This is a genomic window from Pseudomonas sp. LA5, assembly GCF_028640825.1.
Classification (GTDB): domain Bacteria; phylum Pseudomonadota; class Gammaproteobacteria; order Pseudomonadales; family Pseudomonadaceae; genus Chryseomonas; species Chryseomonas aestiva.
Map to the genome: position 1 here is coordinate 56,913 of NZ_JAQYZY010000039.1, position 201,993 is coordinate 258,905.

The window sequence follows — 201,993 nt, forward strand, 5'->3', positions numbered from 1 at the left end:
ACCCGGAATCCCTGGTCCCGGAATTTCGCGAGGTGATGAACAACTCGCCGGTCAACCAGCTCTCGCAGCCGTTCCGCACCGCCTTCGGCTGGCACATTCTGGAAGTCCTGGGCCGTCGGGCCACCGACAACACCCAGCAGGCGCGCGAGCAGCAGGCGCTGAATCTCCTGCGTAGCCGCAAGTACGACCAGGAACTGCAGACCTGGTTGCGCCAGATCCGCGACGAAGCCTACGTCGAGATCAAGCAGTAACCCCAAGGCCGCAGGCCCCCCCTGCGGCCTTCTTGTTTCCGGAGCCCGCCATGGCCCTGCGCTTCGCCCTGACCCCCGGTGAGCCCGCCGGTATCGGTCCCGACCTCTGCCTGCTGCTGGCCCGCGTGGCCCAGCCCCACGCCCTGATCGCCATCGCCAGCCGCGACCTCCTGGCCGCTCGCGCGATCGAGCTGGGACTCGCCATCGAGCTCATCGAGGTCGCTCCCACGGCCTGGCCCGACCGCCCGGCACCCGCCGGTGCGCTCTATGTCTGGGATACCCCGCTGGGTGCCCCGGTGGTGACCGGCCAGCTCGATACCGCCAATGCCGCCTATGTCCTGGACACCCTGACCCGCGCCGGCCAGGGCTGTCTCGACGGCACCTTTGCCGGGATGATCACCGCGCCGGTGCACAAGGGCGTGATCAACGACGGCGGCGTGGCCTTTTCCGGCCACACCGAATTTCTCGCCGAGCTGACCCAAACCTCCCAGGTGGTGATGCTGCTGGCAACGGCCGGCCTGAGAGTGGCCCTGGTCACCACCCATCTGCCACTGCGCGAGGTGGCCGATGCCATCGATCGCCAGACACTGCTGGACGTGACCCGCATCCTGCATGGCGATCTGCAGCGCTATTTCGGTGTGGCGCGGCCGCGCATCCTGGTCTGCGGTCTCAATCCCCATGCCGGCGAAGGCGGTCACCTGGGCCGTGAGGAGATCGAGATCATCGAGCCGGCGCTGGACAGCCTGCGCGCCGAAGGCCTCGACCTCATTGGGCCGCTGCCCGCCGACACCCTCTTCACGCCCAAGCACCTCGAGCACTGCGATGCGGTCCTGGCCATGTATCACGACCAGGGCCTGCCGGTACTCAAGCACAAGGGTTTCGGCGCCGCGGTCAACGTGACCCTGGGCCTGCCGATCATCCGCACCTCGGTCGACCATGGCACCGCCCTCGACCTGGCCGGCAGCGGACGCATCGATACCGGCAGTCTGAAGGTCGCCCTGGAGACCGCCTACAGCATGGCGGCCCATCGCCGTTCGGTGACTTAAGAGGCTGTTCATAACCTCGCGAGTTAGAGACAAACAAGGCCTGGGCGGCCCCGCAAAAAGCCCTGAGGAAGCGGATCGGACTCGCGGGCGAGTTTACGAAGGGTAAAAGAGCATCTCCGACGGAGCTGGCCTTCCAGGGTCTTTTCAACGCAGTTTGGCCGACGCGCAGCAGGTTATGAACAGGCTCTGAGCGCTCCGGTGACGGTCAAGGGTCTGCTAAACTGGTGGGTCTTTGCCGTCTTGAAATTGCAGGCCCGCTGCCTGCGCCGGAGCACCTGATGACCGAGCTCTACCAACACCGCGCCCGCAAGAGGTTCGGCCAGAACTTCCTGCACGACGCCGGAGTGATCCATCGCATCCTGCGCGCCATCCACGGTCGACCCGGCGAACGCCTGCTGGAAATCGGGCCGGGCCAGGGCGCCCTCACCGAAGGCCTGCTCGGCAGTGGCGCCCGGCTCGACGTCATCGAGTTGGACCAGGACCTGATTCCCCTGCTCCGACTCAAGTTCGGCCTCAATCCGCTGTTCACCCTGCACCAGGGTGACGCCATGAAGTACGACCTCTCCAGCATCGCCGCCGGCGATCGGCTGCGGGTGGTGGGCAACCTGCCCTACAACATCTCCACACCGCTGATCTTCCACCTGCTCAGCTTCGCCGACATCATCGCCGACATGCACTTCATGCTGCAGAAGGAAGTGGTGGAACGGCTGGCCGCGGTGCCCGGCAACGGCGACTGGGGTCGGCTGTCGATCATGGTGCAGTACCACTGCCGCGTGGAACACCTGTTCAATGTCGGTCCGGGCGCCTTCAATCCGCCGCCCAAGGTGGATTCGGCCATCGTGCGCCTGGTGCCCCACACCGAGCGCCCCCACGTGGCGCGCGATCCGGTCCTGCTAGAGCGCGTCGTCCGCGAGGCCTTCGGCCAGCGGCGCAAGACCCTCAGGAACACCCTCAAGGGCACCCTGGACAGCGCCGCCATCGAAGCCGCCGATGTCGACCCGGGGCTGCGCCCCGAACAGCTGGACCTGGCCGCTTATGTACGCCTGGCCAACCAGCTGGCGTCCAGCTGAAGCCCCTCCATCCGTATCTGCCGAGAATCCTCTTGTGACCGAGCCCGATCCGCGCTACCTCATCACCGTGCAGGTCACCACCCGCTACCTGCCCGAACAATCCAGCGCCAGCCAGGAGCGCTACGCCTTCGCCTACGACGTGAGCATCCGCAATGATGGCCAGCTGCCGGCGCGGCTGCTCAGCCGCCACTGGATCATCACCGACGGCAATGGCGAGGCGCAGGAAGTGCGCGGCCCGGGCGTGGTGGGCGAGCAGCCGCTGATCGCGCCGGGCGAAACCCACAGCTATTCCAGCGGCACCCTGATGCCGACCCAGGTGGGCAGCATGAGGGGCAGCTACCAGATGGTCGCCAGCGATGGCCATACCTTCGAGGCCACCATCCCCACCTTCCGCCTGGCCGTACCCGGCTCGCTGCACTAGGAGTCCCGATGACGCTGTACGCCGTTGGCGACCTGCAAGGTTGCCTCGACCCGCTCAAATGCCTCCTCGACGAGGTCCGCTTCGATCCCGCGCAGGACCGCCTCTGGCTGGTGGGTGATCTGGTCAATCGCGGAACTCAGTCCCTGGAAACCTTGAGATACCTGTACGGGATGCGCGATTCGCTGGTCAGCGTTCTGGGCAATCACGACCTGCACCTGCTGGCAGTGGCCTTGGGCGGCGCCAGGCTGAAGAAGCAGGACACCCTGAGCGACATCCTCGCCGCGCCCGACCGCGACGAGTTGCTGCATTGGCTGCGCCACCTGCCGCTGATGCGGCACGATGCCGGGCGCAACTGCGTGCTGGTCCACGCCGGTCTGCCGCCGCAATGGACGCTGGCCCAGGCCCTGAGCCTGGCCGGCGAAGTGGAAGCCGTATTGCGCGATGACCAGGCCCATGTGCCCTTTCTCGAGCAGATGTATGGCAACGAGCCGGCGCTCTGGCAAGATGAGCTGCAGGGCCAGGAGCGCCTGCGCCTGATCACCAACTACCTGACGCGGATGAGATTCTGCAGTCCGGAAGGTCGCCTGGAATTCAAGAGCAAGGAAGGCCTGGACAGCGCGCCGGCCGGTTTCGCCCCCTGGTTCAGCCACGATCACCGGCTGACCCGGGACGTGCGCATCCTGTTCGGCCACTGGGCCGCGCTCAAGGGTCGCTGCGCGGCGCCCAATGTCGAGGCGCTCGACAGCGGCTGTGTCTGGGGCGGCGACATGACCCTGCTCGACGTCGACGGCAACCGCCGTCATCTCTGCAGTTGCAAGGAGAAGAAATGAGCGAATTCACCTGTATCTCCCCGGAACGGGCGCTGGAACTGCGCAGCGAGGGCGCGCGGATCGTCGACATCCGTGACCCGCACAGCTATGCCACCCTGCACGTCGCCGGCGCCCAGCGTCTCGACAACCAGAACATCCACGACTTCATCGCGGCCGCCGATCTCGACGCGCCGCTGCTGGTGTTCTGCTACCACGGTCACTCCAGTCAGAGCGCGGCGGCCTTTCTGGCCGGCCAGGGCTTCAGCCAGGTCTACAGTGTCGACGGCGGCTTCGAAAACTGGCGTACCCGCTATCCCGAACAGACCGAAAGTGGCGAGGCCCTTTAACACAATGGCTTGACGCTGTGGTTACAAGAATAAACCGAATTGGCTCTTCCACATCTCGCAGATAGGACTATTCTGGAATCAGGCCCTCCGGAAACGGCGGGTTCGATAACCGGCTTTGGACCATCGGTGTAACCACTGGAGATTCGGGGGAATTCCAGGGGGACCGTCTCCATCGGTCTCCTTCGTGCGTCTCTCGAAACCCAACCCTACTTCTGCAGGCGGATCGATTAGGCAAGACGACAACGAAGGTATTAGGGACGTTATCTTTCGTCGCCCGGCATGACCGCTCCCCACCGGCAGCAAGGCAAGGCTCCAGGCATCGATTCCAAGCTGGTCCAGGGTATCCAGCGAGGAGACGTCATGAGCATTTTCAGTCACTTCCAGGGGCGTTTTGAAGCGACTCGCCAGGAAGAGTATTCCCTTCAGGAATACCTTGAGATCTGCAAGAAGGATCGTACCGCCTTTGCCAGTGCCGCCGAGCGCATGCTCATGGCCATCGGCGAACCCGAACTGGTGGACACCACCAGCGACTCACGCCTGTCCCGCATCTTTTCCAACAAGGTCATCCGCCGCTACCCTGCCTTTGCCGACTTCCATGGCATGGAAGACTGCATCGAGCAGATCGTGTCCTATTTCCGCCACGCGGCGCAGGGCCTGGAAGAGAAGAAGCAGATCCTCTATCTGCTCGGCCCGGTAGGTGGCGGTAAATCGTCCCTCGCGGAAAAACTCAAGCACCTGATCGAGAAGGTCCCCTTCTACGCCATCAAGGGCTCGCCGGTGTTCGAATCGCCCCTGGGGCTGTTCAATCCCGACGAGGACGGCCAGATCCTCGAAGAGGACTACGGCATTCCCCGCCACTACCTGCGCAGCATCATGTCGCCCTGGGCCGCCAAGCGGCTGCAGGAATTTGGCGGCGACATCAGCAAGTTCCGGGTGGTCAAGCTCTACCCCTCCATCCTCAACCAGATCGCCATCGCCAAGACCGAGCCGGGCGACGAGAACAACCAGGACATCTCCGCCCTGGTGGGCAAGGTGGACATTCGCAAGCTGGAGGAATACCCGCAGAACGATGCGGATGCCTACAGCTACTCCGGCGCCCTGTGCCGCGCCAACCAGGGCCTGATGGAATTCGTGGAGATGTTCAAGGCCCCGATCAAGGTCCTTCACCCCCTGCTGACCGCGACCCAGGAAGGCAACTACAACAGCACCGAGGGCCTCGGCGCGCTGCCCTACAGCGGCATCATCCTGGCCCACTCCAACGAATCCGAGTGGCACACCTTCCGCAACAACAAGAACAACGAAGCCTTCATCGACCGGATCTACATCGTCAAGGTGCCCTACTGCCTGCGCGTCTCCGACGAGATCCACATCTACGACAAGCTGCTGGTCAACAGCTCCCTGGCCAACGCCCATTGCGCGCCGGACACCCTGAAGATGCTGGCCCAGTTCTCGGTGCTCTCGCGCCTCAAGGAACCGGAAAATTCCAACATCTATTCGAAGATGCGCGTCTACGACGGCGAAAACCTCAAGGACACCGATCCCAAGGCCAAGTCGATCCAGGAATACCGCGACAGCGCCGGCGTCGACGAGGGCATGAACGGGCTCTCCACGCGCTTCGCCTTCAAGATCCTCTCGCGGGTGTTCAACTTCGACGCCAACGAGATCGCGGCCAACCCGGTGCACCTGCTCTATGTGCTGGAGCAGCAGATCGAAGCCGAGCAGTTCCCGGCCGAGACCCGCGAGCGCTACATGAGATTCATCAAGGAATACCTGGCGCCGCGCTACGTGGAATTCATCGGCAAGGAGATCCAGACCGCCTACCTCGAGTCCTACAGCGAATACGGCCAGAACATCTTCGACCGCTACGTGCTCTACGCGGACTTCTGGATCCAGGATCAGGAATACCGCGATCCGGAAACCGGCGAGATCCTCAACCGCGCCTCGCTCAACGAGGAATTGGAGAAGATCGAGAAACCGGCCGGCATCAGCAATCCGAAGGATTTCCGCAACGAAATCGTCAACTTCGTGTTGCGCGCCCGTGCCAACAATAACGGCAAGAATCCGAGCTGGTTGTCCTACGAGAAGCTGCGCGCGGTGATCGAGAAGAAGATGTTCTCCAACACCGAGGAGCTCCTGCCGGTCATCAGCTTCAATGCCAAGGCCAGCAAGGAAGACCAGCAGAAGCACAGCGACTTCGTGACCCGCATGGTAGAGCGCGGGTACACCGAGAAGCAGGTACGACTGTTGTCCGAGTGGTATTCACGGGTACGCAAGTCGCAGTAAGGCAGCCTGAGGCTGAGCCCGCGACGACGCGCCAGCCGCGTCGTCGTGGTGTCCTGCAATAGCCCGGAGGGCCTGTATGAGCTATGTCATCGACCGGCGTCTAAACGGCAAGAACAAAAGCACGGTGAACCGCACGCGTTTCCTGCGGCGTTATCGTGAGCACATCAAGAAGGCGGTCGAGGAAGCCGTGAGCCGGCGCTCCATCACCGACATGGAACACGGCGAGCAGATCAGCATTCCTGCCCGCGATATCGACGAACCCGCCCTCTATCAGGGCAAGGGCGGCCGCCAGACCATCGTCCACCCGGGCAACAAGGAATTCGTCAGCGGCGAACGCATCCCGCGCCCCCAGGGCGGCGGCGGCGGTCAGGGCCAGGGCAAGGCCAGCAACAGTGGCGAAGGCATGGACGAATTCGCCTTCCAGATCACCCAGGATGAATTCCTCGACTTCATGTTCGAGGACCTTGAACTGCCCAATCTGGTCAAGAAGCAGCTGACCGGCACCGACACCTTCAAGACGGTCCGCGCGGGCATCAGCAACGAGGGCAATCCTGCACGCATCAACATCATCCGCACCCTGCGCGCCTCCCATGCGCGGCGCATCGCCCTCTCCGGCGGCAGTCGCAACAAGCTGCGCGAAGCCAGGGCGGAGCTGGCGCGGCTGCGGGTGGAGGAACCCGACAACCTGGGCGACATCCAGGCGCTGGAGGCCGAGATCGAGCGGCTGCGCGCGCGCATCGACAAGGTGCCTTTCCTCGACACCTTCGACCTCAAGTACAACCTGCTGTCCAAGCAGCCCAGCCCCAGCTCCAAAGCGGTGATGTTCTGCCTGATGGACGTCTCCGGCTCCATGACCCAGGCCACCAAGGACATCGCCAAGCGCTTCTACATCCTGCTCTACCTGTTTCTCAAGCGGAACTACGAACGCATTGAGGTGGTGTTCATCCGGCACCACACCAGCGCCAAGGAAGTGGATGAGGAGGAATTCTTCTACTCCCGGGAAACCGGCGGCACCATCGTCTCCAGCGCCCTCAAGCTGATGCAGGAGGTCATGGCCGAGCGCTATCCGGTCAACGAGTGGAATCTCTATGCCGCCCAAGCCTCCGACGGCGACAACTGGAACGACGACTCGCCCATCTGCCGGGAGATCCTGACCAAGCAGATCCTGCCGTTCATGCAGTACTACACCTATGTGGAGATCACCCCGCGCGAGCACCAGGCGCTGTGGTACGAATACGAGAACGTTCGCGGCGCCTTCCCGGATTCCTTCTCGCAGCAGCAGATCGTCTCGGCGGGGGATATCTATCCCGTGTTCCGCGAACTGTTCCAGCGGAGACTCGTGTCATGAAACGTGAGCCCATCTCCACCGGCTCGGAATGGACCTTCGAGCTGATCCAGACCTACGACCGGGAGATCGCCCGGATCGCCAAGCGCTATGCGCTGGACACCTACCCCAACCAGATCGAGGTGATCACCGCCGAGCAGATGATGGATGCCTATGCCTCCGTCGGCATGCCCATCGGCTACAACCACTGGTCCTACGGCAAGCACTTCCTGCACACCGAGAAGCACTACAGCCGCGGCCAGATGGGCCTGGCCTACGAGATCGTGATCAATTCCGATCCCTGCATCGCCTACCTCATGGAAGAGAACACCATGACCATGCAGGCGCTGGTGATCGCCCATGCCTGTTATGGTCACAACAGCTTCTTCAAGGGCAACTACCTGTTCCGCACCTGGACCGACGCCAGCTCCATCATCGACTACCTGGTGTTCGCCAAGCAGTACATCACCCAGTGCGAGGAACGCCATGGCATCGATGCCGTGGAAGAACTGCTGGATTCCTGCCATGCGCTGATGAACTACGGGGTGGATCGCTACAAGCGGCCCTACCCCATCTCCGCCGCCGAAGAACGCCAGCGGCAGAAGGAGCGCGAAGAGCAGTTGCAGCGGCAGGTCAACGACCTCTGGCGGACCATTCCCAAGATGGCCGGCAAGGAGTCGCATGACGAAGGGGCGCGCTTCCCCAGCGAACCCCAGGAAAACATCCTCTATTTCGTGGAAAAGCACGCGCCGCTGCTGGAGCCCTGGCAGCGCGAGGTGATCCGCATCGTGCGCAAGATCGCCCAGTACTTCTATCCCCAGCGCCAGACCCAGGTGATGAACGAAGGCTGGGCCACCTTCTGGCACTACACCCTGCTCAACGATCTCTACGACGAGGGCCTGGTCACCGAAGGCTTCATGTTCGAATTCCTGCAATCCCACGCCGGGGTGATCTACCAGCCGGGCTTCGACAGTCCCTACTACAGTGGCATCAACCCCTACACCCTGGGGTTCGCCATGTTCCGCGACATCCGGCGCATCTGCGAGGACCCCACGGAGGAAGACCGCCGCTGGTTCCCCGACATCGCCGGCAGCGACTGGCTGGCCACCGTCACCTTCGCCATGAAGAGCTTCAAGGACGAAAGCTTCATCCTGCAGTACCTCTCGCCCAAGGTGATCCGCGACCTCAAGCTGTTCAGCATCCTCGATGACGACCAGCGCGACGAACTGGAGGTGGCGGCCATCCACGACGACGGCGGCTATCGTCTGATCCGCGAGCAACTCGCCGCCCAGTACAACCTGGGCAATCGCGAGCCCAATGTGCAGATCTGGAACGTGGACCGGCGTGGCGATCGTTCGCTCACCCTTCGCCACTTCCAGCATGACCGCAAGCCGCTGGGCAACTCCACGGACGAGGTGCTCAAGCACCTGCACCGGCTCTGGGGGTTCGACATCCGCCTGGAAAGCATGAGGGGCGAAGATGTCACCCATAGCTTCCAGGTTCCGCCCCGCCACGAGAGCCGCGACCATGACCGGCGTCTGGATCTGGCTTCGCCGATCTGAGCCGAGTCAGGCTTTCGGGCTATCCTAGACCTCCGCAAGGAGGTCTTTTTCTATGCAAATCTACAAGGTGGGCGGCGCCGTGCGCGATCGCCTGCTCGGCCGACCGGTGACCGAAGTCGACTGGGTCGTGGTGGGCGCCACTGCCGAAGCCCTCGCCGCCCAGGGTTATCGTCCCGTGGGCGCCGATTTCCCGGTGTTCCTGCATCCCCGGACCGGCGAGGAATACGCCCTCGCCCGCACCGAACGCAAGAGCGGGCGCGGCTATGGTGGCTTCACCTTCCACGCCGCACCTGACGTCACCCTGGAACAGGATCTGATCCGCCGCGACCTGACCGTCAATGCCATGGCCGAAGACGACGATGGCCAGGTCATCGACCCCTATGGCGGGCGCGCGGATCTTCAGGCGCGCCTGTTGCGTCACGTCTCGCCTGCCTTCGCCGAAGATCCATTGCGCGTGCTGCGCGTCGCCCGTTTCGCCGCCCGCTATTGCAGCCTGGGTTTCCAGGTGGCGCCCGAAACGCTGCTGCTGATGCAGGAGATGGTCGCCAGCGGCGAGCTGGATGCCCTGACCGCCGAGCGGTTGTGGAAGGAAATTTCGCGCGCCCTGCTCGAAGAGCGGCCCGATGTCTTCATCCGGGTGCTGCACGACTGCGGCGCCCTGACTGCGCTGCTGCCGGAGGTGGCTGCCGGGTTCGCCGGCGAGCAGCCGGAACCGGGCGCCCGGGTCTCTGCTACCCTGCGCCAGAGCGCCGAGGTCCAGGCCTCGCTGAACGTACGCTGGGCCTGCCTGTTGCTGGACGTACCGGAAGAGAAGCACGCGGCCATCAACGCTCGCTTCAAGGTCCCGCGTGATCCCGCCGAGCTGGCACTGTTGCTGGCACGTCATTGGCCCACGGCCCTGCGGGCCCGGCAGCTGACGCCGGAGGCCTGGTTCGAGCTGCTGCAGGGTTTCGATGTGCTGCGCCGCCCGGCGCGCTTCGAGGAATTCCTCCAGGCCTGCGCCTGTGCGGCAGCGGTGAGGACCGAAGAAGGCGAGCCACCGCTGGCCTTGCTGCGTCAAGCGGCCGAGGTGTTGCGTGGAGTCGAGGTCCAACCCCTGGTCGCCCAGGGCTTTAAGGGCGCGGCCCTGGGCGAGGCGCTCAAACAGGCCCGCATCGACGCCCTGGCCCAGCTTTCGTAGGTTGGGTTGAGCACAGCGGAGCCCAACACCCCAACCACGGAGCACCGTTGGGCTTCGACGATGGAGCCGTCTCAACCCAACCTACGGCAGTTCCCGTAGGTTGGGTTGAGCGCAGCGAAGCCCAACGACCGCTGCGCTATACCTGATCGGCGCTCAGCAACGCGTTGGGCGTCAACTCCAGCCCCTTCCAGCTGAAAGCCACCGGCCGCAGCACCTGGGTAGTCTGGCCGCGCATCTCTTGCCACAGCTCATCGAGCCGGCGGCCGTTGTCCGGATGCCGCCGCTCGCCGGCCAGCAGGGCCAGCGGCCAGAGCACGAAGGCGTTGCGCAGGATCTCGGCGCGCGGCAGGGTCAGGCCGGCGAACTCGCCGGCCAGGTCGCCATGCAACAGGATGTCGATGTCCAGCGGCAGGCCCTGGCGATCCGGCGCATAGCGACCGCTGCGGGTTTCGATGGCCTTGAGTCTCTGACTCAGGGCCGCCGGGTCGAGCGCCGTGTCACCCGCCACCACCAGATTGAAGAAGGGCGCGCTGCGGATACCCACCGCTTCGCTCTCGAACACCGGCGAGCACTGCATGGCGGTCAGCAGCGTCGCGAGCTCGTCCAGGGCCATGCCCAGGTGCTGCTCGCGCTGGATATTGCTGCCCAGCCCCAGATAGACCCGGGTCACGCCTGCCCCCGCTCGATCTCCACGCCCACGCCGCGGGCGGTCGGCACCGCGCCGGGCTTGGTGATGCGCAGGCGCAGCCAGGGCAGCTTGAATTCCGCCTGCAACAGGGCGGCCAGGCGCTCGGCAAAGGTCTCCACCAGCTCGAAGGCGGTCTCGTGAGCAAAGACGGTGATGCGCTCGGCCACCGCCGCATAGTTCAGGGTGTGTTCGAGTTCGTCGTTCGCCGCCGCCGCGCGGATATCCCAGCCCATGGTGAGATCGATGCGCAGGCACTGGCGGATGTCACGCTCCCAGTCATACACCCCTATCACGGTGTCGACCTCGAGTCCCTCGATGAAAACCTTGTCCACTGCCTTTGCCTCGCACCTTTGCCGTGCTCTGTGTGATCGTCGCCGCCGGCCTATCGTCGGGCGGCGGGCTGTCGGTAGAATCGAGCCTTCTCCTGGCGCGGAACCCTACCATGTTCTGGCTGCTGCTCCTGCTGGCCTATCTGCTGGGCTCGCTGTCCTTCGCCGTGCTGCTCAGTCGCCTGTTCGGCACCCGCGACCCGCGTCACGACGGCTCCGGCAATCCCGGTGCCAGCAACATGCTGCGCCTGGCCGGGCGCAAGCTGGCGCTGCTGACCCTGGCCGGAGACCTGAGCAAGAGTCTGATTCCCGTGCTCATCGCCCAGCAGCTGGGACTGTCACCCCGGCAGCAGGCCTGGATCGGGCTGGCCGCCGTGGTCGGCCATCTCTATCCGCTGTACTTCCATTTCCGCGGTGGCAAGGGCGTCGCCACGGCGGCCGGGCTGCTGCTCGGCCTCTATCCGCCGGCGGCCCTGCTGGGGCTGGTGCTCTGGGCTGCGGTGTTCGCCAGCCTGAGGATCGCCTCCCTGGCATCGCTGGTCGCCGTGCTCGGCATCCTGCCGCTGTTCGCCTGGCAACGTGCGGATCTGCTGGCGCCCATGCTGCTGCTCGCCCTGCTCATCCTGATTCGCCACCGACACAATCTGCGCGCCCTGCGCCAGGGCACCGAGCGTCATTTTTGACCCTGGCGCCGCCCGGGGATTACCCGGCGACGCCCTCCGCCCGTCTCAGAGCGCCGCCAGCTGCTCCATGGGCCAGCGTGCCTTGACGGCGATGGCCGGACCCTCCTGCTGGCCGGCCAGCAGGCGCTGGCAACCGGCGTAGGCGATCATGGCGCCGTTGTCGGTGCAGAAGCGCGGCCGCGCATAGAAGACCTGGCCGCCCAGCTCGCCGAGCATCTGCTCCAGGTTCTGCCGCAGCGCCCGGTTGGCACTGACGCCACCGGCGATCACCAGCGACTTGAGCCCGGTCTGCTTCAGCGCGCGCTTGCACTTGATCGCCAGGGTCTCGACCACCGCCGTCTGGAAGGCCAGGGCGATGTCGCACCGGGTCTGCTCGCTGTCGTCACCGGCCGCCCGGCAGCGCTGCCAGGTGGTGAGGGTAAAGGTCTTGAGGCCGCTGAAGCTGAAGTCCAGACCAGGCCGATCGGTCATGGGCCGCGGAAAGACGAACCGCCCCACGACGCCACGCTCAGCCAGACGGGCGATCTCCGGTCCACCGGGATAGCTCAGGCCCAGCAGCTTGGCGGTCTTGTCGAAGGCCTCGCCAGCGGCATCGTCCAGGGACTCGCCCAGCACGCTGTAGCGGCCGATGCCATCGACCCGCACCAGCTGGGTATGGCCACCGGACACCAGCAGGGCGACGAAGGGAAATTGCGGCGGCTGCTCTTCGAGCATGGGCGCCAGCAGATGACCTTCCATATGGTGGACGCCCAGGGCAGGCACGTCCCAGGCCAGCGCCAGCGCCTGGGCGCAGGCCGCACCCACCAGCAGGGCGCCGACCAGGCCGGGGCCGGCGGTATAGGCGATGGCGTCCACGTCCGCGGGACGGCTGCCCGCCTCTTCCAGCACTTCGCGGATCAGCGGCAGCATGCGCTTGACGTGATCGCGCGAGGCCAGCTCCGGTACCACGCCACCGTAGACGCGATGCAGATCGATCTGGCTGAACAGCGCATCGGCCAGCAGGCCGCGCTCGCTGTCGTAGAGGGCGACGCCGGTTTCATCGCAGGACGTTTCCAGTCCCAGAACACGCATGGAGATAAGCCTTCGAGGGTATAGAATGTCAGGCTGCGCATGATAAGCGCCGCTTCCGGTACCGGCCAGCGCTTTTCGTCCGCCGGGGGTTGGCAGCGGGGCAGTTGAAGCGTTACTATCCGCAACCCTTAAAAACCGACGCTTCCCGTGCCCTTTTGCCGCTAGCGTTGGATTAAACCTCGGTAAATTTGAAGGTACGACCTGGATGCCCAACGTCAAAGTCAAAGAAAACGAACCCTTCGACGTAGCGCTGCGTCGTTTCAAGCGTTCCTGCGAGAAGGCCGGTGTACTGGCCGAAGTTCGTAGCCGCGAGTTCTACGAAAAGCCCACCGCCGAGCGCAAGCGTAAAGCTGCCGCCGCGGTCAAGCGCCACGCCAAGAAAGTACAGCGCGAGCAGCGCCGTCGCGAGCGCCTGTACTGAGTTACAGCGCTTTTCTGGCGTCATCAAACAACCCGACCTCTGGTCGGGTTGTCTGTTTCTGGCCTTCCCGCTTCGTCCTGGCGCCCGCTGGCGCTAGACTCTCCTCCTGGCCATCTGGCCTGCCTCACCCTCCGCTCTTCGCTCCTCTATCCAGACGCTGACCATGGCCGGACTCATCCCGCAAGGCTTCATCGACGACCTGCTCAACCGCACCGACATCGTCGAAGTGGTGGGCGCACGGGTGAAGCTCAAGAAGGCCGGCAAGAACTGGATGGCCTGTTGCCCCTTCCATAACGAGAAGACGCCCTCCTTCAGCGTCAGCCCCGACAAGCAGTTCTACTACTGCTTCGGCTGCGGCGCCGGCGGCAACGCCCTGGGTTTCATCATGGACCACGACAACCTCGAATTTCCCGAGGCGGTCGAGGAGCTGGCCAAGAAGGCCGGCGTGGACGTGCCGCGCGAAGAGAGCGGCGGGCGGCGCAAACCGCGGCAACCCACCGACTCGCCGCTCTATCCACTGCTGGCCGCGGCCGCCGAATTCTATCGCCTGGCGCTGCGCAACCATCCCAAGCGCCAGGCGGCGGTGGACTACCTGAAGAAGCGCGGCCTCACCGGCGAGATCGCCCGGGACTTCGGCCTGGGCTTCGCCCCGCCAGGCTGGGACAACCTGGGCAAGCACCTGGGTGGCGACGACCTGCAGCAGAAGGCCATGCTCGATGCCGGCCTGCTGGTGGAGAACGCCGAGAGCGGCAAGCGCTACGATCGCTTTCGCGACCGGGTCATCTTCCCGATCCGCGACAGCCGGGGCCGGGTGATCGCCTTTGGTGGTCGGGTGCTGGGCGACGACAAGCCGAAGTACCTCAACTCGCCGGAAACCCCGGTGTTCCACAAGGGCCAGGAACTCTACGGCCTGTTCGAGGCACGCAAGCACAACCGCGACCTGGACGAGATCCTCGTCGTGGAAGGCTACATGGATGTCATCGCCCTGGCCCAGCAGGGCATCCGCAATGCCGTGGCCACCCTGGGCACCGCCACCAGCGAAGAGCACATCAAGCGGCTGTTTCGCATCGTGCCGAGCATCCTGTTCTGCTTCGACGGCGACCAGGCCGGCCGCAGCGCCGCCTGGCGCGCCCTGGAGTCGGCCCTGCCGGTGCTCAAGGACGGCTTCCGGGTGCGCTTCCTGTTCCTGCCCGAAGGCGAGGACCCCGACACCCTGGTGCGCGCCGAGGGGGCGGATGCCTTCCAGGCGCGCTTCGTCCAGCAGGCCCAGCCGCTGGCCGAGTATTTCTTCCAGCAACTGATGATCGAAGCGGACCCGGCCACCCTGGAGGGCAAGGCGCACCTGGCCACCCTGGCGGCGCCGCTGATCGAGAAGATTCCCGGCAACAACCTGCGCCTGCTGATGCGCCAGCGCCTGAGCGAACTTACCGGTCTCGGCAACGACGCCCTGAGCCAGCTGGCACCGTCCGCACCGGCGCAGGATGCGCCACCCGTGGACTATGGCGACTACGCCTACGCCCATGCCGAGGAAGCGCCGGCGCAGCAGCAGTGGACGCCACGCCGCGAGGGCAAGGGCGGGCGCGACGGCAAGGGCTGGAAAAAGGATTTCAACGGCAAGGGCGGCGGCGAGCGCATCCCGCGCCAGCCACCGGTCAAGGTGGAGACCCCGGTGCTGGCCGCGCTACGCAGCCTGCTGCATCATCCGACGCTGGCCCAGGCGGTGCAGGACGCCCGCGACCTGGCCGAGGAAAGCGATCAGTACGCCCAGCTGCTGGTCGCCCTGGTCGAGGCGCTGCAGAAGAAGCCGGGACAGAGCACCCTGGCGCTCATCGCCCGCTGGCACGGCACCGAACAGGGCCGACTGCTGCGCGCCCTGGCGGAAAAAGAGTGGCTGATTGCCGGCGACAACCTTGAACAACAGTTTTTCGACACCATAACGAGGTTAGCCGCCAGCCAGCGTGATCGCTCGCTGGAGCAACTCCTACGCAAGGCGCGACAGAGCGAGCTGAGCTCCGAAGACAAGGACCGCCTACGCGAACTCCTCAGCCGTCCGGCGGGGTCCGTGACCTAACTGGCACGACCACCGTCTAACCGGCTATAATGTTCAGCTATTTTTGCCCGCCTAAGCCTTCAGTGGAAGGGTACCTATGTCCGGAAAAGCGCAACAGCAATCCCGTCTGAAAGAATTGATCGCCCGCGGTCGTGAGCAGGGTTACCTGACTTACGCGGAGGTCAATGACCACCTACCGGAGGATATTTCAGATCCGGAACAGGTGGAAGACATCATCCGCATGATCAATGACATGGGGATCAACGTATTCGAGACCGCGCCGGACGCTGATGCCCTGCTGCTGGCGGAAACCGATACCGACGAAGCCGCCGCCGAAGAAGCCGCCGCCGCCCTGGCCGCGGTGGAAAGCGATGTCGGCCGCACCACCGACCCGGTGCGCATGTACATGCGTGAAATGGGTACCGTGGAACTGCTGACTCGCGAAGGCGAGATCGAGATCGCCAAGCGCATCGAGGAAGGCATCCGCGAAGTCATGGGCGCCATCGCCCAGTTCCCGGGCACCGTCGACTACATCCTCAGCGAATACACCCGCGTCACCACCGAAGGCGGTCGCCTGTCCGACGTCCTCGCCGGCTACATCGATCCCGACGACGGCAGCCTGCCGAACGAGAGCGAGGTCCTGCCCGTCCCGAACAAGGCCACCGATGCCAAGGCCGTGGACGACGAGAAGGACGACGAGGAAGAGAGCGACGACGCCGACGAGGAAGAAGGCGACGGCGGTCCGGATCCGGAAGAGGCTCGCCTGCGCTTCGGCGCAGTCGCCGAGCAGCTGGAAAAGACCAAGAAGGTGCTGAAGAAGCACGGCCGCGACAACGACCACGCTGTGGAAGAATTCGTCGCCCTGGCTCTGCTGTTCTCGCCGATCAAGCTGGTGCCCAAGCAGTACGAAGCCCTGGTGATCCGCGTGCGCGAATCCCTGGAGCGGGTGCGTGGCCTCGAGCGCGCCATCATGCAGCTCGCCGTGCGCGATGCGCGCATGCCGCGCGCCGATTTCCTGCGCCACTTCCCCGGCAACGAGACCAACACCGAATGGACCGCCGGCCTGCTCAAGGGCAAGCCCAAGTACGCCGAAGGTCTCGAGCGTTTCCAGGCCGACATCAAGGCCAAGCAGGCCCAGCTGGCCGAGCTGGAGCGTGACTACGAGCTGAAAGTCTCGCAGATCAAGGACATCAACCGCGCCATGTCCATCGGCGAGGCTAAGGCCCGCCGCGCCAAGAAGGAAATGGTCGAGGCGAACCTGCGCCTGGTGATCTCCATCGCCAAGAAGTACACCAACCGTGGTCTGCAATTCCTCGATCTGATCCAGGAAGGCAACATCGGCCTGATGAAGGCGGTGGACAAGTTCGAATACCGCCGTGGCTACAAGTTCTCCACCTATGCCACCTGGTGGATTCGCCAGGCCATCACCCGCTCCATCGCCGACCAGGCGCGCACCATCCGGATTCCGGTGCACATGATCGAGACGATCAACAAGCTGAACCGGATCTCCCGCCAGATGCTGCAGGAGATGGGGCGCGAGCCGACCCCGGAAGAGCTGGGCGAGCGCATGGAGATGCCCGAGGACAAGATCCGCAAGGTGCTCAAGATCGCCAAGGAGCCGATCTCCATGGAGACGCCTATCGGCGACGACGAGGATTCGCACCTGGGCGATTTCATCGAGGACAGCTCCATGCAGTCCCCGATCGAAGTGGCTACCAGCGAAAGCCTCAAGGAAGCCACCCGCGACGTGCTCTCCGGCCTCACCGCCCGTGAAGCCAAGGTCCTGCGCATGCGTTTCGGCATCGACATGAACACCGACCACACCCTCGAGGAAGTGGGCAAGCAGTTCGACGTCACCCGCGAGCGTATCCGCCAGATCGAAGCCAAGGCCCTGCGCAAGCTGCGCCACCCGTCCCGCAGCGAGCACCTGCGCTCCTTCCTCGACGAGTAAGACGTAGCCGCTGCACCAGAAAACCGGAGCCCAGGCTCCGGTTTTTTTATGCCCGACAAGGGTTTGGCGATCCCCGCCACCCCCGGTATACTCCACCGCGCTATAGGGCCTATAGCTCAGTTGGTTAGAGCAGAGGACTCATAATCCTTTGGTCCACGGTTCAAGTCCGTGTGGGCCCACCATCTTTCAGGAGCCGCGCGTTGCGCGGCTTTTTTGTGTCTGCAAATCGCTCTTCACGCTTTTGGCACTCAGACGTGCAAAAGCGCCAGTATCCCAACCACCACTCCTCCCCCTGCCACCCCATAGACCGCGGCCTGCAGCCAGCGCCTCCGCGTCAGCAGGGTGATGGCGGCCAGGGAGATGGCGACCTGCATCAGCATGGTGGCCTGGGCCCAGCGGTGGTGGCGGTGGAGTTGGGTTTCGCTCAGGGCTTCGTTGGCCATGACCTTTTCCTCCAAGGCTTCGGCCTTGGTGCGGATCTCGGCTTTTTGCTGGGCATAGCGCTGGCTGTCCTGGGTGAAGCGCTGGGCGGTGTCGGGGTTGGTCGCGAGGGCAGCGCCCAGGTCGGCAAGATTCTGCTTTTCGCCCTTGGCCTGGTAGTAGCCCCACTGGTTGGCGGCTTCGGTCTTGGCGATGGCTTCTTCGTTCTTGTAGTAGAGCGCCAGGCTCTCGGCGTTGCCGCCCTGGTAGGCGCAGAGGGCGCCTAGCGTCGCCAGGATGGCGGTGGTGACGGCGATGCGGCCGGTGAGGCTGTCACGGCGATGGGCGCCGTGGGCGGCGTGTTCCACCTCGTGGTCGTGGGGGCCATGGACTTCGTATTCGCTGGACAAGACTCAGCTCCGCTGCGGATTCCTGCGGCGAGGCTAGCCCAGTCGACTTAAGGCCTTCTTAAGACTGGGGCAATCGTGCCTGCAGCCAGCGGCGCAGCGGACCGGCCACCCAGCGCTGCATGGCCAGGCCGAGCAGGACGATGAGCACCAGGTGCAGCGGCAGCATCCAGCCGGGAATAGGGATAGGCAGCGCCAGCACCTCGCCAACGTCTTCGGCCAGGTCTTCGAGGCTGTCGCCGGCCAGGTGCATCCAGCCCAGCAGGGTGCGGGTCCAGGGTTCGAGCACGCCGATCAGTGGGGTGTGGACGGCGAAGATGCACAGCGAGGCCTCGCCGAGGCGCTGGGCCAGGCGGCGCACGCCGGCGCGACCGGGTTCGCCGAAGGTGGCGCAGGCCAGCAGCACCGCGGCCTGGAAGGGCGTTAGCAGGCCATTGTGCACCAGGTAGAACCAGCGGCGGCCATCGCCTTCCAGCAGCAGGGCGCCCAGCCACAGGCCGGTCAGGCCGAACAGCAGCAGCGGCACGCGCAGGCGCTGGGTCGTCTCGGCCACCCAGGGCTCCTGCACGGCGCGATAGAGCAGGATGCCGAGCAGGAATTCCGGCAGGCGGATCAGCGGATTGCGGTGGATGACGCCCACGGTGACGGTATCGAAGGCCTGAGCCCAGGTGGCCACCAGCGGGCCGAGCAGATAGAGCCCCCAGAGCACGACGGCAGCCAGGGCCCAGCGCCGCAGGCGCATCAGTCGCGGGCCGAGCAGCGGAAACAGCAGGTAGAAGAACAGCAGCGCCGAGATCGACCAGGCGGCGCCGTTGAGCCAGAGAAAGCGCGGTTCCCAGGATTGCAGCAGGAGCAGTTGCAGGAGCACGTGGGTAGTGGCGGCCAGCCAGGACAGCGGCAGCATCTCGTCCAGCGTGCTGCCCTCCTCCAGCTGCAGATAGGGGTGCTGGTTGTAGTAGACCGGCACCCCGTGTTCCAGCCAGGAATCCTGGGACAGCCAGTAGGACAGCCCTAGCGCGACCAGCAGGGTCAGCAGGTGGATGGGATAGAGGTTGCACAGCCGCCGCAGGACGAAGCCACGGGAACTGCCCTTGAGCGCGCCCTGGCGATCCAGGCTGACGTGGGCCAGCAGGAAACCGGAGAGCAGGAAGAAGGTGCTGGTGGCGAAGAAGCCCATGCCGGCCAGGCGGCGGAAGGCATCCGGCAGATCGCTGTAGAGCCCGCCCAGGTGGTAGACGACCATGTACAGCGCCATGAGGAATCTCAGCCATTCCAGGCCGTAGTAACGGGCAGTGGGGCGGCTTGCGGTTGAAGAGGTCATGGCGGCGGTTTACGGCGGATAAGATCTGATTATAAGCCGCCTGGGCGTGAGCCCTGCCGATGTTCATGACAAAAGCATGACAACCGATTTCCCAAGGTTGCCATGCACCGCTCAGGACGCCGCAGTCCGAACGTCCTGCCGTGTCTTAAACCGGGACCGCTTCAGCCGGCGAAGGCAGGCTCCGGCAACCCCTGCACGCCGGGGTCCAGGGCGAACAGACCACCCGCCAGCGGCTGATCGCTCAGATCGCCACCCGGACGGATGGAGGTCACGAACAGGGTGTCCAGGTTGCGTCCGCCAAAGGCGCACATGGCCGGCTTCCTGACGGGCACGGCCAGGGAGCGATCGAGGCGGCCGTCGGGCGTGAAGCGATGTATCAGGCCGGCATCGTTGCCGCAGATCCAGTAGCAGCCGTCGACATCCACCGCGGCGCCGTCGGGCCGGCCGGGATGGGCGTTCATGTCGACGAACAGCCGCTGGTTGCTGGGTGTGCCCGAGTCGGGATCGTAGTCGAACGCCCAGATCAGCTGGCGGCTGGGATGGGAGTCGGACAGATAGAGGGTGCGACCATCGGGGCTCAGGGCCAGGCCGTTGGGCACGATGAGGTCGCCCAGCAGCAGCCGGGCGCCGTCGCCGGCCGTATGGCTGTAGAGGCGCCCAGCCGGGGCGCCCTGCGCCATGTCCTGCACCATGGTGCCCACCAGAAAGCGGCCCTGGCGATCGCAGCGACCGTCGTTGCATCGCATCGCCGGCTGGGCATGGTCGAGGGTGACCAGGCGCTCGCCGCTGAGTTGGCCGGAAACTTCGGCCTGTAGGGCGAAGAGGCCGCTTTCCAGGCCGGCGAGCCAGCCGCCGCCCTCGCGCGCAGCGATACAGGCGAGCATTTCCGGCGCGCTCCAGCTGTCCAGCGCACCCGTCGGGGTCCAGCGGTGCAGCCGTCTGGCCGGGATATCGACCCAGTAAAGCGCCTGTTCAGCGACGTGCCAGACCGGGCATTCGCCAGTGGTGTTACGGGCATCGACGAGCAATTCGGCAGTCATGGCGGCCCTCCTCAGTCGTCGAAGGGACCGGTGGCGACGAAGGCACCACCCTGGTAGACCATCGACGGATCGTCGGCCGCCGGCATGGGCTGGGCCTCGACCTTGGCGCGGAATTGCTCGGAGTTGTCCTTGGGCTGGAAGCCCAGGTGCGCGGCCAGGCGGTTGTCCCACCAGCTGTCGCGGTTGTCGGAGGCGCCATAGACTATGGTGTGGCCGACGTCGGGGGTGGTCAGGCTGCGCAGGATGAGATCGGTCAGGTCTTCGTAGCTCAGCCAGGTGGCGAGCATGCGGCGATTCTGCGCCTCGGGGAAGGAGGAGCCGATGCGGATGCTCACCGTCTCGATGCCATAGCGATCGAAATAGAAGGTCGCCAGGTCTTCGCCGAAGGCCTTGGACAGGCCGTAGTAGCTGTCCGGACGCTGGGGCACGTTGGCGTCGATGCGCTGGTCCTGGCGATAGAAGCCGATGACATGGTTGGAGCTGGCGAAGACGATGCGCCTCACCCCATGGCGCCGCGCGGCCTCATAGAGATTGAAGGTGCCGCGGATATTGGCTTCGAGGATGGGCTCGAAGGCGTGCTCGGTGGAGATGCCGCCGAAATGCAGGATGGCATCGACGCCTTCCACCAGGTCATGGACGCCAGCCTTGTCCGCCAGGTCGCAGGTCACCACCTCTTCCGCTGGTCCCTGGGCCGCATCCATCGGCGCGATGTCGGACAGCCGCAGGATCTCGGCATGGGGCTTGAGCCGCTGGCGCAGCTCCTTGCCCAGGCCGCCGGCAGCGCCGGTCAGCAGCAGACGATGAAAAGGTGACGAGGAGACTTCGGACATGAGCGGGCGCCTTCTTATGGAGTTATCTGGCAAGAGGTACGACATCCCACCTCTTTTCGCGATTCTCGCGGGCGCCTGGGGTCCTGTCAATGCTGCCTAGGTCGGCAGGCAGGGCAGCCGCAGGCGGAAGGTCGCGCCCTGCCCGGCGATGCTTTCCACGTGCAGGCTGCCATGGTGCGCCTTGACGATCTGGTCGGCGATATAGAGGCCCAGGCCCAAGCCGGCGATATTCTCGGTGCCGCTTGCGCGCTCGAACTGGCGGAAGATCAGCGCCTGGTGCTCCACCGGGATGCCGATGCCATGGTCCTTGACGCTCAACTCCACGTCGGCGCCATCGCTGCGCAGGGAAATCTCCACCGGACGCCCGGCGCCGTATCTCATGGCGTTGGTCAGCAGGTTGGTGATCACCTGCTCGATGCGGAATTCATCCCAGTAGCCGGGCGCCGGGCCTTCCGCGTGCAGCTCCACCGGGCAACCGGCGGCGGCGAATTGCGAGGCGAAGCTGTCGACCACCGTGTTGACCAGGGCGGCGAGGTCGCACTGCGAGGGGCGGATGGACAGCTTGCCGGTGCGGATCCGCGAGATGTCGAGCATGTCGTCGATCAGGTGCACCAGGCGCTGGATCTGCCGCTCGTCACGCTCGGCCATGCCGGCCAGCTTGTCGGGGGTGAAGGCCTCCAGCTTGCCCTTGTCCAGGTACATGCGGCGCAGCTGGGCTTCGAGCATCAGGGTGTTGAGCGGCGTCTTGAGTTCATGGGAGACCATGGACATGAAGTCGTCGCGGGTGCGGACCGCCTGCTGCAGCTCGACCTGGGTCTGGCGCAATTCGCCGAGCAGGATCTCCTGCTCCTGGCGACTCTGCTCCAGGGCCACCAGTTGCTCGGCCAGGCGCTTGCGGTGCCAGTAGAGATCGACGAAGACCCGGGTCTTGCTCTTGACCGCATGGACATCGAGGGGCTTGTGCAGGAAGTCCACCGCACCGCTCTCGTAGCCCTTGAAGGCGTAGTTGAGGTCGCGGCCGGCGGCGCTGACGAAGACGATGGGGATGTGCCGGGTCTTTTCCAGGCCGCGCATCATCTCCGCCAGTTCGAAGCCGTTCATGCCCGGCATCTGCACATCGAGGATCGCCAGGGCGAATTCGTGCATCAGCAGGAGCTCCAGCGCGGCCTCGGCGGAGCTGGCCTGGAAGATCTCCAGCGCCTCGCTGCGCAGCAGGGCTTCCAGTGCCAGGAGATTTTCCGGCAGGTCGTCTACGAGCAGGAGCTTCGCCTGTTCGACGGGTACTTCAGCCATGGTCGCGTTCCAGCTCGATGAGCAATAGATGGATGCCCGGCACATCCAGCACGAAATCCGGGTGGAATCTCTTCAGCGCCGCCTCGGGCATGGTCGGAACCTCGGCCGACTGCGGCGACTGGACGACGGTGACCGCTCCATTCTGAGCCAGGGCGTGCAGGCCGCTGGCGCCGTCTTGGTTGGCGCCGGTGAGCAGGATGCCGCAGACCTGCTCGCCCAGGGCATCGGCCGCGCTTTCGAACAAGACATCGATGGACGGCCGGGAAAACTGCACCGGCTCGTCGCGTGACAGCGACAGGGTGAAGTCGTCCTCCACCAGCAGGTGATAACCCGGCGGCGCGAAATACAGGCTGCCCGGCAGTATAGCGTCCTTGTCCTCGGCTTCGCGTACCCGCAAGGCCAGTCGCTGCTGAAACAGCTCGGCCAGGCGCGAATTGCGATCGTCCGGCAGATGGAGCACCACCGCCAGCGGCAGGCGAAAACTGGCCGGCAGGGTCGAAAGCAGGCGCAGCAGCACCTGCAGCCCGCCGGCAGAGGCTCCGATGACGATGAGGCGCAACGGCTTCAGGGGCGGGAACATGCTAGAGCCTGCGGAACAGCCGTTCCTGCTTCACCACCGGCTCGAAGTGTCTGGCGTAGGCGGAGAAGTCCAGCGACTCCTTGCTGCCCAGGCCGAGAAAGCCGCGGTGGCTCAGGGACTCGTGAAACAGGCCGAGCGCCCGATTCTGCAGATTCTTGTTGAAGTAGATGAGCACGTTGCGGCAGGAGACCAGCTGCGTCTCGGAAAAGACGCTGTCGGTGGCCAGGCTGTGGTCGGCGAAGGTCACGTTGGCGATCAGCGACTTGTCGAACAGGGCGCCGTCGTAGGCCGCGGTGTAATAGTCGGAAAACGCTCGGGTGCCGCCGGCCTTCTGGTAGCTGGCGGTGTAGGCGCGCATCCGCTCCAGCGGAAAGATGCCCTGGCGGGCCTTTTCCATGGAGCGCGGATTGATGTCGGTGGCATAGAAGAGCGTACGGTCGAGCAGCCCTTCCTCTTGGAACAGGATGGCCATGGAGAAGACTTCCTCGCCGGTGCTGCAGCCGGCGATCCATACCTTGAGCGAGGGATAGGTACGCAAGACCGGCACCACCTGCTGGCGCAGGGCGAGGAAGTAGCCTGGATCGCGAAACATCTCGCTCACCGGGATGGTGATGAATTGCAGCAGCTCGGCGAACAGCGCCGGATCACGCAGGACCCGCTCCTGCAGCATAGAGATGCTCGGGCAGTCGAAGCGCGTCAGCGCCTGCAGCACCCGCCGCTTGAGCGAGGCCTTGGAGTAATTGCGGAAGTCGTGGCTGTATCTCAGGAAGATGCCTTCCAGCAGCAACCTCAGCTCGATGTCCTGCAGCCGTTCGCTCATGACCTACAGCCGCTCCAGCGACGGCATCCAGACACGGATCAGCGAGAACAGCCGGTCCAGATCGATGGGCTTGGCCAGGTAGTCGCTGGCACCGGCGGCGAGGCAGCGCTCCTGGTCATCCTTCATGGCCTTGGCGGTGATGGCGATGATCGGCAGCTTCTTCATGTGCGGCCGCTTGCGGATCTCGCGCATGGCTTCGTAGCCGTCCATCATCGGCATCATGATGTCCATCAGCACCAGGTCGATGGTGTCGCTGTTGTCGAGCTTCTCCAGCGCTTCCAGGCCGTTGCGGGCGATCTCCACCTTGGCGCCCTTCTGCTCCAGGGCACTGGTGAGGGCGAAGATGTTGCGAACGTCGTCATCCACCAGCAGCAGGGTGCGGCCATCGAAGGCCTTTTCGCGGCTGCGGGCGCTTTCCAGCATGCGCTGGCGATCGAGCGGCATGTCGGCCTCGATCTTGTGCAGGAACAGGGTCACCTCGTCGAGCAGTCGCTCCGGCGAGCGCGCACCCTTGATGATGATGGAACGCGAATACTTGAGCAGCGCCGCTTCTTCGTCGCGGGTCAGGCTGCGACCGGTGTAGACGATCACCGGTGGGAAGGAGCAGATGTCTTCGCTGGCCATGCGCTGCAGCAGCTCACCCCCTTCCATGTCGGGCAGCTTGAGGTCGATGACCATGCAGTCGTAGACCTCGTCGCGCAGCAGTTCCAGGGCCTGGCTGCCCATCTCCACGGCGGTGATCTCCACATCCACGTCGCCGATCAGCTTGGCGATGCTGTCGCGCTGCAGGGCATCGTCTTCCACCAGCAGCACCCGCTTGATGCCGGCGGCGAACTTGGCTTCCAGCCGGGTGAAGGCCTCACGCAATTCGTCGCGAGTGGTGGGCTTGATGGCGTAGCCGACCGCGCCCATGTGCATGGCCGTCTCGATGCGATCCGAGGCTGAGACCACGTGCACCGGGATGTGCCGGGTCAGGGGATTTTCCTTGAGGCGCTCCAGCACCGTGAGGCCGGAATGATCCGGCAGTCCCATGTCCAGCAGGATGGCGTCGGGGCGGTACTCCAGCGCCGCGGCGAAGCCTTCCTCGGCGCGATGGGCGATCAGGCAGCTGTACTTCAGCTCGTGGGCCAGATCGAAGAGGATCTGCGCGAAGGGCACCTCGTCCTCGATCACCAGCACTCGACGATCCGGATAGGGCCAGCTGTCCCGGTCGTCAGCGAAGGCAGCTGCCACAGGCGCCGCTGCCTCGGTGACCGGCGGCGCTGCGGGCGGACGCGGGGTAGCGGCCAGGGTGGCGAGAGGCGCAGGTGCTGCAACCGGCATGGTGGCCTGCGCCGGGGCCATGACCGGCGTCACCGGCAGACCGGGCGCGGCGGCTTCCTGATACTCCAGCGGCAGGCGCAGGGTGAAGGTACTGCCCTCGCCCGGCTGGCTGGTGACGCCCAGGGCGCCACCCAGCAGCAGCGCCAGGTCGCGGGAGATCGACAGCCCCAGGCCGGTGCCGCCGTAGCGACGGGTAATGGCGCCGTCCGCCTGGCGGAAGGCCTCGAAGATCAGCTCCTGCTGCTCGGCGGCGATGCCGATGCCGGTATCGCTCACGGCGAAGCTGGGCTGGCCGTCTTCCAGCGACAGGCGCAGGGTCACCTGGCCGTGCTCGGTGAACTTGAAGGCGTTGGACAGCAGGTTCTTGAGGATCTGCTCGACCCGCTGGCGATCGCTGAAGAAGGTCGACGGCATCCGCTCGTCCAGCTCCACCACGAAGGCGACGCCCTTGTTCTGGGCCACCGGCTCGAAGGCGGTCTTCAGGGCTTCCACCAGGCGGCGCACGGACATCTGCTCCGGGCGGATCTCCAGCATGCCGGCCTCGACCTTGGAGATGTCGAGGATGTCGTTGATCAGGGTGAGCAGGTCGTTGCCCGCCGAATAGATGGATTCGGCGTAGCGCACCTGCTCGGCACTCAGGTTGCCCACCGGGTTGTCCGCCAGCAGCTTGGACAGGATCAGCGAGCTGTTCAGCGGCGTACGCAATTCGTGGGACATGTTCGCCAGGAATTCGGACTTGTACTGGCTGGCGCGTTCCAGCTCGCGCGCCCGGTCTTCCAGCAGTTGCTGGGCTTCGTTGAGGCGATTGTTGCGGTCGTCCAGCACGTCGCGCTGCTGCAGCAGTTCCTGGGCCTGCTCGGAGAGTTGCTCGTTGGTCTGCTCAAGTTCGGCCTGCTGCTGCTCCAGATGAACCTGGGATTCCTTGAGCGCCTGGGACTGTTCTTCCAGCTCTTCGTTGGCGGTGCGCAGCTCTTCCTGCTGTACCTGGAGCTCTTCGTTGAGTTGCTGGGTTTCCGCCAGCACCTGCTGCAGCCGCTGGCGATAGCGCGCGGCTTCCACCGAGGAACCGATGGAGTCGGCGATCAGGGTCAGCAATTCTTCGTCCTGCGGACGCAGGGCGCGCAGGAAGCCCAGTTCGACCACACCATTCACCCGGCCATCGTTCTCGATGGGCACGATGAGCGCCGCGCTGGCCTGGCGCTCGCCCAGCGCCGAATTGACCTTGAGGTAGTCGAGGGGCAACTGGTCGAGCGCCATTAGGCGACCGTCCAGCACGGCTTGCCCGGCCAGACCCTCGCCCGGAGAAAGGCGCTGGCGCCGGCGACGACTCTCGTCGTCGAGGGCGTAGTCGGCGACGCGCTCCAGGCTGCCGTCGTCGAGCCGTACATAGAGGGCACCGGCCGCGGCACCGAGATAGCGCGCCAGGAATTGCAGGATGCTTTGCCCCAGCGGCGCCAGCGTCGCCTGACCGATGACCGCTTCCGACAGCTGATTCTGGCCGGAGCGGAACCAGCTCTGTCGCTCAAGATTATCGGTGTGCTCGGCCTGTTGATCGAGCAGCCGGGTGTAGGTCGCGGAAAGCCGCATGAGTTCGCGGCGACCAAAGAAGGCCATGATGCCCGACAGCAGCAGGCTGACGACGAGGAAGGCCGCCACGAACACCACCGTCATGCGGCTGGCCGTCGCGGTACGCTCGGCGCGCATCTGCTCTTCGTAGGCGATGAAGTCGGTGTAGTCGCGGCGGATGCTGTCGATGCGATTCTTGCCCTGGCCATCGCTCAGGGGGGTCTGGAAATCCCCCCCGGTGCGGCGCGCCTCGATCACCTGGCTGGCGTATTGGCGCCACTCTCGGTGTACCGCTTCGATCCGCTCCAGTCGGCGGATCTGCACGGCGCTGTCGCTGACCAGATTCTTCAACTCATCCAGTTGCGGCTCGACATTGGGCAGGGCGCGCTCATAGGGCTGCAGGAACGCGGTATTGCCGCTCAGCAGATAGCCGCGCATCCCGGTTTCCAGATCGACCACCAGGCGGAAGTTGGCGTTGGCCTCGCTGATGACACGGTCGGTGTGCTCGACCCACTGGGTGACCTTCAGCAGGTAATAGATGATGGCGATGAAGAAGATCGCGCTGAAGACACCGATGCTCAGCGGCAGGGAAAGATTGCGCTTGAGGATCTGGCTGAAGTGCTTCTGATCGAGGGGCGACTCGCGATTCATGGGGTCTGAAAGCCTTGTACGGGACAAAACGGTCGGCGACGGCAAAGCCTCGGCCTGCGGGGGGGTGTCGTCACTGACCGTGGCGCAACCGACGGTCGATCAAGGATATCGACACGGGCTGGCCGAAAGGCCTCGAACAGGACCATGGAAGGCGCATCCGCCTAGCACGGACGTCTTGCCCTCCGGCCCCTTTCGCTCCGGTCGGCGCTGACCCCTCGGGTCAACCAGGCGATCGCGGCATTCGGGTCTCGATCAGGCCGCTGGTTCAGCGACGGGCAATCACCCAGACGGCATGGATGATACCCGGAATGTAACCCAGCAGCGTCAGCAGGATGTTCAGCCAGAAGGCGCCGCCGAAGCCGACCTGGAGGAAGACGCCCACGGGCGGCAGGATGATGGCGAAGATAAGGCGGATGAGGTCCATTTCAGGCTCCAGTAGTGGGCAGGCAAGAAGATGCCTCTAAGACTGGCAGGGCCTGAATCAGGTTCCGGCAGGCAATAAAAAACCCCGCCGAAGCGGGGTTTCGCAGACTTAACCCGACATCCTTGTCAGGCCGCCAATCCTTGGCCATCTATCCCTGTAAGTCTCTGCCCGACATCCGTGCCGGGGGGCCATCCTGGCCATATTTCCTTGAAGTCATCTGGAGCGCTGGGTACATCCTGTACCGCGATCCGATGGGTGTAGATTACGCAGCTATCAGAGACTAGGCGATGGCTTATCGCGGCGACGTGGTGTAAGCCAAAGCTTACACGACATGGCTTTTTACCTTGCTGGTCAACAGCTTAGAACGCCTCTTCGGCCAGGGCGTAGAGCGGCTGGGCGCCACTGCGCACGGCCGCAGCCAGGCTCAGGGTGCGCGGTAGCAGACGAGCGAAATAGAAATGCGCAGTGGCCAGCTTGGCTTCGGCGAAGGTCGCCTCCTGATCCGCCGCAGCGGCCGCCGCCCGGGCCCACAGGTAGCCATAGGCGACATAGCCGAACAGGTGCAGGTAGTCCACCGAGGCTGCCCCCAGTTCGTGGGGATCGCTGGCGCCGGCCTGCAGCAGCCATTCGGTCGCCCCGTCCAGCTGATCCAGCGCCTGGCGCAGGGGTGCGGCGAATTCATTGTCCGCCGGCAGACCGCTCAGATAGCCATGGACCTCTTCACTGAAGGGCCGGTAGAGAGCACCGCGGCTGCCGGCCAGCTTGCGGCCGACCAGGTCGAGGGCCTGGATGCCGTTGGTGCCTTCGTAGATCTGGGTGATGCGCACGTCGCGCACCAACTGCTCCTGGCCCCATTCACGGATGTAGCCATGACCGCCGAACACCTGCTGACCGGCGACGCAGAGTTCCAGGCCGAGATCGGTGAGGAAGCCCTTGGCCACCGGGGTGAGCAGCGCCACCAGGGCCTCGGCGCGTTCGCGCTCGACGGGCTCAGGGCTGTACTTGGCGGTGTCGAGCTGCAGGGCGACATAGCTGGAGAACAACCGGCCGCCTTCGTTCAAAGCCTTCATGGTCAGCAGCATGCGCCGCACATCGGGATGGACGATGATGGGATCGGCGTTCTTGGCGGCCTGCTGGATGCCGGTCGGCGAACGACTCTGCAGGCGCTCGCGGGCATAGGCCAGGGCATTCTGGTAAGAGCGCTCGCTCGAACCCAGGCCCTGGATGCCGACGCCCAGGCGCTCGTAGTTCATCATGGTGAACATGGCGGCCAGGCCCTTGTTGACCTCGCCCACCAGGTAGCCGACCGCGCCGTCGAAGTTCATCACGCAGGTGGCGGCGCCCTTGATGCCCATCTTGTGTTCCAGCGAGCCACAGGCCACGGCGTTGCGCGCGCCCAGGGCACCCGCCTCGTCCACCAGGATCTTGGGCACCAGGAACAGCGAGATGCCCCGGGAGCCGGCCGGCGCATCGGGCAGCTTGGCCAGCACCAGATGGATGATGTTCTCGGTGAGGTCGTGCTCGCCGGCGGTGATGAAGATCTTGGTGCCGGTGACCCGGTAGCTGCCGTCGATCTGGGGCTCGGCGCGGGTGCGGATCAGCCCCAGGTCGGTACCGGCATGGGGCTCGGTCAGGCACATGGAGCCGGCCCACTGGCCGCTGTAGAGGTTGGGCAGATAGGCCTGCTTCAGTTCTGCGCTGCCATGGGCGTGCAGGGCCAGGCAGGCACCGGCGCTGAGCATCGGATAGAGGCCGAAGGCCAGGCAGCTGGCGTGCATCATTTCCTCGACCTGGGCAGTGAGCACCTTGGGCATGCCCATGCCGCCGTATTCGGGATCGCCACCGACCCCGACCCAGCCGCCTTCGGCAAAGGCCTGGTAAGCCTGGCGGAAGCCCTGGGGCGTGGTCACTTCGCCGTTTTGCCAGTGGCAGCCTTCCTCATCGGAATTGCGATTGAGGGGCGCCAGTTCCTGGGCGCACAGCTTGCCGGCTTCTTCGAGGATGGCATCGGCGGTCTCGCCGTCCACCACTTCGGCCAGGGCAGGCCACTGACTCCAGCGGTCCCTGACCTTGAGGACGGCATCCAGCACGAAACGGATATCGCGAAGCGGCGGGGTGTAGTCAGCCATGTCGAGTCTCCTCGGAAGGTGTTCTTGTCGGTATGACCCGAGTGTAAGACCGAACCGGAAGGGAGACATAGGTTCATGATCTGACCTGGCGGTCAGCCGATCGGAGGTTCGCGCTGCTGGCTTCTTCGCATGCGTGAAAAAGCGAAAACCCCGCCGGAGCGGGGTTTTCAGTAGAGCGGCGACGGCTTAGTAGCCGAGGGCGAAGTCTTCCTCGGCCAGGGCCATCAGGCTGCCGGCGCCGGCCAGCAACGCCTCGGCGTGGGCGCGGGTACGGGGCAGCAGGCGCTCGTAGTAGAAGCGCGCGGTGGCCAGCTTGGCCTGGTAGAAGGCGGCCTCGTCGGTACCGGCGGCCAGTTTCTCGGCCGCGACCCGGGCCATGTCGGCCCAGAAGTAGGCCAGGCAGACATAGCCGGAGTACATCAGGTAGTCGACGGCGGCGGCACCCACCTCCTCGCGATCCTTCATGGCGGCCATGCCGACCTTGAGGGTGATCTCGCCCCACTCCTTGTTCAGCTTGGCCAGCGGCTCGACGAAGGCCTTGAGTTCGGCGTTTTCGGCGTTGGCCTGGCAGAACTTGTGCACCACCTTGGTGAAGGCCTTGAGCGATTCACCCTGGGTCATCAGCACCTTGCGACCCAGCAGGTCGATGGCCTGGATGCCGGTGGTGCCCTCGTAGAGCATGGCGATACGCGCATCGCGCAGGTTCTGCTCCATGCCCCACTCGGCGATGTAGCCGTGGCCGCCATAGATCTGCACGCCGTGGCTGGCCGCCTCGAAACCCACCTCGGTCATGAAGGCCTTGGCGATGGGGGTGAGGAAGGCCATCTGGGTCTCGACCTGCTGCTTCTGCTCCTCGTCCTGGCTGTACTTGAGGATATCCACCAGCTTGGCGGTGTAGTAGATCATCGCCCGGCTGCCCTCGGCGAAGGCCTTCATGGTCAGCAGCATGCGGCGCACGTCGGGGTGCACGATGATGGGATCGGCGGGCTTCTCGGGGGCCTTGGGACCGGTCAGGGATCTCATCTGCAGCCGCTCGCGGGCGTACTTCAGACCACCCTGGAAGGCCACCTCGGCGTGGGCCAGGCCCTGCAGGGCGGTGCCGATGCGAGCGAAGTTCATGAAGGTGAACATGCAGTTCAGACCGCGATTCGGCGGGCCGATCAGGAAGCCGGTAGCGCCATCGAAGTTCATCACGCAGGTGGCGTTGCCGTGGATGCCCATCTTGTGTTCGAGGGAACCGCAGTGCACGGCGTTGCGCTCGCCGGCCGCGCCGCTGGCGTCGGGCAGGCGCTTGGGCACGATGAACAGCGAGATGCCCTTGGTGCCAGCGGGGGCGTCGGGCAGGCGGGCCAGCACGATGTGGACGATGTTCTCGGCCATGTCGTGTTCACCGGCGGAGATGAAGATCTTGGTGCCGGTGATGGCGTAGCTGCCGTCCGCGCGCGGCTCGGCCTTGGTGCGCAGCATGCCCAGGTCGGAACCGCAGTGGGGTTCGGTCAGGCACATGGTGCCGGTCCATTCGCCGGTCACCAGCTTTTCCAGGTAGGTGTGCTTCTGCTCGTCGGTGCCGTGCTGCTCCAGGGTGTTCATGGCGCCGTGGGACAGGCCGGGGTACATGCCCCAGGACCAGTTGGCCTGGCCGACCATTTCCGACAGGGAGATGCCGAGTGACTCGGGCAGGCCCTGGCCACCGTGGGCCGGGTTGTGCGCCAGGCTCGGCCAGCCGCCCTCGACGAACTGGGCATAGGCTTCCTTGAAGCCATCGGGGGTCTTCACCCCCTCTTCGCTCCAGGTGCAGCCCTGCTGGTCGCCGATGCGATTGAGCGGCGCCAGCACCTGTTCGCAGAACTTGGCACCTTCTTCGAGGATGGCGGAGACCATGTCGGGAGTGGCGTCGCCGCAACCGGGCAGGCTCTGGTAGTGCGCGTCATAGCCCAGGAGTTCGTCGCGAACGAAGCGGATGTCCCGCAGGGGGGCTTTGTAATCGGGCATGACTGTTACCTCTTTGCGAATGCTTGTTGTCGAGGGTGGCGGCAGCGTCGCTGCAGACCTTCCGCCAGGGCGTTTAAACAGTTGTTTGAAACTAATGTTCCAGGCCTGCCCTGTCAAGCGTGGCGAGGACGAGTGGAACGACCGGTCAGTCCGCTTCGGCCAGGGCTTCGCGCAGGGCTGCCGCCGTCGTCGGGCGCACCAGCCGCGCCAGTTCCTGGCCGTCCTTGAAGAGGATCAGCGTAGGCCAGAGCTTGACGCGAAAGGAGCGTCCCAGGCGGCGACCGGGGCCGTCCTCGATCTTGAGATGGCGCACGCCGGGGTAGTCCGCGAGCGCCGTGGCCAGCAGCGGCTGGGCGGCACGACAGTGGCCGCACCAGGGTGCGCCGAACTCCAGCAGGGTGACACCCGGCAGGGCGTCGACATCGGTGCGGGCGGGCTCCTTTTCCGCATAGGTGGTCGTCATGGTCATGGCGGGGCTCCTGAAGTCGGTTCCAACGGTGGACAAGTCGCTGGCGGGACTGCTCGGTCACGGGAAAAGGATTAGGGTCGAAGCTGCGGTACGCCCCGATCTCTCGACAATAAAACAAGGCGCTCCATTTCTGCCTCCGTCTCCGCCCTTTCCCGAGGCCCGCCATGAGCCAGACAGCGACTTCCGTTTCACCCGCCACCCTGCGCAAGGTCATCTCCGCCGCGTCCATCGGCAATTTCGTCGAATGGTTCGATTTCGCCCTTTATGGCTTTCTCGCCACCCTGATCGCCGCGCACTTCTTCCCCAGTGGCGATGCCACCGCCGGGCTGCTTAAGACCTTTGCCGTCTTCGCCGTGGCCTTCGCCTTCCGGCCGCTGGGCGGTATCGTCTTCGGCCTGCTGGGTGACCGTATCGGCCGTAAACGGGTCCTGGCGCTGACCATCCTGATCATGGCCGGCGCCACGGCCCTGATCGGCATCCTGCCCAGCTACGCCACCATCGGCATCTGGGCACCCATCCTGCTGACGCTGATCCGTTGCGCTCAGGGCTTTTCCGCCGGCGGCGAATACGCGGGTGCCTGCGCCTACGTGATGGAGCATTCGCCGCGCGATAGACGCGGGCGCTATGGCAGCTTCGTGCCGGTCTCGACCTTTCTCGCCTTCGCCAGCGCGGCCCTGACCGCCTGGGGCCTGGAGCGGCTGCTGGGCGCCGCCACCATGGCCGACTGGGGCTGGCGCATTCCCTTCCTGGCCGCCGCGCCGCTGGGTCTGATCGGCCTCTACCTGCGGCTGAAGCTGGACGAGACCCCGGCCTTCCAGGCCCTGGAAGCCGACCATGAGGTCAGCCATTCGCCGCTGGGCGAGACGCTCAGGCTGCAGGGCCGTTCCATCCTGCGCCTGGGCGCCTTCATTTCGCTGACGGCGCTGTCCTTCTATATGTTCACCACCTACTTCTCCACCTACCTGCAGCTGGCTGGCGGCTTCGACCGGGCCGCGGCGCTGGCCATCAGCCTGATCACCCTGTTCGCCGCCGCAGCCGCCTGCCCGGTGCTGGGACGTGTCACCGACCGCATCGGTCGGCGCATGACCACGGTGTTGGCCAGCCTGGTCCTGGCGGTGGGCGTCTATCCGGCGCTGCTGCTGGCCAGTAGTGGCCAGTTCGGCAGCGCCCTGCTGGGTTCGCTGCTGCTGGGCGCCGGAGCGGTACTGTGCAACGTGGTGACGGCGCCGCTGCTCAGCGAGGTCTTCCCGACCCGCACGCGCTACACCGCCGGCGCCATCACCTACAACCTGGCCTACACCATCTTCGGCGGCACCGCCCCGCTGATGGCGACCTGGCTGATCGGCGCCACCGGCAGCAACCTCTCGCCAGCGCTCTACCTGATCCTGATCGCCCTGCTGGGCCTGGTCGGTGGCCTGAGCCTGCCGGAGACCTCCCGGATCGATTTGGACGACGTCAGCGAAGGCGACGAGGTCAGCTATCGCGCGGTGCGCAGCTAGACCGCTCGTCTCGTGACCGGCACTTCCTCCGGGTCCGTCTGCCGATAGGCAAAAGGCCCGGAGTTTCCCCCATGCCCGCCACTCACGATCTGCAACGCTTCCTCGACGCCCAGGCCGACACCTATGCCACCGCCCTGGCGGAGATCCGCGCCGGGCGCAAGCGCAGCCACTGGATGTGGTTCATCTTTCCGCAGATCCAGGGACTGGGTCGTAGCGAAACGGCACGCCACTACGCCATCGCCTCCCGCGACGAGGCCAGTGCCTACCTCGCACATCCGCTGCTGGGATCGCGCCTGCGGGAGATCACCGCGGCAGCGCTGGAGCATCCGGGGCTGTCCGCCACCGCGCTGTTCGGGCAGCCGGACGATCTCAAGTTCCACTCCAGCCTCACCCTCTTCGCTGCCGTGGCCGAAGATCCCGAACCCTTTCGCCAGGCGCTGAAGACCTTTTTCGCCGGTCAGCCCGACGAGGCCACCCTGACCCGCCTCTGCTAGCGCCAGAGTGCCGGCAGTGCGCCCTTGCGCCCGGTCACCGGATCGCTTGCCGGCAAGGGCACCCCGGCGATCAGTCCGACCGAGCGGGCGTGGGCGGCCGGATCGGCACGCTGGGTGATGAAGTCCTGCTGATCGGGCGGATAGGCGCCCACCACCAGGAAATTTGCACTGGACTGCAGGTTGCGGTGGCCGGTGCCCGCCGGTAGCACCACCACATCACCTGCGGTCACCTCCACATCCTGCCCCTGCTCGCCGCCCAGGCGCAGGGTAGCCCGACCGCGCGCCACGCCCAGCACTTCATGGGCATTGGGATGATAGTGATGGTAGCTATAGACGCCGTAGCGCCACTGCGGCGGCCAGGCGTTGTCGGCGAACAGTCGCTCCAGCGCCGCCGCACGGTCGGCACCCTCCAGCTGCACCTGGCGATAGAGCAGCACGGGCAGGCGGCTATTGGGGATGACGCCGTCATCGGCGAAATGCAGCTGCTCGGGCTGACCGGCCCCCACTGGCGCGGCCAGGGCCACGGTGGTGGGGGCGAGACCCAGCACCAGGGAGAGGATGGACAGTGATGGGCGATGCGCCATGCGGGACTCCAGGGGGCTTTGCCAATGGAGGCCCGCCTGCCGCCGAGGTTCAGCGTCCGCGACGAGGGGTCAGGCCAGCCACTCCCGCAACAGTGCCGTGGTCCGTTCCGGCAGCTCCAGTGGCGGCAGGTGGCCGCAGTCGTCCAGCACCACCAGATGCGAGCCCTGGATGCCGGCCGCCATGAGTTCGGCTTCGGCAGGCGGGGTGAGTTGATCCTGGGCGCCGACCACGATGAGGGTGGGCACCTGGACCTGGGCCAGGGTCGGCCGCGAATCGGGGCGGTCGATGATCGACTGCTGCTGGCGCAGGAAGGCCTCCTTGCCCACCGCCTTGCCCATGGCCAGCACGGTATCGGCCACCGGCGTGCCTAGGCGCGAGGCATGGATCAGGCGTGGCAGCAGTTGCGGACTGATGCCGAGAAAGCGACCGCGCTCAGCCAGGTCGAGCATGGCGCGACGCTGGGTGGCACGCTCGGGGGTATCCGGGCTGGCCATGGTGTCGAACAACGCCAGTCGCACTACCCGCTCCGGCGCCTGGCGCAGGATCTCGAAGGCCACATAGCCGCCCATGGACAGGGCGCCCAGGGCGAAACGCGGTGGCGCCTCGGCCAGGACCCGGCGGGCCAGCGCGGCGATGCCAACGTCGCGTGTGAGGTCGGGGATGGACACCGGGCAGGTGTCGGCCAGGTCGGCAGCCTGGGTGGCCCAGAGGCGCTGGTCACAGAGCAGGCCGGGAAGCAGGATCAGGGGTAGCGCGTCGGTAGCTGTCATCACTAAGAACTTGAGAGACACTGCGGAAAACGCGCAGTGTAGCGCGGATCACCAGCGAACCCGGCGGGCTTCGCGGGTTCCAAGGGACATTGCCAAGGATCTGGAAACATCCATGCGTACTGAAGGCTTCTTCGACTGGCTCGGCGCGGCGCTCGGCCAAGTCATCCGTTTTATCATCGACCTGTTCGGCTCGGTCCTGGGCGGCATCGCCGATGCCGTGCACGACTTTCTCCATGGCATGGCGCGCTCCATCGGCATGGACGACTCCTATATCAGCTTCGTGGTCCTGGCCATCGGCCTGCTGCTGCTCTACGCCGCGGTACGGGCCTTCATGGCCCGCTCGATAGTGGGCGGCGTCATCTGGCTGATCCTGGGCCTGATGGTGATGGGCTGGCTGATTCGCGGCTGACTGGTGGCCAGGCCGGCGGCCTGGCACATTAGGGCTCTCGCTCGGCACGGATGCCGTCATGACCCTACCGCTCTCCTCTGTATTAAAGTGCCACTGGCAACGCCTGCGGCCCGGGACACACTGCGCCCTCTGCGCCACCTGGCTTCCGCCCGGACTGCCGCTGTGCGAAGGCTGCGACAGCGAACTGCCCTGGCTCGGGCCACACTGCCAATGCTGCGCCCTGCCCCTACCGGTAGACGGCCTCCTCTGTGGCAGCTGTCTGGCCAGTCCGCCGGCCTTCGACCAGGTACTGGCGCCCTGGCGCTATGCCTTTCCGGTCGACACCCTGATCAACAGATTCAAGCACCGCGACCAGGGCAGTCTCGGTCGCCTGGCCGGGGCGCTGCTGGCGCGGCATCTGCAGCATCTGTTCGACGAAGGCCAGCCACGCCCGGACCTGCTGCTGCCGGTTCCCCTCTCACCCTTGCGCCTGCGCCAACGCGGCTTCAACCAGGCCGCCCTGCTGGCCAGCTGGCTCGGCAAGACGCTGCAACTGCCGGTGGATGGCAGGTTATTGCAGCGGGTACAGGAGCAACAGAGCCAGCAGGGCCTGAGTGCCAACCAGCGGCGGCGCAATCTCAAGCAGGCCTTCGCCCTGGTGAAGGACGCCCAGCTGCAGGGTCGCCACCTGGCCCTGGTGGACGATGTCCTCACCACCGGCGCCACCGCCGACAGCCTGGCGCGCCTGCTCAAGCGCGCTGGCGCCGCGCGGGTCGACGTCTATTGCCTGGCGCGGACGCCACCACCCGGCGACTAGCCGCTGTCACCAAAACGTCATTTAGTCTGACTAGCCTCGCCTGCACACCGTGAGGGAGCCATGAGCATGCACAACGACCAGACCGATCTCGAACGCCTCGTCCACTTCAGCCGCCGCCGCTTCATCGGCGCGGGTGCCCTGGCCAGCGCGGCCCTGTTCCTGGGCGGCGGCCTGCTCGGTCGCAGCGCCCTGGCCGACGCCGTCAGCGAGGCCACGGGCAATCCCCTGATCGGCTTCGCCAACATCCCGGCCTCCACCGCCGACACCCTGGTGGTGCCGCCCGGCTATCGCGCCAGCGTGCTCATCAGCTGGGGCCAGCCACTGCACACCGATGGCCCGGCCTTCCGCCCCGATGGCAGCCCCAGCGCCGCCGACCAGGCGGTGCAATTCGGCGACAACAACGACGGCATGGCCTTCTATCCCTTCCCGGACGATCCGGATCGGGCACTGATGGCGATCAACAACGAATACACCAACTACCGCTACCTGCTCAGCCACGGCACGCCGCCCAAGTCTCTGGAAGACACCCGCAAGGCTCAGGCCGCCGAGGGCGTCTCGGTGATCGAGGTGAAGCGCGTGGACGGCCAATGGCACTTCGTCCAGGGCTCGCCCTACAACCGCCGGGTACACGGCAACACGCCCATCGCCGTCAGCGGTCCGGCTGCCGGCCACGACCTGCTCAAGACCGCCGCCGACCCGGCCGGACGGGAGGTGCTGGGTACCTTCCAGAATTGCTCCAGCGGTGCCACGCCCTGGCATACCTATCTGACCTGCGAAGAGAACTTCACCGACGTCTTCGGCAGTCGCGATGCCAACCTGAAGTTCGATGCGGCCCAGAAGCGCTACAGCGTCAAGCACGCCAGCGTGGAGAACGACTGGCACCTGCACGACGACCGTTTCGACCTGGCGCAGAATCCCAACGAGCTCAATCGCCACGGCTGGATCACCGAGATCGATCCCTTCGATCCCCAGGCCAAGCCGGTCAAGCGCACCGCCCTGGGTCGTTTCAAGCACGAGAACGCCGCCCTTACCCGCACCCGCGATGGCCGCGTAGTGGTCTACATGGGTGACGACGAGCGCGGCGAATTCATCTACAAGTTCGTCAGCCGCGATCGCCTGCAGGACGATCCCAAGGCCAATCGCGAGCTGCTCGATCATGGCACCCTCTATGTCGCCCGCTTCGACGAAGGCGACCGTGATCCGAACCGCCCCAAGGGCCGCGGCCAGTGGCTGCCGCTGGTGCATGGCGAGAACGGCCTCACCGCCGCCAACGGCTTCGCCAGCCAGGCCGAGGTGCTCATCCACGCCCGCCAGGCCGGCACCCAGGTCGGCGCCACGCGCATGGACCGTCCGGAGTGGATCGCCGTCAGCCCCAAGGACGGCCAGGTCTATTGCACCCTGACCAACAACACCAAGCGCGGTGAAGACGGCATGCCAGTGGGCGGCCCCAATCCCCGCGCCAACAACCTCTACGGCCAGATCGTGCGCTGGCGCGAGAGCGACGACGATGCCGCGGCCCTGAGCTTCGACTGGGATCTGTTCGTCATCGCCGGCAATCCCAAGGTACACCCGGGCAAGCCGGAAGCAGGCTCGCAGCAGATCAATGCCGAGAACATGTTCAACAGTCCCGACGGCCTGGGCTTCGACGCTGCCGGCCGTTTGTGGGTGCTCACCGACGGCAAGTACAGCAACAAAGGCGACTACGAGGGCATGGGCAACAACCAGATGCTCTGCGCCGATCCGCGCAGCGGCGAGATGCGCCGCTTCCTGGTCGGCCCGGTCGGTTGCGAGGTCACCGGCCTGGCCTTCTCGCCGGACTACCGGACGATGTTCGTCGGCATCCAGCACCCCGGCGAGGAAGGCGGCTCCCAATTCCCGGAGCAACGAGCGGATGGTCAGCCCCGTTCCTCGGTGATGGTCATCAGCCGCGAAGACGGCGGTGTGATCGGCGCCTGACCGGCGAGCGGATAGCGCTCGAGCCTTCGCCATGGGGCTCGGGCATGCGCTAGCATCTCCCGGATGCAGGGTGGCAATCGCCATCGTCCCCCGTGACCGAGGAGCGCGCCATGTCTCATCCGTTCGAAAATCTGAGTCCCGACCTGGTCATCGACGCCATCGAAAGCCTGGGCTATCTCAGCGATGCCCGGGTACTGGCGCTCAACAGCTACGAGAATCGCGTCTATCAGATCGGCATCGAAGCCGAGACCCCGCTGATCGCCAAGTTCTATCGGCCGGATCGCTGGACCGATGCGGCCATTCTGGAAGAGCACGCCTTTTCCGCCGAACTGGAAGAGCGCGAGGTGCCCGTGGTCGCACCCTTGCAGCGCGATGGCCAGACTTTGTTTACCCATGCCGGCTTTCGCTTCGCACTCTTTCCTCGCCGTGGCGGTCGCGCGCCGGAGCCAGGCGATCTCAACCAGCTGCATCGCCTCGGCCAGTTGCTCGGTCGCCTGCATGCGGTGGGCGCCAGCCGACCCTTCCAGTACCGCGAGACGCTGGACGTCCAGGGCTACGGCCATGCCTCTCTGGACACCCTGCTCACCGGCAATTTCATTCCCAAGAGCCTGCTGCCCGCCTATGAATCCGTGGCGCGCGACTTGCTCCTGCGTCTCGACGAACTCTTCGAGAGTGTCAGCTACGACGTCATCCGCCTGCACGGCGACTGCCATCCGGGCAACCTGCTCTGTCGCGATGATGCCTACCATATGGTCGACCTCGACGATTGCCGCCACGGCCCGGCCATGCAGGATCTCTGGATGCTGCTGGCCGGCGATCGCCAGGAGCGGCTGACGCAGTTGTCCGAGCTGATGGATGGCTACGAGGAATTCCACGATTTCCAGCCGCGCGAGCTGGCCCTGATCGAGGGACTGCGCACCCTGCGGCTGATGCACTACAGCGCCTGGCTGGCGCGCCGCTGGGACGATCCGGCCTTTCCCAAGAGCTTTCCCTGGTTCGGCAGCGAACGCTACTGGGGCGACCAGATCCTCACCCTGCGCGAACAGCGCGCTGCGCTGGACGAGGCGCCGTTGCGACTGTTCTAGCCTTTGTGCGACTCAGTGGAAAAGGCTGCGCCGTTTTCCACGCTACAGGCGCCAATGCTCCCTCTCCCCTTGGGAGAGGGCCGGGGTGAAGGTAGGCCCTGCGATGAACTCTTCAATGGAAAAGACTGTGCCGTTTTCCACGCTACAACACTGATCGCAGCCACGGGCCGCTCCTACCGGAACCTGACCCCCAGGAGCGGCCGCATTGGCGGACCACCATGGCCGCGATCAGACAATGCCTGCGGCCTACGCAGCGGCGCACTGCCATGGCCGCGAGGGCGGGATGCCAGCCTGCCAGGGCTGACGACAGGAAGCCCCACCCATTCCGACATCCCGCAGCCCCTTGAGCTATCCTGCCCGGACAAGAAAGTTGCCTGCCTAAGGATCCCTCATGTCTGCCTTGCGCCAGGGTTACGCCCTGGGCCTTACCGCCTACGGGCTGTGGGGCTTGTTTCCGCTGTTCTTCAAACTGCTGGCGGCCCTGCCGGCGACCGAGATCCTGTTCCAGCGCATCCTCTGGTCCGCCCTGTTCAGCGCCCTCCTGCTGCTCGTCTGGCGCCATCGCGGCTGGTGGGCGGAGTTGCGCGCCCACCCGCGACGGCTGCTCTGGCTGGCGGTGTCCGGCGCGCTGGTGGCCTGCAACTGGCTGGTCTATATCTGGGCGGTCAACAACGCCCACGTGGTCGAGGCCAGCCTGGGCTACTACATCAACCCGCTGGTCAACATCCTGCTCGCCCTGGTGATTCTCGGTGAGCGCCTGCGCCCGCTGCAGTGGATCGCCGTGGGCCTGGCGGTGCTGGGCGTGGCCCAGCAGCTGTGGACCCTGGGGCAACTGCCCTGGGTCTCCCTGGCGCTGGCGCTGAGCTTCGCCTTCTATGGCCTGGTGCGGCGGCAGACGCCGGTGGCCGCCCTGCCGGGCATGGTGGTGGAGAGCTGGATGCTGGTGCCGATCGCCCTGGTCGCGCTGCCACTGCTGACCCCGGGGGTGAGCCTGGAGGCCGAGACCTGGCAGTCCTCGCTGGGCCTGCTGATCGTGCTGGCCGGTCCGGTCACCCTGATTCCCCTGCTGTGCTTCAACGCCGCGGCGCGCAAGCTGCCCTATTCGACGCTGGGCTTCCTGCAGTACCTGGCACCGACCCTGGTGCTGATCCAGGCGGTCTGGCTCTATGGCGAGCCCTTTCCGCGCGAGCGACTGTTCGCCTTCAGCTGCATCTGGACGGGCCTGGCCGTGTTCAGCTTCGATCTCTGGCGCGCCAGCCGCAAGCTCAGAGCGGGCGCAAAGGCGCGCGAGCCAGAGGCAGACAGGGCCTAGCCACGCCAAAAAAAGACCTGGGACCGGACAGCAGAACGCCCCTCGCAAGGGGCGTCCGGTACCGCAGCGGCGCCGATCAGGCTTCGCCAGCGGTCTGCATGCGGGCCAGTTCCTGGGCGTAGAGGGCGTCGAAATTCACCGGCTGCAGCATCAGCGCGGGGAAGGAGCCACGCACCACCATGTTGTCCAGCGCCTCACGGGCGTAGGGGAACAGGATGTTGGGGCAGAAGGCGCCCAGGGCATGGGCCATGGAGGCGGCGTCCAGGCCCTTGATCAGGAAGATGCCACCCTGCTGCACTTCGGCGATGAAGGCGGTCTCTTCGTTGTTCTTGACGGTGACGGTCAGGGTCAGCACCACTTCGTGGAAGTCGTCGCCCAGGGTCTTCTGGCGGGTGGCCAGGTCCAGGTTGACGTTGGGCTGCCAGTCCTGACGGAAGATCTCGGGGCTCTTGGGCGCCTCGAAGGACAGGTCGCGGATGTAGATGCGCTGCAGGGAGAACTGAGCGCCGTCTTCCTGGGCGCCATTGGCTTGGTCGGTCATGGTAGGGCCTTGAGTTGTGAGTGTTGGTCAGGCGGACAGCAGCGGATCGAGACGTCCGCTTCGGTCTAGGGCATAGAGCTCGTCGCAACCGCCGACGTGGGTGCTGCCGACCCAGATCTGCGGCACGCTGGTGCGACCGGCCTTGCGGGCCATCTCGCTGCGCAGCGCCGGCTGGCCATCGACGGAGACTTCCCGGTAGGCCACGTTCTTGCGATCGAGCAGGTGCTTGGCTCGATGGCAATAGGGACACCAGGCACTGGTATAGATGACGACGTCAGACATGCGCGGTCTCCAGTGGCCGATGGGGCGGCCACGCTAGGGGTTCACTTCACCAGGGGCAGATTCTCTGCACGCCAGGTGGCGATGCCGCCGTTCAGCCGGGCGGCGGTGAAGCCGGCCTTCTGCAGATCGCCGCACACGGCGCCGGCTTGCTGGCCGGCGCTGTCCACCACGATCAGGGTCTTGGCCTTGTGCTTCTCCAGTAGAGACAGGCTGCTGGCGACTTTCTCCTGAGCGATGTTCAGCGCGCCGACGATATGCCCGGCGGCGAAGTCCTTGCTCGGACGGATATCGAGGACCACGCCCTGCTCGCGGTTGAGCAGGTTGGTGAGTTCGCCGGTGGACAGGCTGCGCCCGCCACGACGGGTCTCGTTGAACAGCATCAGGGCGACGATGGCGAGGAAGGCGGCGACGAGAAGCGGATGATGGGTGGCGAATTCAACCGCCCGACCGATAAATTCCATAATGAAAGAGCTATCCAAGGAGGGCTAAAAATGCTGGCCAGTATACACAGCCCCCCGATGGCGCCATACCCTCGCCGGCCCCGGGTTATCCGCAGGTAACCAGCTCATCTCGAACTGCCTCCTTGGCGGCTTCCGCGGCTCTGCCTAGGCTTGGCTTCCCTTCACTTCCGAGGAATCCAGCCATGACCTCCATCGCCCTGCTCGGCGCCACCGGCAACGTCGGCAGCCGCCTGCTCGACGAAGCCCTCTCCCGCGGCCACCGGGTCACCGCCCTGGTACGGAATCCCGCGCGCCTGGCGGCGCGGCCCGACCTGACGGTGGTCGCCGGTGATGTCACCGATCTGCAGGCCGCCCCGGCCCTGGCCGGTCATGAGGTGCTGATCAGCAGCCTGAGATTCGCCGACCTCGCGCCGAGCGCCCTGGTCGACTTCGCCCGCGCCACCGGCATTCCGCGGCTGCTGATCGTTGGCGGCGCCGCCAGCCTGAATCTGCCGGACGGCTCGCGGCTGTTCGATGCGCCAGCCTTTCCCGCTGAATACCGCAGCGAAGCCGGAGCCGGCATCGCTACCCTGGACACCTTGCGCACGGTGAGCGACCTCGACTGGGTCTTCGTCAGCCCGCAGATGGTCTTCGCGCCCGGCACCCGTACCGGGCGGTTCCGCCTGGACGACGATGCCCTGCTGTTCGACGCGGCCGGCGACAGTCATATCTCCTACGAGGACTTCGCCGTGGCCCTGCTGGACGAGGTCGAACGGCCCGCTCATCACCGCACCCGCTTCACCGTCGGCTATTGAAGTAGAAATGCCCTCTCGTTCGCAGCCTGGCCGCCTGGTCGGGCTGTGAACGCTGAACGGCGTACCTTGCCGTTTTTTTTGCCGGATGTGACGGGCATACTAGGCGCTTCGCCCTAGAAACGTACGACCTCGCATGCGCCGTGTTCTCGCCCTTCTCCTGCTTGCCAGCGTTCTCGCTCCCGCCCTGGCCGACGACCGCGCCGATACCCAGCGGCAGATCGAGCAGACCCGCCGGGAAATCCAGGAGATGCAGAAGGTCCTCAAGCAGGTGCAGGCCGAAAAGTCCGGCGTGCAGAAGCAGCTGCAGGGCACCGAGACCCAGATGGGCGAGCTGGAAAAGCAGGTCGACTCGCTGCAGAAGCAGCTGGAGAACGGCGAAAAAAAGCTGCAAGAGCTGGACGGGCGCAAGAAGAAGCTCGACCAGTCTCGCGCTGAGCAACAACAGCTGATCGCCGTGCAGGTGCGCGCCGCCTACCAGAGCGGCCGCCAGGAATACCTCAAGCTGCTGCTCAACCAGGAGCATCCGGAAAAGGTCAGCCGCACCCTCACCTACTACAACTACCTGAATCGCACCCGCCTGGATCAGCTCGCCAGCTTCAACGACACCCTGCGCGAGTTGCGCGAGGTGGAACAGGGCATCCAGCAGGAACAGGGCGACCTGGTCGCCCGCCGCGAAGACCTGGAAAAGCGGCAGGCGGAGCTCGCCGAGGTGCGCAAGGAGCGCCAGGCGGCGCTGGCCAAGATCAACGCGGACTACCGCGACAAGAGTCGCGAGATCGAGAATCGCGAGCAGGATCAGGCAGCGCTGAACAAGGTGCTCAAGACCATCGAGGAAACCCTCGCGCGCCAGGCCCGCGAAGCCGAGGAAGCCCGGCAGCGACAACTGGCCGAAGCCCGCGCCGCCCAGGCGCGGGAAGCGGCACGGCGCCAGGCGCAAAGCGAGCCGAAAGCCCCGCGCCCCTCGAACGCCCCGGAGCTGGCGGTGTCTAGTGCAGCACCTGCCTATGGCGGCGCCTTCGCCAATGCCCGCGGCAAGCTGCCCTGGCCGGTCGATGGCCGTCTGGTGGCCCGCTTCGGCAGTGCCCGCGGTGACGACCCCCGCGCGAAATGGGACGGTGTCCTGATCGCGGCCGGGGCCGGCACCCGGGTCAAGGCGGTGCACGACGGCCGAGTGGTCTTCGCCGACTGGCTAAGAGGCGCCGGCCAGCTGGTTATCATCGATCATGGGAATGGCTATCTCAGCCTGTACGGACATAATCAGAGCCTGCTCAAGTCTGCGGGTGACGTGGTCAAGGCCGGGGATGCCATCGCGACCGTCGGCGCCAGCGGCGGTCAGGAAGCCTCCGCCTTGTACTTCGCCATCCGCCAACAGGGCCGCCCGACGGACCCGGTCATCTGGTGCCGTGCTCAGGGATAGTGCGACACACCTCGGTTTAGGAGCTGCACATGCCGCATCGCTTTCGTCCCACCGTCCTGGTCCTCGCCCTGCTGTTCAGCGGCGTCGGAGTCGTCCAGGCGCAATCGCCGCAGAGCACGCCGGCTGCGGTGACGCCGGTCGCACCGGGCGCCGCGCCCGCGGCCCCGGCCAGCGCTCCGCTGCCGCTGGACGAGCTGCGCACCTTTGCCGAGGTGTTCGACCGCATCAAGGCGGCCTATGTGGAGCCGGTGTCGGACAAGGTCCTGCTGGAAAACGCCATCAAGGGCATGCTCAGCAACCTGGATCCGCATTCCGCCTATCTGGAACCCAAAGACTTCGCCGAACTGCAGGAAACTACCAGCGGTGAATTCGGCGGTCTGGGCCTGGAAGTCGGCCAGGAGAACGGCTTCATCAAGGTGGTCTCGCCCATCGACGACACCCCGGCGGCCAAGGCGCGCCTGCAACCGGGCGATCTGATCGTCAAGATCGACGGCCAGCCGACCAAGGGCCAGGCCATCAACGAAGCGGTCGACAAGATGCGCGGCAAGCCGGGCAGCCCCATCGTGCTGACCATCGTCCGCGGTGGCGGCCAGCCATTCGACGTCAAGCTGGCGCGGGCGGTGATCAAGGTCAACAGCGTCAAGAGCCAGCTGCTCGAATCCGGCTACGGCCTGCTGCGCATCTCGCAGTTCCAGGTGAATACCGGCGAAGAGACGGTCAAGGCTCTCGCCAAGCTGCGTCAGGAAAACAAGGGCAAGCTCAAGGGCTTGATCCTCGACCTGAGAAACAACCCGGGCGGGGTGCTGCAGTCGGCGGTCGAGGTGGCCGATGCCTTCATGACCCACGGCCTGATCGTCTACACCAAGGGCCGCCTGCCCAATTCCGAATTGCGCTTCTCGGCCGATGCCGCCGATCCCAGCGAGAAGGTGCCCCTGGTGGTGCTGATCAACGGCGGCAGCGCCTCGGCCGCCGAGATCGTCGCCGGCGCCCTGCAGGATTCCAAGCGCGGCATCCTCATGGGCACCGACAGCTTCGGCAAGGGTTCGGTGCAGACGGTGCTGCCGCTCAACAACGACCGGGCGCTCAAGCTCACCACGGCGCTCTACTACACGCCAAGCGGCCGCTCCATCCAGGCCCAGGGCATCACTCCGGACATCGCCGTGGCGCCGGCCAAGGTCACCCCGCAGAGCGGTGGCGACGAATACTTCCGCGAAGCCGATCTGGCCGGTCACCTGGGCAATGGCAATGGCGGCGCCGATCGGCCTACCGGCAGCAAGGCGCCGAACCAGAGTCCACGGCCGCAGGATGACGACTTCCAGCTCTCCCAGGCGCTGTCGCTGCTCAAGGGACTCAACGTCACCCATACCCCGTGAGGGCTGGACGCTGGCTACTGGCCGGGGCGCTCGCCCTGGTCGGCACGCTTGCCCAGGCCGCCACCGCGCAGCTGACCATCGTCATCGACGACCTCGGGCAGAATCCGGCCCGGGATCGTCAGGTCCTGGCACTGCCCGCGCCGGTGGTCCTGGCGATCATCCCCGAGACCCGCTACGCCGCCGAACTGGCCGCCGCCGCCCACCGTGCCGGACGCACCGTACTGCTGCACCTGCCCATGGACCCGGCCGGCGGTCCCTATGCCTGGCATCCGGAGATGTCTTCGGCCGAACGCCTGCAACGCCTGGACCGTGCGCTGGAGCGGGTACCCGAGGCGGATGGGGTGAACAATCACGAAGGCAGTCGCATGACCGCGGACCGACCGGCCATGGCCGAGCTGATGCAGGTCCTGCAGGAGCGTCACCTGCTGTTTCTCGACAGCCGCACCAGCGCTGCCACCGTGGCTGCGGCGGAAGCCCAGAAGATCGGCCTGGCCAGCGTCTCGCGCGATGTCTTTCTCGACAACGACGCCACTCCGGCGGCGGTGGCGGCCCAGCTGGCCGAAGGCGTGCGGCTGGCCCAGCGCCAGGGCAGCGCGGTGCTGATCGGCCATCCGCACCCGGCAACCCTGGCGGTGCTGGCCCAGCAGTTGCCCCTGCTCAAGGCCCAGGGCGTGGAAGTCATCGACCTGCCGCAGATGATCGCCCTGCGCGCCAACCAGGCCATGCCCGGGCACGGCCGCAGCGGTCGCTATCGCTAGCGACGGGCGGACGGCTTCCAGGCATCAGAGGTAGTTGTTGGTGATGCTGTCGATCACCCCTTCCCTGCGCATCTGTTCCAGGGCCGCCTTCAGGCGTGTCACCACTTCGTCAGGCGTGTCCTTGTTCAGCGCCAGATACTGATCCACCTCGTTGAAGCGAAGCAGCGTCTGCAAGCCGGTCACCCCCTGCTGCTTGGCGAGATAGCGGCCGACGGGATCGGCGGTAGCCCAGATATCGATCTGGCCTTTCACCAGTTTGTCGACGTTTTCCTGATCACGCAGGGCGTCGATGACCGGAATGCCCTGGGCGGTCAGCGTCTTGCTGATCACATCGTTGCGATAGGCACCGATGCGATAGCGGGCGGCGTCCTTGAGCGTCTTGATGTCCAGCTTGCTGCCCGGCAGCGCCTGCAGGGTCCAGCTCGAACGGCCGAAGGGTCCCACCCATTTGAACTGATCCTTGCGCGCCTCGGTGTAGGCGACGGAGAAGAGTCCGTAGTTGGGCGTCTCCTGGGTCAGCCGATAGATGCGATCCCAGGGGAAGCGCAGCGAAAGGCTGTACTTGATGCCCGCACGCCTGAACATCTCGCGGACGACATCGGTGGCGATACCGTCGATGGCGTCATCGCGGGCGAAGTTCTTGTCATCGACCGACATGTTGAAGGGAGGGTAATTCTCGGTCAGGAGCACGACCTGATAGTAATCCGGCAGCTCGGCACGGGCCTGGGTCAAGCCCAGCGTGCAACCCAGCAGTACCCCTGCAAGACGCAACCACAGCTTTTGCATTACAACTCCCTGGCGACGCAAGGCCGCATTTTCGAGGTTTCGTCGAGTATCCCTTTACAACGTTCAGCGCTCACTGCGGCTGACCTCACCGCGATCCTCAAGGCTTCGCGGCCCCGTCCAGCTGCCGGGGCCATGCGGAATCCCTGGCACCTCGCGTCCAGACAGGACGCTGGCGAATGCTTACCTCCAGCGCAACTCGCCAGGCGCCCGCCACGCGGCGGCGCACTAGAGATAGTTGTTGGTGATGCTGTCGACCAGGCCTTCGCGGCGCATGGCATCCAGGGCCTGCTGCAGGCGGGTCACCACCTCGTCGGGGGTGTCCTTGTTCAGGGCCAGGTAGAGGTCGGATTCCTGGAAGCTGAGCAGGGTCTGCAGGTTGCTGACGCCCTGCTGCTTGGCCAGGTAGCGGGCGACCACGTCGGTGGTGGCCCAGACGTCGATCTCGCCCTTCTGCAACTTGGCGATGTTCTCCTGATCACGCAGGGCGTCGATGGGGACGATGCCCTTTTCCTGAATCATCAGGCTCACGGCGGAATTCTTGTAGGCACCGACGCGCAGCCGGGCTGCCGTGGCCAGGTCTGGCACCTTGAGGGTGCTGCCGGACAGCGCCATGAACACCTTGCGGGTCTTGCCCAGCGGGCCGACCCACTTGAACAGCGGCAGCCTGGACTCGGTGCGCGACACGGAGAACAGCGCGTAGTTGGGGCTTTCCAGGGTCAGGTTGTAGATGCGATCCCAGGGAAAGCGCAGCGAGAGGTTGTAGTCGATCCCGGCGCGCTTGAACATCTCGCGCACCAGATCGGCGCTGATGCCGTCGATGGCGTCGTCACGCGCGAAGTTCTTGTCGTCCACCGCCATGTTGAAGGGCGGGAAGTTCTCGGTCAGCAGCACCACGCGATAGCCCGCTGGCAATTCCGCCCGGGCTGTCCCCAGGCCAAGGGTGCAACTCAACAGCACGGCGGCGATGGCCAACCAGGACTTGCGCATAGCTCTCTCCTCAGGCGACCGTCCGCGCCGATCGCTCGGCCCGCCGGGATCACAGATATCGATTGAAGATGGTCTGAACCGCGCCGCTCTGGCGCATGTCGTCAAGGGCCTTCTGCAGCTTCTGTACCACCTCGTCGGGGGTCTGCTTGTTCAGCGCCAGGAACAGCTCGCCGCTGTTGAAGCGCAACAGCATCTTGAGTCCGGTCACGTCTTCCTGGCGGGCCAGGTAGCGACCGGCGGGATCACCGGTGGCCCAGACATCGATCTGTCCCTTAACCAGGCGCTGCACGTTTTCCTGATCGCGCAGCGCAAGATCCGGCTGGAAGCCCTGCTGGACGAGACTCTCGGCTATGGCGTCGCCCTTGTAGGCGCCGATCTTTAGCTGCTGCTTGCGGACGTCGTCGAGGCTGCGCAGCTGCAGGTGGCTGTCGGCGCGACCGAGCAGGACCCAGTCATCCGGGCCGATGGGACCGACCCATTTGAACAGGCCCTCGCGCTCCGGCAGCCGGGCGGTGACGAAGACGCCGTGGTCGGGCTGATCCAAGGCCATGCCGTAGATCCGCTCCCAGGGAAATCTCAGGGTGAGGTTGTAGGAGATGCCGGCCCGCTTACACATCTCGCGGACCATGTCGACGGCGATGCCCTTGAGCTCGCCCTCGCGGGCGAAGTTCTTGCCATCGACGGAGAAGTTGTAGGGCGGGAAGTTTTCCGTCAGCAGCGTCAGCTGATAACCCGCCGGAAGCTCCGCCCTGACCGTGGTGGATACCAGCAGCAAACCGGCCAAGCAGGCCCAGATTCCCTTGCGCACGCCCCTCTCCCTGCCGGCACCGCCGGTGCTTAAGATTTTGTGGAGCGTATCACAATCCCTTTTTCGGCCAGGTACCGTTTAGCCTCGGGAATGGTGCATTCGCCGAAATGGAAGATGCTTGCGGCCAGTACCGCAGAGGCCTTGCCTTCGAGAATGCCGTCGGCCAGGTGCTGCAGATTGCCGACGCCGCCGGAGGCGATCACCGGGATGCCCACCGCCTCGCTGACGGCGCGGGTCACGCCCAAGTCGAAGCCGTTCTTCATGCCGTCCTGGTCCATGCTGGTGAGCAGGATCTCGCCGGCGCCCAGGCCTTCCATCTTCTGCGCCCAGGCCACGGCGTCGAGGCCGGTGGGCTTGCGCCCGCCATGGGTGAAGATCTCCCAGCGCGGGGTTTCGCCGGGGCCGCTGACGCGCTTGGCGTCGATGGCCACCACGATGCACTGGGAACCGAAGCGTGCCGCGGCTTCACCGACGAACTCCGGGGTGAAGACCGCCGCGGTGTTGATCGAGACCTTGTCGGCACCGGCGTTGAGCAGGTTGCGGATGTCCTGCACGGTACGCACGCCACCGCCCACGGTCAGCGGGATGAACACCTGGCTGGCCATGCGCTCCACCGTGTGCAGGGTGGTATCGCGGCCCTGGTGGCTGGCGGTGATGTCGAGAAAGGTGATCTCGTCGGCGCCCTGCTCGTTGTAGCGGCGGGCGATCTCCACCGGATCACCGGCATCGCGGATATTCTCGAACTTGACGCCCTTGACCACGCGGCCATTGTCCACGTCCAGGCAGGGGATGATGCGTTTCGCCAGCGCCATGACTGAGTCCTCAGACCTTGAAGTTGTCGCACAGCGCCTGGGCTTCGGCGACGTCGAGGGTGCCCTCGTAGATCGCGCGGCCGGTGATGGCGCCGATGATGCCCGGGCTGCGGGCGTCGAGCAGGTTCTGGATGTCACCCAGGTTGTGGATGCCGCCGGAGGCGATCACCGGGATGCTGGTGGCTTCGGCCAGGGCGCGGGTGGCCGGCACGTTGCAGCCCTGCATCATGCCGTCGCGGGCGATGTCGGTGTAGACGATGGCGCTGACGCCGTCGGCTTCGAAGCGACGGGCCAGGTCGGTGACCTGCAGCTCGCTGACCTCGGCCCAGCCGTCGGTGGCGACGAAGCCGTCCTTGGCATCCAGGCCGACGATGACCTTGCCGGGGAAGGCGCGGCAGGCCTCAGCGACGAATTCCGGCTGCTTGACCGCCTTGGTGCCGATGATCACGTAGCTGACGCCGGCACGCACATAGTGCTCGATGGTCTCCAGCGAGCGGATGCCGCCGCCGATCTGGATCGGCAGGCCGGGATAGCGCCTGGCGATGGCGGTGACCACCTCGCCATTGACCGGCTGGCCTTCGAAGGCGCCGTTGAGATCCACCAGGTGCAGCCGGCGGCAGCCGCCGTCGACCCACTGGGCGGCCATGGCCACGGGATCGTCGGAGAACACGGTGGAATCTTCCATGCGCCCCTGGCGCAGGCGGACACAGGCACCGTCCTTGAGGTCGATGGCGGGGATGATCAGCATGGCAATACCTTGGCTCGGGGGTGAGGGCGATCTAGGGCTTTTCCAGCGCCCAGATGTCGCTTTCCAGGCTGTCGACACGCTCCCTGAGCAGGGTCTGCACGTCGGCAACCGCCTTGTTGTAGTACAGCGGCCCGCACTCGCGGGCGAAGAAATCCAGCAATTCCTCGACTTCGAACCGTCCCAGGCGGACCTCGAAGCGATCGTCCAGCAGGGTCTGCAAGGCCGTGACCAGGCGCTGGCTCTGCTCGGGCTCGAGCGTCACCAGCGGCGCGGGCGGCTTGCGCGCCATTACCAGCGGCCGTCCCAGGCGAGGAAGTTGGCATAGAGCTGCAGACCGCAGTCGGCGCTCTTCTCGGGGTGGAACTGGGTGGCGAAGCGCGAGCCGTCGGCCAGCGCCGCGGCGAAGTCCAGGCCGTAATGGCCGCGACCGACCACCTGGCGCGGATTGCCGGCCTCGACATAGAAGCTGTGCACGAAATAGAAGCGGGCGCGATCAGGGATGCTGTGCCAGAGCGGATGGTCGAGCACATGGCTGACCTCGTTCCAGCCCATGTGCGGCACCTTGAGGGTCTCGCCCTCTTCCTGCATGCCGCCCGGGAAGCGGCGCACGGCGCCGGGAAACAGGCCGATGCAGTCCACGCCGCCATTCTCTTCGCTGCGCTGCATCAGCGCCTGCATGCCGACGCAGACGCCGAGGAAGGGCCGGTCCTGGCTGACTTCGCGCACCAGTTCATCGATGCCCTGCCGGCGGATCTCGGCCATGCAGTCGCGGATGGCGCCGACGCCGGGCAGCACGATGCGGTCCGCCTCGCGGATCACCGCGGGATCGCCGGTCACCAGCACCTGGTGGCTACCGGCGTGCTCCAGGGCCTTGGCCACGGAGTGCAGGTTGCCCATGCCATAGTCGATGACGGCTACCGTCTGCATCACAGGCACCCCTTGGTGGAGGGCATGACACCGGCCATGCGCGGATCTTCACTGAGGGCCATGCGCAGGGCGCGGCCAAAGGCCTTGAACACCGTCTCGATCTGGTGGTGGCTGTTGACGCCGCGCAGGTTGTCGACGTGCAGGGTCACCTGGGCGTGATTGGTGAAGCCCTGGAAGAATTCGAGGAACAGGTCGACGTCCATGCGCCCCACGGTGGCGCGGGTGAAGGGCACGTTCCAGTGCAGTCCGGGTCGGCCGGAGAAGTCGATGACCACCCGCGACAGGGCCTCGTCCAGGGGCACATAGGCATGGCCGTAGCGCTGGATGCCCTTCTTGTCGCCGACGGCCTTGGCGAAGGCCTGGCCGAGGGTGATGCCGATGTCTTCCACCGTGTGGTGGTCGTCGATGTGCAGGTCGCCGCGGCAGTGGATATCGAGGTCGATCAGCCCATGGCGGGCGATCTGGTCGAGCATGTGCTCGAGGAAGGGGACCCCGGTGTCGAAGCGCGCTGCGCCCGTGCCGTCCAGATCCAGGGATACCTTGACCTGGGTTTCCAGGGTGTTGCGCTCGACGGTTGCCTTGCGTTCGGCCATAGCCTGCTCCGCGAAAATCGGTGGGCGAAAGGGCCGATATTATAGGGGCGCGGGGGCTGGATCGAAAGCGCGGCGGGACGAGGCGTCCCGCCGCGAGGGGCGCCCGCCTGGGGACGCCCGGTTACCGTCCGGTTCGGCTGCGACTCAGCTGAACAGGGCGGCGGTCTTTTGCAGGGTGATCCAGATGCCCCAGGCCAGCGGGATGCCCACGGCCAGCCAGGCGGCGATGGCCAGCGGCTTGGTCTTGGGATCGGCGCTCCACTCCAGCACCTGAGCGCTGCCGGCGTTGCTGTCATGGCCATTGGCGCGCTCGACGGCGAGTTCGGCCTCGGTCATGAAGTGCTTGTCGGCGACCGGACGCACCAGCAGGTTGCAGATGAAGCCCAGCACCAGCAGACCGGCCAGGATGTACAGGGTGATGTCGTACACCTGGGCGCGGGGGATGCCCATGCTCAGCTGGTACTCGCGCAGGTAGTTGACCAGCACCGGACCGAAGACGCCGGCGGCAGCCCAGGCGGTGAGCAGGCGACCGTGAATGGCACCGACCATCTGGGTACCGAACAGGTCGGCCAGGTAGGCCGGCACGGTGGCGAAACCGCCGCCGTACATGGACAGGATCAGGCAGAAGGCGAAGACGAACAACGCCACGCTGCCCAGGTGACCGGTCCAGGGCACGATGGCATAGAGCACGAAGCCCAGGGTGAAGAAGACGAAATAGGTCATCTTGCGGCCGATGTAATCGGAGAAGGATGCCCAGAAGAAGCGACCGCCGATGTTGAACAGGCTCAGCAGGCCGGTGAAGCCGGCGGCGATGGCGGCGATCTGCTTGAGCTGATCGGCGCTGAGTTCACCGTAGGCCAGGCCATTGCCCAGCAGACGGCCACCGAAGACTTCCTGCAGCAGCGGCGAGGCCATGCCGATGATGCCGATGCCGGCGGTCACGTTCAGGCAGAGCACGGCCCAGACCAGCCAGAATTGCGGGATGCCCCAGATCTTGCTCACGTGGACGTGGCGATTGGTGATCATGTTGCTGCCGGCCTTCTTGGTGGACGGCGTCCAGCCCGCGGGCTTCCAGCCGGTCGGCGGTACGCGGTAGCCCAGGGCACCGCTCAGCATGAACACGAAGTAGATCACCGCCATGACCAGGAAGGTCTGCCAGACACCGATTTCGGTGGCCGAAGCGAAGTGACGCATCAGGGCGTCGGCCAGGGGTGCACCCACCATGGCGCCGCCACCGAAGCCCATGATGGCCATGCCGGTCGCCATGCCGCGCTTGTCCGGGAACCACTTGATCAGGGTCGACACTGGCGAGATGTAGCCCAGGCCCAGACCGATACCGCCGATCACGCCCGAACCCAGCCACAGCATCCAGATCTGGTGGGTATAGATGCCCAGCGCGGAGATCAGCAGACCACCGCACCAGCACAGGGCCGAGACGACCCCGGCCTTGCGCGGACCGGCGTGTTCCAGCCAGCCACCGAACAGGGCGGCCGAGCAGCCGAGGAAGATGAAGAACAGGGTATAGATCCAGCCGAGCTGGGAGATCTTCCAGTCACAGGTGGCACTGAAGATCTGCTCGAAGAAGCCCATTTCCACCGGGCAGGCCACGGCGGCGGTGATGCCGATCGCCTTGGACAGCGGCAGCCAGAAGACCGAGAAGCCGTAGGCCATGCCGATGCACAGGTGGATGGCCAGGGCGGCCGGCGGGACCAGCCAGCGGTTGAAACCGGGCCGGGCGACGATGCGCTCCTTGGAAAGGAAAGCCGGACGTGCCGAAGCGACACCGCCAGCAGTGAGAGTAGTGCTCATGGGTTCAGCCCTTTTCTAGTGTATTGCGTCCAGGCCGGTGGACATTCCCTGCACGCTTCCCCGTAAACGAGTCAAAGAAACGGCGCCAACCGACCAGAGGTGCGCGACATTAAAGCGCACCCTAGCCAACTGCCAGCCCTGCTCATTTGCCAGGGTACGGGCGGCATCAGCCATCCGACGAAACGGGCGAGTACCACGGCTGTCACAGCGCCGACACCTCGATGTCATCGGGCGCGACCGAGCCCCTATACTGGCCAGTCGCGCCATCGCCCGTCGGAACAGGAATTTCCTCGTCATGAAAGCTTTCGCCAAAGTGCTGGGTATCGTCCTCGTCGGCCTGCTGCTCCTGCTGGTCGCCGTAGGCTTCGCCCTCACCCACCTGGTCGATCCCAACGACTACAAGGACGAGATCCGCCAGCTGGCGCGCGACAAGGCCAACGTCGACCTGCAGCTCAAGGGGGATATCGGCTGGAGTCTGTTCCCCTGGCTGGGGGTCGAACTGCACGATGCCACCCTGGCCAGCGCCGCCACCCCCGATCGCCAGCTGGCGCAGGTGCAGCGGCTGATCCTCTCGGTCCGCCTGCTGCCGCTGCTGCTGCGCCGCGACCTGGAGATGAGCGACATCAAGATCGACGGTCTGGACCTCACCGCCAGCCGCGATGACCAGGGTCGCACCAACTGGGCCGAGATCGGCCGCCCGGCGCCCAAGGCGGACCCGGGCGCCGCGCCGGCTGATACCGCCACGGGTACCTCGGGCGAGTCGACCACGGGACGCCAGCCGCTCAAGCTCAATGTCGAGAGCCTGACCGTGCGCAATTCCCGGGTCGAATACAGCGATGCCCGCAACGGCGCCCGCTATGCCTTCGAGGGTATCGACCTGGAGACCGGGGCCATCTACGCCGGCACGCCCATTCCCATCAAGCTGGCCGGCACCGCCAGCACCACCCAGCCGCCGGTCAACGCCACCGTGCTGCTCAATGGCAAATTCCGCTTCGATCCGGCCAGCCAGCAGTACGCCCTGGATGATCTCCAGCTGACCGGCGACGCCAGTGGCGAGCCCTTCAACGGCAAGCTGGTCAACTATTCCGCCAGCGGCCAGCTGGCCGTCGACCGCCGCGCCCAGACCGCCGAGTGGACCAGCCTCAAGCTCACCGCCAACGACCTCAAGGCCCTCGGTGATCTCAAGCTGACCGGTCTGGAGAGCGATCCACAGCTGGCCGGGCGTGTCTCCATCGCCCGCCTGGACCTGCGCGCCTTCCTCGACAGTATCGGCGTCGAATTGCCGGCCATGGCCGATACCAAGACCCTGCAGCGCTTCGAGATGAATGCCCAGGTGCAGGCCAGCCGCAACGCCCTGGCGCTGGACGACTTCAACTTCCAGCTGGACGACAGCACCCTCAAGGGCCGCGTCGCCATCGCCGACATCGCCCGCCGCGCCTTGCGCATCCAGCTCAGCGGCGATCGCCTGGACCTGGATCGCTACCTGCCGGCCAAGGCCGCCGCGGCGCGCCAGGCCAATGGCGCGCGCCAGGAAGAGGTCGCCCAGGTCGACGCCATCGCCGCCCAGGGCAACTCGCCGCTGCCCGAGGCGCCGACCCAGCACGCCTGGAGTCAGGAAACCCTGCTGCCGGTGGAGCGCCTGCGCAGCCTGGACGCCGAGGTCGACCTCGGCCTGCAGCACCTGACCCTCAATCGCCTGCCCTTCGAGGGCGCCAGCCTCAAGGCCAGGGCCGCTGACGGCCAACTGCAGCTCAGCGCCCTGGAAGGCGAGCTGTTCGGTGGTCGCTTCGAAGCCAACGGCGCCCTCGACGTGCGCGGCGCCCAGCCGCAACTGACCGCCCGCGAGCGCATCAAGGGCGTACCGGTGGAGCGCATCCTCCAGGCCCAGGGCCAGAAGCCGCCGGTGGAAGGCCAGCTCGATCTGGACGCCGACCTGCGCAGCTCGGGCGCCAGCCAGCGCACCCTGATCGACAACCTGGGCGGTACCGCGCGCTTCGCCCTGCGCAACGGCCAGCTGATCGACGCCAATGTCGAAAGCCAGCTGTGCCAGGGCATCGCCCTGCTCAACCGCAAGCCGCTGGAGCTGCCCCATGGCGGCCAGAACACCCCCTTCCGCCAGTTGAGCGGCAGCCTCAGCATCGTCAACGGCGTGGCCCGCAACCAGGACCTCAGCGTCAGCGTGCCCGGCCTTGCGGTGAAGGGCGCGGGCGACATCGACCTGCGCACCCTCGGCCTGGACTATCGGCTGGGCATCACCGTGCAGGGCGACACCAACGCCGCTTCCGACCCTGGCTGCCAGGTCGGCGAGCGCTATGCGGATATCGAGTGGCCCCTGCAGTGCCGCGGCCCCCTGGAGCTGGGCGCCAAGGCCTGCCGCCTGGATCGCGAGGCCATGGGCCAGATCGTCGCCCGCGCCGCCGGCAATCGTCTGAACGAAAAAATCGAAGAGAAGCTCGGTGATAAGATCAGCCCCGACATCCAGAATGCCATCCGAGGGCTGCTGCAACGTCGATGACTGATGACGACTTTGGTACCGCCGTGCTGGCCTGGTATGACCTGCACGGTCGCAAGGACCTGCCCTGGCAACAGGGCGTGACGCCCTATCGCGTCTGGGTCTCGGAGATCATGCTCCAGCAGACCCAGGTCGCCACCGTCCTGGGCTATTTCGATCGCTTCATGCAGGCGCTGCCCACCGTCGAGGCCCTGGCCGCGGCTGCGGAAGACGAGGTCCTGCACCTCTGGACCGGGCTCGGCTACTACAGCCGCGCGCGCAACCTGCACAAGGCCGCCAAGACCGTGGTGGAGCGTCATGGCGGCGAATTCCCCCGCAGCGTCGAAGCCCTGGCCGAATTGCCCGGCATCGGCCGCTCCACCGCCGGCGCCATCGCCAGTCTGAGCATGGACATCCGCGCCCCGATCCTCGACGGCAACGTCAAACGCGTCCTGGCCCGCTACACCGCCACCGCCGGCTATCCCGGCGAACCCGCCGTGGCCCGCCGCCTGTGGGAAGTGGCCGATCGCCTGATGCCCCACGAGCGGGTCGGCCCCTACACCCAGGCGATGATGGACCTGGGCGCCACCCTCTGCACCCGCAGCAAGCCCAGCTGCCTGCTGTGTCCGGTCAAGCCGGGCTGCCGCGCCCATCTGCAGGGCCAGGAAACCGCCTTTCCCACGCCCAAGCCGCGCAAGACCCTGCCACAACGACAGACGCTGATGCCGCTGTTCGTCAACGACGCCAATTCCGTACTCCTGCAGCGTCGCCCCTCGACCGGTCTCTGGGGCGGTCTCTGGGGGCCGCCGGAAGTGGCCGATGCGGCCGAGCTCGAAGCCCTCGCCGAACGCCAGGGCCTGGTCATCGACGAACGTCAGGCGCTTCCCGGCCTGGTGCACACCTTCAGCCACTTCCAGCTGGCCATCGAACCCTGGCTGGTACAGGTGGACCACCGCCAGCACCGCGTGGCCGAGGGCGACTGGCTTTGGTATAACCTCGCCTCCCCGCCGCGCCTGGGCCTTGCCGCCCCGGTGCAGAAACTGCTCAAGCGCGCCGAGCAGGCGCTCAAAGGAGAACCCGCATGACCCGCACCGTGATGTGCCGCAAGCACAAGCAGGAGCTGCCCGCCCTCGATCGCCCGCCCTATCCCGGCGCCAAGGGCGAAGACATCTATCAGCACGTCTCCAAGCAGGCCTGGGAAGAGTGGCAGAAGCACCAGACCATGCTCATCAACGAGCGCCGGCTGAACATGATGAACGCCGAGGATCGCAAGTTCCTGCAGGCCGAGATGGACAAGTTCCTGTCCGGTGAAGACTACGCCCAGGCCGAGGGTTACGTACCTCCCAGCGCCTGAGTCGACGGCTAAGCGCCCGAAAAATCTAAATATTTTTTGGGCTCACTGTTGACACAAGGTCGAGAAACGCTTTTAATGCGCCCCGTTGCCCAGGTAGCTCAGTTGGTAGAGCAGGGGATTGAAAATCCCCGTGTCGGCGGTTCGATTCCGTCCCTGGGCACCAAGACAAGCTTCCGGATCCTGCGGGATCTGGAAATCAGAGAAACCGGCCTAGCGCCGGTTTTTTTGTGCCTGCGATTCTTACCCGCTCGCATCCAAAGGCCGAGCGCGCCCTTCACCTGCCGCTCAGGACGCCCTTGCAGTGACCCGAGCCGTTGGTGCCTGGCCGGAAGAGTCCGAGTGTCGCTTCAGGTGGGTGCTGGAGCCCCGTCCACCGCACCGAGATGGATCGCCAGCCACACCGTAGCGACCGCGGGATCGGTGTAGGTCACCCAGTGCTCGGTATCAGCCGGGATAAACAGCGTACTGCCCGGTTCGAGCACCACCTCCCGCCCCTCCAGGGCGATCCGTGCAGCGCCCTTCAGCAGCAGCACCCATTCCTCATGGGCCTGCCGCCAGGGCGCCTCCGCCGGCGTCGTCTGGCCCTGGGAGACGATCCGCTCGATGCGGCAGCCAGGTCGCTCCAGCAGGGAGGTGAACACTTCCGCCGCGGAGGCATCGGGCAGGTCGCGAAACAGATTGAGCATGACGTTTTCTCGCTGGGCCTCGCGCCTAGGCGCGCTAAGGTCGTCCAGACTGCGCCGGTCCGATCAGGCGCTCAAGTCTCGCAGGGATCTGCGTCCCCCAGGAGTCGCCATCATGGCCTCAGGTGCTCTGCCATTTGCGGTAAAGAGTGCGATCCGCCCGACCTTTTCACGAGGTCGTCCCCCGGCGGTAGAGGATTTCGGCGATGATCGAGCGCAGAAGTGGCAGCCTGTTCAGGACGCCGCTCGACCTTGGCTGGCCATAGGGCGCAGCCAGACCTCGCATAAGGCGCACGGAGGCGCTCACTGCATGCCCATCCCCTCGATCCCCCTTGTCGCTCCCACCCTGCCCGGTGTTCTCGCTCAGGAAGCCGTCGCTCAGCCCGGTCCGCTTGCCGTCGAGCCCACCGCACCCTTCTGGCTCAGACTCCTGAACGGCGTCAGCCTCTGGCTGAACCGGTTGTTTCTCGGCCTGGTCATGGCGCTGATCGGTTTTACCTTATGGCACTGGTGGCAGGGATGAAGCGGCGTCTGGATCAGCTGGAGCTGACCATCCTGATGTGCGGCATCGGTCTCTTGGCCATGGCGCTCATCGTCGCCGTGGGCATGCAGGGCCTGGACTGGGCCTGAGCCGGCGGGCGGCCTTACCGGACCTTTACCTGGCCTGACGTCCGCTGACCGCCAAAGGTGTTTCATGGTGACGCGGCCTATCGAGCGCCGCGAGGAGAGCACCATGGCATCGCGAGCGTCGCTGATTCTGCTGTTGACCGCCACCCTGACCGCCAGCAGCCTGGCTGCCGCCTACGAGGGTCCTGACCAGGGGCAACCCTGGGCAAACCACCCCGCGGTGGTCGCCGAGGGCGGCGAATTCCTGCCGGCAGGCGAATTTCGACGGCATCACCGGCATCACCCCTATTACCGCAGGGATCGCTATCCCTACAGCTATTACCAGCCCTACCCACAACCGGGTTATGGCGCCCCCCACTGGCGACCGGTACCGCGGGGCTACTACCCCTACCAGCCGGCCTATGAACCCCGACCCTATTACGGTCCGCCCCGCCATTGGTGAACTGCTTGGCATCACGGCGGCGAGATGATGGCCTTTTGCGATGAGCCACACAGGGAGATGTTTGCCATAGGAGCAGAATGCCATCACCCATTAGGCTTTAGGGCGCTGCCAACATGTATGAGAGAGATGATGTAATCTGCATGGCTTGCCTTGCGACCATGGCTGCGGCCTTCACCGGCTTCATCATGGTGATGGTCCTGCTGTAATCGTCAGATAGACGAAACCCCGCCGAGGCGGGGTTTCGAAGGCGGTATGGCAAGGTCCTAGATAGGACGACTGCCATATTTGCTGTCAGGCTTCTTGGGCGGATCGGCGACTACATTGGCGTCGATCTCCTGAACCCTGCCACCACGGGCCAGGAAGTCCTGCATGGCCTTTTCCAACGCATCCCGCTCGCGCTGCTTGGCTTCCACCGAAGGCAGTTCCTCGGGCTCGACTTCACGCTTCTTCTTGGCCTTGCTCCCGGACGCGGGCGCTTCGCTTTCCCCGCTCTCCTCTTGCTCGGCGTCGTCGGTTGCGGCAGCGAAGTCTTCGTTATCGCCCTCTTCTTCCGCGCCTGTCTCCAGGTCGTCCTGCTCCATATCTTCGTCGCTCATAAACCGCCTCCACAGACTTTGGCAAAATCGGACCGCGCGTTTTGACGCGGCCTCCTAAAAAAAATTCCTGGCTATTCGCCTTGCAGTGTCGCGATCAGGCGCCGTGCGCCACCCTGGTCGCGATGCTCGCCCAGATAGATGCCCTGCCAGGTTCCCAAGGCCAGGCGCCCTGCCTGGATCGGTAGACTCAGGCTGCAGCCGAGCAGACTGCTCTTGAAATGCGCGGGCAGGTCGTCCGGCCCTTCGTAGTCGTGTTCATAACCGGCCTGCCCCTGGGGCACCAGCTGATTGAAGAACCGCTCGAAGTCGCGCCGCACCGCTCCATCGGCATTCTCATTGATGGTCAGCGAGGCCGAGGTGTGCTGCAGCCAGAGGTGCAGCAGGCCGATCCGGCACTCGCCAAGCTCGGGCAGTTGCTCCAGCACCTCAGCGGTGACGAGATGGAAACCACGCGCGCGCGCGCGCAGGGAAAAGCTCCGCTGCAGCCACATGAACAACCCCCGCCGACTGACTGGGCGCGCATTCTAGCGCGACGATCGGAAAAGCAAAGCGGTGATTGCACACCGCTGGCGTGCAGTCTAGACACAGCAGGATGGCGGTTGTTCCAGCCGTATGGCGGACATGAAAAAGGCGCCTCGCGGCGCCTTTTTCCAGAGCGGCGGCTTACAGGTTGTAGCCACGCTCGTTGTGCAGGGTGAGGTCCAGACCCACGGTTTCCTCTTCCTCGTTGACTCTCAGACCCATGACCACGTCCAGCACCTTGAGGATCACGAAGGTGACGATACCGGTGTAGACGATGGTGAAGGCCACGCCCTTGAACTGGATGAACAGCTGGGCGCCGATATCGGTGACGGTGCCGAAGCCACCCAGGGACGGGGCGGCGAAGACACCGGTCAGCAGGGCGCCGACGATGCCGCCGATGCCGTGCACGCCGAAGGCGTCCAGGGAGTCGTCGTAGCCAAGCTTGCGCTTGAGGCTGGTGGCGGTGAAGAAGCAGATCACGCCAGCGGCCAGGCCGATGATCAGGGCGCCCATGGGACCGGCGGTACCGGCGGCCGGGGTGATGGCGACCAGACCGGCGACCACGCCGGAGGCGATGCCCAGGGCGCTCGGCTTACCGTGGGTGATCCACTCAGCGAACATCCAGCCCAGGGCGGCAGCGGCGGTGGCGATCTGGGTGGTCAGCATGGCCATGCCGGCCGTGCCGTTGGCAGCGGCGGCGGAACCGGCATTGAAGCCGAACCAGCCGACCCACAGCATGGCGGCACCGACCAGGGTATAGCCCAGGTTGTGCGGAGCCATGGGAGTGGTGGGATAGCCCTTGCGCTTGCCCAGGACCAGGGCCGCGACCAGACCGGCCACACCGGCGTTGATGTGCACCACGGTGCCGCCAGCGAAGTCCAGTACGCCCCAGTCCCACATCAGGCCGCCGTCACCGCTCCAGACCATGTGGGCGATGGGCGCGTAGACGAAGGTGAACCACAGGCCGGTGAAGACCAGCATGGCGGAGAACTTCATGCGCTCGGCGAAGGCACCGACGATCAGCGCCGGGGTGATGATGGCGAAGGTCATCTGGAAGGTGACGAAGACGCTTTCCGGGAACAGGGCGGTGGCCGAGGTCACGGCATCATGTTGCAGACTGGACAGGAAGGCCTTGCCCAGACCGCCGATGAAGGAATTGAAGTTGGTGACGCCTTTCTCCATGCCGGTGGTGTCGAAGGCCAGGCTGTAGCCGTAGACCATCCACAGGATGCTGATGAGACCGGTGATGGCGAAGCACTGCATCATCACCGAGAGGACGTTCTTGGCACGCACCATGCCGCCATAGAACAGCGCGAGACCCGGGATGGTCATGAACAGCACCAGGGCTGTCGAGACCAGCATCCAGGCCGTATCCCCGCTGTTGATGGCTGGTGCCGCAGCCGCTTCCTGGGCCATGGCCAGGCCCGGCAGCGCTACGAAAGACATGAGGGCTCCTAGCCCTGCGTAGGTGCGCAGAGTCATCGTTGTTTCTCCTGGGGCTCGTGTGGGGTTGGGCGGTCGGTTAGCGCGTCAGATGGCGTCTGTGTCGGTTTCGCCGGTGCGGATGCGGATTGCCTGCTCGAGATTCACCACGAAGATCTTGCCGTCACCGATCTTGCCGGTGTTGGCGGCCTTGGTGATGGCCTCGATGACGCGGTCGAGCTGATCGTCGGCGATGGCGACGTCGATCTTGACCTTGGGCAGGAAGTCGACGACGTATTCGGCGCCGCGATAGAGCTCGGTGTGGCCCTTCTGACGGCCAAAGCCCTTGACCTCGGTAACGGTGATGCCTTGCACACCGATCTCGGACAGCGACTCACGCACGTCGTCGAGCTTGAACGGCTTGATGATGGCGGTGACTAGTTTCATGAACTTCTCCCGATTGAGTTGACTGGCCCCAGGAAAACAAACCCCGGCCCAAGTCTAGCGCAGTGACCGTCTGTTTAACCGTTGACGTGGTAATCGCCGTGGTTACGGCAGAAGCGGCCAGAGGGCGCCTCTACCCCAGGCGCCTCTGACGCCCGTCTCTGCATCGGCAGTAGCAGAAAGCTTGCCAGGTTTGTGAAGGCGTACGGATTTCGGGCGCCAGCCCGCCTGGCGCGCCTCCTGAAGGGGCAACGCTCGGCCCGGCGGGCAGGACTTTGCACCAACAGCGAACAGCTCTGGCACGGGACTGGCACCAAAGCGGTGCAGAGGCGCTGCCCGGGGTGGCACACCCCGCTGTGCTACACTCGCGCCTTGATCCATTGCAGGGGATAAACCATGTCCACGACCCGTTCGCTGTTCGATTCCCTGACTCAGCAGGCCAGCCGGCTGTTCGGTCAGGACTCGCCGCTACCCAAGGCCGAGATCGAGAGCCAGTTCAAGGCCCTGCTGCAAGGTGCTCTGAGCAAGCTCGATGTGGTCAGCCGTGACGAATTCGATGCCCAGATGGCCGTGCTGGCCCGCACCCGTGCGCGCCTGGAGGCCCTCGAGGCACGCCTGACCGAGCTGGAAAAGCCGCAGACCGCCGAGGTCAAGCCGCCGATCACCCCGGCCACGGACGTCGCGCCCGCCGATTGATCCCCAAGGGCGCGCCAGGATGGTGCAGCCCTGAGTCTGGCGAATCACGATCAAGGAGAGATCATGTCGCTTGCCCTCGTTCATACCCGCGCCCAGGTGGGCGTGGAAGCGCCGCCGGTATTGGTCGAGGCGCACCTGGCCAATGGCCTGCCCGCCCTCACCCTGGTCGGCCTGCCGGAAACCGCCGTCCGCGAAGCCAAGGATCGGGTGCGCAGCGCCATCCTCAATGCCGGCTTCGAATTCCCCAGTCGTCGCATCACCCTCAATCTCGCGCCCGCCGACCTGCCCAAGGACGGTGGTCGCTTCGACCTCGCCCTGGCCATCGGCATCCTCGCCGCCAGCGGACAGCTACCGACGCCGGGCCTCGACGGCTATGAATGCCTGGGTGAGCTGGCCCTGTCGGGCGCGGTGCGGGCGGTGCGCGGCGTGCTGCCTGCGGCGCTGGCGGCCCGAGCCGCCGGCCGCATCCTGGTGGTGCCCCGCGCCAACGCCGAGGAAGCCTGCCTGGCCAGTGGCCTCAGGGTGCTGGCGGTCGATCACCTGCTGGAGTTCGCCGGTCACCTGAGTGGCCAGGCCGTGCTGGCCCCCTATCAGCCCAGCGGCCTGCTGCGCACCCCATTGCCCTATCCCGATCTCGCCGAGGTGCAGGGCCAGCAGGCGGCCAAGCGCGCCCTGGTGGTGGCCGCGGCGGGTGCCCACAATCTCCTGCTGGCCGGTCCACCGGGAACCGGCAAGACCCTGCTCGCCAGTCGCCTGCCAGGGCTGCTGCCGCCCCTGGATGAAGAAGAGGCGCTGCAGGTGGCCGCCATCCATTCGGTGGCCGGCCCCGAGCCGCTGGAACACTGGCCGCAGCGACCCTTTCGCCAGCCGCATCATTCGGCGTCCGGTCCGGCGCTGGTGGGCGGCGGCAGCCGACCCGGTCCCGGCGAGATCACCCTGGCCCACCGCGGCGTGCTGTTTCTCGACGAATTGCCGGAATTCGATCGCAAGGTGCTGGAGGTGCTGCGCGAGCCCCTGGAGAGCGGCGAAATCGTCATCGCCCGGGCGCGGGAACGGGTACGCTTTCCGGCCCGCTTCCAGCTGGTGGCGGCGATGAATCCCTGTCCCTGCGGCTACCTGGGTGACCCCAGCGGCCGCTGCCGCTGCAGCCCGGAGCACATTCAGCGCTATCGCGGCAAGCTGTCCGGTCCGCTGCTGGACCGTATCGACCTGCACCTGACGGTAGCCCGCGAGCACCTGCGGCTGGGCGCCTCAGCGGCCAGTGAGCTCACCACGGCGGAGGCCGCGCGCCAGGTGGCCGACGCCCGGACCATTCAGCTGGCGCGCCAGGGGCGACCCAACGCCCTGCTCGGTCTCGATCAACTGCACCAGGTCTGCGCCCTGAGCGAGGCCGATCAGCGTTGGCTGGAGGGCGCGGGCGAACGCCTGAATCTGTCCCTGCGCGCCCTGCACCGGGTGGTCAAGGTGGCCCGCACCCTGGCCGATCTCGCCGGCCAGGCCGAAATCCAGCGGCCACAGCTGGCGGAAGCGCTGCAGTATCGGGCGAGTCACTAGGCGCCGGCAGGCGGGCCGTAGTGTCGCGGCGGCTCCTGCAGGCGATCTCGCAGCGCCTGATTTTCCTGGGCCAGCTCGAAGCACATGGCCCGCCACTGGTGGGCCAGCTCGCGATAATCGTCCCGCTCCGCCCGCAGCGTGGTCAGCATGCGTTCGACGGCCTGCACTGCCTCGTTGGATACGCCCATGACACCCTCCTCTTGTACTGTATTTGTATACAGTAGTCAGAGTATTGCAGCCAGGCAAGGGCCAAGGTACGCAGGAATGAAAAAGGGAAGCCTGAGCCTCCCTTTCGCTGCTGCCGGAACGCGCCGGTCAGTTGAACCGACCGACCTCGGCACTCAGGTCTTCCGCCAGATGACGCAGCTCGCCAGCGGTACCGGCCAGCACCTCGGCGGCATCGCGCTGGGCGGCGTTGTCCACGGCGATCGCCTGGATGTTGCGACTCAGGGCGGTGGCGGTGGTGCTCTGCTCGGCGGTGGCCTGGGCGATGCCGGAGAATTGCTCCACCGCCTCGGCGACCTGCTGGTCGATGCTGCGCAGCGCCTGGGCCACGTCGGCGTTGCGCGCCAGGCCCTGTTCCATCAGGCGATTGCCTTCGTCGATGGCGCCCATGGCACGCTGGGTCTCGCCCTGCACCGCGCCGATCATCTGCGAGATCTCGCGGGTGGCCTCGCTGGTGCGACCGGCCAATTGCCGGACTTCATCGGCGACCACGGCGAAGCCGCGGCCCTGCTCGCCGGCCCGGGCCGCTTCGATGGCGGCGTTGAGCGCCAGCAGGTTGGTCTGCTCGGCGATCCCGCTGATGACGCCGATGATGCCGCCAATCTGCTGGGAGCGGCCGTCCAGGCCCTTGATGAGTTCGGCGGTGCTGGCCAGGGAATCGGCGATCTGCTCCAGGGCACCCGAGGCGCCCTGCATGGCCTGAGTCCCGGTGCGGGTCTGCTGGGCGTTTTCCTGCACCAGGCGTTCGGTGCGCTGCATGCCGTCGGCGATGTTCTGGGCGGTGGCGCTGAATTCCTCCACGGCGCTGGCCATGCTGTCGATCTGGCTGGACTGCTCGGCAGAGCGTCTCAGGGTCTGGTCGGAAAGCTGGCTCAGTTGCTGGGAACGCTCGGTGACCGCGCGCGAAGAGCCACGGACCTGCTCAACGGTGGAGGCCAGGGCATCGGCCATCTGGTTGAAGCTCTGGGCGAGTTCGCCGATCTCGTCCTGGCTGCGCGCCTCGACGCGCACGCTGAGCTGACCGCGACCCAGGGCCTGGGCCCGCTCCACCAGTTGGCCCAGCGGCTTCAGCTTGTGGCGCAGCAGGACGACCGAGGCGACCACCGCCAGCACCAGGGCGATCAGGCTGCCGATGGCCAGGCGCAGGCCGACGGCGTGCACCGGGGCGTCCAGCTCGGCCTTGGGCAGGGTGGCGACCACGGTCCAGCCTTCGCCGGCGACCGGCGCGCTGACGCTGAGGAAGTCTTCATTGCCGTCCTGCCAGGTGTGTTCGCGCTGCTTGGGGTCGCTCTTGAGCGCGGCGAGCAGTTCGTCATTCTTTTTCGCATTGGCCGGCGGCACCAGCCAGTTGCCCTGCTCGTCGAGCAGGGCCAGGGAGCCGGTCTCGCCGATGCGCAGCTGGGTCAGCTGGGCCAGCTGCTGGGCCTGGGCGTCGGTGTAGTCGAAGCCGACGAAGAGCACGGCGATGACCTTGCCGCCGCCGTCGCGGACCGGGGTGTACTGGGTCATGTAGGAGCGTCCGAACAGCTGGGCGCGCCCGACGTAGTTCTGACCCTGCAGCAATCCGGCATAGGCCGGGTGCTTGCGATCGAGCTGGGTACCGATGGCGCGGCTGCCGTCCTGCTTCTTCAGCGAGGTGGTGATACGGGTAAAGTCGTCGCCATCGCGGACGAAGATGGTGGCGACGCCACCGGTCAGCCGGGTGAAGTCGTCGACCTGGCTGAAGTCGCTGTTCAGCGCCTGACCGGCGAACAGCAGGGCGGGGGCCGTGGCGCTGCCCAGGGGCAGTCGCTCGCCGGCCAGGCTCAGGCCGCCATCGAAGCGGCGCTCGAACAGGTTGGCCAGCCGTTGGGTGCTGATCTTCAGGGTGCTGAGAAAGGTCTGCTGCTGATCGGAGAGCAGCCGGGCCTCGCTACCCAGGTGCTTGCGCTGGGTGCCTTCGATGGACACGCTCAAGGCATGCAGGGCGAACAGACAGCTGCCGGCGATCACGACAATCAGTACCAGACTGAGGGCCAAGGCAAGTTGTCGGGCGATACTACGACGCGGGGAAATGACCATAGGGGGCTCCAAAGCGCCTACATCCCTGTAGGGCAGTACGAATTTGAGGGCAAGGGCGGTATCAGGGACCGACCGCTCTAGGGCGGTCTTCTTGGCGGTTGACTTTTATTTTATCGGCAGAGGTACGATGAACTAAAGCGAATGACAGCAGTCTGGCGCCTTATTTATGGCGAACGACCTCTGGAAGGCTTTGGGATGCCACTTCCCGCTGCAGGAAATCAGCCAGCTGGCGAAGGCGCGCCTGCCCCCGGCGATTGCGCGGCCAGACCAGGTAATAGGCATCACCGCTGGCCACCGCCTCGGGCCAGGGCAAGGCAATGAGTCCGGCCGCCACGTCTTCGGCGAGCATCACCAGATCGCCGATGGAAACCCCGTAGCCACGCGCGGCAGCGGCCATGCCCAGCTCCAGGGTGTCGAACACCTGGCCACCACTCAGGGGCACCGCCTGGGTCAGGCCCATGGCCTGCAGCCAGCGGCGCCAGTCGCGGCGGTCGAAGGTGGGATGCAGCAGTTCTTCCCCCTGCAGCCGCGCCAGGTCCCAGGCGCCCTCCCGGGCGGCAGCCGGCGAGCAGACCGGCACCAGCCACTCCTCGAACAGCGGCACCACCTCCCAGTCCGCCGGGAAGCGGCCGTCGCCGAGCAGTACCGCGCAATCGAAGGGCTCATGGACGAAGTCGACCCGGTCGCTGGCCATCCAGACGCTGGTGAGCTGGATATCCAGTTGCGGACTGAGCTGGCGAAAGCGCGCCAGCCGCGCCAGCAGCCAGCGCAGCGACAGGGTGGTGGGCGCCTTGAGTCTCAGGGTGCCCTCGGCCACGGCAAGATTGCCACAGGCCCGCGCCAGCGCCTCGAAGCCCTCGCTCAGCCCCGGCAAGAGCAGCTTGCCGGGCTCGGTCAGCGCCAGCTGACGCCCGGCGCGCTCGAACAGGCGGCAGCCAAAGGTCTCTTCCAGCGTCCGCACATGGCGACTGACCGCACTCTGGGTCAGCGACAGCTCCTGGGCCGCGCGGGTGAAGGAGCCGTGGCGAGCGGCGGCCTCGAAGGCGCGCAGGGCATACAGCGGCGGCAGACGCGAGGGGTGCTCGGGCATGACTCAGACTCATGGATGGCATGGTTATTTTCCGATTGTGGGCGGCGCGCCCGCATCCAACAATGAGTTCTTGTCAAACGTCGGCCACCTGCTCAGCGAGATCCACCCATGTCTCTGCCGCGTCTCGAACTGCTCGCGCTGTTGCGTCTCGCCCTGCCCCTGATCGGTGCGCAGCTGGCCTATGTGGCCATGGTCTTCACCGACACCCTGATGATGGGCCGCCTGGGCCCGGCAGCCCTGGCCGGTGGCGGCCTGGGAGCGGCGGTCTACTCCTTCGTCTCGGTGATCTGCGTGGGCGTGATCACCGCGGTGGCCAATCTGGCGGCACTGCGCCGGGGTGCGGGGGATACCGAAGGGGTGGCGGCGGTCACTGCGGCCGGGATCTGGATCGCCGGGGTGCTGGCGCTGCTGGCCGGTACCCTGCTGTGGCATATCGAACCCCTGCTGGCCCTGGCCGGCCAGCCCGAAGAGAGTCGTCAGGCGGCCGGCGTCTTCCTGCGCTGCCTGGCCTTCGCCCTGCCCGGCCATCTGCTGTTCATGACCCTGCGCGGCTTCACCAGTGCTCTGGACCGCCCCGGACCGGTGCTGACCATCGTGCTCGGCGCGGCGCTGCTCAATGCCCTGTTCAATCTGGCGCTGCTGCACGGCTGGGGCGGCCTGCCGCAACCCGGGCTGCCGGGCATCGGCGCGGTGACTGCGGTGGTGATGAATGGCGCGGCCCTGGGCTTGGCGTTGTATATCGCCCGCCATCCGGCCTATGCCGCCTATCCTCTGGGTCGCTATCTGCGCCGTCCGGATCGCCGTGCCCTCGCCGACACCCTCGGCCAGGGCCTGGCTATCAGTGGCACCTATGCGGTGGAAGCCTGCCTGTTCCTGTCGGCGGCGCTGTGCATGGGCGCCCTGGGCGCCACGGCGCTGGCGGCCCATCAGATCGCCAACCAGCTGGTGTACCTGGTGTTCATGTTGCCCGCCGGACTCTCCTATGCCACCAGCATCCGCATCGGCCAGCACCAGGGCGCCGGGCGGCCGCGCGAGGCCCTGCTGGTGGGGCGACTGGCCATCGGCGGCGGCGCCCTGGTGATGCTGGGCATCGCCCTGCTGTTCTGGAGCTTTCCCGGCTGGCTGGTGAGGCTGTTCCTGGCGGATGCGCAGAGCCCGGTGGCGGAGCTGGCACGCCAGCTGGTGCTGATCGCGGCGGTGTTCGTCATCTTCGACGGTACCCAGAGCATCGCCCAGGGTGCGCTGCGGGGTATCCGCCAGGCACGCCTGGGCTTCTACGGCGGATTGCTCTGCTACTGCCTGATCGGCGCCAGCGGTGCCTGGCTGCTGGGCGTCCAGCTGGGTATCGGCCCCCATGGCGTCTGGTGGGGCCTGGCATTCGGACTGGCCTGTGCGGCGCTGCTGCTGACCGGCGCCTTCGAGTGGCTGATGCGGCGGCAGCTGGGCGCGGGCGCTGCGGAGGCTGCGCCGGAGCCGCTGGCCGCGCCGCGCGGCCTGGCGCAAAACGGCTGAGCGCCGCGGCGGCCCAAGCGTTTTACCAAGTGGTCCACTTCTGACCGCTGCGCTAGACTAAAGGCTTTGGGCCACCCCGGCGTTGCGACCGGTGTTCCGGGCCCCAGGATAGCCAGAGATGCAACGTTTCATCGTCGCCGACGACCATCCGCTGTTTCGTGAAGGCCTGGTGCGCATTCTGCGCCAGCTGCAGCCACAGGCGCAGGTGGATCAGGCCGACAGCCTGCAACAGGTCCTGGACCTGGCGCGCCAGGGTGAGCCGCCCAGCGGGCTGCTGCTGGACCTGCTCTATCCTGGCCAGGACCTGAGCTTTTCGCTGCGCGCCCTGCGCCAGGAATTCAAGCGCAGCACCCTGATCGTGGTCTCGATGCTGGAAGACGCCACGGTGATCGAACATATCCTGGCAGCCGGTGTGGACGGCTTCATCGGCAAGGCGCTACCGCCGGCGGCCATGGCCGAGGCGATCGCCGACTGCCTCGCCGGACAACCTGTGGTGCGCTATGCCATGCCGAGCCTGGCCCCGGTCAACCTGACGCCTGATAACCGGGTGCAGGCGCTGACGCCGCGGCAACTGGAGGTGCTCGGCCTGATCACCCAGGGCCTGAGCAACAAGGAGATCGCCCGGATCCTGGCCATCTCGCCCTTTACCGTGCGCATCCATGTCTCCGCTCTGCTGCGTACCCTGGGCGTCAGCAGCCGCGCAGCGGCGGCCGCCTTCGGCGCCAAGGCCGGCCTTGGCTCCCAGCGCTCACTCAGCTAGCCGCGACGCGAAAGGCCAGCAGCAGGGCGCGCAATTCCGCCGGTCGCACCGGCTTGGCCAGCACCGGGATCTCGGCGTCGCCCAGCGCCTGCTGGACCTGGGGAATGTCATGGCCGGTCACCACGATGGCCGGGATGCGCCGACCCTGCAGCCGATTGAGATAGGCGATGCAATCGGCACCCGAGGCGCTGCGATCCAGATCGAAATCGGTGATCACCAAGTCGCAACTCACGGCGCCGGAGGGAATGCTGGTGGCAGTGGTGACCTCGCAGCCCCAGCTGCGCAACAGGGTCGCGGTGGCCAGCAGCACGTTGGCGTCGTCTTCGATAAGCAGGATCCGCCAGCCGGCGAGCAGGTGCTGGGGGCCGCTCACCGGCCGTGGGCGCGCCTCCAGCGGCAGGGTGGCCAGCGGCAGGCCCTGGAGCGCGACCGCGGTACCGCGGCCGGGGTGCGAACGGATGGTCAGCCGCAACTCGAGCAGGGTGGTGATGCGTTGCACGATGGACAACCCCAAGCCGACGCCCTCGATGTCGCGATCGCGCGTTTCCCGCACCCGATAGAATTCCTCGCACAGGTGCGGCAGGTGCTCGGCGGCGATGCCCGGCCCCTGGTCGTAGACCACCAGGGCGAGCTGGCCCTGGTGGCGGCGCACCGCCAGCAGCAGGGGCTTGCCGGGCGCGTACTTGAGGGCGTTGGACAGCAGATTCTGCAGCGAGGTGAGCAGCAGCGCCGGGTCGCTGTAGACCTGCAGGCCACAGGCACGCCAGCGGATCTCCACCCCGGCCCAGCGCGCCGCCTCCGCGTTCTGCCGCACCAGGTCGCCGAACAGGGTATCCAGATCGACCACCGTGCGTCGCGGACTGACCTGCTTCTGATCGAGGGTGTAGATGTCCAGCAGCGAACGGAACAGCTGCTCGACGCCGAGCAGCGAGCGGTCGATGTTGTCGACCAGCCGCTCCTGATCGGCGCTCAGCTGGCCATCGCGCAGGCAGGCGGTGAACAGGCCGATGGAGTGGATCGGCTGGCGCAGATCGTGGCTGGCCTGGGCCAGGAAGCGCGCCTTGGCCAGGTTGGCCGCCTGGGTCTCGTGCAGCGAATCCTGAATGCGGGTCAGCAGGAAATGCACGTAGCCGGGCACCAGCAGCGCGGTCACCAGCATCATCAGGGCCACCGTGGGATAGCGCTGCAGGAAGGGCATCCCGGCGATGATGGCGGTCAGGGCGGTCAGCGATAGCCCGGTGGCCAGCAGCAGGTAGCCGCGCCCATAGCGCAGGCCGTTGCCCACCGTGACCCAGAGCAGCACGCCGAACAGTGGCAGCAGGGCCTCGCCGCTGGTGATGGAGGAAAAGGTGATGGCGCTGAAGTCCAGGCTCATGGCCAGCAGGCGCCGCCAGGGCTTCACTCCCGGCCGCCGGCGGATCTCGAAGAACAGGCCGACGGCCAGCACGGCGAACAGGGCGTAGCACAGCAGGTTGGCCAGCAGGATGGCGGTATCGAACAGCCCCCAGGCCCAGGCGCCGGTGATGTAGGCCGAGGCCGGCAGGATGAAGGCCAAACGGACCTTGGCCTGGCCGAGTTCGGGATCGCGGGGGCGGACGCCCAGGGTCTGGGTCGCTGCGTTCATGAGGCCAGATAACCCAGTTGCCAGGCTCGCGGGATCAGGCGAAAGATCACCGCCAGGATGGCGGCCAGGGCCGCGCTGGCGTACCAGGCCGCCAGGCCCAGTCCCGCCTCCAGGGCAGCGCCCAGCACCCCGCCGAGCAGCATGCCCAGCCAGGGCACCAGCTGGATGCGCCAGCCGCGGCGGCGTTCGCCCAGCAGCCAGTGACCCAGGCCGCGTCCGAAACGCGACAGGGCGCCGGTGACATAGGTGAGGCCGATGGGCAGGCCATAGACCTGCTCCACCACCGCATTGACCATGCCCATGGCGAACACCCCGGTCAGCAGCGCCAGGTGGCCCAGGGGCAGGCTGGCCGCCAGCGCCAGCAGCAGGGCCAGCAGGCCGAGCAGCAGGCAGGCGCGCTGGCGGGTCAGCCGCTGCAGCAGCACACCGCCGGCATTGCCCAACACGAAGGTGCCGATGGCCAGCGCCAGGTGCCCCGCGGCAGTCCAGCGGCCTGCCGCCACATCGGCAGCAAGACGGGTGGTATTGCCGCTCATGAAGGAAACGAAATCGCCGGTGGCGAGAAAGCCGATGGCATCGGTCATGCCGGCCAGCAGCGACAGGCCGGCGACCAGCGCCAGGCCGACCGCGCCATGCCGTGGTGTCACGGGCGGAAGAGAAGCAGAGGGATTCATGGCAGCCATCCTGGCGCGGCAGCGAAACACGGCTGCCAGTGTGGAACGTCCAGGGTTCCGGCGCCATGGGCGGCCTCCTGGAAGGCGCCCTGGGCTAGACTGATGGACCCGCCTGGCCGGAGGCCTCGTGACCACGCCCCTGTTCGCCCTGGTACTGCTCGCCGCCCTGTTGCACGCCGGCTGGAACGCCCTGCTCAAGATCGGCCTCGATCGCTTTCTCACCGCCAGTCTGATCCAGATCGGCGCCGGTCTTGCCGCCCTGCTGGCGCTGCCCTTCGTCGCCCTGCCGCCTGCCGCGGCCTGGCCCTGGATCGCCCTCTCCGCCCTGCTGCACATCGGCTACAACGCTTTTCTCGCCCGGGCCTATCGCTATGGCGATCTAGGCCAGGTCTATCCCCTCTCCCGCGGCAGCGCGCCGTTGCTGGTCAGTCTGGTGGCCTTTCTCGCCCTCGGCGAACGGCTCTCGCCACCCGCCCTGCTCGGCCTCGGCCTGCTGGTGACCGGGCTCGCCCTGATGGCGCTACTCGGCGCTCGGCGCGGCACGCCACCCAGCCTGGCGCTGCTGGTCTGCGCCTTCACCACCGGCAGCTTCATCGCCGCCTATACCCTGGCCGATGCCCTCGGCGCCCGCGCCAGCGGCAATGCCGTGGCCTATGCCCTCTGGCTGTTCGCGGTCAACGGCGTGGTGGCGGCGCTGGTCCTGCGGCTGAGCCGCGGCGCCGCGGCCTTCGCCGGGCTCGGTCCGCACTGGCGCGCCGGGCTGGCAGGCGGGGTCATGTCGATGCTGGCCTACAGCCTGGTGATCGTCGCCACCACCCAGGCGCCCATCGGCCTGGTCTCGGCACTGCGCGAGACCAGCGTGCTGTTCGCCCTGCTGATCGGGGTCTTCTGGCTGCATGAAAGCCTGCCACTGGGCCGCATCTGCGCCGGCCTGGCCATCGTCGCCGGGGTGGTGGCGATCAAGCTGGCCTGAACGGAGCGCCGCGGGAGCGGCTAAGCTGAGCCTTCTTTCGACCAGGATGGACCCATGGGCAAATCGCTGCGACTCTCGGAAAAATGGTTCAACCGCGGCCTCTGGCTGCTGGCGCTGGTATTCGCCGGCTTTCTCATCGGCCTGGGCGGCACCCTGGTCGGCGATCTGCCCCAGGTGGAGCAGCAGCAGCGTCTGGAAGACTTCATGGACCCCGCCGCCACCGCCGCGGCCCGGGAAGACCAGCGCCAGGCCCAGCTGGCCAGTCGTCAGGCCAGCGACGCCCTGGAACAGGCGCAATTGCGGCAGACCGCGGCCGCGAGCAGCTACCAGGCCAATCGCGAGACCTTCGACAACTGGCTGGCGACCCGCCAGACCACCCAGCGCCCCGAGCAGGATGCCGAACTGATCGCCCGCAGCCGCGTCCTGGACGAACTCAAGGCCGGCGAGCGGGTGGCGGAGCAGGAGGTGGAACGCCAGCAGCAGGCGCTGCTGGATGCCGAGCAGCGCGCCGACAATGCGCAGCGCAGCCTGGCCACCCTCGGTGAGTCGGCGCAGTCGGCCTGGCTGGAGGCGCGCCAGCAGGCCGAGCTGCGGGTCTTCCTCTATCGCCTGGCGCTGACCCTGCCCCTGCTGGCGGTGGCGGCCTGGCTGTTCGTCCGCCAGCGCAAGAGCACCTGGTGGCCCTTCGTCTGGGGCTTCATCTTCTTCGCGCTGTTCGCCTTCTTCGTCGAGCTGGTGCCCTATCTACCCAGCTATGGCGGCTATGTGCGCTATCTGGTGGGCATCCTGCTGACCGTCCTGGGCGGACGCTACGCCATCCGTGCCCTGCAGGACTATCGCGCCCGCCTGGCGCTCAAGGAAGCCCAGCCGGACACCGTCAGGCGCGAAGAGCTGCACTACGACACCGCCCTGGCGCGGCTGGCCAAGGGCGTCTGTCCCGGTTGCGAGCGGCCGGTGGACCTCAAGGACCCGGGGATCGACTTCTGCCCCCATTGCGGCATCGGCCTGCACGACCACTGCGGCGCCTGCCAGACCCGCAAGAGCGCCTTCGCGCATTTCTGCCACGCCTGTGGGACGGCGGCGCGTGGAGGGCCAGGCGCCTAATCCCGGTTCTTTTGCGTCAGCAACCAGGTCTCCCTACTCAGCTCCCACAACTCCGAGGGCAATTTGCCGCAAACATAGTCGGATTCCTCTTTTGCTATGAGGCGCATCCCCTCGCGGTGCGATAAACGCCGCGACCCGTCGTTTAAGGCTGCCTTGGGTACACGCATACACGGGCGCCGCAGGTCCTCGAACCAAAAGGTATTCACCGCAGCGCAGGCCTCGCTCATGAGCCCCTGTTGCCAAAAAGCTGGAGAAAGCCAGAAACCGCGGTTGTTATCTGGCTCGTCATGCAGGCTGATGACGCCGATCAGGACTTCTGGATCGCTACGTAGGCGCAGTGACCAGTGCCATTCAATACCCCGCGCCATGGCCGGCAAAGCGATGTCCTGCAAGAAACGCCGAGCGCCATCTTCCGGGTAAGGCCAGGGAATATGCGCGGTCATGTACCGCACGATCTCCCATTGCGGAAAGATCCGCTGGATCGCTTCTGCATCCTCTAGTTGCAAGGGGCGTAGCAGCAGGCGGGGCGTCTGCAGCATGGGCAACGGCATGGCGGACTCCGGTCAGGTTCCCGACCGGAGCCTAACCTACCTTCAGGGCTTGTTCGAACTGGCGTTGACGCCCTTCTCGGTGTGCTCGCCGGCGTGCTTGTGCAGCTGGCCGGTGGGGTCCTGCAGCTGGATGACCCTGCCCTGCTGCCAGGCATCGGCGCCGGGGACGACCGTGGGCGTGGGCAGATCGGCGCGGGCGGCCTTGGTCTCGGTGGAGGAGACGCCCAGGCGGCGGTCACGCTCGGCGAGCAGCTTGGGATCGAGCTGGCCATCGGCGGTGAAGCCCATCATCAGCTGGGGCACGCCCAGCGGCAGCTGCAGGTCCTGATCGGTATGCCAGGTGTGCCAGGTCTTGCCGTAGGTATGCACCAGCTTGTCCATCAGCCGGTGCTCGGCCACCTGGGGCACGCCGGGCGCGACCAGCTGACCCGACTTCACCTCGTGCACATGGCTGTGCCAGAGCGCCTGCTCGGCCGCGGGCAGGGTCTTGAACAGCCGCTCGCTGATGATGTACTCGACGCCCATCAGCTTGGCATCGGCGACATTGCCGTCGTAGATCACGCACTGGAACATCTCTTCGCCCAGGACGCTGCAATAGTGGTGAGCTTCCATCTGGCTAGCGGGGTGGCCGTTGTAGAAATGGAAGCCGTCCAGATAGGTGTTGAGGGCGGCGATGGGCGGCTTGCGCTGCAGCACGTCGGCGCCGGCTTCGAGCACTCGGGTATCGGTCTGGGCGGGGGTACCCGGCACCGGTACCGGCGACTGGGTATCATTGGCGGCCTGGGTCAGAGGGGCGCAGGCGAGCAGCAGCAAGGCAGGGAGTCGGCGGGTATTCATGGCGGATTCTCGACGGGAGCTTGCCGAGTTCGAAGGCCGGGCAGACGCCAAGGTTCCACCGCTGCGCTAGGCTCGTCATATGAATGTCATGCAACGGCCATAAATTCGTCATCGTCTGCGCCTGGCCTTTCGGTATAAGCGAAACGCCACCGCCACACCTTTGCACCTCTGGCCTCTTCTCTCTGTCGGGACGACTCAATGAACGCACACAGCTCTCCCTCTGGTCATGCCCTGCGCCGCGTGGTCTTCAACAAGAAGGGCGGTGTCGGCAAGTCCAGCATCGCCTGCAACCTGGCGGCCATCAGCGCCCACGAAGGCTATCGCACCCTGCTGGTGGATCTCGATCCCCAGGCCAACTCCAGCCAGTACCTCACCGGCCAGGTGGGCGACGACCTGCCCCACGGCATCGCCGACTTCTTCAAGCAGACCCTGAGCGGCGGCAAGAAGGCCCAGGCCAACATCCATGCCACCGCCTGGCCGAATCTGGATCTGATCGCCGCCTCCGGCGAGCTGAGCGAGCTGCAGTTCAAGCTCGAAGCCAAGTACAAGATCCAGAAGCTCGCCAAGTACCTCGACAAGCTTGGCGAAGACTATGACCGCATCTACCTGGATACCCCGCCGGCGCTGAACTTCTACAGCATCTCGGCGCTGATCGCCGCCGACCGCTGCCTGATCCCCTTCGACTGCGATGTCTTCGCCCAGCAGGCGCTGTACGACCTGATCGAAGAGCTGGAGGAGATCCGCGAGGACTACAACGAGAAGCTCGTGGTCGAGGGCATCATCATCAACCAGTACCACGCCCAGGCCAGCACCCCGCGCCAGCTGATCGAGGAACTCCAGGCGCGTGATCTGCCGGTACTGGCGGCGCCGCTGATGTCGTCGGTGAAGATGCGCGAATCCCACCAGCAGCATCGTCCGCTGATCCACCTGGACCCAGGCCACAAGCTGACCCGGCAGTACCTGGAGCTGTTCGCCCTGCTGGAAGGCTGAGGGCGCCACAGCGCAAGAACGTTCAAGACGGCGGCGACGCGGTGCGGCACCCTGGGCATCCCCTGCCTTCCGGAGCCCTGCCGATGACCGCTTCCCGCCGCCGCGCCTTCCTCCAGGGCGCCTGGCAGATCATGCCGCTGTCGCTGGCCTGCGCGCCCTGGGGCATCCTGGTCGGCGCCCTGGCCATCGAGACCGGCCTCAGCGTGCTGGAAGGCCAGGCCTTTTCCCTGCTGGTGTTCGCCGGGGCGGCGCAACTGGTGGCCCTGGGCATGCTCAAGGCCGGCGCGGGCCTCGCCGCCATCCTGCTGACCACTTTGCTGCTGACCTCCCAGCACCTGCTCTATGGCCTGCACATGAGACGCGTCCTGGCGCCCCAGCCGCTGCCCTGGCGGCTGGGTTTCGGCTTTCTGCTCACCGACGAATTCTTCGCCCTGAACCATGCCGAGCAACCGGCCGGCTTCGACCGCTGGCGCGCCCTGGGCATGGGTCTGAGTTTCTATCTGCTGTGGAATCTCTTCACCCTGGCCGGGCTGCTGCTGGGGCGGGTGCTGCCCAATCTGGGCGCCCTGGGCCTGGACTTTTCCATCGCCGCCACCTTCATCGCCCTGGTGGTGCCCCTGGTACGCGACCTGGCCACCGTGGCCTGCGTGCTCACCGCGCTGCTGGTGTCGGTGTGGCTGCATCACCTGCAATGGCAGGGCGCCCTGGTGCTGGGCGGCCTGGCGGGGATGAGCGCGGGCTTCGGGGTGCGCCGCCTGCGGGAGCGCCTGCAATGATCCTTGCCACCGTGCTCGGCATGGCCGTCCTGGTCTTCTGCAATCGCTATCTCTTTCTCGAACCGCGCCTGCCGCTGCGCCTGGGACGCAATCTGCGCACCTTCCTGGAATTCGCCGTGCCCGGGATGCTCACCGCCATCTGCGGCCCCATCCTGTTCTCCGGCGAAAGGACGCTGGCCGCGACCCTGGTCGACCCTTACCTGCTGGCGGCCCTGACCGCGGTGGGGCTGATGCTCTGGACGCGGCGGGTGCTGACCACGGTGATCCTCAGCATGGGCGTGTTCTACCTGCTACGCTGGCTCCTCTAGCGCCAGGATGGAACCGATCGGTGCCACGAGAGAGCCATGAACGGACAACAGGAAAACGCCCGCCTCTGGTCGGCCCGCGGGCTGGGCGGCGTCGAGCTGCTGCACGCCCGCTATCGCCGCCAGCGCTTCGCCCCCCATGTGCACGAAGGCTATGTGCTCACCGTGATCGAGCGCGGCGCCCAGCGCTTTAGCCACCGCGGTGCCGAGCACCTGGCCGCGGCCGGCAGCATGGTGCTGATCAACCCGGACGAGTTGCACACCGGTGCGACAGCGGTCGAGGAAGGCTGGCAGTACCGCGGCTTCTATCCGACGCTGGCGCAGCTGATGCCGGTCTTCGCCGAACTGGGATGCCCGATGGACGCCACCCCGGCCTTCGCCACCAGCGTGCTGCACGATCCCCAGGTGAGTGCGGCCTTCAGCCAGCTGCATCGGTTGGCCGACCATGGCGCCGAGGCGCTGGAGCAGCAGACCGCCTGGCGTGAGGCGCTGCTGTTGCTGTTCGGCCGCCACGCCTGCCTGGGCACTATCCCGCAGCCGGGTCGAGAACCTCTGGCGGTGCAGCGCGCCCGCGAATTGCTCGGCCAGCGGTTGCAGCAACCGCCCAGCCTCGAAGAGCTGGCCCAGGCCGTGGGGCTGTCGCCCTTTCATTTCCTGCGGGTGTTCCGCCGGGCGACGGGCCTGCCGCCCCACGCCTGGCTCAAGCAGCAGCGCCTGACCCGCGCCCAGGGCCTGCTGCGGGCCGGTTGGGCGCCCCTGGACGTGGCCCTGCAACTGGGCTTCGCCGACCAGAGTCATCTCACTCGCCAGTTCAAGCAGGCCTACGGGGTGGCACCGGGCGCCTATCGCCGCGCCTGGCACGGCTAGCCGGACACCGACGAACGGTCCTGGCCGCTGAAGCGGCGTGCCAGAGCCCTGCAAGCGGTAACGAGGCCTGGCTGACCGGAGCGCCGGAGAAACTTTTCGCGGTCGCCTCGGGCCTAGTCAGGAAGAGCGCCGGAGCTGCCGGCCGTTCTCCCCTGCCCCTTTGGAGTTACCGGTATGACACTGGAAGAACGCATCCGCCAGCGCGCCTATGAAATCTGGGAACGCGAAGGTCGTCCCCATGGCCAGGATTTCGAGCACTGGTTTCAGGCCAACCGCGAACTGGAAGACCAGCCCGACGACAACCTGACTCAGGTCGGCGGCATCCAGAGCAGCGTCGCCCCGCCGGCACCCAAGCCGCGCAGCCGGTCGCGAAAGAAGGCGACCGCGGGCGACGCCTGAAGCCAGGCGCCCTTACTTGCGGATCATGTCGGCCGCCCGCTGGGTGGCCTCCGAGGTTCGCGTGGCCAGCTTGCGTACCTCGTCCGCCACCACGGCGAAGCCACGGCCGGCTTCACCGGCGCGGGCAGCCTCGATGGCGGCATTGAGCGCCAGCAGGTTGGTCTGGGCAGCGATGCCCTGGATGGAGCCGACGATCTCGGTCACCTTCTGCAGGTTCTCTTCCAGGGTGCGGTGCTGGTCTTCCTGGTTGCCGCGCAAGGATTCCTGCTCGTGCAGGGCATGGACATCGGCCAGCGCGCCCACCACCCGCAACGGCGTGCCATCGGCGGTGCGCCGGGTCTGACCACGGGCGCGGAACCAGCGTACCTCGTTGTTCTTCAGCACCAGGCGATAGGTGATGTCGAAGCCGGTGCGGCCGCTGCGGTCATTGATGTGCGCACCGAAGGCCTCCAGTACCCGCTCGCGATCGTCCGGGTAGAGGCGCGAGGCCCAGCTGTCCAGCACATCGGGAAACTCCTGGACGGTCTCGTAACCGAGCAGGTGGCGAAATTGCGGCGACCACCAGAAGGGATTCCTGGGATTGAGCGGATCGCCGGCGATCACCTCCATGTCCCAGAGGCCGTCGTTGAGCATCTCCCGCGCCAACTCGAAACGGGTCAGGGTGACGTCCAGTTCCTGATCGCGCAGGCGCTGGTCATGGATGTCGCGCAGGGAGCCAGCCACCCGCAGCGGTACGCCGCGCTCGTCACGCAGGGTGGCGCCGGTGGCGCGCATCCAGCGGTATTCGCCGGACTTCAGGGCGATGCGATACTGGACATCGAAGGGGGTCTGACCGCTGCGATCCTTCATGTGGGCGGCGAAGGCGTCCAGCACCCAGGCGCTGTCTTCCGGATGCAGGCGCTTGGCCCAGCTGCCGAGTTCGCTGGGAAAATCGCGTTCATCGCGAAAGCCGAGCATGGCGCGGAACTGATCAGACCACCAGAAGGCGTTGCGCGGATTGACCGGATCGCCGGCCACCACCTCCATGTCCCAGAGGCCTTCGCTGGAACCCTGGCTGACCAGCTCGAAGCGGGTCCCCAGGCGCCTGGCCAGCGTCTCGCTTTCGGCCATGCGCGCCGTCAGGGTGGCATTGTCCTGACTCAGCGTCTGCACCTGCTGCTGCAATTCCCGCTGCTGTACCAGCAGCGCCTGCAGCCCCTTGGTCAGGCGTGCCAGGGCAGGATCGCCCTGGAAGCTGCCGCTCTCGGCCAGGGGGTGACGGTCTCCGTCGCCGCGGCCAGGATATCCAGCGCGCGCATGATCGAGTAGTGCTTGAGCAAGGCCATGATCGAATCCTTAGAGGGAGCAGCCGCGGCAAGCGCTGCGCGCGATCCGAGTCCCTGTATCGGCCTCGCCGCTTCGCTCTTTAGCCCGTTCCAGAGCCTTTTTTCCCTGTCGCTGCTCTGCCGGTCGGCTAGCGCCAGTCGTCCAGCAGCCAGACCTCGGGATGATCGTAATGGGCTTCGCCCCGGTGCAGGGTGATGCCCAGGATCTCGCTGCGAAACCCTTCCGCCAGCAGCCAGCGGTAGGCCCCCAGGCGGGCGGTGTTGACGCCGGCCAGCAGGCGCTGCTGGCCATGGTCCCGGGCCAGGCCATCGCAGGCGGCGATCAGCCGGGCGAAGCGCGCCTCGGCCCCCGTACCGGGCAGGACCGCCGCGCACTTCACATAGCAGACCCCGGTGCCCGCCTCGCTGTGGGGCCCGAAATGGCAGACGGCGAAGCCCTCCGCCCGGCCCTGCGCGTCCTGCAGCAGCAGACTCTCGCCGAGTTGCTGTTCACGTACCGCGGCCATCTCGGCGGAGACGTCCAGCCCTGGCGCATTGGCCCGGCCCAGTTCGGCGCAGGACGCCAGCAGCCGGTCGGGCTCGGCCGCCAGGGAAAAGCGCAGCGCCGGCGGCGCCGCCTGTGTTTGCAACGGACGCGCCATCACCGCGGTCAGGGTACGCGGCCAGAAGCCGAAGCCCTGGTAGAGCCCCAGGTGCCGCGGACTGTCGGGAAAGGTGAAGAGTCCGGCATGCACCAGCTGCCAGGCGTCGAGCTGCTCGACCGCGGCGCCCATCAGCGCCTTGGCCACCTTGGCGTCCCAGTAGTCCGGGTGCACCGCCAGCGGGCCGAGGATGCCGTGGCGCCCCCAGCGGGTGACGCAGACGGCGCCGACCAGGCGCTCGCCGTCGAGGGCCTTGAACCAAGCGGTGTGGGGCGCGGCGAAGCGACTGCGCACATAGTCGCGGTCATTCCAGAATTCGCCCGGCTCGGCGGCGCCCATCTAGGTGGCGAACGCCAGGCGCACCACTTCGGTGGTGGCCGGCAGGTCGGCGGCGGTGAGGGGTTCGACACTGAAGGTAGGGCTGGACATGGGGCGGCTCCTGGGCTGTAGGCCTTGGACCCGCCCAGCCGGGGCTTTGCGCCCGGCCGGCAATCGCCGGTTACAGCAGCAGCACCGCCGCCCAGCCGAACAGCAGCATCGGCAGGCTGAAATGCAGGAAGGACGGCACCACGGTGTCCCAGATATGGCTGTGCTGGCCGTCCACATTGAGACCCGAGGTGGGGCCCAGGGTGGAATCCGAGGCTGGCGAACCCGAGTCGCCCAGGGCGCCGGCGGTGCCGATCAGGCAGACGATGGCCAGCGGCGAAAAGCCCAGGTGCAGGCACAGCGGCCCCAGGATGGCGGCGAGGATGGGCACGCTGGAAAAGGACGAGCCGATGCCCAGGGTCACCAGCATGCCCAGCAGCAGGAGCAGCAGCGCGCCCAGGGCGCGGTTGTCACCGATCAGGCCGGCAGCGGTGGCGGCCAGGTCCTTGATCTGGCCGGTGGCGGTCAGCACCTCGGCGAAGCCGCCGGCGGTGAGCATGATGAAGCCGATCACCGCCATCATCTTCGCGCCCTCGCTGAACAGGTCGTCCGCCTCGCGCCAGCGCACCACGCCGGTGGCGGTGAAGACCACGAAGCCGACCAGGGCACCGAGGATCATGGAGTCCAGCCAGAGCTGCACGCCAAAGGCGGCGATCACGGCGACCAGCGCCACCAGCAGGGTGCGGCCGTTGTAGGGGCGGTCGGCCCGCTCGGTGCGCGCCACCAGGTTGAGGTCGTACTGTCGCGGCCGGCGATAGCTGACGAAAACCGCCAGCAGCAGGCCGACCACCATGCCCAGGGCCGGCAGCAGCATGGCGCGACTGGGGTCCACGCCGCTGACGTCGACGCCGGCGCGGGCCACGCTGGCCAGCAGGATGTCGTGCAGATAGAGGCTGCCGAAGCCCACCGGCAGGAACATGTAGGGGGCGATCAGGCCGAAGGTCATGACGCAGGACAGCCGCCGGCGATCCAGCTCCAGGCGCGTCAGCACATAGAGCAGCGGCGGCACCAGCAGCGGGATGAAGGCGATGTGGATGGGCAGGATGTTCTGCGAGGCGATGGATACCGCCAGCAGCAGACCGAGCAGCGCCCAGCGCAGCGAACGTCCGCCCTGGCTGGCCTGCCGCTCCATCAGCGCCAGGGCGCGATCAGCCAGCATGTGCGCCAGCCCGGACTGGCTGATGGCCACGGCGAAGGCGCCCAGCAACGCATAGGAGAGCGCCACCTTGGCGCCATTGCCCAGGCCGGCGTTGAAGGCCAGCAGGGTGCCTTCCAGGCCCAGGCCGCCGACCAGACCACCGGCCACCGCCCCGGCGATCATCGCCACCACCACATGCACCCGGGCCAGACTCAGCATCAGCATGAGTCCTACCGCCACCACCACCGCATTCATCGCCGACTCCGCACCACCAAAAGGGCGCGCACTCTGCCGCAGCCCGGCGCGGGCGTCAAAGGCGCGGGATGGATGGCGCGGCGTCCCGCGTGTCCACAGCAGCCGGGCCGGGCTGCGCATGGAACCCTCCCGGTGGGGACTGCCGGTCGCGGCCGAGGAACAGCCGGCAGGCGTTCCGCCGCCGAGCGATCCCGCGCGCAGGAAAGCTTCCTGCCCACGCCAGCGCTCTGGAATGAACCTTTCAGCGCCTGGGGGCGTCTGACGCGGACGCTTCCCCGGTCACGCCAAGGATGAACGGCCCATGCAAGACGCCATCGACATGTTGATCACCGCCTTCAGTCCGCACTCCTGCCTGGCCGTCCCGCGGCGCGCCGATCGCACCCTGCTGTTCACCGTCACCGACACGGCCCGCGCGGTCACGGTCACCAAGGCGATTCCCCTGTGCAGCCTGGAATGCACGGCCACCCTGGCCACGGTGATCAAGGATCTGCAGCGCGATCTCGACCGGGCGCTCGGCACCCTGAGCCCGGCAAGCCTCGCCGACCTGCGCCAGCGTGGTCCGCGGGTGCAGCGGTTCGAGAGCTGAGAGGAGTTGGCCGGGGGGATTGAGCGTTGGCTGAGTCGCCCTCACCCCAGCCCTCTCCCTGAGGGGGAGGGGGGGCTACGGCGTGAGAGGTAGCTCTACCGTAGGGTGGATGACGGCGCAGCCTCATCCACTCCTGGCCATGCCGCTCAGCGCCGGCTGGTGCGGGTGCTGACGTCGACCCAGACCGCCAGGACCAGGATGCTGCCCTTGACGATCATCTGCCAGTAGCTGTCCACATCGAGCATGGACATACCATTGTCCAGACTGGCGATCACCAGGGCGCCGAGCAGGGCGCCGTAGACGGTGCCCGAGCCGCCGCGCATGGAGGTGCCGCCGATGAAGCAGGCGGCGATGGCGTCCAGTTCGCCCATGGTGCCGGCCGAGGGCGAGCCGGCGGCCAGGCGGGCGGTGTTGACCAGACCGGCCAGGGCGCACATCACGCCCATCAGGCCGAAGATGCCGAGCTTGATCGCCTGGACGTTGATGCCCGACAGCCGCGTGGCTTCCAGGTTGCTGCCCACCGCATAGATGCGCCGGCCAAATACCGTCTGGCTGGTGATGTAGCTGAACACCCCGAGCAGCACCAGCAGGATCAGCACCGGCACCGGGATGCCGTCATAGCGGTTGAGGGTCTGGATGAAGGCCACCAGCACCACGCCGATCACCACCACCCGCAGCACGTCGCGCCACAGCGGCGCGAGGGCGAGGCCGAGGGTCTTGCGCTTGCTGCGCTGGCGCCAGGTCAGCACCACGGCCACCGCGAACAGCAGCACGCCCAGGACGCTGCCCACCACCGGCGGCAGATAGCCCTGGCCGAGGTAGACCAGTTCCGGCGACACCGGGGCGACGGTGACGCCGCCGGTGAGACCGAGCAGCACCCCGCGAAAGGCCAGCATGCCGCCGAGGCCGACGATGAACGACGGTATCCCCCGATAGGCGCTCAGGTAGCCGTTGATCAGGCCGATCAGCAGACCGCCGGCGGCCACCGCCAGCAGGGTGATCGGCAGGGGCACGTGGTAGGTGACGTCGAGTATCGCCGCCACCCCGCCGAGCAGGCCGAGTTGCGAGCCCACCGACAGGTCGATCTCGCCGGCGATGATCACCAGCACCATGCCGCAGGCGAGGATGCCGGTGATGGACATCTGCCGCAGCAGGTTGGAGAGGTTGCGCGGGGTAACGAAGCCGCCTTCGGTCTGCCAGCTGAAGAACAGCCAGATCAGGGCCACGGCGATCAGCAGGGCGAGCATCTTGTAACGGGTGAACAGCTGTTTCACGGCGTGCATCAGAAGTGCTCCCGGGCTTGGGCGACCGCCCGTTCGGTGGTACCCAGGGCCGCGGCCAGTACCCGCTCCTGGGTCAGATTCTCATTGGGGAAATCGCCGCGCAGCCGGCCTTCGCCGAGCACCAGTACCCGGTCGGAGACGCCGAGCACCTCGGCCAACTCCGAGGAGACCATGACGATGGCCACGCCCTCCGCCGCGAGCAGGCCGATCAGCCGGTAGATCTCGAACTTGGCGCCGACGTCGACGCCGCGGGTGGGCTCGTCGAGGATCAGCACCTTGGGCCGCGCCAGCAGCATCTTGGCGAGCACCGCCTTCTGCTGGTTGCCGCCGGAGAGGCCGGTGATGGGCAGGAAGGGGCTGCTGGTCTTTAGCTGTAGCCGGGCGATCTCGGTGTCGATGCAGGACAGTTCCGCCTCGCTGTCGATGCGACTCAGGTGGGCGAATCTGTCCAGCACCGTGAGGGTGATGTTCGAGCCCACGCCCAGGTCGGGAATGATGCCCTGGCGCTTGCGATCCTCCGGTACCAGGCAGAGGCCGGCGCGGATGGATTTCAGCGGGGTGCGGGTATCGATGCGCTGGCCATTGAGCCAGACCTCGCCTTCGTAACGGCCGTCGTAGGCACCGAAGATGGCCGAGACCAGTTCGGTGCGCCCGGCGCCCACCAGCCCGGCGATGCCGAGGATCTCGCCGGCGCGCACGGCGAAGGAGACGTCGTCGACGCGCTTGCGCTGGGGATTGTCGACGTCCAGGCAGGTGAAGTGACGCGCCTCGAAGATCACCTCGCCGATCTGGTGGGGGATCTGTGGATAGAGGTTGGTCATGGCGCGGCCGACCATCTGGGTGATGATGCGGTCGATGTCCATCTCGGCCATGGGCGTGGTGGCGATGTGCTTGCCGTCGCGGATCACCGTGATGGTGTCGCAGATGGCCGCCACCTCGTCGAGCTTGTGCGAGATGTAGACGCAGGCCACGCCCTGGGCCTTGAGGTCGCGGATGATGTCCAGCAGCACGGCGATCTCGGAGGTGGTGAGCGCCGAGGTCGGCTCGTCGAGGATCAACAGCCGGGCGTTCTTGTTCAGCGCCTTGGCGATCTCCACCAGTTGCTGCAGACCGCCGCCGTACTGGGACACCGGCAGGGCCACGTTCATGTCCGGCACCTTGAGCCGGCGCATCAGCTCGGCCGAGCGCTGCAGCATGGTCGGGTAGTCCAGCCGCCCGCCGAAGCGACGCGGCTCGTGGCCCATGAAGATGTTCTCGGCCACGGACAGATCGGGTACCAGGGTCAGTTCCTGGTGGATGATGACGATGCCGGCCGCCTCGGATTCGGCGATGGACTGGGCTTCCAGCGGACGCCCGTCCCAGCGGATCTCGCCTTCCCAGGTGCCGTGGGGATAGACCGCCGACAGGACCTTCATCAGGGTGGACTTGCCGGCGCCGTTCTCGCCGCACAGCCCTACGCATTCGCCCGGACGCACCTTGAGATCGATGCCGTCCAGCGCCCGCACCCCGCCAAAGCTCTTGGCGATGCCGTGCATTTCCAGCAGATAGTCGGCCATGGCCGCTCCTTGCCCAGGGGCCGTCCGACGCCAGGCGTCAGACGGCCAGCCGGTGGCCAGTGGTTATTTGCCGTCGATCTGGGCCTGGGTGTAGAAGCCGTCCTTGACCAGCAGGTCGACGTTGGCCTTGGTCAGCTCGGTGGGGGTGAGCAGCAGGGTGTCGACCTTCTTGGTGCCGTTGTCGTAGCTGGAGTTGAAGGCCGGCTTCTCGTTGCGCACCAGTTGCACCGACAGCTTGGCCGCCTCGGAGGCGATCAGCTTGAGCGGCTTGTAGACGGTCATGGTCTGGGTCCCGGCGATCACCCGCTTGATGGCGGCGAGGTCGGCGTCCTGACCGGACACGGCGACCTTGCCGGCCAGCTTCTGCGCGGCCAGGGCCTGGATGGCACCGCCGGCGGTGGCGTCGTTGGAGGCGACGATGCCGTCGATCTTGTTGTCGTTGGCGGTCAGGGCGTTCTCGACAATGGCCAGGGCCTCGGTCGGGTTCCACTCCTTGACCCACTGCTGGCCGACGATCTTGACGTCGCCCTTGTCGATGGCCGGCTGCAGGACCTTCATCTGGCCCTGGCGGAGGATCTTGGCGTTGTTGTCGGTGGGCGCGCCGCCGAGCAGGAAGAAGTTGCCCTTGGGCTGGGCCTTGAGCACGCCACCGGCCTGCATCTCGCCGACCTTCTCGTTATCGAAGGAGATGTAGGCGTCGATGTCGGCGTTGAGGATCAGACGATCATAGGAGATCACCTTGACCCCGGCCTTCTTGGCCTCGGCCACCACGTTGTTCAGCACCGTGGCGTTGAACGGCACGATGACGATGGCATCCACGCCGCGGGAGATCAGGTTCTCGATCTGCGACAGCTGGCGCTGCTCGTTGGCGTCGGCGGATTGCACATAGACCTTGGCGCCGAGTTGCTCGGCGGCGGCGACAAAGTAGTCGCGGTCACGGGCCCAGCGCTCCAGGCGCAGGTCGTCGATGGAGAAACCGATCTTGGGATGCTGGGCGTCGGCCTGGGCGAAACCGGTGGTGCACAGCGCGAGCAGACCGGCGAGCAGGGTCGTCTTGAAATTCATGGTGGCGTCCTTGGTTATTGTTGTTGTGGAGCGAGAGAACGGATTTGAGTGTAACGATTCAGCGCACTTGCACAAGCGGGTCAGGCAGGCTTTTCTGCCGACCCGCTCGCGATCGCTAGCGGTACAGGTAACGGTTGACCACGCCTTCGAGCAGCTCCTGGCGACCGCTCACCGGCTGGGGCGCGAGGCCCTGGCTGAAGGTGTGCTCGGCCAGTTGTTCCAGGCTCAGCTGGCCACCGAGGATGCGCTGACCGAGGGTCTGATCCCAGCCGGCATAACGCTCGGCCTTGAACTTGCCCAGGGGATCGTCCTGCAGGAGCGCCGCGGCGCGCTCCAGCGACAGCGCCAGGGTGTCCATGGCCGCCACGTGGCCATGGAACAGGTCGACGTCGTCCAGGCTCTGGCGCCGCACCTTGGCGTCGAAGTTGAAGCCGCCGCGGGTGAAGCCGCCGCCCTTGAGGATCTCGTAGATCGCCAGGGTCATTTCCTCGACGCTGTTGGGGAACTGGTCGGTGTCCCAACCGTTCTGCGGATCGCCGCGGTTGGCGTCGATGCTGCCGAACACGCCGAGGGCCACGGCGCTGGCGATCTCGTGCTGGAAGCTGTGCCCGGCGAGGGTCGCGTGGTTGGCCTCGATGTTGACCTTGATCTCCTTCTCCAGCCCGAACTGCTGCAGGAAGCCGAAGACGGTGGCCACGTCATAGTCGTACTGGTGCTTGGTGGGCTCCTGGGGCTTGGGCTCGATCAGCAGATCGCCCTGGAAGCCGATGCGGTGCTTGTGCTCCACCACCATGCGCATGAAGCGGCCGAGTTGCTCGCGCTCGCGCTTAAGGTCGGTGTTGAGCAGGGTCTCGTAGCCTTCGCGGCCGCCCCACAGCACATAGTTCTCGCCGCCCAGGCGGTGGGTGGCGTTCATCGCCGTGCAGACCTGGGTGGCGGCGCAGGCGAAGACTTCCGGATCGGGGTTGCTGGCGGCGCCGGCGGCATAGCGCGGGTGGCTGAAGCAGTTGGCGGTGCCCCACAGCAGCTTGAGGCCGGACTCGCTCTGGTGGCGCTCCAAATCGTCCACCAGGCGGGCGAAGTTCTCGCGGTACTCGGTGAAATTGGCGCCTTCGGGGGCGACGTCGGTGTCGTGGAAGCAGTAGTAGTCCACGCCCAGCTTGCTGAAGAATTCGAAGGCGGCGGTGGCCTTGGCGCGGGCCTGCTCCAGGGGCGAACCTGCTGCCTGCCAGGGCCGCTGGAAGGTGCCCTGACCGAAGACATCGCTACCCGGCCAGACAAAGGTGTGCCAGTAGCAGACCGCCATGCGCAGGTGCTCGCGCATGGGCTTGCCCATGACCAGGCGGTCGGCTTCGTAGTGGCGGAAGGCAAGCGGAGAATCGCTGTCGGGCCCGGCGTAGCGGACTTTCTCGACATTGGGGAAATAAGCCATGGCGTTGTCCTTGTTCTTATCTGTCGCACCCGATACGGCGTACCGGTTTGCGTCGATGGTAGCGCCGCCACCCGGGCTGCCTATTGTGAAAATCACCAGAGCCAGGTGCGATTTTGCCGCTTGAGAGGTGGGCTCGCCGGTCGTAGTCTGGAGCCCCGCCCGCGCCTCCTGCCGGAACCCCGCCATGCCCAGCCAGCCGCCCGTCCACCGCGTCGCCCTGCTGTTCAACGGCAGCAAGATCTACGACAGAGGCATCCTCACCGGCATCGGCAACTACCTGAGCGGCACCCGGGCGCGCTGGGATCTGTTCCTCGAAGAGGACTTCCTCTGCCGGCTCAAGGGCATCGAGCGCTGGCAGGGCGACGGCATCATCGCCGACTTCGACGACCCGGCGGTGAGCGCCGCCCTGGCCCACAGCGCGCTGCCGGTGGTGGCCGTCGGCGGCTCCTACGCGGCCCCGACCGACTACCCGCCCGGCATCCCCTACGTGGCCACCGACAATGCCGCCCTGGTGCGCCTGGCCTATGACCACCTGATCGAATCCGGGCTGACCCGCTTCGCCTGCTTCAGCCTGCCCGCCGCCGACACCAATCGCTGGGCCGGCGAGCGCGAGGCAGCCTTTGCCGCCCTGCTCCGCCGCGACGGCCTGCCGGTGGAGATCTATCGGGGCCTGGAGACCAGCGCCCCGCTGTGGGATACGGCGGTGGAACAGCTGATCGCCTGGCTGGAAGCCCTGCCCAAGCCGGTGGGCATCCTCGCCGTCACCGACGCCCGGGCGCGGCAACTCCTGCAGGCCTGTTTCACGGCCGGCATCCCGGTGCCGGAACAGGTGGCGCTGGTGGGCATCGACAACGATCCGCTGGCGCGCACCCTGACCCGCGTGCCCCTGACCTCGGTGATCCAGGGGACCGAGGCCATCGGCCGGGAGGCGGCGCAACTGCTGCACCAGCGCCTGCACGGCGTCGAACTGGGGGCGCCAAGGGTGCTGATCCCGCCGGAGGGCATCAACGTCCAGGCCTCCAGTCGCCACCAGCCGGTGCGGCATCCCCAGGTGATGCGCGCCCTGCACTTCATCCGCCAGTACGCCTGCCAGGGCATCAAGACCGAGCAGGTGGCCAGCTATGTTGGCATCTCCCGCTCGGCCCTGGAGACGTCCTTTCGCCGCGAACTGGGACGCAGCGTCCACGACGAGATTCTCGGCTTCAAGCTGGCCGCCGCGGCCGTGGCGCTGCAGGAAGAGGCCCCGAGTCTGGCCGAGGTCGCCCGGCGTTGCGGTTTCACCTCGGCGCAGTACCTGCACGCGGTGTTTCGCCGGGAGTTCGGCTGTACCCCGCGGCAGTACCAGTCGAATCCCAAACCCCTGGCGAGCGCCCATGAAAAAGCCCGTCCGGAGACGGGCTTTCAGGTAGCTGCCGCGGCTTATTTGCCGACGGTCTGACCCAGGAACCAGGCGCGTTCTTCGGCCTGGTCGATCCACTCTTCCAGCAGGCTGGTGGTGGAGACGTCATTGGCGTCGTCGGTCAGGGTGTGGGTGGTACGCATGTAGGCGGCCAGCGACTGGTTGTCGTCGTGCAGCTCGGTCAGCATCTGGTCCGCCGACAGATCGGTGGCATCGCTGCTGGCCAGGCGCTTGAGTTGCACCATCTGCTCCAGGGAGCGCACGGTGGGCTGGCCGATCTTGCGAGCGCGCTCGGCGATCAGGTCGGTGATGCCGTACAGCTGGGTAGCCTGCTCGTCCAGCAGCAGGTGGTAGTCGCGGAAGTGCGAGCCCTTCATGTGCCAGTGGTAGTTCTTGGTCTTGATGTACAGCGCGAAGACATCGGACAGCAGCACGGCCAGGGCTTCACCTACGGCCTGCTGGTTCTGCAGGGTGGCGTCTTCGCCCTGATGGGCCTTCTGCTTGACGCTGGAAACGGTCTTGAGTTCTTGCTTGGCATTGGCAACGGCCATGAGAGATCTCCTGTCAGGACGTGAAGAGAAAAAGGGGTTCGCCTGGTTGGCGCGAACATCAACGTCTGCAGAAATCGACCGCAGCAGACGAAAAATCGTTCATCGAATTTGCATATCGCCACCCTGGGCATGACGAATGGTTGCCCCTGTTGCGACTGCGTTTCATTGCCCGCCCCAGAGGCCTTCTCCTGCCGCGGCCGCTGCGCTTGTAGCTACTCCTGTAGGTAAAACCGTTTGTCTACTTTGCCGCCAAACCGACGCCGCGTGAGAACTGCTGCTCATTGCGCCCGGTCACCTAAAAGGCAAGGCACACGAACGGTCGCCGAGAACTCTCTGCCGGCCACGACAAGGTTCTGCACACAGGTACCCGCGCATGACGACGCCCCTCAATCCCGCTCAGGGACAACCCTCGCAGACCAAGGACGGTGCTACGGCAGAGGCCCATCTGCACGACCTCAAAGAGGTCGCCCGAGACACGGTGCAGGATGCCAAACAGGAAGGTGCTGCCCAGTACGAACACTATCGGGACACCGCTGCCGACCAGCTCGGTGCCCTTGCACAAAGCGCCCAGGCGGCCGCTGACGAACTTAAAGACAAGGACACCCTGGGCCTGGCGCACTATGTCAGCGACATGGCGCAGAGCCTGACCGGCCTGGCCGAGGATCTGCGTGGCAAGAGCGCCGAGCAGCTGCTGCACCAGGCCGGAACCCTGGCGCGCGACAATCCGGCACTGTTCCTGACCAGCAGCATCGCCATCGGCTTCGGCCTGTCGCGTTTTCTCAAGGCCTCCAGCCAGCGGGACACCGGCAGCAGTTCGCGCGTCAGCGGGCCGGACGAGGTGCCCTCGCTGACCACGCCCGCGGTCGCCGCAGAAAACGAACTGGTGGAGCCAGCGGCCGGTGTCGATGTCATCCACACCAACAACATTCCCAAGGGTCCCGACCTCCATGCGCCGACCACCACCGGCAGCGGCGACCCCCTTGGCAGTGCGGCGATCAATCCGGCGCGTACCGGTAGCAGCCTGAACAGCGGCACCTCATCCAGCCACCTGGATCGTCCCACCCTGAGCGGAGACAAGCAGCCATGATCAACGAGAATCCCACTCCGCGTTCCACCGAAGGCGATACCTCGGTCGTCGGCCTGGTCAAGCAGCTGGTCCACGAGGTACCGGCGCTGTTCACCAAGGAACTGGCACTGGCCAAGGCCGAGCTGGGCGAGTCGCTGCGCACCACCAAGGCCGGTGTGGCCGGGGTCGCGGCCGGCGCCATCGTGCTGCTGGCCGGCTTCATCGTGCTGCTCATGGGCATCGTCTACTTTCTCTCCCAGTACCTCACGCCCTGGGCCGCTGCCCTGCTGGTGGGCGCCGTGGTCATGGTGATCGGTTTCATCATGCTGCAGTCGGGCAAGAAGCAGTTCGAGCCGTCCCACTTCACCCCTGATCGCACCGTCAACAGCCTGCAGAAGGACAAGGACGCCGTACGGAGGGCCGCACAATGAGCATCACCGACCAGATCGATCAGGAATCAAGAAAGAATCCCGAGGAACTCGAACGCGAAATCGACCAGAAGCGCGGGCACATCGAGGACCTGGTGGGCGCGCTGGAAAGCCGCCTGTCCCCAGGCCAGCTGTTCGACCAGGCGCTGTCCTACACCAAGGGCCATGGCGGTGAATTCGCCCATAACCTGGGCAACACCCTCAAGGCCAATCCGGTGCCGGCCGTACTGACCTCGGTGGGTCTGCTGTGGCTGGCGCTGGGGCAGAATCGCACGCCGGCGCCAGCCACCACGGGCACCCCGCTCAAGGACAGGTTGTCCGGTGCGCTGGACTCGGTCGCCGACAGCGCAGGCCATACCCGTGATTCCCTGAACCGTGGCAGTCACGACGTGCGCGACAAGGTCACCGGGCTGGGCGAGAGCGTATCGGTCAAGGCGTCCGAGACCGGGGAGCGGCTGAGCGATAGCGCGGCTCACGCCAAGGACGCCCTGGCCGACCAGGCGCAACAGCTCAAGGGTACCTTCGAGACCCTGCTACGCGAACAGCCACTGGTGGTCGGTGCGCTGGGCATCGCCCTTGGCGCCCTGCTGGGGGCCTCGCTGCCGCGTACTGAGACCGAGGATCGCGCCCTGGGCAAGCACAGCGACAAGCTCACCACCAAGGCCAAGCAGGCGGCCAGCAGTGGCTACGAGCAGGTCAAGGCGGCGGGACAGGACGTGGCGAAGGAAGCGCGCCAGGCCAGTCCTGACAGGCGCCAGCAAGGCGGTGCAGGGGTTTCGTCCAGCAACCTAGGCAATGATTCCGACGCCGGGGTCGAGTCCATGGCGGGCTCGCCAAGGGCAGGCACCGGCAGCACTCTCGGGGCCACCCAGGCGACCGCGGGCATGAATGTCGGCCGTACCGCGGCCACAGGCAGCACCCCTGGAGCGGTAGGTGATGAGAGCGGCATGGCCACCCCACCACGCAGCTTCTGACCGGCAAGACTGCCGGGGTCATCCGATGACCCCGGCCATAGACAGCAAAGGCGCCCGGGTCTGCACCCGGGCGCCTTTGCTTTTTGTGCCCCTGTCAGTAACCCGGATCCGGGTTTTCCTTGGGCTGCTCGGGGCGCTTGTCGTTCTGCGGGCGCTGTTCTTCACCGCCCTGATTGAGTTCCTTGTGGGTCTCGCCGACCTTGCCGGCGTTTTCCGGCTTGTGGTCGAGATCGTCGCGCTTGGCCATGATGCTCACCTCTTGTGGCTGAGTACATTGGGCAACGAGGCGGGGCCAGGGTGCCCCGCTCCCGGCAGATCAACGTAAGGGGGGCGCCATGAACTCCGGACCCACCGGGTCCTTGACGTGCTCGGCGAGGATGGCGTCGATGGCGGTCAGGTCCTCGGCGGACAGCTGCCAACCGAAGGCTTCGTCAAGGCCCTGCAGTTGCTCAGGCTTACGCGCGCCCCAGAGGGCGATGGTCGGTCCCTGGTCGAGGATCCAGCGCACCGCCAGGGCCAGCATAGACTTGCCATGGCGCTCGCGGGCAAAGGCGGTCAGGGCCTCCACCGCGGCCAGATACTGGGCGAAGCGCGGGGCCTGGAACTTGGGATCGCCCTGGCGCAGGTCGTCGCCATCGAATTGCGTCTGGGCATTCATGCGCCCGGACAGCAGGCCGCGGCACAGCGCGCCATAGGCCAGCACCACCAGGCCATGGCGCTGGGCGTAGGGCAGCACGTCGGCCTCGATGGCGCGTTCGAAGAGGTTGTAGGGCGGCTGCACCGTGGAGGGGTTGGCGAACTGGCGGAAGGCCTCCAGTTGCTCGGGCGAATAATTGCTCACACCGATGGCGAGGATCTTGCCCGCCTGCCGCAGACGCTCCAGTTCGTGCGCGGTTTCCTCGTGGGGAACCTGGGGATCGGGCCAGTGCACCTGATAGAGGTCGATGCGATCGGTACGCAGACGCCGCAGGGAGTCTTCTACCTCCTGGCGAATGCGCGCAGCGCTGGCATTGCGGCGCACCTCTTCGTTGGGCCACTCCAGGGCCACCTTGGTGGCGATCACCGCCTGGTCACGGATGCCCTCCAGGGCCTTGCCGACGATTTCCTCGGAACGGCCAAAGCCGTACACCGGCGCGGTGTCGATCAGGTTGATGCCGCCCTGCACGGCGCCACGGATGGTCTCGATGGAGCGGGCTTCGTCGGTACCGCCCCACATCCAGCCACCGATGGCCCAGGTGCCGAGGGCGATGCGGGAAACGGGGGTATCGATACCCGGGATGCGTAGGGTTTCAGTCATGGAAAGCTCCAGGCGGCAACGCCAGTTGGAAGGATCAACCTTGTGAGGCTAATTCAGAAGGCGTTGAATAGGGCTCAACGAACGCTTGACCCTTATCGCGCGAGGATTGTGCATGCCTACCCTGAATCGCGGCGAACTGGCCGATCTCAATGTCTTCGTCGCCCTGGTCCGGCGGCGCAGCTTTCGCCAGGCCGCCATCGAACTGGGCGTCACCACCTCGGCGCTGAGCCATGCCCTGCGCCAGCTGGAGACCCGGCTGGGGGTCAAGCTGCTCAATCGCACCAGTCGCTCGGTGGTGCCGACCCTGGCCGGCGCGGCGCTGGCGGAAAAGCTCGAACAGGGCTTCGCCCTCATCGGCGAGGCCCTGGGCGAGCTGGACCAGCACCGCGACGCCCCAGTCGGGCGCCTGCGCCTGAGCGTGCCGCGCGATGCGGCGCGGCTGCTGCTGACCCCGACCCTGCCCCGGCTGCTGGCCGCCTATCCGCAGTTGCAACTGGACATCAGCGTCGAGGATCGCCCGGTGGACATCGTTGCCGACGGCCTCGACGCCGGCATCCGCTATGGCGACACCGTGCCCCAGGACATGGTCGCCCTGCCGCTCACCGACGAGTTGCGCTGGATCGTGGTGGGCGCCCCCGCCTACCTCGACCGTCACGGCCGACCGCAGCAGCCGGAGGAGCTTGCCGAGCATCGCTGCGTGCGGCTGCGGCTGGGCAACGGCGCCCTCTATCGCTGGGAGCTGGGCAGCGGCGCCACCACGCGGACGATCGACGTGCCCGGCCCGCTCACGGTCAACGAGACCGAGACCTCGATCCAGGTCGCCCTCGACGGCCTGGCCCTGGCCTATTGCCTGGAGTGGCGAGTGGCCGACGAATTGCGCGACGGTCGCCTGGAGCAGGTGCTGCCCGACTGGACCTCGCCCGGCGCGCCGCTGTGCATCTACTACCCGAGTCGGCGCCAGCCGCCACCCGGCCTGCGCCAGTTGATCGAGGCCCTGCGCCAGACCTGGACCGGGCGCCACCCCTGAGGACGCGAACCAACCGCCAAGCCCGGGGGTCCCCTGACCACGCCATGATCGCCTGACCGAGGAGGCCCTTTTGCCCACTGCCAACGCCGCCGCAATCGACCTGCCGCTGCCCGTGGAGCGCGAACTCAGCCCCCGGGCGCTGCTCACCGGGGCGTTGCTGGGCATCCTGCTGACCCCGGCCAATGTCTATGCCGGCCTCAAGATCGGCTGGTCGTTCAACATGTCGATCATCGCCCTGCTGGTGAGCTACGGCCTCTGGCATCGCCTGGGTCGCCGCCTGCAGCAACCGGGCTGGACGCTGCACGAGAGCAACATCAACCAGACCGTGGCCTCGGCGGCGGCCAGCATCGTCTCCGGCGGTCTGGTCGCGCCCATCCCGGCCTACACCCTGCTGACCGGCCAGCAATTGCCAACCCTGCCGCTGATGGGCTGGGTGTTCGCGGTGAGCTTTCTCGGCATCTGGGTGGCCTGGTATCTGCGGCCCCTGCTGCTGGCCGATGCCAGCCTGAAATTCCCCGAGGGCCTGGCCACCCTGGAAGCGCTGCGCCAGGTCTATGCCAGCGGTGCCGAAGCCCTGAGCCGCCTGCGGGTGCTGCTGGGCGCCCTGGCGCTGTCGGCGGCGGTCAAGCTGGTGGACAGCTTCGCCTGGACGCTGCCACGGGTCGCGCCCTCGCCGGCCCTGGAACGCCTGACCTTCAGCTTCGATCCCTCGCTGCTGCTGCTCGGCTTCGGCGGCATCATCGGCCTGAGGGTCGGACTGTCGCTGCTGCTCGGCACCCTGCTGGCCTGGGGCGCGGTGGCGCCCTGGCTGCTGGCCAGCGGTATCGCCGCCTTGCCGGCCGGCGCCAGCGGTCCGCAATACGCCTTTCTGGTGCAATGGCTGCTCTGGCCCGGGGTAAGCCTGATGGTCAGCGCCACCCTGGCTGCGCTGGCCGTGCGGCTGATCACCCTGCCCCGCGCCGAACGCCGTCGCCAGGGCTGGCGGCGGCCCCGCGTCTGGCCGCTGGCGCTGCTGCTGGTGGCGGCTCTGCTGGTGGTGGTGCTCCAGGTGCGGCTGTTCGGCATCGATCCCTGGCTGGCGCTGCTGGCCCTGCCCCTGGCGCTGTTTCTCGCCGCCATGGCCGCGCGGGTGGTCGGCGCCACCGGCATCCCGCCCATCGGCGCCATCGGTCAGCTGTCGCAGCTGACCTTCGGCCTGGCCGCTCCCGGGCAGGTCAACATCAACCTCATGGGTGCCAACACCGCCGGCGGCGCGGCGGGTCAGAGCACCGACCTGATGAACGACTTCAAGGTCGGCCAGGCCATCGGCGCCACCCCGGCCAAGCAGGTGGTCGCCCAGTGCCTGGGCATCGCCCTAGGCGCGGTGACCGGGGTGCTCACCTACCGCCTGCTGATTCCCGATCCCCAGGCACTGCTGCTCAGCGCCGCCTGGCCGGCACCGGCGGTGGCGCAGTGGAAGGCGGTCGCGGAGACCCTGACCCAGGGCCTGGGTGCCCTCGATGGCGCCATGCGCCTGGGTATCGTCCTGGGCGCCCTGGTCGGCTTGCTGCTGGGCTTGGCCGAGGCCCTGCTGCCCGACCGCCGCGCGCACTGGCTGCCCAGCTCGGCGGCCCTGGGGCTGGCCTTCATCCTGCCGGCCTCGGTGGCGCTGATGATGACCCTGGGCGCCCTGCTCACCGCCCTGGTGCGCTGGCGAGCGCCGGGCCTGGCCGAGCGCTTCGCCCTGGCCGCCGCGGCCGGCCTCATCGCCGGGGAAAGTCTGGCAGGCGTCGGGGCGGCGTTCTGGCAAATGCTTGCCACCTGAACTGCGACAACGTGTCAACTGGACAATAATTTCCAGACGTAATGTCGCGAACCTTTCAATAACCTTTCAAACCCATGAAATTCGGGGGTTCCGGTCCGATTCAGCTTGCCAGCGCGCTTTTGCAACACATAAGGTTACAAATAGCGCGACCCACCCGCGAGAGGTCTGGGCGCCCTGCGCGAGCTGTCTCCTATAACAAACTCAATCCGAGCTAGCAGTCATGGCCACCACCTCGAAAGCCAAATCCGTCTTCCGCGTCGTCAGCGGAAACTTCCTCGAAATGTACGACTTCATGGTCTATGGCTTCTATGCCACGGCCATCGCCAAGACGTTCTTCCCCGGCGACAACGAACTCGCCTCCCTGATGCTGTCGCTGGCCACCTTCGGCGCCGGCTTCCTGATGCGCCCCCTGGGAGCCATCTTCCTCGGCGCCTACATCGATCGCCACGGCCGTCGCCACGGCCTGATCGTCACCCTGGCGCTGATGGCCCTGGGTACCCTGCTGATCGCCGTGGTGCCGGGCTACGCCACCCTGGGCGTCGCCGCGCCGCTGCTGGTGCTGCTCGGCCGCCTGCTGCAGGGCTTCTCCGCCGGCGTCGAACTGGGCGGCGTGTCCGTCTACCTGTCGGAAATCGCCACCCCCGGGCGCAAGGGTTTCTTCGTTTCCTGGCAGTCCGCCAGTCAGCAGGTCGCGGTGGTCTTCGCCGGCGTGCTGGGCGCTCTGCTGAACCATTGGCTGTCGCCCGCCGAAATGGGTGAGTGGGGCTGGCGCATTCCCTTCCTGATCGGCTGCCTGATCGTGCCCTTCCTGTTCATCATCCGTCGTTCCCTGGAAGAAAGCCCCGAGTTCGAGGCGCGCAAGCATCGGCCGACCTTCGGCGAGACCATGACCTCCATCGGCCAGAACTTCGGCGTGGTGCTGGCGGGCGTGGCCATGGTCTCCATGACCACCGCCTCCTTCTACCTGATCACTGCCTACACCCCGACCTTCGGCCGTCACGAGCTGCACCTGACCGATCTGGACAGCCTGATCGTCACGGCCTGCGTGGGCATCTCCAACTTCATCTGGCTGCCGGTGATGGGCGCCCTGAGCGATCGCGTCGGCCGTCGTCCGCTGCTGATCTTCGCCACCGTGCTGGCCATCCTCACCGCCTACCCGGCGATGATCTGGCTGACCCATGCCCCGGGCTTCTCGCGCCTGCTGATGGTCGAGCTGTGGCTGTCCTTCCTCTATGGCACCTACAACGGTGGCATGGTGGTGGCCCTGACCGAGGTGATGCCGGCCCATGTGCGCACCACCGGCTTCTCCCTGGCCTACAGCCTGGCCACCGCGACCTTCGGCGGTTTCACGCCGATGGTCTGCACTTGGCTGATCCAGGAGACCGGCAACAAGGCCGCCCCCGGCATGTGGCTGACCCTGGCCGCCGTGCTCGGCCTGGTCGCGACCCTGACCCTGTTCAAGGGCAACGCCCAGCCGCGCTTCAAGACCGTAACCGCCTGACAGGGCTGTCGCAGAGCGGCAGGCCCTGCCGCTCTCGCGCCCACCCAGGTCGCTCCGCGCATCGAACTGTCATGACCTTTTGCTATGGTCTAGACCAGACGACCGCATACCGCGGTCGCCGTGCCGGAGCCCGCCGATGCCCACCCTCCCCCGCCTTCTCGCCGGCCTGGCCGGCGGTCTGCTCAGCCTCACCGCTGCCGCCACCGAGCTGACCCACTGGCCGGCCGATGCCGCCCGCCAGCTCGACGCCCTGATCGCCGCCAATGCCAATAAGGGCAACTATGCGGTGTTCGACATGGACAACACCAGCTATCGCTACGACCTGGAAGAGGCCCTGCTGCCCTTCCTGGAGATGAAGGGCGTGCTGACCCGCGACACCCTGGATCCCTCGCTCAAGCTGATCCCCTTCAAGGACGTCGGTGGCCACAAGGAGAGCCTCAACAGCTACTACTACCGGCTGTGCGAGGTCGACGACCTGGTCTGCTACCCCTGGGTCGCCCAGGTGTTCTCCGGCTTCACCCTGCAGCAGCTCAAGGGCTACGTCGACGAGCTGATGGCCTACGGCAAGCCGATCCCCGCCACCTACTACGGCAAGGACGACAAGATCGAGACGGTGGAGATCAACCCGCCCAAGCCCTTCACCGGCCAGCAGGAGCTCTATCACAAGCTGATGGAGAACGGCATCGAGGTCTATGTGATCAGCGCCGCCCACGAGGAGCTGGTGCGCATGGTGGCCGCCGACCCGCGCTATGGCTATGGCGTGAAACCGGAAAACGTCATCGGCGTCACCACCCTGCTCAAGGACCCGGCCACCGGCGCCCTGACCACCGCCCGCAAGCAGATCGCCGAAGGCAAGTACGATCCCCAGGCCAACCTGAAGCTGCAGGTCACGCCCTATCTCTGGACTCCGGCCACCTGGTTCGCCGGCAAGTACGCGGCCATCCTCACCTACATAGATCCCTGGAAGAAACCCATCCTGGTCGGCGGCGACACCCCGGTCAGCGACGGCCCCATGCTGTTCCAGGGCGTGGACGCCGCCAAGAACGGCATCCATCTGTGGATCGACCGCAAGTCCAAGTACCGCACCCAGATCGAGGCGATGATGAAGAGCAACGCCGAGGGCCAGGCCAAGGCCGGCGTGGCGGTGAACGCGGACCAGCACTGGGTGATCGTCAAACCCGAAGACATCCAGTAGGCCGGCGGCGATCGGGCGGGCTAGACTGGAGACTCCTTCTGCCCGCCCTGGAGCCCGCCATGGAACACCTGGTCCTGACCGTCATCGCCCCCGATCGCCCCGGTCTGGTGGAAGCCCTGGCCGACTGCGTGGCCGCCCAGGGCGGCAACTGGCTGGAGAGCCGCATGGCCCACCTGGCCGGCCAGTTCGCCGGCATCCTCTCGGTGGAAGTGGAGCCGGAATTGCGCAACGGCCTGGTGGAGACGTTGCAGCAGCTGGCCATTCCCGGCCTGCGCATCCTGGTCGGCGAACCCGGCCAGCCGGCTGCGGTGGGTGCGCCGCTGGTGCAGCTCGACCTGCTGGGCAACGACCGCGTCGGCATCGTCCGCGACATCACCCGAGCGCTGCATCAGGTGGGCGTCAACGTCGAGCGCCTGTCCACCGAGACCCGCCCGGCACCCATGAGCAGCGAGGCGCTGTTCCACGCCACCGCCCTGCTGGCGCTTCCGGCAGACCTCGAACTCGAAGCCCTGCAAGCCCACCTGGAAACCCTCACCGACGACCTGATGGTGGAGCTCAAGCTCTATCGGCACGGGCATGACCAGCACTAAGTAGGCTTCAGAGCGACGATCTATAAAGGTCTATAAAGATCTATAATCGACTTTAATCGCCTTTAAACAGGGAATTGTCGATGCCTGGGCGCTTCTATCACCGCCATGCCATGGCTACTACCTATGCCGCCAAGATCATGGCAGACCCGCTGCATCCCGGTCTGTTTTTGGCAGCGCCACGGCGAACCGGCAAGACCACCTTCATGCGTGAAGACTTGGCGCCTGCCCTCCAACTCGCGGGCGCTGAGGTGATCTACGTCGATCTCTGGTCGAATCGACAGACTGATCCGGCCGAGTTAATCAACCAGGCGGTACAGGTGTCCATCGAGCACAATCTTGGTCTGATCGCCAAGCTGACTAAGCAAAGTGGTGTGGTGAAGCTCAAGGTGGGTGGGGTCGAGATAGATACCGGCAGCATCGGCAAAGCCAAGGGCATAACCCTGGCCGCTGCGCTAGCCGCGCTGTCGGATAGTCTCGGCAAGCCGATAGCGCTCATTATCGACGAAGCTCAGCATGCCGTGACCACCACGGCTGGCAGCAATACGCTCTTCGCCCTCAAGGCGGCTCGCGACGAATTGAACGGCTCACACCATCATGGTTTGAGACTTATCTGCACCGGTTCCAGCCGGGACAAGCTGGCGATGCTCAGAAACAGCCGCGATCAAGCCTTCTTCAATGCGCCGCTGGTAAACTTTCCCCATCTCGACAGAGGCTATGTGGACTGGTTCTGCGGGCAGTCCAGGCTCGATTTCGCCCTCGATCCAGAAGTGGTCTGGAGCAAATTCGTCGAAGCGGGCTATCGCCCCGAGGCGATGCAAGCAGCCCGTGAGGTACTCGAATACTCGATGATCGATGATGCTGCAGTGGGCAATGCCGCTTTCGCTGAAGCCGTCGACGAGCATGTGCGAGAGATGTCCGAGAGCGCGCTCGCCGTGATTCGCAGCCTCACACCGATTCAAGCGGCCGTACTGAAGGTGATGGCGGTCCAGGGCAAGGACTATGCGCCTTTCGAGCTGGCCACCCTCGGCAAGTATGCAGACATGCTGCGGCTCGCCGGCATGAATGAGGCCCAGGCCCAAGAGGCCGCCTATGCGCAGAATGTACAGCAGGCATTGGCTGCCTTGCAGGAGAAGGCATTGATCTGGAAAGCTGAGCGCGGCGTCTATGCCATCGAGGAACAAGGACTGCCGGACCTCATGCGTAGCGCCGGCATGCTCCCGGACGCTTCGGCAAACTAAGGTGCTCAGCTGACCATCGGGGTGGCGAGCCCTATCGCTCCCGCCCCTTCTCCAGCCGCCGCCGGATGCCCTCGGGGACATCGTCCGGCAGTGGCATCCGCCCATCCGCCGGCAGGGCTTCCAGGCCGGCTTCGCCCAGCAGCACCAGCACTTCCTCCTTGAGACGACTCAGGGCAAAGGCCTGCCAGGCCTCGCGTACCGAGGGGAAGAGGTCCAGTTCGTAGTCGAAGGTCCGGATCGGCCGCCGGCTCTCCAGCGCGGCCCGCAAGAGGGGCTGGGCGTGGGGGTGGCGCAACTGGTGCAGAAAGGCTTCGCGCAGTTCCAGGCGATCGTCCTGGGTCAGGCGCGGCAGTGGCAGGTAGCGTTCGGGATCTTCCAGTTCCTCGCGCTCTTCCAGACTGAGGTCGTCCGGATCGAGCAGGCGCAGGGCGCCGCTGGCAAGGTCGAGGAAGTGGGTGCCTCGCTCCCGGCTGTCGAGGGCGGCAGCCAGCAGATCGAGGTCGAGGGTGAGGGGGCGCATGGCAGGACTCCGGCACAGGCGAACAGGAGCGGAGCTCTATCTCCGCTCCTGTTGCGACCCTGGCACCGGAGCTCGCGTTCAGCCCTTCCGCTGATAGGGAAAGAAGCGCCGCTCGCGCAGGTCGTGCTCGATCTGCTCCAGGCTCTTGCCCTTGGTCTCCGGCACCAGTCGCCAGATGAACAGCAGTGCCACCAGGGAAATCCCGGCATAGAGCCAGAAGGTGTGAGCGGCGCCCAGCTTGGTCACCAGACTCAGGGTGGTGAGGGTCACCAGCAGGTCGAAGCCCCAGTGGCTGAAGGCACCGACGCTGGCGCCCTTGCCGCGCACGAACAGCGGATAGACCTCGGCGTTGATCAGCCAGATGCAGACGCCGAAGCCGCCGCAGTTGAGCATCAGGTAGGCGGCCAGGCAGGCTACCACCGTCCAGCGCTCGACATCGGTCTGGGGACCGGCGCCCTGGAACAGGTAGCCCATGATCGCCAGGGCGACGATGGAGCCGGGAATCAGCGTCAGCAGATAGCGGCGGCGACCGATGCGATCCACCAGGAAGCTGCCGACCACGGTCATGATCACCACCAGGATGGTGCTGCAGCCGGTGGCCAGCACCGCGGTCTGATCGGAGAAGCCGGCCTGGGTAAGGATGGTCGGCGCATAGTAGATCAGCGCGTTGTTGCCGGTGATCTGCGAGAACATGGCGATGCCGGCGCCCACCAGCAGGGCCGGTCGGACCCAGGGCGAGAACAGGTCACTCCAGTTGCCTTCCGGCGCGTTACTCACAGTTTTGATCTCGGCCAGTTCGGCCTCGGCCGCGGCCTGGCCGCCGCGGACCCGCTCCAGCACCGCCAGGGCGTCAGCCTCGCGGCCCTTGACCAGCAGCCAGCGCGGGCTTTCCGGCAGCACCGTCATGCCGGCCAGCAGGATCAGCGCCGGCACCAGGCCGAGGCCGAACATCCAGCGCCAGTGCTCGTCCAGGGCGAAGCCGGTGAAGTAGGCCACTGTGATGCCGAACACCACCATGAACTGGAACAGCACCACCAGCTTGCCGCGGTGCTCCGGCGGCGCCACCTCGGCGATATAGACCGGGATGATCTGGGTGGAGCTGCCGGCCGACAGGCCGAGCAGGAAACGCGACAGGATCAGCAGGGTGACGTTGGGCGACAGTGCCGAAAGCACCGAGCCCAGGGCGAACACCAGGGCCACGCCGATGATGGTCTTGCGCCGGCCGAGGCGGTCGGAGATCGGGCCGGTACCGAGGCAGCCGAACAGAGCACCAAAGATGATGGCGCCGGTCACCAGCTGCTTGACGGTGTCGTCCATGGCGAATTCGCGGCCGAGGCCGAGCAGGGCGACGCCGATGATGCCGGTGTCGTAGCCGAACAGCAGGCCACCGAGGGCGGCGATCACGGCGATGAGCACGACCAGCCCCTTGCGCGGGGTGGCCGCCACGGGTGCGGCGAGCGAGGGTGAAGAAGCGAGCATGGGGGAAATCCTTTCTTGTTTTGCCAGGGCAAGGATCGCGGTGGCAACCCGATCCACCCGCGCAGGCGGGCCGTGGGGGAGCATGGCCCAGAGAAAAGCGTGATGCGGCAGGCAGAGAAACGTTAGGTGAATCGTTTCACCTAATGCTGCCAGTTGTAACAGGACTTGTGAAAAGCATCACGAAAGACGCATTGGCAGTGGCCTAGCTGCCAATGGTCAGTTCCTGGAAGCGCTGCTCGGGCAGCGCGGCGGCACCCTGGCCGGGACGCAGCGCCTGGTCGCCCAGGCGCTCGACCAGAAAGTCGATGAACACCTTGAGCTTGGGTGGCAGGTGGCGCGTCGCCGGATAGAGCAGCCAGGCGCCGCCGTGGTAATGCGGCAGAAAGGACCACTCCGGCAGCACCTGGACGATCTCGCCGCGGGCCAGGGCCGCCTGGGCGGTGAACAGTGGCAGGCTGCCGATGCCGATGTGGTTGAGCACCGCGTCCAGCCGCACCCCGGTGTGGTTGGCGGCATAGCGCCCGCGCACGTTGACGTGGACCACCTTGGCGCCCTGGCGGAATTTCCAGCGCGAATCGGCCGGCTCTTCCGCCAGGTAGATGCAGCTGTGCCCGGCCAGATCGCGGGGATGGGCGGGCTGACCGTGCGCGGCCAGGTACTGCGGCGTGGCGCAGAGCAGGTGCTCGATGGTCAGCAACTGGCGGCCCACCAGTCCGGGCGGTGGCCGATCGGTGATGCGGATGGCCAGGTCGACGTTCTCGTCGATCAGATCGACATAGCGGTCCTCCAGCAGCAACTGCACGTCCACCGCCGGGTAGCGCCGCAGGAAATCGGCCATGTGCGGATGGATCACCGTGCTGCCTACCGCCTTGGGCACCGACAGCCGGACGATGCCGGCCGGCGCCTGGTTGAACTGGCCACTGACCTCCAGCACCGCCCGCGCGGCGCCGACCATGTCGCTGCAGCGCCGAAAGACCTCCTCCCCCGCCTCCGACAGCCGCAGCTTGCGCGTACTGCGATTGAGCAAGCGTGTGCCCAGGGCCTTCTCCAGGCGTGCCACGCTGCGACTGGTGGAAGACGGGGTCAGACCGAGCTGACGGGCCGCCGCAGAGAAGCTGCCGCTCTCCACCACCCGCACGAAAATGGCCATCTCGCTGAGCAGCGGCAGGGGAAGATTTATGCTCACAGCGCAAAATTCCTTTGGAGAGAGGGTGGATTATCACCCTTGCGTGCGATCTTTAGAATGAGGATGTTTCTCGTTTTCTAGGTAGTAGACGTATGACCGAGCGCCTGTATTTTCTGAGCGACAGCCTGATCGCCGAGGTCGAGGTCCACGCCTGTAGCGCCGCCGAGGACGGTTATATCGTCGAACTGCTGGCCACGCCCTTCCATCCCCAGGGCGGTGGGCAGCCCAGCGACACCGGCTGGATCGGTACCGCCGAGGTGACCCGGGTGGTCCAGGACGGCGACCGCATCCTGCACCACACCACCCGCCCCCTGGCGCCCGGTCGCGTGCTGGCCCGGGTCGACGAAGATCGGCGCCAGCTGCATTCGCGGCTGCATTCGGCCGGGCATCTGCTCGGCCACATCGGCGAGATCCATGGCTGGATACCGGTCAAGGCCCATCACTGGCCGGGCGAAGGCCGCATCGAATTCGTCCCCGGCGAGGATACCGTAGCCTTGGACGTTGAATCCTGGCAGGGCTTCTTCGACGCCCTGGTGGAAGAAGACCTGCCGCTGCACGTCGAGGTGCAGGCCGGTGGCCAGCGCCAGGTGCGCTTTGGCGAGGACGTGGCGCGCTATGCCTGCGGCGGGACCCACGTGCGCTCCCTGCGCGCGGTCGGCGCCCTGAGCGCCCTGGGCGTCAAGGAAAAGAAGGGACGCCTGCTGGTGAGCTACGACATGGCTGGCGCCTGATCAACCGCTCACCTCACCCGCAGAAAGGAAGCGCCATGCTGCTCGAACTCGACGCTCTCGACACCGAGAGCCTGCTCCGTCTCACCGAAGAACGCCTGCTGGCGGTGCGGGTGCGCCGCTTCGTGCCGCGCCCGCTGGCCGACGACCTCGGCCAGCAGATCCTCGGCAACGGCTTCGCCACCTACACCAATGCCCCCAGCATCGGCCGCATCGGCATGGCCTTCTACGAGGCGGAACACCAGCGCGCGCAGATGGACGACTATTTCGCCAGCGTCGCCAGCAACCTGGAAGAATTGCGCCGGCGCTGCCGCCCCTATCTCAATCCCATCGACCTGGTGCGCTGCACCCTCGACGAGGTCTGGCCCGCCGGCGCCCGCCTGCAGACCCTCTGGGGTCGCAAGATGTACGTCGGCCTGTCGCGGGTGGTGAAGCCCGGGGTGCGCTTTCTCGCCCACCACGACATCTTCGCCAAGGACGCGCCGGGCAGCGAGGAAGCCGAAAGCCTGGTCACCCAGCTGGCCTGCAACGTCTACCTGACCATGCCCAGCCGGGGCGGCGAACTGCAGCTCTGGTCACGCGAGCTGGCGCCGGAGGCCTTCGACGCCCTGCGCGGCGACAGCTACGGCATCGAGCCCGACCGGCTCGGTCCGCCCTGCCTGACCATCCGCCCGGAACCGGGCGACCTGATTCTCTTCAATTCCCGCCGCATGCACGCCGTGACGCCAGGCAACGACCAGCCACGGCTGTCGCTGTCGTGCTTCGTGGGCTATCGCGGGGCGGCCGAACCCCTCACGTACTGGAGCTGACATGTCCCCCTACCTGAGCGAATTCCTCGCCCTGGCGACCATCCACTTCCTCGCCGTGCTCGCGCCCGGCCCGGATTTCGCCGTGACCGTGCGGCAGAGCGTGAGATACGGGCGGCTGATCGGCCTGTGCACCGCCCTGGGCATCGGCGCCGGGATCTCGGTCCACGTGCTCTACACCCTGCTCGGCATCGGCGCCCTGATGCACGCCACGCCCTGGCTGCTGGGGGTCGCCAAGGTCGTCGGCGGCGCCTACATCCTCTGGCTGGGCTTCAACCTGATCCGCAGCAAGCCCACCGCCGCGCCGCTGGACGACAGCCAGTGGCAGCAGGCCGACCTGCAGCGGCAGTCGCCCGGCAAGGCCTTCCTCACCGGCTTCCTGACCAACGCCACCAACCCCAAGGCCACCCTGTTCTTCCTGGCCATCTTCACCACCGTGGTCAGCGGCAGTACGCCGCTGACCGTCCAGGGCCTCTATGGCCTGTGGATGTGCGCGGTCAACGCCGGCTGGTTCGCCCTGGTCAGCCTGCTGTTTTCCAGTCCGCGCGTTCGCCAGACCTTTCTGCGCCTGGGCCACTGGTTCGAGCGAACCATGGGCCTGGTGCTGGTTTTCTTCGCCGGTCGACTGCTGTTGTCGGCGCTTTGACGTCAGTCCATTCGTATTGGAGGTCCTCCATGCCCTACGTCCACCGCGCTCCCGCTGGTATTCCCACGGAAAAGTTCGTCGTCCGCCTGCCCGACGGGATGCGTGAACGCATCGCCGCCGTGGCCCGCTCCCATCGGCACAGCATGAACACCGAGATCGTCGCCTGGCTGGAGCGTAGCCTGGTACAGGACGGGGTGCTGGAGCAGCCGCAGGTCGAAGCGGACGACGAGCTGCTCAATGCCAGCGAGCAACTGCTGCTGCAGCGCTTTCGCCAGCTCAACGAGCGTCAGCAGAATGCGCTGATCTCGGTGCTGGAGCTGGAGTTGCCCGTTCCCGTGCACAGCCGCGAAACCGCCTGAGTCCGGCCGGCACCGCCGCGGACGGAACCGGCCGTCGGCAGCAGGGCCGCCCACCAGGCGGCCCTGACGTGCGGCTTTCAAGTATCGATCGGGACGGCCGATGAAGGGGGTCTTCGTTCTCTCTTCCGGAATTCCCATGTCTGTATCCAAAGCCTCCTGGCTGAGCAATCTCGGCATTTCCAAGAAGCTGGCGCTGGGCTTCGGTGCCCTGCTGGTCATGGTGACGGTGGTGGCGCTGTTCGGTTACCTCACCGCCAACACCCTGCTCGACCGCATCACCAAGACGCGCTACAGCGGTCAGCTCAAGGCCGACGTGCTCAACGTCAGGATCGACGAAAAGGCCTACCTGCTCGATCCCAGCGCGGCCAGTGCCACCCGGCAACAGGCCACTCTGGCCAGGGTGACGGAAGACATCGGGCAGGGCCTCACCCTGCTGACCAACCCGGCCAACGTCGCCATCCTGGGCAGCATCCAGCAGGAGATGAAGACCTACCAGGAGCGCTTCGCTGCCCTGCAGCAGGCCAACCAGACCAGCGCCGAGGCGCAGAAGGAACTGACCCGGGTCTCCGACACCGTTACCGAGACCCTCGACCAGCTGTTCGAACTGGTCTTTGCTCCAGGTGGCAGCTACAGCACCGCCGACCTCAAGGCCCTGGCCGAGATGAAGGCGCAGATGGTCGGTGTGCGCCTGGCCATCCGTCGCTTCCTCGGCACTCCCGATGACAGCAAATCCCAGGCGACCCTCAAGGTCATTGACGAGTTGCTCAAGACCCTGGCCAGCGCCCAGAAGCAGATCGATGGCGATACCGCCGCACGCCTCTACAGCGCCACCCAGGACGTGACCCGCTATCGCGCCTTTTTCGAATCCATCGTCGCCCAGAATCGCCAGGCCCAGGCCGCCGTTGCCAGTCTGCAGGAGCAGGGCAACAAGCTGGTGCAGTTGCTGGATCAGCTGGGCGAAGGCCAGCTGAAGTCCGCCGCGGCCGAGCGCCAGGCCGCCCTGCTCAAGCTGCTGCTGAGCAGCCTGATCGCCCTGCTGATCGGCATCGCCGCCGCCTGGCTGATCACCCGCCAGATCACCCAGCCGCTGGCGACCGCCATGGCCATGCTCAAGCGCGTCGCCGCCGGCGATCTCACCCAGCGCAGCGAGGTGAGCCGCCGCGACGAGCTGGGCGAACTGCAACGCACCACCCAGGCCATGGCCGATGACCTGCGTCAGTTGGTCGGTGGCATCGCCAGTGGCGTGGGGCAACTCAGCAGCGCGGCCGACGAACTCTCGGCCTTTGGCGTCCAGACCAGCCGCGGCGCCACCCAGCAGCGCGACGAGATGCATCAGGTGGCCACCGCCATGAACGAGATGGCGGCCACGGTGCACAATGTCGCGCAAAACACCGCCAACGCCTCCAGCGCCGCGCAGAACGCCGACGGCATGGCCCGCGAAGGCAGTCGCACGGTCAAGCGCGCGGCCCAGGAAATCACCCTGGCCGCCGAGGAGGTGCAGGGTCTGGGCGATGCCATGGAGCGCCTGGACGCCGCCAGCGGTCGCATCGGCAGCGTCATCGACGTGATCAAGGCGATCGCCGAGCAGACCAACCTGCTGGCGCTCAACGCCGCCATCGAAGCCGCCCGCGCCGGCGAACAGGGCCGCGGCTTCGCCGTGGTGGCCGACGAGGTCCGCTCCCTGGCGCAACGGACCCAGGAGTCCACCCAGGAAATCGGCGAACTCATCGCCACCCTGCAACAGGGCACCACCGAAGCCAGTGCGCGGATGCAGGCCAGCCGCGACCGCACCCTGGGCACCGTGACCCTGGCCCAGGACGCCGAACGCGCCCTGGAGGTCATCTACCAGGCGGTGGCGGAGATCCAGAATCTCAATCAGCAGATCGCCACCGCGGTGGAAGAGCAGAGCCTGGTCGCCGAGGAGATCAACGGCAACGTGGTCAAGGTCAGCGGCCTGGCCGAGGAATCGGCCACTGCCAACGCCCACGCCGCGGCCTCGGTCAACGAACTGGCCCGCCTGGGCGGCGATCTGCAGCAGATGGTCGCGCGCTTCCGCGTCTGACCCGGGCCGCGCCGGCGCCAGGCACGGGCGCCGGCGGTCTCAGGCTTTCGGCGTCAGCATCTGCCCCTGGATGCCGTCGCCGATCACCAGGAAGTGACCGCCGGCGACATGGTGCAGGGTGCGCAGGCTGTCCTGGCCACGAAAATCCCAGCGTCCCTCGCGAAACACCCGGGTATCGGCCCGGGCGGCGAGCACCTCACCGAGAAACAGGTCGTAGCCTTGCTGGTTGTGCACCTCGGGCAGCACACGGCATTCCAGCCAGGCCACGCAGCCGGCGATCAGCGGCGCGCTGACCTGTTCGCCCGCCAGCGTCTCGATGCCGTAGGCGGCGAACTTGTCCAGCGCGCGACCGCTGGTATTGCCTACCGTCTGCACCAGATCCACCTGGGCGGCGCAGGGCACGCTGAGCACGAAGCTGCCCTCGGCTTCCAGCAATTCGCGGGTCCAGGTCTGCTTGTCGAGCACCACCGCCACCTTGCCCGGCTCGAAATCCACCGCCATGGCCCAGGCCGCGGCCATGACGTTGCGCCGGCCCGCGTGGGCGGCGCTGACCAGCACCGTGGGACCGTGGTTGAGCAGGCGATAGGCCTTGGCCAGGGGGACGGCGGCAAGGGTCGAATTCATGGCTGGACTCCCGCGGTTAAAGCCCCAGGGTAACGCAGCCCTTGCCGTTCGGCGCCGCGCGGGAAAAAAATTGCCGCTTTGCGCCGCGCTCGCCAAACGCCGGGGGACATCAGGGGTCTATCGCCCACTCCCGGTATGGGACCGACAAGAAACCTGCGTTAAGGATGACCTCTATGCCCACTCGCCTGGCTCTCTCCGCCCTGCTGTTCTGCGCCTGCTGTCTCGGCCTGCCGCTGGCCCAAGCACAGACCGCCAGCCCCTCGCACGAGACTTCCGCCACCCAGCCACTCCTCTCCAGCTCCATCAACGACTTCAGCAACGAAGACTGGGATCGTGGCGTCCTGCGCCGGGTGGCCGGCGTGACCATTCCGGCGACCCCGGCCAACGTCGAGGGCTTCATCAGCGGGCGGCAGGTCCAGCTGGGCGATGGCGAGTGGCGTGCCATCACCGAGGTCCAGCGAGTCGGCGACAACCTGGCCGTGTTCGTCGAGGGCCAGCCGCTGGATGCCGAGGCCGTGGGTTATCCCCGGCGCCTGGCGGTGGACGACGCCCCCGGTACCGGGCGCCATCTGCAGCGCCTGCCGGGGCGCTTCAACACCCCGATCAACGACTTCACCAACCAGGACTGGCTCAAGGGCATCTATCGCAAGGCCGCCGGCATTTCCATCCCGGTCACCGAGCGCAATCGCGAGGAATTCAAGCCGGGCGCCATCGTCCGTCTGGCCGACGGCCAGGACTATGCCGTCACCCACGTCAGCGAATTCGGCCGCAGCATGGGCGTGTTCCTCGACAGCCCGGTACTGCCCGGCGAGAAGTACGGCTATCCGCGCCAGCTGACCTTCGTCGCGCCACCGCCCAAGCCCTAAGGGCCTGTTCAGAGTCTCGCGAGCTAGAGCCAAACAAGGCCTAGGCGGCCCCACGAAAAGGCCTGAGGAAGCGGAGTTTATATAGTGTAAATGACCATTCCGAAGGCCTTTGCAACGCAGGTTGGCCGACGCGCAGCAGACTTTGAATCAGGCTCTGACCGCGGGGACTGGCGCTGGTAGAATTCTTGCCCAGCGTCGTCACCCCGGTCCGCCATGTCCAAGCTCAATCCCCGCCAGGCCGAAGCCGTGGCCTACATCAGCGGTCCCCTGCTGGTGCTGGCCGGTGCCGGCTCCGGCAAGACCAGCGTCATCACCCGCAAGATCGCCTACCTGGTGCAGCAGTGTGGCGTCCGCGCCCAGTACATCTGCGCCGTGACCTTCACCAACAAGGCGGCGCGCGAGATGAAGGCGCGGGTGGCCAGCCTGCTGAAAGCCGGCGAAGGCCGCGGCCTGACCGTCTCGACCTTCCACAACCTCGGGCTGAACATCATCCGCCGCGAGTACGTGCACCTGGGCTACAAGCCGGGCTTCTCGATCTTCGACGAGGGCGACATCAAGGCGCTGCTCACCGACATCATGCAGAAGGAATACCAGGGCGACGACGGCCTGGACGAGATCAAGAACTACATTGGCAACTGGAAGAACGACCTCATCCTGCCGGAAGAGGCCCTGGAAAAGGCGCGCACGCCCAAGGAGCAGACCGCCGCGGTGGTCTACCTGCACTACCAGCGCACCCTCAAGGCCTACAACGCGGTCGACTTCGACGACCTCATCCTGATGCCGGTCAAGTTGTTCCAGGAGCATCCCGAGGTGCTGGAGCGCTGGCGCAACCGCATCCGCTACATGCTGGTGGACGAATACCAGGACACCAACACCAGCCAGTACCTGCTGGTGAAGATGCTGGTGCAGGAGCGCGCCCAGTTCACCGTGGTGGGCGACGACGACCAGTCGATCTACGCCTGGCGCGGCGCGCGACCGGAAAACCTGATGCAGCTCAAGGACGACTTCCCCTCGCTCAAGGTGGTGATGCTGGAGCAGAACTACCGCTCCACCAGTCGCATCCTCAGGTGCGCCAACGTGCTCATCGCCAACAACCCCCACGTGTTCGAGAAGCAGCTGTGGAGCGAGATGGGCCACGGCGATCCGATCCGGGTATTGCGCTGCAAGAACGAGGATGGCGAGGCCGAACGCATCGCCCTGGAAATCCTCACGCTGCACCTCAAGACCCAGCGGCCCTACGCGGACTTCGCCATCCTCTATCGCGGCAACCACCAGGCCAAGCTGATGGAGCTCAAGCTCCAGCACCACCAGATTCCCTACCGGCTCTCCGGCGGCACCAGCTTCTTCGCCCGCCAGGAGGTCAAGGACGTGATGTCCTACCTGCGCCTGCTGGTGAATCCGGACGACGACAACGCCTTCCTGCGGGTCATCAACGTGCCGCGCCGGGAGATCGGCTCCACCACCCTGGAAAAGCTCGGCAACTATGCCGGCAGCCGGGATCGCTCGATGTACGCCGCCGCCGACGAGATCGGCCTGGGCGAGCACCTGGACGCCCGCTTCACCGAGCGCCTGGGGCGCTTCAAGCGCTGGATGGACGGGGTCCGCCAGAATTGCGCGGGCGAGGATCCCATCGGCGCCCTGCGCAGCATGGTGATGGACATCGACTACGAGAACTGGATCCGCCAGAACGCCAGCTCCGACAAGGTCGCCGACTTCCGCATGGGCAACGTCTGGTTCCTCCTGGATGCCTTGAAGAACATCCTGGAAAAGGACGAGGACGGCCAGATGACCATCGAGGACGCCATCGCCAAGCTGGTCCTGCGCGACATGCTCGAACGCCAGCAGGAAGAAGAGGAAGGCGCCGACGGGGTGCAGATGATGACCCTGCACGCCTCCAAGGGCCTGGAATTCCCCTATGTGTTCATCATGGGCATGGAAGAGGAAATCCTGCCGCACCGTTCCAGCATCGAGGCCGACACCATCGAGGAGGAGCGCCGCCTGGCCTACGTGGGCATCACCCGCGCGCGCCAGACCCTGGCCTTCACCTACGCCACCCGGCGCAAGCAGTATGGCGAGCTGATCGACTGCACCCCCAGTCGCTTCCTCGACGAACTGCCACCCGAGGACCTGCAGTGGGAAGGCCTGGAAGAAGCGCCCCAGGAACAGAAGGCCGCCCGCGGCAACGACGCCCTGGCGGCGATGCGGGCGATGCTGAAGAAGGGCTGAGGATCTCTGCCGGCACTTACCCTCACCCCAACCCTCTCCCTGAGGGAGAGGGGGCATCCGAAGTCACCCTGACGGTTCACCACACGCCAATCAGTCCCCCTCGCCGGAGGGAGAAGGGGCGCCGGAAGTTACTCCGAGGTTTCGCCCCACGCCAATCAGTCCCCTCTCCCTCTGGGAGAGGGTTAGGGTGAGGGCCCGCCCCACGCCGGGCGCAAACACCAGCCCCTGACCGCTCTCCCCCCTCTCCCCCTGGGAGAGGGCCGGGGTGAGGGCAGCCCCACGCCGGACTGACACCCCCTCCTTTCCTACCCCCAAAACGACACCGCCCCCGCTACCGGTCAGGCAGCGGGGGCGGTGGTCTGGCCGCGCCGGGTCTTACTTGGCGAAGCTGGTCACCATGTCGAAGATCGGCTTGGGACGCTTGAGGTCATACATCATCCCGAAGTGGCGCTCGTGGACCACCGAGAGGGTCGGCTCGTCGAGCAGTTCGTAGACGTTGATCTCGGCCACCACGTCCCTGTAGCTGGTGTTGAGCACCGTGAGCATCTGCTTGACGCTGTCGTAGCAGGCCCGATCGCCGTCACGGCCGCCGTCGGTGTTGCCCTGGTAGACGTTGCCGCAGTTCATCTCGTTGAAGAACACCTTGGTCTTGTACTTGTTGGCCATGGCGCGTATCTGGCCCAGGTACATGTCCATCCAGTAGCCCTTGTCATCGACGTAGGGGTAGTAGTGGAAGCTGATGTAGTCGAAGTTGAAGCCCGATGCCTTGGCCTGGTCGAGGAACCACATGGCCCCATTGCGATCACCCGGGCAACGCGAGGTGGTGGTGCGATCATCCGAGTTGCACGCCATCACGTTGATGGTGGTCTTGAGGTTGGCGCCCAGCTCGTCCGAGGCCTGCTTGATGCCGCGATAGATGCCGACCAGGGTGTTGATGCGATCCTGCGCACCCGCCTTGGCGTAGTCCTGCTCGTTGCCGATCTCCCAGATCTTGATGTCGTTGGCGTAGCGCTTGGCCAGGGTATAGGCCTGCGCCTGGGTCAGCTTGTGGGTGATCACCGGCCGCAGGGTGATGTTGTACTTGCGGGCCAGGGACACCAGCCGATCCAGCTCGGGCAGGTTGGTCACCAGATACTCGCCGGAGCGATAGGTGCGCAGATTGCGCGCCGCCAGTAGCTGCAGGCGGGCCTCCATTTCGGCAGGCGGATAGGCGGCGCTGTTGTCGTGGCCGACCACCCCCAGGGGGATGTTCTTGTAGCCGGTCAACGGCGCCGAGGAGGCGCTGCCACTGGCGACCGGCAGGACCACATTCTGCACCGGTTGCACGCTGGCCGCGGGGGTCGGCGTGGTCGTGGTGGTGCCCTGGGCCAACGCGGTGTTCACCTTCTTGTCGAAGGCGGCCTTGTCGTCGCCCGCGGCGCCACGCATGACCTCCAGTGGCAGGTTGGCGCGCGAGGTGACGCCGTTGGCCAGGCGACTGGTCCAGTAGGCGCTGCCGCTGCTGTCGGCGCTGCGGCCATAGAGGTTCTGGTAGACCTGGTTGACCAGGGCCGCACCGCTCAGCGAGCCATAGAGGGCGGTCGATTCGCCGTTGCCGGCGAAGTTGGCCGCCAGTTGCTCGACGCTCATGTCGCCGGCCAGGCGCGAGGCCCAGTAGTTGAGGCCGCCGGCATCGGCGGCCCGGCCGTAGTAGGCCAGGTAGAGCTGCTCGACGGTGGTCAGCTTGGACGAGGTCGCGGCATTGGCGGCGGTGCCGGTGACGGCGCCAGCCATGGGCGTGCTGCCTGCGGTGGTGCCCGTGGTGCTGGTACCCGTGGCCGGCGCGGCGCCGGTGGTGGTGCCGGTGGTCGCTCCGGTCGTGCCGGTAGCCCCGGTCCCGCCGGTGGTGCCCGCGGTCGCGCCGCCCGTGGCGGTCTCGGTCTTGGCTGGCGTGGCGGCCGTCGGGGTCACCTGCGGACCGATACCGGCGCAGCTGTCCTTGTCCAGGTACTTGGCCAGCACCGCCCACTGCGGACGCTCCTTGCCATTGATCGGCTCGACCGCCTGGTTGTAGGTGCCCCAGCCCGGGCCGGCGGCCCAGTAGGTGGCCGGAATGCAGTTCTGCTTCAGATAGGCCAGCATGCCGTCGAGAATGGGCAACCAGCGCGCATCCGTGTCAGGTACGCCGAAGCCGCCGATGAAGCCGCGCTTGTTGTTGGCCTTGAGCCAGGTGACGAAGGGCTTGAGGCGCTCGACGCCATAGCTGGGCGAGAGGGTCGCCACGTTCAGGCTGGTGTCGAAGAAGGCCTGGGCCATGAAGATCAGGTTGTTGGCCGGGTCCTTGAGCTTGAGCAGCGTATCGTTCCACTGCGGCCAGCGGGTGGTGTCGGCCCAGCCGTTGCCTTCGATGAAGATCGGGTGGGTCGAATCGACCGCGCGCACGCCATCGATGCCGTACTGGGCAGCGGTCGGCCAGTTGCTCACGGCGTCGTGGGGCTCGTTCATGATGTCGTAGCCATAGAGCGCCGCATGGGTGCCCCAGCGCTGAGCGACGCGGGTCATGAGATTCTGGAAGGCCTCGTAGGGGATTTCGCCCGCGCCGATGACCTTGCCCTGGTAGCGGGCATAGTTGTGCAGATCGAGGATGACCTTGACGCCGTACTTCTGGGCGTAGCCCAGGGTGCGATCGATCAGGCCGGCGTAGGTGGGATCGAGATTGGCCCCCATGGACGATTGCAGGCGCTCCCAGAGAATGGGGAAGCGCACCAGCTTCACGCCCTTGGCGCTCCACTGCTGGAAATGGCTCTCGGCCGGAAAGATGAAGTTGCGGTCGTTGACACCGGGCAGTACCTGGGCGGCGAAGGTGGCGCCGGAGAAGTTGAGACCGACCAGGTCAACGGCCTGGGCGGAGGTGGCAAGCGAAGCGGTGGCGAACAGGGCAGGCAAGAGCAGCGCCTGACGCGGCAGGCGGCGGGAGATGGAGCTAAGGATTGTCATCAAGAAGGAACCAGATAGGCCGAGGTGCGCGATTCGATCCGTGCATCCCACCTCGGTACAGCAGGAAAACTGCCGGGGAAGATCGTTTCCCTAGCACCTGCAAAGCCTAGTGCAAGCGCTAGACCAATAAGAACCCGTGCCATCACGATGCAGGGGTAAACGCGGCGTTTTGCCAGATGTACGGTGCCGATGATGGCACTTTGTGTACCATTCATCGGTGACCATCCGGTCACCGATGAGACCTGCTTTCGCGTTGAAGTCAGGTTTGTCCGCTTTCTGACGGCTCAGGGCTTGCCGGCATAGCGGCGGATCAGTTCCATGACCGGTTTTGGGCGGTCCAGGTCGTACATCAGCCCGAAGTGACGCTCATGGGCAATCGGATGGGTCGGCTCGTCGAGCAATTCGTAGACGTTGATCTCGCGAACGATGTCGCGATAGCGCCCATTGAGTTCGGAAAGGATGGCTTCGAGGCTGTCATGGCAGCCCTGATCGCCCGGCCGGCCGCCATCGGTGGCGCCCTGGTAGATCTCGCCGCAATTGACCTCGTTGAAGAAGATCCGCGTCCGGTACTTTTCCGCCATGGCGCGCATCTGCCCCAGGTAGAGATCCATCCAGCGGCCGCGGTCGCGGTAGTGCGGGTAGTAGTGGAAGCTGATGTGGTCGAACGCGAACCCGGCGGCCCGGGCCTGATCGAGAAACCACATGGACCCCAGGCGATCGCCCGGGCAACGGGCCTTGGGGCCCCGGTCGTCGGGGTTGCAGGACATCACGTTGATGGTGGTCTCGAGGCCGGCGTCCAGTTCGTCGGAGGCCCGGCGGATGCCGCGATAGATGTCCACCAGTCGACTGATGCGGATGCCGGCGCCGACCCGCGAATAGTCCTGCTCGTTGCCGATCTCCCAGATCTTGATGTCCTTGGCGTAGCGCTTGGCCAGGGCATAGGCCTGGGCCTGGGTCAGTTGCTGGGTGATCACCGGTCGCAGGGTGATGCGGTACTGGCGGGCCAGGGCCACCAGGCGATCCAGGCGGGGCAGATCCAGCAGCAGGAACTCACCCGAGCGATAGCTGCGCAGGTTGTAGCGGTCGAGCAGCTGCAGGCGCCTTTCCATCTGCGCATCGGGATAGGCGGCGTTGTTGTCGTGGCCGACCACGCCCAGGGGGATGTAGGGCAGGTCGGGCAGGGCGACGGAGTCGGCGGCCCGGACCGGGACACCCAGGCACAGGGCGGCGACCAGGCCGAACCAGGGCGAAATTCTAGGCATCAGGCGCATCCTTGCAGATAAAAAGAGCAGAGCGGCGGAGCATGGCAAAGTGCCGGCAGCGGCTCAATGCCAAGGGTGTCCAGGCTGCGACCTCCGCCACATCGCCGCAGGTTACAGTAGGTGTCCGTGCACCGTGCCGAGGACCTGCCCATGACCACCACCCTGCTGCTGGCCCAGGCCTGCAACAATCGCTGGTCGAACCACCGCCTGCTGGCGGCCTGCGCCCTGCTGCCGGTCGCCGCCCTGCGGGCGCCCCAACCCGCCGCCTTCTTCGGCTCGCTCTGGGCCTTGCTCGGCCACCTGCTCGATGTCGATCGCTTCTATCTCGATGCGCTGCACGATCAGCCTCAGCCCTACCAGGATACCGACTGGCCTGACCTGGCAGCGCTGCGTGCGGCCCAGAGCGCCAGTGACCAGCGCCTCATCACCCTGTGTCGCAACCTCGGTTCCCAGCAACTGACCGAGCTCATCACCCTGCCCCGCGCCAGCGGCCCGGTACGGGAAGGGCGACTGCGCACCCTGCAGCATCTCTTCGTGCACCAGCTGCACCATCGCGGCCAGGCCCACGCCCTGCTCCTGGCCAGCGGCGTGGCGCCGCCGCAACTGGACGAATTCTTTCTCGCCCAGGACGAACCGCTACGCCGGGCGGAGCTGGCGGCCCTGGGGATCGATGAAGGGGAGTTATGGGGGACTGGCTCGTAGTAGCAACTGTCTTCATCGCGGCCATGCCGGTGCGCCGTAGCGACCGCTCCTACAAAAGCATCACCCCTGTAGGAGCGGCCCATGGCCGCGATTCGCTGCTGAAATTCCTATCGCGGCGGCCGATCGCGATCTGTCTTGGAGCGCTGTGGACAAACGCCCACCCGGCCAGCCCTCTCCCTCCGGGAGAGGGCTGGGGTGAGGGCCGCTCCCGCACCGGCCTCCAGGTGGAAAAGACTGCGCCGTTTTCCACCCTACAGCCGCCGCGCCGCGGGTGCTCAGAAATTCGCCGGCGTGGTCGCGCTGATCAGCCGGGCGGGGGCTTCGAAGGGATTGCGGAAGCGATGCGGGCGGCTGCTTTCGAAGTAATAGCTGTCGCCGGGTTCGAGGATGTGCACCTCGCCGCCCACGGTCAGCTCCAGGCGGCCTTCCACCACCAGGCCGGCCTCTTCGCCTTCATGGGCGTACATCTCTTCGCCGGTGTCGGCGCCGGGCGGATAGGTCTCGTCGAGAAAGGCCAGGGCGCGACTGGGATGGGCCCGACCGACCAGGCGCATGCGCACTGTGTGGGCGCCACTGGAGATGTCGATGAGCTCGTTGGCGCGATAGACCACCTGGGTCGGCGTGTCCTGCTCCAGGTCCAGGGAAAAGAATTCCACCAGGGACATGGGGATGCCGGCCAGCACCTTTTTCAGCGAGCTGATGGAGGGACTGACGCTGTTCTTCTCGATCATCGAGATGGTGCTGTTGGTCACCCCGGCACGCTTGGCGAGTTCGCGCTGGGAGAGGCCCTTGAGGGTACGGATGGTTTGCAGGCGGGCACCGACGTCCAAGGTGGGAAAGACTCCTCGAGCAGGCGGGTGAGACGTGGCCAGGCCACGCGCTGAAGGCGTGCCGCGGCACGGTGTTCGGCATCATGGCAACGCTGTTCGAGATTTACAACACCACGACGGACGTGCGGCCCCCGCAAGGCGTTCGCCTGGCGGCAGCAGCGCCCGGAGGCCCTGCCCAGGGCCTAGTCGCGATAGCTGCGCGCCACCCGCTTGAGATTGCACAGCAGCTGGTAGGGAATGGTGTCGCAGCGTTCCGCCAGGTCCGCCACCGACACCTGGCGGCCCCAGAATTCCACCTCGCTGCCCACCCCGGCCTGGGGATGATCGGTGAGGTCGACGGTGAGCATGTCCATGGATACCCGGCCGATCAGTTGGCCGGGACGGCCTTCGATGGCCACCGGGGTGCCATTGGGCGCGTGGCGCGGATAGCCGTCGGCATAGCCCAGGGCGACCACGCCGATCCGGGTCGGCCCGGCGGTGACGAAGCGCGCGCCATAGCCCACCGGCTCGCCGGCTGGCAGTTCGCGTACGGCGATCACCCGCGAGGTCAGGGTCATCACCGGTTGCAGTCGTTCGGCGGCAGCCTGGGACGTAGCGAAGGGCGAGACGCCATAGAGCATCAGCCCCGGGCGCACCCAGTCATCGGCCGCCTGGGGCCAGCCCAGGGTCGCCGGCGAATTGCGCAGGCTGGTGGGTCCGGGCAGGCCCTCGGTGGCCGCGCGGAAGGTGGCGATCTGCGTCGCGGTGGCCGGGCTGTCCGGTTCGTCGGCGCGGGCGAAGTGGGTCAGCTTGACGATGCCGCTGACCTTGCCGCTGGCCAGCAGTCGCCGGTAGGCGGCGGCGTAGTCCTGGGGAAAGAAGCCGACCCGGTGCATACCGGAATCCAGCTTCAGCCAGACCTGCAGCGGCCGCGCCAGGGTGGCCCGCTCCAAGGCCTCCAGCTGCCAGTCAGCGTGGATCACCGTCCAGAAATCATGCTCGGCAATCAGCGGCAATTCGTCGATGCCGAAGAAGCCTTCCAGCAGCAGGATGGGCGCACGGATCCCGGCGGCGCGCAGCTCCAGGGCCTCCTCGATGCAGGCCACGGCGAAGCCGTCGGCTTCTTGGGCCAGGGCGCTGGCCACCGCCACGGCACCATGGCCATAGGCATCGGCCTTGATCACCGCCAGGGCGCGGTCATCGGAGAGTTCAAGTGCCAGGCGATAGTTCTGGCGCAGGGCGGCAAGGTCGATGACGGCGCGGGCGGGACGCATGGGAGGTCTCGGCAGAGAGAGGGAAAGTTAGGGGGCGTTGAAACACCCTCACCCTGGCCCTCTCCCGGAGGGAGAGGGGATGAGGACACTACGCCTTGACGGCGGCGATGACGTTCATTTCCACCAGGATGTCCGGCTTGGCCAGCTTGGCTTCGACGGTGGTGCGACCCGGGGTGGCGCCTTGGGCGGCCCATTCGTCCCAGGCGCGATTCATGCCCTCGAAGTGCAGGGCGATGTCGCGCAGGAAGATGGTCACCACCAGGATGTGCTGCTTGTCGCTGCCGGCCTCGGCGAGGAATTTGTCGATGTTGGCCAGGGTCTCGCGGGTCTGCTGGTAGATGTCGCCGGAAAAGTCGTCGGCCAGCTGGCCGGCCAGGTAGACGGTGCCGTTGTGGATATTGATTTCGCTGAGGCGGCGATCAGTGTGCAGACGCTGTACGGGCATTGCGCGGGGACTCCTGGATAGCGGAATAACGGGAGATGTCGAGACCCTCGGCGCTGATCTGCGGCTGCTTGCGGGCGATCAGATCGGCCAGCAGGCGACCGGAGCCGCAGGCCATGGTCCAGCCCAGCGTCCCGTGCCCGGTATTGAGGAACAGGTTGCGATAGCGGGTGGCGCCGACGATGGGGGTCCCGTCCGGGGTGGCGGGTCGCAGACCGGTCCAGAAGCTGGCCCGGGCGAGGTCGCCGCCGCGAGGATAGAGGTCGCCGGTGATCATTTCCAGGGTCGCGCGGCGGCGTGGATCCAGGTTCAGGTCGAAGCCGCAGATCTCGGCCATGCCGCCGACGCGGATGCGATCGTCGAAGCGGGTGATGGCGACCTTGTAGGTCTCGTCGAGGATGGTCGAGGTCGGCGCCATGGCGGCATCGACGATGGGCACCGTCAGCGAATAGCCCTTGAGCGGATAGACCGGCGCGCGGATGCCCAGGGGCGCCAGCAGCTGTGGCGAATAGCTGCCCAGGGCCAGGACATAGTGATCGGCGGTGAGCAGTTCGCCATCGACCCTGACGCCGTCGATGCGATCGCCACTGGCGCTGAGTTGCTGGATCTCGGCGCCGAAGCGGAATTCCACGCCCAGGCGGCGGGCCTCCTCGGCCAGGCGATTGGTGAACAGGAAGCAGTCGCCGGTCTGGTCGTTGGGCAGGCGCAGGCCGCCGGCCAGTTTGTGCTTGACCGCCGCCAGCGCCGGTTCGACCCGGGCCACGCCGTCGCGGTCGAGCAGCTCGAAGGGCACGCCGGAGCGCTCCAGCACGGCGATGTCCTTGGCCGCGGCCTCCACCTGCTGCTGGGTGCGGAAGATCTGGGTGGTGCCCAGCTGGCGGCCTTCGTAGGCGATACCGGTGTCCTGGCGCAACTCGTCGAGGGAGTCGCGGCTGTATTCGGACAGCCGCACCATGCGTTCCTTGTTGACCGCATAGCGGGCCGCGGTGCAGTTGCGCAGCATCTGCGCCATCCACAGGTACTGGCTGCTGTCGCCGGTCAGGCGGATGGCCAGGGGCGCGTGCTTCTGGAACAGCCACTTCAGCGCCTTGAGCGGTACGCCGGGCGCGGCCCAGGGCGAGGCATAGCCAGGCGAGACCTGACCGGCGTTGGCATGGCTGGTCTCCAGGGCGGGACCGGCCTGGCGATCGACCACGACCACCTCGAAACCCTGACGGGCCAGATAGTAGGCGCTGGTCGTGCCGATGACGCCGCTACCCAAAACCAGTACACGCATCGCTAGCTCCTGGCCGGCGAGAGGATTTCGCCGGCTTTCGTCGGAATGAAGGCAGATACGGCAAGTATAAAAAGCCGCTCGCAGTGCTAATCACTGAAGAATTGCCTATATTCGGAGTAATTTTCCGGTAAAGACCCCTTTGGCAGAGACCCCCGCGATGCGTACCCATCACCAGGCCAGACGCGAGCTGGACAAGATCGACCGCAACATCCTGCGCATCCTCCAGGACGATGGCCGCATCTCCTTCACCGAGCTGGGCGAACGGGTGGGGCTGTCCACCACGCCCTGCACCGAGCGCGTCCGTCGCCTGGAGCGCGAGGGCATCATCCAGGGCTACAACGCCCGCCTCAATCCGCAGCACCTCAAGGCCGGGCTGCTGGTGTTCGTCGAGCTGAGCCTGGACTACAAGTCCGGCGACACCTTCGAGGAATTCCGCCGCGCCGTGCTCAAGCTGCCCCAGGTGCTGGAATGCCATCTGGTCTCCGGCGAATTCGACTACCTGGTCAAGGCGCGCATCTCCGAGATGGCCTCCTATCGCAAGCTGCTCGGCGACATCCTGCTCAAGCTGCCCCATGTGCGCGAATCCAAGAGCTACATCGTGATGGAAGAGATCAAGGAGACCCTGAGTCTGCCGGTACCGGATTAGCGCGCGCCTGGCGATCCCGGCGCCGGGCGTCTAGGCTGCGCTCTTTCGTCAGATCGCCAAGCAGGCCACGCCATGGATCCCCGCCAACGCCAACTCATCACCGCCGCCAATCGCCAGGCCTGGGAGCTGTCGGCGCCGCTCCATACCCGGGGCGAGGACTGGGAGACTCTGCTGGAGCAGGTCCGGCAACCCGGATTCTCGGTCCTGGATGACTGCCTGACCCGCACCCTCACCGAGCTGGACATCCGCGGCCTGAGTTGCGCCCAGGTCGGCTGCAACAACGCCCGCGAATTGCTCTCCCTGGCCAGCCTTGGCGGCCGTCCCGCGCTGGGTATCGACCAGTCGCCGGCCTTTCTCGCCCAGGGCGAGCAGCTCGCCGCGGCGGCGGGCCTGGCGCCGCGACTGGTGGCGGCCGACATCTATGCCCTGCCCGCCGGACTCGGCCAGCACGACCTGGTGCTGATCACCATCGGCGTATTGAACTGGATGCCCGATCTGCCGGCCTTCTTCGCCGCGGTGCAAGGCCTGCTGGCCCCGGGTGGGCGCCTGGTGATCTACGAGACCCATCCCTTCCTGGAAGTCTTCGAGCCCCAGGCGGATCAGCCGCTGGTGCCGCGCTACAGCTACTTCCGCCGCGAGCCGCTGGTGAGCGACCACCTCATCACCTACGACGGCCTGGATCACGGCCAGGGCGCGCCGAGCTACTGGCACATCCACACCCTGGGCGCCATCGTCACCGCCTGCCTGGATGCCGGCCTGGCGCTGCAACGGCTGGAAGAGCATCCACACTCCAATCGCGAGGTCGACTACGACCTCTATCAAGACCAGGACGCCCAGCTGCCGATGAGTTTCACCTTGGTAGCCGGGCGCCCCGCGGCTTAGGATTGCGCCTTCGCCAGGTCAGCCAGACGTCGCCATGCAGCCCCACGCGCCTTCCTACTACGCCGCCACCGCCAATCTGGAACTGGACTTTCCGCCCCTGGAGGGCGAGGTCCAAACGGATGTCTGCGTGGTCGGCGGTGGCTTTTCCGGGCTCAATACCGCCCTGGAACTGGCCGAGCGCGGCGCCCGGGTGGTGCTGCTGGAAGCCCGCCGCATCGGCTGGGGCGCCAGCGGCCGCAACGGCGGCCAACTGATCCGCGGCGTCGGCCATGACGTCGAGCAATTCGAACCGGTCATCGGCACCGAGGGGGTGCGCGAACTCAAGCGCCTGGGCTTCGAGGCGGTGGACCTGGTGCGTCAGCGCATCGCCCGCCATGGCATCGACTGCGCTCTCACCTGGGGCTTCGCCGACCTGGCCAACAAGCCGCGCCACTGGCAGCACCTGCAGGAAGAGCATGCCGCGCTGCGGGCCCTGGGCTATCCCCATCCGCTGCGCCTGGTGCCCAAGGCCCGGCTGGCCGAGGTGGTCGGCTCCGACCGCTACCAGGGCGCCATGGTGGACGAGGGCTCCGGCCACCTGCATCCGCTCAATCTGGCTCTCGGCGAAGCTGCCGCGGCCCGGGCGCTGGGCGTGCAACTGCACGAAGACAGCCAGGTCACCCGCCTGGAATACGGCCCCCGGGTGCGCGTCCACACCGCCCGCGGCCGGGTCTCGGCCGATACCCTGGTGCTCTGCTGCAACGCCTATATCGACGACCTGCAACCCGATCTCGCCGCCCAGGTCCTGCCGGCCGGCAGCTATGTGATCGCCACCGAGCCGCTGTCCGCCGAACGCGCCGCGCGCCTGCTGCCAGGCAATCGCGCGGTCTGCGACCAGAACGTGGCGGTGGACTACTTCCGCCTTTCCGCCGACCGCCGCCTGCTGTTCGGCGGCGCCTGCCACTATTCCGGACGCGATCCCAGGGACATCGCCGGCTACATGCGGCCGAAGATGCTGGAGGTCTTCCCCGAACTCGCGGACGTGCGGGTGGACTACGCCTGGGGCGGCATGATCGGCATCGGCGCCAATCGCCTGCCGCAGATCGGCCGGCTGCGCGAGCACCCCAATGTCTTCCATGCCCAGGCCTATGCCGGTCATGGGGTCAACGCTACCCACCTGGCCGGTCACCTGCTGGCCGAGGCGATCCTCGCCCAGTCGGCCGGTTTCGACCTGTTCGCCCGGGTGCCCCATGCGCGCTTTCCCGGCGGTCGCCACCTGAGGTCGCCGCTGCTGGCCCTGGGCATGCTCTGGTATCGCCTCAAGGACAGCCTGTGATCCGCCTGGTCGTGCCCCTGCTGCTGGCGCTGCTGGCCGGCTGCGCCACGCCGATTCCGCGCCACGCCTCCCAGGTCCTGCCGGTCGCCGGCACCGCCCTGGACAGCCAGGTGCGCATGGCCGGCGCCACCCATCCGGGCCTGTCGGGTCTGCGTCTGCTGGAAACCAGCACCGACGCCTTCACCGCTCGCGCCGAGCTGATCCGCAAGGCCCAGCGCAGCCTGGACATCCAGTACTACATCGTCCACGACGGCCTGACCACGCGGCTGCTGGTCAACGAACTGCTCAAGGCGGCGGATCGCGGCGTGCGCATCCGCTTTCTCATCGACGACACCAGCAGCGACGGCAACGACTACCAGATCGCCGTGCTGGCGGCCCATCCCAATGTGCAGATCCGCGTCTTCAATCCGCTGCACCTGGGCCGCAGCACCGGTCCGACCCGGGCCCTGGGCCGCCTGGTGGATCTCAACCATCAGCACCGCCGCATGCACAACAAGCTGTGGCTGGCCGACGACAGCGTGGCCATCGTCGGCGGCCGCAACCTGGGCGACGAGTACTTCGATGCCCGCCCGGAGATGAACTTCACCGATCTCGACCTGCTCGCCGCCGGCCCGGTGGCGCGGCAGCTGGGCACCAGCTTCGACCAGTACTGGAACAGTCCGCTGAGCCAGCCGGCCCGGCGGCTGCGCTGGTTCGCCCCCTCGCCCACCGCGCTGGTGCGGCTGCGCGCGCGGCTGCATCATTACCTCGACAGCGAACGCACCCGCGACCTGGCGCTGTACAACCGCCTGCGGCGCTACGCCACCGCGCCCCAGCTCGACGGCTGGCTGCAGGAGCTGACCTGGGCCCATGCCCAGGCATTCTGGGATGCGCCGCGCAAGGTGCTGGCCGAGGACGAACCGGACTGGCAGTTGCTGCTCGCCCATCAGCTGCAACCGACCCTGGACGGCGCCCAGCACGAACTGCTGCTGGTCTCTTCCTACTTCGTGCCGATGAATCAGGGGGTCGCCTACCTGGGTGGCCTGGCCGCCCGCGGCGTCGATGTCCGGGTGCTGACCAACGCCCTGGAAGCCACCGACGTACCCGCCGTGCACGCCGGCTATGCGCCCTATCGCGCGGCCCTGCTGGCCCAGGGGGTCAGGCTCTATGAGTTGCGCGCCCGCCCGGACCAGAAACGCTCCGCCCTGCCCTACAGTTTTGGCGAATCCGAATCCAGTCTGCACAGCAAGGCCATGGCCATCGATGGGCGCTGGTCCTTCATCGGCTCCTTCAATTTCGATCCACGCTCGGTGCTGTGGAACACCGAGGTCGGCATCCTGGTGGACAGCCCGGCCCTCACCGGTCGCCTGCGCCAGCTGATGCTGCAGGGCATGGACCCGAGCGTCTCCTATGCGGTCAGGCGTGTCGAGGATCGCGGGCAGGTGCGGCTGGAGTGGGTCAGCGAACGCGACGGCCAGCCCCGGGCGCTGCACCACGAACCGGGCAGCGCCTGGCGCCGCTTCAACGCCTGGGTGGTCAAGGCGGTGGGGCTGGAGCGGATGCTCTAGGCTTCGCCCTCACCCCAATCTTCGCCCAAAGGGAGAGGGGGTTAGCGCGTAGGTTGGGTTGGGACAGCTCCACCGTCGAAGCCCAATAACCAGCACCGTGCCAGCCCTGTTGGGGCTTTACTAGCGCTCAACCCGACCTACGACTCCATCAATCTCCCTGCAAAAAATCCGGCAATTGCTCATTTTATGAGCAGTAGTCAACCCAGACTTCGGCTAAGGTCGACCGCACTCACCGGCCCCGCTCCGGCACCCGGCCGCCCCCTGCATCGAGGATCTCCCATGAGCGCTACCGCCCTGCGTCACGACTGGACTCTCGCCGAAGTCCGCGCCCTGTTCCAGCAGCCCTTCAACGACCTGCTGTTCCAGGCCCAGGGCGTGCATCGCCAGCACTTCGATCCCAATCGCGTGCAGGTCTCCACCCTGCTGTCGATCAAGACCGGCGCCTGCCCGGAAGACTGCAAGTACTGCCCCCAGTCCGGCCACTACAACACCGGCCTGGCAAAGGAAAAGCTGATGGAGGTGCGGAAGGTGCTGGAGGCGGCCGCCGAGGCCAAGGCCATCGGCTCGACCCGCTTCTGCATGGGCGCCGCCTGGAAACACCCGTCCGCCAAGGACATGCCCTATGTCCTGCAGATGGTACAAGGCGTCAAGGCGCTGGGCCTGGAGACCTGCATGACCCTCGGCCGCCTGGACCAGGAGCAGACCCGCGCCCTGGCCGACGCCGGCCTCGACTACTACAACCACAACCTGGACACCTCGCCGGAGTTCTACGGCAGCATCATCACCACCCGCACCTACGGCGAGCGCCTGCAGACCCTGGCCTACGTCCGCGAAGCCGGGATGAAGATCTGCTCCGGCGGCATCCTCGGCATGGGCGAGTCGGTGGACGACCGCGCCGGCCTGCTGATCCAGCTGGCCAACCTGCCCGAGCATCCCGAGTCGGTACCGATCAACATGCTGGTCAAGGTCCAGGGCACCCCGCTGGCCGACGAGAAGGACGTCGATCCCTTCGACTTCATCCGCACCCTGGCGGTGGCGCGCATCCTCATGCCCAAGTCCCATGTGCGCCTGTCCGCCGGTCGCGAGCAGATGAACGAGCAGATGCAGTCCCTGGCCTTCCTGGCCGGCGCCAACTCCATCTTCTACGGCGAAAAGCTGCTGACCACCGGCAACCCCCAGGCCGACAAGGACATGCAGCTGTTCGCCCGCCTCGGCATCCAGCCCGAAGCCCGCGAAGAGCATGCCGACGAGGTGCACCAGGCCACCATCGAGCAGGCCCTGGTAGAACAGCGCAACGGCGAACTCTTCTACGACGCTGCCACTGCCTGACCCTCACGCCCCGCTCTTCCCCCTCTCCCCTCGGGGTGAGGGGCCTTGCCACCTGATCGAGAACCCCATGGCCTTCGACCTCGCCGCCCGCCTGGCCCAGCGTCACGCCGAGCACCTCTATCGGCGCCGCCCGCTGCTGGAAGCGCCCCAGGGCCCCGAGGTGGTGGTGGATGGCGAACCCCTGCTGGCCTTCTGCAGCAATGACTACCTGGGCCTGGCCAATCATCCCCAGGTGATCGCCGCCCTGCGCGCGGGCGCCGAGCGCTGGGGGGTGGGGGGTGGCGCCTCGCACCTGGTGATCGGCCACAGCGGTCCGCACCACCTGGTCGAAGAGGCCCTGGCCGAACTCACCGGGCGGCCGCGCGCCCTGCTGTTTTCCACCGGCTACATGGCCAACCTGGCGGCGGTCACCGCCCTGGTCGGGCGTGGCGACACGGTGCTGGAAGACCGCCTCAACCACGCCTCCCTGCTCGATGCCGGCCTGCTCAGCGGCGCGCGTTTCGGCCGCTATCTGCACAACGATCCCGCCAGCCTGGCCACGCGCCTGGCCAAGGCCGAAGGCGACACCCTGGTGGTCACCGACGGGGTCTTCAGCATGGATGGCGATCTGGCCGCCCTGCCCGAACTCTGCCAGGTCGCCCAGCGTCACGGCGCCTGGACCCTGGTGGACGATGCCCACGGCATCGGCACCCTGGGCGCCAGCGGTGGCGGCATCGTCGAGCATTTCGGCCTGGACCAGAGTCAGGTCCCGGTGCTGGTCGGCACCCTGGGCAAGGCCTGCGGCACCGCCGGGGCCTTTGTCGCCGGCAGCGAAGCGCTGATCGAGACCCTGATCCAGTTCGCCCGGCCCTACATCTACACCACCAGCCAGCCGCCGGCGGTGGCCTGCGCCACCCTCGCCGCCCTGCAGCTCGTCCGTGAGGAAGGCTGGCGCCGTGAGCTTCTGCACACTTTGATCCAGAGATTCCGCAGGGGCGCGACGGCTCTCGGCCTGGACCTTATGCTCAGCGCCACGCCGATCCAGCCCATCCTGGTCGGCGACAGCGCGCGCGCCCTCGCACTCTCCGCCGCCCTGCGCCGACGCGGGATCCTGGTCACCGCCATCCGACCGCCCACCGTACCGGCCGGCAGTGCCCGCCTGCGGGTAACCCTGACGGCGGCCCATCGCGAAGCGCACGTGGACCTCTTGCTCGACGCTCTGGCCCAGGCCATGGCCGAATTACCGCCTGACGCGGATAAGTGACCGACCCATGCGCGATACCCTGATCTTGCTGCCCGGCTGGGGCCTGGGCAACGCTCCGCTGGAGCCCCTGCGTGACGAACTCGTCGAGCAGGCACCCTTTCTCGACGTGCTGATCGAACCGCTGCCGACCCTGACCGACACCCAGGCCTGGTTCACCGACCTGGAAGCCCGCATCGCCGAGGGCGGCTGGCTGGCCGGCTGGTCGCTGGGCGGCATGCTCGCCAGCGAATTCACCCTGCGCCGCCCCCAGGGCGTGCACGGCCTCATCACCCTGGCCAGCAATCCCTGCTTCGTCGCCCGCGCTGGCTGGCAGACCGCCATGGCGCGCAGCGTCTTCACCGATTTCTTCGAGGCCTGCTCGCTGGACGCCGACCAGACCCTCAGGCGTTTCACCCTGCTGGTGGCCCAGGGCGCGCGCGACAGCCGCACCCTTGCCCGCCAGTTGCAGGTGACCCTGCCCGAGATCGACCCCGAGGTGGTCATCGCCGGTCTGGAGCTGCTGGCGCGCCTGGACACCCGCGCCGCCCTGCAGGCCTTCAGCGGTCCCCAGCTGCACCTGTTCGGCGCCCATGACGCCCTGGTCCCGGCGACGGCTGCCCAGGCCCTGCGCGACGAGTTGCCCAACGCCCAGGTCGAGGTCCTGGAGCACGCCAGCCATGGCCTGCCCCTGGAGCGCCCGGACGAGGTGGCCACCCGTATCCGTGAATTCATCTATGCAGGACGCGATGGCTGACGTATTGCCCGACAAGCGCCAGGTGGCGCTGTCCTTTTCCCGCGCCGCCGCGCAGTACGACGGCGCCGCCCTGCTGCAGCGCCGGGTCGCCGACGGCCTGCTCGCCCGGCTACCCGTTCTGCATCCGCAACGCTGGCTGGACCTCGGCAGTGGCACCGGCTATTGCAGCCGCGCCCTGGCCCAGCGCCATCCGCAGGCCCAAGGCCTGGCCCTGGACCTGGCGCCCGGCATGCTCCGCCATGCCCGTGCCCAGGGCGCCGGTGCCGGCCACTACCTGACCGCCGATGCCGAACGCCTACCGCTGCGCGACGCCTGCTGCGATCTCGTCCTCTCCAGTCTGGCCCTGCAATGGTGCCCGGACCTGCCCGCCGTGCTCGCCGAGGCGCGCCGCATCCTGCGGCCAGGCGGTGTGCTGGCCTTCAGCAGCCTGGTCGCCGGCACCCTCGACGAACTGCGCCAGAGCTGGGCCCGGGTGGACGACCAGGTGCACGTCAATCGCTTCCGTCAGCAGGCGGCCTATGCCGCAGCCGCCCAGGCCAGCGGCCTGCAGGTGCTGACGCTGGAGGTCGCACCCGAGCGGCTGCACTTCCCCGATCTGCGCGCCCTGACCCAGCACCTGAAGGCCATCGGCGCCCACAACCTCAACCAGGGGCGCCCCCAGGGCCTCACCGGGCGCCAGCGCCTGGCCGCCTTCACCCAGGCCTACGAGGGCCTGCGCGAGCCCGCCGGCCTGCCCGCCACCTACCAGGTGATCCACGTCCTGCTGCGCAAGGAATGACCGCCATGCCCGCCTATTTCGTCACCGGCACCGACACCGAGATCGGCAAGACCACCATCGCCGCCGGGCTGCTGCACCGAGCCCGGCTGCAGGGCCTCGCCACCGCCGGGATCAAGCCGGTGGCCTCCGGGTGCGAGCGCACTGCCGAGGGACTGCGCAACGGCGATGCCCTGGCGCTGCTCGGCGAGACCTCGCTGCCACTCGGCTACAGCGACATCAACCCCATCGCCCTGGAACCCGCCATCGCCCCGCACCTGGCGGCTCGCGAAGCCGGCATCGACCTCAGCGTCGCCGCCCTGGCCGCACCGGTGCGGCGGATCCTGGCGCTGCAGGCCGATTTCAGCCTGGTGGAAGGCGCCGGCGGCTGGCGCGTGCCCCTGGCCGGCCGCGAGTCCCTGTCCGATCTGGCCCGCGAGCTGGGTCTGCCGGTGATCCTGGTGGTGGGGGTACGCCTGGGCTGCATCAACCACGCCCTGCTCAGCGCCGAGGCCATCCTCGCCGACGGCCTGCCACTGGCCGGCTGGGTGGCCAATCTGGTGGCCCCGGCCACCCTGCGCCTGGACGACAACCTCGCCACCCTGCACGAACGCCTGCCGGCGCCCTGCCTGGGCACGGTGCCGCACCTGGCCGCCGCCACCCCTGCCGCGGTCGCCGCGCACCTGCGCCTGCCGGGCTGATATCAGTCTTTCGGGCGATGGCCGCAGGGCCAGGCCGGCGGCAGACTGCCCTGTCTACCGCTGCCGGATCGCCCCAGTGCCTACCTTCAAGTTCCTGACCTGCCTGGGCCTGCTCGGCCTGACCAGCCATGCCTGGGCGCTGGACAACCAGACCCTCGTGGAGCAGCGCGGCGAGCGCCTCGGCGCCTTCCTGAGCCAGGAACCCGATACCCGCCAGGGCACCCTGGAGGTCAGCCAGAGCGGTCGTGCCAGCCAGGCCTATCTCACCCAGAGCGCCTCCCAGGGCGACCGTACCCGCGTCGAGCAGGGCGGCGTCGGCAACTTCACCAATGTCACCCAGGCGGCCGGCGGTGCGCGCGAGGTCCTCATTGACCAGCGCGAGTCCAGCCAGAGCCACGCCTATGTCTATCAGGGCCATGGCCAGCGCAACACGGTGGACATCGTCCAGCGCGGCCTGCTCGACGAAGCCCTGGTACGCCAGGGCGGTGACGATCAGCGGCTGCGCATCGAGCAACAGGGCGAGCGCAACGGACTGAATCTGTTCCAGGACGGTCGCGACAGCGCCGCGCGACTCAGGCAGGTGGGCGACGATCATGTCCAGGACGTACTGAGCCTGGGCGCGCGCAACGAGGTCGAGCTGCTGCAGGGCGGCGGTGCCAATCGGGCGGTGGTCGAGCAGCGGGGTGACGACAACCGGGCGACGATTCGCCAGAGCACGCGACAGCAGGACGCGGAGCTGGTCCAGATCGGCCAGCGCAACAGCGCGGCGGTGCAGCAGAACAGCCGCGCCGATCGCCCCCAGAGCGTCAGCGTGCGCCAGCGGGGCGACGACAACGCGGTCCAGGCGAGCGTGACCGGCAACGGCAATCGCCTCGAACTGCAACAGCAGGGCCAGCGCAACAGCGCCGGCGTCCTGATCGGCGGTAACGATTCCCACCTGATCCTGGCTGCCCAGGGCAACGACAACGAGATCAGTGCGGTCTGGGTGGGCGACAACGTCGAACTCGGCGTCGAGCAGGTGGGCGACGGCCATCTCCTGCAGGCGGGGCTGGCCAGCGATGCCCGGGTCAGCGCCAGCCAGCAGGGCGCTGGCCAGTACGCCTCGATCAGTCAGGCAAGCCCAGGCAACGGCCTCGATCTGCGCCAGAGCGGCCAGGGCAACCAGGCGACTATCCGGCAATAGCCGGACACAGGCGGCGACACGGACTGCTGGTTCTTTGGCGTCAAAGCTGCTTCAATAGCCCTTTGACATCACCGTCGAGGACCCTGTCCATGAACGTGACTTCAAGCAATTCGCTCTATGCCGGGGTGCAGGCCTACCAGAACGGTAGCCGCACGGTCGAAAAGGCCGGTGCCGCCCTCGCCTCCCAGACGGCGCGCAACGAGCAGCAAGCCCTGGGCGCGACCACCAACAGCCAGGCCGATCTGGCCAGCGAACTGGTCAATCTGGATGTCGGCAAGTACCAGGCGCTGGCCGGTACCAAGGTCATGCAGGCCTCGCAGGAAACCCTGGGCCGGCTGCTCGATACCCGCGCCTGATCAGCCATTCCGTGACTGGAAGGGGCGCCCTGAGAGGCGCCCCTTCTGCGTTCTAGCCCAGGCGGAAACGGGTGGTGTTGGCCGTCAGGGTGCGACTGCCCGCCTCCAGACCCACCGCCGTGCTCTGCACCGTGCGCGCGTTGCCGAGCAGATCGGCCGCGGCCCCATCGACCTGCTGGATATTGCCGCTGACCTGATCGGCGGTGACCGCCTGCTGCTCGGCGGCGGTGGCGATCTGCACCAGGGTGTCGGAGACGCCCTGTACCGACTCGGCAATCTCTTCCAGTCGCCTTCCCAGCCCGGTGATCGACTGGGCGTCGCTGGCGGCCTGGCCACAGGCATCCTGCATCAGGGACACGGCCTGGGCCACGGTGCCGCTCAGGCTGCCGACGGTCCCGGCGATCTGCGCCGTGGAGGCCTGGGTGCGCTGCGACAGCGAACGCACCTCATCGGCGACCACCGCGAATCCCCTTCCCTGATCACCCGCCCGGGCCGCCTCGATGGCGGCGTTGAGCGCCAGCAGGTTGGTCTGTTCGGCGATGCCGCGGATGACGTCCACCACCTGCTGGATCTGCCCGGCCTGGGCATTGACCTGGGCCATGGCCGCCGCCGTCTCGTCCAGGCGCTGGTTGAGGCGCTGGATGCTGGCCGTGGTCTGACGACTGTCGCTCTGGCTGGCCTCGGCGATGCCGCGCATCTGCTCGGCACGGCCGGCGGCCTCTTCGCAACTCCGCGCCACGCCCTGGGCGGTGGCGGCCAGTTCGGTGGCGGCGGTGGCGATCTGGGTGATCTGCTGGCGCTGGGCCTCCACGGCGCCCAGCGCCGCCTCGGCCTGCTGACCCAGCTCGCCGGAAGCCGTGCCCACCTGGCGACTCTCCTGTTCGACCGCCTGCAGGCTGCCCCGCAACTGCACCACGGCCAGGTCAAGGGCGCGCCCGATCTCGGCCAGTTCGTCCTGGCCACTCACCTGCGCCGAGCGGGTCAGATCGCCGTCGCGCAGGCCTTCGGCCAGGGTGGTGATGCGCCGGGCGCTGCCACGAATGGCGGCCTGCATGCACAGCAGCAGATAGCAGGTCACCACCAGCAGCAGACCGAAGCCGGCGGCAATGGCGCCAAAGCTGCGCACGGCATCGGCGCCATAGTATTGCAGCCGTTGATCCAGGTTCTTCAGAGTCTGCTGGCGGAAGGTCTGCAGACCTTGCAGGACGCCGTCCAGGGTGGCTTCGAACTGCTCCGGCCTGAGCGTGATCTCGCCGCCGAATACCCCCTGATCAAGGGTCTTGAGACTGGCGTCCAGTTGGCTGCTGACCTTCTGGTAGTCGTCCTTCCAGCCGGCCATGTCGGCGGGCAGCTTGTTGCCGAGCAGGACGGCGACCTTGGCCAGGCTTTCGCTGGAGTCGCCGACGCGCGCGCGCAGGTCGCGCAGCTGCAGGCGGCTCTGCAGGCTGAACTGGCCGGAGACCACACTGGCCTGGCCGACGCTGGCCAGGCGGCCCAGGCGTTCGTACAACTCGACCGACTGGGTGGTGCCGATCTGCATCAGTAGATAGGTTTCCATCCAGGGATCGAGGATGAGGCCGCTGTCCAGGGCGATTTCCTCGCGCAGCGCCTGGACGGCACCGAGGGCGGCGGTGAATCTGTCGTAGCCGTCCGGCCACCAGCCCAGGCCGCGCAGATCCGCGACCTCGAGCCCGGCGAGCGCCTGCTGCAGGGTCTTGAAGCGCGCCTGCACATCCGCGCCGGCCCCTTCGATCCCCAGTTGCTGTTCAAGCCGGGCGAGCCGCTCGCGCCGGCTGTCGTTGCGACTTTCCAGGGCGGCGATGGCGGCCTGCACGGCCGGCGTCTCCTGGCGACTGGTGTCGATCGCCTTCCAGCGCGCGGTCAGGTTGCGCCGGAGGGTGAGTTCCTCCTCCACTGCGTCGAGCCGTTGCAGCAGCCGCACGCCACTGCGCTCGCCACTGACGGTGGCCAGCTTGGCCTGGAAATCGGCGCCCAGCAGCCAGAGACTGACCGCCAGGGGCAGGATGAACAGCACCAGCAGCAGGGCGAACTTGCGGGCGAAGCCGAACTGGCTCAGCACGCGAATCCCCGGTGACAACAAAACACCCATGTTCGACCACTCCTGTGCCAGCCACCGGCAAGCGTCGGCTATCCGTTGCGGATACCTATAGGACGATTTGTCGGCAAACTAACGACTTTCTTGAAAGATAGGGCACAATCGCCGCCCTCCCGTATTCCCAGACCCGGTCCTGTACTCAGGCCCGGGCGTTGCCGTTAAAGGACCGTCCGCGTGGAACGCCTCAAAGCCAAGATTCGCAGCGAAGGCCAAGTACTCTCCGAGCAGGTGCTCAAGGTCGATGCCTTCCTCAACCACCAGATCGATCCGGCGCTGATGCGCGACATCGGTCAGGAGTTCGCCCGCCGCTTCGCCGACGCCGGCATCACCAAGATCGTGACCATCGAAGCCTCGGGGATCGCCCCGGCGGTACTGACCGGCCTGAAGCTGGGCGTGCCGGTGATCTTCGCCCGCAAGCACCAGTCGCTGACCCTGACCGACAATCTACTGGTCGCCAGTGTCTATTCCTTTACCAAGCAGACCGAGAGCACCATAGCCGTCTCGACCATGCATCTGTCGTCCGACGACCGGGTGCTGATCATCGACGACTTCCTTGCCAACGGTAAGGCGGCCAAGGCGCTGATCTCCATCATCGGTCAGGCCGGGGCACAGGTCGCCGGCCTGGGCATCGTCATCGAGAAGTCCTTCCAGGTCGGTCGCGCCGAACTGGATGCCCAGGGCTATCGCGTCGAATCCCTGGCCCGTGTCGCCTCCCTGGCCAATGGTCAGGTCACCTTCGCCGAGTAAGCCATGGCTCAGATACTGCGCATTCTCGGTGCCGATCTCGATCGCACCGAAACCTGGATCCGTTACGACAAGGCCATGTGCCTGGACTGCGTGTCCAGCTGCTGCACCCTGCCGGTGGAGGCCCGCCTGTCCGATCTGATCCGCATGGGCGTGGTGGACGAATTCGAGAAGGGCGAGCCGCTCAAGGACATCGCCAAGCGGCTCAAGAAGGACGGCGTGGTCGAACGCCTCAATGCCAAGACCGGGTTGTTCACCCTGGTGCGGCTGTCCAACAACGACTGCATCTATCTGCATCCCAAGACGCGGCTGTGCACCATCTACGACCAGCGCCCGGAAACCTGCCGCAACCACCCAAGGGTCGGCCCGCGCCCGAACTATTGCGCCTACAAGCCGCAGAAGCTGCGTTAGTAACAGCACGTATACTAGCGCTCGCGGCCATGGCAGTCCGCCGATGCGGCCGCTTCTGTGGAACTCCGGTGCTAGGCTGTTCGCGGCCATGGGCCGCTCCTACAGAGGTCGGATGGTTCCGTAGGAGCGGCCCATGGCCGCGATGGGACCACCCGGACGGTTCACCTTTCAGGCGAATGCCTCAGAAATCACCGCTCTCCATTGCCCTTTTCATGTCCGCCCGTTCTTCCAGGCATTCCGGGCCGGCCATGTCGAAGATCCGGCAGACCCAGGGGCGCACCTCGTAGATGCTGCAGTTCATCTGCTCGCGATCCAGGGCCGCGCACCAGCCGTCGTCGAGACGCCTCATGCGGGTGCCGGTCCAGTCTTCCTCGATGTAGCGGGCAGGCACGCCGGCATCGTCGAACAGCAGGACTTCCTGGCGGCAGCACCAGGCCTGACAGCTCTCGCAGGTCACGGTAGGGGTGGAAAGGTCGTGCAGGGGGATGTCGCTCATGTGCACAGTGTACCGCCCCGGACCGCCCAGCGGTTTCCGGCCGATGGCTGGACCAGTTACCATGCGCGTCCCTGACGGTTGTAACCAGTTGTGACCATGCCCAAGCCCCCTTCTCGCGCAGGAGCCGCCATGACGGCCGCACCCCGCTATCGCTTCTATGTCGTGGTCGCCGTGCTGATCCTGCTGACCTGCGTGGTCGCCGGCCGCATCACCTACCTCAAGCTGATCGACGCCGCCTTCCTCGGCGACCAGGGCGACCGCCGCTCGGTGCGCCACATTCCCATTCCGGTCACCCGCGGCATGATCACCGACCGCAACGGTGCGCCCCTGGCGGTTTCCACCGAGGTGGTGACCATCTGGTGCAATCCGGCCGAGATGCAGGACAGCGCCGACCAGCTGGGGCGCCTGGCCCAGGCCATCCACAAGCCCGAAGCCGAGTTGCGCAACCTGATCCTCGGCCATCCGGAAAAGCACTTCCTCTACCTGGCCCGGGCGCTGTCGCCCATCGACGGCGAGAACATCATGGCCCTCGGCGTGCCCGGGGTCCGCCAGATCAAGGAATACAAGCGCTATTACCCCAGCTCCGACCTGGTGGCCCAGGTGATCGGCATGGTCAACATCGACGGCCATGGCCAGGAGGGGCTGGAACTGGGCTTCGAGGACTGGCTGGCCGGCAAGGGCGGCGTGCGCGAGGTGCTGATCAATCCGCGCGGCTCGGTGGTCAAGAACATCCGCGTGGTGCGCCAGCCGCGACCGAGCAAGGACGTCGCCCTGTCCATCGACCTGCGCCTGCAATTCATCGCCTATCGCGCCCTGCAGACCGCGGTGGAGAAGTTCGGCGCCCAGTCCGGGTCGGCGGTGCTGGTCAATCCCAAGACCGGCCAGATCCTGGCGATGACCAATTTCCCCTCCTACAACCCCAACAACCGCGCCACCCTGCAGATCCCCAACATGCGCAACCGCACCCTGACCGACGCCTTCGAGCCCGGTTCGGTGATCAAGCCGTTCAGCATGTCGGTGGCCCTGGCCTCGGGCAAGTTCAACGAGAACAGCACCGTGGACGTGGCGCCGGGCTGGATGACCATCGACGGTCATACCATCCACGACGTGGCCAAGCGCGGCGTGCTGACCATGACCGGGGTACTGCTCAACTCGTCCAACATCGGCATGAGCAAGGTGGCCCTGCAGATCGGGCCGCTGCCCATCTACGAGCAGCTCAGCCGGGTCGGCTTCGGCAATCCCCTGGCGCTGGGCTTTCCGGGCGAGAACGCCGGCTACCTGCCCGGCCACACCAAGTGGTCGCAGATCGCCACGGCCAGTATGTCCTTTGGCTACAGCCTGGCGGTCAATGTCGCCGAACTGGCCCAGGCCTACTCGGTGATCGCCAACGATGGCCAGCTGACGCCCCTGACCCTGCTCAAGGACCAGAAGCAGCAGAGTGTCCAGGCCATGGACCCGACCATCGCCCGGCGCATCCGCATGATGCTCAACCACGTGGTGGAAGACGACGGCGGCGTGATCCGCGCCCGGGTGCCCGGCTATCACGTGGCCGGCAAGTCGGGTACCGCGCGCAAGGCCGGCTCCGGCAGCTACACCGAGCACGCCTATCGTTCGATGTTCGTCGGCATGGCGCCGGCGGCCGATCCCAAGCTGGTGCTGGCGGTGATGCTGGATACCCCGACCAAGGAAGGCTACTTCGGCGGCCTGGTCTCGGCGCCGACCTTCAGCGAGATCATGTCCGGCGCCCTGCGCGCCCTGGCCGTGCCGCCGGACAACCTGCCCGACACCAATACCGCCCAGCAGGCGAAGTCCGAGCCGCATCCCCACGGCTAGCCGGGGAACGGCCACAAAAAAAGGGCGACCCCAGGGTCGCCCTTTTGCATGCCGCGCTACCTGGCCAAAGCTTGTTCAAAGGCTCGCGAGCTAGAGCCAGACAAGGCCTGGGCGGCCCCGCGAAAAGACCTGAGGAAGCGGATCGGACTCGCGCGCGAGTTTACGATTGGTAAATGAGCATTCCGACCGGGCTGGCGGCCCAGGGTCTTTTCAACGCAGTTTGGCCGACGCGCAGCAGACTTTGGACAAGCTTTCAGCGGTGCAGCACGTACTGACCGGTAAAGCGCACCCCATCCTCACCGCTCTCGGTGACGATGCGCGACTGCAGGGTGATGCGCGCGCGACCGCGGCGGCGGAAGGTGGTCTCGAAGCGTTCCCAGGCGCGGGCTTCGGGCGGTTCGCCATAGGCCAGGGCGTCGGCGGTGATGGGCCGCGGATAGCTGATCTGGCCTTCCTGGATGAGGATGTGGCCTTCTTCGATGCCGGCTTCGCGCAGCCGCAGGTACAGCCAGCCCCAGCCGGCCAGCACGGCCACGCAATAGAGACTGCCACCGAACATGGTGCTGGCGTGGTTGATGTTGGCATCCAGCGGAGCATGCAGCTGCAGGCGCTGCTCGCTCCAGTCGCGGACTTCCAGGCCCAGGGCCTTGGTGATGGGAATATCGTGGTGCAACAGGGATTCGAGGTGACGGCAGTCGCGGCTCATGCCGGGGTCCTTACAGACAGAATTTCACTATCAGGAGCAGACGCAAGCCATGACCCATGGGTCACGTCCTGGCGCCATTGTGCACCAAGGAAGGCCGCTCCGGGGAAATCGCCGCCGGCAGGCGGAAGCGGATACGAGCGCCGCCCAGACTCGACTCGTCGATGGTCAGGCTGCTGCGATAGCCTTCGAGGATGTCCTGCACCACCGCCAGGCCGATGCCCTGCCCCGGGTGCCGGCTGTCCATGCGCATGCCGCGGCGCAGCACGCTTTCGCGCCGTTCGGCAGGGATGCCCGGGCCGTCGTCCTCGATATCGAGCACCCAGTGCTCGGTATGGCGACGGGCGCTGACCCGCACCTGGGTCAGGCAGAGCCGATAGGCGTTTTCCAGGAGATTGCCGAACACCTCCAGCATGGCGGCCTCCTCGGCCTGCACCCTTAGATTCGGCGGCAGGTCCATCTCGGCCTGGACGCGTTTCTCGGCATAGACCTTGTCCAGGGTGCTGAACAGGGAGTCCAGCAGCGGCGCCAGTTCCAGCGGCCGGCTGAGCACCGCGCCGCCCTGGCGGGTGGCCCGCTGCAACTGGTACATCACCTGCTGGTTCATGCGCTCGATCTGGGTCTGCAGGGTGCCGACCTCCTGATCCAGCTGCGGCTGCCGGCGCAACTCTTCGGTCACCCCCTGCAACACCGCCAAGGGGGTCTTCAGGCTGTGGGCCAGATCGCCCAGGGTGTCGCGGTAGCGCTCGCGTTGCAGCCGTTCGTGATCGAGCAGGCGGTTGAGCGAGCGGATCAGGCGGCTGATCTCGCTGGGCACGTTCTTTTCGTCGAGCAGCTCGCGCTGGTCGGTTTCCACCGCGTCCAGCTGCTGGCTGAGGCGCCGCAGCGGTCTCAGGCTCCACTGCATGACCAGGGCCAGCAATACCAGCAGCGCACCCAGCACCCCGACCAGCCAGAGAATCACCTGATGCACGAAGGTCGCGCGCAGCCGTTCGTATTCCTCGGCCGGCTGCATGGTGACCACGCTGAAGCCGGCCACCGGCGGATTGCCCAGCAGCACCTCGCGATCGAAGACGAAGAAGCCCTGGCCCTGGTCATCGGTGGCCTTGACCAGCTTGACCCCGCCGCCGTCGAAGGTCGGCCGGTAGTTGGGCCGCTCCTTGATCGCCGAGCGCGAGCGCCAGAGCAGGCGACCGTTCTGGTCGTAGACATAGCCGAGGATCGGCGAACCGGGTCGGTCGAAGACCTCCTCGGCGATCATTTCCGGCATCGCCAGGCGCCCGTCGATGGCCCGCGCCGCGCCGATCAGGGTGTTGGCGTTGGCCTCCAGCCGCGCGGCGACGAAGTTTTCCACGGTACGGTCGAAGGCATTGCGGATCGCCGGCACGATCAGCGCCAGGCAGACGATCACCAGCAGCGCCGCGCTGAGCAGCAGCCGCACGCGAAAGGAACGGATCACTGGCAGCGCTCGGTGAACAGGTAGCCGCGGCCCCGGACCGTTTCGATGGGTTGCATCTGGCAGCTGGCTTCCAGCTTGCGCCGCAGGCGGCCGACCAGCACCTCGATGACGTTGCTGTCGTGCTCGCCGTCATCGTCGTAGAGCTGCTCCATGAGCCGCTCCTTGGTGATCACCTGCTGGTGGTTGCGCATCAGGTATTCCAGCAGCCGGTATTCGTAGGCGGTCAGCTGCAGCGGCTGTTCTTCGTTGAAGGCCTGCTGGCGGCCCAGGTCCAGCTTGAGCGAGCCGGCGCGGATGCTCGGCTGGACGAAACCCGCCGAGCGGCGCAGCAGCACATTGAGGCGCGCCTCCAGCTCTTCGAACTGGAAGGGCTTGACCACGTAGTCGTCCGCCCCGGCACCGAGGCCCTCGACCTTGTCCTGCCAGCTGCCGCGGGCCGTGAGGATGAGGATCGGCAGGGTGGCGCCCTGGTTGCGCAGCTGACGGATCAGATCGAGGCCGCTCATGCCGGGCAGGCCCAGGTCGATGATGGCGAGATCGTGGTGGAATTCGCGGGCGCTGTAGAGCGCTTCTTCCGCATCGGCCACGGCATTGACGACATGACCGGCTTCACCCAGACGCACCTTGAGGTGGTGGCGCAGCAGGTTTTCGTCTTCGACGACGAGGATCTTCATGCAGACTCCTGAACAGCTAACGAGACTCTCTGTGGCTGCGACCGCACGTAGCTCACGCTGCGCGCAGCGACGCCCCGGCACCGATTATGGCGGCTTTGGCGGGCTGACGGCGAGCGCGGGTGAGGCATGGACGGGGTCACTCACTTTATTCCAGGCAAAAAAAACCTCTCCAGTTGGAGAGGTAAGGAGCACTTCATGGGGATCGGAAACTGCCGTTGGGGGACGGCTCCGTCGCGAGACGGCTACAGGGGACCAGAGCTGACTTGGTGACCCTGCAGTGGAGTTACAAGGATGAACATCGCCAGGTCGGGTCGAAGTGTCCGGACGATCTGCCGTAGCGGGAGCTGCGCTAGGGTGAACATGTCCGGGCGACCTCGGCGTTGCTGATCTGACAGTTGCAGATTAGGCCAATGGCCCTGAACGCTGCCTGAACTCGTCCTGAACGCAAGCTGAACGACCGCGAAGTGGCCCGAGAGCGACGGATGGCAGCGGTTGCCGATCCGTCGCCCGGCAAGGGTTCAGGGCAGCTTGCCCAGGCAGCCGCCCAGGGTGTCGGCCACGGTCTGCAGGAGCTGGGCATAGCCTTGAGCACCGACCGGGATGCCTGCGCCGAGGGGATCGAGTTCCACCAGGGTCACCGGCAGACCGCTGCTCAGGGTGGTGGCGATCCTTGGCTGAAGCGGCGGCTCGGTGAAGACGCAGGTCGGGCCGGCGGCCTTGAGTTCTTCGCGCATGGCGGCCACGTGACGGGCGCCGGGCTGGACGTCGGCGCCCAGGGCGAAGACGCCGCGATGGCTCAGGCCATAGGCTTCCTCGAAATAGTCGAACGCCTCGTGGAAGACGAAATAGGGCTTGCCGGCCAGCGGCGCCAGCTGGGTGCGCAGGCTCTGGTCCTTGGCGGCCAGTGCGCTTTCGAAGGTCTTGAGGTTGGCTGCGTAGCGTTGCGCATTGGCCGGATCGGCCTGGCTCAGGTCGGCGGCCAGCCGGGTGGCGATCACCCGGGCATTGGCCGGGCTCAGCCAGAGATGGGCATCCAGGCTGCCCGGACGATGGTCGTGGTCGTGGGCGTATTCCGGTTCGCCGCCCTGTTCATCACCGTGCTCGTGATCGTGATCGTGATCGTGATCGTGCTCGTGCTCATCGCCGTGATCGTCGTCATGGGCGTCCGCATGCTCTGCGCCGAAGCGGCGCAGGTGCAGGCCGGGCAATTCCTGGATGGCCAGGTTGGGACCTTTGCGTTCCTTGAGCACCGCCGGCAGGAAGGTCTCCAGATCCGGGCCGATCCAGTAGACCAGGTTGGCCTCGCGCACCTGGCGCAGGTCCGAGGGCCGCAGGGCGTAATGGTGCGGCGAGGCGCCCGGTGGCAGCAGCACGGCCGGCTGGCCGGCGCCGTCCTGGATGGCCGCGGCGATCAGTTGCAGGGGTTTGATGCTGGTCAGCACCTTCACCTCGGCCTGGGCGGGCAGCAGGGTGCAGGCGAGCAGCAGGGAGGCGACGAGGGGTAGGAGGCGCGGCACGTGAAAATCCCGATTCTTAAGAGAGGTGCAATATAATAACGTCCTGGCTCCCAAGGTACTGTTTCATGTCCGACGCCCCCCTGGCCTTCCGGCCCCACGATCATTCGCGCTGCGTCGCCCACGCGCTGGCCGAGGCCGACACACTCTGCAGCCGCGCCGGCGTGCGCCTCACCGACCTGCGCAAGCGGGTGCTGGAGCTGGTCTGGCAAAGCCACAAGCCGCTTGGCGCCTACGACATCCTGGCCGTGCTCAGCGAGCAGGACGGCCGCCGTGCCGCGCCGCCCACCGTCTACCGGGCGCTGGATTTCCTGGTCGAGAACGGCCTGGTGCACCGCATCGCCTCGCTCAACGCCTTCGTTGGCTGCAACCATCCCGGCGAGGCCCATCAGGGCCAGTTCCTGATCTGCCGCAGCTGTCAGGTGAGCATCGAGCTGGAACAGCCGGCGGTGCACCAGGCCATCCTCGACGGCGCCAGCGCCGTGGGCTTCCAGGTGGAAGGCCAGACCGTGGAAGTGGTCGGTCAGTGCGCCGCCTGCCGGAAGCAGGCATGAGCGAGGCGCTGATCCGGCTGCAGGATGTCGGCGTGACCTTTGCCGGGCAGGCGGTGCTCGACCAGGTCAGCCTGACCCTGGACCCCGGCCGCATCGTCACCCTCATCGGCCCCAATGGCGCCGGCAAGACCACCCTGGTGCGCAGCGTGCTCGGCCTGCTCACGCCCGATCGTGGCAGTGTCTGGCGTCGCCCGCGGCTGCGCATCGGCTACATGCCGCAGAAGCTGCAGGTGGATGCCACCCTGCCGCTGTCGGTGCTGCGTTTCCTGCGCCTGGTGCCGGGCGTGAATCGCGCCAGTGCCCTGGCCGCCCTGGGTGAAGTGGGCGCCGAGGGCGTCATCGACAGTCCCCTGCAGAGCATTTCCGGCGGCGAGCTGCAGCGGGTGCTGCTGGCCCGCGCGCTGCTTCGCCAGCCCGAGCTGCTGGTGCTCGACGAGCCCGTGCAGGGCGTCGACATCAACGGCCAGAGCGAGCTGTACCGGCTGATCGGCCAGTTGCGCGAGCGCCATGGCTGCGGCGTGCTGATGGTCTCCCACGACCTGCATCTGGTGATGGGCGCCACCGACCAGGTGATCTGCCTGAATCGCCACATCTGCTGCTCCGGCCATCCCGAGCAGGTCAGCGGCGATCCGGCCTATCAGGCGCTGTTCGGCCAGAGTGCGCGCAACCTCGCCGTCTATCACCATCACCACGATCACGCCCACGACCTGCATGGCAGCGTAGTCAAGACCCCGCATGTCCATGGAGCCCACTGCAAGCATGGCTGATTTCCTGCTGTATGCCCTGCTCGCCGGTCTCGCCCTCGCCCTCGTCGCCGGTCCCCTCGGCTCCTTCGTGGTCTGGCGGCGCATGGCCTATTTCGGCGACACCCTGTCCCACGCCGCCCTGCTTGGGGTCGCCGTGGGCTTCCTGCTGGATGTCAGTCCGACCCTGACCGTCACCGTCGGCTGCCTGGCGCTGGCCGTGGTGCTGGTGGTGCTGCAGCGCCGCCGCGGCCTGGCCGCCGACACCCTGCTGGGCATCCTTGCCCACAGCACCCTGTCGCTGGGCCTGGTGGCGCTGTCGTTCATGCACGAGGTGCGCATCGACCTGATGAGCTACCTGTTCGGCGATCTGCTGGCGGTGGGCCCGGCCGATCTGCGCTGGATCCTTGGCGGCAGCGCCGTGGTGCTGGTGGCCCTGGCCTGCCTGTGGCGGCCGCTGCTGGCCATCACCGTGCACGAGGAGCTGGCCCAGGTCGAAGGCCTGCCGGTGACCTGGATCCGCCTGGCACTGATGCTGCTGGTGGCCATCGTCATCGCCGTGGCCATGAAGATCGTCGGGGTGCTGCTGATCACCTCGCTGCTGATCATTCCCGCCGCCACCGCCCAGCGCCATGCCCGCAGCCCCGAGCAGATGGCCTGTGGCGCCAGCCTGCTGGGCATGGCCGCGGTCTGCCTGGGCCTGACCCTGTCCTGGTACCAGGACACCCCGGCCGGCCCCTCGGTGGTGGTGGCCGCCGCCGGGATGTTTCTGCTGGGTTACCTCCTACCCCGCCGCGCCTAGAGACTGCTCAAAGTCTGCTACGCGTCGGCCAGCCGGCGTTGAAAATGGCTTCGGAATGCTCATTTAGCACCACTAAACTCCGCTTCCTCAGCCATTTTCGCCTTGCCTGGCTCTAGCTCGCGAACCTTTGAACGGTGTCCTAGGGCGCCCGCCAGACCGCCTGACTGACATCCACCGCCCGGGGAATCAGCCCCTGGGCCTTGAAGATGTCGGCGGTCCGCTGCTGGGTGGCGATGATCTCCGGCGTCAGCGCCGTCGCGCCATAACCGGTACGCGCCTGCCAGGTGGCGATTACCGTTTCCGGCAGCCCGATCTGGGCAGCCAGGATGCGCGTTACCTCGGGCTTGTGGGCATTGGCCCAGGCACCGGCCTTGGCCAGCTCTGCCAGCAATAGCCGGATCGCCGCGGGATGGGCGTCGGCGAAACGGCGGGAACCCTCATAGAAGCTGTTGGCGTGCAGCAGGCCCTGGTAGTCGGCGAGCACGCGCACCGGCTGGCTCTGCTGGATGGCCGCGAGATAGGGGTCCCAGACCACCCAGGCGTCCACCGAGCCGTTGACGAAGGCGGCGCGGGCATCGGCTGGCGGCAGATAGACCGGCTGGATGTCCTTGAAGCTCAGCCCGGCCTTTTCCAGGGCGGCGACCAGCAGGAAGTTGGCGCTCGAGCCCTTCTGCACCGCCACCTTCCTGCCCTTGAGGCCGGCGACGTCATGGATCGGCGAGGCGGTCGGCACCAGGATGGCCTCCACCGCCTCGCTGGCCGGTTCCGCGCCCAGGTAGACCAGGTCGATCCCGGCCGCCTGGGCGAAGATCGGCGGCGGTGAACCGGTGTAGCCGACGTCGATGCTGCCGGCGTTGAGGGCCTCCAGCAACTGGGGGCCGGCCTGGAATTCGCGCCAGCTCACCTGATAGCCCTGGGCGCCCAGGGCCTGCTCCAGCGTGCCCTGGGCCTTGAGCACCGCCAGCAGACCGCCGCCCTTCTGATAGCCGATGCGCAGGACCTGGTCGGCGGCCTGGGCCGGGGCGAGCATCCCGAGTGCCAGTAGCAGAACGGCGCCCTGCGCCAGCCAGCGTCGGAGAGGGGAGCGAAACATGGCGACCTTCCTGATATTCCATTTGGAAAGGTAAGCCTGGCCTACCTAGACCAAAATGTTTAATACGTTTCTCTGCTAAGGCTATGACCGGGCCGGGCAGAGAGAGCAGGCCAAGGTCCGATTGACGCTGACACCAGGATCGCGCCACCCTGCGCCAGCGACGGCCACCGGGGCCGTCGCCCCTCTCGGAGCCTGCCATGCCTTTTCTGATCGAGACCTTCGACAAGCCGGACAGCCTGGCCCTGCGCCAGCAGCATCGCCCGGCCCACCTGGATTTCCTGCGCGAGAACGCCGCGGCCCTGCTGGCCTGCGGCGCCAAGCTCAGTGACGATGGCGAGACCGCCAGCGGCAGCGTCTACATCGTCGATGTGGAAACCCGCGCCGAGGCGGAAGCCTTCATCGCCCGCGATCCCTTCACCAGCGCCGGTCTGCCGGGTGAGGTGCGCATCTCCCGCTGGCGCAAGGCGATTCTGGACGGCAAGGCGTTCGTCTAGCTGCTCTCTGGGGCGGCCTGACCGGCCGCCTCCGCCATACCGCAGATTGGCTTAAGAACACCTTAAGCCTGGCACAATGCCACCTTAATCAACGCCGTTCGCAGCCGTTGCAAGTTCACACTTCCAGGAATCGATTCACAGAAAAGTGATGCAGCGCAAGAAAAGCCGGACTTTTCCCGTCCTTACCGCAAGGAAGCTAACGAACTAGCCTAAGCTCACCGGGCTCAGATGATCTGATGCGCCGACATCCTTTCCCACTCCCGTGGAAACGCTGTCTCGCTTAGCTAGTACAGAGGACTCAGCATGACCAAGACCACGCCTGAAAAGGATCTGCGCATCGAGACGATTCGCGGACTGGCGCTGTTTCTGATGGTAGCGGGCCATGTCATCGGCAGTTCGTCGACCCTGGGCATGAAGGTGCCCGACGAATCGGTGCTGCGCTATCTCTACGATTCTCTCGTCTATGTCCGGATGCCGCTGTTCACCGCCATCTCCGGCTACGTTTATGCGCTGCGCCCGGTGAATACCGGCAGCGACCTGTCGCGCTTCTACCAGGGCAAGTTCAAACGCATCGGCATTCCCCTGCTGGTGGTGTCCACGCTGTTCTTCGCCTTGCAGATGGCGGTGCCCAACACCAACTACAAGCCGCAGCTAACCGATATCTTCAGCATCTACTTCTTCAGCTACGCGCACTTCTGGTTCCTGCAGTCGATCTTCTGCATCTTCGTGGTGATCGCCCTGCTGGAGAAGGCCGGGCTGCTGCTGACCTTGCGCAACTTCGGCCTGGTGTTCGCCGTGGCCCTGGCGGCGTCCTTCGCCTGGGAGAGCTTCCCGGACCTGTTCAGCCTCTACAAGGCAGTGCAGCTGTTCCCCTTCTTCCTGCTGGGGCTGGGTCTCTATCGCTTCGGCGCGCAGCTCATCACCCAACGCAATGTCGTGACCATGGCCGTGGCCCTGGTGATCCTGGTGGCGATCGACCAGGCCTACCTGTTCGAGCTGGTCGATCTCGACGAAGGCGACATGGCCGTGGTGGGCACTGCCCTGGGCCTCGCCGCCATCAGCCTGCTGATCGCCCGCCGCTTCTATTTCAAGCCGCTGGCCTGGCTGGGCTACTTCTCCTTCGAGATCTACCTGTTCCACGTCTTCGGCACCGCCGGTGCGCGCATCGTGCTGAACAAGCTGCAGGTGCACGACGTCTGGGTGGTCTTTACCGTCAGCATGGTCATGGGCCTGTTCCTGCCGGTGGCGCTCAAGCTGGTGCTGGAACGGATCAGTCCGCTGCACTTCCTCAGCGTGGCCTTCTTCGGCGCCAAGACGCGGGTCAACCGCGCCACGCCGCCGCTGCAGAAGAAAGCCGCCGCCTAGGCCGAGCGGCCATGAAAAAAACCCACGCCAAGGCGTGGGTTTTTTATTATCGGCACATCACTCGACGCTGAGGACGACGCGGCCCCGGGTTGGGCACTGCTCCATGCAGCGGTGGGCCTCGACGAACTGCTCGAAGGGAAAGACCTGCTTGATCTGCGCCTTGAGCAGGCGATCGCGGGTCAGCTGGTCGATGTGCTGCAGGGCTTCGCGCACCGCGGCGCAATCGGCTTCCAGGCCCATCTCCGGCTGGCCGGTGAAGTCCTGCACGCAGTGGATGTAGAGCTTGAATTTCTTCTTGAAGGCCGCGCAGGCCGGCAGCGGGGTCTGGTTGCCCCCGTTGAGGCCGTAGAGCAGCAGCCGGCCGCGGGGCGCCATGGCCTCGCCGAGCAGCGCCAGTTGCGGACCGCCCAGGGCATCCAGGGCGACGTGCACGCCGACGCCGTCGGTGATGCTGGCGATGCGGCTGACCAGATCCTCTTCCTCGGCGGCGATGACCCTTTCCGCACCCAGCTCCCGCAGGTAGTCACGGTCGCCGGCATCGTGGGTACTGGCGATGACCCGGGCACCCAGGGCCTTGGCCAGCTGGATGGAGGCCGGGCCGCAGCAGCGACTGGCATCGGTGATCAGCACCCATTCGCCCGGTTGCAGCCGGGCCTGATGCATCAGCGCGGTGTAGACGGTGAGCAGCGGGTTGTAGTGCACCGCGGCTTCCACCGGCGTGAGCACGTCCGGGTAGCGCACCAGGGAGGTGGCCGGATAGACCAGGTCGTCGCCATAGGCCGGGTAGCGATTGATGTCGTGCCCCAGGAAGCTGGCCACGCGATCGCCCACCGCCAGGTCGGCCACGCCCTCGCCCAGGGCGGTGACCACCCCGGCCAGCTCGCAGCCGAGACCAGCCGGCGGCACGGCCTGCTCGGGCGCCAGATTCTGCCGCCAGAGCACGTCGTACCAGCTCACGCCGATGGCCTGGACCCGCACCAGCACCTCGCCGGGACCCGCCACGGGCGTGGGTCGGTCGATGCAGGCGAGCACCTCCGGCGGGCCGAATTCGGTGAACTGGATCAGGCGGGACATGGCATTACCTCGCGTTGATGCCAACCCCGGGACGTTTGCCGAGGCGGACTGCTATGACTAGGACTCTAACCAGCCTTCCCTTAGGATTCTATGCATCCCCATCGATAATGGACATCGGGGGTATCGATCCACTCCCTGCCGGGGCCTGAATGAACCGTACCGATCTGCGTCGCGTCGACCTCAACCTGCTCATCGTGTTCGAGACCCTGATGCTCGAGCGCAGCGTCACCCGTGCTGCGGAAAAGCTGTTTCTTGGCCAGCCGGCGATCAGCGCCGCCCTGGCGCGGCTGCGCACCCTGTTCGACGATCCGCTGTTCGTCCGCACCGGGCGCAGCATGGAACCCACCCCGCGGGCCCAGGAGATCGCCGCCCTGCTGTCGCCGGCGCTGGACCAGATCTCCAGCGCGGTGAGCCGCACCCAGAGTTTCGAGCCGGCCAGCGCCGACCGGGTATTTCGCGTCGGCCTGTCCGACGACGTCGAATTCGCCCTGCTGCCGCCGCTGCTCAGGCGTATCCGCATCGAGGCACCCGGCACCACCCTGGTGGTGCGGCGGATGAATTACCTGACCGCCGCCGGCATGCTGGCCTCCGGCGAGATCACCGTGGCGGTGGGCTATACCGAGGAATTGCCGGCCAATGCCAAGCGCCGGCCGGTGCGCCGCTTCGGCTTCAAGGTGCTGCGCGCCGACAGCAAGCCCGGGCGCCTGACCCTAGACGAATACTGCGCCCGCCCCCATGCTCTGGTGTCCTATGCCGGCGATCTCACCGGCTATATCGACGAGTTGCTCGACAAGCTCGGTCGCCAGCGCCGGGTGGTGCTGGCGGTGCCCCAGTTCAACGGCCTGGGGTCGCTGCTGGCGGAAACCGATCTGCTGGTGATGGTGCCGGACTACACCGCGCGCCTGCTGGCCAGCACCGGTGGTCTGAGGTACGAAGACCCGCCGGAAGAGCTGCGCGACGGCAGCCATGAATTGCCCATGGCCTGGAGCGGCGCCCAGGATCACGACCCCGGCGAACGCTGGCTGAGGTCGCGCATCCAGATGTTCATTGGCGATCCGGACAGTCTTTGAGACACGGACCCTGCGCTCGATCCGGCAGAACGGCTCAACAACGGCCCTTTTCAGCAAGGGCCATCACCGCCAGCGATACCTACGGCAAAACCATCACCGTCATCGATAAATAAGTTCGAGCCCTTCGATTCGTCGTCGCCTTTGCGCGGCGGCAGACTCGCCTCCCTGACCTCTTTCCACCTCGGGCGGACTCGAACATGGATCTCTTCGCGAAAACCCTCGGCCCCCTGGCCCTGACCTCAACCCTGTTCCTTGCCGCCTGCGGCGATTCCCATCCCCAGGCCAGCGCCGCGCCGCCCGCGCCCAAGGTAAGCGCCGCAGAGGTGCTGCGTCAGCCGGTGGTGGAATGGGACGAGGTGACCGGCCGCCTGGAAGCGCCCGAGTCCGTGGTGGTGCGTCCGCGCGTCTCCGGCTACGTCGACCGCGTGCTCTTCCACGAGGGTGCCCGGGTCAAGCGTGGCGACCTCCTGCTGCAGATCGATCCGCGCCCCTTCCAGGCCGAGGTCAAGCGCCTCGAAGCCGAGCTGCAACAGGCCCGCGCCAGCGCCAGTCGCACCGCCGACGAAGCCGCCCGCGGCGAACGCCTGCGCAGCAGCAACGCCATCTCCGCGGAAATCGTCGAGGCTCGCCGCAGCGCCGCCCAGGAAGCCAAGGCCAGCGTCGCCGCCGCCCAGGCACAACTGGATGCCGCGCGCCTGAATCTGGGCTTCACCGAGGTCCGCGCCGCCATCGACGGGCGCGTCGGCCGCGCCGAGGTGACCGCCGGCAACCTGGTCAACGCCGGCGACACCCGCCTCACCACCCTGGTCTCCACCGACAAGGTCTATGCCTATTTCGACGCCGACGAGCGCGTCTTCCTCAAGCAGCAGGCCCTCGCCCGCCAGGGTCAGCGCGGTACGGCCAGCCCGGTCTACATGGCACTGTCCAACGAGGACGACTTCTCCCATGAAGGCCACATGGACTTCATGGACAACCAGCTCGATCCGCGCACCGGCACCATCCATGGTCGCGCCGTGTTCGACAACGCCGACGGTCGCTTCACCCCGGGGCTCTATGCCCGGCTGCGCCTGGTGGGCAGCGGCACCTACGACGGTACCCTGATCCAGGACGCCGCCGTGGGCACCGACCTGGGCAAGAAATTCGTGCTGGTGGTGGATGGCCAGAGCAAGACGGCCTATCGCACCGTCGACCTGGGTCCGCGCCTGGAAGGCCTGCGCATCGTGCGCAAGGGGCTGGAAGCCGGCGATCGCATCGTGGTCAACGGCCTGCAGCGGGTGCGCCCGGGCATGACCGTCGACGCCCAGTCAGTGCCCATGGCCGATGCCACCACCCTGGCTGCCCTCAAGCGCCAGCGTGACGCAGTCCTCGCCAGCCTGCCGGCGCCTACCCAGCCGCTCAAGGTGGGTAGCCGCTAGATTCCAGGCTCCACCCCGTCCCGTTTCAGACTTTCTCCCGTCCAGGCATCGCGGTATCGCGGTCATGGACCGCTCCTACAGGCAAGGACGCCACCGTAGCAGCGGTCCATGACCGCGATGGCTGCGCCTCTGCACGCCTTTCGCTCAAGGACTGCTCCGATGAACTTCTCCCAGTTCTTCATCCGCCGGCCGATCTTCGCCGCCGTGCTCTCGCTGATCATCCTGATCGGCGGGGCCATCTCGCTGTTCCAGCTGCCGATCAGCGAATACCCCGAGGTGGTCCCGCCCACCGTGGTGGTGCGCGCCACCTTTCCCGGCGCCAACCCCAAGGTGATCGGCGAGACCGTCGCCGCGCCCCTGGAGCAGGCCATGAACGGCGTGGAGCACATGCTCTACCTGTCGTCCCAGTCCACCGCCGACGGCAAGCTGACCCTGACCATCACCTTCGCCCTGGGCACCAACCTGGATACCGCCCAGGTGCAGGTGCAGAATCGCGTCACCCGCACCCTGCCCAAGCTGCCGGAAGAGGTGCAGCGCCTCGGCGTGACCGCCGACAAGGCCTCGCCGGACCTGGCGATGGTCGTGCACCTGACCTCGCCGGATCAGCGCTACGACATGCTCTATCTGTCCAACTACGCCCTGATCAACGTCAAGGACGAACTGGCGCGACTGGACGGCGTGGGCGATGTCCAGCTGTTCGGCATGGGCGACTATTCCCTGCGCGTCTGGCTCGATCCGGACAAGGTCGCCTCGCGCGGCCTGACCGCCAGCGACGTGGTCACCGCCATCCGCGAGCAGAATCGCCAGGTCGCCGCCGGTGCCCTCGGCGCGCCGCCGGCCCCCGGCAGCACCAGCTTCCAGCTGGCCATCAACACCCAGGGCCGCCTGGTGGATGAGGAGGAATTCGCCAACATCATCGTGCGCGCCGGCAGCGACGGCCAGATCACCCGGCTGCGCGACATCGCCCGCATCGAACTGGGCTCCAACCAGTACGCCCTGAGATCCCTGCTGAACAACCAGCCGGCGGTGGCCATCCCGATCTTCCAGCGCCCCGGCAGCAATGCCATCGACCTGTCCAACCAGGTGCGCGCCAAGATGGCCGAGCTCAAGCAGGGCTTCCCCCAGGGCATGGACTACGAGATCGTCTACGACCCGACCATCTTCGTGCGCGGCTCCATCGAGGCCGTGGTGCACACCCTGTTCGAAGCCATCATCCTGGTGGTGCTGGTGGTGATCCTGTTCCTGCAGACCTGGCGCGCCTCGATCATTCCGCTGGCGGCGGTGCCGGTGTCACTGATCGGCACCTTCGCGGTGATGCACGCCTTCGGCTTCTCGCTCAATGCGCTGTCGCTGTTCGGCCTGGTGCTGGCCATCGGCATCGTGGTGGACGACGCCATCGTGGTGGTGGAAAACGTCGAACGGAACATCGGCCTCGGCCTCGATCCGGTGGCCGCCACCCGGCGCGCCATGGGCGAGGTGACCGGGCCCATCATCGCCACCGCCCTGGTGCTCTGCGCGGTGTTCGTGCCGACCGCCTTCATCTCCGGTCTCACCGGGCAGTTCTATCGCCAGTTCGCCCTGACCATCGCCATCTCCACGGTGATCTCGGCCTTCAACTCCCTGACCCTGTCGCCGGCCCTGGCCGCGGTGCTGCTCAAGGGCCACGACGCGCCCAAGGACCGCTTCTCGCGCCTGCTCGACCGGCTGTTCGGTGGCTGGCTGTTCGCCCCCTTCAACCGCTTCTTCGAAAAAGCCAGCCACGGCTACGTCGGCGCCGTGCGCCGGGTGCTGCGCGGTGGCTCCATCGTGTTGGTGCTCTATGTGATCCTCCTGGGCCTGACCGGCCTGGGGCTGGTGAAGACGCCGACCGGCTTCGTGCCGCCCCAGGACAAGCAGTACCTGGTGGCCTTCGCCCAGCTGCCCGACGCCGCCACCCTGGATCGCAGCGAAGAGGTCATCCGCCGCATGTCGGCCATCGCCCTCAAGCATCCGGGCGTGGAAAGCACCGTGGCCTTCCCGGGCCTGTCCATCAACGGCTTCACCAACAGCCCCAACAGCGGCATCGTCTTCGTGACCCTCAAGCCCTTCGAGGAGCGCCGTGATCCCTCGCTGTCGGCTGGCGCCATCGCCGCCCAGCTGAACGGCGAATTCGCCGCCATCCAGGAATCCATCATCGCCATCTTCCCGCCGCCACCGGTGCAGGGGCTGGGCAGCATCGGCGGCTTCCGCCTGCAGGTGGAGGACCGCGGCAACCTGGGCTACGAAGAGCTCTACGCCCAGACCCAGAGCGTGCTGGCCAAGGCGCGGCAGCTGCCGGAGCTGGCGCCGGAGTCGCTGTTCACCAGCTACCAGGTCAACGTGCCGCAGATCGATGCCCACATCGATCGCGAGAAGGCCAAGACCCACGGCGTGCCCATCGACGCCATCTTCGACACCCTGCAGGCCTATCTGGGCTCGGTCTACGCCAATGACTTCAACCGCTTCGGCCGTACCTTCCAGGTCAACGTCCAGGCCGACCAGCGCTTCCGCCTGGAGCCCGAGCAGATCGGCCAGCTCAAAGTGCGCAACGACCGCGGCGAGATGGTGCCCCTGTCCACCTTCGTCAAGATCAGCGACACCGCCGGCCCCGATCGGGTGATGCACTACAACGGCTTCCTGACCGCCGAGATCAACGGCGCGCCGGCCCCGGGCTACAGCTCCGGCCAGGCCCAGGCGGCCATCGAGGGGCTGCTCAGGCAGGAGCTGCCCAACGGCATGACCTTCGAATGGACCGAGCTGACCTACCAGCAGATCCTCTCCGGCAATACCGCCCTGCTGGTGTTCCCGCTCTGCGTGCTGCTGGCCTTCCTGGTGCTGGCCGCCCAATACGAGAGCTGGAGTCTGCCGCTGGCGGTGATCCTGATCGTGCCCATGACCCTGCTCTCGGCCATCACCGGGGTGATCCTGGCCGGCAGCGACAACAACATCTTCACCCAGATCGGCCTGATCGTATTGGTGGGCCTGGCGTGCAAGAACGCCATCCTCATCGTCGAGTTCGCCAAGGACCAGCAGGCCACCGGCAAGGACCGCGTCGCCGCGGTGCTGGAGGCCTGCCGCCTGCGCCTGAGACCCATCCTGATGACCAGCTTCGCCTTCATCATGGGCGTGGTGCCCCTGGTGACCTCGACCGGTGCCGGCGCCGAGATGCGCCATGCCATGGGCGTCGCGGTGTTCTCCGGGATGCTCGGGGTGACCTTCTTCGGCCTGCTGCTCACGCCGCTGTTCTATGTGCTGGTACGCGCCTTCGTGGAGCGTCGCCAGGCCCGCTCCGCCGTTGCCCAGGAGGCCCAGGCATGAAGGCTTTCGCTCCCCTGCTGCTGGCGCTGGCGGTCTCCGCCTGCGCCGTCGGTCCGCACTACCAGGCGCCCGAGCAGGCGCCCGCGCAACTCAAGGCCGGCCAGCAGCCCGCGGTCTATGACCAGGGTCGCTTCGAGACGCTCTGGTGGCGCCAGTTCGAGGACCCGACCCTCAACGCCCTGGTCGCCAGCAGCCTGGACGGCAACCGCGAATTGCGCGCGGCCTTCGCCCGGCTGCGTGCCGCCCGCGCCCTGCGCGACGACGACGCCAACGATCTCTATCCCACGGTCACCAGTCGCGCCAGCAGCCAGCTCGGCAAGGCCCAGCAGCCCGGCTTCACCGAACAGCGGGTCAACAGCGACCGCTATGACCTGGGCCTGGACATGGCCTGGGAGCTGGACCTGTTCGGTCGCGTCCGCCATACCCTGGAAGCCAGCGATGCCCGCGCCGAAGCCGCGGCCTCCGACCTCGCCGGCCTGCAGGTCAGCCTGATCGCCGAACTGGTGGACGCCTATGGCGACCTGCGCGGCGCCCAGCTGCGCGAACGCATCGCCCGTGACAACCTGGGCAATCAGCGCGAGGCGCGCCGCCTGACCGTGACCCTGAGGGACGAAGGCATGGGCAGCGACCTGGACGTGCAGCGCAGCGAGGCACGCCTGGCCGCTACCGAAGCCAGCCTGCCGGAATTCCAGGCCCAGGCCACCCGCGCGCGCAACCGCATCGCCACCCTGCTCGGCCAGCGTCCCGATGCGCTGAGCGTGGATCTCGCGCCCAAGGCCCTGCCGGCCATCGCCAAGCGCCTGCCCATCGGCGATCCCGGCGAACTGCTGCGCCGCCGGCCGGACGTGGCGGCCGCCGAACGCCGGCTGGCCGCCGCCACCGCCGACGTTGGCGTGGCCACCGCCGACCTCTTCCCGCGGGTCAGTCTCTCGGGCTTTCTCGGCTTTACCGCCGGACGCGGCTCGCAGATCGGCAGCAGTGCCGCCCGCGCCTGGGGCCTTGGCCCGAGCATCAGCTGGGCGGCCTTCGACCTGGGCAGCGTCCGCGCCCGCTTGCGCGGCGCCCGCGCCGGCTCCGACGAGGCCCTGGCCAACTACGAGCAGCAGGTGCTGACCGCCCTGGAAGAGAGTGCCAACGCCTTTAGCGACTATGGCCGTCGCCAGGAGCGCCTGCAGGCGCTGATCCGCCAGTCGGTGGCCAGCCGCGCCGCCGCCGACCAGGCCGAGATCCGCTACCGCGAGGGGGGTACCGACTTCCTGGTGCTGCTCGACGCCCAGCGCGAACGCCTGGCCGCCGAAGACCAGCAGGCCCAGGGCGAAATCGAGCTCTATCGCGGCATCGTCGCCCTCTACAAGGCTCTGGGTGGCGGCTGGGACGTGCAACCCACCCGTCTCGCCCAGGGCAACGCTTCCCCCGCGCCGGCGCGCTAACCGCCGGCGCTTACCCCCGACACGCGTGTTCTCTTGCTCCTTTGGCGTGTCGGGTTTTTTCTTCCGCTACCCGGTGCGGTGCCTTGGGCACCGCACCGGGTAGCCCTCCTCCGCACAGATCTGAGCAAAAGCCCGTCCCAGAGGTCTCAGTGAGACCCGAACAGCGCCCGTCGGGCGTTTGCGTCCTGTGCTGGACGCTGCCTGGCTGTTTCCTAATATTTTGTAAGGGAGACGGGGCTAGGATTTTGTGGTCTCTCTTTTATTATCACCTTAGGTTATTAAACCTTCTGTTCTTGTACGAAACTCGAACATCGATTTCTGCGCCTTTCGCCATTCAGGCGATCGCCGCGTGGAGGGATCGAATGCCGCTCGAGGTCTGAGGGAGCCCCATCTACCAACCGCCGTGAGGCGGCTCAGCTAAAGGATGCAGGCATGGTATTGGCGCTGATCATCGCGTTGCCCTTCCTGGGAACACTGCTGTCGCTGGCGACCGATCGCTTCGGCCGGCGCGCCTGCGCCCTGGGCACCGCCGTGGCCCCCGCCCTGGCCCTGGCCCTGCTGGCCACGCAGCTGCCCGCGGTCCTGGACGGCGCCGTGCTGCTGCACCGGGTCGACTGGTTACCGGCGCTGGGGTTGAATCTCAGCCTGCGCCTGGACGGCCTGGGGCTGATGTTCGCGCTGATGATCCTGGTCATCGGCCTGCTGGTGATCCTCTATGCCACCTATTACCTGAGCAAGGATGAAAAGGTCGGGCGCTTCTTCGCCTACCTGCTCTTGTTCATGGGCGCCATGCTGGGCGTGGTGCTGGCGGAGAATCTGCTGCTGCTGATGGTGTTCTGGGAGCTGACCAGCCTGTCGTCCTTCCTCTTGATCGGCTTCTGGAGCCACAGCAAGGAAGCCCGCCAGGGCGCGCGCATGGCGCTGACCGTCACCGGCGGCGGCGGCCTGGCCCTGCTCGCCGGCATCCTCCTGCTCGGCCATATCGTCGGCAGCTTCGAGCTCACCGACGTCCTCGCCGCCGGCCCGCTGATCACCGGCCATGCCCTCTATCCGCTGGCGCTGATCCTGGTGCTGCTCGGTGTCTTCACCAAGTCCGCACAATTCCCCTTCCACTTCTGGCTGCCCCAGGCCATGGCCGCGCCGACGCCGGTCTCGGCCTACCTGCACTCGGCGACCATGGTCAAGGCCGGAGTCTTCCTGCTGGCGCGGCTCTATCCGGCACTGGCCGATTCGGAATGGTGGTTCTACATCGTCACCCTCACCGGCCTCACCACCCTGGTGGTGGGCGCCATCCTGGCGCTGTTCCAGCACGACCTCAAGGGCCTGCTGGCCTACTCCACCATCAGCCACCTGGGCCTGATCACCCTGCTGTTCGGCCTCGATACCCAGCTGTCCACCGTGGCGGCGGTGTTCCACATCCTCAACCACGCCACCTTCAAGGCCTCGCTGTTCATGGCCGCCGGCATCATCGACCACGAGACCGGCAGCCGCGACATGCGCCGCCTGGCCGGACTCTGGCGCTACATGCCGCACACCGCGGTGCTGGCCATGGTCGCCGCCGCGGCCATGGGCGGGGTGCCGCTGCTCAACGGCTTCCTGAGCAAGGAGATGTTCTTCAACGAGACCCTCAACCACGGCCTGTTCGGCAGCTTCAGCTGGATCGTGCCGGCGGTGGCGGTGCTCTACGGGGTCTTCTCGGTGGCCTATTCGCTGCGCTTCATCCACGACGTCTTCTTCAACGGCGAACCGCGCGACCTGCCCCACTATCCGCCCCACGAACCGCCGCGCTACATGAAAATCCCGGTGGAGATCCTGGTGCTGCTCTGCCTGCTGGTGGGCGTGGTGCCGGGCTACACCGTGGCGCCGCTGCTGGCCGCCGGGGCCAGCGCCGCTCTCGGCGGCAGTCTGCCCGACTACAGCCTGTCCATCTGGCACGGCTTCAACACCGCCCTGGTGATGAGCCTCGTCGCCATGGTCGGCGGCGTGCTGGTCTATGCCTTCCGCCAGCCGCTGTTCCGCTGGCAGCAGGGCCTGCCCGACATCGATGCCCTCCAGGTCTTCGAGAAGAGCATGAGTCGGCTGACTGGCTTCGCCCAGCGCCTGACCCTCGGCCTGGAAAGCGGCTCGCTGCAGGGCTATATCGCGCTGATGCTGGCTGCCACCCTGGTGCTGCTGGTGGCGGCGCTGTCCGGCCTGGACAGCCTTCACGGCCCGGTGGCCCTGTCGCCCTTCGATCCGCTCACCGCCCTGGGCCTGGGCATCCTGATGCTGACCGCGGTGCTGACGGTGTTCTTCCACCGCAATAGACTCAAGGCGCTGATGACCCTGAGCACCGTGGGGCTGATCGTCTCGCTGCTGTTCGCCCGCTATTCGGCGCCCGACCTGGCGCTGACGCAGTTGTCGGTGGAGGTGGTGACCATCATCCTGCTGGTGCTGGCGCTGTTCTTCATGCCCGATCGCACCCCCATCGAATCCAGCAGCCTGCGCGGCCTGCGCGACGTCCTGCTGGCCGGCGGCCTGGGGCTGCTGGTGGCGCTGCTGGCCTATGCCGTGCTCACCCGGCCCTATACCGGCATTGGCGACTTCTTCCTGGCCAATTCGGTGTCCGGTGGCGGTGGCTACAACGTGGTCAACGTCATCCTGGTGGACTTCCGCGGCTTCGACACCCTCGGCGAGATCACCGTGCTGGCCATCGCCGCGGCGGGCGTCTATGGCCTGCTCAAGCACCTGCACCTGCCGCATCCGCTGGTCGACCCCAAGGGCACGCCCTGGTCGCGCGACAGCCATCCGATGATCCTCAACAACGTGGCCCGGGTGCTGCTGCCGCTGGCGCTGCTGGTATCGGCCTTCATCTTCGTGCGTGGCCACAACCTGCCGGGTGGCGGCTTCATCGCCGGCCTGATCACCGCCATCGCTCTGATCCTGCAGTACGTGGCCCATGGCGTGACCTGGACCCAGCGCCGCCTGCCGATCAGCTACCACGCCCTCTGCGGCCTCGGGGTGCTGATCGCCGCCCTCACCGGGTTGGGCTCGCTGGCATTCGGCCGGCCCTTCCTGACCACCGCCTTCGACTACTTCGCCATCCCCCTGATCGGCAAGACCGAACTGGCCACCGCGCTGATCTTCGATCTCGGGGTCTACCTCGCCGTCGTCGGCGCCACTCTCCTGATCCTCTCCAACCTGGGCCACGTCAGCCGGGACGAGAAGGACACGGACGGCTCCAGCCAGGAGGTGCTCTAGCATGGAGATCCTGTTCTGCACGGCCCTCGGGGTGCTCACCGCCAGTGGCGTGTACCTGCTGCTCCGGGCGCGCCTTTATCCGGTGGTGCTCGGCCTCACCCTGCTCTCCTACGCGGTCAACCTCTTCCTGTTCGCCATGGGCCGCCTGCGCACCGGCGTGCCGGCGGTGATCGGCAAGGCCGCCGAGCAGGCCGATCCGGTGCCCCAGGCGCTGGTGCTCACCGCCATCGTCATCGGCTTCGCCATGACCGCCTTCGTGGTCGCCCTGTCGCTGCGTGCCCTGGGCGAATTGCGCACCGACCACGTGGATGGCGAGGAGCCGCGCCGATGAAGCACCTGATCATCCTGCCGATCCTCGTGCCGCTGTTCATGGGCGCCCTCCTGCTCATGCGCCCGCGGCTGTCCGCCCGTACCGCGCGCCGGCTGTCGCTGCTCGCCACCGCGACCCTGCTGCCACTGGCGCTGCTGCTCCTGCAGCGGGCCGGCAGCGGCCAACTGGAGGTCTATGCCCTCGGCGACTGGCCGGCGCCCTTCGGCATCGTCCTGCTGCTGGATCGCCTGGCCGCGCTGATGCTGGCTACCGTGGCGGTACTGGCCGCAGGCGCGGCGCTCTACGCCTGCCGCGGCGACGACGCGCGCGGTCCGGATTTCCACGCGCTGTTCCAGTTCCAGTTGCTGGGCATCAACGGCGCCTTCCTCACCGGCGACCTGTTCAATCTCTTCGTCTTCTTCGAGATCCTGCTGATCGCTTCCTATGCCCTGCTGGTGCACGGCGCCGGCCCCGCACGGGTACGCGCCGGCCTGCACTACGTGGTGCTGAATCTGGTGGGCTCGGCGCTGTTCCTGATCGGCATCGGCCTGCTCTACGGCCTGCTCGGTACCCTGAACCTGGCCGACCTCGGCCTGAGGGTCGCCAGCGCCGACCCCGAGCGCGCGCCCCTGTTGGCCGCCGCGGGCTTCCTGCTGCTGGTGGTATTCGGCCTCAAGGGCGCCATCCTGCCGCTGTACTTCTGGCTGCCCAGCGCCTATTCGGCGGCCAGTGCGCCGGTCGCCGCCCTGTTCGCCATCATGACCAAGGTCGGGCTCTACGCCATCGTCCGCGTCTTCCTGCTGGTGTTCGGCGCGGCCGCCGGGCCCCTGGCCCACTACGTGCTGCCCTGGCTCTGGCCACTGGCGGCGGTCACCCTGGCCGCCGGGGTATTCGGTGCCCTGGCCGCCCACCATCTCAAGGCCCTGCTCGGCTATCTGGTGGTCATCTCGGTCGGGATGCTGCTGACCGGCGTGGCCCTGGGCAGCGTCTCCGGCCTGGCCGCCACGCTGTTCTATCTGGTCCACAGCACCTGGATCGCCGGCGCCCTGTTCCTGCTGGCGGATCTCATCGCCCAGCAGCGTGGCGGGCAAGGCGACCTGCTCAAGAGCGGTCCGCCGCTACGTCATCCACGGTTGCTCGGCGGCCTGTTCTTTCTCGGGGCGATCTCCGTTGCCGGCCTGCCGCCCTTCCCCGGCTTTCTCGGCAAGGTGATGCTCTTGCAGGCCACCGGTACCGCCTGGCCGGCACTGATCATCTGGCCGGTGGTGCTGCTCGGCGGGCTGGGCATGCTCATCGCCCTGTCTCGTGCCGGGACCACGCTGTTCTGGCGCGGCAAGGGCGCGACCCTGGACGTGCGCCTCGATCCCGTCCAGCTCGCCGCCACCCTCGGCCTGCTGCTGGGCAGCCCGCTGCTGATGGCGCTGGCGGCGCCGCTGCATGGCTATGTCCTGGAGACCGCCCGGCAACTGCTGGACGTCGCACCCTACTTCGACATCGTCCAGGGGGTTGGCCCATGAAGCGCTGGCGCCTGCTGCCACACCCGCTGCTCACCGTCCTGCTGACCCTGACCTGGCTGCTGCTCAACAACAGCCTGAGTCCCGGCCAGCTGCTGCTGGGCCTGCTGCTCGGCTGGGGCATCCCGTTGCTCTGCCAGGACTTCTTGCTGCACGCCCCTCGCTTGCGCCGTCCCCTGCTCCTGCTGCGCTACATGCTGATGGTGCTGTACGACATCATCGTCGCCAATCTGCACGTCGCGCGACTGGTGCTGGGCCGGACCGAGGCGCTCAAGCCGGCGTTCATCGAGGTCCCCATCGACATCGAGGACGAATTCCTGCTCACCCTGCTCGCCTGCGTGGTGTCCCTCACCCCCGGCACCGTTTCGTCCGGCCTCAGCGGCGATCGCAAGACCCTGCTGCTGCACGGTCTCGATGTCGCGGACAAGGACGAGGTGATCCGCCAGGTCAAGACGCGCTATGAAGCCCCGCTCAAGGAGATCTTCGAATGCTCACCTACGTGACCCTGCTGTGTATGGGAATGATGGGCGTGGCCGCCGTGCTCAACGTCTATCGCCTGGTGAAGGGACCGGACATCCCGGATCGGGTGCTGGCGCTGGATACGCTCTATATCAATGTCCTGGCGATCATCATCCTGTTCGGCATCTGGCTGGCCACCGACGTCTTCTTCGAAGCGGCGCTGCTCATCGCCGTGACCGGCTTCGTCGGCACCGTGGCGCTGGGCAAGCACATGCTGCATGGCGAAATCATCGACTGAGAACCTATCCCTGATCAGCTGCGCGTCGGCCAAGCGGCGTTGAAAAGACTTTCGGAATGCTCATTTACCATTCGTAAACTCGGGCGCGAGTCCGATCCGCTTCCTCAAGTCTTTTCGCCTTGCTTGGCTCTAGCTCGCAAGATCATGAACAGCTTCTAGAGAGGAAAATCCATGCCCTTCTGGCTCGAACTCCTGATCTGCGCCCTACTGCTCATCGGCAGCAGCTTCGCCCTTATCGGCGCCATCGGCCTGTACCGGCTGCCGGACTTCTTCATGCGCCTGCACGGTCCGACCAAGGCCACCACCCTGGGCGTGGGCAGCACCATCGTCGCCTCGATGCTGTTCTTCAGCGTCCAGGGCGAGGGCCTCAGCCTGCACGAACTGCTGATCGCCCTGTTCATCTTCATCACCGCGCCGGTCAGCGCCCACATGCTGGCGCGCGCCGCCATCCAGCAGAAGGTCAGGCAGGTCGAGCGTACCGACGGCCGGCCCTGGCGCTAGGACTGGCTACGGCCCGCTCATCGCGCCCGGGCGGTCGGGCTACAGGCGGTCCTAGCGACCGCCGCTGACCTTGCTGAAGTCCTGGCGGCCGAAGGGATTGGGCTGGTAGCCCTCGACGCCTTTATTGGCCAGCACCGTCACCGTCGGGTGCGCCAGCGGCAGCCACAGCGCCTGGTCGTGGATGATGCGCTGCGCCTGGTGATACACCGTGGCGCGTGCCATCTGGTCGGACAGGGTCTTGCCCTTGCTGATGGCGCCATCCAGGGTCTTGTCGCAATAGCGGGCGAAATTCAGCCCCGACTGCACCGAGGCGCAGGAGAATTGCGGCGTCAGGTAGTTGTCCGGATCACCGTTGTCGCCGGCCCAGCCCATGAACAGCAGGTCGTGCTCGCCGGTCTTGGCGCGGCGGATCAGTTCGCCCCACTCGATCACCTGGATCTGCGCATCGACGCCGATCTTCTTCAGGTCGGCCTGCAGCATCTGGGCACCCAGTTGCGGATTGGGATTGAGCAGGCTGCCGCTGGGGCGCGTCCAGATGGTGGTCTTGAAGCCGTCCTTGAGGCCCGCCTGGGCCAGCAGCGTCTTGGCCTTGGCCGGGTCATAGGGGTAGGCCGGCACGTCCTTGGCATAGCCCCAGGTGGTGGGCGGATAGACGTTGTCGGCGGCCACCGCGGTGTCCTGGAACACCGCCTTCAGATAGCTCTGCTTGTCGAACGCCAGGTTGATGGCCTGGCGCACCTTGATGTTGTCCAGCGGCGGATGGCTGGTGTTGATGCCGACGAAGGCGGTCATGAAGGCCGGCGTCTGCAGCACCTGCAGGCTCTTGTCCTCCTGGGCGCTCTGCAGATCCTGGGGCTTGGGCGACAGGGCGATCTGGCACTCGCCGCGCTTGAGTCGCTGCAGGCGCACCGCCGAATCCGGGGTGATGGCATAGATCAGCCCATCCAGCTTGGGCTTGCCGGCAAAGTAGTCCGGATTGGCGGCGTAGCGCACCGCGGCATCCTTCTGGTAGCGCTTGAAAACGAAGGGACCGGTGCCTATGGGTTCGTCATTGAGCTGGGCGGTCTTGCCGGCCTTGAGCAACTGCTCGGCGTATTCGGCGGAATAGATGGAGGCGAAGCCCATGCTCAGGGTCGGCAAAAAGGTGGCGTCCGGGCTGTTGAGCACGATGCGCACGCCAAGGTCACTGGTCTTTTCCACGCTCTTGATCAGCTTGGGCCACTGCATCGACTGGGCATGGGGATAGCCGCTCTTGGCCACCGCGTGCCAGGGGTGATCCTTGTCCAGCATGCGCTGGAAGCTGAACACCACGTCGTCGGCGGTCAGGGTACGGCTGGGAGTGAAGTAGTCGGTGTGGTGAAACTTCACGTCCGGCCGCAGGGCGAAATCATAGGTCAGGCCGTCGCTCGATACCGTCCAGCTCTGCGCCAGGCTCGGCACCAGCTTGGCTTCGCTGGCGTCGTATTCCACCAGGCGATTCATCAGCACGTCGGCCGAGGCATTGGTGGTGGTCAGGGAGTTGTACTGCACCACGTCGAATCCATCCGGACTGGCTTCGGTACAGACGCTGAGCGTGGCGGCCTGCGCCAGCAGGGGCGCGAAGAGCAGAGGCAAGGCGGCGAGACGCATAGAACGATTCCTTGTGGATCCGAAGTGGGCAGACGGCGCCCGGGTGGCTGGCAACGGCTGACGGGCGCCGCGGGCGGTCGTCTGACGGACGTGGATTGAAAATGGCAGTCGCTCTAAACTAGACCACCCGTCCGTCCGTCACAATGCTTCTGACCGACGAACGGTTGGCATTCCGGCCGGGCTCGCATAGCGCCCGGTGCGCGGGCATTTCATCCGTCGCCCTACCTTGTTATGCCAGAGTACTTCTGGTATAAAACAGCGCTCTTTTTTCGGGGTATGGCCGCTTCAGGTCCCCGGCATTTGCCGGCTCTCCCCGTCAAAACAGGAATCAATACAGTTACAAGCGGCCAACCCATGCCGGGTTTGGCATGAGGTTTATGAGGGCTGAGCCATGTCGAGAGTTTGCCAAGTAACCGGTAAGGGTCCGATTACTGGGAACAACGTTTCCCACGCTAACAACAAAACCCGTCGTCGTTTCCTGCCGAATCTGCAGCACCACCGTTTCTGGGTAGAATCCGAGAAGCGCTTCGTGCGTCTGCGCGTTTCTGCCAAGGGCATGCGTATCATCGACAAGCGCGGTATCGAAACCGTACTGTCCGAGCTGCGTAGCCGCGGCGAAAAATTCTAAGGGGATTCGTCATGCGTGAATTGATCCGTTTGATTTCCAGTGCCGGTACCGGCCACTTCTACACCACTGACAAGAACAAGCGCACCAAGCCCGAAAAGATCGAAATCAAGAAATTCGATCCGGTCGTGCGCAAGCATGTCATGTACAAGGAAGGCAAGATCAAGTAATTGATCGCCCCTTGAACAGGAAACCCGCCTCGGCGGGTTTTTTGTTGTCTGGCGTCTGGCCCGGCGGCGGGCGCCGCCGGGCCAGATCAGCGGCTTACTTGAACTGGCCGGTCAGCTCGCGCAGGGCGGCTTCGGCGCCAAGGATCTTCTGCATGCATTCCCGCGCCTTGGTCGGATCGATGCTCAGGCGCGCATAGAGGTCGTCGGGAATCGGCTGGGCCGGGCCGTTGCCGATGCCCTCGGCACGCAGCAGCTGCACGGCGAGGAAGATCAGGTTGGGATAGACCGCCTGCTCGCCTTGGTAGCCCGGATCGCCCTGGAAGCGCAGCGCCGTCACCACCTCTTCGGGCATCTCCCAGCAGCGCATCAGGGCCGCGCCGATCTGCTCGCGGGTGATGCCCAGCAGGTGGTGCTCGACCACCTGGTGATCGAGCTGGCGGTTGGCCTCCAGATGGCGGCAGATCAGCGAGAAGTGCGGCGGAAAGACGTGGGCCAGCACCAGATAGCCGAAGTTGTGCAGCAGGCCGCCGAGATAGGCCAGGCCCATCTCCGGTCGCTCCGCACGCGGCATGGCGCGCGCCAGGCCCTCGATCAGGGCGGCGGTGTAGATGGCCTGCTTCCAGTAGGGCGTCTCGTTCTGCGCCTGGTCGCTGGGCAGGCTCAGGGTCTTGCCCAGGGCCAGGCCCAGGGCCAGGTTGATCACCAGGTCGAAGCCCAGCACCCGCACGATGGCATCTTCCACCGAGCGGATCTTGCCAGGCGCGGCATAGTAGGGCGAGGCGGCCCAGCTGATCACCTGGGCCGCCAGCGCCGGATCTGTCTCCACCACATTGGCCAGGTCGTCCACCGTGGCGTCGGGGTCGACCCGCAGCTTGATGACCTTTTCCGCGGTCTTGGACAGCGGCGGGATTTCCAGCGTCTCTTCCAGGCGCTGCCGGATGCGTCGCGCGGTGAAGGCGGTGGCGGCATGGAGAATTTCCGCCTCGTCGCGCTCCGGTTGCCGCAGATTGGGCTGGATACCGGCCGCCGGGATGCCGAAGCTGCCGGCGGTGGCCTGATTCAGCAGGCGCCTATAGTCAGATGTTTCAACTTCCAGTAGCAGCGAGCGCTCACCGGATTCCAGCAGCAGCCGGGGCGCATCCAGCAGGCGCTCGTCATACAGGCAGGGGGAATTGGTCAGCGACGGCAGCCCCGGCAGGACATCCAGTTCGTAGCGCTCGAGGGTGCGCATCAGCCGCTCCGGCGCCACCACCGCCAGCTGCCGCCCGGTGAATTCCACCAGCCGGCGCAGATCCAGCAACTGATCCTCGGGCAGCAGCACCAGCAGCATGCCGACGCTGTCGCTCAGGAGCACCGTATGCACCCGATTCGCCTGCGGCTGGCGCGTCGTCGCCGGGGTGGGTCGGTAGGCAAGGTTCAACTGGGCAAGCAACTGCTGGATCGAAGGGGGGACTTCAGGGAGGGGCGAAGCGAGCGCTACATCGGTCATGGCATTTTCTTCCTCACGTACACCCTGGAGTATAACCATTCGGCTCCGCAGGTAGCGTCGTCTGTATAAGCTTTGTCAAACCTGGCCGTATTGCTGCCCGTGGCGCAACCAGCGCTCCAGCAGCGGACCGGCATGACTCGGCCAGCGCGCCAGCAATTCCTGGGCGGCATCCCGGACCGCCGGCAGCCAGTGGGCGTCGCGCATCAGGTCGGCCACCTTGAACTGCAGCAGACCGGTCTGGCGGGTCCCCAGCATCTCGCCCGGGCCGCGCAATTCCAGGTCCTTCTCGGCGATGATGAAGCCGTCGTTGGTCTCGCGCATGATAGCCAGCCGCTCGCGACCGATCTGCGACAGCGGCGGATGGAACAGCAGCACGCAATAGCTGACGGCGCTGCCCCGTCCGACGCGCCCGCGCAACTGGTGCAGCTGGGCAAGCCCCAGGCGTTCGGGATTCTCGATGATCATCAGACTGGCATTGGGCACGTCCACCCCGACCTCGATCACCGTGGTGGCCACCAGCAGTTGCAGATTGCCGGCCTTGAACTCGGCCATTACCGCGGCCTTTTCCGCCGGCTTCATGCGCCCGTGGATCAGCCCGACGTGCAATTCGGCCAGGGCCAGCTGCAATTCTTCGTAGGTGGTCTCGGCCGCCTGGCAGGTGAGTTCCTCGGATTCCTCGATCAGGGTGCAGACCCAGTAGGCCTGGCGCCCTTCGTGACAGGCGGCGCGGACCCGCTCCACCACCTCCTCGCGACGGCTGTCGGTGACGCTCACGGTATTGACCGGCGTCCGTCCCGGCGGCAGCTCGTCGAGCACCGAGGTGTCCAGGTCGGCATAGGCGCTCATGGCCAGGGTGCGCGGGATGGGGGTGGCGGTCATGATCAGCTGGTGCGGTGCCAGGCGGCCGTCGACGCCCTTCTGGCGCAGGGCCAGGCGCTGCTGCACGCCGAAGCGGTGCTGTTCATCGATCACCACCAGCGCCAGGCGGGCGAAGCGTACCTCGTCCTGGAACAGCGCATGGGTGCCCACCACCATGGGCGCCCCGGCGGCGATGCGCTCCAAGGAACCAGCGCGGGCCTTGCCCTTGAGCTTGCCAGCCAGCCAGGCCACCTCGATGTCCAGAGCGGCGAACCAGCGCTGGAAGTTGAGGAAATGCTGCTCGGCGAGGATTTCGGTGGGCGCCATCAGCGCCACCTGGTAGCCGGCCTCGATGGCCTGCAGGGCGGCCAGGGCAGCGACTACCGTCTTGCCCGCGCCCACGTCGCCCTGCACCAGCCGCAACATGGGCTCGGGCTGGGCCAGGTCATGGGCGATCTCGCGGCCGACGCGCAGCTGGGCACCGGTGGGGGTGAAGCCGAGGTTGTCCAGATACAGCTGCGGCAGCCGGCGAGCGGCCGGCAGGGGGACCGCACGCTGGGCGCGCAGGGTTTCGCGCAAGCGCTGCAGGGACAACTGGTGGGTCAGCAATTCTTCGAAGACCAACCGTTCCTGGGCCCAGTGGCGACCCTCGGCCAACTCTTCCAGGTCCGCATCCGGCGGCGGTCGGTGCAGATAGCGCAGGGCATCGGCCAGCGGCCCCAGACGGTAGTGCCCGGCCATCTCCGGCGGCAGCCAGTCGGGCAGGGATTCGGGCCCGAGCCGCTCCAGTGTCTGGGCGCTGAGCTGGCGCAGGCGCAGCTGGGTGAGGCCTTCGGTGGTCGGGTAGATGGGCGTCAGCGTCTGCTCGACCGGCGCCGGGGCGTTCTCGTCCTGGGCGCGGTATTCGGGATGGTAGATCTCCAGGCCCGAGGCGCCGGGGCGCACCTCGCCATAGCAGCGCAGCAGGGTGCCGCGCTTGAGGCCGTCCTTTTGCGCCTGGCTGAAGTGGAAGAATCTCAGCGACAGGGTGCCGCTACCGTCCTGCAGGCGCACCAGCAGGCTGCGCCGACGCCCCATGAGCACCTCGGCGGAGGCGACCATGCCCTCCACCACCGCGTCCTGGCCGGGCCGCAGGGCCCCGATGGGCACGATGCGGGTGCGGTCCTGGTAGCGCAGCGGCAGGTGGAAGAGCACGTCCTGCAGGGTTTCCAGGCCGACCCGCGCGAGTTTCTCCTGCAGGGCGGCGCCGACCCCCTTGAGGGCGGTGACCGGCGTCGCGGCCAGTTCACTCATGCCGGCTGCACGACGCCCTTGGCTTCAGGCCGTGCCACCGAGCACAGGCGGACCGAGTCGGCCAGGACCTCGATGGCCTTGGGCCGCGGAAAGCTGGCGCGCCAGGCGATGGCCACGGTGCGGTAGGGCACCGGCCGCTCGAAGGGCCGTACCTCGATGATCCCGGGGGCATAGTGGTGACTCTCCACCGCCGAGAACGGCAGCACCGAGACGCCCAGGCCCGAGGCCACCATGTGGCGGATGGTTTCCAGCGAAGACGACTCCACCGTGGAATTCTTGTTTTCCTCGTGCTTGCGCACGGTCGGACAGGCTTCCAGGACCTGGTCGCGGAAGCAGTGGCCTTCGCCCAGCAGCAGCAGGCTCTTGTCGCTCAGCTGGTTCTGCGGAATGGTCTTGAGCTTGGTCCAGGGGTGCCGCGCCGGCATCATCACGTAGAAGGGCTCGTCGTACAGCGGCAGGGTCAGGACGTCCGGCTCGTTGAACGGCAGGGCGAGAATGACGGCATCCAGCTCACCGGTGCGCAGCTTGTCGCGCAGCAGGTGGGTGAAGTTTTCCTCGATGTACAGCGGCATCTCCGGCGCCACGCGGTTGAGCTGCGGGATGAGGTGCGGAAAGAGATAGGGCCCGATGGTATAGATGGCGCCGATCTTCAGCGGCGCGGTGAGCTGGTTCTTGCCGGCCTGGGCCAGTTCGCGGATGCCCTGGGCCTGCTCCAGCACCTTCTGCGCCTGGGCGACGATGCCCTCGCCGGTGGGGGTGAGGCGCACGGCACTCTTGCTGCGCTCGAAGATCAGAATGCCCAGCTCGTCCTCGAGCTTCTTGACGCCCACCGACAGCGTCGGCTGGCTGACGTGGCAACGCTCGGCAGCTCGGCCAAAGTGCTGTTCCTGGGCGAGCGTGACGATATAGCGCAGTTCAGTCAGGGTCATAGTCAAATTCCATGGGGTGCCGGCCAATCTTAGCGGCTGTCTCTATCAACGGCCAAGCGCGACGGGCAGCTGCCTGTTCTCCCGGGTTGGACCACAGCCGGGCGCAGGCTACCCTGGCCGTCTGTCCAGGCCTTTGCAGAAGGAAACACCGATGAGCACCATCCTGATCGCCGGTTGCGGCGATGTCGGCAGCCGTCTTGGTCTGCAACTGGTCGCCCAGGGCCATCGCGTCTTCGGCCTCAGACGCAACGTCGCCGCCCTCCCCGCCCAGTTGCTGCCGGTCGCGGGCGATCTGGCCGTCCCCACGCCACCGGCCGCCTGGCCGCGGGAGCCCCTTGACCAGGTGGTCTATGCCACCGCCGCGACCCACCATGACGAAGCCGGCTATCGCGCCGCCTATGTCGATGGCCTGCGCCACCTGCTGGGTTGGCTGGCCGCCTGCGACCAGCATCCGCAACGCCTGCTGTTCGTCTCCAGCAGCGGCGTCTATGCCCAGGGCGATGGCGCCTGGGTCGACGAGACCGCCCCCGCCGAACCCGAGCGCTTTTCCGGGCGCATCCTGCGCGAGGCGGAGGATTTGGCGCTGGGCGGCGGCCTGCCCGCCAGCGTGGTCCGCCTGACCGGCATTTATGGCCCGGGCCGCGAGGCGCTGCTGCGCCAGGTGCGCGAGGGCTCCCGGGTGACCCGCGAACCGCCGTTGTATGGCAATCGCATCCACGTCGAGGACGCCGCCGGCCTGCTGGCGCTGCTGCTGCAGCGGGATCGCGAAGGCGTCGCCCTGGACGCTCTCTATCTGGGCGTGGACGATGATCCGGCGCCGCTGGACGAGGTGGTGGACTGGCTGCGGGCGCGCCTGGGCATCACCTTCTGGTCCGACGAAGCCCAGCTGCGCCGCGCCGGCAGCAAGAGGTGCAGCAACGCCCGCGCCCGGGCGCTGGGCTGGACGCCCCGCTACCCCAGCTATCGCGAAGGCTACGCGGCCATTCTCGACCGCTGAAACGACGGAGCCCGGCAATGTGTGGTGCTTGAGAAGTTGACTGCACAATTTTGGCGGCGCTTTTTAGGCCTGGTCGGCGTTGCCACTCCTTGCCATAGCTCTGCTATGACTAGTCGCGGCGCCTGGCCCAGACCAAAAAATCACTCACCAATTCTTGCGCGAACTTCTCAAACACCACACCGGCCGGGCTCTGGACGCGAAAGGCGATACCCTCAGTCGCGCAGAGCTTCACCGCGCGTGGCCTGAGGACGCTCCTCGACCTTGGCGGTGCTCTTCAGGTGCGGCAGGGCTGCCCAGTAGGCGGCGCCCTTCTCGGCGTCGTAGAGGCCCTCCCACTTGGCGATGACCAGCGCGGCCAGGGCGTTGCCGATCACGTTCAGGGCGGTGCGCGCCATGTCCATGATGCGATCCACACCGGCGATGAAGGCCAGGCCTTCCAGCGGGATGCCAACGCTGCCCAGGGTGGCCAGAAGCACCACGAAGGAGACGCCCGGTACGCCGGCGATGCCCTTGGAGGTGACCATCAGGGTCAGCACCAGCAGCAGTTGCTGGCTCAGCGACAGGTCGATGCCATAGAGCTGGGCGATGAACAGCGCCGCGATGCTCTGGTAGAGGGTGGAGCCGTCCAGGTTGAAGGAGTAGCCGGTGGGCACCACGAAGCTGGTGATGGCCTTGGGCGCGCCATAGGCCTCCATCTTCTCGATGATGCGCGGCAGCACGGTTTCCGAACTGGCGGTGGAATAGGCCAGGATCAGCTCGTCCTTGAGGATGCGGATGATGCGGAAGATCGAGAAGCCGAACAGCTTGGCCACCAGACCCAGCACGCCGAGGGCGAAGAAGCCGATGGCGACGTAGACCAGCACTACCAGCTTGGCCAGCGGCAGCAGGGAGGCGAAGCCGAAGTTGGCTACGGTCACCGCGATCAGTGCGAAGACGCCGATGGGGGCGTAGTTCATGATCATGTGGGTGACCTTGAACATGGCCTCGGAAATGCCCTGGAAGACGCGCACCACCGGCTCGCGGGTGGCTTCCGGCAGGGCGCCCAGGCCCAGGCCGAACATCACCGCGAAGAAGATGATCGGCAGCATCTCGCCACGGGCGACGGCGGCGAAGACGTTGGACGGGATCAGGTTGAGGATGGTGGCGATGAAGGCGTGGTCATGCTGCACTTCCGCGGTGGTCTTCTGGTACTGGGAGATGTCGGTGGTGCCCAGGGTGCTCATGTCGATGCCGGCACCGGGTTGCACGCTGTCGGCGAAGAACAGGCCGACGACGATGGCCAGGGTGGTGACGATCTCGAAGTAGAGGATGGTCTTGAGGCCGATGCGACCGAGCTTCTTGGAGTCGCCGACGCCGGCGATGCCGACCACCAGGGTGGCGATGACGATGGGCACCACGATCATCTTGATCAGCCGGATGAAGATGTCGCCGGCCGGCTTGAGGACGTTCGAGATCCACCAGGCCTTCTCGGCGCTGAAGTGATTGAGCAGTGCGCCGACGGCGATCCCCAGCACGAGGCCGATAAGGATCTGCCACGCGAGGCTGAGCTTGGGCTTGGTCATGTACCGACACCTTTGTTCTATTTGGATGGAGTTCGGGACGAACGTCACCGTGCCGGGTCGTGATGCGCAAAGCGCATGCAACGCCAACGTGCAGGGTGCGTTCAGGCTGCGGAAACGGTGCTCGAAAAGGACGAGGAGCACCAAGGCGTCACACTTTTGCCAGAGGGTAACGGGGTATGTCTAATGCCGCTGTCGCCTGCCCTATGCCGATCCGGCATGAGGTGTCCCGAAAGGGCCGCGCAGCATACAGGCACTGGCGCCTTGCACGCCAGGCATACAGAGGCGCCGCTCATCGCGGCGCCCCATGCACGTCAGCCGTTGAAGGTGGCGGGATCGGGACCGAGGCGCTTGTCCTGATTCAGCCCGGCGATCTGCCGCAGGTCCTCGTCGTCCAGGGTGAAGTCGAAGATCTGCATGTTCTCTTCGATGCGCTTGGGCGTCTTGGATTTGGGGAAGATGATGTTGCCGAGCTGGATATGCCAGCGCAGCACCACCTGGGCCGGTGTCTTGCCGTGCTTGGCGGCCAGTTGCTGCAGCACCGGGCTGCCGAGCAGCTCGCCACCCTGGGCCAGCGGACTCCAGGCCTCGGTGGCGATGCCCTTGTAGGTGTTGAAGTCGCGCAACTCCTGCTGCTGCAGCAGCGGATGGCACTCGATCTGGTTGACCACCGGCACCACGCCGGTCTCGGTCAGCAGCGTCTCGATATCGGCCTGACGGAAGTTGGATACGCCGATGGACTTCACCCGACCCTGGTTGCGCAATTCGATCAGCGCCTTCCAGCTGTCGAGGAACAAGCCCTTTTCCGGCAGTGGCCAGTGGATCAGGTAGAGGTCGACATGCTCCAGGCCCAGCTTGGCCAGGCTGGTGTCGAAGGCGCGCAGGGCGCTGTCGTAGCCCTGGTCGGCATTCCACAGCTTGGTGGTGACGAACAGCTCGTCACGCGGCAGACCGGCCTGGGCGATGGCCTTGCCCACACCCTCTTCATTGCCGTAGATGGCAGCGGTATCTATGTGTCGGTAGCCCAGGTCGAGGGCCGTCTTGACCACCTGGGCGGTCTCTTCGGCCGGGGTCTGCCAGACCCCCAGACCAAATTGCGGAATGTGGTGACCGTCGTTGAGCTGAAGACGGGTGATCGCGGACATGCGTCGCTCCTCTGGAATGAGTGGGATACCAGAGGTGTGACTGGTGGCGGTGGCCTTTTGCTCCCGATCAGTCGAGGCGCATGGCTTCGGGCACGCTATAACTTTCCACCCAGCCCAGCACCGTACGGCCATCCTGCTGCAGCTCGATGCGCTTCCAGCGCTGGAAGGAGCGGGTCTCGATCACCCGCACCTGGGTATCGCCGTCCAGCCGTACCAGGGTGTTGCGCACGCGTTCACGACTGCGGTCATAGACGAAGGGCCACTTGAGGACATCGACCGGGCCGCGCAGCATCCAACCCTGCCCTTCTTCGGCAAAGCGAAAGGACACACCGCCCTCGGCACGGGCCAGGTTGCTGCCCAGCAGCAGCACGGACGCCACGAGCAGTGAGGGGAGGATACGGCGAAGGGTCGAAAGGACATTCGGGGTCATACTGGCCTCGTCTGTAGCACCAAAAAAAACAGCGCCCGAATCGGACGCTGCGAGGGTAGACCCTTTGGTGTGGCAAACGACTGCAGGCTTTGCCCGAGAATGCCAAATGGCCAGCATTCCCGGACAAAACCCTCGGCGCGATGGTCAGGCCGCGCTGAACAGCTTGTGCGGATCGATGACGAATTTCTTCGGTACGCCCGCATCGAACTCGCTGTAGCCGCGCGGGGCCTCGTCCAGGGTGATCACCTGCACGCCGACGATGTCGGCGATCTTGATGCGATCCCACATGATGGCCTGCATCAGCTGGCGGTTGTACTTCATCACCGGGGTCTGGCCGGTGTGGAAGCTGTGGGACTTGGCCCAGCCCAGACCGAAGCGGATGCTCAGGGCACCCTGCTTGGCGGCGGCGTCGACCGCGCCCGGATCGTCGGTGACGTACAGACCGGGGATGCCGATCTTGCCGGCCACCCGCACGATGCCCATCAGCGAGTTCAGCACCGTGGCCGGAGCCTCGCTCTTGGCGCCTTCGTGACCATGGCCACGGGCTTCGAAGCCGACGGCATCCACGGCGCAATCCACTTCCGGCGTGCCCAGCAGCGCGGCGATCTGCTCGTGCAGCGGAGTATCCAGGGACAGGTCGGCGATCTCGAAGCCCTGGGCCTTGGCGTGAGCCAGGCGCACCGGATTGACGTCGCCGACGATGACCACGGCGGCGCCCAGCAGGCGGGCCGAGGCGGCAGCGGCCAGGCCCACGGGGCCGGCACCGGCCACATAGACGCTGGTGCCCGGGCCGACGCCGGCGGTGACGGCGCCGTGGTAGCCGGTGGGCAGGATGTCGGACAGGCAGGTCAGGTCACGGATCTTTTCCATGGCCGCATCGCGATTCGGCAGCTTGAGCAGGTTGAAGTCGGCATAGGGGACCAGCACGTATTCGGCCTGGCCGCCGACCCAGCCGCCCATGTCGACGTAGCCATAGGCACCGCCGGCGCGCGAGGGATTGACGGTCAGGCAGACGCCGGTGTCCTGCTCCTTGCAGGTACGGCAGCGACCGCAGGCGACGTTGAAGGGTACCGAAACCAGATCGCCGACCTTGAGGGTCTCGACGTCACGGCCCGCTTCGATGACCTCACCGGTGATCTCGTGGCCGAGCACCAGGCCTTCGGGCGCGGTGGTCCGGCCACGCACCATGTGCTGGTCGGAACCACAGATATTGGTGGAGACCACGCGCAGGATGACGCCGTGGTCGATACGCTTGCCCTGCGGGGTTTCCATCTTCGGGTAGGGGATGGTCTGCACCTCGACCTTGCCCGCGCCCAGATAGACGACGCCACGATTACCGGACATGTTGCACCTCGCTGTTGTTGTTGGACTGGCTCTAGCGGTTCGAGCCTAGTCCTCGCGAAGCACGGCGTCTGTGGGGATGGCGTTTTTGGCCATGCCGAGGTCGCCCTGGCGGGTCGGCCTGGCGAACCCGTTCACGCCGCCGGTGCGGGCGGCGTGAGCGGTCGGGGTCAGGCGGGCGCCAGGGCGGCGGCGCGGCGCTCGCGGCTGAGCAGGTAGCAGCCGATACCCACGCCCAGCAGGGCCAGCCCCATGACGTACCAGGCCGGGCCCAGCGGATGCTCCTTGAGCATCAGGGTGACGACCATGGGCGTCAGGCCGCCGAAGATGGCGTAGGCAACGTTGTAGGAGAACGACAGCCCCGAGAAGCGCACCTTGGGCGGGAAGGCCAGCACCATCACCCGCGGCACGCCGCCGATGACGCCGACCGCCGCACCGGCAAAGGCATAGAGCGGGAAAAGCCATTCCGGATGGACCTTCAGACCGGCATAGAGCGACCAGCTGGCCAGCGCCAGGATCAGGCCGCCGACGATGAACACCGGACCGCTGCCGAAGCGATCGGACAGGGCGCCGGAAACGATGCAACCCAGGGTCAGGAAGACGATGGCCAGACTGTTGGCCTTGAGCGCCATGGCGGCGGAGAAGCCGTACTGGGTCTGCAGCAGGGTCGGGGTCATGAGGATGACCACCACGATGCCGGCGGTGAGCATCCAGGTCAGCAGCATGGACAGGATCACGCTGCTGCGATGGTCGCGCAGCACCGCCTTGAGCGGCACTTCCTCGGCCAGCGACTTGTGGATCGCCAGTTCGGCGAACACCGGCGTCTCGTGCAGCCAGCGGCGCAGGTAGACCGAGAACAGGCCGAAGACACCGCCGATGATGAAGGGGAAGCGCCAGGCGTAGTCGGCCACCTCCAGCGGAGTGAAGACGGTATTGATCAGGGTCGCCATCAGCGAGCCGAGCAGAATGCCGAAGGTGAGGCCGGCGGTCAGGGTGCCGCAGGCATAGCCGACGTGCTTGCCGGGGACGTGTTCCGAGACGAACACCCAGGCACCGGGCACCTCGCCGCCGATGGCCGCGCCCTGGATGATGCGCAGCACCAGCAGCAGGATCGGCGCGGCCACGCCGATCTGGGCGTAGGTGGGCATCAGGCCCATGCCCAGGGTCGGCAGCGCCATCATGAAGATGCTCAGAGTGAACATCTTCTTGCGCCCGAGCAGGTCACCGAAGTGGGCCATGATGATGCCGCCCAGCGGGCGTGCCAGGTAACCCGCGGCGAAGATGCCGAAGGTCTGCATCTGCCGCAGCCAGTCGGGCATGTCGGCGGGAAAGAACAGCTTCCCCACCACGGCGGCGAAGAAGACGAAGATGACGAAGTCGTAGAACTCCAGCGCACCGCCCAGGGCGGACAGCGAGAGGGTCTTGTAGTCGTTGCGGCCCAGAGGGCGCGACGTGAGCGGCGCGGAGGCGGATTGCAGTTTCATCGAGGATCCCGGACAAGAGAGGAGCGCAAAGGAAATTCGGCCTCTGGCATCCCTCCGGGTGTAGCGGACAAGACGCGGCCCCGAGTGACCGTCCGCCTGGGGCGGCTGGCAGGGATCGGGCGGGTCGCCGGATGGGCGCCGGACCTGCACCGCGCCGCCTGCGCTCTTGTGGAGCACGGCAGCAGCAGGTCTACCGATCATTACCTGATCATCGGACGTGCACGACCCTCTGGATTGCCTGGCCGTGCACGGTCTCCACGATAGCAAATCTGCAAGGAATTTCCGCTATTCATTCAGTGCCCATTCAGGGCTCATCTGCCGGGCCATGACTGTTCCATGCTGGTGCAAAAGCGGTCGAGCCGCCCTGCCCCAGGCGTTATACTGTAGCCCCCTAACGATCTCCCCAGAGAGATTGGCAGCATTCTTGCGTGCAGATGCTGAACGTTACCTACCTATCCGGGCTCCCGAGGGCCCTGTCATGATCGAAGAGCTCGAACAAGAAGATCCCATCCCCCAGGGCGACCTGGCCATGCAGATCACCGCTCTGCCCCGCGAGACCAACGGCTTCGGCGACATCTACGGCGGCTGGCTGGTGGCCCAGATGGACCTGGCCGGCAGCGCCATGGCCAGTCGCCTGGCGGCTGGCCGCGTGGCCACGGTGGCCATCGACCGCATGGCCTTCATGACGCCGGTGCCCGTGGGCGCACAGCTCTCCTTCTATACCAACACCCTGGAGGTGGGCCGCAGCTCCATCCAGATCCTCATCGAGGTCTGGAGCGACGATCCGCTGTCCAGCGAATGGAGCAAGGTGACCGAGGCGGTGTTCGTCTTTGTCGCCATCGATGGCAGCGGTCGCACCCGGCCGTTGCCCGCGCGGCGCTAGCCCTACCGCTAGGGCTCCTGGGCCAGCGGCGCCTCCCGCACCCTGGTCGGCCGTCCGTGGCGAATGCCTTCGACCTGCGCCAACGCCTGCCGGACCTCGGCGGCGGTGGCCAGCAACCGATAATCGAGGGTGAAGTCGCGCGTGCCGCCGGCTTCGATCCGCGGCACCAGCCCCAGCGCCCGCTGCTGGCCGCGGTTGTAGGAAAAGCTGGTGCCCGGTTCCAAGCCGGTGACATAGCCCTGGGCCGTGGCATCGGTGTTCTTCCACAGGGTGAAGACCGGCAGCTCCCGCACATTGAAGGCCAGCGCCACGCCCTGGTGGGCACTGCGATCGTGCAGCACCGCCAGGCTGCGCCCCTGATCGTCGCCCCAGGGATAGAGGTTGTAGACCGTCTCGCCATAGCCCGGCGTGGGCGCGCGATAGGCCTGCCATTCCCCCAGCTCCTGGCGTGCCCGCGCATCGAAGGGTGACACCTCCCGCACCGGAGCGGCGAACCGGGAGCCCTCGCCGAGCAGCGGCGGACCGAAGTTGCTGTGATAGAGCACCTGGTACTCGGCGGTATGCGCCCCCTGGTTGGTCAGGCGGTCGTGCAGGGTGAAACCGGCGGCCCCCGCGTGGGTAACCAGTTCGGTGTCGATGCGGAAGTTGGCCTGCTTGAAGGCCTCTTCGTGCAGCACGCCCCTGAGGCTGATGCGGTGCGGCGGCTGTTCGTCGATGGTCAGCACCACCTGGCTGGCCGGCAGGTAGCTGGCCCGGCCATGCAGGGTCAGCAGTTGCCCCCGGTCCAGGCCCGGATGGCCGACCCACTCGAAACCGGCACGCGCCACCAGTTCGTTGAAGCCTTCCAGCCAGCCCAGGCCATTGCGGCTTTCCAGATTGACGAAGGCCGGATTGACCACCTCGCGTACCGGGGAATCCCAGCCCAGTCGCAGGGTGCCGGCCTGGGCGCGCAAGACGTTCATGCCGCGGGTCGCCACCACGGTGAGTTGCATAGCGCCGGTATCGATCTCGATCAGCACCGAGCCCTCCTGGCGCCCGCCACTCAGGCGGTGCATGCCGACGGTAAAGACCAGGCCATCGCGCAGACCCAGGCGATCGCTGCTGATGCTCCAGTTCTGCACCGGCTTGTCGGGGGCGATGAGGGTGTATTCCCAGGCCGAGACGCTGGCACTGGCAAGAAATAGGAGACAGCCAGACAACAGACGAGCGCGGATCATGGAGTCCCCCTGGCAGCGCGATCGTCTTGAGTCTAGACCAGCTCGCGCCAGGCTGCAGACCCTGTTCCAGACGCCATCAAAGGTGCGAGACCCGCTCTTCGCGTATAGGTTTGTTCAGGGAAATCAAAGGATTGGGTAAAGACAACCTTTACCATTCAAACGACCGTTCGGTACTTGCCAGGGCAGCGATTTTTGCCGAGGATCGGCTCGTCTCTACCACGGAGTGGACTCCATGAAACCTTCAGCCCTGTTCTTGTTGCTTGCCCTGGCGGGCGTTGCCCCGGCTTATGCGGGCAATACCGAAGCCGGACTCGGCGGCGCCGTGGGTGGTGTGCTCGGTACTCTGGTCGGCCAGCAGGTCGGCGGCAGTACCGGTGCGGCCATCGGTGCCGGCGTGGGCGGTGCAGCAGGTGGTGTACTGGGCGCTGACCGGCGCAATCGGACCGAGGCCGCCATCGGCGGCGGTCTGGGCGCGGCGGGCGGCAACGTGATCGGCAATAGAGTCGGTGGCAGCACCGGTGGCCTGGTGGGCGCGGCCCTGGGTGGCGGTGCCGGCAGTGCCCTGGGCAACAACCTGGGCGACAGCGGCCGCGACGATCGCCGCTATCGCGACCATCCCGGCAAGGGCTGGAAGCACGCCAAGCACAGACACAAGCACTGGGATCGCTAATAGAAACGCCCGGCATTGCCGGGCGTTTTTTTGTTGCGCGCGAAGCTACTGACCGAGATCGCGCAGGCGCTTGCCCTGCATCAGATTGCGTTCGATGCGTTCCAGGGTGACACCCTTGGTTTCCGGTACCAGCAGGAACACCAGGAAGATGAACACCACGTTCAGTCCGGCATAGATCCAGAAAGTGGTGCCCTGCCCCAGGGTGCCCAGCATGGTCAGGAAGGTGGCGCCGACGATCATGTTGGCGATCCAGTTGGTGAAGGTGGAGCAGCCGATGCCGAAGTCGCGCCCCTTGAGCGGCTGGACTTCCGAGCACAGGGTCCAGATCAGCGGACCGGCCGACATGGCGAAGCCGACGATGAAGATCAGCAGCATGACCACGGTGAAGGTCTGCTGACCATGGCTCAGGTTGCCCATGCCGAGCATGGTGCCGACCACGCCCAGGCCCACGGCCATGACCACGAAACCGGTATAGAGGATGGGTTTGCGGCCCCACTTGTCGACCAGGAAGATGGCGATGAAGGTGGCCAGCACGTTGGTCAGACCGACCGCGGCGGTAAACCACATCTGGGCGGCGGTGTCGTAGCCCATGCCTTCGAAGATGCGCGGCGCGTAGTACATCACCACGTTCATGCCGGTGAACTGCTGCACCACCTGCAGGAGCACGCCCAGGCCTACCGAGCGGCGGAAGTTGGGATTCTCCTTGAACAGCGACCAGCCCTTTTGCGGGACCTTGAGCTGCTCTTCGATCTCGGCAACCTCCTGCTGGATGACCTTTTCGTCACCGCGCAGCCGGTGCAGGACCTTGATCGCTTCCTCGCGGCGACCCGCCATGATCAGCCAGCGCGGGCTGTCGGGCAGGGCGAAGACGCCGATCAGGAACAGCACCCCGGGGATGGCGATGATGCCGAGCATCCAGCGCCAGGCTTCGTAGTAGCTGAAGGCGGTGTTGGAGAGGAAGGCGAGCAGGATGCCGGCGGTGATCATCAGCTGGTACAGCGAGATCATCGAGCCGCGGATGTTTTCCGGAGCCACCTCGGCCAGGTACAGCGGCGCGGTGAAGGAGGCGATGCCGATGGCCAGGCCGAGCAGGAAGCGGGCGAAGATCAGCATGGTCGGCGAGGTGGCCAGGCCACAGAGGATCGAGCCGATCACGAACAGCACGGCGCCCAGCATCAGCGACTTCTTGCGACCCAGCTTGGCCGACAGCGAGCCGGCGCCGAGGGCGCCCAGGGCGGCACCGGCCATCATGCTGGAGACGATCCATTCGATCACCTGGTCGGAGATCTGGAATTCCTGCTGGATGAATTTGGTGGCGCCGGAAATGACGCCGATGTCGAGGCCGAACATCAGACCGGCCAAGGCGGCCATCAAGCAGGCGAAGATCGCCTTGGGCTGGGCCTTTTCGGTGACGTGACCGTCGGCATTGGTAGTGGTGTTGCTCATGACTGAGGCTCCTCGCTCGCCTTGTGGGCGATCTTGTTGTCGCGGGTCGTTCCGTATCCGCTTGTTACAGACCTGTCCAACGACCCTTGGTTCGGCCGGTGAGAGGCCCTTACCAGAGCCGCGCGGGCTGGGCGTTCACATAGGTGGCATAGAGCGAACCGCCGCCGGTGATGAACAGGCGATTGCCCTTGAGGCCGCCGAATTCGACGTTGGAGACGGTTTCCGGCAGGTGCAGGGTGGCCAGCGGCTGGCCGCTCGGATTGAAGACCCGCACGCTGTTCTGCTCGGCCGAGCCGGCCCAGCTGCACCAGAGATTGCCGTCGCTGTCGACGCGGAAACCGTCGATCACGCCCTGCTCCTTGGCATCGATCAGCACCTCGCCGCCGCTCAAGGTGCCGTCATCCTTCAGCGTGAAGGCACGCAGGTGGTTGGGCTTGCCGGGATTGCCGCCGCCAGCGGTGTCGCTGATGTAGAGCCGCTTGCCGTCGGGGGCGAGGGCCAGGCCATTGGGGCGGCCGAAATCCCCCGCCGCCACCGTGGCCTTGCCCTGGGGATCGATGCGATAGACGTTGGTGGGCAGCTCGAATTCGGCCTTGTGGCCCTCGTAGGCGCCGAGGATGCCGTAGCCCGGATCGGTGAACCAGATGGCGCCATCGGCGCCGACCACCACGTCGTTTGGGGCGTTCAGCGGCTTGCCGTCGAAGCGGTCGAGCAGCACCGTGACGCTGCCGTTCAACTCGCGGCGAGTGACGCGGCGGCTGTCGTGCTCGCAGCTGATCAACCGGCCCTCGCGATCACGGGTATGGCCATTGGCGTTGTGGGACTGGTCGTCATAGACGCTGACATGGCCGTCGTCGGCGCTCCAGCGCATCACCCGGGCATTGGGGATGTCGCTGAACAGCAGGCAGCGCCAGTCGGCCATCCATACCGGCCCTTCGGTCCAGAGACCGCCGGACCACAGCCGCTCGACGAAGGCATTGCCCAGGCGGCCCTTGAAGGCCTGGTCGTGGATCTCCCAGGCGGGATCGGGCATGACAATGGGCGGCTTGCCTTCCCAGTTGCGGGTGAGACCAAACTTGTCGTCGGCCAGGGCGCGACTGGCGACCAGACCGGCCGAGGCGGCCAGGGACACGCCAAGAAAGGTGCGGCGGGCGAGAGGCATGAGGAGACTCCTTTGTTGTCGTTATGGGTCCGGCAAGGCCGGTGGCAGAGCGCCTCCGCATCCAGGACGGGAGGCGCCTCCTGCGAGCGCTTCTTTAGTCGCCCTTATTCGGGCAGACGTTCCACCTTGCCCACCACCAGACCGTAGCAGAGGGCGCCGATCAGCGCGGTCACGCCGATGAAGGCGATGGCCGGGGCGAAGCTGCCGTCCTTGACCAGGAAGCCGATGACGATGGGCACGCAGATGGCCGAGAGGTTGCCGATGAAGTTGAACATCCCGCCGGTGAGGCCGATCAGTCGCTCCGGCGCCATGGCCGAGACCATCGACCAGGTGATGGAGGCCAGGCCGTTGCCGAAGAAGGCCAGCGCCAGGCAGGCGATGATCAAGGCGGGCGAGTCGACGAAGTTGGCGCCGACGATGCTGGTGGAGATCAGCAGGCCGCCAATGATCGGCAGCTTGCGCGCCAGGCCCACGGAGGCGCCGCGGCGGACCAGCCAGTCCGACAGCAGGCCCGAGCAGATCACGCCGAGGAAGGCGGCCAGGAACGGCAGCGAGGCGAGGAAGCCGGCCTTGATGAAGTCCATGCCGCGGTATTTCACCAGGTAGGTAGGGAACCAGGTGAGGAAGAACCAGAGGGTGGAGTTGAGGCAGAACTGGCCGATGTAGATGCCCCAGAGCTTGCGCTTGTTGAGCACGCTCCAGAGGTCACGCCATTGGAAGGCGGCGCGGCTGCGATTCTTCTGCTCCAGATCGACCAGACCGCCACCTTCCTGGATCAGCGTGACCTCGGCGGCGTTGGCGCCGCGGAAATCCTTGGGTTCGCGATAGATCCCGTACCAGATGACCGCCCAGAGGAGGCCGACGCCGCCGGTGACGACAAAGACCATGTGCCAGCCAAAGGTCTGCTGCAGGTAGATCAGCACCGGGGTGAGGAAGGCCAGGCCGACGAACTGGCCGGAGGTGTAGAAGCCGATGGCGGTGGCCCGCTCGCGCTCGGGAAACCAGGTGGTGACCACCCGGTTGTTGATCGGATAGGCCGGTGCCTCCAGGGCGCCCACGGCGAGCCGCAGGATGATCAGGCCGATGAAGCTGCCGACGAAACCCAGGCCGATGGTGGCCAGCGACCAGAGCGCGATGGCCACCGGATAGAGGATGCGCGGGGCGACCTTGTCCACCAGCCAGCCGCCGGGGATCTGCATGGCGGCGTAGGTCCAGCCGAAGGCCGAGAGGATCAGCCCCATCTGCACCGGCTCGATGCCCAGGTCCTGGGCCAGGTGCGGCGCGGCGATGGAGAGGTTGCTGCGGTCGAGGTAGTTGATCACCACGGTGACGAACAGCAGCGTCATGATGAAGAAGCGCGCCCGGCTAGGCTTGGCCAGGGTCGGCGCGGCCGCGGCTGCCGCCGGGGAGGCCTGGGTAGGGGTTGGCATGGCTCGGGTCCTGTAATTGACGTTGTGGCGAGCGTTGTTGCGGTCTGGGGTTCAGGGCGCCGCGGCGGCCCTCACCCTGGCCCTCTCCCAAGGGGAGAGGGAATGGTCGGTGCGGTAGTCGAGGCAGGTGCTTCCGCTCTTGCTCCCTCTCCCACAGCGAGAGGGGACGGTCAGTGCGAGCGTCGGGGCCGTAGCTCCTGCTCTTGCCCCCTCTCCCTTGGGGAGAGGGTTGGGGTGAGGGAGCAGCGGCGCCAATCTTCGAAAGCAACGCGTCGCGAGCGCAGGCGGAGCAAGGCGAAAGCCGGTGAGCAAGCGGAGTGCACATCGAGTGCATGAGCATTTCGAACCGGCTTTCAACGCCGCTCCGGCAAGCGCAGCAGCGTTGAATCGAAGATTTACCACTCGGCGAAACTGCCGTCCTTGTGCCGCCAGATCGGATTGCGCCAGCGATGGCCGATGGCGGCCTGTTCCTTGACGAACTCCTCGTTGACCTCGACGCCCAGCCCCGGTCCCTGGGGGATCTTCACGTGGCCATCGGCGTAGTCGAACACCTCAGGATTCTTGATGTAGTCCAGCAGGTCGTTGCCCTGGTTGTAGTGGATGCCCAGGCTCTGCTCCTGGATGAAGGCGTTGTAGCAGTTGGCGTCCAGCTGCAGATTGACCGCCAGGGCGATGGGGCCGAGCGGACAATGCAGGGCGATGGCCACGTCATAGGCCTCGGCCATGTTGGCGATCTTGCGCGTCTCGGTGATGCCGCCGGCATGGGACGGATCGGGCTGCAGGATGTCGACGTAGCCTTCCTGGAGGATGCGCTTGAAGTCCCAGCGCGAATACAGTCGCTCGCCCAGGGCGATGGGCGTGTTGCTCATCAGGGCGATCTCCTTGAGCGCCTCGTGATGCTCGCTGAGCACCGGCTCCTCGATGAACATCAGGCGGAACTGCTCCAGCTCCTTCACCAGCACCTTGGCCATGGGCTTGTGCACCCGGCCATGGAAGTCCACGCCGATGCCAAAGTGCGGTCCGCAGGCGTCGCGGATGGCGGCGACGTTGGCGATCACCTGGTCGACCTTGTCGTAGGTGTCGACGAACTGCATCTCTTCGCTGGCGTTCATCTTGATGGCGGTGAACCCCTTGGCCTGGCGCTCCAGGGCCTGGGCCGCGGTCTCCGCCGGGCGGTCGCCACCGATCCAGGAATAGACGCGGATGCTGTCGCGCACCTGGCCGCCGAGCAATTCGTGCACCGGGACGCCCAGGGCCTTGCCCTTGATGTCCCACAGCGCCTGGTCGATGCCGGCCAGGGCGCTCATGTGGATGCCGCCGCCGCGATAGAAGCCGCCGCGGTAGAGCACCGTCCAGTGGTCTTCGATGTTGCGCGGGTCCTTGCCGATCAGGTAGTCGGCCAGTTCCTCGACCGCCGCCGCCACGCTGTGGGCGCGGCCTTCCAGCACGGGTTCGCCCCAGCCGTGGATGCCCTCGTCGGTCTCGATCTTGAGAAAGCACCAGCGCGGCGGGACGACATAGGTGGTGAGTTTGGTGATTTTCATGGTGTGGAAATCTCGACAGTAATTATTGGAATCGAGGGATTGAGCAGCTCGCGGTCATGGCGGTTCGCCGCTGCGAACGCTCCTACAGGCTCTTGTAGGAGCGGTCCATGACCGCGAGCTTTAAGCGTTCTTTACCGCCCGCCACCCCGCCGCGAAGGCCTGGGCATTGGCGCTGACCTGGGCGGCGCTCAGGCCCGGCTTGTACAGCGCCGAGCCGAGGCCGAAGCCGTTGGCGCCGGCGGCCACGTAGGGGCCCATGTTGTCCGGGGTGATGCCGCCCACCGGCAAGAGCGCCAGCGCCTTGGGAAACACCGCGCGCCAGGCCTTGACCACCGCCGGGCCGAGTTGCTCGGCGGGAAACAGCTTGAGGCTGTCGGCGCCGGCGTCGAGGGCGGCGAAACCTTCCGAGGGGGTGGCCACGCCCGGGGCACTGACCAGGCCGGCAGCCTTGCTGGCACGGATCACCGCCGGGTTGGCGTTGGGCGAGACGATCAGCCGGCCACCGGCGGCGTCCACCTCGGCCACCTGGGCCTCGGTGAGCACGGTGCCGGCGCCGATCAGGCAGCTTTCGCCCAGCTCCGCGGTCAGTCGGCGGATGCTCTCGAAGGGCTGCGGCGAGTTGAGCGGGATCTCGATGACGCGAAAGCCGGCGTCGTACAGGGCACGGCCGACCGCGACGATCTCGTCCGGGGTGACGCCGCGCAGGATGGCGATCAGCGGCAGGTCCTTGAGATAGGGTTCAAGCATGGGAGTCTCCAGTGATGGGGAGCAGGCCGGCGGCCTGGGCCAGGCGCCAGAGCCCGGCTCGGGTGGCCTGCTCCAGCAGGCGGACCTGATGGATATCGAACAGCGCCAGGGCGTCGCGATAGCGCTGGCAGAGCGCCGCGTCGCCGATCAGCACCAGGGGTGGGCAGGGGGCGCCCTTGAGGGCGGCGACCTGGCTGCGCAGCTCTTCGCCGATCAGCAGGCCGGAGAGGTAGTCGAGGCTGTGCGCCGCGCCCAGTTCGCCGGCCAGCACCCGGCTGCGAGCGGTGAAGAGCCGGCCGAACAGGCCCTCGGCCCCGGCGTCGCGGGCGGTGACCAGGCCCAGGCGGAAGGCTTCGGCGTTGGCCTCGGGACCGGCTTCGGCAGCCGGTCGCCCGAGGATGGAATGCTCGCGCAGGACGGCGAACAGCTCGCCGGTCATGTAGGTGGCGAAATCGGTCAGGCGACCGTCACGCACCCGCACCCACTTGCTGTGGGTACCGGGCAATACCAGCAGCGCTTCGGCGGCCAGGTCCGGCTCCAGTTCGAGAGCGCCGAACACCTGGGTTTCCTCGCCGCGCAGGACGTTGGGCAAGGCGCCGCGCTGCATCACCCCGGGGACCAGATGAAGCTCGCCGCAACCGGTGTCCAGGCGCAGCAGGCCGGCGGCCAGGCTGTGGACGTCGGCCGGGCAGTCGGCATAGGGCACCTCGCGCCAGCCACCGCGGCTGCCGACCATGCCGCAGGCGATGGCGGGCAGGTCCGGCTGGGCCTCGCGCCAGTCGCCCACCAGGGTGCGATAGGCCGCGGCGAAGTCGCCATCCGGCACATGCATGATGCCCCAGGGGCGGCTGCGGGTTTCCAGCACGGCGCCCTGGGCGTCGAACAGCTGGGCCCGCAGGGACGAGGTGCCCCAGTCGAGGCCGATGAGGTGCGGGGTGGCGGTCATGCGGGACTCCAGCCGAGTTCGCGGGAAATGGCCCGGGCGCAGGCGGTGACCTCGGGCTGCAGTTCATGCAGCCGCGCCTCGGGCATGTAGGGGATGGCACTGGCGACGCTCAGGGCCGCGACGATGACGCCGTCGGCGCCGCGGATGGGTGCGGCCACGCAGCGGATGCCCAGTTCGTTCTCTTCCAGATCCAGGGCATAGCCCTCGGCGGCGTGGCGCCGCAGCAGCGCGCAATAGTCCGCCCAGGGCAGGAAGTCCTCGCGCAGGCCGGGCTGGCCGGTCCGCCGGGCCACGCCTTCGCCGTAGAGGGCCTCCCACTCGCCCTCGGCGAGATCGAGCATCAGCGCCTTGCCGACCCCGGTCAGCGCCAGCGGCATGCGCAGGCCGACCCGGGATCTCATCTCCAGCCCCCGGCTGCCCGGCAGCTTGTCGAGATAGAGCACGTCGCCACCCTCGCGCACGCCGAGGTGCACGGTGTCGCCACAGTGCTGGGCCAGGCGTTGCAGATGGGGCCGGGCCACACCGGTCAGCGGCAGTTGCTCGCGGGCTTGGTAGCCGAGGGCGATGAGATGGCTGCCCAGGATCAGCCGTCCGCCGTCATGGCGCAGATAGCCGGCCTGGGTCAGGGCGGCGACCAGCCGATGGGTGGTGCTGCGGGTGCAGCCGATGGCGGCGCCGACCTGGGCCAGGCTGTCGGCCCCGGCGGCCACGGCCTCGAGCACGGCCAGGCCGCGAAACAGTGCCTGGGCCCCGCTGGGCGCTTCACCCTTGTTGGAATTGTTGTCGTTCATGGCCTTCACTCTAGAAGCCTCGCGGGCAAATCTCAATATGTGATACGTCATCCCATATTGTGGGATATAAGTTAGATATGACAGCCTTGTCACATAGCTGCAATATTGGCGCTATCTAATGCACGGCACATTGCAAGGACTCGAGAGGCAGAGCGCTCCATGACGGGTAAATCCATCCTGATCGTCGACGATGAGGCGCCCATTCGCGAGATGATCGCCGTGGCCCTGGAAATGGCGGGCTATGAATGCCTGGAGGCGGACAACAGCAAGGACGCCCACGCCCTGATCGTCGATCGCAAGCCCGATCTCATCCTGCTCGACTGGATGCTGCCCGGCACCTCCGGCCTGGAACTGGCCCGCCGCCTCAAGCGCGACGAGCTGACCGACGCCATCCCCATCATCATGCTCACGGCCAAGGGCGACGAGGACAACAAGGTCCAGGGGCTGGAAACCGGCGCCGACGACTACATCACCAAGCCCTTCTCGCCCCGTGAGCTGGTAGCGCGCCTGAAAGCCGTGCTGCGCCGCACCGGCCACATGGAGAGCGACGGTCCGCTGGAGGTCAACGGCCTGATCCTCGATCCGATCAGCCACCGGGTGACCATCGACGGCGCCCCCGCCGAGATGGGTCCCACCGAGTACCGGCTGCTGCAGTTCTTCATGACCCACCAGGAGCGCGCCTACACCCGTGGCCAACTGCTCGATCAGGTCTGGGGCGGCAACGTCTATGTCGAGGAGCGCACCGTGGACGTGCACATCCGCCGCCTGCGCAAGGCCCTCGGCGAGACCTACGAGAACCTGGTACAGACGGTGCGTGGCACCGGGTATCGCTTTTCCACCAAACTCTGACGCGGGATCACCGCCGCCGTGAACATCAACTGGCGCTCCCGTCTGGCCACCCAGTTGGCGACCGTGGTCGCCGGCTGCGCCTTGGCCGGCTGGCCCTTCGGCCATGTCGGTCTGGCGGTGGCCCTGGGACTGGCGGTCTATCTGGCGGTCACCCTCAGGCACCTGCTGCGCCTGCACGCCTGGCTGCTGAGCGAGGCCCCGGGCGCGCCGCCGGAAGCCGAGGGGCTATGGGGCGAGGTGCTCGACCGGCTCTATCGCCGCCAGCGCCACGAACAGCGTCAGCGCGAGGAATTGCTCGCCGTCATCGGCCGCGCCCAGGCCTCCACCGAGGCCCTGCGCGACGCCATCATCCTGGTGGATCGCCACGGCAACCTGGAGTGGTGGAATCGCGCCGCGGAAACCCTGCTCGGCCTGCGCCAGCCCCAGGACCTCGGCCAGCCCATCACCAACCTGGTGCGCCACCCGCGCTTTTCCGACTACTTTCTCGGTGGCGACTACGGCGAGCCGCTGGAACTGGCCTCGCCGCTCAACGACGATGAATACCTGCACATCCTGGTCACCCGCTTCGGCGAGGGCGATCGGCTGCTGCTGGTGCGCGACGTGACCCGCCTCCACCAGCTGGAACAGATGCGCAAGGATTTCGTCGCCAACGTCTCCCATGAATTGCGCACCCCGCTGACGGTCATCACCGGCTACCTGGAGACCCTGCTGGACAACGCCGACCACGCCACCCCGCGCTGGCGGCGGGCGCTGGGGCAGATGCAGCAGCAGGCCGGACGCATGCAGCACACCATCGACGACCTGCTGCTGCTGGCGCGCCTGGAAGCCACCGACTATCCCGCCGACAACCGCCCGGTGGTGCTGGAGCCGCTGCTCGCCTCCATCTTGCAGGATGGCCGCGCCCTGTCCGGCGCCGTGGGCCACCGCCTGAGCCTGGAGTGCGAACCGGGCCTGGCGCTGCTGGGCAGCGAGACCGAATTGCGCAGCTGCTTTTCCAACCTGGTGTTCAATGCCGTCAAGTACAGCCCCGGGGGCGGCGAGGTGCGGGTGCGCGCCTGGCAGGACGCCGAAGGCGCCCACGTCGCGGTGCAGGACAACGGACCCGGCATCGACGCCCGCCACCTGCCGCGTCTGACCGAGCGCTTCTATCGCCTCGACGCCAGCCGCGCCTCCAGCACCGGCGGGACGGGCCTGGGCCTGGCCATCGTCAAGCACGTGCTGATCCGCCATCGCGGCGGCCTGGACATCCACAGCGTGCCCGGCGAGGGCAGCTGCTTCACCTGCGATTTCCAGCCCGAACAGATCGCCCAGCGCACCGCCGCCTCGGCCTGAGCCGTCCCCTCCCCGCCGTGCTATCGTCCGGCCATCCCGGTCACGGTTCCCTGTCATGCCTCCAGCCCTGCGCCTGCTGCCGGTCCTGCTGCTCGCCCTGCTCGGCTGCCTGCTGCTGGGCAGCCAGGCCTGGCATCGCGCCGAACAGGCGAGCCTGGCCGAGGCCAGTCTGCTCGGCCAGGAACAGCTGCGCCTGCATGCCAGCGGCCTGCAGACCCTGATCGACCGCTTTCGCGCCCTGCCAACGGTGCTGGCCCAGGACCCGGAGCTGATCGCCGCGCTCACCACCCCGCCCGATGCCGCCGCCACCGAGCGCCTCAATCTCAAGCTGGAAAGACTCAATACCGCCGCCCAGTCCTCGACCCTGGAGCTGCTGGATCGCAGCGGCCTGGCCATCGGCGCCAGCAACTGGCGGCTGCCCACCAGCTATGTCGGCCACAACTACGGCTTCCGGCCCTATTTTCGCGAGACCCTCGCCGGCGGCAGCGGCCGCTTCTATGCCGTGGGGGTCACCACCGGCATTCCCGGCTATTTCCTCTCCCATGCGGTGCTGGACGCCCAGGGGCGCTTTCTCGGCGCGGTGGTGGTCAAGCTGGAATTCCCCGCCATCGAGGCCCGCTGGGGCGAGCATCCCGAGGTCCTGCTGGTGAGCGATGCGCGCGGCGTGGTCTTTGCCGCCAATCGCCCGGCCTGGCGCTATCGCCTGCTGCGCGAGCTGACCCCAGCCGAGCGCGCCGAACTGGCCACCACCCGCCAGTACGACAGGCGCACCCTGCAACCCCTGCCCTATCGCCAGCAGCTAGTGCTCGGCGAGCAGCGCCATGTAGCCCACATCGAGGCTCCCGAAGGCAGCGCCGACTACCTCTGGGACAGCCTGCCGCTGCCCAGCGAAGGCTGGACCCTGCACCTGCTGCGGCCCACCCGCGACCTGCAGGGTGGCGGCCCGGGCGCGGCGCTGGCCGCCGCCTGCGCCTGGCTGCTGCTGGTCTGCGCCGGTCTCCTGTGGGCGCAACGGCGCCGCCTGCAGCGCCTGCGCCAGCGCAGTCGCCTGGAGCTGGAGCAACTGGTGGAGGCCCGCACCGCGGAACTCCGCACCGCCCAGGACGGCCTGGTGCAGGCCGCCAAGCTGGCCGCCCTGGGGCAGATGTCGGCGGCCCTGGTGCATGAACTCAACCAGCCGCTCACCGCCCAGCGCATGCACCTGGCGAGTCTGCGCCTGCTGCTGGATCACGGTCGGCTGGACGAAGCCCGCGCCGCCCTGGAACGCCTCGATGGCCTGCTGACCCGCATGAGCGGTCTCACCGGCCATCTCAAGACCTATGCGCGCAAGACCCCCGCCGGTCTGCGTGAACGGGTCGATCTGGCCCGGGTGGTGGACCAGGCGCTGGAATTGCTGGAGGCGCGCCGCGCCGAGCTGGCCGTGGAGCTGATCCTGGAGCTGCCGCGTCCGGCCTGGCTGCTGGGCGACCCCATCCGCCTGGAGCAGGTGCTGGTCAACCTGCTGCGCAACGCCCTGGACGCCGTGGCAGAGCGACCCCGACCGCAGGTCCGGGTCAGCCTCGCGCAGGAGGGCGAACACTGGGTGCTGGAGGTGGCCGACAACGGCGGCGGCATCGCCGCCGAGCACCTCGACCAGGTGTTCGATCCCTTCTTCACCACCAAGCCGGTCGGCGAAGGCCTCGGTCTGGGCCTGGCGGTGTCCTCGGCCATCGTCCAGGCCCAGGGCGGCAGCCTGACGGCCAGCAACGCTGTGGAGGGCGCGGTCTTCGCCTTGCGGCTGCCGGCCGCGCCGGCGTCAGCGGCCTAGCGCACGCAGAGCGTCACCAGCAGGGCGAAGCCCCAGCCGAGCAGCCCGGTCACCAGCAGGGTCGCCGCATCCCAGGGACCGTGGGTGGCATCCAGGAGCGGCAGGCCGACGCCACCGAGCAGGGCGCTGGCGAGGACGCCGGCGAGGACCCGGACCAGCGGCCAGTGGCTGTCGGCCGACTCCTCGGGAGCGGCGGCAAGGGTCTCTTCTTCGGACATGGCAGGGCTCCGCCGGGGAATACAGAGCGCGACCCTAGCCAGGCAATCTGAAGCTGCGATGAAGCGGCGCTTCAGATTGCCTTCAGCTTGACCGCCAAGACTGCACCTCGCATTCCCCTGGAGAGGTCGCGATGCTCGACGTGACTTGGCAGTCCCCGCAAGGTTTTACCCTGGCCGATCGCAGCGGTTCGCTGCTGGCCCGCCTGGAGCCGCTCGAGGCGCCCGGTCGCCAGGCGACCGAGGCCTTCATCGGCGCCCGTTTCGCCCTGGAGCATGGCGCCCGCATCAGCCACTTCCTGCCGCTGCTGCTCGCCCTGCGCGATGCCGAAGGCAAGCTGCAGGCGGCGGTAGGCATCCGCCCCGCCCTCGACCAGCCGCTGTTTCTCGAACGCTATCTGCCGCAGCCGGTGGAGACCCACGTGGCGGCGGCGCTCGGCCGGCCGATCGATCGCGCGGAGGTGGTGGAGGTCGGCAATCTGGCGGCGCTGGGCCCTGGCCAGGCGCGCCTGCTGATCGTCGTCACCACCTGGCTGCTGGCCCGCAGCGGCCGGCGCTGGGTCACCTTCACCGGCCCCACCCGCCTGATCAACAGCTTTCATCGCCTCGGTCTGGCGCCCCAGGTACTGGGCGCGGCTGATCCGGCCTGCCTGGGCGCCGAACGCGAGAGCTGGGGCTCCTACTACGCCAACGATCCCCAGGTCTGCGCCGGCGACATCCACCAGGGCTATCACCAGCTGCTGCAGGCCGGCATCTTCGCCCGCCTGGGCCTTCCCACCCTTGGCGAGGAAGACTGCCATGTCGCCTGAAGCCCGCTCCATCGTCGATTTCTTCGCCACCCTGGAACGCCACGCCTGGCACGGCGACCGGCCGGCGCTGACCGGCAGTCACGAGACCTGGAGCTATGCCCGGCTGCTGCAGGAGGTCACCGCCCGCGCCGCCTGGCTGCGCGAGCACGAGATCCAGCGGCTGGCGCTGGACCTGCCCAACGGCCCCGAATTGCTGGCCTGGGACCTGGCCGCCCTGCGCGCCGGGCTGCCCTGCGTGACCCTGCCGGACTTCTTCAGTCCCGCGCAGCGCGCCCACGTCCTGCGCGACTGCGGCGCCGATCTCCTGCTGGGGCGCCCCGAGCGCACCGCGGAATGGGCCGCGGCAGGCTTCACCGCGGGCGCCGGTGGCTGGCAGCGGCCGGCAGCGGCCCGCACTCCGTTGCCGGCAGACACCGCCAAGCTCACCTACACCTCCGGCACCACCGGCACGCCCAAGGGCGTCTGCCTCAAGGCCGGGCAACTGCTGCGGGTGGCCGCCAGCCTGGAAGCCGCCAGCCGGCCGCTGGCGCCCCAGCGCCATCAGGTGCTCCTGTCGCTGGGCATCCTGCTGGAAAATCTCGGGGTCTATGCCGCCCTGCTGGCCGGTGCCGAGGTGGTGGTGCTCAAGGGCACCGACCAGGGCGTCAGCGGTTCCGCCGGCATCGACTGGGCACAGCTGGCCGCCTGCCTGCAGCAGCGCCAGCCGCACAGTCTGATCCTCATGCCGCAGCTGTTGCAGGGACTCGTGGAACTGGGCGAGCGTGGCCTGCTGTGCCTGGACCCGCTGCGCTTCGCCGCCGTGGGTGGGGCACCGCTGAGCGCGGCGCTGCTGACCCGTGCCAGCGCCCTGGGCCTGCCGGTGTTCCAGGGCTATGGCCTGTCGGAATGCGCCTCGGTGGTGGCCCTCAATCGCCCTGACGCCAACCGCCCGGGCAGCGTCGGCCAGCCCCTGCCCCACGTCCGCCTGCGCCTGGCCGCCGACGGCGAGGTGCTGGCCGCCGGCGTCGATTTCGCCGGCTACCTGGGCGAGCCCGGCAGCGCCACCGACGAGGTGGCCACCGGCGATCTCGGCGAATTCGACGCCGACGGCTACCTCTATCTGCGCGGGCGCAAGAAACACCAGTTCAGCCTGGCCTCGGGACGCAACGTCGACCCGGGCTGGATCGAGGCCGAACTCACCCAGGGCGGACCCATCGCCCAGGCCTATGTCCAGGGCGAAGGCGCCCGGCACCTGGTGGCGCTGCTCTGGCCGCGCCAGCCGGACCTGCCCGACAGCTTTCTCGCCGATCAGGTCGCCTGCCTCAACCAGCGCCTGCCCGATTACGCCCGCATCGGCGCCTGGCGCCGCCTTGCCGAACCCTTCACCCCCGCCAACGGCCTGCTCACCGCGACCGGACGCCTTCGCCGCGATGCCATCCAGGCGCACCACGCGGCCCTGCTCTCGGACCTTCTGGAGATACAAGCATGAGTTTCTTCGCCACCCTGCAAGCCGAAACCGCCGCGGAACGCCAGGCGCTGTTCGAGGTGCCCATCATCCGTGCCGCCCTGAGCGGTGACGTCGCCCTGGAGAGCTATATCGCCTTTCTCGGCCAGGCCTATCACCACGTCCGCCACACCGCGCCGCTGATGATGGCCTGCGGCGCCCGCCTGCCGGCGCGGCTGGAATGGCTGCGCGGCGCGGTCTGCGAATACATCGAGGAGGAATACGGCCACGATCAGTGGATCCTCAATGACATCGCCGCCTGCGGCGGCGACGCCGAGGCCGTGCGCGCCAGCCGCCCCGAGTTGTCCATCGAGCTGATGGTGGCCTATCTCTACGACTTCATCGCCCGCGACAACCCGGTCGGCCTGTTCGGCATGGTCAATGTGCTCGAAGGCACCAGCATCGCCCTGGCCACCCAGGCGGCCGGCGCCATCCGCGGCCAGCTGGGCCTGCCGGCTACCGCCTTCAGCTACCTGGATTCCCACGGCAGCCTCGACCAGGAACACATGGCGACCTATCGCCAGCTGATGGATCGCCTGGACGATCCGGCCGACCAGGCCGCGGTGATCCGTGTGTCCAAGGTGGTCTATCGCCTCTATGCCGACATGTTCCGCGCCCTGCCCGGCGCCGGGCAGCAACCGGAGCAGCGCCATGCAGCTGCCTGACTGCCGCATCCTGCTGACCGGGGCCAGCGGCGGCATCGGCCTGCCGCTGGTGGAACAACTCTGCGCCGGCGGCGCCCAGGTGCTGGCGGTGGCCCGTGACACCCGTGCCCTGCAACCCCTGGCCGAGCGCCTGGGCGGCCGGCTGCGCCTGCTCGACGCCGACCTCACCCGCCGGGCCGATCGCCAGGCGGTCCTGGCCGAGGCCAGTCGCGGCCAGGGCGTCAACGTGCTGCTCAACGCCGCCGGCAGCAACAGCTTCGCCCTGCTCGAAGCCCTCGACGAAGATGCCATCGACAACCTGCTGGCGATCAACATCGGCGCGGCCATCCAGCTGACCCGTCTGCTGCTGCCGCTGCTGCGCCGCCAGCCACGGGCGGTGATCGCCCATGTCGGCTCCACCCTGGGCTCCATCGGCTATCCCGGCTATGCGCCCTATTGCGCCAGCAAGTTCGCCCTGCGCGGCTTCACCCAGGCCCTGCGCCGGGAGTTGGCCGATACCCGCATCCGGGTGCTCTACGTGGCGCCCCGCGCCACCCGCACGGCGATGAACAGTCCGGCGGCCATGGCCGTGAACCAGGCGCTCAAGAGCCAGGTGGACGAGCCCGCCATGGTCGCCGGCGCGGTGATCCGCGCGCTGGTCGAGGATCGCCAGGAGCTCTATCTCGGCTGGCCGGAAAAGCTCTTCGTCCGTCTCAACGGCCTGCTGCCCGGCCTGGTGGATCGCGCCCTGCGCCGCCAGCTGCCGGTGATCCGCCGCTTCATCGATCCCGCCTTCGCTCCGGAGAAACACCCATGACGTCCCCACGCAAGGCCCTCGGCCTGCTGCTCGCCGCCCTGCTTGCCAGCCCCTTCGCCCTGGCCGACGATGGCCAGCGCCTGGCGCAGATCCAGCAGCGCTGGGCCGAGATCCAGTACCGCCTGCCCAGCACCGAAAAGCCCGCCGCCTTCGAACAGCTGGCCGGCGAGGCCCGCGCCTTCACCCAGGCCGCCCCCCAGTCGGCCCCGGCGCTGATCTGGCAGGGCATCGTGCTCAGCAGCTGGGCCGGCGCCCAGGGCGGACTGGGTGCGCTGAGCAAGGTCAAGGAAGCCCGCACCGACCTGGAACAGGCGCTCAAGCTCGATCCCACGGCGCTGCAGGGGTCCGCCTACACCAGTCTCGCCGCCCTCTACGACCGGGTTCCCGGCTGGCCGATCGCCTTCGGTGACGCCAGCGAAGCCGATCGTCTGCTGCAGCAGGCCCTCGCCCTCAACCCCAACGGTATCGATACCCTATACTTCTGGGGCGACCACCTGTATCGCCAGAAGCGCTATGCCGAAGCCCGCGCCGCCCTGCTCAAGGCGCAGCAGGCCGCGCCCCGCCCCGGACGCGAACTGGCCGACCAGGGACGGCGGGGCGAAATCGCCGCGCTACTCAAGGACGTCGACCAGAAGCTGAAGTGACGAGGCCCCCATGCGCGTGCTGCTGATCGAAGACGATCCCGACCTCGGCGAGGGCATCCGCACCAGTCTGCGGGAAGAGGGCTATACCCTGGACTGGCTCAAGGACGGCGAAAGCGCCGTCCACGCGCTGCGCGAAGAGGGCTTCGACCTGGTGGTGCTGGATCTCGGCCTGCCGCGCCTGGACGGCATCCAGGTGCTGCGCCAGAGCCGCGCCAACGGCCTGACCACCCCGGTGCTGATCCTCACCGCCCGCGACGACACCGAAGACCGGGTCGCCGGCCTCGACGCCGGTGCCGACGACTACCTGGTCAAGCCCTTCGACATCAAGGAACTCAAGGCCCGCCTGCGCGCCCTCCTGCGGCGGCGCAACGGCCCCTCGCAGATCCAGCTCGAAGGTGGCGGCATCGCCCTCGACCCGGCCACCCGCCGGGTCACCTTCGACGGTCAGCCGGTCAACCTCACTCCGCGCGAATACCAGCTGCTGCACGAATTGCTGGCCAATCCGGGCAAGATCTTCAGCCGCGATCGCCTCATGGGGCTGCTCTACGGCTGGGACGAGGGGGTGGAAAGCAACACCCTGGAAGTCCACATCTACAACCTGCGCAAGAAGTTGCGCGCCGACCTGATCCGCACGGTCAGGGGCATCGGTTACCGCCTCGAGTGCCCATGACCTCCATCCGCCGCCGCACCGTCGGCCTGGTGCTTTCGCTGCTGCTGATCGGCACCCTGCTGATCGCCCTGACCAACGTCCACGACAGCCAGCGCGAGATCGGCGAGATCTACGATGCCCAGCTGGCCCAGAGCGCGCGCATCCTGCAGGGCATGCTGCGTGCCGCCCCCCGTGGCGAAGGCCGCCTGGCGCTGCACGCCAGTGTCACCCAGGCCCTAGCCGAAGCAACGGAGAGTCCCTATGGCCACAGATACGAGGCCAAGATGGCCTTCCAGGCCTGGAACGCGCACGGCGCGCCCCTGATGCGCTCGCCCAGCGCGCCCATCTTCAGCATGCCGACGACCCCGGGTTTCACCGAACAGACCCTGGAGGGCGAGGCCTGGTATGGCTTTCTGCTGCCCGATCCCGAGCACGACCTGATGCTCTGGGTCGGCGAGCGCGAAGAAGTCCGCGCCGATCTGGTCCGCCGCATCCTGCGCCATACCCTCACCCCGCACCTGATCGGCCTGGTGCTGCTGTCGCTGCTGGCCTGGCTGGCCATCGGCTGGGGCCTGCGGCCGCTGCGGCGCATGGCCGGGCTGATCCGCCACCGCGATCCGGAATCCCTGCAACCGCTGCAGCTCGATCCCCTGCCGCGCGAACTGGAACCCATGCAGGCGGCGCTCAATCGCCTGCTGCTGCAGATCGAACAACTGCTGCAGCGCGAACGCCGCTTCATCGCCGACGCCGCCCACGAACTGCGCACGCCCCTGGCGGTGCTGCGCCTGCATGCGCAGAACGCCCTGTCCGCGCAGACCGCGGCGGCCCGCGACGAGGCGCTGAAATTCGTCGTCAGCGGTACTGATCGGCTGACCCGGGTGGTCAACCAGCTGCTGATCCTGGCCCGGCTGGAACCCCGGCCGAGCTGGAGCGCCGAACAGCGCTTCGACCTGCGCACCGCCCTCAGTGCCACCCTGGAGGAGCTGGGCCCCTGGATTCTCGACAAGGGCCTGGACCTCAGCCTCGACGCCGAAGCCACCCATGTGCAGGTCCACGGCGACAGCGCCATGCTGGGCATCGCCCTGCAGAATCTGCTGACCAACGCGGTCAATGTCTCGCCCCCCGGCGGCGAGATCCGCGTGCGGCTGGAGATGAGCGCCGGCTGGGCCGAGATCCAGATCCTCGACCAGGGCCCCGGCATTCCAGTGGAGATCCTGCCGCGGCTGTTCGAACGCTTCTACAGCAGCGGCGCGGCCAATGGCGCCGGCCTGGGGCTGTCCATCGTCCAGACCGTCGCCCAGCACCTGGGCGGACGCATCGAACTGGGCAATCGCCCCGAAGGCGGCGCCTGCGCCCGTCTGGGTCTGCCGGTACTGCCGGGCCCCGGCTAGGGACTCGACCACTCGCCAGCCTTAGGGCAAGGTAGCGGCGCACCGGCCGCGAGAGGACGCCCCCATGCAAGCCCAGGTCTATCTGGTCGACGACGAAGCCAGCATCCGCGAAGCGGTGCGCCAGTGGCTGGAGCTGTCGGGGCATCAGGTGCGGCTGTTCGCCCGCGCCGAAGACTGCCTGGCGGCCGTGACGCCGGATTTCGCCGGCGTGGTGGTCAGCGACGTGCGCATGCCCGGCATGGACGGCCTGGCCCTGCTGGACCGGCTGCAGGCGCTGGATCCCGACCTGCCGGTGATCCTGCTCACCGCCCATGGCGACGTCGCCCTGGCGGTCAGCGCCATGCGTCAGGGCGCCTACGATTTCCTGGAAAAGCCCTTCAGCCCCGAGGCACTGCTCGGCGATCTCGGCCGCGCCCTGGAAAAGCGTCGGCTGGTGCTGGAGAACCGCCAGCTGCACCGCCGGGTCGACGACCAGAGCGCCCTCGCCCGTCGGCTGCTCGGCGTCTCGCCCGGCATCGTCCGCCTGCGCCAGCAGATCCTCGACCTGGCACCGACCCCGGTCAACGTGCTCTTGCGCGGCGAGACCGGCAGCGGCAAGGAACTGGTCGCCCGTTGCCTGCACGACTTCGGTCCCCGGGCCGGCAAGGCCTTCGTCGCGCTCAATTGCGCGGCCATCCCCGAGCAACTGTTCGAAAGCGAATTGTTCGGCCACGAGAGCGGCGCCTTCACCGGTGCCCAGGGCAAGCGCATCGGCAAGCTAGAATACGCCAACGGCGGCACCCTGTTTCTCGACGAGATCGAGAGCATGCCCCTGGCGCAGCAGGTCAAGCTCTTGCGGGTGTTGCAGGAGCAGCGCCTGGAGCGCCTCGGCTCCAACCAGAGCATCGCCCTGGACCTGCGCATCGTCGCCGCCACCAAGCCGGATCTGCTGGAAGAGGCGCGCGCCGGGCGCTTTCGCGAAGACCTGGCCTATCGCCTCAATGTCGCCGAACTGCACCTGCCGCCGCTGCGGGCGCGACGCGAAGACATCCCGCTGCTGTTCGATCACTTCCTCGCCGAGGCCGGCGCCCGCCTGGGGCGCCCGGTCACCCCGCCCGGCGCGGCGCGGCTGGCCCAGCTGCTGGGTCACGGCTGGCCGGGCAACGTCCGGGAACTGGCCAACGCCGCCGAACGCGAGGTGCTCGGCCTGGGCACGCCGGCCGCGGCCCAGGGCCATTCCCTGGCCGATCAGTTGGAAGCCTTCGAGGCCCAGTGCCTGCGCGCCGCCCTGGCCCGCCACGGCGGCGAGATCAAGGCGGTGATGGACGAGTTGCAGCTGCCGCGGCGCACCCTCAACGAGAAGATGCAACGCCATGGCCTGGTGCGCGCCGACTTTCGCGACGACGACTGAGGCGCCATCGGCGGAAATCCGCTCATTGCCCACCGGCTTTCGGCGATCTTTCGCCGATCCGCCCCGGCAAAACCCAGTCAGAATGCGGCTTCGCGACCTGGCACGCGCCCTGCTATAGCCCTTGTCGACGCCCCGAGCGCCCTAATAACAACGACAAGAGGAACACCCCTGTGGATAGCACCGCTACCCTCGCGGCCGGCCAGACCGCGCCCAAGACCACCTCGCAGCGCATCAAGTCCATCTTCAGCGGTTCCGTCGGCAATCTGGTCGAATGGTACGACTGGTACGTCTACGCCGCCTTCTCGCTGTATTTCGCCAAGGCGTTCTTTCCCAAGGGCGACCAGACCGCCCAGCTGCTCAACGTCGCCGCTATCTTTGCCGTGGGCTTTCTCATGCGCCCCATCGGCGGCTGGCTGATGGGCCTCTATGCCGACAAGGCCGGCCGCAAGTCCGCGCTGATGGTCTCGGTGATCATGATGTGCGCAGGCTCCTTGATCATCGCCCTCACCCCCAGCTATACCACCATCGGCGTCGCCGCCCCCATCATGCTGGTGCTGGCGCGGCTGCTGCAGGGCCTCTCGGTGGGCGGTGAATACGGCACCTCCGCCACCTACCTGAGCGAGATGGCGACCAAGGAAAGCCGTGGCTTCTACTCCAGCTTCCAGTACGTCACCCTGATCTCCGGCCAGCTGCTGGCCCTGGCCACCCTGATCGTGCTGCAGCAGACCCTGACCGTCGAACAGCTGGAGAGCTGGGGCTGGCGCATTCCCTTCCTGATCGGCGCCGCCTGCGCCGTGACCGCGCTCTACCTGCGCCGCGGCATGGAAGAGACCAGCTCCTTCAAGAAGGCCGAGAAGCCCAAGGAATCCCTGATGCGCACCCTGGCGCGCCACCCCAAGGAATTCCTCACCGTGGTCGGCCTGACCATGGGTGGCACCCTGGCCTTCTACACCTACACCACCTACATGCAGAAGTACCTGGTCAACTCGGTGGGCATGAGCAAGACCGACGCCACCTCCATCTCGGCGGCGACGCTGTTCCTGTTCATGCTGCTGCAGCCCGTTGTCGGCGCCCTCTCCGACCGCGTCGGCCGGCGCCCGGTGCTGATCGCCTTCGGCGTGCTCGGCACCCTGTTCACCTATCCGATCCTGACCGCCCTGGGTAGCGTCACCTCCTGGTGGGGCGCCTTCGGCCTGATCATGGTGGCGCTGGTGATCGTCAGCTTCTACACCTCGATCAACGCCGTGGTGAAGGCCGAGCTGTTCCCCACCGAGATCCGCGCCCTGGGCGTCGGCCTGCCCTATGCCCTGACCGTGTCCATCTTCGGCGGCACCGCCGAATACCTGGCGCTGTGGTTCAAGAGCATCGGCATGGAGAGCGGCTACTACTGGTACGTGACCGGCTGCATCGCCTGCTCGCTGCTGGTCTACGTCTTCATGAAGGACACCCGCGATCACTCGCGCATCGTCCACGAATAACCGCTCGTCCC

195 protein-coding genes, 2 tRNA genes and 1 pseudogene (1 of these 198 cut by a window edge) are annotated in these 201,993 nt (G+C 66.8%); 109 read left to right on the forward strand and 89 right to left on the reverse strand.

Annotated elements, in window-relative coordinates:
• The 10 genes from PVZ72_RS15100 to PVZ72_RS15145 form a co-directional block, all read left to right on the forward strand.
• On the forward strand, nucleotides 1-251 hold the final stretch of the coding sequence (locus PVZ72_RS15100) for a peptidylprolyl isomerase (protein WP_187981267.1). It extends 1,045 nt beyond the left edge of the window; only the last 251 of its 1,296 coding nucleotides appear in the window; its start codon lies off the left edge, out of view; it ends in the stop codon at nucleotides 249-251.
• Nucleotides 252-301: 50 nt separating this feature from the next.
• Complete coding sequence (gene pdxA, locus PVZ72_RS15105; RefSeq protein ID WP_273862369.1) at nucleotides 302-1,297, forward strand: 4-hydroxythreonine-4-phosphate dehydrogenase PdxA; 996 nt, start codon at nucleotides 302-304, stop codon at nucleotides 1,295-1,297.
• 278 nt (nucleotides 1,298-1,575) lie between these two features.
• Complete coding sequence (gene rsmA, locus PVZ72_RS15110) at nucleotides 1,576-2,367, forward strand: 16S rRNA (adenine(1518)-N(6)/adenine(1519)-N(6))-dimethyltransferase RsmA (RefSeq protein WP_017640354.1); 792 nt, start codon at nucleotides 1,576-1,578, stop codon at nucleotides 2,365-2,367.
• 34 nt (nucleotides 2,368-2,401) lie between these two features.
• The gene (apaG, locus tag PVZ72_RS15115) at nucleotides 2,402-2,788 is read left to right on the forward strand and encodes a Co2+/Mg2+ efflux protein ApaG (protein WP_273862370.1); all 387 of its coding nucleotides are present in this window, start codon (nucleotides 2,402-2,404) and stop codon (nucleotides 2,786-2,788) included.
• Between the two features lie 8 nt (nucleotides 2,789-2,796).
• Complete coding sequence (locus PVZ72_RS15120; protein WP_187980507.1) at nucleotides 2,797-3,618, forward strand: symmetrical bis(5'-nucleosyl)-tetraphosphatase; 822 nt, start codon at nucleotides 2,797-2,799, stop codon at nucleotides 3,616-3,618.
• On the forward strand, nucleotides 3,615-3,944 hold the full coding sequence (gene glpE / locus PVZ72_RS15125; RefSeq protein WP_187980508.1) for a thiosulfate sulfurtransferase GlpE: 330 nt from the start codon (nucleotides 3,615-3,617) through the stop codon (nucleotides 3,942-3,944). The genes PVZ72_RS15120 and glpE overlap by 4 nt, the downstream gene beginning before the upstream one ends.
• 360 nt (nucleotides 3,945-4,304) lie before the next feature.
• Entirely contained in the window at nucleotides 4,305-6,227 is a 1,923-nt protein-coding gene (locus PVZ72_RS15130) for a PrkA family serine protein kinase (protein WP_133861950.1), read from the forward strand.
• 76 nt (nucleotides 6,228-6,303) lie between these two features.
• Nucleotides 6,304-7,575, forward strand: coding sequence for a YeaH/YhbH family protein (locus PVZ72_RS15135; protein WP_273862371.1), 1,272 nt, complete (start codon nucleotides 6,304-6,306; stop codon nucleotides 7,573-7,575).
• The gene (locus tag PVZ72_RS15140) at nucleotides 7,572-9,113 is read left to right on the forward strand and encodes a SpoVR family protein (RefSeq protein ID WP_133861952.1); all 1,542 of its coding nucleotides are present in this window, start codon (nucleotides 7,572-7,574) and stop codon (nucleotides 9,111-9,113) included. Before PVZ72_RS15135 ends, PVZ72_RS15140 begins: the two co-directional genes overlap by 4 nt.
• A 52-nt stretch (nucleotides 9,114-9,165) precedes the next feature.
• Nucleotides 9,166-10,293 carry a multifunctional CCA addition/repair protein gene (locus PVZ72_RS15145; protein WP_273862372.1) on the forward strand — a complete coding sequence of 376 codons (1,128 nt, stop codon included), beginning with the start codon at nucleotides 9,166-9,168 and terminating at the stop codon, nucleotides 10,291-10,293.
• Nucleotides 10,294-10,429: 136 nt separating this feature from the next.
• On the opposite strand, the gene folK is transcribed toward PVZ72_RS15145, so the two are convergent.
• Both folK and folB read right to left on the reverse strand, forming a co-directional pair.
• Nucleotides 10,430-10,963, reverse strand: a complete 534-nt coding sequence (gene folK / locus PVZ72_RS15150; RefSeq protein ID WP_273862373.1) for a 2-amino-4-hydroxy-6-hydroxymethyldihydropteridine diphosphokinase — start codon at nucleotides 10,961-10,963, stop codon at nucleotides 10,430-10,432.
• Nucleotides 10,960-11,313, reverse strand: coding sequence for a dihydroneopterin aldolase (gene folB, locus PVZ72_RS15155; protein ID WP_133861955.1), 354 nt, complete (start codon nucleotides 11,311-11,313; stop codon nucleotides 10,960-10,962). Before folB ends, folK begins: the two co-directional genes overlap by 4 nt.
• Before the next feature lie 110 nt (nucleotides 11,314-11,423).
• On the opposite strand from folB, the gene plsY reads away from it, so the two are divergent.
• Nucleotides 11,424-11,993, forward strand: coding sequence for a glycerol-3-phosphate 1-O-acyltransferase PlsY (gene plsY, locus PVZ72_RS15160; RefSeq protein WP_273862374.1), 570 nt, complete (start codon nucleotides 11,424-11,426; stop codon nucleotides 11,991-11,993).
• A gap of 45 nt (nucleotides 11,994-12,038) precedes the next feature.
• Here plsY and tsaD read toward each other — a convergent pair whose 3' ends face one another.
• Complete coding sequence (gene tsaD, locus PVZ72_RS15165) at nucleotides 12,039-13,064, reverse strand: tRNA (adenosine(37)-N6)-threonylcarbamoyltransferase complex transferase subunit TsaD (RefSeq protein ID WP_273862375.1); 1,026 nt, start codon at nucleotides 13,062-13,064, stop codon at nucleotides 12,039-12,041.
• Between the two features lie 205 nt (nucleotides 13,065-13,269).
• Between tsaD and rpsU the strand changes: the two genes are divergently transcribed.
• From rpsU to PVZ72_RS15185, 4 genes are all read left to right on the forward strand, one after another.
• Complete coding sequence (gene rpsU, locus PVZ72_RS15170; RefSeq protein ID WP_007159750.1) at nucleotides 13,270-13,485, forward strand: 30S ribosomal protein S21; 216 nt, start codon at nucleotides 13,270-13,272, stop codon at nucleotides 13,483-13,485.
• Between the two features lie 163 nt (nucleotides 13,486-13,648).
• Nucleotides 13,649-15,556 carry a DNA primase gene (gene dnaG / locus PVZ72_RS15175; protein ID WP_273862376.1) on the forward strand — a complete coding sequence of 636 codons (1,908 nt, stop codon included), beginning with the start codon at nucleotides 13,649-13,651 and terminating at the stop codon, nucleotides 15,554-15,556.
• Nucleotides 15,557-15,632: 76 nt separating this feature from the next.
• Nucleotides 15,633-17,486, forward strand: a complete 1,854-nt coding sequence (gene rpoD, locus PVZ72_RS15180; protein WP_187980515.1) for an RNA polymerase sigma factor RpoD — start codon at nucleotides 15,633-15,635, stop codon at nucleotides 17,484-17,486.
• 105 nt (nucleotides 17,487-17,591) lie between these two features.
• A tRNA-Ile gene (locus PVZ72_RS15185) sits at nucleotides 17,592-17,668 on the forward strand.
• Between the two features lie 66 nt (nucleotides 17,669-17,734).
• Here PVZ72_RS15185 and PVZ72_RS15190 read toward each other — a convergent pair.
• The 12 genes from PVZ72_RS15190 to PVZ72_RS15245 form a co-directional block, all read right to left on the reverse strand.
• Complete coding sequence (locus PVZ72_RS15190; RefSeq protein WP_273862377.1) at nucleotides 17,735-18,316, reverse strand: DUF4337 domain-containing protein; 582 nt, start codon at nucleotides 18,314-18,316, stop codon at nucleotides 17,735-17,737.
• 58 nt (nucleotides 18,317-18,374) lie between these two features.
• The gene (locus PVZ72_RS15195) at nucleotides 18,375-19,634 is read right to left on the reverse strand and encodes an acyltransferase family protein (RefSeq protein ID WP_273862378.1); all 1,260 of its coding nucleotides are present in this window, start codon (nucleotides 19,632-19,634) and stop codon (nucleotides 18,375-18,377) included.
• A 161-nt stretch (nucleotides 19,635-19,795) separates the two neighbouring features.
• Nucleotides 19,796-20,674, reverse strand: a complete 879-nt coding sequence (locus PVZ72_RS15200; RefSeq protein WP_273862379.1) for an SMP-30/gluconolactonase/LRE family protein — start codon at nucleotides 20,672-20,674, stop codon at nucleotides 19,796-19,798.
• 11 nt (nucleotides 20,675-20,685) lie between these two features.
• Nucleotides 20,686-21,504: an NAD-dependent epimerase/dehydratase family protein gene (locus PVZ72_RS15205; protein WP_273862380.1), complete on the reverse strand. Its 819-nt coding sequence runs from the start codon at nucleotides 21,502-21,504 to the stop codon at nucleotides 20,686-20,688.
• Nucleotides 21,505-21,600: 96 nt separating this feature from the next.
• Nucleotides 21,601-22,797, reverse strand: coding sequence for a hybrid sensor histidine kinase/response regulator (locus PVZ72_RS15210; RefSeq protein ID WP_187980520.1), 1,197 nt, complete (start codon nucleotides 22,795-22,797; stop codon nucleotides 21,601-21,603).
• Nucleotides 22,790-23,377: a chemotaxis protein CheB gene (locus PVZ72_RS15215; RefSeq protein WP_187980521.1), complete on the reverse strand. Its 588-nt coding sequence runs from the start codon at nucleotides 23,375-23,377 to the stop codon at nucleotides 22,790-22,792. The genes PVZ72_RS15210 and PVZ72_RS15215 overlap by 8 nt, the downstream gene beginning before the upstream one ends.
• Before the next feature lies 1 nt (nucleotide 23,378).
• Nucleotides 23,379-24,197, reverse strand: coding sequence for a CheR family methyltransferase (locus PVZ72_RS15220; RefSeq protein ID WP_273862381.1), 819 nt, complete (start codon nucleotides 24,195-24,197; stop codon nucleotides 23,379-23,381).
• A 3-nt stretch (nucleotides 24,198-24,200) separates the two neighbouring features.
• On the reverse strand, nucleotides 24,201-27,737 hold the full coding sequence (locus tag PVZ72_RS15225) for a response regulator (RefSeq protein ID WP_273862382.1): 3,537 nt from the start codon (nucleotides 27,735-27,737) through the stop codon (nucleotides 24,201-24,203).
• Between the two features lie 265 nt (nucleotides 27,738-28,002).
• Nucleotides 28,003-28,161: a YqaE/Pmp3 family membrane protein gene (locus tag PVZ72_RS15230; protein ID WP_007159763.1), complete on the reverse strand. Its 159-nt coding sequence runs from the start codon at nucleotides 28,159-28,161 to the stop codon at nucleotides 28,003-28,005.
• A 359-nt stretch (nucleotides 28,162-28,520) separates the two neighbouring features.
• Nucleotides 28,521-30,290: an acyl-CoA dehydrogenase C-terminal domain-containing protein gene (locus PVZ72_RS15235; protein ID WP_273862383.1), complete on the reverse strand. Its 1,770-nt coding sequence runs from the start codon at nucleotides 30,288-30,290 to the stop codon at nucleotides 28,521-28,523.
• A 186-nt stretch (nucleotides 30,291-30,476) separates the two neighbouring features.
• Nucleotides 30,477-32,282: a phenylacyl-CoA dehydrogenase gene (locus PVZ72_RS15240; RefSeq protein WP_273862384.1), complete on the reverse strand. Its 1,806-nt coding sequence runs from the start codon at nucleotides 32,280-32,282 to the stop codon at nucleotides 30,477-30,479.
• 145 nt (nucleotides 32,283-32,427) lie between these two features.
• Complete coding sequence (locus PVZ72_RS15245) at nucleotides 32,428-32,751, reverse strand: thioredoxin family protein (RefSeq protein ID WP_187980525.1); 324 nt, start codon at nucleotides 32,749-32,751, stop codon at nucleotides 32,428-32,430.
• A 164-nt stretch (nucleotides 32,752-32,915) separates the two neighbouring features.
• Between PVZ72_RS15245 and PVZ72_RS15250 the strand changes: the two genes are divergently transcribed.
• Nucleotides 32,916-34,250: an MFS transporter gene (locus PVZ72_RS15250; protein ID WP_273862385.1), complete on the forward strand. Its 1,335-nt coding sequence runs from the start codon at nucleotides 32,916-32,918 to the stop codon at nucleotides 34,248-34,250.
• A gap of 71 nt (nucleotides 34,251-34,321) precedes the next feature.
• Nucleotides 34,322-34,744: a DUF1810 domain-containing protein gene (locus tag PVZ72_RS15255; protein WP_273862386.1), complete on the forward strand. Its 423-nt coding sequence runs from the start codon at nucleotides 34,322-34,324 to the stop codon at nucleotides 34,742-34,744.
• Here PVZ72_RS15255 and PVZ72_RS15260 read toward each other — a convergent pair.
• Nucleotides 34,741-35,328 carry a cupin domain-containing protein gene (locus PVZ72_RS15260; RefSeq protein WP_273862387.1) on the reverse strand — a complete coding sequence of 196 codons (588 nt, stop codon included), beginning with the start codon at nucleotides 35,326-35,328 and terminating at the stop codon, nucleotides 34,741-34,743. The genes PVZ72_RS15255 and PVZ72_RS15260 overlap by 4 nt on opposite strands.
• Before the next feature lie 69 nt (nucleotides 35,329-35,397).
• Nucleotides 35,398-36,099, reverse strand: coding sequence for an alpha/beta fold hydrolase (locus PVZ72_RS15265; RefSeq protein ID WP_187980528.1), 702 nt, complete (start codon nucleotides 36,097-36,099; stop codon nucleotides 35,398-35,400).
• Nucleotides 36,100-36,211: 112 nt separating this feature from the next.
• Here PVZ72_RS15265 and PVZ72_RS15270 point away from each other — a divergent pair, with 112 nt between their 5' ends.
• The 5 genes from PVZ72_RS15270 to rarD all read left to right on the forward strand — a co-directional run bounded on the left by PVZ72_RS15270 (nucleotide 36,212) and on the right by rarD (nucleotide 41,657).
• The gene (locus tag PVZ72_RS15270) at nucleotides 36,212-36,508 is read left to right on the forward strand and encodes a hypothetical protein (protein WP_133861974.1); all 297 of its coding nucleotides are present in this window, start codon (nucleotides 36,212-36,214) and stop codon (nucleotides 36,506-36,508) included.
• 58 nt (nucleotides 36,509-36,566) lie between these two features.
• Complete coding sequence (locus tag PVZ72_RS15275; protein WP_273862388.1) at nucleotides 36,567-37,304, forward strand: ComF family protein; 738 nt, start codon at nucleotides 36,567-36,569, stop codon at nucleotides 37,302-37,304.
• Between the two features lie 66 nt (nucleotides 37,305-37,370).
• Nucleotides 37,371-39,260, forward strand: coding sequence for a PhoX family protein (locus PVZ72_RS15280; protein WP_273862389.1), 1,890 nt, complete (start codon nucleotides 37,371-37,373; stop codon nucleotides 39,258-39,260).
• A 110-nt stretch (nucleotides 39,261-39,370) separates the two neighbouring features.
• Complete coding sequence (locus tag PVZ72_RS15285) at nucleotides 39,371-40,345, forward strand: serine/threonine protein kinase (RefSeq protein ID WP_273862390.1); 975 nt, start codon at nucleotides 39,371-39,373, stop codon at nucleotides 40,343-40,345.
• A 391-nt stretch (nucleotides 40,346-40,736) separates the two neighbouring features.
• Nucleotides 40,737-41,657, forward strand: coding sequence for an EamA family transporter RarD (gene rarD, locus PVZ72_RS15290; RefSeq protein ID WP_273862391.1), 921 nt, complete (start codon nucleotides 40,737-40,739; stop codon nucleotides 41,655-41,657).
• A gap of 76 nt (nucleotides 41,658-41,733) precedes the next feature.
• On the opposite strand, the gene secB is transcribed toward rarD, so the two are convergent.
• Genes secB through PVZ72_RS15305 form a run of 3 tightly spaced genes read right to left on the reverse strand, consistent with a single transcriptional unit; the run spans nucleotide 41,734 to nucleotide 42,941 of the window.
• Nucleotides 41,734-42,198, reverse strand: coding sequence for a protein-export chaperone SecB (gene secB, locus PVZ72_RS15295; protein WP_007159775.1), 465 nt, complete (start codon nucleotides 42,196-42,198; stop codon nucleotides 41,734-41,736).
• A 27-nt stretch (nucleotides 42,199-42,225) separates the two neighbouring features.
• Entirely contained in the window at nucleotides 42,226-42,480 is a 255-nt protein-coding gene (grxC, locus tag PVZ72_RS15300) for a glutaredoxin 3 (RefSeq protein ID WP_133861979.1), read from the reverse strand.
• Between the two features lie 41 nt (nucleotides 42,481-42,521).
• The gene (locus PVZ72_RS15305; RefSeq protein ID WP_133861980.1) at nucleotides 42,522-42,941 is read right to left on the reverse strand and encodes a rhodanese-like domain-containing protein; all 420 of its coding nucleotides are present in this window, start codon (nucleotides 42,939-42,941) and stop codon (nucleotides 42,522-42,524) included.
• A 182-nt stretch (nucleotides 42,942-43,123) separates the two neighbouring features.
• Between PVZ72_RS15305 and PVZ72_RS15310 the strand changes: the two genes are divergently transcribed.
• From PVZ72_RS15310 to PVZ72_RS15325, 4 genes are all read left to right on the forward strand, one after another.
• Nucleotides 43,124-43,735 (forward strand): NAD(P)-dependent oxidoreductase, encoded by a 612-nt coding sequence (locus PVZ72_RS15310; RefSeq protein ID WP_187980532.1) that lies wholly within the window; start codon nucleotides 43,124-43,126, stop codon nucleotides 43,733-43,735.
• Nucleotides 43,736-43,868: 133 nt separating this feature from the next.
• On the forward strand, nucleotides 43,869-45,152 hold the full coding sequence (locus tag PVZ72_RS15315; RefSeq protein ID WP_133861982.1) for a murein hydrolase activator EnvC family protein: 1,284 nt from the start codon (nucleotides 43,869-43,871) through the stop codon (nucleotides 45,150-45,152).
• Nucleotides 45,153-45,181: 29 nt separating this feature from the next.
• A complete protein-coding gene (locus PVZ72_RS15320) occupies nucleotides 45,182-46,525 on the forward strand; it encodes a S41 family peptidase (RefSeq protein ID WP_007159780.1) in 1,344 nt (447 codons plus the stop codon).
• The gene (locus tag PVZ72_RS15325) at nucleotides 46,522-47,283 is read left to right on the forward strand and encodes a divergent polysaccharide deacetylase family protein (RefSeq protein WP_133861984.1); all 762 of its coding nucleotides are present in this window, start codon (nucleotides 46,522-46,524) and stop codon (nucleotides 47,281-47,283) included. Before PVZ72_RS15320 ends, PVZ72_RS15325 begins: the two co-directional genes overlap by 4 nt.
• A gap of 24 nt (nucleotides 47,284-47,307) precedes the next feature.
• Here the strand turns inward: PVZ72_RS15325 and PVZ72_RS15330 are convergent, their stop codons facing one another.
• The 9 genes from PVZ72_RS15330 to PVZ72_RS15370 all read right to left on the reverse strand — a co-directional run bounded on the left by PVZ72_RS15330 (nucleotide 47,308) and on the right by PVZ72_RS15370 (nucleotide 54,753).
• A complete protein-coding gene (locus tag PVZ72_RS15330; RefSeq protein WP_133861985.1) occupies nucleotides 47,308-48,069 on the reverse strand; it encodes a substrate-binding periplasmic protein in 762 nt (253 codons plus the stop codon).
• 225 nt (nucleotides 48,070-48,294) lie between these two features.
• Nucleotides 48,295-49,056 carry a substrate-binding periplasmic protein gene (locus tag PVZ72_RS15335; RefSeq protein ID WP_064306835.1) on the reverse strand — a complete coding sequence of 254 codons (762 nt, stop codon included), beginning with the start codon at nucleotides 49,054-49,056 and terminating at the stop codon, nucleotides 48,295-48,297.
• Between the two features lie 49 nt (nucleotides 49,057-49,105).
• The gene (locus PVZ72_RS15340; protein WP_133861987.1) at nucleotides 49,106-49,864 is read right to left on the reverse strand and encodes a substrate-binding periplasmic protein; all 759 of its coding nucleotides are present in this window, start codon (nucleotides 49,862-49,864) and stop codon (nucleotides 49,106-49,108) included.
• Between the two features lie 29 nt (nucleotides 49,865-49,893).
• A complete protein-coding gene (gene hisF, locus PVZ72_RS15345; RefSeq protein WP_007159785.1) occupies nucleotides 49,894-50,676 on the reverse strand; it encodes an imidazole glycerol phosphate synthase subunit HisF in 783 nt (260 codons plus the stop codon).
• A 10-nt stretch (nucleotides 50,677-50,686) separates the two neighbouring features.
• On the reverse strand, nucleotides 50,687-51,424 hold the full coding sequence (gene hisA, locus PVZ72_RS15350; protein ID WP_007159787.1) for a 1-(5-phosphoribosyl)-5-[(5-phosphoribosylamino)methylideneamino]imidazole-4-carboxamide isomerase: 738 nt from the start codon (nucleotides 51,422-51,424) through the stop codon (nucleotides 50,687-50,689).
• A gap of 31 nt (nucleotides 51,425-51,455) precedes the next feature.
• Nucleotides 51,456-51,713 carry a DUF2164 domain-containing protein gene (locus tag PVZ72_RS15355; protein WP_007159788.1) on the reverse strand — a complete coding sequence of 86 codons (258 nt, stop codon included), beginning with the start codon at nucleotides 51,711-51,713 and terminating at the stop codon, nucleotides 51,456-51,458.
• Nucleotides 51,713-52,351 carry an imidazole glycerol phosphate synthase subunit HisH gene (hisH, locus tag PVZ72_RS15360; RefSeq protein ID WP_183632598.1) on the reverse strand — a complete coding sequence of 213 codons (639 nt, stop codon included), beginning with the start codon at nucleotides 52,349-52,351 and terminating at the stop codon, nucleotides 51,713-51,715. Before hisH ends, PVZ72_RS15355 begins: the two co-directional genes overlap by 1 nt.
• Complete coding sequence (hisB, locus tag PVZ72_RS15365; RefSeq protein WP_058768514.1) at nucleotides 52,351-52,944, reverse strand: imidazoleglycerol-phosphate dehydratase HisB; 594 nt, start codon at nucleotides 52,942-52,944, stop codon at nucleotides 52,351-52,353. Before hisB ends, hisH begins: the two co-directional genes overlap by 1 nt.
• Before the next feature lie 144 nt (nucleotides 52,945-53,088).
• Complete coding sequence (locus tag PVZ72_RS15370; protein ID WP_133861991.1) at nucleotides 53,089-54,753, reverse strand: OFA family MFS transporter; 1,665 nt, start codon at nucleotides 54,751-54,753, stop codon at nucleotides 53,089-53,091.
• Between the two features lie 295 nt (nucleotides 54,754-55,048).
• Between PVZ72_RS15370 and PVZ72_RS15375 the strand changes: the two genes are divergently transcribed.
• The 4 genes from PVZ72_RS15375 to PVZ72_RS15390 all read left to right on the forward strand — a co-directional run bounded on the left by PVZ72_RS15375 (nucleotide 55,049) and on the right by PVZ72_RS15390 (nucleotide 58,761).
• Complete coding sequence (locus PVZ72_RS15375) at nucleotides 55,049-57,268, forward strand: AsmA family protein (protein ID WP_273862392.1); 2,220 nt, start codon at nucleotides 55,049-55,051, stop codon at nucleotides 57,266-57,268.
• Nucleotides 57,265-58,329: an A/G-specific adenine glycosylase gene (mutY, locus tag PVZ72_RS15380; protein ID WP_273862393.1), complete on the forward strand. Its 1,065-nt coding sequence runs from the start codon at nucleotides 57,265-57,267 to the stop codon at nucleotides 58,327-58,329. Before PVZ72_RS15375 ends, mutY begins: the two co-directional genes overlap by 4 nt.
• Nucleotides 58,326-58,598 (forward strand): oxidative damage protection protein, encoded by a 273-nt coding sequence (locus PVZ72_RS15385; RefSeq protein ID WP_017639567.1) that lies wholly within the window; start codon nucleotides 58,326-58,328, stop codon nucleotides 58,596-58,598. Before mutY ends, PVZ72_RS15385 begins: the two co-directional genes overlap by 4 nt.
• Before the next feature lie 87 nt (nucleotides 58,599-58,685).
• A tRNA-Phe gene (locus PVZ72_RS15390) sits at nucleotides 58,686-58,761 on the forward strand.
• A gap of 184 nt (nucleotides 58,762-58,945) precedes the next feature.
• On the opposite strand, the gene PVZ72_RS15395 is transcribed toward PVZ72_RS15390, so the two are convergent.
• Complete coding sequence (locus PVZ72_RS15395) at nucleotides 58,946-59,284, reverse strand: cupin domain-containing protein (protein ID WP_133861994.1); 339 nt, start codon at nucleotides 59,282-59,284, stop codon at nucleotides 58,946-58,948.
• Between the two features lie 307 nt (nucleotides 59,285-59,591).
• Here PVZ72_RS15395 and PVZ72_RS15400 point away from each other — a divergent pair, with 307 nt between their 5' ends.
• Nucleotides 59,592-59,804 (forward strand): hypothetical protein, encoded by a 213-nt coding sequence (locus tag PVZ72_RS15400; RefSeq protein WP_133861995.1) that lies wholly within the window; start codon nucleotides 59,592-59,594, stop codon nucleotides 59,802-59,804.
• 210 nt (nucleotides 59,805-60,014) lie between these two features.
• Nucleotides 60,015-60,350: a hypothetical protein gene (locus tag PVZ72_RS15405; protein ID WP_273862394.1), complete on the forward strand. Its 336-nt coding sequence runs from the start codon at nucleotides 60,015-60,017 to the stop codon at nucleotides 60,348-60,350.
• Between the two features lie 263 nt (nucleotides 60,351-60,613).
• On the opposite strand, the gene sutA is transcribed toward PVZ72_RS15405, so the two are convergent.
• The 4 genes from sutA to glnK all read right to left on the reverse strand — a co-directional run bounded on the left by sutA (nucleotide 60,614) and on the right by glnK (nucleotide 63,337).
• A complete protein-coding gene (sutA, locus tag PVZ72_RS15410) occupies nucleotides 60,614-60,946 on the reverse strand; it encodes a transcriptional regulator SutA (RefSeq protein ID WP_133861997.1) in 333 nt (110 codons plus the stop codon).
• A gap of 71 nt (nucleotides 60,947-61,017) precedes the next feature.
• Nucleotides 61,018-61,437 carry a secondary thiamine-phosphate synthase enzyme YjbQ gene (locus PVZ72_RS15415; protein WP_273862395.1) on the reverse strand — a complete coding sequence of 140 codons (420 nt, stop codon included), beginning with the start codon at nucleotides 61,435-61,437 and terminating at the stop codon, nucleotides 61,018-61,020.
• 172 nt (nucleotides 61,438-61,609) lie between these two features.
• Nucleotides 61,610-62,950 (reverse strand): ammonium transporter, encoded by a 1,341-nt coding sequence (locus PVZ72_RS15420; RefSeq protein ID WP_133861998.1) that lies wholly within the window; start codon nucleotides 62,948-62,950, stop codon nucleotides 61,610-61,612.
• Between the two features lie 48 nt (nucleotides 62,951-62,998).
• Nucleotides 62,999-63,337 carry a P-II family nitrogen regulator gene (gene glnK, locus PVZ72_RS15425; protein ID WP_003096476.1) on the reverse strand — a complete coding sequence of 113 codons (339 nt, stop codon included), beginning with the start codon at nucleotides 63,335-63,337 and terminating at the stop codon, nucleotides 62,999-63,001.
• Between the two features lie 393 nt (nucleotides 63,338-63,730).
• Between glnK and PVZ72_RS15430 the strand changes: the two genes are divergently transcribed.
• Together PVZ72_RS15430 and PVZ72_RS15435 are read left to right on the forward strand one after the other, a co-directional pair.
• A complete protein-coding gene (locus PVZ72_RS15430; protein ID WP_187980537.1) occupies nucleotides 63,731-64,030 on the forward strand; it encodes an accessory factor UbiK family protein in 300 nt (99 codons plus the stop codon).
• Between the two features lie 63 nt (nucleotides 64,031-64,093).
• Nucleotides 64,094-65,584 (forward strand): YifB family Mg chelatase-like AAA ATPase, encoded by a 1,491-nt coding sequence (locus PVZ72_RS15435; protein ID WP_273862396.1) that lies wholly within the window; start codon nucleotides 64,094-64,096, stop codon nucleotides 65,582-65,584.
• Here PVZ72_RS15435 and PVZ72_RS15440 read toward each other — a convergent pair.
• The 3 genes from PVZ72_RS15440 to PVZ72_RS15450 all read right to left on the reverse strand — a co-directional run bounded on the left by PVZ72_RS15440 (nucleotide 65,581) and on the right by PVZ72_RS15450 (nucleotide 68,960).
• Nucleotides 65,581-65,772 carry a hypothetical protein gene (locus tag PVZ72_RS15440; protein WP_027597468.1) on the reverse strand — a complete coding sequence of 64 codons (192 nt, stop codon included), beginning with the start codon at nucleotides 65,770-65,772 and terminating at the stop codon, nucleotides 65,581-65,583. The two genes, PVZ72_RS15435 and PVZ72_RS15440, sit on opposite strands and share 4 nt — an antisense overlap.
• 127 nt (nucleotides 65,773-65,899) lie before the next feature.
• Nucleotides 65,900-67,870, reverse strand: a complete 1,971-nt coding sequence (locus PVZ72_RS15445; RefSeq protein ID WP_187980539.1) for a methyl-accepting chemotaxis protein — start codon at nucleotides 67,868-67,870, stop codon at nucleotides 65,900-65,902.
• Nucleotides 67,871-68,030: 160 nt separating this feature from the next.
• Nucleotides 68,031-68,960 carry a LysR substrate-binding domain-containing protein gene (locus PVZ72_RS15450; RefSeq protein ID WP_273862397.1) on the reverse strand — a complete coding sequence of 310 codons (930 nt, stop codon included), beginning with the start codon at nucleotides 68,958-68,960 and terminating at the stop codon, nucleotides 68,031-68,033.
• Nucleotides 68,961-69,068: 108 nt separating this feature from the next.
• Here PVZ72_RS15450 and PVZ72_RS15455 point away from each other — a divergent pair, with 108 nt between their 5' ends.
• Together PVZ72_RS15455 and PVZ72_RS15460 are read left to right on the forward strand one after the other, a co-directional pair.
• Complete coding sequence (locus PVZ72_RS15455) at nucleotides 69,069-70,472, forward strand: NorM family multidrug efflux MATE transporter (protein ID WP_187980540.1); 1,404 nt, start codon at nucleotides 69,069-69,071, stop codon at nucleotides 70,470-70,472.
• Between the two features lie 118 nt (nucleotides 70,473-70,590).
• Nucleotides 70,591-71,232, forward strand: coding sequence for a LuxR C-terminal-related transcriptional regulator (locus tag PVZ72_RS15460; RefSeq protein WP_273862398.1), 642 nt, complete (start codon nucleotides 70,591-70,593; stop codon nucleotides 71,230-71,232).
• Here PVZ72_RS15460 and PVZ72_RS15465 read toward each other — a convergent pair.
• Both PVZ72_RS15465 and PVZ72_RS15470 read right to left on the reverse strand, forming a co-directional pair.
• Nucleotides 71,225-72,856 carry an ATP-binding response regulator gene (locus PVZ72_RS15465; RefSeq protein WP_273862399.1) on the reverse strand — a complete coding sequence of 544 codons (1,632 nt, stop codon included), beginning with the start codon at nucleotides 72,854-72,856 and terminating at the stop codon, nucleotides 71,225-71,227. The two genes, PVZ72_RS15460 and PVZ72_RS15465, sit on opposite strands and share 8 nt — an antisense overlap.
• The gene (locus tag PVZ72_RS15470) at nucleotides 72,853-73,530 is read right to left on the reverse strand and encodes a YoaK family protein (RefSeq protein ID WP_273862400.1); all 678 of its coding nucleotides are present in this window, start codon (nucleotides 73,528-73,530) and stop codon (nucleotides 72,853-72,855) included. The genes PVZ72_RS15465 and PVZ72_RS15470 overlap by 4 nt, the downstream gene beginning before the upstream one ends.
• 127 nt (nucleotides 73,531-73,657) lie before the next feature.
• On the opposite strand from PVZ72_RS15470, the gene PVZ72_RS15475 reads away from it, so the two are divergent.
• Both PVZ72_RS15475 and PVZ72_RS15480 read left to right on the forward strand, forming a co-directional pair.
• The gene (locus PVZ72_RS15475; RefSeq protein ID WP_273862401.1) at nucleotides 73,658-74,503 is read left to right on the forward strand and encodes an EamA family transporter; all 846 of its coding nucleotides are present in this window, start codon (nucleotides 73,658-73,660) and stop codon (nucleotides 74,501-74,503) included.
• Nucleotides 74,504-74,557: 54 nt separating this feature from the next.
• On the forward strand, nucleotides 74,558-75,607 hold the full coding sequence (locus tag PVZ72_RS15480; RefSeq protein ID WP_273862402.1) for a serine endopeptidase: 1,050 nt from the start codon (nucleotides 74,558-74,560) through the stop codon (nucleotides 75,605-75,607).
• Here PVZ72_RS15480 and PVZ72_RS15485 read toward each other — a convergent pair.
• Nucleotides 75,604-76,158 (reverse strand): GNAT family N-acetyltransferase, encoded by a 555-nt coding sequence (locus PVZ72_RS15485; protein WP_273862403.1) that lies wholly within the window; start codon nucleotides 76,156-76,158, stop codon nucleotides 75,604-75,606. The two genes, PVZ72_RS15480 and PVZ72_RS15485, sit on opposite strands and share 4 nt — an antisense overlap.
• A 42-nt stretch (nucleotides 76,159-76,200) precedes the next feature.
• A complete protein-coding gene (locus PVZ72_RS15490) occupies nucleotides 76,201-76,995 on the reverse strand; it encodes an OBAP family protein (protein ID WP_273862404.1) in 795 nt (264 codons plus the stop codon).
• A gap of 231 nt (nucleotides 76,996-77,226) precedes the next feature.
• On the opposite strand from PVZ72_RS15490, the gene PVZ72_RS15495 reads away from it, so the two are divergent.
• The 5 genes from PVZ72_RS15495 to PVZ72_RS15515 all read left to right on the forward strand — a co-directional run bounded on the left by PVZ72_RS15495 (nucleotide 77,227) and on the right by PVZ72_RS15515 (nucleotide 80,332).
• Nucleotides 77,227-77,985 (forward strand): ParA family protein, encoded by a 759-nt coding sequence (locus tag PVZ72_RS15495; protein ID WP_187981268.1) that lies wholly within the window; start codon nucleotides 77,227-77,229, stop codon nucleotides 77,983-77,985.
• 83 nt (nucleotides 77,986-78,068) lie between these two features.
• On the forward strand, nucleotides 78,069-78,761 hold the full coding sequence (locus tag PVZ72_RS15500) for an AzlC family ABC transporter permease (protein WP_273862405.1): 693 nt from the start codon (nucleotides 78,069-78,071) through the stop codon (nucleotides 78,759-78,761).
• A complete protein-coding gene (locus tag PVZ72_RS15505) occupies nucleotides 78,758-79,069 on the forward strand; it encodes an AzlD domain-containing protein (protein WP_133862009.1) in 312 nt (103 codons plus the stop codon). Before PVZ72_RS15500 ends, PVZ72_RS15505 begins: the two co-directional genes overlap by 4 nt.
• Nucleotides 79,070-79,105: 36 nt before the next feature.
• Nucleotides 79,106-79,933, forward strand: coding sequence for an AraC family transcriptional regulator (locus tag PVZ72_RS15510; protein ID WP_273862406.1), 828 nt, complete (start codon nucleotides 79,106-79,108; stop codon nucleotides 79,931-79,933).
• Between the two features lie 174 nt (nucleotides 79,934-80,107).
• Nucleotides 80,108-80,332 carry a DUF2934 domain-containing protein gene (locus PVZ72_RS15515; protein WP_007159825.1) on the forward strand — a complete coding sequence of 75 codons (225 nt, stop codon included), beginning with the start codon at nucleotides 80,108-80,110 and terminating at the stop codon, nucleotides 80,330-80,332.
• A 12-nt stretch (nucleotides 80,333-80,344) separates the two neighbouring features.
• On the opposite strand, the gene PVZ72_RS15520 is transcribed toward PVZ72_RS15515, so the two are convergent.
• The 4 genes from PVZ72_RS15520 to PVZ72_RS15535 form a co-directional block, all read right to left on the reverse strand.
• Nucleotides 80,345-81,442 carry a methyl-accepting chemotaxis protein gene (locus PVZ72_RS15520; protein WP_431312639.1) on the reverse strand — a complete coding sequence of 366 codons (1,098 nt, stop codon included), beginning with the start codon at nucleotides 81,440-81,442 and terminating at the stop codon, nucleotides 80,345-80,347.
• A gap of 92 nt (nucleotides 81,443-81,534) precedes the next feature.
• On the reverse strand, nucleotides 81,535-81,657 hold the full coding sequence (locus PVZ72_RS15525; RefSeq protein ID WP_273862407.1) for a hypothetical protein: 123 nt from the start codon (nucleotides 81,655-81,657) through the stop codon (nucleotides 81,535-81,537).
• A 128-nt stretch (nucleotides 81,658-81,785) separates the two neighbouring features.
• On the reverse strand, nucleotides 81,786-82,637 hold the full coding sequence (locus PVZ72_RS15530; protein WP_273862408.1) for a GNAT family N-acetyltransferase: 852 nt from the start codon (nucleotides 82,635-82,637) through the stop codon (nucleotides 81,786-81,788).
• A 160-nt stretch (nucleotides 82,638-82,797) separates the two neighbouring features.
• Nucleotides 82,798-84,117, reverse strand: coding sequence for a Na+/H+ antiporter family protein (locus PVZ72_RS15535; protein WP_187981269.1), 1,320 nt, complete (start codon nucleotides 84,115-84,117; stop codon nucleotides 82,798-82,800).
• A gap of 301 nt (nucleotides 84,118-84,418) precedes the next feature.
• Here PVZ72_RS15535 and PVZ72_RS15540 point away from each other — a divergent pair, with 301 nt between their 5' ends.
• Complete coding sequence (locus tag PVZ72_RS15540; protein ID WP_133862013.1) at nucleotides 84,419-84,703, forward strand: hypothetical protein; 285 nt, start codon at nucleotides 84,419-84,421, stop codon at nucleotides 84,701-84,703.
• Between the two features lie 146 nt (nucleotides 84,704-84,849).
• On the opposite strand, the gene PVZ72_RS15545 is transcribed toward PVZ72_RS15540, so the two are convergent.
• The 4 genes from PVZ72_RS15545 to xylA form a co-directional block, all read right to left on the reverse strand.
• Nucleotides 84,850-85,986 carry a sugar ABC transporter permease gene (locus tag PVZ72_RS15545; protein ID WP_059313241.1) on the reverse strand — a complete coding sequence of 379 codons (1,137 nt, stop codon included), beginning with the start codon at nucleotides 85,984-85,986 and terminating at the stop codon, nucleotides 84,850-84,852.
• Nucleotides 85,986-87,542, reverse strand: coding sequence for a D-xylose ABC transporter ATP-binding protein (xylG, locus tag PVZ72_RS15550; RefSeq protein WP_133862014.1), 1,557 nt, complete (start codon nucleotides 87,540-87,542; stop codon nucleotides 85,986-85,988). Before xylG ends, PVZ72_RS15545 begins: the two co-directional genes overlap by 1 nt.
• Before the next feature lie 63 nt (nucleotides 87,543-87,605).
• Nucleotides 87,606-88,607 (reverse strand): D-xylose ABC transporter substrate-binding protein, encoded by a 1,002-nt coding sequence (gene xylF / locus PVZ72_RS15555; RefSeq protein ID WP_059229005.1) that lies wholly within the window; start codon nucleotides 88,605-88,607, stop codon nucleotides 87,606-87,608.
• A 115-nt stretch (nucleotides 88,608-88,722) separates the two neighbouring features.
• A complete protein-coding gene (gene xylA, locus PVZ72_RS15560) occupies nucleotides 88,723-90,039 on the reverse strand; it encodes a xylose isomerase (RefSeq protein ID WP_187980552.1) in 1,317 nt (438 codons plus the stop codon).
• A 184-nt stretch (nucleotides 90,040-90,223) separates the two neighbouring features.
• Between xylA and PVZ72_RS15565 the strand changes: the two genes are divergently transcribed.
• Complete coding sequence (locus PVZ72_RS15565; RefSeq protein WP_273862409.1) at nucleotides 90,224-91,477, forward strand: XylR family transcriptional regulator; 1,254 nt, start codon at nucleotides 90,224-90,226, stop codon at nucleotides 91,475-91,477.
• Here PVZ72_RS15565 and PVZ72_RS15570 read toward each other — a convergent pair.
• Nucleotides 91,459-91,989, reverse strand: a complete 531-nt coding sequence (locus PVZ72_RS15570; protein WP_059228999.1) for a Dps family protein — start codon at nucleotides 91,987-91,989, stop codon at nucleotides 91,459-91,461. The two genes, PVZ72_RS15565 and PVZ72_RS15570, sit on opposite strands and share 19 nt — an antisense overlap.
• A 373-nt stretch (nucleotides 91,990-92,362) precedes the next feature.
• On the opposite strand from PVZ72_RS15570, the gene PVZ72_RS15575 reads away from it, so the two are divergent.
• Genes PVZ72_RS15575 through PVZ72_RS15585 form a run of 3 tightly spaced genes read left to right on the forward strand, consistent with a single transcriptional unit; the run spans nucleotide 92,363 to nucleotide 94,457 of the window.
• Entirely contained in the window at nucleotides 92,363-93,076 is a 714-nt protein-coding gene (locus PVZ72_RS15575; RefSeq protein WP_273862410.1) for a hypothetical protein, read from the forward strand.
• A complete protein-coding gene (locus tag PVZ72_RS15580; protein WP_133862017.1) occupies nucleotides 93,073-93,486 on the forward strand; it encodes a phage holin family protein in 414 nt (137 codons plus the stop codon). The genes PVZ72_RS15575 and PVZ72_RS15580 overlap by 4 nt, the downstream gene beginning before the upstream one ends.
• The gene (locus PVZ72_RS15585) at nucleotides 93,483-94,457 is read left to right on the forward strand and encodes a DUF3618 domain-containing protein (RefSeq protein ID WP_273862411.1); all 975 of its coding nucleotides are present in this window, start codon (nucleotides 93,483-93,485) and stop codon (nucleotides 94,455-94,457) included. The genes PVZ72_RS15580 and PVZ72_RS15585 overlap by 4 nt, the downstream gene beginning before the upstream one ends.
• A gap of 94 nt (nucleotides 94,458-94,551) precedes the next feature.
• Here PVZ72_RS15585 and PVZ72_RS15590 read toward each other — a convergent pair whose 3' ends face one another.
• Nucleotides 94,552-94,704 carry a hypothetical protein gene (locus PVZ72_RS15590; RefSeq protein WP_017639863.1) on the reverse strand — a complete coding sequence of 51 codons (153 nt, stop codon included), beginning with the start codon at nucleotides 94,702-94,704 and terminating at the stop codon, nucleotides 94,552-94,554.
• 69 nt (nucleotides 94,705-94,773) lie between these two features.
• Complete coding sequence (locus PVZ72_RS15595; RefSeq protein ID WP_273862412.1) at nucleotides 94,774-95,754, reverse strand: aldo/keto reductase; 981 nt, start codon at nucleotides 95,752-95,754, stop codon at nucleotides 94,774-94,776.
• Between the two features lie 112 nt (nucleotides 95,755-95,866).
• On the opposite strand from PVZ72_RS15595, the gene PVZ72_RS15600 reads away from it, so the two are divergent.
• The 6 genes from PVZ72_RS15600 to PVZ72_RS15625 all read left to right on the forward strand — a co-directional run bounded on the left by PVZ72_RS15600 (nucleotide 95,867) and on the right by PVZ72_RS15625 (nucleotide 103,109).
• Nucleotides 95,867-96,781, forward strand: a complete 915-nt coding sequence (locus tag PVZ72_RS15600; protein ID WP_273862413.1) for a LysR family transcriptional regulator — start codon at nucleotides 95,867-95,869, stop codon at nucleotides 96,779-96,781.
• Between the two features lie 70 nt (nucleotides 96,782-96,851).
• Complete coding sequence (locus PVZ72_RS15605) at nucleotides 96,852-98,585, forward strand: OPT/YSL family transporter (RefSeq protein WP_273862414.1); 1,734 nt, start codon at nucleotides 96,852-96,854, stop codon at nucleotides 98,583-98,585.
• Between the two features lie 220 nt (nucleotides 98,586-98,805).
• A complete protein-coding gene (locus tag PVZ72_RS15610; RefSeq protein ID WP_133862022.1) occupies nucleotides 98,806-100,086 on the forward strand; it encodes an MFS transporter in 1,281 nt (426 codons plus the stop codon).
• Nucleotides 100,087-100,222: 136 nt separating this feature from the next.
• Entirely contained in the window at nucleotides 100,223-101,281 is a 1,059-nt protein-coding gene (locus PVZ72_RS15615) for a haloacid dehalogenase-like hydrolase (protein WP_273862415.1), read from the forward strand.
• A 59-nt stretch (nucleotides 101,282-101,340) separates the two neighbouring features.
• A complete protein-coding gene (locus PVZ72_RS15620; protein ID WP_187980559.1) occupies nucleotides 101,341-101,871 on the forward strand; it encodes a glycine cleavage system protein R in 531 nt (176 codons plus the stop codon).
• 80 nt (nucleotides 101,872-101,951) lie between these two features.
• Nucleotides 101,952-103,109 (forward strand): ATP-binding protein, encoded by a 1,158-nt coding sequence (locus tag PVZ72_RS15625; RefSeq protein ID WP_273862416.1) that lies wholly within the window; start codon nucleotides 101,952-101,954, stop codon nucleotides 103,107-103,109.
• A gap of 31 nt (nucleotides 103,110-103,140) precedes the next feature.
• Here the strand turns inward: PVZ72_RS15625 and PVZ72_RS15630 are convergent, their stop codons facing one another.
• The 3 genes from PVZ72_RS15630 to PVZ72_RS15640 all read right to left on the reverse strand — a co-directional run bounded on the left by PVZ72_RS15630 (nucleotide 103,141) and on the right by PVZ72_RS15640 (nucleotide 106,294).
• The gene (locus PVZ72_RS15630) at nucleotides 103,141-103,629 is read right to left on the reverse strand and encodes a UPF0158 family protein (protein ID WP_273862418.1); all 489 of its coding nucleotides are present in this window, start codon (nucleotides 103,627-103,629) and stop codon (nucleotides 103,141-103,143) included.
• Nucleotides 103,630-103,707: 78 nt separating this feature from the next.
• Complete coding sequence (locus PVZ72_RS15635) at nucleotides 103,708-105,108, reverse strand: sugar porter family MFS transporter (protein WP_187980561.1); 1,401 nt, start codon at nucleotides 105,106-105,108, stop codon at nucleotides 103,708-103,710.
• Nucleotides 105,109-105,310: 202 nt separating this feature from the next.
• Entirely contained in the window at nucleotides 105,311-106,294 is a 984-nt protein-coding gene (locus PVZ72_RS15640; RefSeq protein ID WP_187980562.1) for a LysR family transcriptional regulator, read from the reverse strand.
• Nucleotides 106,295-106,386: 92 nt separating this feature from the next.
• Here PVZ72_RS15640 and PVZ72_RS15645 point away from each other — a divergent pair, with 92 nt between their 5' ends.
• From PVZ72_RS15645 to PVZ72_RS24270, 6 genes and pseudogenes are all read left to right on the forward strand, one after another.
• Complete coding sequence (locus tag PVZ72_RS15645) at nucleotides 106,387-107,025, forward strand: alanyl-tRNA editing protein (protein ID WP_187980563.1); 639 nt, start codon at nucleotides 106,387-106,389, stop codon at nucleotides 107,023-107,025.
• A 35-nt stretch (nucleotides 107,026-107,060) separates the two neighbouring features.
• Nucleotides 107,061-107,831 carry a 2OG-Fe(II) oxygenase gene (locus PVZ72_RS15650; RefSeq protein WP_187980564.1) on the forward strand — a complete coding sequence of 257 codons (771 nt, stop codon included), beginning with the start codon at nucleotides 107,061-107,063 and terminating at the stop codon, nucleotides 107,829-107,831.
• A 1-nt stretch (nucleotide 107,832) separates the two neighbouring features.
• Nucleotides 107,833-108,474 (forward strand): LysE family translocator, encoded by a 642-nt coding sequence (locus PVZ72_RS15655; protein WP_158893854.1) that lies wholly within the window; start codon nucleotides 107,833-107,835, stop codon nucleotides 108,472-108,474.
• A 29-nt stretch (nucleotides 108,475-108,503) separates the two neighbouring features.
• On the forward strand, nucleotides 108,504-108,833 hold the full coding sequence (locus tag PVZ72_RS15660; protein ID WP_158893856.1) for an Arc family DNA-binding protein: 330 nt from the start codon (nucleotides 108,504-108,506) through the stop codon (nucleotides 108,831-108,833).
• A 217-nt stretch (nucleotides 108,834-109,050) separates the two neighbouring features.
• Nucleotides 109,051-110,196: pseudogene (locus PVZ72_RS24265) on the forward strand (methyl-accepting chemotaxis protein); the annotation flags it as partial.
• Complete coding sequence (locus tag PVZ72_RS24270; protein ID WP_437179448.1) at nucleotides 110,170-110,895, forward strand: methyl-accepting chemotaxis protein; 726 nt, start codon at nucleotides 110,170-110,172, stop codon at nucleotides 110,893-110,895. The pseudogene PVZ72_RS24265 and the gene PVZ72_RS24270, both read left to right, overlap by 27 nt.
• A gap of 39 nt (nucleotides 110,896-110,934) precedes the next feature.
• On the opposite strand, the gene PVZ72_RS15670 is transcribed toward PVZ72_RS24270, so the two are convergent.
• Nucleotides 110,935-111,519, reverse strand: a complete 585-nt coding sequence (locus PVZ72_RS15670; protein WP_187980566.1) for a flavin reductase family protein — start codon at nucleotides 111,517-111,519, stop codon at nucleotides 110,935-110,937.
• A gap of 173 nt (nucleotides 111,520-111,692) precedes the next feature.
• Here PVZ72_RS15670 and PVZ72_RS15675 point away from each other — a divergent pair, with 173 nt between their 5' ends.
• Both PVZ72_RS15675 and rep read left to right on the forward strand, forming a co-directional pair.
• On the forward strand, nucleotides 111,693-112,385 hold the full coding sequence (locus PVZ72_RS15675) for a hypothetical protein (protein ID WP_187980567.1): 693 nt from the start codon (nucleotides 111,693-111,695) through the stop codon (nucleotides 112,383-112,385).
• A gap of 213 nt (nucleotides 112,386-112,598) precedes the next feature.
• Nucleotides 112,599-114,611 carry a DNA helicase Rep gene (gene rep, locus PVZ72_RS15680; protein ID WP_187980568.1) on the forward strand — a complete coding sequence of 671 codons (2,013 nt, stop codon included), beginning with the start codon at nucleotides 112,599-112,601 and terminating at the stop codon, nucleotides 114,609-114,611.
• Between the two features lie 375 nt (nucleotides 114,612-114,986).
• Here the strand turns inward: rep and PVZ72_RS15685 are convergent, their stop codons facing one another.
• The 3 genes from PVZ72_RS15685 to PVZ72_RS15695 form a co-directional block, all read right to left on the reverse strand.
• Nucleotides 114,987-117,587, reverse strand: coding sequence for a cellulase family glycosylhydrolase (locus PVZ72_RS15685; protein ID WP_187980569.1), 2,601 nt, complete (start codon nucleotides 117,585-117,587; stop codon nucleotides 114,987-114,989).
• Complete coding sequence (locus PVZ72_RS15690) at nucleotides 117,587-117,802, reverse strand: hypothetical protein (RefSeq protein ID WP_273862419.1); 216 nt, start codon at nucleotides 117,800-117,802, stop codon at nucleotides 117,587-117,589. The genes PVZ72_RS15685 and PVZ72_RS15690 overlap by 1 nt, the downstream gene beginning before the upstream one ends.
• A gap of 69 nt (nucleotides 117,803-117,871) precedes the next feature.
• Nucleotides 117,872-118,849 (reverse strand): hypothetical protein, encoded by a 978-nt coding sequence (locus PVZ72_RS15695; RefSeq protein ID WP_273862420.1) that lies wholly within the window; start codon nucleotides 118,847-118,849, stop codon nucleotides 117,872-117,874.
• Between the two features lie 120 nt (nucleotides 118,850-118,969).
• Between PVZ72_RS15695 and PVZ72_RS15700 the strand changes: the two genes are divergently transcribed.
• Nucleotides 118,970-119,551, forward strand: coding sequence for a DinB family protein (locus PVZ72_RS15700; RefSeq protein ID WP_273862421.1), 582 nt, complete (start codon nucleotides 118,970-118,972; stop codon nucleotides 119,549-119,551).
• A 275-nt stretch (nucleotides 119,552-119,826) separates the two neighbouring features.
• On the opposite strand, the gene PVZ72_RS15705 is transcribed toward PVZ72_RS15700, so the two are convergent.
• The 4 genes from PVZ72_RS15705 to dadA form a co-directional block, all read right to left on the reverse strand.
• Entirely contained in the window at nucleotides 119,827-120,381 is a 555-nt protein-coding gene (locus tag PVZ72_RS15705; RefSeq protein WP_007159860.1) for a cupin domain-containing protein, read from the reverse strand.
• Between the two features lie 182 nt (nucleotides 120,382-120,563).
• Nucleotides 120,564-121,634 (reverse strand): alanine racemase, encoded by a 1,071-nt coding sequence (gene alr / locus PVZ72_RS15710; RefSeq protein ID WP_273862422.1) that lies wholly within the window; start codon nucleotides 121,632-121,634, stop codon nucleotides 120,564-120,566.
• An 88-nt stretch (nucleotides 121,635-121,722) separates the two neighbouring features.
• Nucleotides 121,723-122,079, reverse strand: coding sequence for a RidA family protein (locus PVZ72_RS15715; protein WP_187980572.1), 357 nt, complete (start codon nucleotides 122,077-122,079; stop codon nucleotides 121,723-121,725).
• Nucleotides 122,054-123,352, reverse strand: coding sequence for a D-amino acid dehydrogenase (gene dadA / locus PVZ72_RS15720; RefSeq protein ID WP_273862423.1), 1,299 nt, complete (start codon nucleotides 123,350-123,352; stop codon nucleotides 122,054-122,056). The genes PVZ72_RS15715 and dadA overlap by 26 nt, the downstream gene beginning before the upstream one ends.
• Nucleotides 123,353-123,509: 157 nt before the next feature.
• Here dadA and PVZ72_RS15725 point away from each other — a divergent pair, with 157 nt between their 5' ends.
• The 11 genes from PVZ72_RS15725 to PVZ72_RS15775 all read left to right on the forward strand — a co-directional run bounded on the left by PVZ72_RS15725 (nucleotide 123,510) and on the right by PVZ72_RS15775 (nucleotide 134,041).
• The gene (locus PVZ72_RS15725) at nucleotides 123,510-123,998 is read left to right on the forward strand and encodes an Lrp/AsnC ligand binding domain-containing protein (RefSeq protein WP_007159864.1); all 489 of its coding nucleotides are present in this window, start codon (nucleotides 123,510-123,512) and stop codon (nucleotides 123,996-123,998) included.
• Nucleotides 123,999-124,070: 72 nt separating this feature from the next.
• Nucleotides 124,071-124,880 carry a class I SAM-dependent methyltransferase gene (locus tag PVZ72_RS15730; protein ID WP_273862424.1) on the forward strand — a complete coding sequence of 270 codons (810 nt, stop codon included), beginning with the start codon at nucleotides 124,071-124,073 and terminating at the stop codon, nucleotides 124,878-124,880.
• A gap of 34 nt (nucleotides 124,881-124,914) precedes the next feature.
• On the forward strand, nucleotides 124,915-126,195 hold the full coding sequence (locus tag PVZ72_RS15735) for an NAD(P)/FAD-dependent oxidoreductase (protein ID WP_273862425.1): 1,281 nt from the start codon (nucleotides 124,915-124,917) through the stop codon (nucleotides 126,193-126,195).
• Nucleotides 126,192-127,742, forward strand: coding sequence for a phospholipase D family protein (locus PVZ72_RS15740; protein WP_273862426.1), 1,551 nt, complete (start codon nucleotides 126,192-126,194; stop codon nucleotides 127,740-127,742). Before PVZ72_RS15735 ends, PVZ72_RS15740 begins: the two co-directional genes overlap by 4 nt.
• 279 nt (nucleotides 127,743-128,021) lie before the next feature.
• Nucleotides 128,022-129,071, forward strand: coding sequence for a biotin synthase BioB (gene bioB / locus PVZ72_RS15745; protein ID WP_273862427.1), 1,050 nt, complete (start codon nucleotides 128,022-128,024; stop codon nucleotides 129,069-129,071).
• Between the two features lie 67 nt (nucleotides 129,072-129,138).
• Nucleotides 129,139-130,314, forward strand: a complete 1,176-nt coding sequence (gene bioF / locus PVZ72_RS15750; RefSeq protein WP_273862428.1) for an 8-amino-7-oxononanoate synthase — start codon at nucleotides 129,139-129,141, stop codon at nucleotides 130,312-130,314.
• A gap of 7 nt (nucleotides 130,315-130,321) precedes the next feature.
• A complete protein-coding gene (locus PVZ72_RS15755) occupies nucleotides 130,322-131,047 on the forward strand; it encodes an alpha/beta fold hydrolase (RefSeq protein ID WP_273862429.1) in 726 nt (241 codons plus the stop codon).
• Nucleotides 131,028-131,825, forward strand: coding sequence for a malonyl-ACP O-methyltransferase BioC (gene bioC / locus PVZ72_RS15760; protein ID WP_273862430.1), 798 nt, complete (start codon nucleotides 131,028-131,030; stop codon nucleotides 131,823-131,825). The genes PVZ72_RS15755 and bioC overlap by 20 nt, the downstream gene beginning before the upstream one ends.
• A 5-nt stretch (nucleotides 131,826-131,830) precedes the next feature.
• Nucleotides 131,831-132,502 (forward strand): dethiobiotin synthase, encoded by a 672-nt coding sequence (gene bioD, locus PVZ72_RS15765; protein ID WP_273862431.1) that lies wholly within the window; start codon nucleotides 131,831-131,833, stop codon nucleotides 132,500-132,502.
• Between the two features lie 76 nt (nucleotides 132,503-132,578).
• Nucleotides 132,579-133,685 carry a hypothetical protein gene (locus tag PVZ72_RS15770; RefSeq protein ID WP_273862432.1) on the forward strand — a complete coding sequence of 369 codons (1,107 nt, stop codon included), beginning with the start codon at nucleotides 132,579-132,581 and terminating at the stop codon, nucleotides 133,683-133,685.
• 89 nt (nucleotides 133,686-133,774) lie between these two features.
• Nucleotides 133,775-134,041, forward strand: a complete 267-nt coding sequence (locus PVZ72_RS15775; RefSeq protein ID WP_058791715.1) for a hypothetical protein — start codon at nucleotides 133,775-133,777, stop codon at nucleotides 134,039-134,041.
• Between the two features lie 52 nt (nucleotides 134,042-134,093).
• On the opposite strand, the gene PVZ72_RS15780 is transcribed toward PVZ72_RS15775, so the two are convergent.
• Nucleotides 134,094-136,151, reverse strand: coding sequence for a methyl-accepting chemotaxis protein (locus tag PVZ72_RS15780; protein ID WP_273862433.1), 2,058 nt, complete (start codon nucleotides 136,149-136,151; stop codon nucleotides 134,094-134,096).
• Nucleotides 136,152-136,331: 180 nt separating this feature from the next.
• Between PVZ72_RS15780 and PVZ72_RS15785 the strand changes: the two genes are divergently transcribed.
• Nucleotides 136,332-136,904: a xanthine phosphoribosyltransferase gene (locus tag PVZ72_RS15785; RefSeq protein ID WP_273862434.1), complete on the forward strand. Its 573-nt coding sequence runs from the start codon at nucleotides 136,332-136,334 to the stop codon at nucleotides 136,902-136,904.
• Nucleotides 136,905-136,907: 3 nt separating this feature from the next.
• Nucleotides 136,908-137,312, forward strand: coding sequence for a YkgJ family cysteine cluster protein (locus PVZ72_RS15790; RefSeq protein WP_093255091.1), 405 nt, complete (start codon nucleotides 136,908-136,910; stop codon nucleotides 137,310-137,312).
• A 181-nt stretch (nucleotides 137,313-137,493) separates the two neighbouring features.
• On the opposite strand, the gene PVZ72_RS15795 is transcribed toward PVZ72_RS15790, so the two are convergent.
• Nucleotides 137,494-137,808 carry a YkgJ family cysteine cluster protein gene (locus PVZ72_RS15795; RefSeq protein WP_187980582.1) on the reverse strand — a complete coding sequence of 105 codons (315 nt, stop codon included), beginning with the start codon at nucleotides 137,806-137,808 and terminating at the stop codon, nucleotides 137,494-137,496.
• Nucleotides 137,809-137,937: 129 nt separating this feature from the next.
• On the opposite strand from PVZ72_RS15795, the gene PVZ72_RS15800 reads away from it, so the two are divergent.
• A complete protein-coding gene (locus tag PVZ72_RS15800) occupies nucleotides 137,938-139,641 on the forward strand; it encodes a peptidoglycan D,D-transpeptidase FtsI family protein (protein ID WP_187980583.1) in 1,704 nt (567 codons plus the stop codon).
• 253 nt (nucleotides 139,642-139,894) lie between these two features.
• Here PVZ72_RS15800 and PVZ72_RS15805 read toward each other — a convergent pair whose 3' ends face one another.
• The 4 genes from PVZ72_RS15805 to znuA form a co-directional block, all read right to left on the reverse strand.
• A complete protein-coding gene (locus tag PVZ72_RS15805; RefSeq protein WP_017642321.1) occupies nucleotides 139,895-140,347 on the reverse strand; it encodes a thioesterase domain-containing protein in 453 nt (150 codons plus the stop codon).
• A 61-nt stretch (nucleotides 140,348-140,408) separates the two neighbouring features.
• On the reverse strand, nucleotides 140,409-141,803 hold the full coding sequence (locus tag PVZ72_RS15810) for an ATP-binding protein (protein WP_133860002.1): 1,395 nt from the start codon (nucleotides 141,801-141,803) through the stop codon (nucleotides 140,409-140,411).
• Nucleotides 141,800-142,477, reverse strand: coding sequence for a response regulator transcription factor (locus tag PVZ72_RS15815; RefSeq protein ID WP_007159882.1), 678 nt, complete (start codon nucleotides 142,475-142,477; stop codon nucleotides 141,800-141,802). The genes PVZ72_RS15810 and PVZ72_RS15815 overlap by 4 nt, the downstream gene beginning before the upstream one ends.
• 518 nt (nucleotides 142,478-142,995) lie before the next feature.
• The gene (znuA, locus tag PVZ72_RS15820; protein WP_273862435.1) at nucleotides 142,996-143,994 is read right to left on the reverse strand and encodes a zinc ABC transporter substrate-binding protein ZnuA; all 999 of its coding nucleotides are present in this window, start codon (nucleotides 143,992-143,994) and stop codon (nucleotides 142,996-142,998) included.
• A gap of 65 nt (nucleotides 143,995-144,059) precedes the next feature.
• Here znuA and PVZ72_RS15825 point away from each other — a divergent pair, with 65 nt between their 5' ends.
• Genes PVZ72_RS15825 through znuB form a run of 3 tightly spaced genes read left to right on the forward strand, consistent with a single transcriptional unit; the run spans nucleotide 144,060 to nucleotide 146,090 of the window.
• Nucleotides 144,060-144,545 (forward strand): Fur family transcriptional regulator, encoded by a 486-nt coding sequence (locus PVZ72_RS15825; protein WP_133860004.1) that lies wholly within the window; start codon nucleotides 144,060-144,062, stop codon nucleotides 144,543-144,545.
• Complete coding sequence (gene znuC, locus PVZ72_RS15830) at nucleotides 144,542-145,312, forward strand: zinc ABC transporter ATP-binding protein ZnuC (protein WP_133860005.1); 771 nt, start codon at nucleotides 144,542-144,544, stop codon at nucleotides 145,310-145,312. The genes PVZ72_RS15825 and znuC overlap by 4 nt, the downstream gene beginning before the upstream one ends.
• Nucleotides 145,305-146,090, forward strand: a complete 786-nt coding sequence (gene znuB / locus PVZ72_RS15835) for a zinc ABC transporter permease subunit ZnuB (protein ID WP_133860006.1) — start codon at nucleotides 145,305-145,307, stop codon at nucleotides 146,088-146,090. The genes znuC and znuB overlap by 8 nt, the downstream gene beginning before the upstream one ends.
• Nucleotides 146,091-146,229: 139 nt before the next feature.
• Here znuB and PVZ72_RS15840 read toward each other — a convergent pair whose 3' ends face one another.
• Nucleotides 146,230-147,183: an aliphatic sulfonate ABC transporter substrate-binding protein gene (locus tag PVZ72_RS15840; protein ID WP_273862436.1), complete on the reverse strand. Its 954-nt coding sequence runs from the start codon at nucleotides 147,181-147,183 to the stop codon at nucleotides 146,230-146,232.
• A 197-nt stretch (nucleotides 147,184-147,380) separates the two neighbouring features.
• On the opposite strand from PVZ72_RS15840, the gene PVZ72_RS15845 reads away from it, so the two are divergent.
• Both PVZ72_RS15845 and PVZ72_RS15850 read left to right on the forward strand, forming a co-directional pair.
• Complete coding sequence (locus PVZ72_RS15845; protein ID WP_187980587.1) at nucleotides 147,381-147,677, forward strand: YciI family protein; 297 nt, start codon at nucleotides 147,381-147,383, stop codon at nucleotides 147,675-147,677.
• Between the two features lie 303 nt (nucleotides 147,678-147,980).
• Complete coding sequence (locus PVZ72_RS15850; RefSeq protein WP_133860008.1) at nucleotides 147,981-149,042, forward strand: acyltransferase family protein; 1,062 nt, start codon at nucleotides 147,981-147,983, stop codon at nucleotides 149,040-149,042.
• A gap of 57 nt (nucleotides 149,043-149,099) precedes the next feature.
• Here the strand turns inward: PVZ72_RS15850 and PVZ72_RS15855 are convergent, their stop codons facing one another.
• Complete coding sequence (locus PVZ72_RS15855) at nucleotides 149,100-150,116, reverse strand: zinc-dependent alcohol dehydrogenase family protein (RefSeq protein ID WP_187980588.1); 1,017 nt, start codon at nucleotides 150,114-150,116, stop codon at nucleotides 149,100-149,102.
• 149 nt (nucleotides 150,117-150,265) lie between these two features.
• On the opposite strand from PVZ72_RS15855, the gene PVZ72_RS15860 reads away from it, so the two are divergent.
• From PVZ72_RS15860 to PVZ72_RS15905, 10 genes are all read left to right on the forward strand, one after another.
• The gene (locus PVZ72_RS15860; RefSeq protein ID WP_027597405.1) at nucleotides 150,266-151,186 is read left to right on the forward strand and encodes a LysR family transcriptional regulator; all 921 of its coding nucleotides are present in this window, start codon (nucleotides 150,266-150,268) and stop codon (nucleotides 151,184-151,186) included.
• Between the two features lie 197 nt (nucleotides 151,187-151,383).
• Nucleotides 151,384-152,601, forward strand: a complete 1,218-nt coding sequence (locus tag PVZ72_RS15865; RefSeq protein WP_133860010.1) for an efflux RND transporter periplasmic adaptor subunit — start codon at nucleotides 151,384-151,386, stop codon at nucleotides 152,599-152,601.
• A gap of 159 nt (nucleotides 152,602-152,760) precedes the next feature.
• Nucleotides 152,761-155,937 (forward strand): efflux RND transporter permease subunit, encoded by a 3,177-nt coding sequence (locus PVZ72_RS15870; RefSeq protein ID WP_273862437.1) that lies wholly within the window; start codon nucleotides 152,761-152,763, stop codon nucleotides 155,935-155,937.
• Nucleotides 155,934-157,367 carry an efflux transporter outer membrane subunit gene (locus PVZ72_RS15875; protein WP_273862438.1) on the forward strand — a complete coding sequence of 478 codons (1,434 nt, stop codon included), beginning with the start codon at nucleotides 155,934-155,936 and terminating at the stop codon, nucleotides 157,365-157,367. Before PVZ72_RS15870 ends, PVZ72_RS15875 begins: the two co-directional genes overlap by 4 nt.
• Nucleotides 157,368-157,799: 432 nt before the next feature.
• The gene (locus tag PVZ72_RS15880) at nucleotides 157,800-160,607 is read left to right on the forward strand and encodes a monovalent cation/H+ antiporter subunit A (RefSeq protein WP_187980591.1); all 2,808 of its coding nucleotides are present in this window, start codon (nucleotides 157,800-157,802) and stop codon (nucleotides 160,605-160,607) included.
• 1 nt (nucleotide 160,608) lies between these two features.
• The gene (locus PVZ72_RS15885; protein WP_017642337.1) at nucleotides 160,609-160,938 is read left to right on the forward strand and encodes a Na+/H+ antiporter subunit C; all 330 of its coding nucleotides are present in this window, start codon (nucleotides 160,609-160,611) and stop codon (nucleotides 160,936-160,938) included.
• On the forward strand, nucleotides 160,935-162,434 hold the full coding sequence (locus PVZ72_RS15890; protein WP_273862439.1) for a monovalent cation/H+ antiporter subunit D: 1,500 nt from the start codon (nucleotides 160,935-160,937) through the stop codon (nucleotides 162,432-162,434). The genes PVZ72_RS15885 and PVZ72_RS15890 overlap by 4 nt, the downstream gene beginning before the upstream one ends.
• Nucleotides 162,431-162,934 (forward strand): Na+/H+ antiporter subunit E, encoded by a 504-nt coding sequence (locus PVZ72_RS15895; protein WP_133860015.1) that lies wholly within the window; start codon nucleotides 162,431-162,433, stop codon nucleotides 162,932-162,934. Before PVZ72_RS15890 ends, PVZ72_RS15895 begins: the two co-directional genes overlap by 4 nt.
• Nucleotides 162,919-163,188 (forward strand): K+/H+ antiporter subunit F, encoded by a 270-nt coding sequence (locus tag PVZ72_RS15900; RefSeq protein WP_133860016.1) that lies wholly within the window; start codon nucleotides 162,919-162,921, stop codon nucleotides 163,186-163,188. Before PVZ72_RS15895 ends, PVZ72_RS15900 begins: the two co-directional genes overlap by 16 nt.
• Before the next feature lie 171 nt (nucleotides 163,189-163,359).
• Nucleotides 163,360-163,689, forward strand: coding sequence for a Na+/H+ antiporter subunit G (locus PVZ72_RS15905; protein ID WP_133860017.1), 330 nt, complete (start codon nucleotides 163,360-163,362; stop codon nucleotides 163,687-163,689).
• 51 nt (nucleotides 163,690-163,740) lie between these two features.
• Here the strand turns inward: PVZ72_RS15905 and PVZ72_RS15910 are convergent, their stop codons facing one another.
• Nucleotides 163,741-165,318 carry an ABC transporter substrate-binding protein gene (locus tag PVZ72_RS15910; RefSeq protein WP_263258649.1) on the reverse strand — a complete coding sequence of 526 codons (1,578 nt, stop codon included), beginning with the start codon at nucleotides 165,316-165,318 and terminating at the stop codon, nucleotides 163,741-163,743.
• Nucleotides 165,319-165,709: 391 nt separating this feature from the next.
• Between PVZ72_RS15910 and rpmB the strand changes: the two genes are divergently transcribed.
• The gene (gene rpmB / locus PVZ72_RS15915) at nucleotides 165,710-165,946 is read left to right on the forward strand and encodes a 50S ribosomal protein L28 (RefSeq protein WP_007159903.1); all 237 of its coding nucleotides are present in this window, start codon (nucleotides 165,710-165,712) and stop codon (nucleotides 165,944-165,946) included.
• 11 nt (nucleotides 165,947-165,957) lie between these two features.
• On the forward strand, nucleotides 165,958-166,113 hold the full coding sequence (gene rpmG / locus PVZ72_RS15920) for a 50S ribosomal protein L33 (protein ID WP_007159904.1): 156 nt from the start codon (nucleotides 165,958-165,960) through the stop codon (nucleotides 166,111-166,113).
• Nucleotides 166,114-166,207: 94 nt separating this feature from the next.
• Here rpmG and PVZ72_RS15925 read toward each other — a convergent pair whose 3' ends face one another.
• The 3 genes from PVZ72_RS15925 to PVZ72_RS15935 form a co-directional block, all read right to left on the reverse strand.
• Complete coding sequence (locus PVZ72_RS15925; protein ID WP_187980595.1) at nucleotides 166,208-167,602, reverse strand: aminoacyl-tRNA deacylase and HDOD domain-containing protein; 1,395 nt, start codon at nucleotides 167,600-167,602, stop codon at nucleotides 166,208-166,210.
• Between the two features lie 75 nt (nucleotides 167,603-167,677).
• Nucleotides 167,678-169,753, reverse strand: a complete 2,076-nt coding sequence (gene recG / locus PVZ72_RS15930) for an ATP-dependent DNA helicase RecG (protein WP_273862440.1) — start codon at nucleotides 169,751-169,753, stop codon at nucleotides 167,678-167,680.
• Nucleotides 169,750-170,682 (reverse strand): hydrogen peroxide-inducible genes activator, encoded by a 933-nt coding sequence (locus tag PVZ72_RS15935; protein WP_133860021.1) that lies wholly within the window; start codon nucleotides 170,680-170,682, stop codon nucleotides 169,750-169,752. Before PVZ72_RS15935 ends, recG begins: the two co-directional genes overlap by 4 nt.
• 151 nt (nucleotides 170,683-170,833) lie before the next feature.
• Between PVZ72_RS15935 and PVZ72_RS15940 the strand changes: the two genes are divergently transcribed.
• Nucleotides 170,834-171,679, forward strand: a complete 846-nt coding sequence (locus PVZ72_RS15940; protein WP_273862441.1) for an NAD-dependent epimerase/dehydratase family protein — start codon at nucleotides 170,834-170,836, stop codon at nucleotides 171,677-171,679.
• 212 nt (nucleotides 171,680-171,891) lie between these two features.
• Here PVZ72_RS15940 and gltP read toward each other — a convergent pair whose 3' ends face one another.
• The 5 genes from gltP to PVZ72_RS15965 all read right to left on the reverse strand — a co-directional run bounded on the left by gltP (nucleotide 171,892) and on the right by PVZ72_RS15965 (nucleotide 177,638).
• Nucleotides 171,892-173,241 (reverse strand): glutamate/aspartate:proton symporter GltP, encoded by a 1,350-nt coding sequence (gene gltP / locus PVZ72_RS15945; RefSeq protein WP_133860023.1) that lies wholly within the window; start codon nucleotides 173,239-173,241, stop codon nucleotides 171,892-171,894.
• 311 nt (nucleotides 173,242-173,552) lie between these two features.
• Nucleotides 173,553-174,383, reverse strand: a complete 831-nt coding sequence (locus PVZ72_RS15950; RefSeq protein ID WP_133860024.1) for an aldo/keto reductase — start codon at nucleotides 174,381-174,383, stop codon at nucleotides 173,553-173,555.
• 67 nt (nucleotides 174,384-174,450) lie between these two features.
• Nucleotides 174,451-174,813, reverse strand: a complete 363-nt coding sequence (locus tag PVZ72_RS15955) for a hypothetical protein (protein ID WP_187980599.1) — start codon at nucleotides 174,811-174,813, stop codon at nucleotides 174,451-174,453.
• 144 nt (nucleotides 174,814-174,957) lie between these two features.
• Nucleotides 174,958-176,157, reverse strand: coding sequence for a formaldehyde dehydrogenase, glutathione-independent (gene fdhA / locus PVZ72_RS15960; RefSeq protein ID WP_133860026.1), 1,200 nt, complete (start codon nucleotides 176,155-176,157; stop codon nucleotides 174,958-174,960).
• A gap of 167 nt (nucleotides 176,158-176,324) precedes the next feature.
• Nucleotides 176,325-177,638, reverse strand: coding sequence for an MFS transporter (locus PVZ72_RS15965; protein ID WP_187980600.1), 1,314 nt, complete (start codon nucleotides 177,636-177,638; stop codon nucleotides 176,325-176,327).
• A 481-nt stretch (nucleotides 177,639-178,119) separates the two neighbouring features.
• Between PVZ72_RS15965 and PVZ72_RS15970 the strand changes: the two genes are divergently transcribed.
• The gene (locus PVZ72_RS15970; RefSeq protein WP_026083995.1) at nucleotides 178,120-178,521 is read left to right on the forward strand and encodes an acyl-CoA thioesterase; all 402 of its coding nucleotides are present in this window, start codon (nucleotides 178,120-178,122) and stop codon (nucleotides 178,519-178,521) included.
• 8 nt (nucleotides 178,522-178,529) lie between these two features.
• Here PVZ72_RS15970 and PVZ72_RS15975 read toward each other — a convergent pair whose 3' ends face one another.
• Nucleotides 178,530-179,738 (reverse strand): aldose 1-epimerase family protein, encoded by a 1,209-nt coding sequence (locus PVZ72_RS15975; RefSeq protein ID WP_273862442.1) that lies wholly within the window; start codon nucleotides 179,736-179,738, stop codon nucleotides 178,530-178,532.
• A 232-nt stretch (nucleotides 179,739-179,970) separates the two neighbouring features.
• On the opposite strand from PVZ72_RS15975, the gene PVZ72_RS15980 reads away from it, so the two are divergent.
• Nucleotides 179,971-180,408 (forward strand): hypothetical protein, encoded by a 438-nt coding sequence (locus PVZ72_RS15980; protein WP_017642352.1) that lies wholly within the window; start codon nucleotides 179,971-179,973, stop codon nucleotides 180,406-180,408.
• A 45-nt stretch (nucleotides 180,409-180,453) separates the two neighbouring features.
• On the opposite strand, the gene PVZ72_RS15985 is transcribed toward PVZ72_RS15980, so the two are convergent.
• The 7 genes from PVZ72_RS15985 to PVZ72_RS16015 form a co-directional block, all read right to left on the reverse strand.
• Entirely contained in the window at nucleotides 180,454-181,854 is a 1,401-nt protein-coding gene (locus tag PVZ72_RS15985; protein WP_064309180.1) for a sugar porter family MFS transporter, read from the reverse strand.
• 109 nt (nucleotides 181,855-181,963) lie between these two features.
• Entirely contained in the window at nucleotides 181,964-183,016 is a 1,053-nt protein-coding gene (locus PVZ72_RS15990; protein ID WP_273862443.1) for an SMP-30/gluconolactonase/LRE family protein, read from the reverse strand.
• A gap of 104 nt (nucleotides 183,017-183,120) precedes the next feature.
• Nucleotides 183,121-184,446 carry an MFS transporter gene (locus PVZ72_RS15995; RefSeq protein WP_273862444.1) on the reverse strand — a complete coding sequence of 442 codons (1,326 nt, stop codon included), beginning with the start codon at nucleotides 184,444-184,446 and terminating at the stop codon, nucleotides 183,121-183,123.
• A gap of 395 nt (nucleotides 184,447-184,841) precedes the next feature.
• A complete protein-coding gene (gene dgoD, locus PVZ72_RS16000; protein WP_017642356.1) occupies nucleotides 184,842-185,990 on the reverse strand; it encodes a galactonate dehydratase in 1,149 nt (382 codons plus the stop codon).
• A gap of 120 nt (nucleotides 185,991-186,110) precedes the next feature.
• A complete protein-coding gene (locus PVZ72_RS16005; RefSeq protein WP_273862445.1) occupies nucleotides 186,111-186,737 on the reverse strand; it encodes a 2-dehydro-3-deoxy-6-phosphogalactonate aldolase in 627 nt (208 codons plus the stop codon).
• Entirely contained in the window at nucleotides 186,730-187,683 is a 954-nt protein-coding gene (locus tag PVZ72_RS16010) for a 2-dehydro-3-deoxygalactonokinase (RefSeq protein WP_273862446.1), read from the reverse strand. The genes PVZ72_RS16005 and PVZ72_RS16010 overlap by 8 nt, the downstream gene beginning before the upstream one ends.
• Nucleotides 187,680-188,474 carry an IclR family transcriptional regulator gene (locus tag PVZ72_RS16015; protein WP_273862447.1) on the reverse strand — a complete coding sequence of 265 codons (795 nt, stop codon included), beginning with the start codon at nucleotides 188,472-188,474 and terminating at the stop codon, nucleotides 187,680-187,682. Before PVZ72_RS16015 ends, PVZ72_RS16010 begins: the two co-directional genes overlap by 4 nt.
• A 159-nt stretch (nucleotides 188,475-188,633) precedes the next feature.
• Here PVZ72_RS16015 and phoB point away from each other — a divergent pair, with 159 nt between their 5' ends.
• The 3 genes from phoB to PVZ72_RS16030 are packed head-to-tail and all read left to right on the forward strand — an operon-like array spanning nucleotide 188,634 to nucleotide 192,462.
• Entirely contained in the window at nucleotides 188,634-189,323 is a 690-nt protein-coding gene (gene phoB, locus PVZ72_RS16020) for a phosphate regulon transcriptional regulator PhoB (protein ID WP_133860036.1), read from the forward strand.
• 18 nt (nucleotides 189,324-189,341) lie between these two features.
• The gene (gene phoR, locus PVZ72_RS16025) at nucleotides 189,342-190,655 is read left to right on the forward strand and encodes a phosphate regulon sensor histidine kinase PhoR (protein WP_273862448.1); all 1,314 of its coding nucleotides are present in this window, start codon (nucleotides 189,342-189,344) and stop codon (nucleotides 190,653-190,655) included.
• Nucleotides 190,656-190,710: 55 nt separating this feature from the next.
• Nucleotides 190,711-192,462 carry a sensor histidine kinase gene (locus tag PVZ72_RS16030; RefSeq protein ID WP_273862449.1) on the forward strand — a complete coding sequence of 584 codons (1,752 nt, stop codon included), beginning with the start codon at nucleotides 190,711-190,713 and terminating at the stop codon, nucleotides 192,460-192,462.
• On the opposite strand, the gene PVZ72_RS16035 is transcribed toward PVZ72_RS16030, so the two are convergent.
• Nucleotides 192,459-192,680: a hypothetical protein gene (locus PVZ72_RS16035; protein ID WP_273862450.1), complete on the reverse strand. Its 222-nt coding sequence runs from the start codon at nucleotides 192,678-192,680 to the stop codon at nucleotides 192,459-192,461. The two genes, PVZ72_RS16030 and PVZ72_RS16035, sit on opposite strands and share 4 nt — an antisense overlap.
• A 131-nt stretch (nucleotides 192,681-192,811) precedes the next feature.
• On the opposite strand from PVZ72_RS16035, the gene PVZ72_RS16040 reads away from it, so the two are divergent.
• From PVZ72_RS16040 to PVZ72_RS16080, 9 genes are all read left to right on the forward strand, one after another.
• On the forward strand, nucleotides 192,812-193,486 hold the full coding sequence (locus PVZ72_RS16040; RefSeq protein WP_273862451.1) for a thermostable hemolysin: 675 nt from the start codon (nucleotides 192,812-192,814) through the stop codon (nucleotides 193,484-193,486).
• A complete protein-coding gene (locus tag PVZ72_RS16045; protein WP_273862452.1) occupies nucleotides 193,476-194,954 on the forward strand; it encodes an AMP-binding protein in 1,479 nt (492 codons plus the stop codon). Before PVZ72_RS16040 ends, PVZ72_RS16045 begins: the two co-directional genes overlap by 11 nt.
• The gene (locus tag PVZ72_RS16050) at nucleotides 194,951-195,634 is read left to right on the forward strand and encodes a TenA family transcriptional regulator (protein ID WP_208693487.1); all 684 of its coding nucleotides are present in this window, start codon (nucleotides 194,951-194,953) and stop codon (nucleotides 195,632-195,634) included. The genes PVZ72_RS16045 and PVZ72_RS16050 overlap by 4 nt, the downstream gene beginning before the upstream one ends.
• The gene (locus PVZ72_RS16055; RefSeq protein WP_187980612.1) at nucleotides 195,621-196,430 is read left to right on the forward strand and encodes an SDR family oxidoreductase; all 810 of its coding nucleotides are present in this window, start codon (nucleotides 195,621-195,623) and stop codon (nucleotides 196,428-196,430) included. The genes PVZ72_RS16050 and PVZ72_RS16055 overlap by 14 nt, the downstream gene beginning before the upstream one ends.
• On the forward strand, nucleotides 196,427-197,074 hold the full coding sequence (locus PVZ72_RS16060) for a tetratricopeptide repeat protein (protein ID WP_273862453.1): 648 nt from the start codon (nucleotides 196,427-196,429) through the stop codon (nucleotides 197,072-197,074). The genes PVZ72_RS16055 and PVZ72_RS16060 overlap by 4 nt, the downstream gene beginning before the upstream one ends.
• A 10-nt stretch (nucleotides 197,075-197,084) precedes the next feature.
• Entirely contained in the window at nucleotides 197,085-197,744 is a 660-nt protein-coding gene (locus PVZ72_RS16065; RefSeq protein WP_027597373.1) for a response regulator transcription factor, read from the forward strand.
• Nucleotides 197,741-199,114 (forward strand): sensor histidine kinase, encoded by a 1,374-nt coding sequence (locus PVZ72_RS16070; protein ID WP_273862454.1) that lies wholly within the window; start codon nucleotides 197,741-197,743, stop codon nucleotides 199,112-199,114. Before PVZ72_RS16065 ends, PVZ72_RS16070 begins: the two co-directional genes overlap by 4 nt.
• 64 nt (nucleotides 199,115-199,178) lie before the next feature.
• On the forward strand, nucleotides 199,179-200,504 hold the full coding sequence (locus PVZ72_RS16075) for a sigma-54-dependent transcriptional regulator (protein WP_273862455.1): 1,326 nt from the start codon (nucleotides 199,179-199,181) through the stop codon (nucleotides 200,502-200,504).
• A 170-nt stretch (nucleotides 200,505-200,674) separates the two neighbouring features.
• On the forward strand, nucleotides 200,675-201,982 hold the full coding sequence (locus tag PVZ72_RS16080) for an MFS transporter (protein ID WP_007159929.1): 1,308 nt from the start codon (nucleotides 200,675-200,677) through the stop codon (nucleotides 201,980-201,982).
• Nucleotides 201,983-201,993: the final 11 nt, after the last annotated feature.

Excerpts from the sequence above, each read along its gene's own strand:
- pdxA (WP_273862369.1), top strand. The coding sequence starts at position 302 with ATGGCCCTGCGCTTCGCCCTGACCCCCGGTGAGCCCGCCGGTATCGGT.
- rsmA (WP_017640354.1), top strand. The coding sequence starts at position 1,576 with ATGACCGAGCTCTACCAACACCGCGCCCGCAAGAGGTTCGGCCAGAAC.
- PVZ72_RS15120 (WP_187980507.1), top strand. The coding sequence starts at position 2,797 with ATGACGCTGTACGCCGTTGGCGACCTGCAAGGTTGCCTCGACCCGCTC.
- glpE (WP_187980508.1), top strand. The coding sequence starts at position 3,615 with ATGAGCGAATTCACCTGTATCTCCCCGGAACGGGCGCTGGAACTGCGC.
- PVZ72_RS15130 (WP_133861950.1), top strand. The coding sequence starts at position 4,305 with ATGAGCATTTTCAGTCACTTCCAGGGGCGTTTTGAAGCGACTCGCCAG.
- PVZ72_RS15135 (WP_273862371.1), top strand. The coding sequence starts at position 6,304 with ATGAGCTATGTCATCGACCGGCGTCTAAACGGCAAGAACAAAAGCACG.
- PVZ72_RS15140 (WP_133861952.1), top strand. The coding sequence starts at position 7,572 with ATGAAACGTGAGCCCATCTCCACCGGCTCGGAATGGACCTTCGAGCTG.
- PVZ72_RS15145 (WP_273862372.1), top strand. The coding sequence starts at position 9,166 with ATGCAAATCTACAAGGTGGGCGGCGCCGTGCGCGATCGCCTGCTCGGC.
- plsY (WP_273862374.1), top strand. The coding sequence starts at position 11,424 with ATGTTCTGGCTGCTGCTCCTGCTGGCCTATCTGCTGGGCTCGCTGTCC.
- tsaD (WP_273862375.1), bottom strand. The coding sequence starts at position 13,064 with ATGCGTGTTCTGGGACTGGAAACGTCCTGCGATGAAACCGGCGTCGCC.
- rpsU (WP_007159750.1), top strand. The coding sequence starts at position 13,270 with ATGCCCAACGTCAAAGTCAAAGAAAACGAACCCTTCGACGTAGCGCTG.
- dnaG (WP_273862376.1), top strand. The coding sequence starts at position 13,649 with ATGGCCGGACTCATCCCGCAAGGCTTCATCGACGACCTGCTCAACCGC.
- rpoD (WP_187980515.1), top strand. The coding sequence starts at position 15,633 with ATGTCCGGAAAAGCGCAACAGCAATCCCGTCTGAAAGAATTGATCGCC.
- PVZ72_RS15195 (WP_273862378.1), bottom strand. The coding sequence starts at position 19,634 with ATGACCTCTTCAACCGCAAGCCGCCCCACTGCCCGTTACTACGGCCTG.
- PVZ72_RS15200 (WP_273862379.1), bottom strand. The coding sequence starts at position 20,674 with ATGACTGCCGAATTGCTCGTCGATGCCCGTAACACCACTGGCGAATGC.
- PVZ72_RS15205 (WP_273862380.1), bottom strand. The coding sequence starts at position 21,504 with ATGTCCGAAGTCTCCTCGTCACCTTTTCATCGTCTGCTGCTGACCGGC.
- PVZ72_RS15210 (WP_187980520.1), bottom strand. The coding sequence starts at position 22,797 with ATGGCTGAAGTACCCGTCGAACAGGCGAAGCTCCTGCTCGTAGACGAC.
- PVZ72_RS15215 (WP_187980521.1), bottom strand. The coding sequence starts at position 23,377 with ATGTTCCCGCCCCTGAAGCCGTTGCGCCTCATCGTCATCGGAGCCTCT.
- PVZ72_RS15220 (WP_273862381.1), bottom strand. The coding sequence starts at position 24,197 with ATGAGCGAACGGCTGCAGGACATCGAGCTGAGGTTGCTGCTGGAAGGC.
- PVZ72_RS15225 (WP_273862382.1), bottom strand. The coding sequence starts at position 27,737 with ATGAATCGCGAGTCGCCCCTCGATCAGAAGCACTTCAGCCAGATCCTC.
- PVZ72_RS15230 (WP_007159763.1), bottom strand. The coding sequence starts at position 28,161 with ATGGACCTCATCCGCCTTATCTTCGCCATCATCCTGCCGCCCGTGGGC.
- PVZ72_RS15235 (WP_273862383.1), bottom strand. The coding sequence starts at position 30,290 with ATGGCTGACTACACCCCGCCGCTTCGCGATATCCGTTTCGTGCTGGAT.
- PVZ72_RS15240 (WP_273862384.1), bottom strand. The coding sequence starts at position 32,282 with ATGCCCGATTACAAAGCCCCCCTGCGGGACATCCGCTTCGTTCGCGAC.
- PVZ72_RS15245 (WP_187980525.1), bottom strand. The coding sequence starts at position 32,751 with ATGACCATGACGACCACCTATGCGGAAAAGGAGCCCGCCCGCACCGAT.
- PVZ72_RS15250 (WP_273862385.1), top strand. The coding sequence starts at position 32,916 with ATGAGCCAGACAGCGACTTCCGTTTCACCCGCCACCCTGCGCAAGGTC.
- PVZ72_RS15255 (WP_273862386.1), top strand. The coding sequence starts at position 34,322 with ATGCCCGCCACTCACGATCTGCAACGCTTCCTCGACGCCCAGGCCGAC.
- PVZ72_RS15260 (WP_273862387.1), bottom strand. The coding sequence starts at position 35,328 with ATGGCGCATCGCCCATCACTGTCCATCCTCTCCCTGGTGCTGGGTCTC.
- PVZ72_RS15265 (WP_187980528.1), bottom strand. The coding sequence starts at position 36,099 with ATGACAGCTACCGACGCGCTACCCCTGATCCTGCTTCCCGGCCTGCTC.
- PVZ72_RS15270 (WP_133861974.1), top strand. The coding sequence starts at position 36,212 with ATGCGTACTGAAGGCTTCTTCGACTGGCTCGGCGCGGCGCTCGGCCAA.
- PVZ72_RS15275 (WP_273862388.1), top strand. The coding sequence starts at position 36,567 with ATGACCCTACCGCTCTCCTCTGTATTAAAGTGCCACTGGCAACGCCTG.
- PVZ72_RS15280 (WP_273862389.1), top strand. The coding sequence starts at position 37,371 with ATGCACAACGACCAGACCGATCTCGAACGCCTCGTCCACTTCAGCCGC.
- PVZ72_RS15285 (WP_273862390.1), top strand. The coding sequence starts at position 39,371 with ATGTCTCATCCGTTCGAAAATCTGAGTCCCGACCTGGTCATCGACGCC.
- rarD (WP_273862391.1), top strand. The coding sequence starts at position 40,737 with ATGTCTGCCTTGCGCCAGGGTTACGCCCTGGGCCTTACCGCCTACGGG.
- secB (WP_007159775.1), bottom strand. The coding sequence starts at position 42,198 with ATGACCGACCAAGCCAATGGCGCCCAGGAAGACGGCGCTCAGTTCTCC.
- grxC (WP_133861979.1), bottom strand. The coding sequence starts at position 42,480 with ATGTCTGACGTCGTCATCTATACCAGTGCCTGGTGTCCCTATTGCCAT.
- PVZ72_RS15305 (WP_133861980.1), bottom strand. The coding sequence starts at position 42,941 with ATGGAATTTATCGGTCGGGCGGTTGAATTCGCCACCCATCATCCGCTT.
- PVZ72_RS15310 (WP_187980532.1), top strand. The coding sequence starts at position 43,124 with ATGACCTCCATCGCCCTGCTCGGCGCCACCGGCAACGTCGGCAGCCGC.
- PVZ72_RS15315 (WP_133861982.1), top strand. The coding sequence starts at position 43,869 with ATGCGCCGTGTTCTCGCCCTTCTCCTGCTTGCCAGCGTTCTCGCTCCC.
- PVZ72_RS15320 (WP_007159780.1), top strand. The coding sequence starts at position 45,182 with ATGCCGCATCGCTTTCGTCCCACCGTCCTGGTCCTCGCCCTGCTGTTC.
- PVZ72_RS15330 (WP_133861985.1), bottom strand. The coding sequence starts at position 48,069 with ATGCAAAAGCTGTGGTTGCGTCTTGCAGGGGTACTGCTGGGTTGCACG.
- PVZ72_RS15335 (WP_064306835.1), bottom strand. The coding sequence starts at position 49,056 with ATGCGCAAGTCCTGGTTGGCCATCGCCGCCGTGCTGTTGAGTTGCACC.
- hisF (WP_007159785.1), bottom strand. The coding sequence starts at position 50,676 with ATGGCGCTGGCGAAACGCATCATCCCCTGCCTGGACGTGGACAATGGC.
- hisA (WP_007159787.1), bottom strand. The coding sequence starts at position 51,424 with ATGCTGATCATCCCCGCCATCGACCTCAAGGACGGTGCCTGTGTCCGC.
- PVZ72_RS15355 (WP_007159788.1), bottom strand. The coding sequence starts at position 51,713 with ATGGCGCGCAAGCCGCCCGCGCCGCTGGTGACGCTCGAGCCCGAGCAG.
- hisH (WP_183632598.1), bottom strand. The coding sequence starts at position 52,351 with ATGCAGACGGTAGCCGTCATCGACTATGGCATGGGCAACCTGCACTCC.
- hisB (WP_058768514.1), bottom strand. The coding sequence starts at position 52,944 with ATGGCCGAACGCAAGGCAACCGTCGAGCGCAACACCCTGGAAACCCAG.
- PVZ72_RS15370 (WP_133861991.1), bottom strand. The coding sequence starts at position 54,753 with ATGAGCACTACTCTCACTGCTGGCGGTGTCGCTTCGGCACGTCCGGCT.
- PVZ72_RS15375 (WP_273862392.1), top strand. The coding sequence starts at position 55,049 with ATGAAAGCTTTCGCCAAAGTGCTGGGTATCGTCCTCGTCGGCCTGCTG.
- mutY (WP_273862393.1), top strand. The coding sequence starts at position 57,265 with ATGACTGATGACGACTTTGGTACCGCCGTGCTGGCCTGGTATGACCTG.
- PVZ72_RS15385 (WP_017639567.1), top strand. The coding sequence starts at position 58,326 with ATGACCCGCACCGTGATGTGCCGCAAGCACAAGCAGGAGCTGCCCGCC.
- PVZ72_RS15395 (WP_133861994.1), bottom strand. The coding sequence starts at position 59,284 with ATGCTCAATCTGTTTCGCGACCTGCCCGATGCCTCCGCGGCGGAAGTG.
- PVZ72_RS15400 (WP_133861995.1), top strand. The coding sequence starts at position 59,592 with ATGCCCATCCCCTCGATCCCCCTTGTCGCTCCCACCCTGCCCGGTGTT.
- PVZ72_RS15405 (WP_273862394.1), top strand. The coding sequence starts at position 60,015 with ATGGCATCGCGAGCGTCGCTGATTCTGCTGTTGACCGCCACCCTGACC.
- sutA (WP_133861997.1), bottom strand. The coding sequence starts at position 60,946 with ATGAGCGACGAAGATATGGAGCAGGACGACCTGGAGACAGGCGCGGAA.
- PVZ72_RS15415 (WP_273862395.1), bottom strand. The coding sequence starts at position 61,437 with ATGTGGCTGCAGCGGAGCTTTTCCCTGCGCGCGCGCGCGCGTGGTTTC.
- PVZ72_RS15420 (WP_133861998.1), bottom strand. The coding sequence starts at position 62,950 with ATGACTCTGCGCACCTACGCAGGGCTAGGAGCCCTCATGTCTTTCGTA.
- glnK (WP_003096476.1), bottom strand. The coding sequence starts at position 63,337 with ATGAAACTAGTCACCGCCATCATCAAGCCGTTCAAGCTCGACGACGTG.
- PVZ72_RS15430 (WP_187980537.1), top strand. The coding sequence starts at position 63,731 with ATGTCCACGACCCGTTCGCTGTTCGATTCCCTGACTCAGCAGGCCAGC.
- PVZ72_RS15435 (WP_273862396.1), top strand. The coding sequence starts at position 64,094 with ATGTCGCTTGCCCTCGTTCATACCCGCGCCCAGGTGGGCGTGGAAGCG.
- PVZ72_RS15440 (WP_027597468.1), bottom strand. The coding sequence starts at position 65,772 with ATGGGCGTATCCAACGAGGCAGTGCAGGCCGTCGAACGCATGCTGACC.
- PVZ72_RS15445 (WP_187980539.1), bottom strand. The coding sequence starts at position 67,870 with ATGGTCATTTCCCCGCGTCGTAGTATCGCCCGACAACTTGCCTTGGCC.
- PVZ72_RS15450 (WP_273862397.1), bottom strand. The coding sequence starts at position 68,960 with ATGCCCGAGCACCCCTCGCGTCTGCCGCCGCTGTATGCCCTGCGCGCC.
- PVZ72_RS15455 (WP_187980540.1), top strand. The coding sequence starts at position 69,069 with ATGTCTCTGCCGCGTCTCGAACTGCTCGCGCTGTTGCGTCTCGCCCTG.
- PVZ72_RS15460 (WP_273862398.1), top strand. The coding sequence starts at position 70,591 with ATGCAACGTTTCATCGTCGCCGACGACCATCCGCTGTTTCGTGAAGGC.
- PVZ72_RS15465 (WP_273862399.1), bottom strand. The coding sequence starts at position 72,856 with ATGAACGCAGCGACCCAGACCCTGGGCGTCCGCCCCCGCGATCCCGAA.
- PVZ72_RS15470 (WP_273862400.1), bottom strand. The coding sequence starts at position 73,530 with ATGAATCCCTCTGCTTCTCTTCCGCCCGTGACACCACGGCATGGCGCG.
- PVZ72_RS15480 (WP_273862402.1), top strand. The coding sequence starts at position 74,558 with ATGGGCAAATCGCTGCGACTCTCGGAAAAATGGTTCAACCGCGGCCTC.
- PVZ72_RS15485 (WP_273862403.1), bottom strand. The coding sequence starts at position 76,158 with ATGCCGTTGCCCATGCTGCAGACGCCCCGCCTGCTGCTACGCCCCTTG.
- PVZ72_RS15490 (WP_273862404.1), bottom strand. The coding sequence starts at position 76,995 with ATGAATACCCGCCGACTCCCTGCCTTGCTGCTGCTCGCCTGCGCCCCT.
- PVZ72_RS15500 (WP_273862405.1), top strand. The coding sequence starts at position 78,069 with ATGACCGCTTCCCGCCGCCGCGCCTTCCTCCAGGGCGCCTGGCAGATC.
- PVZ72_RS15505 (WP_133862009.1), top strand. The coding sequence starts at position 78,758 with ATGATCCTTGCCACCGTGCTCGGCATGGCCGTCCTGGTCTTCTGCAAT.
- PVZ72_RS15510 (WP_273862406.1), top strand. The coding sequence starts at position 79,106 with ATGAACGGACAACAGGAAAACGCCCGCCTCTGGTCGGCCCGCGGGCTG.
- PVZ72_RS15515 (WP_007159825.1), top strand. The coding sequence starts at position 80,108 with ATGACACTGGAAGAACGCATCCGCCAGCGCGCCTATGAAATCTGGGAA.
- PVZ72_RS15520 (WP_431312639.1), bottom strand. The coding sequence starts at position 81,442 with ATGGCCGAAAGCGAGACGCTGGCCAGGCGCCTGGGGACCCGCTTCGAG.
- PVZ72_RS15525 (WP_273862407.1), bottom strand. The coding sequence starts at position 81,657 with ATGGCCTTGCTCAAGCACTACTCGATCATGCGCGCGCTGGATATCCTG.
- PVZ72_RS15530 (WP_273862408.1), bottom strand. The coding sequence starts at position 82,637 with ATGGGCGCCGCCGAGCCGGGCGAATTCTGGAATGACCGCGACTATGTG.
- PVZ72_RS15535 (WP_187981269.1), bottom strand. The coding sequence starts at position 84,117 with ATGAATGCGGTGGTGGTGGCGGTAGGACTCATGCTGATGCTGAGTCTG.
- PVZ72_RS15540 (WP_133862013.1), top strand. The coding sequence starts at position 84,419 with ATGCAAGACGCCATCGACATGTTGATCACCGCCTTCAGTCCGCACTCC.
- PVZ72_RS15545 (WP_059313241.1), bottom strand. The coding sequence starts at position 85,986 with ATGCACGCCGTGAAACAGCTGTTCACCCGTTACAAGATGCTCGCCCTG.
- xylG (WP_133862014.1), bottom strand. The coding sequence starts at position 87,542 with ATGGCCGACTATCTGCTGGAAATGCACGGCATCGCCAAGAGCTTTGGC.
- xylF (WP_059229005.1), bottom strand. The coding sequence starts at position 88,607 with ATGAATTTCAAGACGACCCTGCTCGCCGGTCTGCTCGCGCTGTGCACC.
- xylA (WP_187980552.1), bottom strand. The coding sequence starts at position 90,039 with ATGGCTTATTTCCCCAATGTCGAGAAAGTCCGCTACGCCGGGCCCGAC.
- PVZ72_RS15565 (WP_273862409.1), top strand. The coding sequence starts at position 90,224 with ATGCCCAGCCAGCCGCCCGTCCACCGCGTCGCCCTGCTGTTCAACGGC.
- PVZ72_RS15570 (WP_059228999.1), bottom strand. The coding sequence starts at position 91,989 with ATGGCCGTTGCCAATGCCAAGCAAGAACTCAAGACCGTTTCCAGCGTC.
- PVZ72_RS15575 (WP_273862410.1), top strand. The coding sequence starts at position 92,363 with ATGACGACGCCCCTCAATCCCGCTCAGGGACAACCCTCGCAGACCAAG.
- PVZ72_RS15580 (WP_133862017.1), top strand. The coding sequence starts at position 93,073 with ATGATCAACGAGAATCCCACTCCGCGTTCCACCGAAGGCGATACCTCG.
- PVZ72_RS15585 (WP_273862411.1), top strand. The coding sequence starts at position 93,483 with ATGAGCATCACCGACCAGATCGATCAGGAATCAAGAAAGAATCCCGAG.
- PVZ72_RS15590 (WP_017639863.1), bottom strand. The coding sequence starts at position 94,704 with ATGGCCAAGCGCGACGATCTCGACCACAAGCCGGAAAACGCCGGCAAG.
- PVZ72_RS15595 (WP_273862412.1), bottom strand. The coding sequence starts at position 95,754 with ATGACTGAAACCCTACGCATCCCGGGTATCGATACCCCCGTTTCCCGC.
- PVZ72_RS15600 (WP_273862413.1), top strand. The coding sequence starts at position 95,867 with ATGCCTACCCTGAATCGCGGCGAACTGGCCGATCTCAATGTCTTCGTC.
- PVZ72_RS15610 (WP_133862022.1), top strand. The coding sequence starts at position 98,806 with ATGGCCACCACCTCGAAAGCCAAATCCGTCTTCCGCGTCGTCAGCGGA.
- PVZ72_RS15615 (WP_273862415.1), top strand. The coding sequence starts at position 100,223 with ATGCCCACCCTCCCCCGCCTTCTCGCCGGCCTGGCCGGCGGTCTGCTC.
- PVZ72_RS15620 (WP_187980559.1), top strand. The coding sequence starts at position 101,341 with ATGGAACACCTGGTCCTGACCGTCATCGCCCCCGATCGCCCCGGTCTG.
- PVZ72_RS15625 (WP_273862416.1), top strand. The coding sequence starts at position 101,952 with ATGCCTGGGCGCTTCTATCACCGCCATGCCATGGCTACTACCTATGCC.
- PVZ72_RS15630 (WP_273862418.1), bottom strand. The coding sequence starts at position 103,629 with ATGCGCCCCCTCACCCTCGACCTCGATCTGCTGGCTGCCGCCCTCGAC.
- PVZ72_RS15635 (WP_187980561.1), bottom strand. The coding sequence starts at position 105,108 with ATGCTCGCTTCTTCACCCTCGCTCGCCGCACCCGTGGCGGCCACCCCG.
- PVZ72_RS15645 (WP_187980563.1), top strand. The coding sequence starts at position 106,387 with ATGACCGAGCGCCTGTATTTTCTGAGCGACAGCCTGATCGCCGAGGTC.
- PVZ72_RS15650 (WP_187980564.1), top strand. The coding sequence starts at position 107,061 with ATGCTGCTCGAACTCGACGCTCTCGACACCGAGAGCCTGCTCCGTCTC.
- PVZ72_RS15655 (WP_158893854.1), top strand. The coding sequence starts at position 107,833 with ATGTCCCCCTACCTGAGCGAATTCCTCGCCCTGGCGACCATCCACTTC.
- PVZ72_RS15660 (WP_158893856.1), top strand. The coding sequence starts at position 108,504 with ATGCCCTACGTCCACCGCGCTCCCGCTGGTATTCCCACGGAAAAGTTC.
- PVZ72_RS15670 (WP_187980566.1), bottom strand. The coding sequence starts at position 111,519 with ATGAATTCGACCCTTGCCGCCGTCCCCCTGGCCAAGGCCTATCGCCTG.
- PVZ72_RS15675 (WP_187980567.1), top strand. The coding sequence starts at position 111,693 with ATGCCCACTCGCCTGGCTCTCTCCGCCCTGCTGTTCTGCGCCTGCTGT.
- rep (WP_187980568.1), top strand. The coding sequence starts at position 112,599 with ATGTCCAAGCTCAATCCCCGCCAGGCCGAAGCCGTGGCCTACATCAGC.
- PVZ72_RS15685 (WP_187980569.1), bottom strand. The coding sequence starts at position 117,587 with ATGACAATCCTTAGCTCCATCTCCCGCCGCCTGCCGCGTCAGGCGCTG.
- PVZ72_RS15690 (WP_273862419.1), bottom strand. The coding sequence starts at position 117,802 with ATGAATGGTACACAAAGTGCCATCATCGGCACCGTACATCTGGCAAAA.
- PVZ72_RS15695 (WP_273862420.1), bottom strand. The coding sequence starts at position 118,849 with ATGCCTAGAATTTCGCCCTGGTTCGGCCTGGTCGCCGCCCTGTGCCTG.
- alr (WP_273862422.1), bottom strand. The coding sequence starts at position 121,634 with ATGCGTCCCGCCCGCGCCGTCATCGACCTTGCCGCCCTGCGCCAGAAC.
- PVZ72_RS15715 (WP_187980572.1), bottom strand. The coding sequence starts at position 122,079 with ATGCCCGTACAGCGTCTGCACACTGATCGCCGCCTCAGCGAAATCAAT.
- dadA (WP_273862423.1), bottom strand. The coding sequence starts at position 123,352 with ATGCGTGTACTGGTTTTGGGTAGCGGCGTCATCGGCACGACCAGCGCC.
- PVZ72_RS15725 (WP_007159864.1), top strand. The coding sequence starts at position 123,510 with ATGCGTACCCATCACCAGGCCAGACGCGAGCTGGACAAGATCGACCGC.
- PVZ72_RS15730 (WP_273862424.1), top strand. The coding sequence starts at position 124,071 with ATGGATCCCCGCCAACGCCAACTCATCACCGCCGCCAATCGCCAGGCC.
- PVZ72_RS15735 (WP_273862425.1), top strand. The coding sequence starts at position 124,915 with ATGCAGCCCCACGCGCCTTCCTACTACGCCGCCACCGCCAATCTGGAA.
- bioB (WP_273862427.1), top strand. The coding sequence starts at position 128,022 with ATGAGCGCTACCGCCCTGCGTCACGACTGGACTCTCGCCGAAGTCCGC.
- bioF (WP_273862428.1), top strand. The coding sequence starts at position 129,139 with ATGGCCTTCGACCTCGCCGCCCGCCTGGCCCAGCGTCACGCCGAGCAC.
- PVZ72_RS15755 (WP_273862429.1), top strand. The coding sequence starts at position 130,322 with ATGCGCGATACCCTGATCTTGCTGCCCGGCTGGGGCCTGGGCAACGCT.
- bioC (WP_273862430.1), top strand. The coding sequence starts at position 131,028 with ATGCAGGACGCGATGGCTGACGTATTGCCCGACAAGCGCCAGGTGGCG.
- bioD (WP_273862431.1), top strand. The coding sequence starts at position 131,831 with ATGCCCGCCTATTTCGTCACCGGCACCGACACCGAGATCGGCAAGACC.
- PVZ72_RS15775 (WP_058791715.1), top strand. The coding sequence starts at position 133,775 with ATGAACGTGACTTCAAGCAATTCGCTCTATGCCGGGGTGCAGGCCTAC.
- PVZ72_RS15780 (WP_273862433.1), bottom strand. The coding sequence starts at position 136,151 with ATGGGTGTTTTGTTGTCACCGGGGATTCGCGTGCTGAGCCAGTTCGGC.
- PVZ72_RS15790 (WP_093255091.1), top strand. The coding sequence starts at position 136,908 with ATGGCTCAGATACTGCGCATTCTCGGTGCCGATCTCGATCGCACCGAA.
- PVZ72_RS15795 (WP_187980582.1), bottom strand. The coding sequence starts at position 137,808 with ATGAGCGACATCCCCCTGCACGACCTTTCCACCCCTACCGTGACCTGC.
- PVZ72_RS15800 (WP_187980583.1), top strand. The coding sequence starts at position 137,938 with ATGACGGCCGCACCCCGCTATCGCTTCTATGTCGTGGTCGCCGTGCTG.
- PVZ72_RS15805 (WP_017642321.1), bottom strand. The coding sequence starts at position 140,347 with ATGAGCCGCGACTGCCGTCACCTCGAATCCCTGTTGCACCACGATATT.
- PVZ72_RS15815 (WP_007159882.1), bottom strand. The coding sequence starts at position 142,477 with ATGAAGATCCTCGTCGTCGAAGACGAAAACCTGCTGCGCCACCACCTC.
- PVZ72_RS15825 (WP_133860004.1), top strand. The coding sequence starts at position 144,060 with ATGTCCGACGCCCCCCTGGCCTTCCGGCCCCACGATCATTCGCGCTGC.
- znuC (WP_133860005.1), top strand. The coding sequence starts at position 144,542 with ATGAGCGAGGCGCTGATCCGGCTGCAGGATGTCGGCGTGACCTTTGCC.
- znuB (WP_133860006.1), top strand. The coding sequence starts at position 145,305 with ATGGCTGATTTCCTGCTGTATGCCCTGCTCGCCGGTCTCGCCCTCGCC.
- PVZ72_RS15840 (WP_273862436.1), bottom strand. The coding sequence starts at position 147,183 with ATGTTTCGCTCCCCTCTCCGACGCTGGCTGGCGCAGGGCGCCGTTCTG.
- PVZ72_RS15845 (WP_187980587.1), top strand. The coding sequence starts at position 147,381 with ATGCCTTTTCTGATCGAGACCTTCGACAAGCCGGACAGCCTGGCCCTG.
- PVZ72_RS15850 (WP_133860008.1), top strand. The coding sequence starts at position 147,981 with ATGACCAAGACCACGCCTGAAAAGGATCTGCGCATCGAGACGATTCGC.
- PVZ72_RS15855 (WP_187980588.1), bottom strand. The coding sequence starts at position 150,116 with ATGTCCCGCCTGATCCAGTTCACCGAATTCGGCCCGCCGGAGGTGCTC.
- PVZ72_RS15860 (WP_027597405.1), top strand. The coding sequence starts at position 150,266 with ATGAACCGTACCGATCTGCGTCGCGTCGACCTCAACCTGCTCATCGTG.
- PVZ72_RS15865 (WP_133860010.1), top strand. The coding sequence starts at position 151,384 with ATGGATCTCTTCGCGAAAACCCTCGGCCCCCTGGCCCTGACCTCAACC.
- PVZ72_RS15870 (WP_273862437.1), top strand. The coding sequence starts at position 152,761 with ATGAACTTCTCCCAGTTCTTCATCCGCCGGCCGATCTTCGCCGCCGTG.
- PVZ72_RS15875 (WP_273862438.1), top strand. The coding sequence starts at position 155,934 with ATGAAGGCTTTCGCTCCCCTGCTGCTGGCGCTGGCGGTCTCCGCCTGC.
- PVZ72_RS15880 (WP_187980591.1), top strand. The coding sequence starts at position 157,800 with ATGGTATTGGCGCTGATCATCGCGTTGCCCTTCCTGGGAACACTGCTG.
- PVZ72_RS15885 (WP_017642337.1), top strand. The coding sequence starts at position 160,609 with ATGGAGATCCTGTTCTGCACGGCCCTCGGGGTGCTCACCGCCAGTGGC.
- PVZ72_RS15890 (WP_273862439.1), top strand. The coding sequence starts at position 160,935 with ATGAAGCACCTGATCATCCTGCCGATCCTCGTGCCGCTGTTCATGGGC.
- PVZ72_RS15895 (WP_133860015.1), top strand. The coding sequence starts at position 162,431 with ATGAAGCGCTGGCGCCTGCTGCCACACCCGCTGCTCACCGTCCTGCTG.
- PVZ72_RS15900 (WP_133860016.1), top strand. The coding sequence starts at position 162,919 with ATGCTCACCTACGTGACCCTGCTGTGTATGGGAATGATGGGCGTGGCC.
- PVZ72_RS15905 (WP_133860017.1), top strand. The coding sequence starts at position 163,360 with ATGCCCTTCTGGCTCGAACTCCTGATCTGCGCCCTACTGCTCATCGGC.
- PVZ72_RS15910 (WP_263258649.1), bottom strand. The coding sequence starts at position 165,318 with ATGCGTCTCGCCGCCTTGCCTCTGCTCTTCGCGCCCCTGCTGGCGCAG.
- rpmB (WP_007159903.1), top strand. The coding sequence starts at position 165,710 with ATGTCGAGAGTTTGCCAAGTAACCGGTAAGGGTCCGATTACTGGGAAC.
- rpmG (WP_007159904.1), top strand. The coding sequence starts at position 165,958 with ATGCGTGAATTGATCCGTTTGATTTCCAGTGCCGGTACCGGCCACTTC.
- PVZ72_RS15925 (WP_187980595.1), bottom strand. The coding sequence starts at position 167,602 with ATGACCGATGTAGCGCTCGCTTCGCCCCTCCCTGAAGTCCCCCCTTCG.
- recG (WP_273862440.1), bottom strand. The coding sequence starts at position 169,753 with ATGAGTGAACTGGCCGCGACGCCGGTCACCGCCCTCAAGGGGGTCGGC.
- PVZ72_RS15935 (WP_133860021.1), bottom strand. The coding sequence starts at position 170,682 with ATGACCCTGACTGAACTGCGCTATATCGTCACGCTCGCCCAGGAACAG.
- PVZ72_RS15940 (WP_273862441.1), top strand. The coding sequence starts at position 170,834 with ATGAGCACCATCCTGATCGCCGGTTGCGGCGATGTCGGCAGCCGTCTT.
- gltP (WP_133860023.1), bottom strand. The coding sequence starts at position 173,241 with ATGACCAAGCCCAAGCTCAGCCTCGCGTGGCAGATCCTTATCGGCCTC.
- PVZ72_RS15950 (WP_133860024.1), bottom strand. The coding sequence starts at position 174,383 with ATGTCCGCGATCACCCGTCTTCAGCTCAACGACGGTCACCACATTCCG.
- PVZ72_RS15955 (WP_187980599.1), bottom strand. The coding sequence starts at position 174,813 with ATGACCCCGAATGTCCTTTCGACCCTTCGCCGTATCCTCCCCTCACTG.
- fdhA (WP_133860026.1), bottom strand. The coding sequence starts at position 176,157 with ATGTCCGGTAATCGTGGCGTCGTCTATCTGGGCGCGGGCAAGGTCGAG.
- PVZ72_RS15965 (WP_187980600.1), bottom strand. The coding sequence starts at position 177,638 with ATGAAACTGCAATCCGCCTCCGCGCCGCTCACGTCGCGCCCTCTGGGC.
- PVZ72_RS15975 (WP_273862442.1), bottom strand. The coding sequence starts at position 179,738 with ATGATCCGCGCTCGTCTGTTGTCTGGCTGTCTCCTATTTCTTGCCAGT.
- PVZ72_RS15980 (WP_017642352.1), top strand. The coding sequence starts at position 179,971 with ATGAAACCTTCAGCCCTGTTCTTGTTGCTTGCCCTGGCGGGCGTTGCC.
- PVZ72_RS15985 (WP_064309180.1), bottom strand. The coding sequence starts at position 181,854 with ATGAGCAACACCACTACCAATGCCGACGGTCACGTCACCGAAAAGGCC.
- PVZ72_RS15990 (WP_273862443.1), bottom strand. The coding sequence starts at position 183,016 with ATGCCTCTCGCCCGCCGCACCTTTCTTGGCGTGTCCCTGGCCGCCTCG.
- PVZ72_RS15995 (WP_273862444.1), bottom strand. The coding sequence starts at position 184,446 with ATGCCAACCCCTACCCAGGCCTCCCCGGCGGCAGCCGCGGCCGCGCCG.
- dgoD (WP_017642356.1), bottom strand. The coding sequence starts at position 185,990 with ATGAAAATCACCAAACTCACCACCTATGTCGTCCCGCCGCGCTGGTGC.
- PVZ72_RS16005 (WP_273862445.1), bottom strand. The coding sequence starts at position 186,737 with ATGCTTGAACCCTATCTCAAGGACCTGCCGCTGATCGCCATCCTGCGC.
- PVZ72_RS16010 (WP_273862446.1), bottom strand. The coding sequence starts at position 187,683 with ATGACCGCCACCCCGCACCTCATCGGCCTCGACTGGGGCACCTCGTCC.
- PVZ72_RS16015 (WP_273862447.1), bottom strand. The coding sequence starts at position 188,474 with ATGAACGACAACAATTCCAACAAGGGTGAAGCGCCCAGCGGGGCCCAG.
- phoB (WP_133860036.1), top strand. The coding sequence starts at position 188,634 with ATGACGGGTAAATCCATCCTGATCGTCGACGATGAGGCGCCCATTCGC.
- PVZ72_RS16030 (WP_273862449.1), top strand. The coding sequence starts at position 190,711 with ATGCCTCCAGCCCTGCGCCTGCTGCCGGTCCTGCTGCTCGCCCTGCTC.
- PVZ72_RS16035 (WP_273862450.1), bottom strand. The coding sequence starts at position 192,680 with ATGTCCGAAGAAGAGACCCTTGCCGCCGCTCCCGAGGAGTCGGCCGAC.
- PVZ72_RS16040 (WP_273862451.1), top strand. The coding sequence starts at position 192,812 with ATGCTCGACGTGACTTGGCAGTCCCCGCAAGGTTTTACCCTGGCCGAT.
- PVZ72_RS16045 (WP_273862452.1), top strand. The coding sequence starts at position 193,476 with ATGTCGCCTGAAGCCCGCTCCATCGTCGATTTCTTCGCCACCCTGGAA.
- PVZ72_RS16050 (WP_208693487.1), top strand. The coding sequence starts at position 194,951 with ATGAGTTTCTTCGCCACCCTGCAAGCCGAAACCGCCGCGGAACGCCAG.
- PVZ72_RS16055 (WP_187980612.1), top strand. The coding sequence starts at position 195,621 with ATGCAGCTGCCTGACTGCCGCATCCTGCTGACCGGGGCCAGCGGCGGC.
- PVZ72_RS16060 (WP_273862453.1), top strand. The coding sequence starts at position 196,427 with ATGACGTCCCCACGCAAGGCCCTCGGCCTGCTGCTCGCCGCCCTGCTT.
- PVZ72_RS16065 (WP_027597373.1), top strand. The coding sequence starts at position 197,085 with ATGCGCGTGCTGCTGATCGAAGACGATCCCGACCTCGGCGAGGGCATC.
- PVZ72_RS16070 (WP_273862454.1), top strand. The coding sequence starts at position 197,741 with ATGACCTCCATCCGCCGCCGCACCGTCGGCCTGGTGCTTTCGCTGCTG.
- PVZ72_RS16075 (WP_273862455.1), top strand. The coding sequence starts at position 199,179 with ATGCAAGCCCAGGTCTATCTGGTCGACGACGAAGCCAGCATCCGCGAA.